Genomic DNA, 230,686 nt, shown 5'->3' on the forward strand with positions numbered 1-230,686 from the left:
CAATCTAACTAATATACCTCGAACCAACTGAGCTAATTTCATCTGCGTTTAATCTGAGCTAGTGCAAGTGATATAAACGTTTTTTTAATGCACAATTACACCCCTTGACATGGTGGGGGTCGGTGGTTCGAGTCCACTAGGACGCACCAAAAATTTTCTTAAAAACGCTACCTGTAAGGTGGCGTTTTTGCTTTCAGAACTCCACTATCAATAAGCTGTTAAAATTCCTTAAAAGCGCAGTGATGCACTGTAGAAACTTTCTTAGCGCTTCTGCCCTGTCATGGGGTGTCAGGGAGCAGTAGCATACCTTTTCCCATTATTATTGCTTGCCGCTGAACCCAGTGGCCGGATCAAAATAGCTATTAACCTTTAAATATCAAAACCATGTTTTTTAATGTTGCATTTTTGTTTATTTTGATTTTGAAATTCTCGTATGTGCTTACTACACTTAACACCCCAACAAACCACCAGAGCGTAAGCATGAGCAAAGCCTTAAAAGCTGTTCTTAAAGTGGAAGAAGCCTTAACAGCGTGGGAAGAACGTGCTGTAGCGCCCGCCGCAGCGTACACAGCAAGCCAACTTTTACTGCAAACCATACCGTCACTAATTGGAGGAACCAGCAAACCCCAAACAGAGGAAATTCTTATTTCGCTATCCACCGTTGTAGAACAAATGTACTTAGCGAATAGCCGGGCTGAAATGAAACGAAATGCCAAGATGGCACATCTAAAAACGCAGCAACTATCAGATTTACTATCAAACCAGCGTTCGGCAGGATAGCCAGCGTTAATTGCAAAAGTAACTCCGAGCATGTTGGAATTTGCATGACCGGAAAACCCTGAAAGACAAAACAGGCGTGTTACACAAAAAGGTGAGATATCATGAGCACAGGCATGGCTGTAATAACCTCTAAACACGAAGACATATTCACATTACGGTGCGTTAATACTGCAAAAGAGTACTCCCTGCAAACAACTGACGACACCATTGCACCGGGCGATCTAATCGCACGATTCCAACCTGATGTAGCCGACCAGCTGTTAGTTAACATATCTACCACCCGGCCACTTTCAGCAAAACTTCAAATTTGCACCTAACGCCTCACCCTATTTCATTTATTCTGGGCAGGTAAATTGCCTGCCCTACTTCATCTTTGTTTAGATTCATGGCGTTGCAGTAAGCTGTATGCGATTAATAACATCCTCATACTGACTCAGATCGAGAAAAGCGATAACCTCAGTTGCTCGCAGGTTCTCCATTTTGAATATCCACACAAAGCTATTGTTATAAGGTTTCCCGTCTTTGGCCACCCCGGCGCCATCCCAATAAACAACCACATCGTTACCGTCTGCCCATATGTTATTAACTGTTGGCTTAACAAATGAAGATAACCGGGCCGCAAATGGCGCTACAGCCTGTTCTATAAATGCATCACGCCCCCGGTAAATGCCCGCTGCAGGGCCTGTTCCCTTGATGGTCCAAATCACGTCAGTTGAGAGTACATCCTGAAAGAATGTGCCGCCACCATCAGCCCACTGCTGAAAAGCCTGTGCAATAAATTGCTTATTCTGCTGTGTAATTGCGTCGTCAGACTTTGCCAGTACAGGCTCTACATTCATCAGGCCCCATAAAAGTATAAAGGCTTTGAAAACATGCTTGGATGTTGTCATATCAACTTCTCCTCTTTACCAGTCTATAGTTGCTCACCCCTATAATTTGGTTCAGGAAGGACGGATAGCGGTAACATGATTGTCTTAAGTTATTGCATTATTGTCTGAGAAAGGTGTATGCAGCTCGAGGCGATACTAGTCTGATCGGATACCACACAGGCTTAGCTTTAGCTGCCTGCTGTACGTGCGGCTGACTTTTAACGATTTCTGGTTGGTTAACACAAGGTTGTACTCTGAATTCATTAAGGGTTCGAGTTTTACCACATACTGCAGGTTTACAATGGTTGATTTGTGGATCCGTAAAAAGCCGTCAGGCAGTACATCGTTGATCAGGCTTTTCATCCTGGCGCGCATCACAAAGGTCTCAGTGCTGGTGTGAACACACATATAATCGCCGGCAGCATCTATCCATACTATTTCCCGATAGGGGATCAGCTGCGCGGGGTGATGCCCGTCCTGTATCACCAGCTTTTCCTGTTCAATCCGATACGCTGGTGCAGTGTCAGCAAGCCCTGCTGCGTCACCTGTTTGTATGATGTCAGCCACTTCCAGCATATGTTGCTTGCTTGAACCTATATCAAGGTTGACTGCAACCCTGGCTATGGCTTCGGCGAGGCGCTCCTTTTTCACTGGTTTAAGCAAATAATCCAGCGCCCGTACCTCAAATGCCTGCACCGCATATTGATGAAAGGCAGTGACAAAAATAATGGCCGGGCAGGTTTCCGGTTGCAGCTGTTTTATCAGCTCAAAGCCGGATTGGCCTGGCATTTCAATATCAAGGAAAATTAAGTCCGGCTCGGTTTTACTGATAAGTGCCAAGGCTTCAGTAACATTGCGGGCATACCCTACTACCTCAATCTGCGAAAAAGCTTCCAGCCGGATGGCCAGCCCTTCAATAGCACTGTATTCATCATCTACCAGTAGTGTTTTTAACTGCTTCATCGCTTGTTCTCAGCCAGTTCCAGCGGGATAGATATACTCACTCTGGCACCACCATTTTCACTGTTACCGAGGGTTAACTGGCTGGCAGCGGGATAAATCAGCTGTAGCCTCTCATGACAATTTTTGATGCCAATACCCAGGGATGTCGGTGCCGACGGCTCAAAGCCGGCGCCGTTATCGCTGACACAAATATGCAGCTTGTCAGCAACCTGGGTAAAGTTGACGGCAATAATGATACTGTTTTTCTGCCCCATGCCATGTTTTAGCGCATTTTCCACCAGTGGCTGCAATAACAGCGATGGCATCAGCAGCGCATAACAAGAGGGTTCAGCCGTTATCAGTACCTTTAGCTCACTTTGAAACCGGCACTGCTCTATATCAACATAGGTTTGCAGTATGGCAATTTCATCCTGCACCGTAATTTTTGCCAGTGGATCGGTATATAAACTGTAGCGCAGGAAATCACACAGTTTCTCCAGCATCGCCACCGCATTGGCATTGTGTTGTTTCAGAATAAGCGTACAAATAGCATTGATACTGTTAAACATAAAATGCGGGTTTAACTGATAGCGCAGCATCTTAAGCTGCGACTCTTTCGCCAGATGTAATGCCTCTGCTGCCTGATGGCGCTGCTCTGCGTTATCAAGATAGATTTTTATGCCGTAGTAACCGGCGGTCCAGGTCGCCAGCATCGTCATAGAGGCGGATGTCCAAGTACCAAAATCAAACCAGGTCATCGGCTGCCACAAGGTGCCATAAAACCACTGTAAACTGTGCCATTTAAACTGCGTCCACAGCAATGAAGCCGCCAGCAAACTTATAATATGCATGCTGATACTGACACCGGCAGCTTTTCGCCTGAAACCGGTATATAGCTTTCTGAGCCACAAGGTAATAAAGAAGCCGCAACAGGTGTCGAGCACCAGATGCGGCAGATGGATAACCCAGGGCTCCTGCCCCGGCATTTTAATCATCAATTCGGTAAGTAACGCATACGCCAGCCAGCCACAATACTGGCACAACCAAAACAACTGCCTTTTGGAATCGATTTTTATCAACGGCTAACCTTCAACGTAAATGTCAGCCCGGCAGCTTTGGTTGCCGGGCCAGCCCGTTACTGCTACTGCGCGCACTCCAGTAAGATAGTGGATGATGCTACGGTGTTAACTAAGGCAATATCTGCTACAGCCAGGCTAAACGGCTGTGCTGCTGTAAACCGTACCGCCTCTTGCACTAAGTTTACCGGGCCTGCTTCGCCTTCACAATGCAGCGGTAACGCTATGTTATACCACTTGCCTGCAGCCATGTTTTGCAGCACAGGTTCCAGCGATACCGTACGTAAACAGCTTTGCTGCTGACACATTGCTGCTATTTTTAGCTCATTTTGCATGTTGCTGCTGTCAAGCCGGATACTCAGCTGCAAAGATTTGCTACGGATATCTTGCGGCACTGGCTGCGCACCGGCGTAGATCAAACTGGCCGATACGCTGTTATCAGCGCATTGCCAGACAAATTTTCTGCCATCTTCCTGATAGGCCAAATTGACAGACTGCATAGTGATACTGTGACCATCGGCACTGACAGCTGAGGGTGTATTAAAGCTCTTTAACGCCGCGCTGCTATCCGACAAAGCCCACAACATGCCTTCGGCTAAGTTTCTGACAAACAGTGGTGTTTGCTCTGCGTTATCTTCTACGCTTTGTGCCCGTGTTGCTTCAGATAAGGGCGCAAGTTCAGTCTTGTCAGCATAAGTCAGGCCATAGCCATACGCAAACAACGGCTCGTACTGCGCCTGGCCGACATTCAGCAGGTATTGATCATCAAATTTGGGCCAGGAAAAACTCAGTTTGCCATGAAAATCATGCCGAATGACACCGCCTTTGTCTGCCAGCAATACATCGGCAATGCCCTGGCCTTCAGATCCGGGTAACCAGGCCGCGACAAAGGCATCAGACGCATTAAGCTCTTTATTCACCCACAGCGGCCTGCCACTTAGAAAAACTGTCACCACAGGAATATTCTGCTGTTTTAAGCGTTTAAGCAGCGCTAAATCGCGTTTATTACCTTGCTGGTATTCCAGCTGCTGAATATCACCAAACCATTCGGCATAAGGTTCTTCGCCAATCACCACTATCGCGACATCGGGTTTGTTGCGGTATTGCCCGTCTGCACTTAGTTCAGCACTGCCGCCGGCAGCCTCAATTTGCTGACGTAAACCGGCATAAATAGATGTCGCATTGGGGAAATCGGCATTAGTGTTATCAGTACCCTGCCAGGACACACTCCAGCCACCGGCCTGCTTGGCAATATTATCTGCGCCATCACCGGCAATAAGCACTTTGCTTTTTGGCGACAGCGGCAAAAGATTATCGTTGTTTTTTAGCAACACCAGCGATTTTCTTACTGCTTCTCTGGCCAACTCACGGTGTTCAGGCGCATTAAACCAGTGCGGGTTTGCCGATTCGGGCCGGCTGGACGGTTTACCACGGCTAAACACGCCCCAGCGTATTTTGGCACGTAAAAACCGCCTTACAGCATCATCGAGCCGCGCAGCAGAAATAACGCCGTCTTTTACCTGCTGCAGGGTATTGTGGTAAAAGGCTTCAAAGTGTTCCGGCACCATCATCACATCTACGCCAGCGTTGAAGGCGGCGGCGCATTGCTCTAAATCGCAGCCATCAACAAACTTATGCGCATTCCAGTCACTGATAACAAAGCCGTCAAAGCCCATTTGTTGTTTAAGCACCTCGGTTAACAGATACCGATCGCCATGCACCCTTTTGCCATTCCAGCTGTTAAAGGACGCCATAACCGACTGCACGCCAGCTGCAATAGCGGTGTAATAGCCGGCGGCATGAATATCACGCAATTCTTGCTCTGTGGTCACCGTATCACCACGGTCGATGCCGTTTTGGGTACCACCGTCGCCGACAAAGTGCTTAGCGGTGGCGATACGGCGATAATCGGTTAAAAATGTATCACCAACTTCGCCCTGAACGCCGGTTACCATAGGGGCTGCGTAACTAGCCACAATATCCGGGTGTTCAGAAAAACTCTCGTAAGTGCGGCCCCAGCGATCGTCCCGCACCACCGCTACGGTGGGAGCAAACATCCATTCAATGCCGGTTGCCGCCACTTCTTTCGCCGTCGCCTGCCCTATGCGGTGGATTAAATCAGCGTCGCGCGCTGCGCCAAGGCCAATATTGTGTGGAAACAAGGTCGCGCCATATACATTGCTATGACCGTGCATCGCATCCGTACCCCAGATGGTAGGAATGCTACTGCCATCTTCGCTGCTATCAATGGCGGCGGCGTACATTTCATCGGCATACTTAAGCCAGGTTTTGGCATCGGCCTGCTTTTGGCCATAAGGGGCGGTGTTGCCGCCATTAAGGTAAGAGCCAAAACCATATTTGCGCATCTGTGCCACGCTTAAATAACCAATCTCAGGCTGGATCAGTTGCGCCACTTTTTGCTCAATCGTCATGCCGGCGAGCATGGCATCCAGCTGTTGTTCTATGGCCGGATCGGGCTTTAGCGTAGTGTTCACTTTAGGCCAGCTAAGGTTTGCTGCATTAGCGTTAATATGGCAAACCAACAGGGCTGAACAAACACCTAAGGTTTTAGTCAGCGTCGAATATGAAACAAATGACATAGTGAAATCCTATACGTCTGCAGTAAAGCAATGCCGCTAAGGCATTACTGCAGACACTTGTACTTAATGAGGAATGTATTCAATAAAATCGTAATAAGCCCAGGCCGTGTCGCCATAGTACTGGCCAGGAAAGTACACACCGCTTTGAGAATTGTCGCCATGCCAGTGGTTTAGCATGATTCTGGTATTGTCGACCGGCCAGGCATAAGCCGGGATTTCGTCATTTGCCAGATAGCCATCGCCATTATCTTTGTAAACCGTGCGCAGGGTTTGCTCATTGCCACTGGCATCATACAGATACCAGCGGATCTGGCTTGCACTCCAGTCAAAACCTATAGTCAGCAGATTTTGCTGAATGTTAAGGCCATATTGAGCAAGGTCGATGTCCTGCTCCCAGCTTTGATAAGTGCCGCCCTGAGGCTGATAAATCACATTGGTATGTACCACATTGCCAAGCGAGGGCAAAAACTCGATATCAATCTCCTGCCAGGCCCTGCCGGGCGCATCCCACCAAGAGGTGTAGGTGAAAATTGATGCCACAGTACCTGGCGTATTACCGGTTTTCAGCGCGCCCTGTACTTTGCCATAACCATAACTTGCCTGGCTTTGCAGCTCGGCACAGCTGCCCTGATTCAGCACCAGCGTAATACCGTGCGAGCTTGGTGACACCATACCCGGCGTAAAAGCGCAGCCAAAGGGTGAGCCATTAGTGCCCGTTCTGGCAGACCAGATGCCGCTGTTAAAGCCCCAGCTAAAGTCGTCTTTAAAATAGCCGGCGTGAACCGGCGATGTGCTAACAAAACAAAAAGCAGCACAGATGAGCTTGGTGGTGTTTTTCATCATGATGTCCTGTTTGTTGCGGGATAAAGCGCCCGGAGCACAAAGGTGCTGCCCGGACGCAGTATTGAAGAGCTGGCGTTAGAAATTAAAGCCAGCCCGGATACCGTAGTAACGTGGCATACCAAAGCTGCCTTTATTAATACCTTTGCCGGTGTTATTCCAGTACTGCACCACTTCGTCGGTAGCATTATTGATAAACACTTCGGCGTACCAGGCCTGGCTTTGCGGTTCATATTTTAATGACGCATTTACCATGGTGTAGGCATCGCGTTTATCGGTAATGTACAGCGCGGCTTCATCGCTGACGGTAAAGTCCATATCGTCAAGATGTTTATCCAGATTCCAGATAGTGGTGTAAGACTTATCTTTCCAGCTCAGGTTAAACCAGCCGTGTACAAAGCCAAACCGGCCTAAGTCGAAGCTGTGGGTATAGCTGACATTGGCAGTAAAGCGCGGCGTCATCGCCAGGTCATTGCCTTTCAGGTTAGTGGTCAGCAAGGTGTTTTCCGGGTCTATCGAGTCTTCATACGACAAGCCAAACAGGTATTCCGGGTCGTAATCCCACTTGGTGATCCAATCCTCGGTAACACGGGCATGGGTCCAGGTGGCATAGCCGCTAATACGGCCGTTCTGATAAGGTTTCCAGTCAAACTCGAACTCGAGGCCTTTAATGGTGGCGCCCGGCACGTTTTGCGTATAGTAGGCAATCACCGGCTGGTTCTGATAATCCAGGATTGGCATGCCATTGTCATCCAGGATCGGGGCGCCGTTTTCATCTTCAACCGGCGATAAGCGCTCAACATTGCCGATAGAACCAACAGAGGCATACTGCATATCGGTGTAATCGGTATAGAAAAACGCCGCTTGCAGGTTCAATGAGTTATCGAAAAAGCTCGATTTGGCGCCAAGCTCCAGCGTCAGCACTTTTTCCGGGTCAAACTGGGTTTCAAAGCGGCTGACTTCGCCGGTTCTGTCGTTTACCACCTCAAATACATCGCCGATACCGCCAGCTTTAAAGCCCGACGCCAGATAGCTGTACAGCATGGTATCAGCGCTCAGGTTGTAATCCAGGCCGATTCTGAAATCGTGGTTACGCCACTGGCCTTTATTGTCGTTTTCAAAGTACGAGGCATAAAGTGCCGGGTCATTAAAATAATCCACCGGTAACGCATTAAGTACACTGCGGTTTAACCAGCCCGGCGCGCAGCCATCGGCGTTCGAGCAGCGATAAGTACGGCCGCCTTTATCCTGTTTGGTTTCGTGGCTGAAACGGTAACCAAAGGTGGCGTGCAAATCATCAGAGATGTTGTACGTGGCCTGGCCAAATAATGCATAAGCTTCGGTTGAGCGATCCGGTTGATCCCAGAACGCTTTATCATCCATCGGGTTATCGTAATAACCCACAGTTTTGGTCTTTTCGTGGAAATAATTAATACCGGCAATCCATACCAAATCGCCAAACTCGTCAGACTGTAACTGTAGCTCGGTAGAGTAAGACGTCGCGCCGGTTCCTTTAAGGAAATAGATAGCGCCGTCCCACGGATCTAAGCCAGTTTCGCTGTCTTGTGCAGACGATCTGTCCATGTCCTCGTAGCCCAGCAGCCATACCAGGCTCATCTCATCGTTGAGTGTGTAGTTCAGCGTATTGCGCAGGTAGGTAATATCCAGGTTCAGTTCGCCCGGTACGTTAACAACGGCCTGATAGGTATTATCGCTGGGTAAAAACGACGAGCAATCGCCGCCAAATTCCGCCGGCCGGCCGCGCAGCTGATCACAATTGACTAAATCCAGCGTACCGGCACTGTCGTTGACGTATTGCTGAAAAACCGTGTGGTTGCTGAACTGGCCGCTCGCTGGCTGCCATAAGGTACTGATACGAAAAGAATGTTCATTGGCATTATTGTAAAAGTCGCTTTTGTCGGCCGGTGTCAGCGCCCGCACGCGCTGCGCCTCAGGATCAGTACCAGCACCATCTATCCACCAGTTCTCCCGCTGTGTTACGGTTGCCCCAACGCCTTGGTAAGAGTCTTCCGAAATAACCGGTGCGTTCAGAACCTCGTCACTCAGATGCCGGGTGTCATACTGGTTTGGGTCCCAGTAACCTTCCAGATAAGAGTCGCGCTTTAAGCCTTTAGCCGCAATACGCACAGCAAATTCATCATTTAGCGGAATGTTAATAAAACCGCCGAGGTTTTTGCTGTTAAACCGGCCTGCTTCAGCATTAATATTGCCAGAAACACCGGTAAAATCGGGCTTGGCTGAAATAACATTGATACTGCCCACCGTTGAATTACGACCAAATAGCGTCCCCTGTGGCCCGCGTAGCGCTTCAACCCGCTCTACGTCGTACATCAGTGCCAATGCACCCTGCATCCGCGGCGAATAGATACCATCTAAATGCACGCCAACCGCCGGATCGCCCAGCTCCGTAATGTTAGTAGAGCGCACGCCACGCATTGAAATAACTGGTGCAGCCTGATCAGTAGCAGTCGAGATATCCAGCCCAGGTACTAAGTCGGCGATATCTTTTACGTTATTAACCCCGCTTTGCCTAAGCTGCGCTTCACTGAGCGCTGATATTGCTACGGGTGTTTCCATTAATTTGGTTTTACGCTTGGTTGCGGTTACCGAAATCACTTCGATTGCGGTGTTATTTTTTGCTGCTGCCTGGTTCGCTGTATCATCCGCTGTCTGCTCAGTTTCCTGCGCGCCAAGCGGTAATGCACAAGCCATCACGATGGCCATAGTTATAGTACTAAGCTTTAACATGTCTTATCCTCCCCGGGGTGTACTTAGTTTTTTGCAGGTACAACTACCCTGCTGTTGTTATTTTTTTCAGCACTTTAGTTGGGGCATCTGGACGAAGGCTATATCATTTCGGTAAAGCGAATTGCTGACAATACAACCCGAAAGCTGCCAGCTGCTTCGAGTTATATTTAATATCGCGGGATGTTTTACAACACAGTGTAAGGCGTGTTTGTCTGAGTAGTGACCGGCCAGCTTTAGCACTGCCAGACTTTACACCACTTTGGAATAATGCCGCTGACTGGTATTTAAATACGCATCAAAGCATGCGCAGATACTGCGAACCCACAATCTGCCGGTATCGGTAACTTTTATGCGCTCAGCATATATTTCAACCAGGCCGTCTTCCATAAACGGCTGCAACCGCTCAAGCGCATCGCTAAAGTACTGCCAAAAATGTGGCAACTGCCAGTTGCGGCTAAACACAGTGATATCCAGATCGAAATGACAAATTAACTGACTTATCAGCGCGGCACGTAATTTATCATCGGCGCTTAAGCTAAAACCACGCCGCGCCGGTAATGCACTGGCCCCTACTGACGCATAGTAGTCGGTAAGCTCTTTGCTGTTTTGCCACAGTACGCCATTTACCTGGCTGATAGACGATACGCCAAGGCCAACCAGTGCATCCTGCCCTGACGTGGTGTAGCCCTGAAAATTACGCTGCAGCTTACCGGCTTGCTGAGCTTTAGCCAGTGCGTCATTCGGTTTAGCAAAGTGGTCCATCCCAATAAACTGATAACCCGCGCCAACAAAGCGGCTAACGGCTAACTGCATCAGCGCCAGTTTCGCCGGCGCATCCGGTAAGGTACTGTCCGCTATTTTTCGCTGCGCCGCGAAACGCTCGGGCAAGTGGGCATAGCTAAACAGGGAAATGCGGTCCGGGTTTAAACGGATAATTTCTTCTACCGTTTCGGCAAAGCTTTGTGGCTGCTGAAACGGCAGGCCGTATACCAAGTCCAGGTTAACCGAGCTAAATCCCAGCTCGCGGCTAAGCGCTACCTGATGGCGGATAAGCCCAGTATCCTGCACCCGGTTAATCGCTATCTGCACTTTTTCATCCAGATCCTGCACCCCAAAACTCACCCGGTTAAACCCCAAACTGCGTAAATGCGCCAGCTTGTCGTCACTGCAGCTGCGCGGGTCAATTTCAATGCTGATTTCAGCATCGGCGTTAAGCGTAAAGTACTTGTGCAGCATGGCCATCAAACGGCTTAACTGAACTTCGGTTAAAAACGTTGGCGTACCCCCACCCAAGTGCAGCTGTTTAATACGCTTGGTATCAAGCAGTGGTGCATAAAGCTGCATTTCCTGCACTAACGCATCCAGATAAATGTCAGCTTTATGCTGATGGCGGGTCACCACTTTGTTGCAGCCGCAGTAATAACAAAGCTGGTGGCAAAACGGGATATGCACATACAGACTCAGCTCATCCTGAACCTGGCTGATAGCACCGGGAATAACAGATAAATCAAAATTCTCTGATAAAGACAGCGCGGTCGGGTAAGAGGTATACCTTGGGCCGTTGATATTGTACTTATTGATTAACTCAGGGTCCCATTTAATAGTCTGCATTGTCGCCTCTGTTATAACGGCTGCCGGTAGCGGCAAAGCCATTATAAAGCGGCTAAGCGGCAGTAACTTTGATCTGCCGCAAGCGCTTATCGTAAGTCTGGTTGGCTAACTAATATAAGCGACAAAGTCGGTTACACCGGCATCGTGGCCTAACTGGTTTAGCAAGGTAGTGATCTGGCCGCGGTGATGCGTTTGATGATTAAACATATGCGCTACCGCAACCCAGGTGGGGTGTTCGCGCAGCATGCCCTGGGAGTTACGGTACTTCATGGTGCTGGCCAGCTGCTCAGCGGTCAGCTCCGCTGCCCAATTGATAATCAGCTCATCTGTAATCGCCCTTTGCGCCTTAAGCTTAACAAAGTCAGCATAGAGCTCGTCCCGTAATGAATCAAACTTGTGCACCAGCTCTGCCTGTTGCAGTGACCGCATAGCGGGAAATGCTGCGGCAAAACGGCCAAGCCAAATTCTATCTGCCAGCAGAATGTGATTTAGCGTAGCGTGTATCGAGCCAAAAAAAGCGCCCATATCTTTTTTGCGCTCAGCATCCGTTAGCCCGCCAATCAGCCCATACAAACGGCTGTTAAACTCGGCGTTGTACTTAGCAAACCCCTCCATCTGTGCCTGATGTACTGTCATGCTATCTCCTGTGATTACTCGGTTTTTGTTGCCAGTGCCGGGGTTGCGCATACACTGCACAACGGGTCTTTGTTCAGGCTTAACTGTCGCCACTGGCAGGTTAGCGCATCAAATAGTTGCAGCTTGCCGTATAACGGCGCGCCAACGCCGGCCAGAATTTTCACTGCTTCAAGCGCCTGCATAGCACCAACAATACCGACTACCGGGCTTAAAATTCCGGCCTCCATGCACGTTAATTGTTGCTCACCAAACAACTGGCTTAAACAGTGATAACAGGCATCATCACCCTGCATGCTGAAACTCGCTACCTGACCTTCAAAGCGTATAGCCGCGCCAGACACCAGCGGCACCCGTGCTTTAACACAGGCAGCATTAATTGCGTTACGGCTGGTTAAATTATCAGTGCAATCCAGTACCAGAGAAAACTCAGGCACCATTGCTGCTAAATCGCTGTCACTCAACCGCCGGGACAGAGCACTAACCGAAATCCCGCTATTTAGCTGACGCAAGCTCGCTGCCGCTTGTTCCACTTTGCTAAGGCCAACGTCACACTCCCGATACAGAATTTGCCGCTGCAAGTTGCTGCTGTCGATACTGTCATCATCTGCCAGCGTAATACTGCCCACGCCACTCGCCACCAGATAAGGCGCTGCGGCGCAACCTAAGCCGCCCATGCCAATTAACAATACTTTGCTACCAAGCAGCGCCTCCTGGCCGCGAAAATCAAGTTGCGGCAGCATCAGCTGGCGGCTATAACGCATGGCCTGCTCCGCGGTAACCGGTTTAATCATTGGTTGCTCTTCTCTTATCAATTCAGCTGTCAGCGCAGAATATCAAATGGCGAATATGCCTCTTAAGAATGAGGCTGTTAGCGTATTTTACCACTATGCTGATACTCAGCTAACATAGCTTTAGTCGTGTACTATATCCTGACAACAGCCAATCTGTGGAGACATGCCATGAAAAACTATCTTGCCGCGACAGTACTACTGCTTATCAGCTTTGCCGGCCACAGCGCCGTAACAGAGCAAACACTGAGTATGCCAGCTGGACTGGGACAGATGGTGATATACAGCAATAGCGACACCAAAAGTGCCGGACCCGGCGTTATTGTAGTGCACGAGTGGTGGGGCTTTAATGATTATGCCCGCAGCCGCGCCAGACAACTGGCTGAGCTGGGCTACAGCACTGTAGCGGTTGATATGTATGGCCATGGCAAAGTGGCTGAACATCCGGATAACGCCAAAGCCTTTATGCAGCAGGCACTGGAAGATTCAGACAAAATGCAGGCCCGCTTTGACGCTGCCAAAACCGCACTGGCAAAGTTGCCCTCTGTTGACCCTGCCAGGCTGTACGCTATTGGCTACTGCTTCGGCGGCGCTGTGGTGTTAAATCAAGCACGTAAAGGTGCAGATCTGGCCGGTGTTGCCAGTTTTCATGGCATGCTAAGCACGCAGATGCCAGCGAAGAAAGGCCAGGTTAAAGCACACATTCTGGTGGCCACCGGCGGTTCAGACCCTTTTGTACCAGCACAGCAAGTCAGTGACTTTACGCTGGAGATGGCTAATGCCGGCGCTCGCTTTGATGTGCTGAACTACCCCGACGCCAAACACAGTTTTACCGACAAACACGCGACTGAAAACGGCAAAAAATTTGGCATGCCGTTTGAGTACAACCGCCAGGCCGACGAGCATAGCTGGAACGCCTTTCTAGCCATGCTGCAGCAATAGCGGCGTTATTTCACATTCGGTTTTACCAGTGATAATTGATACACATCATGGCGGCGATCTTTCATAGTATTTACGCTGCCGTGACTGTGTAGCTCTTTTAATAAGTCCAGATCAACATCAACAATAAGCAGCATCTCTGAGTTAGGTGTCGCCTCCGCTTTAATGCCGGTGGTGGGAAACGCGAAGTCAGATGGGGTGAATAGTGCTGACTGCGCGTACTGAATATCCATGTTATTCACCCGGGCCAGGTTGCCCACCGCACCGGCAATAGCGACATAACATTCGTTTTCAATCGCGCGGGCCATCGCACAGTGACGCACCCGGGTATAACCATTTTGGGTGTCAGTTAAAAACGGCACAAACAGAATATTCATACCCTGCTCAGACAATAGCCGGGCGTACTCAGGAAACTCAACGTCGTAACAAATCATAATGCCGATTTTACCGCAGTCGGTATCAAACACTTCAACACGGTTACCACCACTCATGGCCCAATTGCGTCTTTCTGCCGGTGTAACATGCACTTTGTCGTACTGCTCCCAGGTGCCATCACGCCTGCATAAAAAGCCGCTGTTATACAACTTGCCTTTTACCAGATACGGCATGCTGCCGCTAATAATGTTAATGTTGTACGCAATAGCAAACTCGATAAATTTATCGCGAATGGTTTCCGTATACTTTGCCAGCTGGCGGATGCTTTCGGTTACGCTTAAGTGGTTGTAATGTTCCATCAGCGGCGCAGCAAACAGCTCCGGAAACAGAATAAAGTCGCTTTTGTAATCCGATACCGCATCAACAAAAAACTCCATCTGCTCAAACAGCTGTTCAATATTGGCCATATTGCGCATTTGCCACTGCACCAGCCCAAGGCGCACTTCCGCTTTGGGTGCATTGATCAATTTCACTGATTTGGTGTAATAAATGTTGGCCCATTCCAGCAAGGTCGCGTATTCCTGCGACTGCGTATCACCGCGCAAATAACCTTTAAGTAAGCGCCGCACATGAAACCCATTTGCCAGCTGAAAACTCAGCACCGGATCATGTATCTCCTTGCCTTTTACTTTTTCAATGTACTGTTTCGCACTGAGCTTATCGGCATACTGGTTGTAATTAGGCATCCGGCCACCGGCCATAATGGCGCGTAAATTCAGGTTTTCGCATAGCTCTTTGCGGGCATCATACAACCGCCTGGCCAGGCGCAAGCCCCGGTAATCCGGGTGAATAAACACCTCGATGCCGTACAGTACATCGCCGTTATGATCATGGTTTTCAAAACTAAAGCCGGTGACAATCTGCTCGTAAGTGTGTTCATCACTGAATTTACGGTAATCAATAATCAGCGAAAACGCACAGCCAACCACTTTACCATCGACGCAGACACACAGCTGGCCATCAGGAAATTTCGTCAACAAGGTATCAACGACAGGCTCTGTCCAGCTCAGTAAAGGTGCATCCTGATACACCTGTTCAGAGGCTTTACGTAGTTCGGTCATATCCTGACGGGTAAGATGGCGTACTTCTACATGATTGGCTTCCATAGGGTCTCCGGCAATAGTTACACTGCATTAAGCGTAACACAGGATACGGCTGCCGGCTGAATTGAGCATGACTAAGCTTAAAAAAAGCCCAAATTTATCATGCAATTAACTCGATACAATCTATCGGACATACTGCAATACAGGTCGGTTTGTCGTAAAAGCCGATGCATTCTGTACAGCGTGCCGGGTCCACTTCATAGTGTTTATCGCCACGGCTGATAGCATCATTCGGGCACTCCGGCACACACATATCGCAGTTAATACAACTGGCCTCAATCAGCGCCGGCATGGCTAACCTGCCGGCACAGCTAAAGGCTGCGACGCAGCCTTAACGTTATGTGGCAGCTGCTTTACCAGCATGGCAAAGCGTAAATCATGCTGTCCGGCCAATTTAACCTTTAGCTGATAACAAGCACCCGGCGCCAGCACTATGTCATTATCCTGTTTATCCCGCAGCGCCTGCAGTACAAAAGCATGGTTGCCCTGTGGGGTCATCAGTATAAGATCATCCCCAACGGCAAACTGGTTTTTCACTTCCAGCAGAGCAAAACCATCTGCGTCTTGTTCGGCAATAAACTCGCCTACCAGCAACTGCTCTCCCACGCTGTGGCTGGTGTCATAGTTTTGTAAGTCTTGCGGTTTATGCCGGCGTAAAAACCCTTCGGTAAAGCCACGGTTGGCCATGCCCTCCAGCTCGTCAAGCAGTTGTGAGTTAAACGCCTTGCCTGCTGCCGCATCATCTATCGCTTGCCGGTACACCTGGGCAGTGCGGGCAACATAGTATGGTGATTTAGTCCGGCCTTCTATTTTCAGCGAGTGCACGCCCATAGCTGTCAATGCCGGTACATGTTCAATGGCGCGCAAGTCTTTCGAATTCAGAATATAAGTACCGTGCACATCCTCGTCTATGGCCATCAGCTCGCCCGGGCGGCCCTGTTCCTCCAGCAATGCGGGCGTGCTGACAGGGTTAAACTGCCCGACCTCATCCTCGCGCGCCGCATGCACCTGATACGGCCAGCGACAGCTGTTGGTGCAGGCGCCCTGATTAGGATCACGTTTATTAATGTAGCCCGACAACAAACAGCGCCCGGAGTACGCCATACACAGCGCACCGTGCACAAACACTTCCAGTTCCATGTCCGGCACTTCCCGGCGAATGTCGCCTATTTCTTCCACCGACAACTCACGCGATAAGATGACCCGCTCTACGCCCTGCGACTGCCAGAACCTTACCGCTGCCCAGTTTACCGTATTGGCCTGAACCGATAAGTGCAGTGGCATCTTTGGAAAATGCTGCCGCAGCAGATATATTACGCCGGGGTCCGATACGATCAACGCGTCGGGCCCAAGCGCCACCACCGCTGCCATATCAGACACAAAGCTCGTCAGCTTGCTGTTATGTGGCGCAATGTTTACCACCACATAAAACTTTTTCTTCAACTGGTGTGCTTCGCTAATGCCCTCGGCCAGTGTGGCTAAATCGAACTCGTTATTACGTACGCGCAGGCTGTAACGCGGCTGCCCGGCATACACGGCATCAGCACCGTAGGCAAACGCCAGACGCATTGCTTTTAAGCTGCCCGCAGGCGACAGTAACTCAGGTTTTCTCATTGCTTTTGCCCAGACTGAAAAGGCGCTCATTCTAGCGTTTGCGCTGAGTGGGGTTTTGATCTGACGCAATATTGCCACTAACAACAGTGTCGGCTGTTGTCTTTGTGTTGTATTTTTTTTGCTATAGAATGGCCGTTAACAGATTGAAAAACGGACATTCGATGGACGCGTTAATTGTAGAACCCAGCCCGACCTACCAGCGTATCCTGTCACGGATGCTTGAAAGTTACGATTTTAAGCTAACCTTTGTTGACTCAGCGATTGCCGGGCTCAGGCAGCTGAAACTGCAGCGTTTTCAGATAATTTGTGTTGCGATGTATCTGCCCGATCTTACTGGTATCGAATTTTGCCGGCTGGTGCGCCAGCAAAATGCCAAGGTGCCGATTTTTATCGTTACTTCAGAAACCGAGCCAACACTGTTATCGTCAGCACTCACTGCCGGTGCTACGGATATTATCCGCAAAGATGATTTGCCCAGGCTGGAAGAGAGCCTGCATGCACTGATCCCGCTGGGCCCCTTTCGCTATAACATCAGCGGCAAAGCCTTATACCTTGAAGACAGCCTGACGGTAGCCAAGGCCACCGATGCCAAGTTAAAACGGCTTGGGCTGCAGATGGATCATGCATTTTCGATCGCCCAGGCCATGCAACTGCTTGGCGATAACAAGTACGAACTTATCATGACCGATATCGTGCTGCAGGATAATGAAACCGGTATCGATTTTATCCGTGATTTGCGCGCCGATAGCCGCTTTGCGCAAACGCCAATTCTGGCAGTCACCAGCCTGGAGAGTATTAACCGCCGTATCCAGGCGCTGCAATCGGGCGCCAATGATTACATCTCCAAGCCGGTGCTGGATGAAGAGTTGTTTGCCCGTATTAATAACCTGATTTCGTCCACCCGCTTAATTGAGCAGCTAACCCGCGAGCGTCAGCGCTTGTTAGAGCTAGCAACCAAAGATCATCTTACCGGTTTGTATAACCGTCACTTTTTAACCGAGCTGGCGAAAAGACGCTTTGCCGATGCCAACCGGCAGCAAACGGCACTGTCGGTATTGGTTATCGACATCGATCATTTTAAACAGATAAACGATCAACACGGTCATCAGGTTGGTGACAAGGTGTTAAAGCGAATTGCCGCCATGCTACAGACACTTTGCGGCGCAGAAGACCAGTATGTTGCACGTTTTGGTGGAGAGGAGTTTGTGGTACTGCTAACAGGATATGATCTGCAGCGTGCTTCTGAGTTGGCCGGGCAGCTGTGTCAAAGCCTGCACCAGCTGCAACCTGAAGGCATAGCTACCAGCGCCAGCATTGGTGTTGCCACTCTGGCAGCCGGGCAGGAAGAATACTTCGATGAAGTCTTCGCCCGCGCCGACAAAGCCTTGTATCTGGCGAAACAGCAAGGCCGTAACCGGGCAATAGCACTTTAATTTGGCGGTATTTTATCACTTAGCGGCAGTTTTGTGCTGCTGCAATAGCCATTGGTACAGGTCCGAACCGGCGTAGACCTGTTTCCAGGCATCATGTCCGGCTTGCTCCAGCATACTGAACCGCACGTTATCATGCCCAAGCTGACGCAGCCGTTCTATGCCCGGATAAAAATAGTTTTTGTTGATAGCGAGATCGCGCCCGGCGGCAAATACCCACAGAGGTGTTTTAGCATGGGCGATAGGCGCCATTAAATCCGGATGTCCCCAGCCTACAATGGGTGCAACCGCCGCAAAAAGCTCTGGCTGCTTACTGGCCAGATACCAGCTACCAAAACCACCATAACTGATGCCGGTTAAATAGCGCCGCTGTGCATCGACATTAAACTGCTGCTGCACAGTGTCTATGATTACCAACAGATCCTGTTCAGCCCGCTCCCAGCCATCAGGTAACAGCGGTGGTACAGCTGACATATCGCCGGCAATGGCCGCCGGCACTATCGGTTTGTCGGATGGAAACATTGCCGGCCTTGCCGGTACGCCATCCGTCAGCCGTGCAGGAATAGCATCGCGGCTGCGGTTAGCAATATAAGGTACTTTATCCATGCCAAACATATGCAGTTGTGGCACCACAATAATAAAAGGCAGGTCACGCTTTTGAACCCACGCCTCATATAGCGGGCCATGGATCAGCGTGTAATCGAGCTCGTCCAGGCCGTTACCGCGCTCACCATTGCCATGTAAAAACAGCAGCATTGGCCATTTCTTATTCGTATTTTGCTGATAGCCGGAGGGTAAATAGACAAAATACTGCCTGGCAGCGTTGTCGATACTGCTGACATAATCCAAGCGCAGTAACTGTGCGCTCTGCGCAGTTGCCTCAACTGTCGGCTTATGCGCCGTGCTGCAACCGCTGACCAGCACCAGACACAGCGCAAAATAACTAAACAGCCTCATTCTCCCTCCGAAAATATCCACCTTAATGGCAACCGCTATCAGCCACCAAACAGTTCTGCGGCGCGTTTTGCCATATCCTCTTCACTGACATCTTCAATATGGGTTGAGATCATCCAGCGATGGCCAAAAGGGTCAACCAGACAACCGCTGCGGTCACCATAAAACTGATCGGCAACCGGCATCACCAGCTTAGCGCCAGCTACCGTTGCACGTTCAACAAACGCATCTACGTCAGGCACATATAGCATCAGAGTGACCGGGCTGTCACCAAGCATATCCGGGCTTTTACTGCCCCAGTCATCATTCTGTTCACTGAGCATAAATACCGCCGCGCCGATGCGCATCTCGGCGTGCATCACGGCGCCAGACGGCATATCCATCCGCATTATCAATTCTGCGCCAAACGCATTCTGATAAAAATCCAGCGCCTTAGCGGCATTTTTAATCACCAGATAGGGTAACACTGCAGCATAACCTGCCGGAACAGCCTGAACCTTAGACATAACCATCTCCTTTTAACCCAACGTTGAAAACGGTTTTAGTATAGCTGGCGTTTTACAGCTTACCCTTTTTCTGTACATCGCTAAAATTAATTAAACGTGCCGTTAGCTCAGCAGCTGCAATTGCGCCAGCTGCTGATACAGCGGGCTGGTTTGCAGCAACTGCTGATGGGTACCACTGGCGATTAACCGGCCCTGCTCCAGCAGCAAAATGCGATCGGCATTAATCACCGTGGCTAAGCGGTGCGCAATAATCAGCGTCGTTTTGCCCTGCATCAGGTTATCCAGTGCCTGCTGCACCTGCTGCTCACTAATGGCATCGAGCGCGCTGGTCGCTTCATCCAATAGCAGCACCGGCCTGTCCGCCAGAATAGCCCGGGCAATGGCAATGCGCTGTTTCTGACCACCGGAAAGCCGTACGCCGCGCTCTCCCAGTTGCGTAGCATAGCCGTCGCTGAATTCACGGATAAAACTGTCTGCCCGCGCTGCGACACACGCGGCTATGACCTCGTGCTCTGTCGCATCGGGGCGGCCATAACGCACGTTCTCTAATACCGAGGTTGCAAAGATCACCGACTCCTGTGGCACCAACGCAAACTGGGCACGAAGCTCGGCCAAACCGACACTGCTGATATCAATACCGTCGAGCAGGATCTGGCCGCTGGTCGGCTGATAAAAACGCTGTAGCAGTTGGAATAGCGTGGTTTTGCCGGCGCCGCTTGGCCCGACTAAAGCAATACGCTCGCCCGGTTTCAGCTCAATATTAAGATCGTGTAACACGGTTTTATCCGCCGCAAGCGGATAAGCAAAACTGAGCTCGCGAACAGCTAGCCTGCCTTGTACCGGCGCATCAAAAGTTACAGGTATTTCCGGCGAGTATATATCTACCGGCGCTGTCGCAAGCTCAATCAAGCGCTCGGTTGCACCGGCCGCACGCTGAATATCGCCTATCACTTCACTTATCGTCGCCGCACTACCTGCCACCATCACAGCGTAAAACATAAAAGCTGTCAGCTCACCGGCACTGATTTTACCGGCCAGCACATCATGTGCGCCAACCCAGCTGATTAACACCATAGCGCTGATACTCAGCAACATCACTGCGGCAATCAGCAATGAGCGGTAAAAAATCCGCTGCTTTGCTGTCTGCATCACCTGTTCAATACGCCCGGCAAACAACTGTCTGTCGTAAGCTTCATGGCCATAGGCCTGCACGGTGTGAATTTCATGCAGGCTTTCATCGACATAGGCACCAACATCGGCTAAGCGGTCCTGACTGGCGCGCGATAACACCCTGACCTTACGGCCCAGCACGATAATCGGCAACAACACCAGCGGCACTGCCAGTAGCACCAGTGCTGTCATCTTAAAACTGGTCAGCGCCATCATCAAAAGGCCACCACACGCCGTCACGGTTGAACGCAGCGCCATCGACAAGCTGGAACCGACCACGCTTTGCAGTAACGTCGTATCGGCGGTAAAGCGTGAAATGACTTCACCGGTGCGCATCTGGCTGTAGAAAGACGGCGAAAGCGTTAACATGTGCTGATACACCTGATTGCGGATATCTGCACTTACCCGCTCGCCGAGCCAAGTCATCAGGTAAAAACGGCAAAATACCGCTGCGGCAGTAAAGGCACATAACAGCAAAATGCCAACTGTAATGCGGTTGAGCTCGCCGCTGTTGTTCGCCGCAAAGCCCTCATCGACCAGCAGGCGCACGCCTTGCCCCAGCGCCAGCCAGCTTAGCGAACCTAACAGTAAAAACAGTATCGCCAGCGCCACCTGTTTACGATAAGGCAGTAAAAAACCGGCGAGCCACGGCAGCACCTTGTTAACAGGTTGCATAGTCGCCCCCGGGGGTAAGTTGATAGCGTGTTAAAAACCTGGCAGGCCAATACGGTGTCATGCAATATCCTTGGTCAGGGAAAAGTTGAGCGAACATTATTGTTGCGCCGGTAAGGCTTTGATTGCTTCCGGCCGCCGCCACAGCCAGACCGCGACAGCAGATAAGAACAGCGGTAACAGCAGTTTTAGCCAAAAAGGCGCGGCGGAAAACTGTAGCGCTATAGCACTTGCCAGCATCATCGCCGATGCCAGCAGCTTAGCCCGGCGGGACACGATACCGTGACTGCGCCACTGCACCAATGCCGGGCCATATTTCGGATGTGTTAGCAAGCGTTGTTCCAGTGCCGGCCAGCCCTTGCCCGCCGCCCAGGCACTTAACAGTACAAAGGGCACGGTTGGCAGCCCTGGTAACGGGATGCCGATTAGCCCCAGTAGCAGGCTAACAACGGCCAGTGCACGCCACAACAGTATTCGTGTCAGATGCCACATCAGATTATTACTGCCTTGTGGTTAACCCTGGTCATTTCCGTCAACGGTTACCACCTCCAATACCGCTGACGTTGCATTCAAGCCGGCTTTGGTCGCACCACCCAACACATAGACTTTGTTGTTCAGTGTCACCGCACCCAGACCGTGCCTTGGCAGCGGCATGCTGCCCTGTTGTTGCCAGCTATCTGCTGCAGCGTCATATTGCCAGACTGGCGCATAAACGCCGCCGTCGTTGTCAAAATACTCGCCACCAAACACCAGTATATGCTGACCCAGCGCTGCAGCAGCTAAGCCGCCACTGGCCTGCGGCATAGGGGCCAGCTGTTGCCACTGCGACAATGCCGGATCAAAACGCTGTAATAACGCCAGATTGCCAGCACCGACTTTGCGCCCGCCCATCATATAAAGCTGCTGCTTTAGTTCAACGGCACTGGCGCTGTTTAACGGTGTCGCAACCGGTGCAGCGTTGCTGACCGTCAGGCTTAACGGGTCAAACACCCAGTGCCAGTTAACATCGGCCTGATCGCGCCACTGTGCATTCTCAGCACCTGATGGCGAGCGGCCACTGACAAAATGAACGTTACCGTTCAGTACCACCGCCACCGTTTCGGTCAGCGGCTTTGGCAGCTGCGCAACATTGCGCCACACTTCTTTGCTTTCATCCAGTAACAGAATGTCCGCACTGGCACTCCAGCGTCCGCCATTGGCCTGCACAAAACCACCAAATAAAAACAGTTTACCGGCAACAGAGACAAGATAAGCATGGTGGCGGGGCTGTGGTAATGCAGGCCCGGCCTGCCACTGATCTGATGCCGGGTCGTAAATTTGTACCTGCGCTGTCATCTGCTGCTGTTCTGCTGAGATCTTATCGCTTAACCCGCCGGCAACGTATATCTTGCCCTGATGCACTGCCGGGTAAATTTCCTGCACAGCTACAGGCATAGGCGCAAGCGTCTGCCACTGTAATGTATTCGCCGCGGCGGCAGGCAGTGTCGTCAGCAACAATAGTGATAACAGGGTGTTTCGCATTAGTCTTCCTCAGGCTTACTGTATGTTGATACTGGCCGGCTGTGGTGCCGGTGCATCATACCAATCGGTCCAGCTGCGCGTTAGTGTATAAACACCATAACTGGCAAACTCTGAAATCAGCTTACTGTACAGGTCGTAGTTCGCCAGATTAACCGTCAGCAAACATTGCAAATGGCAGTTTAATTGGCGGAACGTCCGGCTGGAGCTGGTCAGGATCTTACTGTCCAGATGGTGATCATTCAGCAATTGCTGAACCCGCCAGGCATGGAAGTCAGAGGTCAGCACATAATCTGGCTTTAGTGATGTGTTGCTGACCAGAGTATTAAACTCCTGATACGTATTGTCGCCACCATAGATGCAATCCACCGCCAGGTTATCAGCCCTGGCCAGCAGATAATCAATATAAGGCTGACAGTAACGGCTGGTGATCACCACACTACTGCCATCCGGTAACGAGTCGGCAACCTGCTCTAACCTCGCTCTGGCGCAGGCGGTTAAGTCGTCTTCAGTACCTCCGCAGCCCAACACCACCACCAGGCTACCCGGCTCAATAGCATACGACGTAAGCTGAGTACTGCTATACAAATGCCGGGCCTGATTGGCGACAAAGCTGTTACCGGTCAGATAATAAAATACCAGCAAAAACCATAAGCCTTTTTTACGGTAACGGATGCTGGCCAGCAGCAGCCCCAGCAACACAATATTCTGTGGGTAAAAAAACGGTTCAAAAAATTCCTTCATGCCCTCTCCGTTTCAGTATGGCCAGATGTTGCCTGATGCAACAACAATGCATTACATAATGCCCATGGCAACCACAGCATACCTGAGGTCAGAATATGCCCGGCAACAGACGACACCAGTAGCAACAGTAAATTCAGCAGCAACAGGCTGCGGCCATAGCCATCAGTACAACACTGTACGCTGTGGCGTAGAAATTCAGCAAACGTCAAAAGCCATAGCAATACACCCGCTATGCCATGCAGCACCAGCAAATCAAACCAGTCCAGCTCGGCAAAATACTTTTTCAGATACAAGGCGACACCGCCCTGGCCAACCCCAAGTAGCTGCTGCCAGGCACTGTATTGCTCTGTCATTACCTGCCAGATCCGGCCGGCATAGTAATCACGTGACGACAGCAGAATGCCGCTGATGCCACGCTGCTGATAGACAAACTGCAATTTGTCGTAAATGCCAAGCATACGCAGTAACGTCTCACCATTGACGATAACCAGCAGCAGTGCCAGCAGCATTAACACTACGGCACCCACCACCCATCGCCGGTACTGATACCAGAACGAGCCGTTCTGCATCAGTAAGGGCATCAGCACCACCAGCAGCAATACACCAAAAAGCCCGGTCTTGGTCAGCAGCAAAAGCGCTATCAGCAATGAACAACAGCTAAGCAGCAGATAGCGCATTTTGTGCGCCGGCCAGCTCAGTGCCAGCAAGGCACAGGTCAATACCAGCAGCACCGCAGATAACTCGTTGGTAGAATAAAAGTAGCCTTTGATGCCCAGAAACGATTGGGCCACGCCCTCCAGCGGCTGATAGGCATTAAAGCCAAAGCCGGCCAGCCCGGCTGCCGTATTCGCCAGCAGTACCGTCGCAGACAGCCATAACGTCAGGTGGCACAGCTTCCGGGCCTCTGCCGGTGCGCGCTGAAACAGCGAATGCAGGTAGTAAAATGCCAGTAACGGGCTGATAAGTTTAAGTGCCAGCTGCATATCGGCAATCGCCCAGCGCGGGGCCAGTGCAGGCCAGTTCAGCGCAGGGCCCGCCAACAGCAGTAACAGCGACATAGCAAAGAGCGCCGTCTTTTTAGCCTGGTCATGCAGTAACGACAACACCATCAGCAGCAACAATGTCAGCTTATAAACGGCTGATAGCGCAAAGCTGCTGCCGCTAAGCTGCAACAGCGCACCATTGACGCAATCGATCAGTAAAAAGGGCGGGATAAGCCAGTGCAGCGCTTTGTCACTACCACGCTGCAACCCGCTAGAAATGGCCTGAACGGTCATTATTTTCTGAACAACCCAAGTAAACCTTTGCTGAACATTTTGATGCGCCAGCGGCTTAATGATCCCAGTTTATGCTTCAGATAATAGCGCCATTTCAGCTTAACCAAACCATAGCGACAGCTACTGATTAATTGCGATAACGTAAGAGGTATGTGTTCCATGCACTGGCGGTAAAACATCTGATTGTGCAAGTTACGCTCGCTCATCAGCGCCCGGTGTTTTGCCACAAACTGTTTGTGCGCATCCAGCCGCTTTGGCGAATTGGTAATACGGCCAAGTTCATGGCCGACATTCACCTTGTAACTCGGTTCAGCAATACGCAGCGCAGGGCCAAACGCCAGCACCACACGTACCCACATATCGTAATCCTGAAACGCGGCCAGCGACACATCAAAGCCTTCCAATTGCAACATGCGTTCGCGCCGCACCAGTGCCTGGTTCGATAAGGTGTGTAAATCCAGCAGTTCAGGCAACGTCACCACCTGTTCTTTGGCAAATAAGCGCTTTTGCACCGTACCGTAATCCCAGATGTAACCCGAGCATACACAGCTGTATTTATCGTCGTAAGCGTTATACAGGCTGCTTAAGCGATGTGGTAAAAACTCGTCATCATCATCAATACCGGTGACAAATTCGCCTCTTGCCTCCGTTATCGCCCGGTTGCGGGCAGCACAGGCGCCCTGACCCTTGCTTTGGCGGAAAAACCGCAGCCGCTCATCATCAATATATCGGTTGGTCAGTACCTGCCAGGTGTCGTCAGTTGACGCATCGTCTACCACCAGCATCTCTATGTTCGGGTAGTCCTGCGCCAGGACAGACTCTATAGCGGTGATCGCCATATTGACCCGGTTATAGGTCGGCATATACACACTGATTAACGGAAATTCTTGCTTAGCCATATCATTACATCCCTGACATTAAATTTTGCCGGTGAAATACCACCAGACATAGCGCAGCAAACCCAGCTGGCGGCCAATACGGCTGGGCTGAGACAACAAACGATACGCCCATTCCAGATTCAGTTTGCACCATAGCTCCGGCGCCCGTTTGACATTACCGGTGAACACATCATAAGTGCCGCCTACGCCCATATAAAAGCAGTCCGGATGCTGCGCTCTGATACGCTGGATCAGCAGCTCCTGCTTCGGCGAACCCATGGCGACACTGACAAAGCGGGCACCGCTTTGCTTAATTTGCGCAATTAGGGCGGCTTCATCTTTAAAGTAACCATCCACCGCCCCAACCAAATTCACTTGCTGTGCCCTGAGCTTGTCTGCCGTTTGCTGATTCACTTCCGGTTTGGCACCGACTATAAATACCGGCACCTTGTAGGTAGCAGCGCGCAGCATTAATTGCTGCCACAGCTCACAACCGGGAATACGCTGCACATTTTTTTTCAGCCGCCGGCGCATCACCTTAACAACACCAATACCATCCGCATAACGGATATCAGCACCGCTGATCACGGCTTCAATTTCGCTGTTACGCATGGCGGTAAGCACTTTTTCCGGATTAATCGCAATGGCGGAACCTGCATAGGTGCTACCGTCTTCCCGGATAATAAAGGCGAGTAACTGCTGCATATCGGCAAAGGCCGAAACCTGAACCGGTCCTACTTTTACTTCAGCAATCGGCTGCTGTAACGCTGCAACGGCATGATTCATGACACAACTCTCTGATAGATGTCCTGTAAACGATTAACCACCTGCCCCAGCAGGTATTGTTCAGCACTGTGACGGCTGTTTAACTGCATTTTTTGGTATTGCTCAGCCGGTTGCGCAAAAAAAGCTGCCAGTGCCTGCTGATACTGCCTTATTACCTCGGCTTCCTCTGACTGCTGCGGTACCAGCGAGCCATTAACACCGTCAATAATTTGCTCTGCAGAGCCGTCGGTGCCGGTAGCAATTACCGGGGTATAACATGCCATGGCTTCCGCCATGACCAAACCAAAAGCTTCATGCCGGGACAAACTGATAAAACAGCGGGCCTGACTGTACAACTGTTTCAGCGCTGCGCTGTCTTTGGGCCCGACCACCAGCACATTCGGAAACTGCTGTGCGGCTTGCTGTAACTGCTGTAGCCAGGGGCCTGAACCGGCAATCACAACCTTTTTGTCCTTTAGCACCGGCAGCAGTGCCAGCAGACGATCCATGCCTTTATTCTGATCCAGACTGCCAACATACAGCACATCAATACTTTTATCCTGCCAGCTTACCGGCTCTGCCTGACGAAACAGCTCATTAATGCCAGCCGGTAACACTTCTGCTTGCTGTACCGGCAAAGCAAAGTGTCTGGCCAGCGCCTTACTGGCAAAAATCCACTGATCAACTTTAGCGGCACACCAGCGGTACAGTTTACCCGGTGGTTGATACTTATAGATATCACTGCCATGACAAGTCACTACAATTTTCACTCTGCGGTTACGCAGCGTTTTATATAGTATCGCCAGATAGATAGTCGGATAAAAAAAATGTACGTGTACAATATCAAACTTGCGACGGCTCAGAATATAGCGCCAGATAAAATCCAATATAAAAACCGGATATTTCAATATTTTGTTCAGCAAAGAGTCACTGTGCCAGCGCATATAATGATACGCAGGATGAAGAGCAGCCAGCGCCCATACCTGATTATGTACAAACTTGCCCTGAAACGGCGATGAAGGCTTTGGGCCCATATTACTGATAATCAGAATATTACTGTTAATCACTTGCACGCTGAATTTTCACCCCGACAGTCTGCCAGACTGTGTACAATACTTGTTGCATATTAAAAAAACACTTAGTTTATAGCGTATTGCGCTACAAACTCTGAACAATATAAATAACCGATTTCAGCTGACGCTTAGCTGAATAGATGCTAACACTGATTAACAACCGGATGTGTAATGTCTGAACATTTGCCACTTTATTTAGTTGCCTTTTTTACCGCCTGTGTTGCTATCGGTTTGTGGTATCCGCTGTCCGTTCGGATAGGCCTGGTAGATATTCCCCGTGGCCGTAAACAGCATCAGGGCGCGGTACCGTTAATTGGTGGCATTGCGACCTATTGCGGCCTGGCAACAGCATTATTGCTGCTTGCCGACAGCAGCATACAACCCTTTTACTACCTGGCCTGCAGCGGCGTCATTGTCGTGCTGGGCGTATTTGATGACTACCTGGATTTAAGTGTCAAACTGCGTCTGGCAGTACAAACACTGGTTGGCCTTGCCATGACTTACAGCCTGGATTTACATATTGCCAGCCTGGGTAATCTGTTTGGTTTTGGTGTAGTGGAACTCGGTGTACTTGGCCTGCCCATCACGCTGATAGCCGTCATCGCCGCCATTAATGCCTTTAACATGACCGACGGTATTGACGGCTTGGCCGGCATGCTCAGCCTGATCAGCTTTATCACGCTGGCTATTTTTATGACATTGTGGGGCCAGCAGCTGTATGCCAGCTTAGCGCTGGTGATCGCCATCGCATTGCTGCCGTATCTGGCATGCAACCTGAACCTGATCCCCGGCCGGCGTATTTTTATGGGCGATGCCGGCAGTATGTTAATTGGTCTTAGCGTTATCTGGTTGCTGATCATCGGCACCCAAAGTGAAACGGCCAGCTTCCGGCCTGTTACTGCGCTGTGGATCATCGCCATACCGCTGATGGATATGATAGCCATCATGGTGCGGCGCATCCGCAAAGGCCAGTCGCCGTTTCAGGCCGACCGCGAGCACCTGCACCACATTTCATTGCGGTTGGGGCTGAATTCGCGGGAATCACTTATGCTTATCACTGCGCTGGCCTGTATCTTTGCCTGCATTGGTATTATCGGCGAATACCTGCTGGTACCTGACGTCATAATGTTGCTGCTATTTTTACTGCTGTTCGCGGCTTACCTGTATCTGCTACAGCATATCTGGCGTATTATTTCGCACTTTCGCCATAAGCGGCAGCACAACCAAAGGCCCAGAGCCATTAAATAGCCCCTGTTCAACCGCATAGGTTTTTAAAGTTAACCAGTAGAGAGAACCCAGATGAGTAAAGCGCTTTTTGTTGAAATTAAAGGTGTGCAGTTTCGTAATAAGGGCGCCTACCTGATGCTGCTAGCAAGCCTTGAAGGTTTAAAACAATTACCCCAACCGACCGAACTGGTACTGTCGCCAGGCCCAAACCTGCCCTACCCCGAGCGAGCCCGCCTCGGTGCCTGGCAAAAACTGTCGTATCGCCGTGGCGGCTTAGATCTGACGCCGCTGATAGGCAAATTACCCTCTGCAGTGCAGCGCTTATTTAACCGCTACGGCATGGTGAGCGAGCGTCAGGTTGATTTAATACTGGAAGCCAGCGGTTTTGCCTATGGCGACCAATGGCCGCTGCGCTTTTTGCAAAATACCGCCAAAGAAGTGGTGCGTTTTGCCAAAGCCGGTAAACCTTTTGTTTTTATGCCGCAGGCGTTTGGCCCGTTTAAAACCGAAGACAGCAAAGCCGCGATGCGCGACATTATTCACAATGCCCGGCTGATTTTTGTCCGCGATCCGGTATCGCTACAGCATTTACAAAGCTGTGTGCCAAACCTGCCTGATTCTGTCGTGCTGACGCCAGACTTCACCGTCGGTTTAACCGCCCGGCCTAACGACGAAATACCCGCGATGCCCGGCCCTTACGCCGCACTTATCCCGAATAACAAAGTGGTGTCTAAGTTTAACCACGCCGACGCGGAGAAAATGCGCGCTGACTATATCGCCGCCTTCGCCGCTGCGGCCAATAAACTTGCCGAACAGGGCATGCAATGTGTACTGGTAAACCACGAAGGTAAAGAAGACGCGCAATTGTGTGAAGAAATTGCCGCTAAAGCGCCATGCACCATAGTGCAAATTGAAGACCCGCTGGCAGTCAAAGCTTTTATCGGCAAAGCTGAGCTGGCGATCAGCTCACGCTTTCACGGTGCAGTTAACGCCCTCAGCCAGGGCGTGCCCTGTATCGCAACCAGCTGGAGCCACAAGTACCATGCCATGATGAGCGATTTTGGTATGGGGGATTACTGTGTAGCCGAGCTGAGCGAGCAAAACCTGCTGCATGCCCTGCAACAACTGCTGGACAATAAAGACACTTTGGCAAGCGAAGTAAAACAAAAAGCCGCTGCGCTAAAACAGCAAAATGCGGCTATGTGGCAACGGCTGTATCAGAGTATCAACTGACACTGGCGACAAACAGCGGTACTTTTAAGGTATTGTCTACTTTCTCAGCGCAGCCACACATTTCATCATACGCGGACTGATGCACCAGATAAGCTTTACAAATGGTGCAGCGGTCCAGCAACTGCCTGACTTCCTCGACACTATGAAAACGTTGTGCTTTGCCGGTTTCATCCTGCAAAAATGCTTTACGGCCGTCATAATCAGCCTCTGCCAGATAGACGCCCATTTCATAGGAATGGATCACTAACTCGTTGATCCTTACGCCCTGGTGATTTAAATGGCTTACGCGATGAAAGTTCATACCTGTCTCCACTATACAATTGGCTTTAACAACTACGCTAAAATATAGCCGATAGATCGCAGCTTCACTGCTGCAGTTTTGAATTCAGACCGCATCAGGCACTTTACTCTGCAACCCGACATAACCTAGTATGCATAATCAGCCTGATTATTGTGTGGTAGGTATGGACGCCAGCTTTTATCGTTGTAAACAAATTCTGATCATCGACGACTGCGCCCCGGTCAGAACGTCTATAAAAGCCATGGCCCAGCAAATAGGTTTTGAGTCTATTCATCTGGCCCGCGACGCAAACGAAGCTATCGCCAAATGCCACGAGATCCCATTCGACTTTATTCTCAGCGACTTCAACCTGGGTGAAGGCAAAGACGGCTACCAACTGTTTGAAACCTTAAAAACCCGGCAACTTCTGGCACCACTAAACTGCTTTATTATGGTCAGCGCCGAAAACCAGCGCCAGATAGTGCACGGTATGATAGAGCTGCAACCCGATGATTACCTGCTAAAACCCTTTACCTACCAGCAGCTGGAAGAACGTATCAGTCGCGCAGTAAAAGGCCGTATTGCGCTGCGCAAAATCTATGTCAGCCTGTTCGCGCAGGACTACCAAAATGCCATTACAGAATGCGATAACGCAGTGGTGCAAAAGCCCGAATTCGCTGCCGCTGCACTGCGTATCAAAGGGGAACTGCTGCTAAAGCTGCGCAATTATGCTGAGGCTGAAGCCTTTTATCAGCAGGTATTGCAGCAATATAAAACCAGCGCCTGGGCCAGGCTGGGTCATGCGGTAGCCTGTTTTTATCAGCAGCGCTGGGATGACACCGAGCTACAGTTAGCCGATTTGACGCAGTTTGATGAAACAAAAGTAGAAGCTCTGGATTGGTTATCGCGCTTGTATGTGAAATACCGCCGTTTTGAAATAGCTCACGATACGTTATATGAAGCCGTATTGCTGTCGCCGAAAAATATCATCCGGCAAAAAACCTTAGCCAATCTGGCATCGATTATCGGCGATAAGCCCGCATCCGCAAGGATAAATAGCAAGATCGTAGCAGCTGCCCGCCATTCGGTTAACGATACCGCCGAAAACTATCTTAATCAGGCCCGCAGCCTGGTGGATGCCGCGTATTGCGGCAATGTGCTGGAGCGCGCCGTAACGATTAACAACGCCGCCAAAATTGTCGATCATTTGGCCAAGCGCTTTGACGGCAGTAAATTAACCGCCGAAATCACTATTTTGCGCAGCCGTTTTCTTGCCGCCAAGGGCGAGTTGGCTGACGCCAAACAGCTTATCAGCGAAATACCGCTGTCTTATCAACACACTATTACCATCGACAGCTGCATGGATGCCGCCAAAGCTTATTTTGAACTGGGTGATTTATACGCCAGCCAGGTTTATATCGATAAGCTGCAACATATACTGGAACGCGACGACTTTCTCACTGAAACCCAGCGCATCATGCTGGAAATGGAACAGCTACGGCATGAAGAGTTAAAAAACAAACTGAAAGTCATTAATACCGAAGCCGCACAGGCTTATCAGCGGGAAGACTTTAATACCGCCTTTGACCGCTTTGCTGAAACCTTTGATTACATGCCCACCAACCCGACTATCGCGATCAATCTGATGCAAACCCTGGTTAAAGGCGCCAGAGTTACCCCCATCAGTCAGCGCTACGTACGGGCAGCGGTAAAACTGCTGGCCAGAAGTGAGCTGGACGACGATCTGATGCTGCGCTTTAAACGTTATCTGGCACAAATTAAAGCGCTGCACCCGGATGTTATTCCAAGGCGCAGGCCCAAAGAGCGTGAAGTGCTGTGAAAAGATACCAGAGACAAATTGCAAACCATACAGCAAAACATGGCCGCAAAGCTGGCTTTTAACCTTGGCTTACACATACCTTTGCATCAGCTAAGTGGATACCTGCCGCCAAGTCACTTTAACGATAACACTGACGGCATAAAACTCAGCTGACATTATCTTGCATAGTAAGACTGGACGCTTGAGTTCCAGCTGGCGTCGGCCATATCCGGCCATTGGTCTTTATCGAAGCCGGGCGCATTTTTTAAGCGCTCAACATCGACATCAAGCACAAAACGCTTGTTCTCCCTATCCAGCGTCAGCGCTTGCCACGGCACAGCAAACAGACGGTCGCCGATACCCAGAAAGCCACCAGCCGATAGCACGACATAGCGTATTGTGCCCTCTGCCATATCCAGCATAATGTCCTGGATCTTACCCAGCTTTTCATCCTGCACATTACAGACATCATCGCCGGTAATAGTGTCGGCACTGAGTAAAACGCCTGTGCCATTAAGGCCGCCATTCGGTTGTGTCGTGATAGTACTCATGTGTTTTTCTTCCCGGCCGGGCCATTAATTTCACCTAACACGGCACCGTTTCTGCCATCATTTCTCTCAGCTTTGTCCTTCCTGTGTGCTTTTTTGTCGTCAGCCATTTTTTCGGTAACATCCCGGCCCTGTCTTTTATCGTCGTTAGAACTGCCTTTATTAGGTTGATTCTTGTTCATAAGTTGTGCTCCAGATATTTATTTCGCTAGGTATCTGCCCCTTATCATTAACGGATAAAGATGCAGGGTGACGCTGTTACGTTAGTGCAGGTGCAAGATATGTTCTGTACGCTATCTAACGTAAGCCAACTTTTAACGCCAATGCAGATAGCCGCTTTTTAAATGCCCTTCTGACACAGCATTTTCGCCTTTTGTTTCTGGCCAGAATCGCCCGACGCGCTGACATTGTCGGTGCGCTGTCGCACAGACAATGCCGGGCGGTCGCTGCAGAATCGTTGCAAGTACGCGGTTCGGGCAACATCCCGATCACCTAGCTTCCTACCTCAGCGCAGCAATATGTTGTTGCTGCAAGCGTTGACACCAAGGGTGACAACAATAAGGCGAAAAAAATGACAACAAAGCATAAATCCGTGAGACCTGGCGTGTTAAAAACCAATGACATCGTGACAAAGCAAGCCGAGGCCAGCAACGATTTGGCGGCGGCAATGCCGCATAACGCCAACAAAGCACTCGAACATGGCCATGCCAATGCTGTGGCACCGCCTGTCGGTGTAACGGCAGAGCCGGAGTCAGCAGCATTAACAGCCAGCAGCAACACCGAGCATGACGGTACGGCAAAAACCGGTGACGCTGCAACGCCCGGTTCAAACCCCACGGTAGCATCGCTTGAGCGGATGCGGGTGGATGCGCACGGGCAGCCATTAACTACTAATCAGGGCGTTGCTGTCGCTGATAACCAAAACAGCTTAAAAGCCGGCCTGCGCGGGCCGACATTATTGGAAGATTTTATTCTGCGGGAAAAAATCACCCATTTTGATCATGAGCGTATCCCTGAGCGCATTGTGCATGCCCGCGGCTCAGCCGCACACGGCTATTTCGAGGCTTATGCTGCCCAGACTCAATACACCCGTGCTGCGCCCTTTAGCGAAAAAGACAAGATCACACCGGTATTTGTGCGCTTTTCTACCGTGGCCGGCGAGCGCGGCTCGAAAGACACTGCACGTGATGCGCGCGGTTTTGCGGTGAAGTTTTACACCGACGAAGGCAACTGGGATCTGGTGGGTAATAACATCCCGGTATTTTTTATTCAGGATGCGATGAAGTTTCCTGATCTGGTGCACGCTGTTAAGCCAGAGCCGCACCACGGTATGCCGCAGGCAGCATCGGCGCATGACACCTTCTGGGATTTTGTCTCGTTGATGCCGGAATCAACACATATGCTGATGTGGGTAATGTCAGACCGCGGTATACCGCGCAGCTACCGCATGATGCAGGGTTTTGGCGTACATACTTTCCGGCTGGTGAACCACGAAGGTCAGGCAGTATTTTGTAAGTTCCACTGGAAACCGATGCTGGGCACCCATTCATTAGTGTGGGATGAAGCAGTAAAAATCTCCGGCGCCGACCCCGATTTTCACCGCCGGGATCTGTGGGAGGCTATCGAATCCGGCGAATTTCCGGTGTGGGAGCTTGGGCTGCAAATCTTCACTGAGGACCAGGCTGAAGGCTTCAGCTTCGACGTACTGGATGCCACTAAACTGATCCCGGAAGAGCTGGTACCGCTGGTGCCTGTCGGCCGCATGGTGTTAAACCGTAATCCGGACAACTTTTTTGCCGAAACCGAGCAAGTGGCATTTTGTACCGCGCACGTTATCCCCGGCATTGATTTCTCCAATGATCCGCTGCTGGCCGGGCGGATCCACTCTTATGTTGATACACAAATTACCCGGCTTGGCGGGCCAAATTTTCATGAAATCCCAATAAACTCGCCGCTGGCACCGGTACAAAACAACCAACGCGACGGTATGCACCGTCAGGCAATACACCGCGGCCGTGTCTCGTACGAGCCGAACTCCCTTGCCGGTGGTTGCCCGTTTCAGGCAGGTAGCAATGGCTTTGTCTCCTTTCCTGCCGCCACTGCTGAGAATAACGCCAGCGAAGATAAAGTGCGCGCTAAGCCAGAAAAATTCGCCGAACACTATGCCCAGGCTACGCTGTTCTTCGACAGCCAAACCCCGCTGGAGCAGCAGCATATCGCCGACGCCTTTCGCTTTGAGCTGAGCAAGGTCGGCGTGCCGGCGATACGCCAACGCATGTTGTCATCCTTGCTAAACGTGTCACAAAAACTGGCTACAGATGTGGCCGCCGGTTTGGGTATGCCGCTACCAGACGCTATGCCCAAAGCCGTTACTGCGCCGCAGCCGCCGGAAGTAACAGTGTCAGCGGCACTGTCGCTGACGGCTCTACCCGGCGAGTGTGGCATTCGCAGCCGGCAGATTGCGGTGTTGGTTGAAGATGGCGTGCACCAGGCATCTCTCGCCACCCTGTATGCGGCCCTGACTGACGCCGGAGCCGTGGTGCATTTTATCGGGCCACGGCTAGGCATGTTCACCGGCTTAGACGGCGGGAAAATAACCGCAAACAAGTCGCTGGAGAATTCACCGTCTGTGCTGTTTGATGCACTCGTTCTGCCCGACGGCAACGAGGCGGTGCAAGCACTGGCAAACAATATCGATAGCATGGCGTTTATAAAAGATGCCTTTCGCCACGGTAAGGCAATGCTGGCATTAGGCGCCGGACAAGAATTGCTGGATATGGCGGGTATAAACCCCGCCACCGGCGAAAAGGCCGGCATAATTCTGTCAGAAAGCTCCGACGCTGCTGCCGTAGCAGCAAGTTTTATTAAAGCAGTCTCTGCGCATCGGTATGGCGCGCGCAGCAGTGACATGCCAAACCAATGAGGCAGCGCGACAGTCTGTGCGCAGAACGAAGATTGAGAAGCGAAGTGACAAGCGTATCTCAAGCAAACCTTCAACCACGAGCATCAGCTGTTCATCGTGTTCAAACCATTGGAGTTGGCCCCGGACATGCTGACCGCCGGGCGCGAGTTGGAGGCCAAAAGCAAAATTTAGCGGCAAGATAAAAAACGGCAGGGGTTTTGCCCCCTGCCGTTTTTTTATAGCACCTAAAGCAACTCCTGTCGGAATTTAATCCCGTTTTGTAAATGTCGGTGCGGCTTTTAACTCGTCACGGGTAACATCTACCCGCAATTCCATGTCATCAGCCGTGCCGGAGCGTTTTATGTGGTCCCAGCCAATGGCAACATCTTTCTCGCCCATGCCAAGGAAACCACCAACACTGACGACAATTGCCATCACCTGACCATTACTGCCAATAATCAAATCGTTTACATCGCCTATATCTTCGTTATTAGCGGTTTGCACATCTGCGCCAATCAGATGGCTGGCATGCGCGCCATTTGCCGGCACAGAGCCTAAATAGTCGCTGTTCTGCATACGGGTTTTGCCCTGTATGTTTTTGCGATCTATTTCTTTTTGAGCGTCAGTCTGCATTACAGGTTGTTTATTAAGGTCACGTTGTGAAGTTTGTTCTACCGGCTGTTGAGCTAACACATTACCGGCCCCTAACACGACAACAGGCGCAACCAGTGCATAAAAAACTAACGAATTCAGCTTTTTCATATAAATCTCCGTCGAATTGAATGTGTTAACCGAACACTATGTCCGGTATAACCGCTTCATCACAGCTTTTCTTCGCCGGCAGCGTTATTGATTAAGTACTAAGGAAGTACCGGGTCAGTGCCGGAAAAGGGCTGAATCGCCACGAGATATGGAATTCAGGATGAACCTGTAAACTACGCTGTAAAAGCCGCGCAGTCGGTTCGATAGCGCACTTAGGAAATAACAGTAAGCTACTACAGAGCAAGTGCCTGAAATAGCTGGCCACCCTGCCCGGCTAACCAGCTAAGCGCGACCAGATTAACCAGCACGCTAAACCAGAAAACGGTAAGAAAGGCGCGTTTTTGTGACTTATGCCGCAAATAACTTTGCGCCAGTAAGGCGCCGGGCCACCCCCCCAGCAGCGCCATAAACTGCAAGGTAGACTCAGGCGTACGCCAGCGACCGGCCTGCGCTTTACGTTTATCCAGCCAGTAAGTAATAAAAGTAAGCAAACTAAGCCCGGCATAAAGCAGCGGCACGTACAGTGGTAGCTTGGCGGTAGCAACAGCGGCGGCCAGAACTGCAGCGAAAGCCAATACACAGTATAAAGGCCACTTTGTAGCGCTCTTTGCGGCTTTGATTTTGCGTTTCTCACCGGCAAAGGTTACCAGTTGCGCCTGCAGCCGGCCCTGCTCGTCTTTACCTATTGCGTAAGTGACTACCTCGCCAATTACCGGACGGCGCGAACGGTTTTGCAGCGCTTTTATATGCACAAAAACCCGCTCGCCTTTTAATAACGGCTGAATAAAACCGAAGCCTTTATCATCATCCCACCGGGTAATTTTCCCTTTTACCAGCATTGTTGCTCCTTGTTGTAATCCGTTAACTCTGTTTGTCTTTGTATTCGCACATCCCCGCCATTGCAGGGCTAAAGTAAGTTCAGTTGATAATACTAAAGCGCCTTGCCAACAGAAGCGCCGATAACCACACCAAAGCTCATAAGCAACACCGCTGCAATAAATAATGCCAATACAATAACCCCGGATTTCTGGGCTTTTGGTACAGAACGCCACCAGTTTTTAAGTGCATTCATGGTGTTATTTTTCCAAATTTAACCGCTAGCAATTAGCGAACAACATTAACTTTTTAACGCTGTTCACGCCTGTTTCGTTATGCGTTATCTTTGCTTTAAAGGGCGGCACCGTTGACTAAAATTTCCGACCATTGAGGCTTTTTTATCCGATATTTACTCTCAATTATTTCATTATGCTTATTTAATTTGATGGTGTAAGGAATAGCTCTCCTCTCGTTACCGAATTTTCTTTGCTGTAAAACCTGAGAACTGGCAATCCAGGTCTCGCCTGTGTAATTCACCTTATGCACCATATTTTTAACAGCCTCAACATCGTCGTCCAGTGCCACAGCTAAAAACCTTACGCTTAGCTGATGTGAGTTTCTGACCGATTCAATTTCAGAAAGTGAGTGGTAACAAGGCGCGCACCAGGACGCAAAAAAATATACAACGGTTTCATCGCCATAAAGCTGTGAAAATGCCTTGCTGTCGCCGTTTAAGTCTTTTAAGGCGATGGTTTCAATTTCAGTTCCGCGTATAGCGGCAAAAGATGGTGCAAAAAATCCCAAATGATTTGCTGCATAAATTAATGCGCCCAGCAAAAACAACGTCGCAGTTATCCAATACCTCATATTGAGCTAACACCTAAATCTACATGCCCCCTACCGGCTCGTTTTTCATGGCGTTTTTTAGGCATAATGGCTTGTTGCATCACTCCACTGTTCATCGGAAAACTTTAATGCGCATCAGTAAGGTAAATCACTGGGTAAACTCGGTCAGCTAACGCCGCCAGAACGCGGCAGCTTTGTAGTGAAGGCGAAGCCGCAACGAAAAAGACGTCGCCGTGACTGGCCTTGTTAAATTTTTATAGCGCCATATGCAGCAACGGATAGGCTTTACCCTGCCCATCGACGGGGGAGCGCCCTGTCACTTTAAAACCAATATGCTGATAAAAACCTAGCGCTTGCTCATTCTGTTCATTAACGTCGACCTTTGACGCTCCCTGCTCGTTAATAGCATTTGACGCTAACATGGCACCGATGCCTTTTCCGCGCTCATCAGGTGAGATGAACAACATTTCAATATTACCGTCATGTACGCCGCAAAATCCCTGTATTTCACCATTGCCGTTTTTAGCGCACCTTAAATCAACAGCGTCAAAGTACTGTTCCAGAATTAACGGCTTTAACTCCTGTAGATCATCTTCAGCTAAAAAGTCGTGGGTTGCTCTGACCGAGGCTTCCCAGATTGCTAAAAGCTGAAGGTGATCTGCTTTTTCTACGATATCAATATTCATCACTAAACCCGATTGAAAATTTAACATTTTATTATTGTGCATGCTTGCTTCCTAATTTCCGATAGAGGAAACAGTCACTCTTATGCCACTGTAAAATAACAACAATTCTCGGCACTTCCACTTTTACATTCTGAAAAAACGAGCATGCTCTATATTTCTGGTGCGGTGCGTTATATTTCTGCGCAGCGCAATAATAAGTACCTAATTTATAGCATGTAAATAAAACCAGCAATCAACTTGTGCGCAATGTTAACGGGATATTTGACCTGACATGGCTGATATTTGAAATAACACTGTATGTAAATACAAATCTTTTACTATGCGCTTAAATTATAAAAGATGGTGTAGCCTTCAGCCGCTATTAGCACTGAGCTGCCATGCACCCAGCGCGCGATGTTCGCTACCACACAGACACCTTAAGAATTTCAGCGCATGCTAACGAACGTTGACCGGTAATAGTCGACGCAACGGTTATCAGCAAATGTTCGTTTCCCCAAACTCAATAAAGGTGATCCTTATGTCAAACACTAACACTACAGCCATTAATGCCCATAAAGCAGCGGCCGATGAACACCGCGCATGTGCAGAACACCACAGTAAAGCGGCGGCTTGCCATGAGAAAGGTAAGCTGGAAGATGCCAAAGACTGCGCGAGCAACGCCATGAGTTGTTGTGACACGGCCAGTAAAAAATCGGCAAGTGCCTGCGCTTGTTGATGACGCTCCGACGTTGTCTATCCCTCGCAAGGGTAACGAATAAACTAACCAAGGTTAGAATGGTACGGAGGTATTGATGTTTGAACTTATTGCCGCCTTTATCGTTTTTGTGCTTGTAATTCTGGGCATGTCGATTCGCTTTCTTGTGAGCGGACGCCACTTAAAACGCAGTTGCGGCAGCATGACCAACATGAAAAAGTTAATAGGTTATACACCTTGCGCCCTATGCACTCAAAACACATCGGATTGCAAGCTTCGGTTGCCACCGTCAGCAGACTAACGTCACAATTTCAGTGATACGAAGCGTAACCATTGATCAAGCTGCAACGGGCACTCAGCTGCCGAAGTATTATCTGCAGTTGCACAACATAATGAGTTGCCCGAATAAGGCCCGTTAAGCTTCTGGCTTATCGGTTGCAACTTATTGTGCGCTTTCAAGCAACTGGATTATTTCCTGATAAAAAGCGGCTTTTTCCAGCTGATACTGCGCTTTGTCAGTCGGGTATTTTGCAGCAAGTTGCAGTTTAAGCTGGTTTAGCTTTGCCACCAGATCCGGCCTGGCCTGCATCAACCTTACAAACCCCAGCTGCCTGGCAATGTTGTGGTGTTCAACGGCATAGATATGTAAGTGCACTTTTCGCTGCGCTTTAGCAAAGTAGGCTCTACCCTCTATGCCGTAAGCCGCGCGGTATTCAAAGCCCAAAGCAGCAAGCGGGCGAATAAAGTGTTGCACCCGCTCAAGCTTGTCGACAACACCCAGTATATCGATGCAATCCTTCGCATACAGCCCCGCTACTGCGGTTGAACCGATATGATGCAATGTAACGGCGTCATCACATGCTGCCGCTATCTGCTGTGCTTGTACCTGGTACTCGCCGGGCCAGGCTGCGTTGTAGGGAAACAAGTACATATCTGCCATCAACGCAGTTTCAGGGTCATAAAATGGCTGTTCGGGTCTAGCTTATACTGGCCAAAAGGGCCGCAATCGCTAAAACCGAATTTACGATACAGCGCTCTGGCCGGGGTAAAATAGTCCTGAGTGCCGGTTTCCAGGCTTAGTGAGGTAAAGCCCTGTGCTTTGGCATGGTCGATTATAAAGTGTAATAACGCCTGCCCTACGCCCTTGCCCCGGAAGGCCGTGGCAGTGCGCATTGACTTTAGCTCAGCCTGCTTGCTGTCCAGCATTTTAATCGCGACACAGCCGGCCAGAACATCATCCTGCCAGGCGCTGAAAAAACGGATATGACTGACTTTTAAGGCATCGACATCCAGTGCGTGCACACTTTCAGCTGGCGAGGTGGCATACATATCAGCCAGGTGTTCTTGCAGCAAGGCAATCACTTCACCGCCGGTTAAATCATCTAAGCGGATCTGCATATCAGCTGACCTTTTTGGCATAGCTGGCACGGTCTATATCCACCACTTCTACCGTATGCGAGCAACTTATCAGCTCAAGTTTAAGCAGCTGGTTCAGCACAGATTGCGACAAATGCTGTTTTTGCTCCAGGTTGCGCCCGCTTAAAATTCTAAGCTGCACATGGATAAAATCGCGATGCTCTGCGCCACTGATATGCTGCTGGTACGCTTGTGCCCGCACTTTGATATCAGCGCCGCCCGGCTCAAACAGCTCTGACTGCAGTGCACCTTCAAACACTGCCGCCAGAATAGGTGCGGCATCTAGCCTATCTGAATATTCAACAACACAATGCGGCAAGATAAGCTCCTTATTTCGATTAAAGTGAACGCTAAAAACATACAAATTCATATGCTTATAATTAAATCTGCTAAATATCAATTTGCTTTAATTGTGCCGATTTACTCCTGGCAATTTTCGGGGGTGATTGCTCAGCGGCGATAAAAACGGCTTTGAAGATAACCATCAACAACTTGCACGTAAGCACCGTTAGACCGCGCTGTAAAGTCAACTGTACCTAAACGGACGCCGCAAAATTGATAATCTCGCGTTGTGCCTTATTTACTGCTTTATTTAAAATAATGTTTGTACTGAGGATAAGATTCTAAAAACTCATCCATTTTCGCCTTGCTCGCGGCAACAGCCACACTCTCAGTCCCTTTATCATTAATTACTTTTGCAGGAATACCGGCAACGGTTTTATTATCAGCAACATTTTTATTAACCACCGCATTAGCAGCAATCTGGACTTCATTGCCAATTTCGATCTCGCCAAAAATTTTTGCACCGGGCCCAATCCAGACATTGCTGCCTATTTTAGGCACCAAAATACTGCCCTCTGCAGAGTTGTTAGAGCCTATATTTACTCCCTGATGTATATCACACCACTTTCCCACTTTAGCAGAGCCATTAACCACAATATTGCCGAAATGATTTATTCTCAGCCCCGGGCCAAATACATTAGGCGGTATATCAAAACCTAATTTAATTCCCAGTCTATGCTTTCTAACCTGATACGCTCGCAACAGAATGATTGACAATAAACTTGGATTTTTATTTTTATAGTACTCAACCTTCCGTAACAAGATTTGAAACTTCCAAACGTCATCATTTATTTTCGGTTTACTGTATTTTTTATCTAATGCAAATTTATCTGCTTCAAGATAAAACTGAAGATCGTCTTTACTTTTTATCATCTCATTTCCAATTCAAAACACCTCTATTGAATAGGTTATAACAGATGTTAAATATATCAAATCTTTTAAAGCGTCTGGTCTTATTGAGCTTTAACCGTTGCCTGCCAGTTTACCGCTTGCCATTTACCCTCACGCTTTACAAAGGTACCACTGTTTAAATAACGTTTTGTGTCAGCGCCTGACCTGCCTACCAATACAAAGGCCACTACGGCTGTGTTGCCATATTGCATAATGCGTACGTCTTCACTGCTGTATACCGTTTCTATCTCGTCAGGCTTTAACATACCGCGGCTGGTAACACCTTGCATCAGCTCAGCTTTACCAAAACGGCTGCCGCTGGAGCTGGTATAAATAAGTTCATCCGCCCAGTATTTATCATGAATAGCGGCATCATTTCGGGTGGCGCCTTCTAAAAACTCGCCTAGCAATGTTGTAAGCTCGGCTTTGTCGTCAGCCACGGCCTGCATAGTGCAGAACAGTAATGGCAGAACAATCAGGATTTTTTTCATCAGAGATTCCAATATGTTGTTTTTGCGTGCTTCAGAGTAACAATTTTTTGTCATTTCGCAACGTAAACTCATTTGAGTTAAAAAACACTTTACCTCAAGTTTGGTTAAGGTTTTACAGTGCGCGCTTTGTCGGATAACACAGAGAGCGTTATAGGAGTATCAGATGCAACATACAGCACCTCGCTGGTTCGATATTGGCTTAACAGCATTAGCACCGCTGATTTGGGGCAGCACTTATCTGGTGACCACAGAGTTTCTACCACCCAACGTTCCCTTGTTGTCAGCAGCCCTGCGTACCTTACCCATCGGATTATTTATGCTGCTGTGTTTACGCCAGCTCCCTGCCAGAGGTTGGTGGGGCAAAATCTTTCTGCTTGGCATGCTGAATATCGGTGTATTTCAGGCGCTGCTGTTTGTAGCTGCTTATCGCTTACCCGGGGGTGTAGCGGCAACCATAGGCGCCATTCAACCCTTAGTGGTGGTGCTACTTGGCTGGGCCTGGTTTCAGGCTAAAACGGGTTTACTAAGCTGGATAGCCGCGCTTTGTGGTTTAGCGGGCGTCGCCATGCTCGTACTGGGGCCCGAGGCTGCGCTGGATCTCACCGGTGTAGCTGCCGCTGCAGCTGGTGCATTTTCTATGGCTTGCGGTACTTTGCTGACAAAAAAATGGCTGCCGCCCGCCAATGCTATGGTACTGACCAGCTGGCAGCTTACTGCAGGCGGGCTGTTTTTGCTGCCACTGGCGTTGATATTCGAGCCGATGCCAGCCCATTTTAGCTTGCTGAATATTGCAGGGTATTTGTGGCTAGGTGTAATAGGTACCGGATTAACCTACGTAATGTGGCTAGGTGGTGTGCTGAAAATGCCTGCTGCAGCCGTTACTACACTGAGTTTGCTTAGCCCGTTAAGCGCTACAGTGCTTGGAGCGCTGGTGCTGCAGCAACAGCTGACCTTGCTGCAAACGCTTGGTATGACAGCCGTGTTACTGGGCGTTTGGCTCGGCCAGCGTCCGGTTAGGAAAACAGCCACAAGCCCAGTTGAAAAAACAGAGTTAGCGATAAAAAAGGCGCCTTAGCGCCTTTTAAACACAACATAATTAAAAATTATTTCAGCATGATTTCACGTAGCTGATACTCGCCGGTTAGCTTTCTTACGTCCGGGTATTTCGCCGCGATTTCATTCGACATCTTTTCGTCGGCTTCAGTCCATTTTTTCATAAAGGCATCGTACTTTTTCTTATTAGGCTCTAAATCAGCGCTGTTATTAAAGGTCACCACCAGCAGCATGTTGAAATCTCCGCTGTTGGGTAAATCGCTACCATATATTTTCCAGTCTTTGATGTAGCCGAGTTCTTTCTGGATCTTTACCGCTTTAACCCAGCTGTTCTGTAAACCGGCCAGGTATACATCACCCATGTTGGGGTCAACCTTAACTGTAGTTACCGTCATAATTTCAGTGCCAAGATCGTAGTCTTTATAAACTTCCAGACGATCTTTTGCCTGCAGGGAACAACTAAACACTATGCTCAAAAGTGCTATCAGAATCTTTTTCATCTTAAATTTCCTTTTATCGAGAAATAATCTGCTCACATTAAATTCAGACACCGAGCACCGCAAAGTATAGTAAGAGCTGAGATAACTGCAGTGTTATTGATATAATTTAAAACAAACAAGGCTTTACAAGAGAAAAACCAAAATTAAAACAATATAAAAACAACAAAAACCATTAAATGCACATAAATAAAACAAATACGCAAAAGAAAAGAAGCGCGCTATAAATAAGATTCACATTGATTGAATAGCGAACAATAAAAAAGACGCCGAAGCGTCTTTTTTATTCAAATAATTATTTAATTACATGCTAATGCCGCCGTCGATTTCTACCACCCGGCCGGTGAAGAAATCGTTCTCGAAAATGTATTTAGCAGTATGAGCAATTTCGCTGGCCTCGCCTAAGCGCCCTACCGGCTTCATTTTCTCTAACCGATCACGCGCTTCTGGCTTCATCGCATCGGTCATTGCAGTGCGGATAACACCCGGTGCAATAGCGCCAACTCGGATACCATAGCGGCCCAACTCGCGCGCCCAGGTTACGGTCATTGCTACTACACCGGCTTTAGACGCGGCGTAGTTGGTTTGGCCCATGTTGCCAGCACGTGCCACACTCGACATATTGATAATCACGCCCTTAGTGCCGCGTTTTACCATAGCTGCGGCCGCTTCACGGCCACACAGGAACACGCCTGTCAGGTTAACGTCGATAACTGACTGGAATTGAGAGAGCGACATTTTGCTTTGCAGCTCGCCGTCTTTATATTTCAGCAGCAGACCATCGCGTAAGATACCGGCGTTGTTAATCAGGCCGTCGATACCGTTAAAATCGCTGTCGATTTGCGCAAAGGTCGCTTCAACCTGCTCTTCATTAGCGACGTTAGCAATGTAGGTATGTACTATGGTGCTGGCACCCAGCTCAGCTTTAGCAGCTGCCAGCTGATCAGCGTTCATATCGATTAATGCTAACTTAGCCCCTTCGGCAGCACACATGCGCGCCATTTCCAGGCCCAGGCCTTGTGCACCGCCAGTGATAACGATGGTTTTGTTTTGCAGATTCATCTGACTTTCTCCGTAACCGCCTGCGCTACGAACATTTTTGCTGCGACACGCCACAAGCCTTCCATGGGGCTCGATTCCGGCCATCCATGGCCTGCAACGGTCTTACGCAAAAAGTATCTTCGCGCAGGCTTATTATCTTTCTCAACGAAGCTCTCCGCTCCGCTCTACTTAAATGCTTCTTAAAAGTGCCATTAACGCTAAGGCTGACACGGATGTACTTTTTTGCCAGACCGTGTTTTTCATGGATGAAAAACAGGAGCCTACAGGGACGTATTTACGGCGTGTCTGACAAAAAATGTACGCAGTGGCAGTCGTTCTATCCAACTGCCACCGTTATCCCGGTCTAACCCGCTTTCTTTTCAAACAGCTTAAAAATGCTGGAAAAATCCAGTTTGCCATTACCAGCCCGCTGGTGCGTTACATACAGGCTGCGCGCCAGTGCGCCCATTGGTGTACTGCTTTGGCTTTGTAGTGCCGCTTCCATGGCCAAGCCTAAATCTTTTGCCATTAAATCAACCATAAATCCGCCCTGATAGCCATTCGACGATGGTACGTTCTCCATCACATCAGGGCATGGGTTGTATAACTCCAGCGTCCAGTTACGGCCTGAGCTTTTCAGCATAATATCTGATAGCACTTTCGGGTCCAGGCCATTATCCACACCCATTTGCAACGCTTCTGAGGTGCCTACCATTAAAATACTCAGCAGCATATTGTTGCAGATTTTCGCAACCTGGCCAGCACCGACAGCGCCGGCATGAAACAGGTTTTTACCCATATTACCCAGCACGGTTTTAGCGCGCTCAAAATGCGCAGCGTCACCACCGACAATAAAGGTTAGCGTGCCGGCTTTCGCGCCGCCCACGCCACCCGATACCGGCGCATCAATAAAGGCAATACCTTGCGCTGAAAGGCCCGCGCCCACTTTACGTGCGCTATCAGCATCGATGGTAGAGCAGTCGATTACCAGCGCATCTTTACTGATATGCGCCGCTACGCCCTGCTCGCCTAAATACAGCCCAAGCACATGCTTGCCGGCAGGTAGCATAGAGATAACAAACTCAGCGCCTTTAACTGCCTCTGCTGCACTGGCTGCAACTGTTGCGCCTTCAGCTTTAACCTGCGCTAATGCCGCTGCTGATAAGTCAAACGCGGCCACACCGTGGCCCGCTTTAACCAGATTGATGGCCATAGGGCCACCCATATTACCTAAACCGATAAATGCAACCTTTGCCATATTGGCTCCTTACTCGTCTGTGCCCAGATGCCGCAGCGGATGTTGCTCTGGCGGCCACGGTGAGCGAAATAGTTCAGCAATAACCGCTTGTGGTACATCAGCGACGGTTTTGTATTGCCACTTCGGTTGTAAATCTTTGTCCATCAACAGTGCACGCACGCCTTCGGTAAACTCACCCAATTTGCCACACTGCACGCTTAAGCCCAGCTCTAAACGGAAGCTGTCTGCCAGAATTTTGCTTTGGCCGAGCTTTAACAGTTCAAACACGATATGCGCGGTGATTGGGCTGCCATAGGCCAGTGAGTCTTTGGCTTTTAGCAGCCATTTATCCTCACCCTGCATCGCATTGATTGCAGCGATCACCGTTTCAAGCTCGGTTAAACCCTCAAGTGCTTCAATCTCGCTTTGATGCGGCCTAATTTGACTCAGTGGCATTTGCGTGCGGCACTGTTCTTCTTCACTACGTAGCGCATCAGACAGCTTCTGATGATTCAGCGCTATGGTATCGCCCCAGTTAATCGTTTTAAGCTTGTCGATAAGCGCCGCTTTGCGCTCGTGCAGTACAAAGTGATCTGCAAGACCAATAAACTTGGCATCAGCCGCGTTGATAGAAGCGCCGGTTAACCCTAAAAACAGCCCACAGCCCGGCGGCATACGGTTTAAAAACCAACTGGCACCAACATCCGGATACAGACCTATCGCCATTTCCGGCATCGCTATCCGGCTGGTTGCGGTAACCACTTTGTGCGACGCACCAGCCATCAGGCCTAAGCCGCCACCCATTACAATGCCATTGCCCCACACCAACACCGGCTTGCCAAAGGTGTGGATCAGATAATCCAGCGTGTACTCTTTAGTGAAGAACTCTTCGACGTAAGGTGCGTACTCGCCGGGTTTATCCAGCATGGCTTTGTATAAGTCACGAATGTCACCACCGGCGCAAAAGGCTTTATCGCCGCTGCCATCGAGAATAACCAGGCTGATTGAAGGATCTGCCTGCCAGCTTTGCAGCTTAGGCAGTAATGACTCCACCATCGGTAAGCTCAGCGCATTCAATGATTTTTCTGAATTAAGCGTGGCAACACCGATTTTTTTACCGTTCTGTGCTGTCAGCTCCTGATACAGCACGACTTCATTAACCGCGCTCATTAGCCGTTCACCCAGTTCGCTTTGCGTTTTTCTAAAAACGCTTGCACACCTTCGACCTGATCTTTGGTATCGAACAAACCAACAAACAGCTCGCGCTCCAGAGGCAACGCGCTTTGCATCGTGCCGCTGCGGCCTTTTTGGATCAGTGCTTTACACGCCGTAACGGCTGACGGGCTTTGCTCGGCGACTTTATCAGCCATTGCCAACGCACTTTCCAGTGCCATACCCGTTGCGACGACTTCTTCTACCAAGCCAATTTGCTGGGCTTTTTCGGCGCCGATACGCTCACCGCACAGGATCATGCGCTTTGCCCAGCCCTCGCCGACCAGCCAGGCCAGGTTTTGCGTACCGCCAGCGCACGGTAATAAACCGACTTTGGCTTCAGGCAGCGCCATCTGCGCTTGCTGCTCGGCAATACGGATATCACAGGCCAGTGCGACTTCTAAACCGCCGCCCATGGCATAACCGTTAATGGCGGCAATAGACACACCACGAAATGCACTTAAGGTTTCAAACGCTTCGCCAAAGATACGCGCCATATCACTGGCTACGGCTTTATCGCCGTCGGCAAACAGTTTTAAATCTGCACCGGCTGAGAAGAACTTCTCGCCTTCACCAGTAATGACTAAGGCATAAATATTTTTGTCGGCATCCAGGCTTCTAACCGCATCACGCAGTTGGGTTAAAGTATCTGCCGTCCAGGTATTTGCCGGCGGGTTAGACATGGTGATAAGCGCCGTGTGGCCGCGTTTTTCGAGTTTTAGTTGAGCCATTGTTGTCTCCTGATTTAGCCGATGTAGGTTCGGTAAACGCTGCAACGGCCTTATTCACACCGACACGCCGTAAACCCATCCCTGGGGGCTCGTTTCCGCCCGTCCAGGGCTTCAACGGTCGGTTTAGAACAAGCCCGTCTTCGCTACATCAGCCTGATGAAACTATTATTCTCAAATTCGATTACAGAATGTCGCCTGCCGCTTCATCCAGTAAACGCCGGCCAATAATCAGCCGCATAATTTCGTTGGTGCCTTCCAGGATCTGATGCACACGTACATCACGGAAATGACGCTCCAGCGGGTATTCTTTGATGTAGCCATAACCACCGTGTAACTGCAGCGCCTGATCACATACCTGGAAGCCAACGTCAGTAGCAAAGCGTTTCGCCATTGCACAGTACGCTGTCGCTTCACTGTCTTTTTGATCCAGCTTAAACGCCGCTAAGCGCACTAACTGACGCGCAGCTACCAGCTCGGTTGCCATATCGGCTAGTTTAAACTGCAGCGCCTGAAACGCGGCCAGTGGCTTACCAAACTGCTGGCGCTCCAGCATATAGTTACGCGCGGTGTTAAGTGCCTGCTGCGCTGTACCAATTGAACAGGTTGCGATATTGATACGGCCACCGTCTAAGCCTTTCATGGCAAAACTGAAGCCTTCACCTTCATTACCTAACAGGTAATGCGCAGGAATCCGTACATCTTCAAAAGTGATCAAGCGCGTTGGCTGCGCGTTCCAGCCCATTTTTTCTTCCGCTTTACCGTAAATAACGCCTTTAGCATCAGCTGGTACGATAAAGGCCGAAATGCCTTTTGGCCCGGCTTCACCGGTACGCGCCATCACTACCAGTACTTCGGTAGAGCCGGCACCAGAGATAAACATTTTCGAGCCGTTTAATACGTACTCGTTACCATCTTTTTTCGCAGAAGTGCGAAGCCCGGCTGCATCTGAACCTGAGCCAGGCTCAGTTAAGCAATAAGATGCCAGTTTCTGGCCGGTGACTAAATGCTCCATCCACTCTGTTTTCGCGTCACTGGTACCCCAGTTGGCGATCATCCAGGTCGCCATATTGTGAATGGTCAGCATCGCTGTCGTCGCGGTGCAGCCCATAGACAGCTGTTCGAAAATAATTGATGAATCCAGGCGTGATAAGCCCATACCGCCGTCATCTTCTGGCGTGTACAGCGAGCAGAAACCCAGCTCACCGGCTTTTTGAATTACGTCTTTTGGAAAGTGGTGATCGCGATCCCACTGGGCAGCGTGTGGCGCCAGTTCTTGTTCGGCAAACTGTTTGGCCACATCAACAAAGGCTTGTTGGTCTTCTGTTAAATTGAAATTCATAGTTGGTCCTGCTTATCCAATCGGCTCAATTGCTTTCGTACTTTGCCGTATTAATCTTTCTGAACCTGAGTTCATTTCGGACTGCAACGCGGAACCGGAACAACTAAGCAGACGATCAAAAGCGAGGATGGGAGATCCGAGCGGGTCTGCGTGTTGTTACAGTGGAAGCGGTTGCCTACACCGAACGGCGAGGACCACACTTTACACACTGACACGCCATAAACCGTCCCTGGGGCTCGATTCCGGCCATCCATGGCCTCCAACGGTCAGCTTAGTAAAGTCTGGCCCTCACCCGGATCCATTAACGCAAGTTAATCGACATATTCGGGCCAGACACCTGAATATCGTCATCAAACCAGCGAGCTGTAATGGTCTTCGTTTCTGTATAGAAACGCACCGCCTGCTTACCGTAAGCATGCTGGTCGCCGTAGAACGAGCCTTTCCAGCCAGTAAACGAGAAGAATGGCAGAGGTACCGGAATAGGAATATTAATACCCACCTGGCCCACTTCCACTTCGTGTTGATACTTACGCGCAGCCGCACCGCTGGCGGTGAAAATAGAGGTGCCGTTACCATATGGGCTGTCGTTTACCACTTTCAGCGCTTCATCCAGTGAAGCAACGTGCATGGTAGACAATACCGGGCCAAAGATTTCTTGCTTATAAATTTCCATCTCGGTAGTAACGTTGCTAAATACCGTCGGGCCAACCCAGTTACCGTTCGGGTAACCGTCAACCTTACAGTCAGAGCCATCCAGTACGCAGGTCGCGCCTTCTTTTTTACCTTGCTCAATCAGCGATAACACGCGAGCACGCGCCTGCGGGCTGATTTGCGGGCCGTAAGCGGCGTTCGGATCGGTATAAACACCCGGCCGTACCTTGCCGATAGCTGCAGCTACTTCCGGGATCCAGTCTGCTGCTGCGCCTACGAATACCGCGACAGAAATCGCCATACAGCGCTGACCGGCTGCGCCAACTGAGGCACCAACTAAGGCATTGATAACCTGCTGTTTATTAGCATCCGGCATAATAACCATATGGTTTTTCGCACCGGCAAAAGCCTGCACGCGTTTTAAGTTGTCAGTACCGGTTTTGTAAATGTACTGGCCAACATTAACTGAACCCACGAATGAAATCGCTTTAATGTCCGGGTGGTGCAAAATGGCATCAACCTGCTCTTTCGCACCATGTACAACCTGTAACACGCCTTTTGGTGCACCGGCTTGGACAAATAACTCGGCGATTTTATTTACCGTCATCGGATCTTGCTCAGACGGTTTTAAAATAAAGGTGTTACCACAGGCAATGGCCATCGGGAACATCCACAGCGGGATCATCGCCGGGAAGTTAAACGGCGTAATACCGGCACACACGCCCAGCGGCTGAATGTAGCTGTAGGTGTCAATGCTGCGTGCCACGTTTTCAACCGTTTCACCCATCATCAATGATGGAATATTAGCGGCTTGCTCTACTACCTCGATACCGCGCCATACGTCACCTTTGGCGTCTTCTACTGTTTTACCCAGCTCACGGCAGATAATGTCAGCGATATCGGCCTGGTGCTCTTTTAACAAATGCGCAAAACGCATCATTAAACGGGCGCGCTCAGATACCGGCACTTCTTTCCAGGTTTTAAACGCGGCTTTTGCCGATTCGATGGCGCGTTCCATCTCACTTGGCGTGGCGCAAGCCACCTGAGCAATCACATCCTGCGTTGCCGGGTTGGTAACGGGGATCAGTTTGTCGCCTGTTGGTGCGACAAACTCGCCGTCGATAAAATGCTTAACCTGTTGTGTCATATTGCTTCTCCCGATTGTTGGGGGAGACTGCCAGCGTGTTATCTATGTAATTATTTAATGCAGCTGACAGTCAAAGTGTTTGTTATAAAACTTCTACGGCCAGTGCTACGGCTTCACCACCACCGATACACAGTGAGGCAACGCCTTTGCTCAGGCCACGATTACGCAGCGCGTGGATCAGCGTAACCAGAATACGGGCACCAGAGGCACCGATAGGATGGCCCAGCGCACAAGCACCGCCGTTAACGTTTACTTTGCTCTCATCCAGGCCCAGTTCGTTAATCGCCAGCATGGTTACCATGGCGAAGGCTTCGTTAATTTCCCAAAGATCAACCTGCTCTTTATCCCAGCTGGCTTTTTGCAATACTTTTTGCATAGCGCCAACCGGAGCCACAGTAAACAGTGCAGGTTCCATTGAGTTAGTAGCATGAGCAACAACGCGGGCTAATGGCTTAGCACCTTGTGCTTTAGCCTCGCTTTCACGCATCAGAATAAGGGCAGCAGCACCGTCTGAAATGGAACTGGAGTTTGCAGCAGTAATAGTACCGTCTTTAGCAAAGGCCGGACGCAGTGTCGGGATTTTGTCTACTTTGGCATTGCCTGGCTGCTCATCAACGTTAAAGGTAACTTCACCTTTACGCGTCTGGAAGGTTACCGGGGTAATTTCACCTTCGAAAGCACCAGAGCTGATAGCTTGCTGCGCACGGGTTAACGATTGCACAGCAAAGGCATCCATCTGCTCACGGGTAATGCCTTTTTCATCAGCAGTGCCCTGAGCGAAACAGCCCATGGCTTTGCCATCATAGGCATTTTCCAGGCCGTCTAACATCATATGATCTTTAATCTGGCCGTGGCCCATACGGTAACCACTACGCGCTTTATCTAAAAGGTACGGTGCGTTACTCATCGACTCCATACCACCAGCCACCACCACATCGGCGCTGCCGGCTTTTAATAAGTCGCTGGCTAACATCACGGCTTTTAAACCCGAACCACAGACTTTATTGATTGTGGTTGCACCAGCTGTCAGTGGTAAACCAGCTTTTAACGTCGCCTGACGAGCAGGAGCCTGGCCTAAACCGGCTGGCAGCACGTTACCCATGATCACTTCGCTGACCTTATCGCCGCTTAAACCAGCCTGCTCCAGTGCCGCTTTAATCGCGGTAGCACCAAGTACAGTAGCGTCTACATCAGATAAACCGCCCATAAAGCCGCCCATAGCAGTGCGCTTAGCAGCAACGATGACAATATTGTCGGTAGCCATAAAGTTCTCCAAAAAAGCTGTCGGCTAAAAAGTTGCTCCAGAGCCTACACCAAATTTACGTTTACGCCAACGTCAACCACCTAACACTATGGTAGTGTGCAATGCGTTTGGTTCAGTAAACTGTACAGTCAGACCAGCCCGTATTGGCATTTTTGCTTTACAAACCTTGGAAAAATCTCATTTCAGCACAGAAAGCCGCCCGCCCTTAGCTTTACCTTTACGTAAACTTCACTTATATTGACTGCGTTTTCGGGGATGGCGTTTATGACAGAAAAAGAAGAAAAAACATACAGTATCAGCGAACTGGCCAAAGAGTTTGATATTACTACCCGTAGTATCCGCTTTTATGAAGATCAGGGGCTGATCACGCCACTGCGTAGCGGGCAAACCCGCATTTACAGCAAACGCGACCGCGTTCGCTTAAAACTGATTTTACGCGGTAAACGTCTGGGTTTTAGCCTGGCCGAAACCGGCCAGCTGTTCGAATTATATGATGCTGACAAAAGCAGCGTGACCCAATTAAATACCATGCTGAAGTTGATTGAGCAGAAAAAAGCCGAGCTACATCAGCAAATGGACGACATCAAAGTGGTGCTAATGGAGCTGGTAACAGTAGAAAAACGTTGCCGCGATACCTTAGCCGACGCCAAACATCATAAAACCGCTTAAGCGGTAAGACATAGCAAACGGGGATAGACCATGATTAGCAGTTACAAAGGCCTTAACTTCGATTTAGGCGATACAGTGGACATGATCCGCGAACAGGTAAATGCCTTCGCCCGCGACGAAATTGCCCCTCGCGCCGCTGAAATCGATGAGAAGAACGAATTTCCGAACGAGTTATGGCGCAAATTCGGCGATTTAGGTCTGCTGGGTATCACCGTAGATGAAAAATACGGTGGCTCAGGTTTAGGCTATGTAGAGCACGTTATTGCCATGGAAGAAATCAGCCGCGCCTCTGCTTCTGTTGCCCTGTCTTACGGTGCTCACTCTAACCTGTGTGTAAACCAAATCCACCGCAACGGTACTGAAGCGCAGAAAATGAAGTACCTGCCAAAGCTGTGCTCGGGCGAGCACATTGGTGCGCTGGCGATGAGCGAGCCAAATGCTGGTTCAGACGTGGTTAGCATGAAACTACGCGCTGAGAAAAAAGGCGACAAGTACATCTTAAACGGCAACAAAATGTGGATCACCAACGGTCCGGATGCACACACTTATGTGATCTACGCCAAAACTGACGTCAACGCTGGCAGCAAAGGTATTACCGCCTTTATCGTAGAGCGTGGTTTTAAAGGTTTCAGCCAGGCGCAGAAGCTGGACAAGCTGGGCATGCGCGGCTCAAACACTTGTGAGCTGGTATTTGAAGACTGTGAAGTACCGGAAGAAAACGTATTAGGCCAGGTTGGTCGTGGCGTACAGGTACTGATGAGCGGCCTGGACTACGAGCGCGTGGTACTGTCTGCCGGCCCGCTGGGCATTATGCAATCTTGTATGGACGTAGTGGTACCTTATATTCACGACCGTAAACAGTTTGGCCAGTCTATCGGTGAATTCCAGCTGGTGCAGGGTAAAGTGGCAGACATGTATACCCGCATGAACGCAGCACGCTCTTATGTTTATATGGTGGCTAAAGCCTGTGATCGTGGCGAAACCACGCGTAAAGACGCTGCTGGCGTGATCTTATATGCAGCTGAGCTGGCAACCCAAATGGCGCTGGATGCAATCCAGTTATTAGGCGGTAACGGCTACATTAACGAGTACCCTACCGGACGCTTACTGCGTGATGCCAAGCTGTACGAAATCGGTGCCGGCACCTCGGAAATCCGCCGTATGCTGATTGGCCGTGAGCTGTTTACTGAATCTAACTAAGCTTTTGCCAAAACGTGGGTGGAAGCGGCTGCTTCCACCCACGTTTTGTTTAACCCAATGAAAAGCAGATCCAGGCGAAGTGCGTAGCAGATTTTACTAAGCGAGCGATCAAAAGTGAGGCTGGGAGAGTCGAACGGGCGAGCGTGTAAAATGTGCGAGAGCAACGTAGCCGGAAATTCTGAGCCAAACCAGAAGGTAACCTACGTGACCAGAATTACCTCAAAAGTAAACCCTCGCTCTGAGGACTTCCAAAAAAACGCTGCAGCCATGCAGGCCGTAGTTGATGATCTGCAAAGCAAAGTACAGCAAATAAAACTCGGCGGCGGTGAAGCGCTGATTGCGCGCCATACCTCACGCGGTAAATTGTTCGTACGTGACCGTATTCAAAAACTGCTCGACCCGGGCTCGCCATTTTTAGAGATTGGCCAGTTTGCCGGTTGGGAATGTTACGAAGATTACGTCCCCAGTGCAGGCGTGGTCGCCGGTATCGGCCGTGTCAGTGGCGTTGAGTGTATGATCGTGGCCAACGACGCCACGGTTAAAGGTGGCACCTACTACCCGCTGACGGTGAAAAAACACTTACGCGCTCAGGAAATAGCCGAGCGCTGTCACCTACCCTGTATTTATCTGGTCGATTCAGGCGGCGCTAACCTGCCACGTCAGGATGAAGTATTCCCGGATAAGCTGCACTTTGGCCGCATTTTCTTTAACCAGGCCAATATGTCTGCCAAAGGCATTCCGCAAATTGCTGTGGTAATGGGCCTTTGCACCGCCGGTGGTGCCTATGTACCAGCGATGGCTGATGAAAGCATTATTGTTAAAGAGCAAGGTACGATCTTTTTGGCGGGTCCACCGCTGGTAAAGGCTGCGACGGGTGAAGAAGTCTCTGCCGAGGAGCTGGGCGGTGCTGATGTACACTGCAAAATCTCCGGTGTGGCTGATCACTACGCGTTAAATGACGAACACGCACTGCAACTGGCGCGCAATGCGGTATCACGCTTAAACCGCCCTGCCCCAGAGCAAATGGATATTAAACCGGCGCAAGAGCCGCTGTACGATGCCAAAGAGCTGTATGGCATTGTCGGTACCGATTTACGTAAGCCGTTTGATGTAAAAGAAGTGATTGCCCGTATTGTCGATGGCTCAGATTTTGATGAGTTTAAACAATACTATGGCGCAACCCTGGTGTGCGGTTTTGCACGCATTTTCGGCTATCCGGTAGGCATCGTCGCCAATAACGGGATCTTATTCTCGGAATCGGCACAAAAAGGTGCACATTTTATTGAGCTGTGTGCCCAGCGCAAAATACCCCTGTTGTTCCTGCAAAACATCACCGGCTTTATGGTCGGTAAAAAGTATGAAGCCGAAGGTATCGCCAAGCACGGCGCCAAAATGGTAATGGCCGTAAGCTGTGCCAAAGTGCCGAAGTTTACCGTGTTAATTGGTGGCAGCTATGGCGCTGGCAACTATGGTATGTGTGGCCGTGCTTACGACCCGACGATGATGTGGATGTGGCCAAACGCGCGTATTTCAGTAATGGGTGGCGAACAAGCGGCAGGCGTAATGGCGCAGGTGACCAAAGACGGTTTAGCCCGTAAAGGTGAAACACTATCAACGGATGCCGAAGCGGCACTGAAGAAGCCCATTATCGAGCAGTACGAAAAACAGGGCCATCCCTACTACGCCAGTGGCAGATTGTGGGATGATGGCATTATCGACCCGGCGCAAACAAGGATGACAGTTGGCCTGGCATTAGCTGCCGCGCTAAATGCACCGATTGAAGAGAGCCGTTTTGGCGTATTTCGGATGTAATGCCAGCATGATGCAGACAACCGCAATCGCTCCGTACAACTTTGTCAGAACACGCCGTAAATACATCCCTGTAGGCTCGTGTTTTTCGTCCATGAAAAACACGGTTCTGAGCAAAGTGCACTGTGCGCTTGCTGCAACCGCGATTTCGAAGAAATGCAGTCTCAAGTTGCATTAAAAGATTCGGAGAAAATATGACCCAGGTTTACACAGAAGTCAGTATCGACCCACATGGCGTAGCTACACTGACTCTAAATCGCCCCGAAGTGCATAACGCCTTCGACGACGCGATGATTGCTGAACTTATTGCCGTGTTGCGTGATTTAGCCAATAACGATGCAGTACGGGTGTTAGTGCTGACCAGTAATGGCAAAAACTTCTCTGCTGGCGCTGACTTAAACTGGATGCGCTCGATGGCGCAGAAAAACTATCAGCAAAACCTCAATGACGCCGCTGAACTTGCCACCTTAATGCACCGGTTAGATAAATTCCCCAAACCGACCATTGCACTGGTAAAAGGCGCGGCTTTTGGTGGCGCACTGGGCTTGGTCGCCTGCTGCGATATTGCCATCGCGGAAGAAAACGCCAGCTTCTGTTTAAGCGAAGTGCGTATTGGCCTTATTCCAGCGGTTATAAGCCCCTATGTTATGCGTGCTATTGGCGAGCGTGAAAGCCGGCGTTATTTCCTTACCGCAGAGCGCTTTATGGCGCCAAAAGCGAAAAAGCTCGGTTTACTACATGAAGTGGTCAGTGAAGGCGAAATGAGCGATGTGGCAGAAAGCCTGATTAACACCATGCTGCAAAACAGCCCTGCCGCTATGACAGCCGCGAAATCGCTTATTCATAATATTTATAACCGTAAGATCAGCAACAACGTTATCGCTCACACCGAGCAGGCAATTGCTGAAATTAGGGTATCGCCAGAGGGTCAGGAAGGCTTAACCGCCTTCTTAGAGAAACGCAAACCAGCCTGGCTTGGCAAGGAAGACGCATAATGTTTCGTAAAATACTTATCGCCAACCGCGGTGAAATTGCCTGCCGCGTTATCGACACCGCTCATAAACTGGGTATTCGCTGCGTAGCGGTTTACTCAGAAGCCGATGCCAATGCCCGCCATGTGCGCATGGCTGATGAAGCCTATTTGTTGGGCCCCGCACCAAGCAAAGACTCTTACCTGCGTAGCGACAAAATCATTGCTATCGCCAAGCAAAGCGGCGCAGAAGCCATCCACCCCGGCTATGGTTTTTTATCTGAAAACGAAGACTTTGCCAAAGCCTGTGAAGCTGCCGGCGTGGTATTTATTGGCCCTCCGGTTGGTGCTATTACCGCTATGGGCTCAAAAAGTGCCGCCAAAGAAATTATGGCCAAGGCCGGTGTACCATTGGTACCGGGCTATCACGGCGATGATCAGGCGGATAATTTGCTTAAAAGCGAATCAGCACGAATTGGCTACCCGCAGCTGTTAAAAGCCGCCTATGGTGGTGGTGGTAAAGGCATGCGCGTGGTATGGAAAGCCGAAGAGTTTGCCGATGCGCTGGCCAGTGCCCGCCGCGAAGCTAAAGCCGGTTTTGGTAACGACAAGATGCTGATTGAGCGCTATCTGACCAAACCGCGCCATGTTGAAATTCAGGTGTTTGCCGATAACCATGGCAATGCGGTGTACCTGGCCGAGCGCGACTGCTCAATACAGCGCCGCCACCAGAAAGTGATTGAAGAAGCGCCAGCGCCGAACTTTAGCAGCGAGCAGCGTAAAGCTATGGGTGAAGCAGCGGTAAAAGCGGCCAAAGCCATTGATTACCGTGGTGCCGGTACCGTCGAGTTTTTATTCGACGAAGACGGCTCTTTCTACTTTATGGAGATGAACACCCGCCTGCAGGTAGAGCACCCGGTTACCGAGATGATTACCGGTCAGGATTTGGTGAAATGGCAGCTGTTAGTCGCTGCCGGTGAAAAGCTTCCGCTGGCGCAGGAGGATATTCAGCTTGATGGCCACGCTATTGAAGTGCGGGTTTATGCTGAAGATCCGGACAACGACTTCCTGCCGCAAACCGGTAAACTCACCTATTTACGCCAGCCGGAAGCAAACCGTCATGTGCGCGTTGATACGGGCGTGGTTGAAAACGATGAAGTATCTCCCTTCTATGACCCGATGATTGCTAAGTTAATCGTCTGGGATGAAAGCCGTGATCGCGCTATCGCCCGTATGCTGCGGGCATTGGATGATTACCGTATTGCCGGCGTGACCACTAACCTGGGCTTTTTAACCAGCTTAACTGAGCACCCGGCCTTTAAAGCCGCCGAGCTTGATACCAACTTTATCAACAAGCACCAGCAAAGCTTATTTGCCCCGGCAAATAAAGAAGATAACCAGGCACTGGTACTGGCCACGCTGTACATTCTGACAAAACAAAAAGCACCGCAGCAAGCCTGCGCTATTACCAGCCCCTGGCAGTTTAGCCATGGCTGGCGTATCAACGAAACGCCAACCGTGGATATTTGTCTAAAGCACGGCGATTGCAGCACCAATTTAAAAGTACAGCAGCTACAACAACACTATGTGGTTGATGTGGCAGGTCAGCAGCTTTGCTGTCTGGCAGAGCTAAACGGTGATGAGCTAAGTGCAGTGCTGGGCGATCATCGTACCAAGGTGCGCGTAAGCCAATACCAGGACACCATCAGTGTGTTTATCAAGCACCAGCGCTACGACTTTATCTATCAGACTGAAGTGGCCACTGAGGTAGAAGGCAACGATCACGCCGGTAGCTTAACGGCGCCGATGAACGGCACTATTGTCGCCGTGATGGCAAAAGCTGGTAGCACGGTAAAAGCCGGCGAGACGCTGGTGATCATGGAAGCCATGAAAATGGAATACGCCATCAAAGCGCCAAAAGATGGCGTGGTGAATGAAGTGTTCTATAGCGCCGGCGATCTGGTTAAAGATGGCGCCGAGCTGGTTGATTTCTCGCCGGAGGAAGCATGAGTTTTCCCAAACAGGTGCGCATCGTAGAAGTGGGCCCGCGTGATGGCCTGCAAAACGAAAGCACGGTATCGGCCAGCGACAAAGTCACCCTGATCAATATGCTAAGCGCTGCCGGCCACAGCTACATCGAAAGTGGCGCTTTTGTCTCGCCAAAATGGGTGCCGCAAATGGCCGACTCGGCTGATGTTTTTAGCAGCATTACCCGCAAAGCCGGTGTAACTTACGCCGCGCTAACACCTAACCTGAAAGGCTATGAAGCAGCAAAAGCCGTTGCGGCAACCGAAGTCGCCATTTTCGGCGCCGCATCCGAAGCCTTCAGCCAGAAGAACATCAACTGCTCAATCAGTGAAAGCTTAGCGCGTTTCGCACCGGTGATGGATGCCGCCAAAGCCGACGGTATTAAAGTGCGCGGCTATGTTTCCTGTGTGGTCGGTTGCCCCTATCAGGGCGATGTGGCGCCGACAGATGTCGCGCGCGTAGCCAAAGCCCTGTTGGATATGGGCTGCTACGAAATTTCGCTTGGCGACACCATTGGTGTTGGTACGCCGGATAAAGTCAATGCCATGCTCGATGCCGTACTCGCTGTAGTGCCAGCCGACAAGCTGGCTGTGCATTTTCATGACACTTACGGTCAGGCGTTAACCAATATTTACGTCGCGCTAAGCCGCGGTATCGCTGTTATCGACAGCGCCGTAGCCGGTTTGGGTGGCTGCCCTTACGCTGCGGGCGCGTCAGGTAATGTTGCCAGCGAAGATGTGGTGTATTTACTGAACGGACTTGGCATTTCACACGGTATCGATTTAACTGCGCTGGCCCAGGCCGGCTGGTTTATTACCGACAAGCTCGGCAAGCAACCTAGTTCTAAAGTAGGATTGGCGCTCAAAGCCAAGTGCACGCAAACTAACAGTTAAAAAAGCGCGTAGAGGATTTCAAATGGCAGGGTTTAATAAAGTCGTACATTCGTACGAAGACGCCATGGCTGGCCTGCAAGACGGTATGACCGTTATCGCGGGTGGCTTTGGCTTATGCGGCATTCCGGAAGGCTTAATTGCTCAGATCAAGAAAATGAAAACCAAAGATCTCACCGTAGTATCGAATAACTGCGGCGTAGATGGTTTTGGCCTGGGTATTTTGCTCGAAGATAAGCAAATTAAGAAAATGATTGCCTCTTACGTGGGTGAAAACGCCCTGTTTGAAAAGCAGTTATTAAATGGTGAGCTGGAAGTAGAACTGACGCCACAAGGCACTTTGGCAGAAAAAATGCGCGCTGGCGGTGCCGGCATTCCGGCATTTTTCACGGCGACCGGTTACGGCACGCCCGTAGCTGAAGGTAAAGAGACCCGCGAAATTAAAGGCCGTAACTACGTGCTGGAAGAGTCGATCACCGGTGATTTTGCTATCGTACGCGCCTGGAAAGCCGACCGCTACGGTAACCTGATGTTCCGTCACACCTCAATGAACTTCAACCCGATGGCGGCGACCGCCGGTAAAATTACCGTGGCCGAAGTAGAAGAAATTGTTGAACCGGGCGAGCTGGAACCATCACAAATTCATACGCCGGGTATTTATGTGCAGCGCGTGATCAAAGGTAACTTTGAAAAACGCATTGAACGTCGTATGGTCCGTCAAGGTTAAGGAGGCAACAATGGCTTTATCTCGTGAACAAGTTGCCATGCGCGTGGCGCAGGAGCTACAAGACGGCTACTACGTAAACTTAGGTATCGGTATCCCTACGCTGGTAGCTAACTATGTGCCAAAAGGCATGGAAGTGATGCTGCAGTCCGAAAACGGTTTGCTGGGTATGGGTCCCTACCCGACTGAAGATGAAATCGATGCCGATATGATCAATGCCGGCAAAGAAACCGTCACCGCCATAAAAGGCGCAGCGATTTTCAACTCGGCCGAAAGCTTCGCCATGATCCGCGGCGGCCATGTCGATTTAACGGTATTGGGCGCTTTTGAAGTCGACCAAAACGGTAATATCGCCAGCTGGATGATCCCGGGCAAACTGGTTAAAGGTATGGGCGGCGCGATGGACTTAGTGGCGGGTGCGCAGAATATCGTCGTGACCATGACGCACGCCGATAAGTACGGCAATAGCAAGCTTTTAACCGACTGCACCCTGCCGCTGACTGGCGTAGGTTGTGTGAAGAAAATCGTTACCGATTTAGCCGTGCTGGAAGTCCGTAACGGCGCTTTCCACCTGCTGGAGCGGGCACCGGGTATCTCGGTTGAAGAAATTCAGCAAAAAACTGCAGGTAAACTGGTTATTGAAGGTAACGTGCCAGAGATGACTTTTAACTAAATTGCCACTTTAATCATTGAAGAGCGCTAAGATTGAGATGATCTTGGCGCTCTTTTTTTGACCACCTCGCAATCACATGATAACATCAAAAAATATCAACTGATATTGGATACACCATGACAGCCTTAGTCCGCGAGTTTACCCCTACACCAGATACTGCTCCCAATCTGTGGCAGCAGTTGGGTATTGCAGAGCGTGGGCCTAAATTGTATCAGGCACTACATGAAGGATTTAACTACAGCATATTTGATAAACTGTCTTTAGTATCAATGCTTGATAAAAAGCAGTTAGCACAGGTTTGCCAGTTAGCTCCCGCTACGCTGGCCAGGCGGGCAAAATTGGGTAAATTTACCCAGGAAGAAAGCGACAGGCTGCATCGTTTTGCTACTGTTCTGGTTGCCGCTAATACGTTATTCGATACAGACATGGCTGCAACTAAACGCTGGCTCACGGAGCCGGTGTATGGTCTTGGCGATAAAGCCCCATTGGACATGCTGGCGACCTCGGCCGAGACACAGGCGATATTAGATTTAATCGGCCGTTTAGAGCACGGTGTATTTGCCTGATGCATGTGTATCGCTTAGTGCATCACAAATGGGCTGCACAAGCATTTGACGGTGAAGGCGCAAAGCTGTTCGGCGGACGCTGGAACAGCAAAGGTCAATTGTGTGTTTACACTGCAGGGTCTGAAGCCCTCACGATACTGGAAGTGCTGGTACATCTAAATAATCGCACAGCACTTAAACAATACCGGCTATTTCAATTAACGCTTACCACAGACGACATATTGTCTCTTAGTCACACCAACCTGCCGGCTAACTGGCGACAGCAACCAGCCAGCATCGACACTGCCCGCATCGGTGATGACTGGCTGGCGCAGCAGGCCAGCCTGGCCTTAGCAGTGCCAAGTGTAATAGCACCGCGTGAACAAAATATCCTGCTAAATCCAGCTCATGCCGCCTACCAGGCTTGTATCAGCACAGCGACAGAACTGGATTTTCTACCCGATCCGCGCTTAACGCTTTAGCCGCGCCAGTAAGCTGGAGGTATCCCAGCGGCCACCGCCCATCTGCTGTACTTCACTGTAAAACTGATCAACCAGTGCTGTTAGCGGTAAATGGCTGCCATTTTGCCGCGCTTCATTCAGTGCTATGCCTAAATCTTTACGCATCCAGTCGACCGCAAAACCAAAATCGTATTTACCATCGAGCATCGTTAGCGAGCGGTTTTGCATCTGCCAGGATGACGCCGCGCCTTGCGAAATCACTTCTACCACGGCCGCGCCATCAAGCCCGGCGTTTTGGGCAAAGTTAAGCGCTTCTGCCAGGCCTTGCACCACGCCGGCGATACAAATCTGGTTCACCATCTTCGCTAATTGACCACTGCCTGCAGGCCCGAGCAATTTAGCGCAGCGGGCAAAGCTCATAATAGCGGTTTCAGCCTTGGCCATATCGACTTGCTCACCACCAATCATCACTGTTAATACGCCATTTTCAGCGCCAGCCTGGCCACCGGATACCGGCGCATCTAAAAAGCCTACGCCTTTTTCTGCTGCCGCGGCGGAAAGTTCGCGTGCTAACTCTGCTGACGCCGTCGTGTGATCAATCAGTACACTGCCTGCAGCCATAGCACCTAACACGCCATGCTCGCCGTATACTACAGAACGCACATCGTTATCATTACCGACACACATAAACACCAGTTCCGCTCCCTTTGCCGCTTCAAAGGGTGTTGCTGCCCAGCTGCCACCATACTGTGCGGCCCATTTTTCTGCTTTGGCTGTGGTACGGTTATAAACAGTAACCTGATAACCTTTTTGCTGCAGGTAACCTGCCATCGGGTAACCCATAACACCTAATCCGATAAATGCGACTTTGCTATTACTATTAATTGACATATTAATGACTTAAAACTGTGACATACTGTGGCGCAAAGCTTACAAAGATATCTGCCTGATTGAAAGCAATTAAAGAAGGGATCAGCATGGCCAATGTCCACCAGTACAAAGTAAAGAATGCACAGGGCAATGAATTAGATTTAAGCCAGTATCGCGGCAAAGTGTTGTTGATTGTCAACACCGCCAGTCAGTGTGGCTTTACACCGCAATACAAAGAACTGGAAGAACTGCACCAGAAATATCACGACAAAGGTTTGGTGATACTGGCCTTCCCCTGTAACCAGTTTGGTGGTCAGGAACCGGGATCTGACAGCGATATTCAGCAGTTTTGTGAGCTTAACTATGGCGTAAGCTTCCCGGTGATGGCCAAACTGATGGTTAATGGCCCGGATGCGTCACAGCTGTTTGAACATCTTAAAGACAGCGCCCGTGGTTTAATGAAAACCCGCGCTATCAAATGGAATTTTACCAAATTTCTGGTTAATAAAGATGGCGATGTCGTAAAACGTTATGCTCCGCGCACTAAGCCTTCCGCCATTGCCAGCTCGATAGAAGACTTACTCTAACTTTGATCCAGCGCTAAATATTACCCATATTTTTACACTAAGCTATACGGCAACAATATGGGAGACCTATCATGAAAGTTGCCGTATTCAGCGCAAAAAAATATGACTGTGACGGTTTTACACAGTGGGCCGACAGCAGCCTGCAATTTAGCTATCATGACTGCCGCCTGACCAAATCCAGCGTGAAGCTGGCTGCTGGCTGTCATGCCGTTTGTGTATTTGTCAATGACGAAGTTAATGCAGAAGTACTGCAGCAATTATCTGAGTTAGGCATTGAAATGGTGGCGCTCAGATGTGCTGGCTTTAATAATGTTGACTTAACCACGGCAAAAACACTGGGTATCCGCGTTGCACGGGTGCCGGCTTATTCACCTGAAGCTGTCGCAGAACATACCATTGGTATGATGTTGTGTTTAAACCGCAAACTGCATAAAGCCTATAACAGAGTGCGGGACGACAACTTCGCGCTTGATGGCCTGTTGGGGTTTAATGTATTTGGCAAAACGGTAGGCCTTGTTGGGACAGGAAGAATTGGGCTGGCCACCGCCCGTATTTTACACGGATTTGGTTGCCAGCTGTTGTGCCACGACCTGGTTCAGGCAGAGGAAATACAGCGCCTGGGCGGGCGCTATGTTTCATTAGCAGAGCTTTACGCCCAAAGTGATATTATCAGCCTGCATTGCCCGCTAACCCCCGATACTAAACATCTGATCAACCATTACAGCATCGGCAGCATGAAAGACGGTGTCATGCTGATAAACACCAGCCGCGGTGCACTGGTAGACAGTAAAGCCATTATTGACGGCTTAAAAAGCCGGAAAATTGGCTATCTGGGCCTTGATGTGTACGAACAGGAAGCTGACCTGTTTTTTGAAAACCTGTCCGAGCAAATGATTGATGATGAGGTATTCAAACGCCTGCTGACGTTCCCTAATGTATTGATAACAGGCCACCAGGCGTTTTTTACCAGAGAAGCGTTACAGGAAATTTGTCAGATCACCAGCGACAACTTACTGGCATTTGCCAGTAATACTGAAACCGGTAACGAGTTGGTTAATTAACATTGCACTGATAACGCTATTCAGCCAGAGCTACTTACGCGGCTCTGGCTGATGACAGACTGGTATTAAAAGGTATAAACCAGCGACGCCGATGTTTCAGTATCGGTTTTACGTAAGTCGCCTTCAGGCCTGGAGTTATAGCGCACAACAAAATTAAAGCGCATTGACAATTTATCGACTATTTTCGCAGTAATGCTGCTACGGCTGAGCAAAGTCGAGTTTTCCCCGCCAAGCGAGGTAGAACTCTCCAGCGTCTGGCGAAAACTGGTAGTGTCAAACAATGCATAATCCAGATTAGCCGCCACAAACCATATTGGGCCGCTGTTATTGTTACCGGAAGCACTTTGCTGATGCGAAAAACCCGGCCCCGTCTCTAAATCCAGATAGCTGGTCAGCTTTTCGTACAACCGGTTACCATAACCGACCGCCAATGCCGCTTGCTCACGAAAAGCACCAAACTTGTCGTGTGCATAGGTTGCGCGGCCAAAGATCGATTCACGGCCTTTCACGAGCTTATAGTTACTCTGTCCGGTAAAGCTGTAACGGCTTGCTGTTGTCACCTGATCTTTTTCACCGGTGTCGCTGTCAGTAACATTATTTTTTTGCAGCAGGCTTTGCAACTGGTAACGATTTCGGAAATATTCCAGATCGTGCACCAGTTCACTGTTCGCCCGGATAGCAAAGGAATCTGTATTACCTGAAGTAAACAGAAAACCCAGTTCTACGTCACCTGTGACCGTGCCAAAAAAGCCTATCGGCTGCAATGGCTCTTCGCTGGTGGGTAAACTATCTGTTTCTGCGGCCTGCACCCCATACAAGCCAAGCATCAGTGCCAAGCTGACGCTTTTTAAGAAAACATGCATTATGTCGCTATATCACTCCCTTAACTGACACTCACCCATGAGTAGTGGTTTATCCGCTTTTATTATTGCGTCTTCCGTAACAATTGTATTTTATCAGCCCCGGTTACACAGCCCAGTAAACCGGACTGAGTAATCGGGGCATTGGCCGAAACTATTTTGTTTTCCGGCCAGTTTTTATTCTGCAGAGCGCTGCTGTACAAAGCTGATAGCAGCAGCCAAGCGTTCAAGGCTTCTGCTTTTACCCACCAAGGCTAAAGTGAGATCCAGCGCAGGAGAGTTGCCACCGCCAGTTACGGCAACACGCAGCGGCATCCCTATTTTACCCATGCCGACACCTAACGCTTCAGCCGTGGCATTGATCACCTGATGAATACTTTCCTGTGTCCAGTCGTTCAGCTCTGCCAGTTTGGCTGAAACTGCCTGTAAAGGTTCCAGCGCAACCGGGCGTAAATGTTTTTTCGCCGCATCAGCATCAAACTCTGCAAAGTCTTCATAGAAGTAGCGACTTACGGCCACCATTTCTTTAAGTGTCTTAACCCGCTCTGCCTGCGCTTTTACCAGTTCTGTCAGCGCCGGGCCATTACTGGTATCTAACTGCTGATCGGCAAGATGCCAGGCTAACTGTGCAGCAACCTGTTCTGCTGGCAGCGTTTTCATATAATGCTGGTTCAACCAAATCAGCTTATCGGTATTAAACGCCGAAGGCGCACGGTTACACGCTGATAAGTCGAACAGTTGCACCAGCTCATCTTTAGTGAAAATTTCCTGGTCGCCATGTGACCAGCCCAGACGAACCAGATAATTCAGTAACGCCTCAGGCAGGAAGCCATTATCACGATACTGCATCACGCCAACCGCACCATGGCGTTTTGATAACCGTTTACCGTCATCACCTAAAATCATTGGCACATGAGCATATTTAGGAATATCAGCACCCAGCGCAGCCAGGATATTCATCTGCCGTGGTGTATTATTAACATGGTCATCACCGCGGATCACGTGGGTGATCCCCATCTTCCAATCGTCCACCACCACCGTCAGGTTGTAAGTCGGGGTGCCGTCGCTGCGCGCAATGATCAAATCATCAAGCTCACTGTTAGCAATTTCGATTTTGCCCTTGATCAAATCATCAATGACCACGGTACCGGTTTGTGGATTTTTAAAACGGATAACAAAAGGCTTATCTGTCGGGTGATCTGTGCGATCACGCCACATACCGTTATAACGCGGTTTTTCTCCGGCGGCCATTTGTGCCTCACGCATCGCGTCTACTTCTTCCACTGTGCAGAAGCACTTATAAGCTTTACCTTCAGCCAACAGCTGCGCAACAACCTCTTTATACAGGTCAAAACGCTTGGTTTGATAATACGGGCCTTCATCGTAATCCAGGCCTAACCAGTTCATACCCTCTAAAATGGCATCAACCGATTCCTGCGTTGAACGCTCTAAATCAGTGTCTTCAATCCGCAGAATGAACTTTCCACCATTTTTTCTGGCGTATAACCAACTAAACAACGCGGTACGGGCCCCGCCAACATGCAGGTAACCGGTAGGACTTGGAGCAAAACGGGTAACAAGAGACATAGTTCATCCATCACAGTGCAATAATGAGCGGTATTGTAACAATGCCCCGCACAGGATGCACTCGCTAAGGCTGGTTGTTCAGTACAGTTTTCTGTTTACGCAGCGCATAATGTTTACTTTTGCAGCAAGCAAACCGTATTTACCAAAATAATGTTGACAGCTAAATCGTGCTCCCTATAATGAGCGCCATCAACCGGCATGGATTGTTAGCTCAGCTGGGAGAGCACCGCCCTTACAAGGCGGGGGTCACTGGTTCGAACCCAGTACAATCCACCATGATGCGTCTTATCATGAAGAGCCCACCCGCTCTTTACGACGAGACGGTGGTAACTGATTAAACTCAGTACAATCCACCATCTGCTTGATGTAAAACAAAATCTGATACTCCCATGGATTGTTAGCTCAGCTGGGAGAGCACCGCCCTTACAAGGCGGGGGTCACTGGTTCGAACCCAGTACAATCCACCATCACCTCGTTTTAGACTTGTGTGAAGCAAAAATTTGATATTCCCATGGATTGTTAGCTCAGCTGGGAGAGCACCGCCCTTACAAGGCGGGGGTCACTGGTTCGAACCCAGTACAATCCACCATTTACTTCCGTTACACAGCAAGCCCTAACAAAACGCCGTCCACTCTCTAATAAGATACCGTTCACACTGACTAGAACACGTCACAGTCAGTTTGCGCTATATTTCGCTGTTATATAATGTTAAAAACTTGCTATAGTGAAGCCAGACTTAATGCTAGCGGATCTGATATTGCTTTATGGAGCCAGATGTAAAACGCGACGAGCGTATCCTTATTATTGACGATCAAAGTCTGAGCCAGAGCTATCTGCGCTACGCTCTGGAACAATTGCGATATCACAATATCAGTTATGCCGACCGGGCACAGACTGCGTTAAACCTGTGTAAACAAAATAACTACGAGCTCATCATCTGCGCTTATAATTTGCCCAAAGGCAAAGACGGCTACCAGCTTTTTGAGGAGCTAAAAGCAACAGGCTTGCATAAACTCAGTTGCGGGCTGATTTTTATCAGTGCTGAGACCGAGCCTGCTCTGGTACACAGCGTACTGGAGTTACAGCCTGATGAATTCCTCGCCAAGCCCTATGTCATCCGGGATCTGCAGCAACGCATTGAACGCGTGCTCAGACGCAAACAGCAGTTGCGGCCGGTATATGAACAGCTTGAACATCAACAGTACAATGCAGCACTAAACTTGCTAAACCAGCAGCTGACACAAGCCGAGCTGCACAAATTATTCCCGTTATTTCTCAAGCTAAAAGGCGACATTCTGTTATTACAGCAAAAATATACAGAAGCGCTGACGTTTTTTAACGCTATGCTACAAATTCAACCTTTTGGCTGGGCCAGAACAGGCAAAGTGCGCTGTTTATTGCATATTAATGAGGAACAGCAAGCTTTTGCCGAATTAGAGTTAATGTTGGCCCGCACCGAAACCCGGCTGTTTGCGCTTGATTGCTTAAGTGAACTGGAGTTTCGTCAGCAGCATTATCAACAGGCACAACAGCATATTCTGGCAGCAGCTGATATTGCGCCACGCAACTTATTACGCCAGCAAAAGCTACTGCAGTTATCGCGGCTAAACCATGACTATGAAATGCAATATCGCGCAGCGCGGGACATGGTTAAGTTTGCCCGCCACTCTATGCATGAACAACCTGATCTGTACTTTAATCTGGCTCGTGCCAGTATTGATTTTGCGCTTAGCAGCGAAGACAGTGAACAGCAAAACCGGCTAAACCGTCAGGCAACCTTATCACTGAACACAGTGCAGCGGCAGTTTGGCCAGCAAAACCTGAGCGACGCGCAGCAGGTTTTGCAAGCCAGGTTGTTATACCTACAGGATCACCGCGAAAAAGCCCGTCAGTTGCTGGCAGAGCTAAGTGAACAAAACGAGATTGAGTCGCTTGAAGATGCGTTGGATAAAGCTAAGGCGCTGCACGAAGTGGGGCTAAGCGAAGCATCCAGAAAGCTGTTTAACCGCATCAGTCAGTATTGCCGCCAGCAACAACCAGAGCCTGCTTTTGCAGCTTATTTGCTGCAGGAGCAACAGGAGCGCTCTGCAATGGCGCATGGCCCACGTGAGCTAAACAACAATGCGGTACGCTTATACCAGCACGGCAACTGGCAGGAAGCCTTCTCTGCATTTTCACTGGCCTGGCAGGTTATGCCAAAAAATGCCGGCATTGCGCTGAATTTATGGCAAACGTTGCTTACATCACCCCGCCCCTTATGCTCCGCCCTGCAGCGGCAACAACTGCTGCAACAATGTCAGCAGCTGATTGAAAGCAGTAAACTGAGAACCGAGCAGTTACAGCGCTACGAACAGTTAAAACAAAAGCACCTGAGTAAGCTGGCCTAAGTAGGATCTTGTGGTGTGTCGGCTTGCTCAGGCCATTCAGAGAATACCACTTTTAGTGTGCGGGAGCACAGCAACCAGATACAGCCTGCAACGAGTAACAAAGGTGTCAGAATGCGCCAGGGCGCATCCAGCATCACCTGTTGTGGCAAATGCATTATACTCAGCACTAAATCAATACAGGCAACGCTCAGCAAGATGCTGCGACCAAAGCGCCAGATATGCCGCCAGCCTTTACGGCCTTTGGGTTTACGCTGGCTTTGTGCAGCAACCAGCAATAATAGTGGCGCTGCCACCAGGCAAGCCACAATAAAATCATGTTGTTTGGGGTAAAACCAGCTCAGCATATCGCGCTGCGCCTGCGGTAACGTCAGCACCATTACCCAGCAAATGTAGGGTCGCAGCAGCAAAACAAGCAGCCAGTAGAACCGGAGCGGCACCTTATGCAAGCCATAGTCATCCAGCACCGGCCACAGTGGTGTTTTACTCATAATTGCCGCTTACGCTGTGCCAGCATACCCAGCACGATAAAAATCCCCAGGCTCAGCCACGGCAGCCAAAGGTTACTAAGCTTCGCCAGCTGCCCCGCCACCAGAGGCGTCAGAAAAATCGTTAGTGCGCCATAACCAAAAGCACACAGCAGAATGAAAATACCGGTGCGCCAGACAAAATGCAGCGCCGCCGTTTGCCTGCGCACCAGCCGGTTTAAATCATCGCCAAACACCACCAGGCAAGTTGCTACCATAGCCAGTGCGATATCGCGTACATATGGTCTGAATAACGCACCCCAATCCAGCAACAGCTGATACAAAAAATCCGGCATTTACATCACTCCGTACTGCGAAAACAGATCCAGCATTTGCTGCTCATTCCATACCGGCACGTTCAGCTCTGTTGCTTTGGCCAGTTTGGAGCCGGCATTATCACCAGCTATAACAGCATGGGTTTTATTGGAAACCGATCCTGACACCTTGGCGCCTAACCGCTGCAGCTTCATTTTGGCGTCATCCCGCCCCATACTGGTCAGTGTACCGGTCAGCACTATTGTCTGGCCCGCCAGCGGCTGTTCAGTGTCTGCTTGTTGCTCAATTGCCGGCCAGCTGATCCCGGCCGCCAGTAACGCAGTTATAACCTGCTGGTTATGTGGCTCGGCAAAAAAGCTGTGCAGATGTTCCGCCACTACTGTGCCAACATCCGCCACCTGCAGCAGTTGCTCGATTGACGCCTGCTGCAGTTTATCCAGGCTGGCAAAATGGTTGGCCAGATTAAGCGCGGTCGCCTCGCCCACTTCGCGGATCCCCAGAGCATAGATAAAGCGCGCCAAGGTTGTCATTTTTGACTGTTGTATCGCCGACAACAGCTTAAGCGCAGATTTTTCGGCCATCCGCTCAAGCCCAACCAGGGCCGCCATATCGAGTTGATAAATATCAGCTGGCGTTTTTACCAGCTGCTGGTTAACCAACTGTTCAACCAGCTTATCGCCCAGACCGTCGATATCGATGGCTTTGCGTGACACAAAGTGTTTTATCGACTCTTTTAATTGTGCCGGGCAAAATAGCCCGCCACTGCAGCGGGCAACGGCCTCGCCACTTACCCGCTCTACCGCCGAGCCACAAACCGGGCAGCTGTCAGGAAAAACAATATTGTGACTATCGTCAGGCCGTTGCTCCAGCACCACGGAAACAATCTGCGGAATCACATCGCCGGCACGGCGCACTATGACCTTGTCGCCAATCTGAATACCCAGCCGGTCAATCTCATCCTGATTATGTAGCGTTGCATTACTGACCGTCACACCGCCGACCACAACCGGCTCCAGCCGTGCCACCGGCGTGATGGCACCAGTACGGCCCACCTGAAACTCCACATCAAGCAAGGTGGTTAGCATTTCCTGCGCCGGAAACTTAAACGCAATGGCCCAGCGTGGTGCCCGTGCGACAAAGCCCAGTGCCTGCTGCTGGGCCAGGTCAGACACTTTTATCACCACACCGTCTATCTCATACGCTAAAGCTGCGCGGCGCGATAAAATATCCTGATAATAATTAAGCGCTGACTGTGCGCCTGTCACCAAGCGAATTTCCGGGCATACTGGCAATCCCCAGTCTTTTAATTGCATCAAGCGTTGATAGTGGCTTTGATTGTCCAGCACGCCTGCCGCATCTTCTATAGCACCAACAGCGTAGGCATAAAACATCAGAGGCCGCTGCGCACTGATTTTCGGATCCAGCTGACGCAGGCTGCCAGCGGCGGCATTACGGGGGTTAGCAAATACCTTTTCGCCTGCTGCCCGGGCTTTATCATTCATCGCCGCAAAGCCTGCCAGCGGCATAAATACCTCACCACGCACTTCAAGCACGGCTGGCACGTTGTCGCCCTGCAGCCTTAAAGGCACTGCCCGGATGGTTTTTACATTCGCAGTGATGTCTTCACCGGTGTAACCGTCACCACGTGTAGCCGCCTGCACCAACAGACCATTTTCATAACGGATGCTGACAGCCAGCCCATCGAGCTTTGGCTCACAGCAAAAACTGAATTCAGTGGTGCTATCCAGCCTGTCGGCCATACGCTTACAAAATGCCTGAAACTCGTCTGTATCAAAAGCATTGTCCAGCGATAACATCGGAATAGTATGAGTAACCTGGCCAAATTTACTTAATGGCGCTGCGCCTACCCGCTGCGTCGGCGAGTCCGGGGTAATAAGCGCGGGATCTTGTGCTTCAAGCTGCTGTAGCTGGCGGTAAAGGCTGTCATATTCGGCGTCTGGCACGGTCGGGTTGTCCAGCACATAGTATTGATAACTGTATTGCTCCAGCTGCTGTCTGAGCTTTTGCACCTGTTGTAATAAAGACTGACTCATATGGTAATGACCCGAAAAAATAATGCACAGAGTTTGCCATAACAAAAACGGCAGGACTACCGCCTGCCGTTTTGTCTGTTGACTATTTCACCGTTAACCGTGAATAAGCTGCTGGCGCTGAAACTCGCGGATTTTATCTACATAGTGGCGCACCGTTTGCACCGTTAACACACTACGCTGACCATCCAGCACCTGACCGCCAAATTCTTCTGCCAGCTTTTTAGCTGCGTTGTGCATCAGGTTAAAATTCTGCAGCGGTTCACCCGGGCCTGGTAACGTCATAAATAAACTCACACCACGTGTAGCCAGTTTATCGATGTTTTCCAAATCAAAAGTGCCGGGGTTAAACATATTTGCCAGGCTAAACAATACCGCGCCTGAGCCTGCGCTGTCGGTATGGCGGTGGAAAATATCCATGTCACCGTACTTAAAGCCCAGTGTCAGCAATGCAGACAGCAGATCAGGGCCTTTCATTTCTTTGCTTTCCGGCAACAACACATACAGGATCAACACTTCTGACGGCTCTTCAGCTGCAACATCGGCATCTGGCTCAGCGTCAGGCACTTCGCTATCAAATACTGTTTCGGGCACCTCATCATCAGCCAAAGCAGAAAAATTCAGTTCCGGCTCTTTTGGCTCATCAAACGGCAACTCAGTTTGCACCTCTGCTGACGATTGCTTTGTCATCGGCTCAGTGCGGCTAACCTTGCCAGTCGCAGACTCGCTGCGACGCACCGGCTCGGCTTTAGCCGGCGCTATTCTGGCAGAGCTGTCCTGATTGCCACGTTTGACTACCCTTACCGGACCTACCCCCAGCTCGTCAAAGCCTTCGGTTTTGTCCTGTTCATCCTTTGCCGGCTCGTCGTAATAGCGGTGCCGGGGTTGGCCAGCGTTTTTACGCACTGTCCACAAGCCATGCAGCAACAAGCCACCCAGAACCAGGGCACCGATAATAATAAAAATCAAACGTAATTCGTCAGCCATAAGGTTACCTTTAATTAAGAGGCTGCTGCCATTTTTACAGCATCATCCACATCAACAGCTACTACGCGCGACACGCCCGGTTCTTGCATCGTCACACCCATTAGCTGTGCTGCCATTTCCATGGCAATTTTATTGTGGCTAATATAAATAAATTGCACGGTTTCCGACATTTCCCGCACCAGATTACAAAAACGCCCTACGTTGGCATCATCCAGTGGCGCATCTACCTCATCCAACATACAAAATGGTGCCGGATTAAGCCGGAAAATAGAAAACACCAATGATAAAGCGGTTAGGGCTTTTTCACCACCCGATAATAAATGTATTGTACTGTTTTTTTTACCAGGCGGTTGCGCCATGATAGTGACCCCGGTTTCCAGTAAGTCATCTTCGGTTAAATCCAGATAGGCTCTGCCACCACCAAAGACTTTCGGAAACAAGGTTTTCAGACCATCGTTAACCTGCTCAAAGGTGTCTTTAAATTTCTGCCGGGTTTCTTTATCAATTTTGCGGATCGCTGTTTCCAACGTATCCATAGCCGCCATCAAATCGTCGTTCTGCGCATCCAGATACTGTTTGCGTTCAGACTGCTGCTCATATTCTTCAATTGCCGCCAGGTTTATCGGGCCTAAACGCGCTACTGCATCGGTGGTTTTATCCAGTTGTTGCTGCCACACGGCTTCATCAGCATCGGCTGGCAGCCCTGCCAGTACCTCTTTCATATTGGCTTGCTGTTCGCGCAGCAACTCCATCATGTTATTGGCCCGCACGCGATACCCTTCAGCATCCAGCTGGATATCGGCCAGCTCGGCGCGCTTTTTGTTCAGTAGCTGCATAATGCCCTGCTGTCCCTGTTCCAGCTGACGTATTTGTTGCTCAACCCCGGCCAGAGTATCCTGCTGGCTAATCATTTCCTGCTCGGCGTCGTCTCGTTCAAGCAGGCTCTGCTGCAATTGTTCCTGCAGTATCAGTTCGGCGTCATCATCCGGCTGCAATTTCTCATCCAACTGGCTCAGTTGCTCCTGCAGCTGTTGTTGCTGCGTTTTGGCACGCGTCAGACTTAGCTGCAATGCGCTCAGCTGTTGCTCTGATACTTTTTGCTGCATCAGCAGCTGTTGTTGCTGCTGACGTTTTTGTTCAAACTGCGCGCGTAGCTGCTGTAATTGCTGCTGTGCACTGCCACTGTTTTGCTGCAGCTGGTGCTGCTGAGCATCGTGTTCCAGCAATTGTTCAGCGCTTATTTCCTGCGCTATTTGCAACTGTTCGATACTCTCTTCCAGTTGCGCCTGCTTCAGCTGCAGTTGCTGCTGTTCAGCATCCAGTTTCTGCGCCAGCCTCTGCCCTTGTTGCAGCTCCTGTTGCGCCAGCAGTAAATTAGTTTGCTGCTGCTGATGTTGTTTTTCTGCCTGCAGCAGTTGCTCCGACGCCTGTTGCAACACAGCCTTACCCTGCTGCAATAGCGATGTCTGCTCAGATAAGCGTGTTTCAATCTGTTGCAAATGAGCAATAGCCTCAGCTATTTCACCACTGAGCTGTTGCAGCCGCTCGGCTCGTAATAAATAACTGTCGCTCTGGCTGGTACCTGCCAGCAATGCCCAGTTAGTGCCAAGCCAATAACCTTGCGGGCAAATCAGTGACTGCCCCTGCTGTAACTGTGCCTGGCGCCTGGCTGCGTCAGCAACACTGTCTGCCAGTAAAATATGATTAAAACTATCAGGGTACACCCCCGACACGATCACCGCAGCCAGAGTGCCGGGTGCAGCTACCTGCTGGTTTGTCATTACCACTGTTTTGGGCTCTTCAGGCAACCCTGCAGCGACAACAGCGTGCTGTAATTGCCCCAGCACCATAGCTACCGCCGTAGCCCAACCAGGTTTTACCTGCAACTGTTGCAATAACTGCTGCTGTTCAGTATCGCGCTGCGCTTGTTGTTGCTGCAGTGTGCTTTGTTCCCGCTGCAGCATTTGCACGTCATTGCCGGCAGTTAACTGCTGCGCTTGCAGTTGCCTGCAATGCTGTTCTTGCTGGTGCACATCAGTTTGCGCCTTAGCCTGTGCAGCAATATGTTGCTGCAACAGCTGCGCGCTGCGCGTCTGCTCTGCGTCTAATTCAGCAATGCGCTGTTGCAGTGGTGCCAGCGACAGCGCAGCAATATCATCTGCGATCTGCTGTTGTTGCTGCTGTAACTGGCTAAATTGCTGCTGCTGATTTTGCAGTTGTAACTGCTGCTGCTGTTGCTGTTGCTGCAAGCGAAAATGTTGCTGCTGCCAGTGCTGAAATGCCTGCTGCTGCGCCAGTTGTTCATCTTCAAGCAATTGCAGCTGCTCATTGAGTACATCAAGCTGCCCGGCCAATAATTCCTGCTGAGGCTCGTCCAGCAGCAGTTGCTGTTCAAGCTCGCTGTATTGCGCTTGCTCTGTGGCAATAAATTCTTCAACCTGCTGCAGGCTATGGCGGCTTTGCTGCATCTGTGCGTTTAATGTTTGCTGTTGCTGGCGCTGATGCAGAATTTGTTGTTCAAGCCGGCTGATGGTAGCACCTAACTGGTAAAACTGGCTTTGCGTTTTTTCCAGCTGCTGCCTGCCATCCTGCGCCTGTTGTTTTAACTCCAGCAATACCCGCTGATCGCCCAGCTCCTGCGACTGATACTTTTCCAGTTCGGTTTGTTGTTGCTGCAACTGCTGCTCTAACGCGTTAAAGCGGTTACTGTAATACAACCATTTAATGGTGGTCAGCTCTGCTTTAAGCTTACGCTCCTGCGCTTTTAGCTCTTTATAGCGCTGGGCGGCTGTGGCCTGGCGTTTTAGCTTATCGATATTTTTGCCAAGTTCGTCCCGCACATCAGACAACCGGTCCAGGTTCTCTCTGGTGTGTTTAATGCGGTTTTCTGTCTCGCGCCGGCGCTCTTTGTATTTTGAGATGCCTGCAGCTTCTTCGATAAACACTCTGAGTTCCTGTGGTTTGGATTCAATAAGCCGTGAAATCATGCCCTGCTCGATAATGGCATAACTGCGCGGCCCAAGCCCGGTACCAAGGAAAATGTCGGTAATATCGCGACGGCGGCATTTGCTGCCATTGAGGAAATAGTTGGACTGGGCATCGCGGGTGACAATCCGCTTGATCGAGATTTCACTACGATCGGCAAGCCCGCCTGCCAAACGTCCTTCGGTGTTCTCAAATACCAGCTCTACCGATGCCTGCGATACCGGCTTACGCTGCGCCGAGCCGTTAAAAATAACATCGGTCATTGCATCACCGCGCAGGTTTTTCGCCGAGCTTTCACCCAGCACCCAGCGCACCGCATCGATGACATTGGATTTGCCACAGCCATTAGGGCCGACCACCGCCGTCATCTGCTGCGGAAACGGCACACTGGTGCTGTCGACAAAAGACTTAAAGCCGGACAGTTTTATCTGTTTTAAGCGCATCGGGGCGGTAGCATATTATTGTTATCATTGCATGTTGCCGAATGTAGCAGCGTGCCTGATAGCTGTCACGCAAAAATCACTCACTTTTCTGCCCAATCAATACCTTACGCCGCCAACGCTGGGCCTTTTCGGCTACCGTGTTCTGCACGATTTTGCGGCTTTTGCGCGGAAATACCACCACCGGACGCGAGATCAACAGGTTATTCGGATACACCACCTGCTCGTTATCCTTGGTACGCAGTACAGTGCTGAACAAATTAATTTCAACAATGCGGCCTTCAAGGTAATTGCCACCGTCAATCACCCTTACTTCCATGCCTTCGGCAAAGGCTTTTTGCCCCAGCAAAATAAAGAAAGCGGTAATGTTACTGAGCAGGCTCCAGGCAGCAAACAGCGCCACGCCGACAACGGCAATCATTGACGAGGCCAGAACCAATAAGCCACGGATATCCACGCCCCAGACCACACTCAGCACCACAATAAGTGCCAGCACCAGCAGAATATGCAGTACCACTGCAGCGCGTTTATTCATTTCAGCTTTAAGCCGGCTGTGCGCAATCACCTGATACAGCAGCGGCATTACCCGCCGGCTGATAATAAAATACAGAATAATAACCGACACGCTGATGATCAGCTGCACCGTAACAGGGCTAAAGTGCCGGACAAACTGCTGACTGTATTCAAAAAAAGACAAAGTATTTACTCCGGTATTGCGGGGTTAATCCAGATCATTAAGCGGCCAGCGCACGATAAAATCTTCAAAATCGTCCATATTTACCTGCAATTCTGAAATTGTTTTGTTACGTACCGACATTTGTTTTTTATGCATCAGGCTTTTTTTACCGCCGTTTAACAGCGGGTGCCAGTGCGGTAAACCCCGGCCTTCATGCAAACGCCGGTACGCACAGCTGGTTGGCATAAAGAAAATATCTTTTAAATTTTCTTTGGTCAGTGCAATGCAATCCGGTACCAACACAGTGCGCTGGCTGTACTCGGTGCATTCGCACTTATGGCTGTTCAGGTAACGACAGGCGATATTGGTGTAATGCACCTGTTCGTCCTGGTGCAGCACGGCCGTTGGCCCTTCTTCTTCATCATCATCGATAAACTTATTCAGGCAGCATTTGGCGCAGCCATCACACAGCGCCTCCCACTCTTCTTTGTTCATCTGTTCAAGTGGTGTGGTTTCCCAGTAACGTTCTGCAAGTGCCATGCTTAGTTTACTCTGCTGTTAACAGTAAAAAGATCGGCCAGCTGCAGTTGCAGCGTATCACCGCTGTGCAGTGGCCCGACGCCCGCCGGCGTGCCGGTCAGCACTATGTCACCCGGCAGCAGCGTAAAGTGGCTGCTCATTTCGCTGATAAGCTGATGTATACCGCGGATCATGCTGGCGGTATTACCTTGCTGGCGCGTTTCGCCATTAACCTGCAGCGTAAACGCCAGTTGCTGCGCATTGCTAATCCGGCTTTTTTCAACAAAAGCTGCCACCGGGCAAGCGCCATCAAAGCCTTTAGCTATCTCCCAGGGCCTGCCTAGCTTTTTAAGCTCAGCCTGTACCTCGCGCAGCGTTAAATCAAGCGCCAGGCTGTAGCCCCAGATAGCATCAGCGACCTCTGCAATACTGGCGTTTTTCAGCGTTTTGCCAATTAATACCGCAAGCTCGGTTTCGTTATGCACCGCCCCTTTGCCAGACGGAATAGTAAAGCCAGGTGTAAGGCTACACAGTGCAGTCGCAGGTTTGATAAAAAACAATGCTTCAGGCGCTGTTTTACTCTGCATCTCGGCAATATGGTCCTGATAATTCTGACCGATACAAACCACTTTGCCGACCGGCAGCGCTATGCTGTTGCCATCTATATCAAGATGTTGATACGCCATATCAGGACTCCGCCGCAACGATAAGGTCGGCCAGATAACCTACGCTGGTAACAAAGTAGTAAGACTTGTTCCAGTGCATCAGCACTTTGTAGTTGTCGTACGCCAGAAATGCCCGGCCGCTGTCGCCATCGGGTAAAATCAGCGCTGCGCTTATATCAACCGCCGGCAAAGCAGTGCCGTTTAACCGTTGTAAGCCCAAAGCATTCCAGTCTGACAAGCTGCGCTCTGACTGCGCCCAACGTCCCAGCCATTCGCTACGCTGCAGGCTGCCACGGGCAATGGCCTGGCTGAAATCAAAATTCTTTGGCAGCAGCACTTCACGGCCCCAGGTTTTATTATTATCCCAGCCCTGCTGTTTCAGATAGTTTGCAATAGAGGCAAACACATCCAGCTGATTGGTCCAGATATCTTTTTTGCCATCGCCGTCACCATCCTGCGCGTAGGCCATAAAAGAGCTTGGCATAAACTGGCTTTGTCCCATGGCACCGGCCCAGGAGCCTTTCATATCATTCAGGCTGATATGGCCTTGCGCCAGAATATCCAGCGCCTGGTAAAACTCGGCTTTAAAAAAGGCTTCACGCCGGCCTTCATAGGCCAATGTCACTAAGGCTGATGGTACTGAGTAGGAGCCCATAATACGGCCAAAGCTACTCTCAAGCCCCCACAGTGCGACAATAAAACGTGGCTGCACACCGTATTTTTCGCCTATTTTGGTCAGTTCCGGCAAATACTGCTGATAGCGCTCGCGCGCCATTTTTATGCGGGTTTCGCTGACTCTTTTCGGCAAATAGGTACTTAAGGTCTCCACAAACTCGGGCTGTGACTTATCAGCGCTGACCACACGTTCATGAAACTGCAGTGATGAAAACACCTCATCAAGCAGCTGTGGCGCATAACCTTTAGCCAGCGCCTCCTGCTTTAAGGTAGCGGTGTAATCGGCAAAAGCGGGTTTGGTATCATCGGCAAAAACAGCAGTACTGAATATGGCCGCAGTGGTAATAGCAATCAGCGTTCTAAACATAAAAAGGCCTGTTGATGATGAAAATACTAATAAAATCAGCGCTGAAGCGCTTTGTGCTGTGCCAGCAAATCTTCTGGCGGTGGCGGCAGCTGTAAGTAAAAACCCTGCTGTTGCAACTGCTGCTTCACTCTATCGATATCAGCCAGCGCCAGATGTTCCCGTTTTTCTAAATTAATAACGGTTACCAGCTCGGGTTTACCAAAGGTATCGAGCAATGCCTGCGGCACTGCCGAGAAGTCATCCCGCTGCTTAACATACAAATAGGTACTGTCTTTTTTCCGGCTTTTATACACTGCACACAGCATCGAATAAAACCACGCCTCAACCTTGCTTAACGAAGGCCTAAACTATAACATGAAGCCTTGTTATTGCGTACCCGCCAGCAGGCGGCAACGCAAATAAAAGCGCGGTCTGGCAAGGCCTGAACCGCACCCGCGACAAATTATAATAAGTGCGCAAAGAATTAGTTATGTCAGATCAGACTTTGGAACTCAAAGGGAGCTTATTCCCTTTATCGGTACTCTCCTGCCCGGACCTCAGTGTCAGTGCCCTGCAAACTCAATTAAGCCAGAAACTCGCGCAGGCGCCGGCGTTTTTTTATCAGGCGCCTATTATTCTTAACCTTACAGACTGCCAGCAAACACCTGATTTTATTGCGATAAAGCAACTATTTACTGAGTTGAAACTGGTACTGGTTGGCGTTTGTGGCGCCAGCAGCACGTTAAAACAGCAAGCACAACAAGCCGGTTTAGCTGCGCTGCAACTGGGTAAAGACAGCAAAGCAGCTGCGGTAGCTGCCGCCCCGGCCAGCAAAGCGGCCCCTGCGGTGAATACAGTAAGTGTGGCGATGGACAGCAAAGTGGTTGAACAGGCGGTGCGCTCTGGCCAGCAGATTTATGCCAAAGGCACTGACCTTATTGTTAAAGGCACGGTCGGTGCAGGCGCCGAAGTGATTGCCGATGGCAATATCCATATCTACGGTACACTGCGTGGTAAGGCAATAGCCGGTGCCGCCGGTGACAGCAGCAAACGAATTTATTGTTATAACCTGCAGGCCGAGCTGGTATCTATTGCCGGCAACTACTGGCTAAGCGAAAGCCTGCAAGGTGAGTTTTGGAGCAAGTCAGCCTGCGTTAAGCTGCAGGACGACCAACTGGTATTAGCAGAATTAGTATAAGGAATTTTTGATGGCAAAGATTATTGTTGTCACGTCAGGTAAAGGCGGTGTAGGCAAAACCACCTCCAGCGCAGCTATCGGTACAGGTTTAGCATTAAAAGGCCACAAAACCGTTATTATCGACTTCGACATTGGCCTGCGTAATTTAGATTTGATCATGGGCTGCGAGCGCCGCGTGGTGTATGACTTCGTTAACGTAATTAACGGCGAAGCCAATTTAAAACAAACGCTGATCAAAGATAAACGTACCGACAACCTGTTTATTCTGCCGGCGTCACAAACCCGTGACAAAGATGCATTAACCAAAGACGGTGTAGAACGAGTTCTGAACGAGCTGGCTAAAGACTTCGATTTTATTCTGTGTGACTCACCAGCCGGTATTGAAGCCGGTGCCATGATGGCACTGTACTTTGCCGATGAAGCCGTAGTAGTCACTAACCCTGAAGTGTCATCAGTACGCGACTCTGACCGCATTCTGGGTATGTTATCCAGCAAATCACGCCGCGCTGAACAGGGCCTGGACGCGATTAAAGAGCACCTGCTGCTTACGCGTTATAACCCGGAGCGGGTAGAAAAAGGCGAGATGTTAAGTGTAGATGACGTAAAAGAGATCCTGTCTATTGATTTGCTCGGCGTCATTCCAGAGTCGCAAGCCGTGCTAAACGCCTCTAACTCCGGCCAGCCGGTTATTCTGGATGCCGAAAGCGACGCTGGTCAGGCATACCTTGATACAGTCGATCGCTTGTTGGGCGAAAAAGTACCCTTCCGCTTTTTAACTGTGGAGAAAAAGGGCCTGTTAAAACGGATATTTGGAGGATAACGGATGTCATTACTGGATTATTTTCGTTCAAACAAGAAAAACAGCGCCAACACCGCTAAAGAGCGGCTGCAAATTATTGTCGCGCATGAACGCAGAAAGCGTAACAGCCCGGATTACCTGCCGCAGCTGGAGCGCGATATTCTCGAAGTGATCCGTAAATACGTGGATATTTCACCCGAGCAAATTGCCGTATCGCTGGAAAAACGCGACGACGAACTGTCGGTGCTGGAGCTAAACGTTACCTTCCCGGAAGATAAGCGCTAAGCTGAGTCAACAAACCCGCAACTGCGGGTTTGTTATTTTTGCCCATCCCCGTACAAATACCTTAAATACAAACTATGCAGCAATTCATCTTTTCAACACTCTATAGTGTTGGCATCTTAGTCGTGGTGGTATTTGCCATGGCCGTGTCGACCAAACTGTCATCACTCACTCTGGCAACGCCTCTTTGGTACCTTATTGGCGCATTTCTATTAGTGATGTTCAGCTACTGGCAATACAGCAGTTGGGGCTTACGCCGCTTTCAACGCTTTAACATAGTGCGACTGCACCAGTGGGCACAGCGGTTATCTGGCCTAGCGGCAATTGTTTTTGGCTGCCTCGCCTTACTAACTGCCATACTGATGCAAAGGGCTGGTACTTACACTGATGAACAAACCTTTGCCGCGATATATCCGTTTTTATTATTTATGGCAATGTGCTCAGCCATCTTCAGTGTCGGCAGATTAAGGCATTGAATCTATGGGGGCAGTGAATCAATGACTCTGACCCTATTGATGCTAAAAAATTATCGCGCTTGCTAAGGCTATGAATGTCAAAGCCTTAGCACCTAAACTATCCGCGTGCAAAGATCTAAATTTTTCAATGAGCTCCGACACACTCACTCTCCTCAGTAATACCTTGAAAAATAACCTCTCAGTAGTTATACCAATAACTACACATATAACTTCGCCAAGTTCCTGACTGTTGATCCACGTTGGGATCAATTCTCTTCAAATTAATAGACGGTTTTGAAATCGACTCTTCCGGCCCATTCATTTGTCTCATAAGCTCTTGATCTAGGACATACCATTCCTCGCCATAACGCAGCAGCTGGCCAGAATATAATGATCTCGTTTCTCCAGCGCCTGGGATAGCAACTACAGACTGCCAGCCATATTGCTTTGCATGTAGCAACTTGCCGATAGTATCGAGTTGTTTAAACTGCTGATATCTTTGCCCATGGACATGACTTCTCTCTGCACCAGAACCATAAGGCAAAGTCTGACAGCTATAGCTGGGGAAACGCGCTTCCAGCAGCCAGGTCGCTTCGTTTCCCTCACCCCATTCATGCTGAACACCATATAGTTCGCGAGGATCTGTTTGATCTTTTTGCTCCATCGCCGTCCAAAGTTCTAGCACTGACAAAGACTGTAGATGCGCTCTTTCATCATGAAAACGCTCAAATTTTTGCCAGTGCTCTGACCCGAGCTTTGCTGATACAGGCGTAAAAGCTGTGCCGCTGAAGTTATGGCGAGTGCAAGCACTCAGCTGCTCACGCGGAGTAGTGTTTAGAATTTCCAGCATTGCATTACACATTGCAGGCTCTTTGTTAGAAACTAATTTGAATGTAGGCAAGGGTTCTGGCTGGCCATTTAATTCAGTGAGCCGGGCCGTGTAAGCTTTGGTTAAACATTCAACTGTGTCGCAGCGATTGCGAACCTTAGTAATCCAGCGCTGCTGCAATTCATCCAGATTGACTAAACAGTTTTTTAAACACAGTTCATCTTGATTGCTTCTTGCCTTTAAAGATCTCCATAAACTGTTGTTGTGGTAAGCCACAGCCAACTGCTTATCGAGTTGCATCAAAGCATCATCAGAGCAAATCATCGTCTCGGCCTTAGAAGCTGGCTCGCTGCAATTCAGCTCTGACATAAATTTTTTTAAATTGATCACATCAACCCGTCGTTGCCTTTGCTCACTACTCACCTGCCAATAAGCCACTGCAGCTACCGCAACCCCACTTATCAGCACGACTATGCCAACCGCTGCTTTCCAATTAAATTTCATTAAAACCCCTGCATTGTATAAGCTCTGAATACCTCGTCGCTCCCTTACCCCTTCATCCACCGCTTTAATCACCGGCGACAATAAAAACTCTATAATCCGCCGCTGGCTGGTTGTATATAAAAGGTAATTATTCTGCCTGTTGTTGTACTGATACCTGCTGCGTGGAAACTTTCAAATGTTGCTTTAAAAAACTATCCATCGCTTTAAAGGTGCCCAGCCGGTGGCTGTTGGTGCTGAGGTAATGGTCGCCATCTTCCAGCTCGACATATTGCACGTCTTTATCTTTGCGTTTTAGCGCCTTATACATAGCCTCACTTTGTTTTACCGGCACACTGCGATCTTTGGTGCCGTGTATTAGTAACACCGGTACCTGAATTTTATCGGCGTGCGTCAGCGGCGAGCGCTGCTCCAGCAGGTCAAAATCGTCACCAATTTGCTTTTTAACCACTTCATAGTTAATAAAACGCCGGTATGATTTCACCAGATCTTCAACGTCGGTAACACCGGCGAAACTGACCACACACTGATAAAGCTCAGGGGTTTTAACAGCGCCCATCAGCGCTGCGTAACCACCATAGCTGGCACCGACAATACAAATACGGCCTGGGTCAGCTATACCTTTTTCAATTAACCAGCGGGTGCCGTCTTCTACGTCATCCTGCATTTGCAAGCCCCAGCCCTGTAGCCCCATTTGCTTAAAATCAAAGCCGTAGCCGTGCGAGCCGCGAAAATTCATCTGCAACACCGCATAACCCCGGTTGGCAAAAAACTGTGTCCAGTAGTCAAAGCCTTCATCATCAAAGCTAATCGGGCCGCCATGCGGAAATATAATGGTAGGTAAAACACCGGTTTGGTAACCCAAAGGTGTTGTCAGGTAACCCTCTATTGCCAGTCCATCACGGGCTTTGTACTGAATTTTCTGTTTAGCAACCATCTGCTCCGGGTCAAGCTGGCTGAATTTATTCAGCAAAAAAGTCATCGATTTTTCTTTGCGATCGCCAAGCAAATAACTACCCGGCTGCGTAGCGCTACTGGATTCAATAATGTAGCGGTTCCTATCATGGCTCATGCTGACAATGCGGTTATCCGCATCGGGTAAGGCCGCATCTACTGCTTTTTGAAATGCCTGGTAAGTGCTGTCTACATATTCTTCGCCTATCGCGATGATTTTATTGTCCTGCCATGAGTAGCTGATATCAGCCGGCACATCGTAGTTTTCATCGGCTTTAACCAGTTCTAATGTGGGCTGCGCAGCCGATAGATCGGTTTTAAATATCGCCAGCTTACCTTCGTGGTAGGCTGACACATATAAAATGTTCGGATCAGCATCGAAGCCTATAGGCCAGACTTCCTGTTCTGTGAATATGTCAAACTGCCATAAGGTACGAAACTCTTTAGTGTCGAGCATTTTCTCCTGCACTTCATAGCGGGTATCGTCACGAAACAACGCAATGCGGGGCCGGTGTTGGCGGTCTGCCACCCAGTCGTACAGATCTTTGCGTGCATGCGCGACCATTTCATGCAGTTCGCCATTCAAACTTACCTTTACCACACTGGTGCCGGTACCGTAGCTAAAGCCGTCCAGCGCCAGCAAAAAATTGTGTTCATCATCGGGCATTAAATCGACAATATTGGACTGAAACTGCGGTGTACGTACCAGCTTGCGTTGCAACTGGCCATTGATAACACTGCGGTTCTTGCCGGTTTCAACATCGATCACCATTAACCGGGTTTCCGTTACCGGTGTGCCGTAACGATGTGATGCATAAGCTGCGCGCATTAGCAGCTGTTTATTGTTTGCCCATATTACGGAGTAAATGGTCAGGTCGCGGCTGTCTGCTTTAACCAAAAACTTCTGCTCGCCACTTTGTAAATCAAATAACTTTACCAGCACTAATTGCTCATTCTCGGTGTCCAGCGTTTGGATCATCGACAATTTGGTACCATCGGGAGACAGCTTAAGCTTGTCTATTGCTGGTGCACTGGTAAAAGCCTCAACCGGTAATTCCTTAGCTTGAAGAGGAATACAAAGTACTGCGCTAAGCAGCAGAGCGTATACTGCGGACAACTTCATTGTTAACGTTCCTGTTATCATTATTTTTGCCGCGAAAAAGTAGCAAGATTATGAATAACTGGCAAAGTATTTCACTATGGTTAACATAAATATTCGCAAAAACACAAAGCCCGCGTTTGCGGGCTTTAACTTAACAGGACCTTCTGTTATTCGAATACTTAAGGCTGGACAAAGTCGTCCATTAAAATGAGGCCAACATCTGCTGTTAACCCGACACCATCGCGGGCGATAGCGGTGTAAATGCTGTTTGCCTCAAGCATTAACGCTACCGGACCAATGGCTGCGGTTTTACTGCCGGCTGGCGTTACTGTGACCACGTAGTCCCCCGCGGCCAGCGAGACATAGCCGGTTTCAGCTTTAAAAGGCACATCAGCAAAGGCCGGTGTTGCCGCGCTGATATCTTCTGTTGCGGTAACATAAATATCAACGTTACCGGCTAAGGTTGAGCCATGCACGATACGCACCTGCGCTTCTGTCGCTATGCGACGCGGCATATCAGATAACACCAGCGGCTCTATACTGTTCTCGCCCAAAGCGCCGACTGCCAGTACGCTGTAATACGCACCGGCATCCAGCATCAGGTCTTCATCTATAACAACCACACTGTTATCGGCATCAGCAGCCACTTTCACATTGTAGGTATCAGGCGCCACAGCTACGTAAGGTGTAAAATCCGGGAAGGCTAACGCATCCACCAGCGTAATAGCATCATTGACGATAACATCCACTGCCGGTGCATCAGATACATTGTGCACCACTCTTACTGAGGATGTCGCATTGCCATCGAGAATAGCCATTTCAGTGCCATCCTGCGCTACAGCGAGTAAGGATACCGGTGACTCACCAGAGTATTGGCTGTCTATCGCTGCGACAACCAAATCAGTCCCAGCGGTACTTAAGTCTAAGGTTCCACTGTCAAACACCACGGTATTAGTGCCAGGCAAGGTAATACGCACCTGATACTGGGCAGGGTCAACTTCCACGTAATCGGTAAAGTCTTTAAACATTAATGTTGCAAGCGGCGAGCCCAGCTCTGCATCCGGTGCCGTTACATGCACGTCAACCTCTGGCGCACCGGCTGCGGCATGGACAACCTGCAAGCGAATTTTACCGCTGCTAACGTCGGCCGTGGTGCCCGGCACAACCAGCGCTTCGAGTGAGTCATCCATCACTTTGCCCACGGCAAATACGGTGTAACGTTTTGCCTCTTCCAGGCTTAAATCGATTGGGCCGATAACAGTTGCGGTGTCATCACCCGGCAGAAGTGCCTCTGCGGCGATACTGTAAGTGGCAGGCGGCAGCTCCAGCACGTCAGACGCCTGTGCAAAAGCAAGATCAGTGATAACCGCATCGCCGTTGGCCAGAATGTTCACGTCTGGCGCGTCGATAACGGCATGCACTACCTGAACGGTAGCATCTTCAACAGCGGGAGGTTCAGGAGTTGGGGCCGGATCATCATCATCGTCTAACCAGCATCCGGTTAAAGAAAGTGCCAATACTGCAGGTAAAGCAAAGTGTTTTATCTTAAGCATTGTTATAACCCTTCAGTTAAAAGTTGCTGAAGTGTTACGCCAGACTAAAACAGCAGGATCATTGCGTTTAAATGACAAAATTAGAACAAAAAGGCCAACAAAAAGCACTGATCCAAGCTCAGTGCATTAACGTAAGGCGGCGCTACCGGCTGATATGGGCTGGCTGCGGCAGGAATGGGACCAAATGACGCTGACGCCAGCCAGTCAGATACTCTGGCACCGGCAATTGCTGACGTTCCTCATCCGACACCCGCCAGCACCAGTTCAGGTATTCGTTGAGCTGGCGCTTAACAGACATAAATTCAGCCGGTATTGCTAACGCCTCAGCGGCAGTTTTCACTGCTTTTGTCAGCTCGTTTACGGTTTCTTTATAACCGGCGAAGCTGTCGTTGTGATAAAAGCGCTGCGGGCACTGTGACAACGGCAACTCTTTGGCCTGGGTGATAATATCAACCAATAGCTTAGCGTGGCGGCGCACATCACGTGGTGGCATGCCCGGAATGTTCATCAGGCTTTCTGCCGTGGATGGCCGGCGTTTGGCAAGTTCAATAAGGTGGATATCTTTTAAAATGAGCCCCAGTGCCAAATCACGCTGCTGCGCATAGCTGTAGCGCCAGGCCGCCAGCTCGCGCAGTACCGCCAGCTCACGTGGGCTGAGCTGCCAGCTGTTTTTGATTTCCAGATACTTAAACGCCAATGGCAGCTGTTGTTCACGCCGGCGCATGAGTTGCGCGCCTTCAAGTAACAATAGCTGCTGCTGCATGTCACTCATGTGAGACAGTAATTTGTCGTATAACGGATACAAAAAATGCACATCGTTTGCAGCATATTGTAATTGCGTTGCCGTTAGCGGCCGCGCCAGCCAGTCAGTACGGGATTCACTTTTATCCAGCACTTCACCACTTAGCTGCTCGACCAGACGGGCATACCCCATGCTGCTGCCCCAGCCAATCAGCTCGGCAGCCAACTGAGTGTCAAACAGCGGGTTAATATCGATAACCCCAATAGTTGCCAGCGCTTCTATGTCTTCACTGCATGAGTGCAGTAGCTTCACTATGCGGTTGTCTGACATCAACTGCACAAAAGGTGTCCAGTCGGTAATCTCAAGTGGGTCAACCAGCGCCAGAGCGGCGCCGTCAAACATCTGGATCAGGCCAAGCTTGGGCGCCAGCGTGCTTTGACGGATAAATTCTGTATCCAGTGCCAGCACTTTGCGCTGTGCGGCCCTCTGACAATAAGCTGCCAATGCCGCGTTGTCGGTTATCAACCCTGTCATCTGTTACCTGTATTACTCTGGTAATGAAAATATACTGCAAACAAAAGCCGGCATCAGAGCCGGCTTTTGTTCTATTGCGTGTTAACCGCGAAGTTCACGCCGCAAAATTTTACCAACATTGGTTTTTGGCAATTCTGTGCGGAATTCTACCAGTTTTGGTACTTTATAGCCCGTTAAATGTTGCCGGCAATGTTGGATGATCTCCTGCTCAGTGAGGCTGGCATCTTTTTTCACGATAAACAGTTTTACCGCTTCACCTGTGGCTTCATTTGGCACGCCAACAGCTGCAACCTCAAGCACTTTGTCATGCATGGCGACAACTTCTTCAATTTCATTCGGGTACACGTTAAAGCCAGACACCAGAATCATGTCTTTTTTACGGTCAACGATATAAAAGAAGCCCTCTTCGTCCATACGGGCGATATCGCCGGTATACAACCAGCCGTCTTTTAGCACTTTCGCGGTTTCTTCCGGACGGTTCAGATAACCCAGCATGACCTGTGGCCCTTTTACCAGCATCTCGCCCGGCTCACCCGGCGGCACTTCGTTACCGTCATCATCAACCAGTTTGATATCAGTGGAGGGTGCAGGTAAACCAATACTACCGTTGTAACCGTCAATATCGTATGGGCTTACCGTTACCAACGGGCAGCATTCTGTCAGGCCGTAGCCCTCAAGTAAGCGGGTACCGGTTACTTTCTGCCAGCGCTCTGCAACAGGGCGCTGTACCGCCATACCGCCACCAATAGAAGCTTTTAAGCCACTGAAGTCTAACTGAGCAAAACCAGGGGTATTCAGCAGGCCATTATACAGCGTGTTTACACCGGTAAAGATGGTGAAATGAAATTTGCTCAGCTCTTTGACGAAGCCTTTCATATCGCGCGGGTTTGTAATAAGCAGATTTGTTGCGCCATATTTGAAAAAGGTAAAGAAGTTCGCGGTTAACGCAAAGATATGATACAGCGGCAATGCAGTGACAACCTGTTCTGCCCCTTTTTGCAGTAACTTATCCAGACAGCCACTGACCTGCTCCAGGTTACCCACCATATTACGATGCGTTAGCATGGCACCTTTAGACACACCTGTGGTACCGCCGGTATATTGCAAAAAGGCGATGTCACTGCCCTGCAATTCTGGCTTACGGTAATTACAGGTAGCGCCTTTCTCCAGCGCGCTGTTAAAGCGAACAAACTTACTCAGGTTATACGCTGGAACCAGCTTTTTAATATGTTTGACAACCAGATTAACTATTGTGCCTTTAAGCGTGCCAAGACGGTCACCCATTTTGGTCAGAATAATATGATCCAGCTTTACTTTGCTTGCTATCGCAGCCAGCGTGTGGGCAAAATTATCCACTATCACTATGGCTTTCGCTTTCGAATCGTTTAACTGATGTTCCAGTTCTCGCGGGGTGTACAGCGGGTTGACGTTCACGACAACACAACCAGCGCGTAATATCCCCATTAAGGCGATAGGATATTGCAGCAAGTTTGGCATCATAATGGCAACAGCGTCACCTTTTTTCAGCCCCAACTCAGTCTGTAAATAAGCCGCAAAAGCGGTACTTTGTTTATCCAGCTCGCGGTAACTGATGCTTTTACCCATATTGATAAAAGCGGTTTTGTCCGGGTATTGGGCGATGCTTTGTTCAAAAATATCCAGTAATGACGGGTAATGATCAGCGTTAATTTCTGCGGGTACGCCTGACGGGTAACGTTTTATCCAAACTCTATCCACCGCCCTCTCCTCTTGTCTAAGGTTATTATTTTATAGATATAAAACCACCTGCACGCAATCTGTTGTTGCGCTTAATTGCTGTGGTGGCTTCATTGGAGTTTTTACTCTAACGGCTAATCATCCCATAATTGCCGGCGTTGCACAATTAGCGCTGTTTATTGCTCCGGTTTAATAAACTTTAATGTCATACGGTCACTTTCACCGATTTTCAGATATTCTGCTTTGTTATAGTTACCCATAGCCAGTGTCGGCGGCAACGCATAAACCCCTTTCGGGTAATTTTTGGTATCTGCCGGGTTAGCATTAAGCTCGCTGCTTTCCATTAATGTAAAACCTGCCAGCTCTGCGGCCTCTATCACATAAGACTCATCCAGATAACCTTCTACTGCAGAGCTTGAAATATCAGACAATCTGGCGGCACGATGCTCGACCATACCCAGGATGCCGCCTGGCTTCAATGCCGCGAAAATACTTTGTAAAGTGGCAAACAAGTTACCGTCTTCATTCCAGATATGCGCATTGCGAAATGTCAGCACCATGTCATATTGCTCATTTTGCTGCGGATAAAACAGTGGCGGGTCGAGCTCAATCATGTCAGGCGTGCCAAAGTATTCAGCATTGTCAGCTATACGCTGCGCCAACCGCTCACTAACCCGCGCCCAAAAAATACTGCGGTCGTCTTTCAGTGAACCGTCGTTATGGCGAAACTGCGCCAATGTCAGCTTTCCCTGTTCTTTTAAAAACGGCGCCAGTATTTCGGTGTACCAGCCATGCCCTGGCCAGATTTCCAGTACAGACATGTCTGGTTTAATACCAAAAAACTGCAACGTTTGTGCAGGATGACGGTACTCATTACGTTGGATATGTTCAGCGCTGCGCTGCGCTGACTCAGCCAGTTGCTGAAACTCTGTAGACTGGGCGGCAGTATCTGCCACCGAAGAGAACGCTATACAGCTAAACAATAAAGATAACACCACTGTCTTTCTTGTAGTAATAATTGACATACTTCAAACCTTTATAAGTGCTGGCAATACTAATAGGCAGCGAAACTGCCATATATATTAACTAATGCTTCGAGTATTCAGTTTTAATTCAGTTCCCTGCACAGTTAATTTAGCCGCCTTGCATGCATAATTCAAAACAGAACATTGAGCCTGTTATACTGCCGCTTCATCGACATCCGTTTGTCACAGCTACGCTATAAAGTACACTAGCAGCTAATAACATCAAGCCCTATTAAGGTAAACCTGTATGCGCCGACATTTGTTATCGTTATCTTTGTTGTTTACACCGGTTGTAGCTCTGGCCGCACCGAAGAACATTATTTATATGATTGGTGATGGTATGGGCCCGGCGTATCTGTCGGCGTATCGTTACTATAGTGACGATACCAGTACCAAAACGGTGGAAAACACGATTTTCGATGAGTTGTGGCAAGGGGTGGCCAGTACCTACCCTGATGACGATACCTACGTTACTGACTCTGCAGCAGGCGCTACAGCACTGGCAACAGGTGTGAAAAGCTACAATGGTGCCATATCGGTAAACCGCCAGCACATTCCTATCGGCACTATGATGCAGCTGGCGAAAAGGCTGGGCAAAGCCAATGGCATAGTGGCCAGTTCACAAATTAACCATGCCACACCGGCCTCTTTTTTGGCACATAACAAAAGCCGTCGTAACTATAATGAAATAGCCGACATGTTTCTGGACTACCGCATTAATGGCATGCCGGTTGCGGATCTGATGTTAGGTGGTGGTACGGATTACTTTATCCGTAACGGCCGTGATTTGGTTAGTGAATTCAAAGAGCTGGGTTTTCAATACACTGACAGCTGGCAACAGCTGGACACCCTGACTAAAACACCGGCACTGGCGTTACTGGCAGAAACAGCGTTACCTGCGGCACTTAACAGCAAGCAGGATAAGCAACTGGCCACGCTGACCGAGAAAGCATTACAGCTGCTGACACCCGCCGAGAAAGGCTTCGTACTGATGGTTGAAGGCAGCCAGATTGACTGGTGTGGCCATGATAATGATATCGCTTGCGCTATGGCTGAAATGAACGACTTCGCCAAAGCCATAGCAGTTGCCAAAGCCTATGTGGATAACCACCCGGATACCTTACTGGTCATTACAGCAGATCACGAGACTGGCGGTTTATCCCTTGGCGCCGCAGGTGAATATAAGTGGCTGCCTGACGTAGTGAAACAAGTTAAAGCGACCGGTCGCAGTATTGCGAAGCAGTTAAAACAAGCCGGCTCAGATCAGGATGCCCTAGCACTGTGGTCAGATTTGACCTCTATTAGTCTTAACGATGCCGAAAAAGCAGAGCTGTTAAGTACACGTAAGCAAGACGAAGACACTCTGCGTAAATTATCCAACAAACTGGTGGCCAAATATTCGTTCACTGGCTGGACAACCGGTGGTCACACAGCGATTGATGTGGCGGTGCTGGCCTATGGTAAAGACGCAAAAAACTTTGCCGGCTTTCAGGACAACACCCATATTGCGAAAAAGCTGATCCAATATATTCAGCAGACTAAATAAACTTAGCTAGCTGACGCTAAAACTACTGCGCCGCTATTAACTGGCGGCGCAGCTTTGGTGCACTGGTATCAGGATGCAGCCAGATATCAAAAAAAGCGCTGCCGAAGTTAGCATCTGTCAGCGTTCCGGTTTCTTCACCATTAAAGTAAAATATCACGCTCCCGTCAGCTTGCAGCAGCGCCGATAAGGTGTCGCCTTCTTTTACATCCTGCCACACACTTTGTAGCTGCCCGGCCCACTGCTGTTGCTGTTGTTCACTGCTCCGCCCGAGTTTACGCCATTCATCGATCGTCGCATCAATAAACTGCTGCTTACTGATGTCACGCTTGTATGTCAGTGCTAACAGTAAAGGTGAACTTTGCCGGTAGCTTTCAAAAGTACCGCTTTCGCTCGCCAGCCGGGCATCATACAGCTGCCAGAACAGATAGCGATATGTGCCCTCACCAACAGTTTTAAGCTCTGGCAGAGCGTAACTATTCACAGTAAACAGCAACACTATCGCCCCACTAAGCTGTTTCAACATATAGCCTCCGGCTTTGGCCTAATAAGATGGCAATGAGTGCCCAGACAACTATCAGGCAGACGGCAGACCACATGCCTGACGGAAACTGCAAGGCGCCACCACTGAGCGCCGCCCCACTGTAATAAGACAAGGGCCCGCCGCTTGCTCCCAGTATGGCGGCAAGCCAGGGCGGGGTAAGTACGCTGGCCATAAACTCAACTGACGCAAGCGCAAAGATGGCCCACAGGGCTATAAACCACAGCGGCAACCCCATGAGCTCAACGCCTTGTGCGCTGAGAAACTGCAATATATTGCACTGGATTAACAGAGCATCAATACACAGCCCGATAAGCAGAATAATGAGTACTGCCAGGCGCTGTCTTAATGTCAGGCACCAGAGGCCATAACACCAATACATTGCAACCGGCACTAACGCCAGGTTCTGCCAGAAAATCAGTGCAAACCAACCTAGCTGAAAACCTATCAGTGCCCGCCAGTTAAAACCTGTTGCAATGCTCACTGTTTCATCCTCTGCGCGACTTTATTGCGTAAGCCATAAGGCAACATAGACAGCAGCTTTAACATAAAACTTAAACGCAACGGAAAGCGCAGCCGTGTTTTCCCTTGCTGTAAGCCGTTATAAATACGCTTTGCTGCCTCTTGTACCGGCAGTAAAAATGGCATGGTAAAATCATTTTTTTGGGTCAGCGGCGTATCGACAAAGCCGGGTTCAATCAAATGCACACTGATGCCACTGCCTGCAAGATCGAGCCGCAAGGTGTCGGCAAAATAACTGGTCGCAGCCTTACTGGCCCCATATGCCTGAGATTTGGTGAAAGGGAAAAAATGTGCCATAGAGCTGACAATTGCCAGCTTCGGCGCTAAAGACGCTTTTAGCAGCGGCATAAAATATTTAGTGCTACTTACCACCGCCTGAAAGTTAATCGCGAAGGTTCTGTCAAAAGCAGTTAAATCCAGATCGTTAACATCGACGTATTCGCAGGTACCGGCATTTAGCAGCAGCAGATCCAGCACGACGCCCTCTGCGTGTAAACGCTCAGCACATGAACGAAGTGCATCCCGGTCAGTCAGATCAAGTACAACGGCATGAATAGCGCCCTGTTGGCGCCTCAGCTCATCCAGCTTATCTTTTGAACGCGCCACCGCGTATACTGTCCAGCCTTGCGCCGCGTAATAAAGCGCCAGCTCCCGGCCAATGCCGGAACTGGCTCCGGTAATTAAGCAGGTAGAATTCATAAAAGCCCCTCAACAATACGACGTTGTTAAGGTTACGGTTGTACTAGCAGATTGGATTTATTCAGGCGTAAAGATCGACACCCAGCAAGGATTGTACTTCACTGCGGCGCTGCTCGTTGGCCTGGCTTTGATAGGCATCTATTGCCTGTTGGCTGCGCCTGTCGGTAGCGGCGCGGAAATTAGCTTGCTGACGCCGTTCATCGTCCAGCCGGTCGATAACGGCAGAGCTGGCCCGGACACCGCGCCCTTGTGGCAATTCCGTAGTTTGCTCGTTACGCAGCTGGGCACGGCGAGGCTCAGTGCCGTTAAAAACGGTACTGATACTTTGCGTTGCATTAGCAGCAGAATTGATATTCAGTGTCATAGCACACTTTCCGGACGAACTTAGCGCTAATTATAACCAGCACAGCCAACAAACCAAGTATTTTTATTTGCCGGGCAGTTTCTGCCAGGTCACTTCATCTCTTACATATACCGGTTCAGCGTGCTCCGCTGCAATAAAAGCACCGCTGGCCAAAGCCGGTAATGCAAGCGTAAGCATGTCCTGCGCCGAGGGATACAAAATATCATTGGCAATGCTGACGTGCTGCAGCGCAGATAATTGCCGGGCGTAAGTTTGCCAGCCGGTGCCAACCCCCATTACCGGGCCACTTAAGCTAAAAGCACTAAGTGCATCAGGTTTTATCGCTACCTCTTCACTTTGTGCCTGCATCAGGGCATTGCTCAAGGTATCGTTCAGTGCAAACCGGGCGATATACACTTCTGCCATCCGGGCATCTATCGCCGCAATGACATGAGTGGCGCTGTGTAACCGTGCTGCAGCTTGCGCCATCGCCGCCAAAGTAGATACGCCATACACCGGTATATCAGCACCAAAAGCCAGCCCCTGAGTAACCCCGACACCGATACGCACGCCGGTAAAACTGCCCGGCCCGCGGCCAAATACAATACCATCGAGCTGAGCCAGGCCGACACCGGCTTCGCTCAGCAGTTGCTGTACCATCGGCAGAATACGTTTACTGTGCTGCTGCGGGCAAACCTCATCCAGCGTCAGTATCTCACTGCCCAGCTGCAAAGCTACAGAGCACGCTTCAGTAGAGGTATCTAGGGCAAGTAGTTTGCTATTTGCTTTGGTCAACGTCATTGTCCTGTTTTATCTGTTGTAAAAAGTTTACCGCCTCATCGAGCGAGCGGGTGCGGCGCATCGGCGGCAAACTGGTTAAAAATACCTCGCCGTAAGGTTTGGTAACCAGACGGTTATCACAAATGACCATAACGCCTCGGTCGGTCACATCGCGGATCAGCCGTCCGACCCCTTGCTTTAAAGTGATCACCGCTTGCGGTAGCTGTACTTTGGCAAAAGGGTCCTCACCACGTAAGGCGCAGTCTTCACTACGGGCTTGCAATAATGGCTCGTCAGGCGAGGCAAACGGCAGCTTGTCGATAATCACGCAGCTGAGAGCATCACCACGCACATCCACACCTTCCCAGAAACTACCAGTGCCCAGCAGCACAGCATTATCCAAAGTGACAAACTGTTCCAGCAACAGGCGCTTACCTGTGCTGCCCTGCACTAATACCGGTTGGCGCACTAAATCCGGTAATTGTTTCGCAACCAATTGCAGCATACGATGGCTGGTAAACAGGAAAAAGCAGCGCCCGTTATTCGCTTCTACCAAGCGCACTGCAATTTGCAGCAGCTGGCGCGCCATGCCCTGCTCATGCGGCTCGCTCATATACCTGGGTACGCACAGCATCGCCTGTTCACTGTAATTAAACGGGCTTTGCAACAACAACGTTTTTGCACGGGTTAAACCCATTTGCATAGTGTAATGTGTAAAGCCGTTATTCACAGACAAGGTGGCTGATGTAAAGATCCAGCTGCGCTCATTTTCAGCAACAATAGTGCTGAATTTATCTGCGATACTTAAAGGCGTCAGATGCAAATTAACGTGCAGGCGGGTTGTTTCATACCACAAACTAACGCCGCTTTGCTGCATATCCATTAATTTCAGTAACCTGGCCTTACACAGCGCTAAACGTTCAAAGGCGTTATCAATCAGATCGCTACGACCAAGGCTGCTTTTCATGACCAGATACAGCATATCGATTGCTTCACTGACACGGTTCAGCGCAGTTTGCATTGCCGCTTGCTGATAGGCCTCGCGCCAGTTACCACGCGCTGGATCTGTGGCAAACTGCAGCCGCCAGTCTTTAACCAGTTGCGCTACTTTATCTGCTGTTTTTGCCAGTTGCGGATGATCACGCAGTTCGCTTTTGCAGGCAATATCAATATCGCGGCACAGGTCGAGCAGTAAGCGGCTTGAAACATTCTCACCAAAATAGTCACTGGCGATATCTGGCAGCTGATGGGCTTCATCAAAAATAATGACATCCATCTGCGGTAGCAATTCGCCAAAGCCGGTGTCTTTTAATGCCAAATCGGCGAAGAACAAGTGATGGTTTACTACCACCAAATCAGCAGCCTGTGCCTTTTTACGCGCCTTTAGTAAATGACAATCTTCGTACACCGGACAGTCTTTACCCAGACAATTGTCGGTAGTACTGGTGACATAAGGCAACGCCTTAGAGTCTTCGGCAATGTAGGTCAGCTCACCGATATCACCGCTTTGGGTCTCGGCAGACCACTTTTTGATTAGGCTCAGATCCTGGATCAGCTGCTCATCCTGCAGCGGCACATGATTATAATGCTGCTCTAACCGGAACAAACATAAATAGTTGCTGCGCCCTTTTAACAGTGCCAATTGCAATGGGCTGGCCAGAGCCTTAACCACCTTAGGCAGATCGCGAAAATACAACTGTTCCTGCAGATTTTTGGTGCCGGTAGATAATACAACTTTTTTGCCGCTTAGCAGCGCCGGAACCAGATAAGCGTAGGTTTTACCGGTGCCGGTGCCGGCTTCGACCACCAAAGCCCCTGGGTGCTCAATCACATCAGCTACCGCCTGCGCCATTTGTAACTGGGCATCACGGGCATTAAAGCCGGCAATGTGTTTTGCTAAGGCGCCACCAGAGGCAAAAGCACTCGTTACCTGCTTAAGCATAACAGCTCAGGTATGATCGAATAAAAGCGGTGATAAATAACAAAGACAACAGATAGCAACCGGCAGAAAAAACAGGCCGCTATTATGCCTCAACAACGGCGGATTTCAGACAAAAATATCCAGATGACCATCTTTATCAACATGCTGCTCATCTTCGGGTGTGGTATAGGGGGCATCGGGGTATTCATCCTGACGACGGTCACGCTTACGCTGTGGCCGCTGCAAAATCAGGTATTTCTGCTCGTGCGGTTTAACCGGGCTCAGCCGTGCCTCTTTAAATACTGGCACAACCTGTTTCGGATCGGGTTCCACCGGCGAGCCGGGTACACGCTGAACAAAGGGCATAAAAGCATCCATCACACTCTCCTGCAGTTACTTCCTCTTATCGGCAACAGAGCGGTAAGCTTTAACGCCCTGTTAACGATAAGAGTACGTTGCCACTGACAAGTTCAGACGATATACCGCAAGGCTCAGCCAAATGGTTGTTCAATATCCACTGCAGGTTCAGTAAACCAGCGCGGTCCCTGCTCTGTCATATAAAAATGGTCTTCAAGCCGCACGCCAAACTCGCCCGGCAACACCAGCATAGGTTCATTGCTAAAGCACATGCCCGTCGCCAGTTCTGTGGTATTTCCTTCAACCAGATAAGGCCATTCGTGTATGTCGAGCCCGATACCGTGCCCGGTACGATGGGGTAGCCCCGGCAAGTTATAATCCGGACCGTAACCTTGCTGCTGCAAATAACCACGCGCTGCGCGGTCAACCTGCTGACAGGCTATACCGTTTCTGGCTGCAGCAAAAGCGGCTTGCTGGGCATGTTTTTCATGCTGCCACACCGTGCGCTGGCGCTCATTCGCCTTACCAAAAACATAGCTTCGGGTAATGTCAGATAAGTAACCATGCACACGGCAACCGGTGTCGATCAGTACCATATCGTTATCAGACAGTGTTTTGGGGTGCGCTACGCCATGTGGGTACGCGGTATCTTCGCCAAACAAGACGATACAAAAATACGACCCCGAGGCAGCCCCCACTTTTTTGTGTGCCAGATGAATAAACTCGGTTACCTCGATGGTGCTAATGCCGTCATATAAAATACTGGCAGCGGCTTTATGTACCGCCAGCGTCATATCCATTGCTGTTTGCATCAGAGCCAGTTCTGCTGCCGATTTGTGCATCCTGCACGACGCAGTAACAGGGCGTGCATTGGAAATCCGCAGGTTCGGTAAATGTTGCTGCAAACCATCGGCAATGAAAAACTGCGCACTTTCATCCAGCGCCAATTTTGCCTGTTCACCAAAGCGTTCTCTGATCCGCTGCGCGCATAACGCATAAGGGTCATCATGCTCTTGCCAGCTGAGTACCTCACCTTTAATAAGCATCAGCGGTGCGATACTGCCAATTTCAAAATGCGGAATAACATAAATCAGCGAACCATCAGCAAACAACAGCGCGGCCACTAAGCGCTCGCTCGCATACCAGTCTACACCCGTGAAGTAACGCAAATTAGTACCGGCGTTCAGCAACATGACATCTGATTGCTGCTTTGCCATTAAGCCAAGCGCTTTATCAATACGCCGCTGATATTCATCTACTGCTATCGGCCTGACATTTGCGGTCATATCATCTAACTGTGCTAACGCCTGCTCTGTGGTTAAGCCACCAATACCTTTCGCCATTATATCCCCAGGGTATTTTTATCTGTTGAATGGAAGTAGTTCAGTATACTCCCGACATCAGGCTGATGAAACCAGCCCAGCCAACCAAGATGACTATACAACTTGACCACAATTTAACCAAACAAGCCCAAAGTCCAGACCGCCAACAATAATTATTTTCCTGCCTGAGTAGTCGAGATAATATAAAATCATTAAATATCAGAGAATTAAATTCTATCTAGAATTTAAACAAGGTGAATTTCTACTTGATGTTTTTAATTAGCACAGGTAAGTTGTATAACATCTTAATCAGCAAGAATTGCAAAATGAACAACGTCACTGTACTGCATCATCATAGCGACTAGCCGTCCGGATAATTCGGAGGGCTAATTTCTGGCGCTCCGGTGGTACAGCAACACATCAACCCCGAGCCCAGGCCCGGGGTTTTTGTTTTTATGCTTTATACAATTTAATTATCGTCACGGAGACCAATATGAGTCCGGCAACTGAATCAAAACGTTTACGCATCGCCATGCAGAAATCCGGCCGTTTGTCGGTCGACTCGCAAGCCCTGCTGACCAGCTGTGGGTTAAAAATCAACCTGCGCGAACAACGGCTGATTGCGCATGTCGAAAATATGGACATCGATATTCTGCGGGTGCGTGATGACGATATTCCTGGCCTGGTGATGGACGGAGTTTGTGATCTGGGTATTGTTGGCGAAAACGTACTGGAAGAAGAGTCACTGCAGCGCAAACTGGATAACGACAGTTTTGATTACACTGTACTAAAACGGCTGGATTTTGGCGGTTGCCGCTTATCGATAGCCGTGCCACAGGAAGAAAACTACACCGGCGCTGCCTCATTAGACGGTAAAACCATCGCCACCACTTACCCACGTTTGCTGGGGCGCTACTTAAAGCAGCAAGGCGTTAATGCCCGTATCGTGAATTTAAAAGGCTCAGTCGAAGTGGCACCACGCGCCGGGCTGGCCGATGCTATCTGTGATCTTGTCTCTACCGGCGCCACACTGGAAGCCAATGGCTTAAAAGAAGTCGAAGTGATTTACCGCAGTAAAGCGGTGCTTATTCAGCGTAAGGGCTTAAGCGATGAGCGCCAGCTCAAGCTAATCAACAAACTAATGCCACGCATTAACGGCGTAATGCAAGCTAATGAAAGTAAATACATTATGCTGCATGCGCCACGCACTCGACTGGATGAGGTTATCGCGCTGCTGCCAGGTGCGGAAAACCCGACCATGCTTCCGCTGGCCGGCAACGATGAGATGGTAGCCATACATGTGGTCAGCAGTGAAACCCTGTTTTGGGAAACCATGGAGCAGTTAAAAGCGCTGGGCGCCAGCTCCATCTTAGTGCTGCCAATTGAAAAGATGATGGAGTAACCATGAGCCGCGTGATTGATTGGGCTTCGTTATCTGACGCCGGGCAACAGGCCGCTCTGGCACGGCCGGCACTTGCGGATTCGGCATCCTTAAGTACGCAGGTAGCAGAGATTATCCGCAATGTTCGTGCGAACGGCGATGCGGCGCTACGTGCCTGCAGCCAGCAGTTTGATGGCCTGGAGAGCAACCCGATAGCGCTAAGCACGACGGTAAAGCAAGCGCAGCTGGCAAAGCTATTGCCAGAGCGTAAAGCCGCTATTGAGCTGGCGTACGACAATATTCGCAAGTTTCACGCTGCCCAGTTGCCGCGTGATATCGAAGTAGAAACCAGTACCGGTGTTATGTGCCAGCTAAAAAGCCGCGCCATAGCTGCGGTCGGTTTGTATATCCCTGGTGGCAGTGCGCCACTGCCCTCCACGGTACTGATGCTGGGTGTGCCGGCACAGTTAGCCGGTTGCGAGCGCATAGTGCTGGTAACACCGCCTGGCAAGCCAGCTGCAGGCGATATCGCGCCGGAGATTCTGTATGCGGCAGAGCTTTGTGGCATCAGCGAGATTTACACCATCGGCGGCGCACAAGCGATAGCGGCACTAGCCTATGGTACTGAAACCATAACCAAAGTGGATAAAATCTTCGGCCCGGGTAATCGTTATGTTACTGAAGCCAAACAGCAGGTGAGCCAAGATGCCAAAGGCGCACAAATAGATATGCCGGCCGGCCCGTCGGAGGTGCTGGTACTGGCCGATAACAGCGCCAATGCAGCCTTTGTCGCTGCCGACTTGTTATCTCAAGCCGAACACGGCCCGGACTCACAAGTGATCTTAGTCAGTGACAGCAGCGGTTTAATTGCCGCTGTACAGGCAGAAGTGGCCAGCCAGCTCTCGCAACTGCCACGCAAAGATATTGCAGAGGCCGCACTTAGCCACAGCCGCTATATTTTAACCGCCGATTTAGCCCAGGCGGTGACGGTAACAAATGCCTACGCGCCGGAGCATTTAATTGTGCAAACAGCCTGCGATGATGAGCTGGTAGCGCAATTTAACAGCGCCGCCAGTATCTTTGTCGGCAAATGGACGCCAGAGTCTGCCGGTGACTACGCCAGCGGTACCAACCATGTGCTGCCCACCTATGGTTACAGCAAAACGGTATCCAGCTTATCGCTGGCCGATTTTTACCGCCGCTTTACGGTGCAAAAGCTAAGCGCACAGGGCATGCGTAATATCGGCCCGGCCATTGTCACGCTGGCACAAGCCGAAAGCCTGGACGCGCACGCCAATGCAGTGCGGCTACGTCTGGCAGAACTCACAACTATTGAAGGTTAAGCACAAGATGGCAAACTCAACCCCAACTGGCGTATATAACCTGGCCAGACAAATTGTAAAAGACCTCGTGCCTTACGCCTCGGCGCGCAGCAGCATGAGTGGCGGTGCTGTCTGGCTTAACGCCAATGAAAATGCCTTAGCACCAAGCTATCAGCTGGATGGCACTTTTAACCGCTATCCATCCTGTCAGCCAAAAGCGGTAATTAATGCTTATGCCGACTATGCCGGTGTATCACCCGAGCAGGTACTGGTAAGCCGCGGCGCCGATGAAGGCATTGAGCTTTTGATCAGAAGCTTCTGCGAACCGAAACAGGACAGCATTACCATTTGCCCGCCAACCTATGGTATGTATGCGATAAGCGCTGAGAGCAACCAAACGGCTGTGAATAAAGTGCTGCTGATTAACAACGAGCAGCTGGATTTAGCCGGTATTTTTGCCACCAGCCCTAAGCTGGTGTTTATCTGCAGCCCGAATAACCCGACCGGCGATTTGATCCCGCGTGAGCAAATTATTGCTGTACTTGAGCATTTCGCCGGCAAAGCCCTGGTGGTGGTGGATGAAGCCTATATTGAGTTTGCACCTGAAGCGACGCTGGCCAATGAACTGGCTAACTACCCGCATTTAGTTATTTTACGCACCTTATCTAAAGCCTTTGGTCTGGCCGGGCTGCGCTGCGGTTTCGCGCTAGCAGCACCGGAGGTGATAAACGCACTTAAAAAAATGATCGCCCCCTACCCGATCGCCGAGCCGGTGGCACAAATTGCCGCCCAGGCGTTATCGAAAGCCGGTATTACGCAAATGCAGCAAAGCGTGGCGACAATAAACGCGCTTCGGCAGCAGTTTATCGCCTTTGCCAAATCACAAACTGGCGTAAAAAAGGTCTGGCCGAGCAATGCTAACTATGTGCTTTTGCAGGTTGCAAACGCCGCAGATTGCGTAAGCAGCCTTATTAAAAGCGATATTTTAATCCGCAATCAGTCCAGTCAGTTGGGCTTATCTGAAGTGGTGCGGATTTCCATTGGCAACGCCGATGAAATGCAGCGCCTGACACAGGCGATGCAGCAGTATTTTTCTAATACCGATAGCAAAGAGAGAGTAAGCGCATGAGTGGCCTGCCTATTTTATTTATCGACCGCGACGGCACCATGGTTGAAGAGCCGCCAATTGACAAGCAGCTCGACAGCCTGGAAAAGCTGGCCTATGAGCCGGGCTTAGTGCCTGCGCTGCTAAAACTGCAGGCCGCTGGCTACCGTTTAGTGATGGTGACCAATCAGGATGGTCTGGGTACCGATAGCTTCCCGCGTGACACCTTTGATGCGCCGCACGATAAGATGATGCAACTGCTGACCTCGCAAGGCATTATTTTTGACGATGTGCTGATTTGCCCGCACTTTGAACGTGATAACTGCAGCTGCCGTAAGCCTAAACTGGGTTTGGTTAAAGAGTACCTGCAGCAGGGCAAAATCGACTTTACTAATTCCTACGTGATTGGCGATCGTATTACCGATGTGCAACTGGCCGAGAACATGGGCCTGCCGGCGTTTCAGTATAACCGCGACAGCTTAGGCTGGGCGCACATCACCAAACAACTGCTAAGTCGTGGCCGCAAAGCGACAGTTCGCCGCACCACGCGTGAGACCGATATTGAAATCAGTGTCGATCTGGATACCAGCGGCAATAACAGCTTTAACACCGGCGTCGGCTTTTTCGATCATATGCTGGAGCAAATTGCCACCCACGGCGGCTTTTCACTGCAGGTAAAGGTTGAAGGTGACTTACACATCGACGATCACCACAGTGTAGAAGATACGGCACTGGCACTGGGCCAGGCACTAAAACAAGCTTTGGGCAACAAACGCGGCATTAACCGTTTTGGCTTTGTACTGCCGATGGATGAATGCCGCGCTGAATGTGTACTGGATTTATCCGGCCGACCGCTGTTTGTGTTTAATGGCGAGCTGGGCGAAGGTGCTGTTGGCGGTTTGAACCTGGAGATGGTACCGCACTTTTTCCGCTCGTTAAGCGATGCCATGCTGATGACGCTGCACTTAAGCATTACGCCAGGTAACAAACACCATATGGTAGAGGGCTTATTTAAAGCCTTTGGCCGCGCGCTGCGTCAGGCCATTACCGTATCGGGTGAAGCATTACCCAGCTCAAAAGGGGTACTGTGATGCAACTGGTGATTGTTGATACCGGCTGTGCCAATATCAGCTCGGTGTATTTTGCCTTCAAACGTTTGGGCGTTGACGCCAGCATCAGCCGCGATGGCAAGGTAATAAAAGCGGCCGACAAGGTGCTACTGCCCGGTGTTGGCACAGCGCACAACGCTATGGCCAAGCTGCAACAGGCGGAACTGATTGACACGCTGCAACAGCTGCAACAACCGCTGCTGGGTATTTGCCTGGGTATGCAAATGCTTACTGCGCACAGCATGGAAGGTGATGTGCCATGCTTGAACCTTATCCCATCTGAAGTGCTACCGATGCAAAGCGCCGGCCTGCGCTTGCCGCATATGGGTTGGAACACACTGCATAGCATCAGCGAGCACCCGTTAATGCACGGCTTTTCTGTCATAGACTATGTGTATTTTGTGCACAGCTTTGCCGTTGCGCCCGACGCGTACAGTCTGGCGCAATGTCATTACGGTAATGATTTTGCCGCTGTAATTGGCAAAGACAATGTCGCTGGCGCACAGTTTCATCCCGAGCGCTCAGGTAAAACCGGCGCACGTTTATTACAGAATTTTCTGGAGTGGCAATTATGATTATCCCCGCCATCGATTTAATTGACGGCAATGTGGTGCGCTTGTACCAGGGTCGCTACGACAACACCACTCAATATGACTTTAGCCCTATAAGCTTGCGTAACCAATACGCCCAGGCCGGTGCAGACTGGCTGCACATTGTTGATTTATCCGGTGCTAAAGATGCCACTAAACGTCAGCTTAAACTGTTAACTGAGCTGATGACCGCTTCACCTTTACATATTCAGGTCGGCGGTGGCGTGCGCAGCGAGCAGGATGTGATTGATTTACTTGATGCCGGTGCCGGTCGTGTGGTGATTGGCAGTTTAGCTATACGCCAGAGCGAGCTGGTGCAAAGCTGGGTGCGCAAATACGGCGGCGAACACATCGTGCTGGCATTGGATGTCGCCATTAATGATAAAGGCGAGAAAACCCTGCCCTCGCATGGTTGGATTGAACAATCGAACATTACCCTGGAGCAGGTGCTGAACGGTTATATCGCAGCCGGTGCCAAACATGTGCTTTGTACCGATATAAGTAAAGATGGCACCCTAACCGGCTCTAATGTCACGCTGTACAAAGAGCTGGCCAGCAAATATCCGCAAATTCAGTGGCAAGCCTCTGGTGGCATTGGCAAGCTGGATGATATCCGCGCGTTAATTGGTAGCGGCGTAGCGGGCGTTATTTTGGGCCGATCATTACTGGAAGGTAAATTTACCCTTGAGGAGGCCATTGCATGCTGGCAAAACGGTTAATTCCCTGCCTCGATGTACGCGATGGCAAGGTCGTAAAAGGCGTACAGTTTCGTAACCATGAAATTATCGGTGATATCGTGCCGCTGGCACAGCGCTACGCTGAGGCCGGCGCCGACGAGCTGGTGTTTTATGATATTACCGCGTCGAGCGATGGCCGGGTGGTCGATAAAAGCTGGGTGCAGCGTATTGCCGAAGTCATCGATATTCCATTTTGTGTGGCCGGAGGTATTAAAACGGTTGCAGATGCCGGCAAGATCCTCGAGATGGGTGCTGATAAAATTTCGGTTAATAGCCCGGCGCTGAGCCGGCCTGATCTGATCAACGAGTTGAACTATCATTTTGGCCAACAGTGCGTGGTGGTTGGTATAGACAGCTTTTTCGATGTTGTGTCGGGTCAATATCAGGTGTACCAGTTTACCGGCGACGAGAGCCGCACTCAGAAAACCCGCTGGCTGACGCGCGATTGGGTCAGCGAAGTGCTGCAGCGCGGTGCCGGGGAAATAGTGCTTAATTGCATGAACCAGGATGGTGTGCGTCAGGGCTATGATATTGCCCAGCTTAAAAGCATCCGTGACCTTTGCACTGTGCCGTTGATCGCCAGCGGCGGCGCCGGCGCTATAGCACACTTCAGTGATGTGTTTACCCTTGCAGATGTCGATGGCGCGTTGGCCGCCAGCGTGTTTCACAAAGGCATTATCGAGATAGCACAACTTAAAGCACAACTGATTGCCGCTGGCATCAGTATCCGGCCGTAATGGGGACTATATGAATAACGAGCAAATCAACACATTAAACTGGCCTGACAATAAGCTGCTGCCAGCAATAGTGCAGCACGCTATATCGGGTAAGGTGCTGATGCAGGGGTATATGAACCCGGACGCGTTATCACACACCCTCAATAGCGGTGATGTCACGTTTTTCAGCCGCAGCAAACAACGGCTTTGGACCAAAGGCGAAAGTTCAGGCCATGTCTTAAAGCTGGTCAGTATCGACAGCGACTGCGATGCCGACAGCCTGTTGGTACAGGCACTGCCACAGGGCCCCACCTGCCATACGGGCACCGAAACCTGCTGGCATGACAACAGCGCCAACGGCCCGCAACTGGCGTTTTTGTATGACTTAGAACAGGTGATTAAAAGCCGGGAAGGCAGCGACCCGGCAAGCAGCTACACCGCCAGTTTATTTGCCAAAGGTGTAAAGCGTATCGCCCAAAAAGTCGGTGAAGAAGGCGTCGAATCGGCCTTAGCGGCAATGGCAGGCGATAAAGAAGAACTAGCCAATGAAGCGGCGGATCTCATTTTTCATTTGTTGGTGTTATTACGCAGTCAACAACTGGAACTGAATGACGTTGTGAAAGTGCTGCAGCAACGCCACAAATAGGCAGAACAGCGGCAGCTAAACTGTACAGTGACCGCACAGGTTTGCAGTGCAGAAGTGGCGAAAGCACGGCCGCATAACTACACTTAGCAGCGTCATGACCGCGAAACCACCGCATCTGCACCGCGAGGCTAATCTGATCCAGATGCTGGACCCAATGTCCACTGACTGGAATCAGGCGCTGCCTGCCCCCGATAGCACAGTAACCAATCAGTTGGTTGCTGCGCTTGATTTTTCCCGTTTAAACGCCCTTTTTGAAAACTTTCTACTGGTGATGAATATCCCCATTGCACTGATTGATTTGCAGGGCAAGGTACTGGCGTCGTCACGCTGGCAAAGGGCCTGTGTGCAGTTTCATCGTCAAAGTGAGGCAACATTAAAGCGCTGCCTGGAAAGCGACTGCGAGCTGTCTAAACAAACACTGCACGGCAAAAGCTACTCTCTTTATCGCTGCGGTAACGGCCTGACTGATTGTGCAACCCCGATTATGCTTGAAGGCCAGCACATTGCTAACCTGTTTATCGGCCAGTTTTTACTTAAAGAGCCCGACCCGGCTTTTTTCCGGGCGCAAGCAGCAGAGGCAGACTTTAACACCGACGACTATCTGGCTGCGATAGCAGAAATACCCATAGTTGACGAAGCAAAACTGCCTGCGATGTTAAATATGCTGGCTTCGCTGGCATTACAGTTTACTGAGCTTAGCCTGATTAATAACCGTTATCAGCGCAGCCTGCTACACACAGAACAGCAGGTGCAGCAGCGCACACAGGAATTAATGCTGCAAAATCAGATTTTAAGCCAGATAAGTGAAGGTGCAGAGCTAAAAACTATTCTGCATAACCTGGTTACGCAGGTCGAACAACTGCACCCGTTAACACACTGCTCTATTTTACTGCTGGATCAAGACGGTAAGACCTTGCGCCACGGTGCCGCGCCGACCCTGCCAGATGCATACAATCAGGCAATAGACGGCGTTACCATAGGTATTGGCGTTGGCTCCTGCGGCACTGCGGCATATACCGGCGAAACAGTGATTGTTTCGGATATAAGCACTCACCCTTACTGGCAGCCGTATCAGGCACTGGCACAACTGGCTGGCGTTAAAGCATGCTGGTCGCAACCGGTTAAAAATGCGCAAGGTAAAGTTCTGGGCACTTTTGCTATCTATCATGATGAGATAGCACAACCTTCTGCCGAGCTGCTGGAAAAAATTAAGGCTTACAGTAACCTGGCAGAACTAGCCATCGGCCGCTGGCTCAGCGCGGCACAAATCAGACGTCTGGCATTTTATGACAGCCTGACCGGGCTGGCTAACCGGCGCCTGCTGGAAGAGCATATGCTGCAGGCAATGGCTGCCAGTAGCCGCAGCCAGCACTATTGCGGTTTGATGTTTATTGATTTAGATAATTTTAAACCGGTAAACGATATCTATGGCCACAAAAAAGGTGACTGTCTGTTAGTCGAGATGGCAGCGAGGTTACGCAATACGGTCAGACAGGCCGATACGGTGGCACGTTTCGGCGGCGATGAGTTTATTGTGCTGCTCAGGGACATAGACCCGGACCACAACCGTAGCAAAGAGCATATGCAAATTATTGCAGCCAAAATCACCCAGGAGCTATCCCGCCCCTATCCGTTGACAGAGCAGTGTATGCATCAATGTGCCTGTAGCATAGGTTTGGTATTGTTTCAGGGTGACAATGATTGCGATGAATTGTTACGCCGGGCGGACAGTGCAATGTACCAGGCCAAGAACGGCAAATTAAATCAGCCTTGCTGGTTTAGCTAGCGCAACGGCCCGTTAAATCAACGCATTAAAATGTAACAGGCTTTGTCGGCGTCTTGACAAGCTTCGCCATGCCACAGACTATAGCCGGGTTCTGAGAGATCAGGTTCTACCGTTTTACCTTTCTGTTAACAAAAAAATTAGAAGAGTCGCTATGAAAAAATCCTTACTGATGCTGGCTGTCGCCAGTAGCTTTGTAATGGCAGATGAAGGCATGTGGATGCCACAACAACTGCCGCAAATTGCCACTGAATTAAAAGCTGCAGGTCTGGCGCTGAACCCAGCCGATCTGACCAAACTTACTGAGTTTCCTGCCGCTGCCATTGTCAGCCTGGGTGGCTGTTCAGCGTCTTTTGTATCGCCTGAAGGTTTGGTAGCAACAAATCATCACTGTGCCTATGGCAGCATTGCACATAATTCCACGCCCGAAAACGACTTATTAGCAAACGGTTTTCTGGCTAAAACAATGAAAGAAGAAGTGCCTGCCGCACCGGGCAGCCGTATTTTCGTGACCAAAGCCGTAGATAATGTCAGTGATAAAATCATTGATGCCAAAACAGCGAAGTTAAACGGCAAAAAGCGTATCGACGCGATTGAAGCAAACCAAAAAGCACTGGTTGCAGAATGTGAAAAAGATGAAGGCCATCGCTGCACGGTAGCCGCTTATTATGGCAGCCTGGAGTTCTATCTGATTAAACAGCTGGAAATTAAAGATGTGCGTTTAGTGCATGCACCAGCCGAAGGTGTAGGTAAATTTGGTGGTGATACTGACAACTGGATGTGGCCACGCCACACCGGCGACTACAGCTTTTACCGCGCTTATGTTAGCCCTGAAGGAAAATCAGCTGACTTCAGCACCGAAAATGTGCCTTACAAACCAGATTTCCATCTGACGCTGGCCAAAGACGGTGTAAAAGAAGGTGACTTTGTGATGGCACTGGGTTACCCGGGCCGCACCAACCGCCACCGCCTGCCAAGTGAAGTAAGTGACACCTTTGAATGGGCTTACCCTAATACCGTGGCGCATTATAAAAACACGCTGGACATTATTGCCCGCGAAACCGCTACAGACAAAGACGCTGAGCTTAAATATGCCAGCCGTGTCGCAGGTTTAAACAACTACATGAAAAACCGTCAGGGCATGCTGGACAGTTTTGCTCAAAGCGATTTTTTACAGCGTAAAACGGCTGAGCACGCTGAACTCACCACTTGGGTTAACAGCAGCCGTGACAATAAAAAAGCCTATGCCGCTGATCTGAAAAACATCGAAAAACTGTTGAAGCAGCGACAGGATCAGGACCACCGTGACTACCTGCTTGACAACGCTAAGCCGCGTTTACTGACTGTCGCCGCGGCGCTGTATCGCTTAGCGGAAGAAAGCACCAAGCCAGATGCCGAGCGTAAAGCTGGTTTCCAAAGCCGTGATTTACCGCGCTACAAAGCGTTTTTAACTGGCATGGAACGCAATTTCGCCGTTAGCGTAGAAAAGGCACTGGACCTTTATAACCTGAGCCGTTACGCCGCCCAGCCGAAGAAGCAACGTGATGCCGGGTTTGATAAAGTCATGGGTATCAAAGACGGTATGAGCGAAGCGCAGCTGAAAACGGTGATAGATAACTGGTATGCCAATACGGCATTAACCACGCTTGATAACCGTATGGCGCTGCTGGATATGACACCTGAACAGTTTGCCAAAACCGACGATGCTTTTGTTAAAGCTGCGGTAGCCCTGCACAAATGGAGCCTGAAACGCGAGGCTGCAGAAGAAGAACTGGCCGGTAAAATTCAGCAGGCTTACGCCAGCTACATGCGGGCAAAAATTGCGTTTATGCAATCTAAAGGACAAGCCGTTTACCCTGATGCCAACAGTACGCTGCGTGTTACCTACGGTAACGTGAAAGGCCGCGCACATGGTAACGAAGACGGTAACGCCTGGGCACCGTTTACAACGCTGCGTGGTATTACTGCCAAAGCCACCGGTGAAGGTGAATTTAATGCCCCGCAAAAGCAGCTGGATGCCATTGCCGCCAAGCAATACGGCCCTTACAAAGTAGATAGTTTAAACTCTGTACCGGTTAACTTTATGGCGACACTGGATATTACCGGCGGTAACTCAGGTTCGGCGGTACTTAACAGCAAAGCAGAACTGGTAGGTTTAGCCTTTGATGGTACGCTCGATTCCATCATTTCGGATTGGGATTACAACCCAGACAATACCCGTTCTATTCAGGTCGATCACCGTTTTATGCTGTGGCAAATGCAGCTGGACGGCGCCGATAATCTGCTAAAAGAGATGGGCGTAAAACAATAGAACTTTTTAAACGAACAGAGGTTTACTCTAAGCCAACCGTTGCAGGCCTGGATGGCCGAATCGAGCCCTCAGGGATGGGTTTACGGCGTGTTGGCGTGGGTAAACCGACGTGAGTATTACACCTTTAGCCGGCTTTCTTGCCGGCTTTTTATTGCTTTTCCAATAACTCTGCTGCCAGCCGGACAAAATCTGACGAGGTTAAAATCCCCTTCAGCTTATTATTTTTATCTACCACCGGCATACAGCCATGGCGGTTTTTTACAAAAAAGCCCGCCACCTCTTTTAAAGATTGCTCAGGTGTAACGGCCGCGAAATCGGTGGCCATCATATCCGCTACTAATTGCTGTTTTTCTTTACGTTCCAGCGCCGTAGCACCGTATTGCGCCATCAGACCCATGACTTTCGCAATCATAATTTTTTGCGTTAGCATGCCAACCAGTTCGCCACTGGCATCAATTACCGGGATATGGCGGATATTTTTCTCACGCATTAAATCATGCGCGTCTTTTAAGCTGGCATCACGGGTTACACATAAAGGGTCTGCCGTCATCAGTTCAGCAACAGTGGTAATAGTCATACAAGGCTCCTGTATTGCCGCAGTTTATTTGTATTAGATATAGCGAAAAAGCCGGCAAGGTGCAGTGAACTGGATCAAGTTTTTCATCGTACGGCGTAAAAACAGTCTGGTTTCACCAAAAGCGAAAAAGAAAAATCTGATCTTGCTGCCTGATGCTGGCGTTAGTAATGCTGACTCTTGTGTCTAACTTCAGGCTAACAAAAGGAAACACTATGAAACTGTCACACTTAATAAGCGCCACTGCGCTTGCTGTCTCGTTAATGTTTACCGCTCAGGCACACAATCACGAAGCAAAAGCCGATATTGTTGATACCGCTGTTGCTGCGGGTAATTTTTCTACATTGGTTACAGCCGTAAAAGCCGCCGGGCTGGTAGACACTCTGAAAAGCGACGGGCCTTTTACTGTATTTGCGCCCAATGATGCCGCGTTCGCCAAGATACCGGCAGCCGATTTAAATACGCTGATTGCCGATAAGGACGCGCTGACCAAGGTGCTGACTTACCATGTAGTAGCAGGCAAAGTGATGGCTGCCGATGTCGTTAAATTGAACTCGGCCAAGACAGTGCAAGGTCAGGAGCTGGCCATTACGGTAAAAGATGGCAAAGTGTACGTTGATGGCGCGCAGGTGATAGCGACTGATATCGTTACCAGCAATGGCGTCATTCACGTGCTGGAAAGTGTCATTATGCCCAAATAAGCCTTTACTCAGCTCGTCTCAGGTTGCTTAGCCTGAGACGAGGTCAATGAGCTTCCCAGCGACGCCACTATCACCAGGCCTATCGCCAGCCACTGCCATACAGTCAGTAATTCCGACAAAATTAAGAAACCGGCCAGTGCCGCTATAGCCGGCTCCATACTCATAAATACACTGAAGCTTTGTGAGGTCATATTGCGAAGCGCGACCATTTCCAGCGAGTACGGAATAGCACTGGACAAAATACCGACCAGAAAACCAAGCGGCAGCACTTGCCAGCTAAGTAGCGCCATCCCCTGACTTACCGCCCCTATCGGCACCAGAAACAGTGCAGCCACTGTCATGCCCAGGGCAACGGTAATACCACCGGAACTTTGGGCATTGGTTCTTTTGCCAAATAAAATATAGCCAGCCCAGCACGCACCGGCGGCCAGCGCCATAACCACCCCAACCGGGTCTAAAGCGTCGGCACCGCGCATATCAGGCAGCAGCAGTAAAATACCAGCAATAGCACAGCCTACCCAGAGCAAATCCCGCTTACGCCGCGATGAAAACAGTGCCACGGCCAGCGGCCCGGTAAATTCCAGCGCCACGCCAATACCCAGCGGAATACGCTCAATAGCCAGATAAAACAGAATGTTCATGCCGCCAAGGCTTATACCGTACGTCACAATGGCCAGCCAGTCACGCCGGCCGGATGGTAATGCTCGCCAAGGCCTGAAAACCAGCCACAGCACGAAAGCAGAAAACCCCAGCCTTAATGCAGTAGTGCCCTCTGGGCCGATGATCGGAAACAGCTGTTTAGCCACAGAAGCCCCGGATTGAATAGTTACCATCGCCAGCAACACACTGGCGACCGCTACCAGCAAGGCACGATTAACCGCTACAGACATAACATTGAAACCTGACAGGACAACTCACCGCAAATGAGCCGCTATTGTAGGCGCAACGGCAATAAAACGTAAGCAGCCATGCACCCTGATACATCATTTTTGCGTTATAACGGGGCATTCTCCGCATCTGCCAGCCATATACTGTGACGCTGACATCAGCCTGTCAGAAAAATAGCATTATTCAGCAATATGTTAAGCGCAATGTTGGCGTGAAAGCCAGCTGATAACGCGACTGGCATACAACCTGCTTTGTAAGCTGAAACGGCCTGTATGCTCACCCGTGTTTCGTTCAATATTTCAGGAGCATTGATATGACCGGACTCCATAACCGAAGCCATCCGCTGCGCGATATGCTGGATAAAGAGTTGCAGCAGCGCACCTTCCCAGCCCTGACTGCGCCGTGCCGTCTGTGCCAGTTTATGCTGACAGTATCACCGGCCTCGCGCAGTAGCGAGCTAAGCTTCATACAACAACTGGCCAGATCGCAGGGCAGTCACTTCAGTGATGCTGATAATGATATTAACCTGCCACTGTTTGGCGGTAGCCTGCGCTTTGAAAAACATGGCGAATTTTCCAGCTATGTGTTTATTCAGCACGGCAGTGCAAAACAGTTGTTTGATGACCCGCTGGATTTTTTGCCAACAAAAGACTGGCTGGACGATATCCCGGGCCAGATATTCCGCGTGGTGCAGCTTAGTGTTATTACACCGGCGCAGCTTAAGATGCATGGGAATATTGATACGCTGTTTAACCCGGATAATTGCATCAGCAGTCTTTTAGCCGCTCAGAAAGCCCGGATCTGGACCGACTTTCAAAAACATGCCGAAGGCGCCGGCCGTATGCTACTGGTAGACCATGGTCTCTCTCCTGCCGCACTTGGCCGCTTGGTGCAACAACTGTTTGATTTGGGTAATTATCGCAAGCTGTCGTTGCTCGGCTGGCCATTGTCACGTCAGGCACTGGCGAAACTGACACTGCTGGAGCAGCAGTTGTCTGACATTACGCAGCGTATAGAGCACAAACAAAGCGATGATGAGCGTTTACTAAACGAAATTACGACGATGGCAGCGCAAACTGAACATTTAATCGCCGATACCAGTTCACGCTTGCAAGCCACCGCGGCTTATTATCAACTTACGCTGGACAGAATTAAAAGCCTGAATGAAACCCCTATTGAGGGCCTGTTATCACTGCAGGATTTCAGCGAGCGACGCTTAACGCCAGCCTTTCGTACCAGCGAATCCGTTGTGTTTCGCCAGAACGCCCTCTCTGGCCGTTTAGGCCGTTCAACAGAGCTGTTACGCACCCGCATCAACCTGAAACTGGAGCAGCAAAACCAGCAACTACTGGCATCGATGGACAGACGGGCTAAATTGCAGCTGAATATGCAGCAAATGGTAGAAGGCTTATCGTTGGTTGCTATCAGTTATTATGCTGTGCAGTTGGCAGAAAAAGCCATTAAAGCACTGGGCTACTGGTTACCACAGCTCGATACCCAGCTGTGGCAGAGCGTCAGTGTGCCGGTGGTGATTGTTATAGTGGCGGCAGTACTGATGTGGGTGAACCGGCAATTACACAGAAATAGCTGAGTAAGGCTGTTCAATATTAAGCATGCTTGAGATTTCGCCGGCTAAGTGCTTTACTTGCAATCCTTTCATGCAACGGATACAACAACGTGTGGCGCTTATTGTGTATTTTGCTGGGTATCGCCGCTGTGCTGGATACCACTGAGGCTTACGCGCAGGAACAAGGCTTATCAGCAGATGGTAAAAGACTGCTGAAGCTATCACCGGGCGACCCTGGCCGCAGCACTGTTGATGTAAAAGCAAAAACGCCGCCAGCGCAAATTGCCGTATATAAGTCGGTTAAAGCCGATGGCACAGCCATGTTTTCTGACCGCCAGCCACTGAACCGGCCTTATCAGATTGTACGGTATGACTGCTTTGCCTGCGATCCGACATCCAAAGTAAACTGGCACACTGTGCCCTTGTATATCAGGCCCTATAACCAGCTAATCGCAAGGGCTGCCAGTGATTATCAACTTGACCCGGCGCTGATCCGTGCCGTTATTCACGCAGAGTCGTCGTTTCGCCCCGCCATTGTCTCACGCAAAGGCGCGGTGGGATTAATGCAGCTGATGCCTCAGACAGCGCAGCAACTTGGTGTGCTTGACGCCAGTGCGCCAGCACAGAATATCGCTGCAGGCAGCCGCTATCTGGCGGACTTAATCAAACAATACAATGGCGAAGTGTCACTGGCGTTGGCTGCATACAATGCAGGCGCCAGCAATGTAAGGCGCTACAACGGCATACCACCTTTTGCCGAAACCCAGGCCTATGTTGAGCGGGTAGCAATATTACATAAACGCTATCAGCAGGCAGGCTAAGACGATGCGACAGTGTGATTTAACGCGGCACGCATAATATCTTTCCACGACACTAAACCGAGCAGATGCTTGTGCTCATCTGTTACCGGCAGGCAACTGATATTATGTTTTAATAATAATGCTGCAGCCTGCTTTATTGTACTGTGCTCAGATACGGTGATGACCGGAGTGATCATAACCTGATGCACTTTGCGACTGCGGATAAATAAGCTAATGGCAGGATCGCTGGCGGCATCCATTACCGGGCTGAGCTCGCGAAAATAATCTTTTACTGAGACTATACCGACCAGACGATTGCTGGCATCTGTTACCGGTACATGCTGAAAACGCGCTTTGGCGAACACGTCGCGTAGTGAGGCCAGGCTGGCATCGGCCATAGTGGTAATCAAGCGATTACGGTGCGTCATAATTTGCGCAATGCTCATACCTGCCTCACTCACGTTTGTCGTTAATCGTCGCTCTTCTCAAAACCTTCTATCGTCACACCAGACAAGAAGCCTGCGCCCTTAGTGTCGCCGCTGCGCAGTTTAATCATCAGACGCAGATCGTTTGGTGAGTCTGCATGGTGGATAGCATCGGCGTAACTGATACGGCCCGCCTGATATAAATCGTACAGGGCCTGATCAAAGGTTTGCATGCCAAGCTCACGCGATTTGGTCATCACCGCTTTAATTTCGCCCATTTCACCACGGGCAATTAAATCGGCGATTAAAGGCGAATTAAGCAACACTTCAATAGCGGCAACCCGGCCCTGCCCATCGGCAGTGGGTACCAGCTGCTGCGCCACTATGCCGCGTAAGTTCAGTGACAAATCGAACAGCAGCTTCTGGTGCATCTCTTTGGGCACCAAATGCATAATGCGGTCTATTGCCTGGTTGGCATTGTTAGCGTGCAAAGTAGCAATACACAAATGACCGGTTTCAGCAAAAGACAAGGCATATTCCATCGTATCCTGGCTGCGAATTTCACCAATCAGGATCACATCCGGCGCCTGACGCAGTGAGCTTTTCAGTGCAGCCTCAAAGGATTCAGTGTCAATGCCGACTTCACGCTGGGTAATAAGGCTTTTATGATGCTCATGCACAAACTCGATCGGGTCTTCAATGGTCAGGATATGGCCTTTGGCATTTTTGTTGCGATAGCCAAGCAGCGCCGCCAGAGATGTCGACTTACCGGTGCCTGTACCACCAACAAACAGCACCAGCCCGCGCTTGGACATGATGACTTCTTTCATGATAGGCGGCAGGCCAAGGTCATCCACATTAGGGATTTTGGTGACAATACGGCGAATAACCATGCCAGCGCAGTCTCGCTGCCAGAAGGCCGACACCCGGAAGCGCCCTACTTCATTGGCAATCGCAAAGTTACATTCTTTGCTGGTCATAAATTCCTGTTGCTGCTTGTCATTCATCGCCGATAACACCAGCTTCAGTGAAGCCGCATCCGTCAGTGGCGTTTCATCTATCGGCAGCAGCTCACCGTTTATCTTGGCGGCTACCGGCATCCCGGCCGTGATGAATAGGTCAGACGCTTTTTCGCTGACCATTTTTTCAAGAAAATCATCTAGCTGCATAGCAATTTATATCCTGCCCATGGCACCGAAAGTGTTTTTATCCTGCGCTTTGGCAGCAGCGTCACGTTGTGATACCAAACCGCGGTTCACCAGATTTACTAAACACTGGTCCATCGTCTGCATGCCATGCGCGGCACCGGTTTGGATCACCGAGTACATCTGGGCAATTTTGTCTTCCCGGATAAGGTTACGGATAGCCGGCAAGCCAACCATAATTTCATGCGCAGCAATACGACCACCACCGACCTTTTTCAGCAGCGTCTGTGAAATAACAGCGCGTAATGATTCAGACAACATAGACCGCACCATGTCTTTTTCTTCACCGGGGAAGACGTCAATAATACGGTCAATGGTTTTAGGCGCTGATGTGGTGTGCAAAGTACCAAACACCAGGTGACCGGTTTCAGCTGCTGTCATAGCCAGCCGGATGGTTTCCAGGTCTCGTAATTCACCGACCAGAATAACGTCCGGGTCTTCCCGCAGCGCTGAACGCAAAGCGTTGCTGAAACTGTGGGTATCACGGTGCACTTCACGCTGGTTAATCAGGCTGGATTTGTTGTTGTGCACAAATTCGATAGGATCTTCTATCGTCAGAATGTGGTCATGCCGCATAGTATTGATGTAATCGATCATCGCGGCCAGCGTCGTTGATTTACCGGAGCCCGTAGGGCCGGTAACCAGCACCAGACCACGCGGGTTTTCGGCTATGGTTTTAAAAATATCCGGCGCACCTAAGTCATCCAGCGTTAATACTTCACTTGGGATAGTACGGAATACCGCGGCCGCACCACGGTTTTGCACAAAGGCGTTAACCCGGAAGCGTGCTAAGTTAGGTACTTCAAATGAAAAGTCTGATTCAAGATGTTCTTCGTATTCTTTACGCTGCTTGTCAGTCATAATCTCGTACACTAGTGCATGTACTTCTTTATGTGACAACGGCGGAATGTTCAGTTTGCGAACATCACCATCAACCCGGATCAGTGGCGGCACGCCAGCTGAAAGGTGTAAATCTGACGCTTTATGCTGCACACTGAAGGCTAATAATTCGGTAATATCCATGACAATTTTTACTCCACTTTGCCAATTAATATGAATAACATAGCAGAACAACTGAGCCTCGCCTATTACAACCTGAACGAAAAATGCAACGTTTTGGCTACGGACAACAAAGTCGTAGCATTAATTGCTGTCAGTAAAACCAAACCTGTTGCGGCAGTGCTGGAAGCATACCGTGCAGGCCAGCGTTTATTCGGCGAAAATTACCCGCAAGAATTAGCTGAAAAAGCACAGCAACTATCGGACTGTCAGGATATCTGCTGGCATTTTATTGGCCCTTTGCAATCGAATAAAACCAGGCTGGTAGCCGAACATTCCAGTTGGGTGCACAGTATCGACCGGCTCAAAATTGCACAGCGTCTGGCAGAGCAGCGCCCGGCACATTTAGGTAAACTTAAGGTACTGCTGCAAATTAATATCAGCAATGAGCCAACCAAAGCCGGTATTTTGCCGCAGCAACTACCTGAGCTGGCAGCAGCAGTGGCGCAGTTGCCACAACTTGAGCTAAAAGGCCTGATGGCGATCCCCGCCCCGGGGGATAGTGAAAGAGCCTTTGCCGCGATGCAGCAGTTATCTTTACAACTGCAACAGCACTACCCGCAGGCGACTGAATTATCAATGGGCATGTCGGATGACTGGCCACTGGCTCTGACTTACGGCGCAACTATGATACGATTAGGCACCGCAATTTTTGGTGCCCGGGATTACAAACAGGAATGAATAAACAGATGAATGACAATATGGTTGCTTTTATTGGTGCCGGTAACATGGCCCGCTGCGTTATTGCTGCAATGGTCAATGCCGGATATCCGGCAGAGAATATTATCGCCGCCAATCGCAGCCAGCCCAAACTAACCGCACTGGCAGCCGATTTTGGCATTCAGACCACGCTGGATAACATCGAAGCCGTGAAAAAAGCCGATGTGATAGTGTTGGCAGTAAAACCGCAGATGATGCAGGAAGTGTGTGCTGCGCTGATTGAAGCCGCCCCGGAAATTGCCGAGAAACTGTTTGTAACGCTGGCTGCCGGTATAACCGCAGCGCGTTATCAGCAGTGGCTTGGCGATATCCGTCTGGTCAGAGCCATGCCAAACACCCCTTCGCTGGTTCGTCTTGGCGTAACAGGCTTATTCCCAACAGCGTGTTCTAACTATGAAAAAGCTTTTGTCGACCATATATTCAGCGGTACCGGCATGACTGTCTGGCTGGACAGCGAAGCGCAAATTGATCACGTAATTGCCGTTACCGGCAGTTCACCGGCGTATTTCTTTTTCTTTATGCAGGCGATGCAGCAAGTAGCGGAGCAACTGGGCTTTGATGCAGCACAGGCAAAACAGATGGTGGCACAAACTGCATTGGGCGCAGCGACGATGGCACTAAACAGTGAACACAGCTTCGCTGAACTGCGTGCTCAGGTTACCTCCAAAGGGGGCACCACGCACGAAGCTGTAACCACTTTTGCTGAGCAAGGCCTTGAAAAAATGGTTTCTGATGCCATGTATGCAGCCATTAAGCGGGCGCAGGAAATGGCGCAGAGCTTGTAATAGCTAAGGTTTTAATAGTTAACATGCGGAGTACCCGATGCAAGCTGTGATGTTTCTGATTGATACCGCCTTTAGTCTGTACCTGATGGTGGTAATACTGCGTCTTTGGTTACAACTGGTGCGGGCAGATTTTTATAATCCGTTCAGCCAGTTTGTGGTAAAAGCTACAAACCCGCTGGTTTTGCCGCTACGCCGTATTATTCCAAGTTTAGGCCGGCTCGATACCGCTACGTTGCTGCTGGCTTATGCGGTCATGCTGACCAAACTGCTTCTGCTGCAGGTGATTTCTGCAGGCCAGATAATACTGGTACCGAGTTTAATTTTTGCCGCCATTTTTTTAGTCAAAGAAGTATTAACCTTGCTGTTTTGGATCCTGGTGATCCGCGCCCTGCTCAGCTGGTTTAGCCAGGGCCGTAGCCCGGTAGAGTACGTAATGTACCAGTTAACCGAGCCAGTACTGGCGCCAGTGCGTCGTATTCTGCCACCGCTTGGCGGGCTCGATTTGTCAGTACTGGTTGTACTGATTGGTTTGCAGTTTTTAAATATTCTGTTCAGTAACTGGTTTCCGGGTATTTAAATCTCAGGCGCTATACTTAGCGCTTCAGGCCTGACTTACGCAAGGTGAACTATGCGACACATTATACTGATGATCGTGCTGGGCTTAAGCCTCAGTATGACGGCTGTGGCTGAGCAAAAAAAGCAGCTGGGTAATTGGGATGTACACTATATTGCATTTCCGGCACCACTTTTAACACCTGAAATCGCCACGCAGTACAAGCTACAGCGCAGCAAATACAATGCGGTAATTAATATCTCGGTACTGGATAAAAACACGCAACAGGCACAAAAAGTTGCGATTTCAGGCATAGCGAAAGACCTACAGGGCCGGCAACAAGCACTGCAGTTTAGTGAAGTCACTGAAGGCGACGCAGTTTACTATCTGGCGCAATTGCCGTTTCGGCACGAGCAGCGTTTTAGTTTTACAATCAGCATTGTCAGCGGTAATCAAAGCCAGCAACTGACTTTCGATCAAACCTTTTACGTAGACTGATAACGCTATGACAGACAACATCGTGCTGGCTACCAGCAACAAAGGCAAACTGGCGGAACTGTCGCAGTTGCTTGCGCCTTTGCAGCTAAACATAGTGCCACAAAGTGAACTCGGTGTTACCGACGCTGATGAAACCGGCCTGAGTTTTATTGAAAATGCCATTCTTAAAGCCCGTCACGCTGCGCTGGTGACCGGTTTACCGGCTATTGCTGATGATTCAGGCCTTGCAGTTGATGCCTTAGGCGGTGCACCGGGTATCTACTCAGCCCGCTACGCCGGTGAAGCAGCCAGTGACAGCAGCAACATCGATAAACTGCTGCAAGCATTAAAAGACGTGCCCCCGGGCCAACGCAGTGCGCAGTTTCATTGTGTGCTGGTATATATGCGCCACGCAGAAGACCCTACCCCGTTGATATGTCACGGTATCTGGCATGGCGAAATCAGCTTAACCCGCAGTGGTGAGCACGGTTTTGGTTACGACCCGGTATTTTTTGTGCCATCGGAAGGCTGCACCAGTGCAGAGTTAACCCGTGAGCGCAAGCAGCAACTTAGTCATCGCGGTAAAGCACTCCGTCAGCTGTTAACCCTGCTGACAGCAGAGAAAGGATAAGCACTTTGGCACTGCAGTTACCGCCACTGGCGCTGTACATTCATATTCCGTGGTGTATCCAGAAATGCCCTTATTGCGATTTCAACTCACACGCTGTTAAGCAAGGTATTCCAGAGCAGGAGTACATTGCACATTTACTGGCAGATTTGCAGCAGGATCTGCCGCTGGTTAACGGCCGTGAAATCAGCAGCATCTTTATCGGTGGAGGCACGCCCAGTGTGTTTTCAGCCGCCGGTATCGGTCAAATTCTTGCGGGCGTTAAACGGCGTATTGCCTGTACAGCTGATATGGAAGTCACCATGGAAGCCAACCCCGGCACTGTTGAAGCCGAGCGCTTTGCCGGTTATGTGGCTGCCGGGGTCACCCGGTTTTCGATTGGTGTACAAAGTTTTCAAAGCGCGCAGCTAACAGCGCTTGGCCGCATCCATGACAGCGACGAAGCAATAGCAGCAGCTAAGCTTGCCAAAGCGTTACCACTGAACAGTTTTAATCTGGATTTAATGCATGGCCTGCCACAGCAGAATGTCGCGGGTGCGCTGGCCGATTTGCAGCAGGCTATCGATTTAGCCCCACCGCACTTGTCGTGGTATCAGTTGACCATCGAGCCCAATACCGCTTTTGCCTCACGCCCACCGGTGCTGCCGCCGGACGATACCTTGTGGGATATTCAGCAACAAGGTCTGGCACTGCTGCAGCAGCATGGTTACCAGCAGTATGAAATCTCGGCCTATGCGAAAGCTGGCCAGCAATGTCAGCATAACCTGAATTACTGGCGCTATGGCGACTACCTGGGTATAGGTTGCGGGGCGCACGGTAAAATTACGCTGCCGTCACGCAACAGTATTTTACGCACCGTAAAGATTAAACATCCCAAAGGCTATATGGATATCAGCCGTGGTTACATGGATAGCCGCCAGCAGGTAGAGCCGGAAGACAGGCCTTTTGAGTTTTTCATGAACCGTTTTCGCTTGCTGGAGCCTTGCCCGATAGACGATTTTACGGCCTTAACCGGCCTGCCGCTGAGCACTATCAGTGCCGCTATTGACGAGGCTGAGCAGAAACAACTTATTACGGTTACGGCGTCGCACTGGCAAATTACTGACAAAGGCGCCCGTTACCTGAATGATTTGCTGACTCTGTTTATCTAGCGGGCGCAGGCTAATTTAACAAAGCCCGCTGAGATAACAGAAGACTGTACTGCGATACTTTACCTTTTCATCTGAACCAGCTTGCGTAGAATAAAACCGACTATTCTAACGACAACAGCAGGAACCCAGATGAAACAGCATATTTTTACGCGCCGGGCCTTATTACCGGTAGCCATCAGCGTGGCTCTTCTGGCCGGTTGCGGACCACAGCAAACGTCTGCACCGGCATCAACTACAGCGCAAACGGCAGCAGTAGCCAGCAGCGAGTCTGAGAAAGCCAATAATCTGTTTGAACAGATTTTTATGGACAATGTACGCCGCAGCCCGTTATTGCAAACCCGTCTGGGTATTAAAGACGACTACGACAAATGGCAGGATTTATCTGACGAGCACTTTCAGGCAGGTTTAGCGCTGACACGGCAACATCTGACGATGTTAAAAGGTATTGACCAGAGCAAACTGGATCAAACAACCCGGGTAAGCTACCTGCTGATGCAGCAGGAACTGCAGCAAGAGCTGGATGATGCGAAATGGCGCCTGTACAGTTACCCGGTAAACCAGATGTTTGGCACCCACTCTCAGGTACCCAGCCTGCTGATTAACCAACACAGCATCAGCAGCGAAAGCGATGCCAAAGCCTATATTGCCCGCTTAAATGCCGTACCTGCGTTGTTCACTCAGTTACAACAGCAACTGCAAAAACGTGCCGATGCCGGCATTATCGCACCGAAATTCGTGTTTCCGATGGTCATTTCCGCCAGCGAAAATGTGATTAAAGGTGCCCCATTTGATTCCGGCGACGACAGTACCCTGCTGGCCGATTTTCGTAAAAAAGTCACTGCACTTGATATTTCTGACGCGGCCAAAAAATTGCTATTAGATGAGGCCTCCGTTGCCCTGTTGACCAGTGTTAAACCAGCCTACACCGGTTTGATTCAATATTTACAGCAATTAGAGCAACAAGCCGGCACCGAAGATGGGGTATGGCGTTTTAAAGACGGTGACGCCTTTTACAATAATGCCCTTAAACGCACCACCACCACCGATTTAACAGCTGAGCAAATCCATCAGATTGGTCTGGACGAGGTGGCACGTATTCACAATGAGATGCGCGCTATTATGGAAAAAACCGGCTTTGATGGCGATTTAAAAGCATTCTTCAACTTTATGCAGACCGATCCGCAGTTCTATTACCCGGAAACTGACGAAGGTAAAGCTGAATACCTGAAGGATGCTACCGCCATCATTGACAATATGCGCAGCCGCCTGGATGAGCTGTTTCTGGTCAAACCCAAAGCTGAAATGATCGTTAAAGCCGTAGAGCCGTTTCGGGAAAAAACGGCTGGCAAAGCGTTTTACCAACAGCCGTCGATGGATGGCAGCCGCCCTGGTATTTATTACGCCAACCTGTATCGTATGAGCGACATGCCCAAATATGAAATGGAAGCACTGGCCTACCATGAAGGTATTCCAGGCCACCATATGCAGCTGGCGATAGCGCAAGAGCTGGAAGATATGCCGAAATTCCGCCGTTTCGGTGGTTACACGGCCTACATTGAAGGCTGGGGTTTATACACCGAAATGCTGCCCAAAGAGATTGGCCTGTATCAGGACCCGTACTCAGACTTTGGCCGCCTCGCAATGGAATTATGGCGCGCTTGCCGTCTGGTGGTAGATACCGGTATTCACGCGAAGAAATGGAGCCGCGAACAAGCTATTCAGTATCTGCTGGATAACACGCCCAATACCCCCACAGCGGTAGAAAAAGCGATTGAGCGCTATATTGTGATGCCATCGCAGGCCACCGCTTATAAAATTGGCATGCTGAAAATTGTCGAACTGCGCGAGAAAGCCAAAACGGCACTTGGCGATAAATTTGATATCCGCCAGTTCCACGACACTGTACTGAAAAACGGTGCATTGCCACTGGATGTGTTGGAACAGATGGTTGATGAATATATCGCTAAAGCTAAAGCATAACAGCTGCGTTAGTTAAAAAACGCCGGTTTTACACCGGCTTTTTTTGTCTGTAAAGTTTTCCACGAACACTATAAAAACTGCGTAGTGACCAAAAAGATAAACGCGCTGTGCTCAGCTTCGTATCTCATTTTCCCTGTTTGCCTGCGGCTCAGTATTTGATTTACTCCATACTCAGCCTGCCCTGGGGCCTGCTGCAGCATGCGTTGTTTAACCATGACGCTTATCTTCAACAATACGGTACAGATAATGCTTCTATTAAACAGCGGTGTAAATCACTTACACCTTAACCGAGATACAGGAGCTTACTATGGCCGTTACTGCGACAGATCCGATTAAAATTATATTTGCGATAATTCTGCCACCCTTGGGTGTATTTCTTGAAGTGGGCTTAAAAGGGCACTTCTGGCTGAATATCCTATTGACGCTGTTCGGTTTTGTACCGGGGATCATTCATGCCCTGTATGTCATTTTAAAACACTGATGGCATTAACCGTGCCGTCACCGCTAAAAACTTGAGCCAGGCTGCTGTAGAAACGCGATTTCTTCAGCTGTCGACGGCCGGCCTAATATGTTGTTGCGATGCGGGTAGCGGCCAAAACGGTCGATGATCGCTTTATGTTTTAACTCGAACTGATAGTTATTCTGTGGTGCGTGCTGCTTAAATAGCGTCTCGGCGCTTTGATGGATAACAACTGATTCGCTGTGCATATAAGGCATCAGCAGAAAATTACGCTCGTCAGCGTTTAGCTGCTGTAAAGCTCCGGCGGCAACGGCTTCCTGTGCCAGTGCTAACGCCATAGCATCCTGCGAAAATGCCCGGGCTGTACCGCGGTAAACATTACGGGAGAACTGATCCAATACGATTATTTCAGCCAGACGTCCCTTTACAGCTTGCCGCCAGTGCGCTAATTCACCTGCCGCCGCCTGTTGTAATATGCTCGAGAAGCGCTGTTTGATGGTGTTATCAAATTCCTCATCTGCCTGCCACCATTGCTGTGGCGTTAATTCTTCAAACCAAAAAGTGAGTATATCTTCATACATATTCGTGTTTTCCGTTGCTTTGGTAAAGGCCAGCCCCCCACAATGTAGCTACCCCAGATCAGGTTTAATGACAAATCCCCGCTCAATACCCGACTGAAATCCGATCTTTTCATACAACTTATGGGCTGCTGTGCGAGTCTCCCCGGATAATAACATCACTTTGTAGCAGTTCTGTTCCCATGCGATATCTAATGCCCGCTCAATCACTTTCTCACTCAAGCCTCGCCGCCGGTAAGCCTCCGCAGTAATAACATGTTCGATAATACCAAAGGGCTTTGCAGTATTCGTTAATGTCGGGCAGATGCTCAGCTGACAGGTCGATGCCAACGCACCATCTATTTCCGCAACAATGATTTTTATGCCCGGGTTTGCCAGCAGTTTGTGCCATGCCTGCTGTGCGTCATGTTGCTTAAGCGTTGGATCATGCGGCCGTAGTTCGCGATATAAATCAAGCAAGCCTTGTAAATCTTCAGTGTCACAGCACCTGATAATCATCCGGAACCTTCAATATGTCTGGGTAATTTTTACCCATGTCGATGCGGTAAATTTAAGCGTATAAAATACGGCGTTTAACAAACTATTACTGAAATGGAAGCCAACGCCTTGGGGCCTTCCCCTTAACTGCCACATAAGAAAATGGCCAAAACAAAAACGCAAACAATAAAGTATTTGCGATGTGTAAAAAAACGGATTCAACCTTATGAGGTTCTGATATTAATACAAAGCACTGCTGCACAAAGGCAGCAAACAGTAGCAAAGACAGTGGCATAGCCAAAACCCTGATTACAACATGAGTTCTTGGCTGGGCATCTGACATACCTCTGACATTTCGTTCAGGCATTTTTTAAAATCTCCATATTGCTTTGCCAGTGTATTTCGTTGCATAAATGTAAATCAATAATTTTATACCGCAACAGCCTGATTGCCTTTACACTTTTAAACTTATGCTGTTGTGTTATCTTTTGTACCTTACCAATAGCCAGCAATATTGTTACAGACTACCGCCTGACAACAACTGTACCAACGAATACGAGGCAAAGCACTATGAGCCAAACCATAAATACATCTGAGTTTAACGCTACCATACTGCGCCCGGCGCAAATGGATAGCGCATCACCGTGGGGCTTTGTCATTCTTCCTAAAGAGGTCAGTGAAACATTGCCACGTCGCGGCAGGACGACTGTCGATGGCAATATTAACGGGCAACCGTTTCAGGCCACGCTGGAGCCAGACGGTCAGTTAAGTCATTGGTTAAAACTGCAGCAGACATTACTCGATGCCGCGGGTGTGCAGCCTGGAAGTAATGCCAGCTTTGATATTAAGCCGGTACAGCAGGAGCCTGAACCTGAGTTACCACATGACCTGCAGCAGGCGCTGGCGGCAGATCCTGCCGCTTTAGCCGCCTGGCATGATACAACGACCATAGCCAGGCTAGACTGGATCCACTGGATAACCTCAGCCAAACAGGCGAAAACCCGGCTGCAGCGCATCAGTAATGCCTGCGATATGCTGGCATCGGGCAAGAAACGGGTCTGCTGCTTCGACCCGTCCGGTTTTTACAGCAAAGCTTTCAGTGCGCCAAAAACAGCATAGCTCAGTGGTTTAGCTCTGTGGTATCGCAGCCGGGTCCATCCAGAACGGCTCCCAAATATGGCCATCTGGATCTGCAAAGCTGCAGCTATACATAAAACCTAGTTCCTGTTTCGGATTGACATCTGCCGTACCGCCAGAGCCCGCCGCTGCAGCATTCATTTTATTCACCGCATCAGTACTGTCTAGTGCCAGCGCCAGCATCACTTCGCTGGTACTGCCTGGCGCAATGGGCTTTTTGGTAAACTGACGCCATTTATCATGCGTTAACAGCATGACATAAATCTCGCTGCTCCAGACCATACAGGCGGCAGTCTCGTCGCTAAAATGAGCATTAATACTAAAGCCCAGCGCAGTATAAAACGCGATAGAGGCAGATAAATCCTGCACCGGCAGGTTAACAAATATCATACGGTTCATGGTTTCTCCGGTTGTTGAACAACATTCTTTTCAAATACAGCTCTCGGGCTGATACCAGCTTGTCGCTTAGCATTGCTGCAATTCGACAACCGACAGCAAAATATTTATCAACACAGTATTGCCGGAAAAAGGTAAAAGCGTCGGCAAAAATCTTAACGCCTGTTCGCTGGTTATCTTAAATCTGTCTGGTTAAAGTCCCTGATAAGCTCTGCAACCTACTGATGCCAGACGGGACTTTTCATGCAATACACGATTTTAATCCTGCTGATGAGCAGTATGCTACTGACTGGCTGTAGCCAGCATCAGAGCAACACCGTCAAGCTTGTCGCTCATAATGATGGACAAGTGAGACAACGCATCCTGCTCGACGATGGCTGGCGATTTTACAACTACGGCGCAGATATGACGCCGGATGCGCTGATTTATGATATCCGCCCAGTGTTTAACTCTGATGAAGATGATAAAGCTGCAGACGCCGAGCCAACAGCCGCGGCGCATATTGATACCAGCGATATTAAACACCGGGTGCTGAAACCCTGGATACTGCCGACAGCGAATGATTTTATTGCTGATACCGCCTTGCATCACCTTCGTCCTGAAGGCAACCCCGGTAGCAACTTTGCCTTTGTACAACCTGACTTCGACGACAGTAACTGGCAAAGCATTACAGTACCGCATGACTGGGCTATCACCGGGCCCTTTTATACCGGCGATAATGCGGTGGTTGGCGGCGGAATGGGACGCCTGCCAAGCCCTGGTGTAGCCTGGTACCGCCGCAGTTTCACACTGAATGCAGCGGATCGGGATAAAGCGGTTTATCTTGATATTGACGGGGCTATGTCCTACGCGATGGTTTGGATAAACGGTCATCTGGCTGGAGGGTGGCCTTATGGTTATGCGTCCTGGCGCTTGGATTTAACACCTTACCTGTTATCCGACCAACCAAACCAGTTGGCGGTTCGCCTTGATAACCCGCCGGCGTCTTCACGCTGGTATCCCGGAGGCGGGTTATACCGAAATGTCTGGCTGACCAAAACCAATAAGCAGCATATTGCGCATTGGGGTACAACCATAACAACCACTGACGTATCTGCACATCAGGCAACAGTGCATATCAGAACAGAGATAAATAACCGCAGTGCAGACAATGTTGCAATGACGGTAAAGACTGAGATTTATCCGCTTGACGAAGCCGGTGCTGTAACAGCACAACCTGTAGCACGCCTAAAAGATATCACTGTTGATGCGCGTGCCAGCGGTAAAACAGCCGTTATTGGCAAAATTATTATCAATAACCCAAAGCTTTGGGGGCCACCGCCGCAGCAGCAACCAAACCGCTACCTGGCATTAACTACGTTATGGCAAGGCGAAAATCTGGCAGATCAATACGAAACCCGTTTCGGGATCCGCGATATCAGGTTCGATGCAAAAGCCGGTGTGATAGTGAATGGCCAGCCAGTGCATTTGCAGGGCGTTAATCAACATCACGATTTAGGTGCGCTCGGAGCGGCTTTTAATCTGCGTGCGGCAAAGCGGCAGTTGTTACTATTACGAGAAATGGGCGTAAATGCGATCAGGATGGCGCATAACCCACCGGCACCTGAACTGCTGGACCTGACTGACGAAATGGGCTTTTTGGTGATCAACGAGATTTTTGATAGCTGGCGCCGGAAAAAAACACCTCTGGACTTCCACCTGATTTTTCCCGACTGGTCGGAAGCCGACTTACGAGCTTTTATCCGCCGTGACCGCAATCATCCGTCTGTTATTGCCTGGAGTATTGGCAATGAGGTTGGTGAGCAATACACCGCAGAAGAAGGCGCCGCCGAGGCAAGGCGGCTGCATAACATAACACAGCAGGAAGACCCTACCCGGCCCACTGCCGCGGCGATGAATTATGCCAAGGCGGGTATGCCTTTTGCCGGCGTTATGGACATTATCAGCCTGAATTATCAAGGCGAAGGGATTAGGGATGCGCCGGCGTATGCACATTTGCAAGGGATCAGGACAGCGCCAGCTTATGCCAGCTTTAAACAGCAATATCCCGACAAACTGATACTCAGTAGCGAAAATGCAGCCGCTGTCAGCTCAAGGGGCGAGTATTTCTTCCCGGTAAACCGGCAAAACAGCGCCCCCGTGGCCGATGGTGCCGGTGGGGACCCGACACAGTTACAGGTGAGTGGTTATGAACTGTATAGCGCAGAGTTTGGTTCTTCAGCTGACAAAGTGTTGGCTTCGATGGCACAGCACCCTTATGTTGCCGGCGGCTTTATCTGGAGTGGCTGGGATTATCTGGGTGAACCCACGCCTTACTATCAGGCGCGCAGCTCGTACTTTGGAGTTATCGACTTAGCGGGCTTTAAAAAGAATCGCTTTTACCTCTATCAATCACAGTGGCGGCCAGAGTTGCCGATGGCACATATATTACCGCACTGGAACTGGCCAGACAGGGTTGGGCTTACTACGCCGGTGCATGTGTTTACCTCGGGTGACGAAGCTGAGTTATTCTTAAATGGCGTGTCTCTGGGCCGGCAAAAAAAGCTCCCCGGGACAGTGCGGCTGCGCTGGGATGATGTCATTTATCAACCGGGAAAACTTAGCGTAAAAACCTATAAGGGTGGTATGCCATGGGCGATGTCAACTGTAGAAACAACCGGCCAGGCGGCAGCGTTGAGCCTCAGTGCAGATCGCAGCCGGTTGCAATCTGACGGCAGTGACCTGAGCTTCATTACGGTAGAAGTATTAGATAGCGCCGGCCGCACTGTTCCCAATGCGAATACGTTACTAAGCTTCTACATCAGCGGGCCCGGAAAAATAGTCGCCACCGACAATGGCGATGCCAGCTCTCTGGTATCTTTTAGCGCGACACAACGCCAGGCTTTTAATGGCTTGGCACTGGTCATTGTAAAAACATTAAAAGGCCAAAGCGGAACAATAACGCTGCAGGCCCACAGCTCTGAAACCAGCAGTGCCAGCATCACACTCAATAGCCACTAAGTTGCGGAAGCCGGCCTGGCCGGCATTTTGCATAATCATGATAATTAACCAGTTTTATGCCATTTAATGCAGCAAAACGGTTGGTTTTGCACCAGAATCTGGCATAGTAACCAATGACAAAGATGCTTTTGCACCAAATAAAAACAAGATATTACAACAAGAAAATTCAGGTTTTAGGGGTATTGCATGCGTTTATTTACTCAGGCGTCTATTAAGCAAAAATTGTTGCTTAGTATCGGCAGCGCCGTTGCCATATTATTGCTCGGCACCGCCATTTTAGTAGTCAGTGACATTAAGCAGCAAACCAGTTTGCAGGTGAATGCTGAAGTGAATCATACCGTGACTCAGGAGGCTGCCCGTATTGCCGGCTTTTTTGCTCAGTATGGCCAGGTCGCCCGCACTTATCTGGAAAACCCGCAATTCCAGCAATGGTTTAGTAATTATCCCGGCCGCGGTGCCGTGCTCAATAGCATCAATGGTTACCCGCAAATCAACCAGACATTTATCGGCATCAGCAGCCGGGATCCTAATATCCTTTCAGCATTTTTTGCGCTGGACAGTTCAGGTGAATACTTCCGCGAGAGCGCCCGCACCGGTGTAGCAACTGAAGGGCCGGATGCAGGCGATGTTAATAAAGGCTATTTCGCTAGTAAACGCCCCTGGTACCAGCTGACGCTGGAAAAAGACCGCTACTTTGTCAACTCGCCGTCGGCCGATATGACCACCGGTATTATCTCTACAGTCGTCCAGGGGCCGGTTCGTGACAAAAGTGGCAAACTGCTGGGTGTAGGCGGCCTCGACTTACACATCAACAAAGTTGGCGAGCATGTGGAGCAGCTAAGCTATCAGGGCCATGGTTTACCGGTATTGCTTGATGAACAGGGCAATATTGTCCACTTCGCGAAGGCAGCTGGCGTAAAATATACCCCGAACGACCCGATCACCAATTTCGATACCGACGCTAATACCGGTTTTGCAAACCTGGCTTCTGCAGCAAAACAAGGCAACAGTGTGAGACTGGCGGTGCACTTTAATGGCGTCGATTACTACGCCTACACTCAGCCGGTAACGCTGGATTTTCCGGCACTGAACTGGATGATTGCCTTACTGGTGCCGGTAGAGGTGGTCGAAGCACCGATAAACAGCGCAACGAATTGGGCAATGCTGCTGACACTGCTGATAGTCGCAGTGACCATGCTGGTGATCTGGTTGATGACCTCTGCCATCACTCGCCCATTACAGCAGCTGACACTGATGATGCAGGACATTGCCAGCGGCGATGGTGACTTAACCCGTAGCATTGATATCAGCAGTCAGGACGAAGTGGGCGCCCTGGCCAGCCACTTTAATCAGTTCACCGCGAAATTGCGCCAGTTACTGCGTCAGACAGCGCAGCAGGCGTCATCCGTCAACAGCAGCAGCCAGCATTTGACTCAGGTTGCCAGCCTGACCAATCAGGAGATCCAGACCTGTAAAGCCCAAATTGATAATGTCTCGGCAGCTGTACATGAAATGGCAGCGACAACCCAGAATATCAGCAACAACGCTCAGCAAACCAGTGATGCGGCAACTGATGCCGAACAGCACGCCCGACAGGGCCAGACGCTGTCTGCAACTGCAGTAGCAGATATGCAACAGCTGTCCGCTCAGATGTTACAGTCGGTGCAGATTGTCGCTGGGCTGGCAAAAGAATCAGAAAACATCGGCACTGTGGTCGATGTGATAAAAGGCATTGCTGAACAAACCAATTTACTGGCATTAAACGCCGCGATTGAAGCCGCCAGAGCAGGTGAACAAGGCCGGGGTTTTGCTGTTGTAGCTGATGAAGTGCGCTCGCTGGCAGGCAGAACGCAAGACAGTACACAGGACATCCGTCAGATGGTAGAGAAGCTGCAAGCGATATCAAAAGATGCTGAAAGCACCATGCAACAAGGCCGGCAGCAGACAGAAACCAGCGCAGAGCGTGCCCGCACGTTGGAAGCTGCGTTAACCGACATCAGCCATGCCATTATGCGGGTCAAACAGCAAAGCAGCCAGATTGCCGACAGCACCGGACAGCAAAGTGCTGCCGCCGATGAAATTAACCAAAGTCTGCATACCATTACCGCTCTGGTTGACAATACCGCAGGTCATGCAACAGAACTGTCGGCAGAGTCGGTACAGTTAAGTGCTGCAGCAGATAACCTGAATGGTGTTGTCAGCCAGTTCAGAATCAAAAATTAACCCTACCGCTTATTAATTCAGCAACAAGCGCAGCAACGGCTGCGCTTTTCCCAGATCGCATTTGCCCGCAGTACAAATTTATGAGTATGCTGTAACCATGACTCGTTGATGCGCAAACAATATGATTATTCTTAGTTATTTTGAACCTGAAACCGGCGCCTGGCAGCAGATATCATACGAGCAGTTGCCTGCTCAGTTACCTGCGGATGCAAAATTATGGATTAACCTTAATGACGCCACTGCAGAAGAGCAACTACAGGTATTGCGCCGTTTTGCGATAGTGCCCACGTTGGCCGAAGATTTCAGCCGCCAGCGGCACCCGCCCAAGCTAGAGTCACAAACAGACTTCACTTTGTTGATCATGCGCGGCTATGCCGATGCTGACTTTAGTGAATATACTGGCAGTGCGCAGGTTAACCTGTTGTATTCAAAGAAAGTATTGATAAGTCGGGTCCACTGCCATAACCCGCAGCTGCTGGCGCAGCTCACTCCACAGATCAATGGTAACAGCCAGATCACCGTTGCTGACTGGATCAAACAGCTTATCCTCAGCGTATCGGCAAGCTATCTGGAGAAACTTATTAGCTTTGAAGACGAGCAAAGTGAACTGGAAGATGCCATGTTACATCGCGGCAATGATGAGCAAATGGCGCTTATTATGCGCTACCGTTCTGTGCTGCGGAAAATAAACCGTAATCTGGCGTATCAGAAAGATATTTTCTCTGACGCAATGTACGAAGAACAAAGCCCGCTACTGCGCCATTTTAGCAGCACCGAACTGCGTGATTTTTATGAAAAATTTGAGCGGCTGCATAGCATGACTGATTTATACTACGATCAGCTTAGTGATTTGGTTGAAGGCTATCTGTCAACAACATCGCACCAGATAAACGAGCGAATGAAAGTACTGACCATCGTAAGTACCATTTTCATCCCGCTGACATTTATTGCGGGTATTTATGGCATGAATTTTATTTATATGCCTGAGCTGCAAATGCCAAATGGTTATTTTACCGTGTTAATTGCCATGGCTCTGGGCGGAGTGGCCGGGCTGATTTGGTTTAAAATACGCGGCTGGTGGTAACCCCACCCGGGCAACGGAGTAGTAAATGGCTGAAAACCAACCGCTGGATATCGAAGAGATAGTACGAGACAGCTTCGATGAGAACGAAGCTGAACAGCTGACCGGAAAGCTTAGCCAGCTGGAGCCGGAAGAAATTGCTATTGCATTAGAAGCAATGCCGGTAGAACAGCGGGTTAGCACCTGGCTTAGCCTGCATCCGGATGATCAGATTGCCGCGCTGACCTACATGCGGGTCGACGCCCGTGACAACATCTTTAAGCAACTGGATGAACAACAGCTGCGCTCTTTGGTTGAGGGCATGGAAGTTGACGATCTGATAGAGCTGCTCGATGAGCTGCCTCAGCGTATCTATGACTATGCTTGCTCTCGGCTAGATGAAAGCCAGCGCCGTTGGCTGGACACGGCGTTGGGCTATGATGAAGATCAGTGTGGCCGTTACGCCGACCACGACATGCTAATCATCAATAAAAACGCCAAAGTGCGTGATGGTATCCGCTTGTTCCGCCAGTTAGCAGAGGATGCTGAGTACCACGATGCGCTATTTGTCGTCGACCGCACCGGGCGTTATGTTGGCCTGGTGCACGCGACCCAGCTACTCGGGCTTGGCAGCCACTTACCGGTAGAAACCGTTATTGATAAAGACGCGCCTCTGGTTGAAGGCGAAATGGACCTGGATCAGGGCTCAGATATCGTATCGCGCTCAGGCTATACCGCTTTGGCTGTCGTTGATGCCGAAGGTAAATTGCTCGGCCGCTTATCTATAGGTGAAGCACTGGAGAACGTGCGCAGAAGCCTGGAAAGCCAGTTTATGCACACGGCGGGTCTGGATGAAGAAGAAGACTTGTTCGCTCCGGTATTTAATAGCGCGAAGCGCCGTGCCTTATGGCTGGGTATTAACCTGCTGACCGCCTTTTTGGCCGCCTGGACTATCGGCCTGTTTGAAGCCACGTTACAACAGGTTGTTGCTCTTGCGGTATTAATGCCTATTGTTGCCAGTATGGGCGGTATTGCCGGTAGCCAAACGTTAACACTGATGATCCGGGGCCTGGCGCTGGAGCAGATCACGCCTAAAACCTACATGACGCTATTGCGCAAAGAGCTAGGTGTTGGTGCCATCAACGGCTTGCTGTGGGCACTGGTCATTGCGGCTATTACCTATTTCTGGTTTGGTGACTGGATAATTGGCAGCGTAATTGGCATGGCGATCGTGATTAATATCGTCGCCGCAGCGATTTCCGGCGTATTAATTCCAATCTGGCTGGAAAAACTCAATATAGACCCAGCCCTGTCCGGTTCGGTGATCCTGACAACGGTCACGGATGTAATTGGCTTTTTCGCCTTTCTCGGTTTAGGCTCGTTATTCTTACTGGGTTGAAAAAGCAACTTAAATATTTATCATCGGCAGCAGTATTCTTGCTGCCGGGTGCGTAAGACAATCTTACAATAGCTGCGAACACTACCGCTTATCGGAGAGCGCATGAAAATTGCGATTTTATCGCGCAATGCAGAGTTGTATTCCACCAAACGTCTGGTCGAAGCTGCCACAGAGCGTGGCCACCAGATACAGGTGATAGACCCGCTTACCTGCTATATCAATGTTAACCGGATAAAGTCCTCTATTCACCATAAAGGTGAAGCATTAGAAGGCTTTGACGCCGTGATCCCGCGAATTGGTGCTTCTATTACATTTTACGGCACCGCCGTACTGCGTCAGTTTGAGATGATGGGCGTATACAGCCTGAATGAGTCTGTTGCGATAAGCCGGGCACGCGATAAACTGCGTAGCCTGCAATTGCTGGCCCGTCAGGGCATTGGCTTGCCGGTAACAGGCTTTGCTGACAAGCCCGGTGATATCCCGGATCTCATTGAAATGGTGGGTGGCGCACCTTTAGTGATCAAGCTGCTCGAAGGTACCCAGGGAATAGGTGTGGTGCTGGCGGAAACCCGCACTGCAGCAGAGAGTGTGATAGAAGCCTTTATGGGGTTAAATGCCAATATTCTGGTGCAGGAATATATTCGTGAGGCGAATGGCGCAGATATCCGCTGCTTTGTCATTGGCAACAAAGTCGTCGCAGCAATGAAACGCCAGGCTAAGGCCGGTGAGTTTCGCTCCAATCTGCATCGCGGTGGCACTGCCTCATCAGTGCGGCTGACCAAAGACGAGCGCAGCACAGCTATCCGGGCCGCCAAAACCATGGGGCTGAATGTCGCCGGTGTTGACTTACTGCGTTCAAACCATGGCCCGGTCGTAATGGAAGTAAACAGCTCGCCCGGGCTTGAAGGCATTGAAGCAGCAACAGACAAAGATATTGCCGATTTAACTATCGCTTTTCTTGAGCAAAAAGTAGCGCTGCACAAAAGCAAGCGCAAGTTAAATACCAAAGGAACCGGCTAATGCAGGCAGGCAACAGAGCACCTTTTACACTGGCAGACAGTAGCATTCCTCCCGGCAGCAGGGCGCTGGTGGATATCCCCTTTGGTAAGTTATATACCCATACCGAACTGAACATTGGTGCCCATGTCATTCACGGTCGTAAAGATGGCCCGGTGCTACTTATCACCGCAGCGCTGCACGGCGATGAAATTAACGGTGTTGAAATATGCCGCCGTTTGCTGAAACTGCCCCGTTTAAGCCAGCTTAAAGGCACATTGATAGTGGTGCCGATTGTTAATACTTACGGCTTTGTGCAGCAATCGCGCTATCTGCCGGATCGACGGGATTTAAACCGCAGCTTCCCCGGCAGCGAAAAAGGTTCACTCGGTAGCCGTATGGCCTATCAGTTTACCGAGCAGGTGCTGCGTAACTGCACCCATGCCATCGATTTACACACCGGTGCTATCCACCGTGCCAACCTGCCTCAGGTCAGAGCCAGCGCCAAGGATAAAACCGCCCTGCGCATGGCAGAAGTGTTTAACGCCCCTATTATAATCAAGGCCGCCAGCCGCGATGGCACCATGCGCGGTACAGCCAACACACTCGGCATCCCTATCCTGCTTTACGAAGCCGGTGAGGCGCTGCGTTTTGACGAGCAGGCCATTAATGTGGGTGTACGCGGTATTTTAAATGTGATGACAGACTTGGGTATGCTGCGTGCGATGCGTAAACGCCCTACAACCAAGTCGTTGTTCTCGAAAAAAAGCAGCTGGGTAAGGGCTGAGCACGATGGTATTGCCCGCTATTACGTCAGCCTTGGTCAGACAGTAAAACCCGGCGATATACTGGCACATATCTACTCACCCTATTCTGATTTTGAAGTGGCAGTGCACGCCAGCTTTGCCGGTATCGTGATAGGCCGCAATAACCTGCCGCTGGTAAATGAAGGTGAAGCGCTGTTTCACGTCGCAGAAGTCAGCTCGCTGGATGAAGCGGAGAAGACACTGGACGCGATAAATGATGAAGTGGATAACGCTATGCCACCGGTGTTGGGCGAGGAATATGGTGTAGTCTGAACCAGGCCTTGTGTCAGTCTTTTTGCATGACTACATCGTAGTCTTTTAAAGCGGGTAGTCTTTGTTGTAACTGCTGTTCAACCTCGTCAAGCTCTTGCATACGCTGACAAAACAGTGCAGATTTTTCTTCCAGCTCTACCGCTTTGGCATCCAACCCCAGGTTGATTTTATCAACCAGATGGCCGACGGATTGCCACTCCTGATTATCACTGCGTTCAAAATTACTGTCAGAGTGCCTAAGTGCGTCGCGCAGCGCCCCCCACACCGCGCCAACCGTATGCCTGGCAAGGCTATCGAGCTGCGGTTTTAACTCGCCATGTAAAAAGTAGTCCAGCTCATTGAGGCTTTGCGGCGCCAGGTAAAAGTGTTCATTAGTACGGACAAAGCGGGACATCCATTGAAAGGTGGTTTCGCGCACCAGCTCGCGCCATTCAGCCTGCTGCGATTTACTGCCAATACCGGTAAACATCGCCTCAATACTGGAAAGCCCCAGCTCAACGCCATCCACCGCAATACTGACAATTTCCGGCACAAACTTGCGCAGGTCGCGGCTATATTGCTGCAACAGCACGACATCCTCAGCCGTAAGGCTGATTAACTCACCACGGATGAACAATTGCTGATCGTTGTTAATCTGCACATGGGTGCGGTTATTCTGCAAAATACGGATATGATCCGGCGCAATCAGAATACCGTGTGCAAATGCCATCTCACACTCGGCCGCGGACAGCAGCGAGCCGTGGCATAACATTAGCAGTAGAAAATAATAGCGTTTCACTTCGCCAGCTCCGGCCTGAACACGTAAGAAGCTTAAGTCACCGATGGGCGAAAAGCAGCCCCTTGCGCCGCAGCACAGTGGTCGCCCATCGCGAACAGCATCAGATAAAGGGTTCTATTGCAGGGCTGCCATCTACCAGCATAATTTTCGAGGGCCCATACTCGCGTCGGCTGCGGACAATATCCTTACCAAAATGTACTTCAACAGCCGAAAACAATTGCTGGCGTACAATGATATGCGCCTGCTCCAACTTCTCCCGCCGCTGCACTTCAAGTTGCTTAACATCCTCTATCAGTGCCAGTGCAACATCCCGGTGCTCTTCAAATTCCTGATGCAACTCTTGTTTGCGCACTTCTATCTGATTATTGCCTTCTATTTTCTTCAGCTTCTCTAGCTGCTCTTTGATATCCTGCATGTCTTTTTTCGCCGCAGCGATACTGGTACGTAAAATCTCCTGCTTTTCTGCAATAGGATCTACCAACCGATTAAGCTCAATCAGAATATTGCTACTGGAAGGCGCGCCTAAATTACCGGTAAAAATACCGTAATCCAGGTAGAAATAACCGCCAATGATCTTACCGTTAGGGTTGTCCTCTGGCCCGCCATAAACCTTGGCTGCGGCAACAGCACAGTGCATCATTTGTTTATTAACATACAAATTGCCGTCACAACTTAATCTGGCGTACTGCGCGATATTGCACTGAATATCGCCTTTTGCTTTTAGCTCGGTACTGTATTCACTGTCTTTTTCAGCAGTTGCTATCTGATGACCGATAATAGAGCCACCCACGGTGATATCACCACCGGCTTCTATCAGGGTGCCTTCAACAAAGCCTTTTACAAACACATTGCCACCGGCAATGACTTTCATCCCCTCAGTAACGTCGCCACTGACCACAACTGAGCCCTTGAAAATAATATGGCCGGTGGCTAAATCTACATTTTTAACCGTGAAGACTTCATCTACGGTCGCGCCATTTTCGACAACCCTTGGCAAGCCATCACGTGCAGCCAGCAGCAGATCACCGTCGGTCGCGGATAACTCACTGCCCTCAGCCATTTGCCATTCAATAACCTGGCCTGGTGTCGCCGGAATTGGGCTGCCGTTAATTAACATGCCATCCACACCGGCAGTAGGCGGATGACGCCGCATCAGCGTTTCTCCAGCTCTGACAGCGGGTATCACACCAAAATCACGCAGGTCAGCTTTTTCATCAGATTGCAGTAACGGTTTATTGCGCCGGCTTTGCATTTCAGGGATCAGCGGTTCAAAGCGTGAGTTTTGCCCATGCACCACTGCACGACCGCGGGCGATGACCAGTTTGACTTTACTGCCCGGTTCAGCCTTACTGGCATGACTAACCAGCTTGATAATATGATCTTTGCTAAAGCCAAATACGACACCGGCGTCCTGTGCTGCCTTAACCAGCGCATTGGCCGAAATCGGCGCCCCGCCCCAGGCAGCGGTAATAATCGCGGCCGCTGACATCTGGTCTTCACTGATTTCAAACGAGAGTTCCGCATCACGTTTTTCGGCGATACGGTAAGTCAGCGGTACGCCGGGAGCTTGCAGTTTTTCCTTAATTTTCTGCTGAATTTGCTGATATTCCACCAGCAGATTGGTAATTTGATCCTGAATGATCAGACATCTGCCATAGCCGGCAGCTTGTAACTGTGAATTGACGTCGTGCGCACTGAGCGCATCCAGTGTTACAGGCACGGTTATTTTTATACTGTTGTTGTGCTCGGTAAATTGCATAGGTTTAACACTTCTGGTTACTACAAGAAGAAAGCTATGCTAATGAAGCAAATAACTGCAGCAAAGGCAAGCCCTGATTGTTATACAGGGCCTTTTTAAGCGAAATATTAAATATAATTTTCCTGGTGGATACGAATAAACAAATCCGTACCTTTCTTACTGTAATCTACTTTGTACTCTTTATTGTTAATCGCCTGAATAAACAGTAGCGTTTTGACTTCACCAAAAACATCCGAACTGGAGATATCAACCACCTCCATATAACGATCTTTTGCCTCAGCACGATTGGCCGGTACCGACTCAGTAAATATTTTTACACCGTGGCGGGTAACAATAACATTCGGATCGTCGTCGTCATTCACAACAACCAAATCAAGCTTTTTATTTTTATGGATCAATGTATTACGGCCACTGACCAAAAACGGTTTTTCGTAATTATTCATTCACTACCCTGCGTAACATGTGATGTTGCCAGTATTATGATACAGTCAGTCCGGAGTGTCTAGGTGACTGTATTCTGTATCAATTGTAGTCTGGCCTGATTAATTTGCAGACACAATTGCTGAGTCTCGCCGGGCGTAAGACTAACCGGAACAAAGACATCAAACCCAGTCTGAGCAGCTAACTGCTTCATTCGACTGGCAAACGCGGCTTTAATACCATTGTAACGCTGTGTCGCTGTCGCAAAACTACCACTTTCTGTTAATAGTTCGCTGGCACATTGGCCAGATACGCAACCCTGACGTACCGCTTCGATATGCAATGCCCTTTGCTCAGTCATAATACGAACAGCAAGCCGAAGCGGCAACTGCTGCAGAAAACTGTCGTAGTCAGTTACTTTAAAGCCAATATAGCCCAGTGGCTGACCATTGTATTGCGGCACACCGCTATATAAAAAACTGCCCCAGGTTAGCATCCAGCAGCCATGCCGGTGTTGGTAGCGCACCCCTTGCTCATCATATTGCAGAAAAAACTGCGGCTCTGCCAGTTTCGCCCAGCCGGAAAACATCCCCAACCCTGCACCGACTAATCCAAGTGCATGCCATAGTTGTAGCTGTTCCGCCCAACTTAGGCTGATGAGTAATATTATGGCGACCGCAGCGCTACACAGCAGCACTGCTGCTCCACCCCGGCTTGCAGCCCCTTGCACATTTACTGGCGACATAAGATTTATACTCATTAATCCACCTTAACCTATGATGGCAGCTTTTAATCACAGGTTCCCGGATTTTAGCAATAACTGTTCCCATTTTATCAGCCAGTACCTACAGTTGAATCGACCAACGCCGCCTCGATTGCGATAACAGGAAATCTAAACGGGTATTTCTTCCATACAATAAAGCGGACTTAAAACTTAAAATATATGCTGTTACTCAGGGGTTATTGTGGCAAAACTACATTCAAAATTAATTTGGGTGATACTTATCGCTCTGCTGGTATTCGTAGCCTACTTGTATTGGATGCCAAACCAGCATAACGGCGCAACTCGCGGCGCAGCTGCCGTAGCCGTAAAAACAGCGAAAGCTGAAACCAAAGCCATGATCCGCAGCATTAGCTCTTTGGGCACCGGTATTGCAAATAATTCCATTACGCTGGTCTCACCTACCAGCGATTTTATAACCGAGCTGAATGTAAGCGAAGGTAAAAAAGTTAAAAAAGATGAAGTCATCGCCCGCTTACATGATGTAGAAGAGCGCGCGCGCGTGACGGAGCTGGAAGGCGTGTTAACAGAGCAGAAACGTCAGTTAGAGCGGCTGAAAAACTTAGCAAATACTCAAGCCACAGCGCAATCACTGCTGGATGAGCAACAAACCAAGGTAAACACCACGCTGGCGCAATTAGATATCGCTAAAGCGCAGCTGGCAGAGATGACTATCAAGGCACCTTTTGAAGGCTATCTGGGCTTACGTCAGGTCAGTCAGGGCGCTTATATCAATAGCGGTACTGTTATCACCACCCTTGATGATCTGCATAAGCTGCGTGTCGCATTCAGTGTGGCCGAACACTACCTTGCAGAAATTAAAGTGGGTATGCCATTAACGGTGACAAACGCTGCTTATGGCGATATCAATTTTATCGGCACCGTCAGTGCAGTTGACACCCGCTTAGATCCGGTGACTCGCACCGTTACCGTGCACGGCATGCTGGAAAACAATGATCTGCGCTTACGCCCGGGTATGCTGCTGAATGTGAAACTGGAGCTGGATAACCGCATGGCGATGCAGATATCAGAAAAAGCCCTGGTACCGCAGCAACAAAAGCAGTTTGTTTACACTGTAGATGAAAACGACATTGTACATCAGACCGAAGTGACCATCGGCCAGCGTATTCCGGGATGGGTCGAAATACTCAGCGGCCTGAAAGAAGGCGATGAAGTGGTTGTCGAAGGTATTCAGAAACTGCGCTCTGGCATCACCATTAACCGTGTCGGAGGCTGACTATGTGGTTGTCTGATACCTCGGTAAAACGACCGGTTTTCGCCACGGTAATAAACCTGCTGCTGATAGTCTTCGGTATTGTGTGTTTTAGCATGCTACCACTGAGGGAATATCCTGATATCGATACACCTATCGTTAGCATCAGCACCAATTACCCTGGTGCATCTGCTGAAATTGTTGAGTCGAAAATCACCCAGTTGCTGGAAGATCGTATCAGTGGCGTTGAAGGCATTAAGAATATCAACTCAGTGTCACGCAATGGCCGCTCGAACATTTCAATAGAATTTAATGTAGAACGCGATATCGACTCTGCCGCCAATGACGTGCGGGACCGCGTATCACGCGCGCTGAATAACCTGCCCGATCAGGCCGACCCGCCGGAAGTCTCCAAAGCCAGCGATGATGAAGACACCATTGCATGGTTTGTGCTTAACAGTGAAACCATGACCTCACTGGAGCTGACAGATTACGCTGATCGCTATATCGTTGAACGTTTCTCAGTGGTAGACGGTGTCGCCCGCCTGCAATTGGGTGGCTCACGTGATTATGCGATGCGGATTTGGCTGGACCGCGATGCGATGGCATCACGTGGCGTGACGGTGCAGGATATCGAAAATGTGCTGCGGGCAGAAAACGTTGAACTGCCAGCCGGTAACATTAAATCGACTGAGCGTGATTTTACCGTGCGTGTCGTACGCACTTACAAAACGCAGCAGGATTTTCGCCGCCTGGTGATTAAACGCGGCGACAACAACTATCTGGTGCGTTTAGGCGAAGTTGCCGACGTATTATTGACCGCAGAAAACGAAGAAAGTGAGTTTCGCGGCGACGGTAAAAACCTGCTGGGTATTGGTATTATTAAGCAGTCTAAAGCCAATACGCTGGAAGTAGTACGCGCGGCCCGGGCAGAGATGGAGCGGATCAAAGAGACGTTACCACAAGGCACCACTATCGAGCCGGGTTACGATTCTTCGCTGTTTATCGCCGAGTCAATAAAGGAAGTGTACAACACGCTCGCCATCGCCATGGTGCTTGTGGTCGTTGTAATCTTCTTATTCCTTGGCAATATCAGAGCAACCTTTATCCCTGCGGTAACTGTGCCAGTGGCGCTGGTTTCCGCCGTCACCGTGTTGTTTGCGCTGGACTTCTCAGTCAACCTGCTGACATTGCTGGCGATGGTGCTGGCCATTGGCCTGGTAGTGGATGACTCCATCGTCGTGCTGGAGAACATATACCGCCGTATTGAGCTTGGCGAACATCCGTTGGTGGCGTCATACCGTGGCGCACGCGAGGTAGGTTTTGCCGTTATCGCCACCACACTGGTGCTTATTTCGGTGTTTGTGCCGCTGGTGTTTATGCAGGGGCAGCTGGGTAAGCTGTTTACTGAGTTTGCGCTGGCCATTGCAGCGGCTGTAGCCTTTTCCAGTGTGACTGCACTGACATTGTCACCAATGCTGTGCAGCAAACTACTGACGCATCAGAAACGTGAAAGCAAGCTGGGCCTGTGGCTGCATGCAGCCTTTCACAAGCTGGAAAACGCCTACCGCCGTCAACTGGAAGTCGTCTGTGCTACCCGTTGGCCGGTGATGATCGTGGTTGCCTTATGTTTTATTGCCAGCTACATGCTGGTGCGGCTGCTGCCAAGCGAGCTGGCTCCACCGGAAGACCGTGGTACCTTCTTTGTTATGATGAGCCCGGCCGAAGGCGCCAGCTACACCAGCAACAGCCGCAATATGCGCTTAATTGAAGATGTGCTGATGCCCTACTACCAAAAAGGCGAGTTTAACCGTCTGCTGGTAAGGGTCCCCGGCTGGGGTAATAGTGGCGGTGTAGCGATTGTCGGCACCGAAAACTGGCACAACGGTAAGCGCCGCACGCAGGAGCTGATGGGCGAAGTTGGCCAGAAGCTGAATGAAATACCTGATGTGCGCGCTTTCACTTTTATGCGTAGTGGCCTTGGCGGCGGCGGTGGCGGTGGCCGCCCTATTCAGTTCGTATTGCAGGGCAACACTTATGAAGAACTGGCGCGCTGGCGCGATATAGTGCTGGAAAAAGCAGCCGAAAACCCGAATATTCTGATGTTGGATCACGACTACAAAGAGACAGTACCGCAGGTATTAGTAGAAATTAATACCGAACGTGCCGGTGATTTGGGTATCTCTGTTGGCGCCATTGGCCGCTCGCTGGAAGCCATGTTGGGCGGACGCCGGGTAACAACCTTCCTTGATCGTGGTAAAGAGTATGACGTTATTATTGAAGGTAAAGATGATGATTTCACTGCGCCCGGCAGCATCACTAATGTGTATTTGCGCTCTGAAACCTCCGGTGAGCTGATCCCGCTGGATAACCTGGTAACGCTGCGCGAAGAAGCTACATCATCCAGCCTGAACCGCTATAACCGGATGCGCAGCATTACGCTAACGGCTAGTATGGCACCAGGCTACAGCCTGGGTGAAGCGCTGGAATATCTGGAAAACGTTGTTGAAACCGAGATCCATGATACCGTTGGCATCGATTACAAAGGCGAATCATTGCTGTATCAGGAAAGCGGCCGTTCAACACTAATGGTGTTTGTACTGGCACTGCTTATCACTTATCTGGTATTGGCGGCACAATTTGAAAGCTTTATTCACCCGCTGGTGATCCTGGTCACTGTGCCACTTGGGTTGGTCGGTGCGCTGTCAGGCCTTTACTTCAGTGGTATGACGCTGAATATATACAGTCAGATTGGCCTGGTCATGTTGATAGGTCTGGTTGCCAAAAACGGTATTCTGATTGTTGAGTTTGCTAACCAGCTGCGTGACGCCGGTGTAGAATTTACCACCGCAATACAGCAAGCTGCCACGCAGCGTCTGCGTCCTATTGTGATGACAGCCTTTACCACTGCGATGAGCAGCATACCGCTGATTGTTGCCAGCGGCCCGGGTTCTGAAAGCCGGATGGTAATTGGTATGGTTATTTTCTCAGGTGTCGCGTTGGCCACGCTGATGACCATTTATGTGGTACCGGTAACTTACATGGTGATAGCCCGCAACACCGGCTCACCGAAGCGACTGGAGCAGAAGCTGCATAAACTGGAAAATGAAGCGCCTGATGAACATGCCGCCGACGAGGTGCATCCCTCTTAGCCAATAACAAGGCGCCGGTCGGCGCCTTGTTTATTTCCGCAATCCAGAAACTGGATGCAACCGTAAAACTAGCGTAAAGTCAAAACTCAGGGAAGAAGGAGAAAAGCAATGGCGTTACAAACCGCAACCTTTGGAGCGGGCTGTTTCTGGTGCCTTGAAGCAGCTATGAACCAATTAAATGGTGTAATAAGCGCACTCAGTGGTTATATGGGCGGTAGTGCTGAAACTGCCAACTATCGCCGTGTTTGTGACGGCGACACCGGCCACGCAGAAGTGGTGCAGGTTGAATACGATGATACCGCTATCAGTTATGAGCAACTCTGCCTGATTTTCTTTAGTTTGCACGACCCGACTCAGCTTAACCGCCAGGGCAATGACATTGGCACCCAGTATCGCTCAGCGATTTTCTTTCACAATGACAAGCAGCAACATATCGCCAATAACATCATTGCTGAACTTAAAGCAGAAAATGTATTTAGCGGCAGTATTGTCACTGAAGTATCGCCTGTAACCGCATTTTATATCGCTGAAGAGTACCATCAGGGCTACTTTCTCAAGCATCCGGAACAGGGCTATTGTCAGGTCATAGTCGCACCGAAAATGATGAAGTTTCGCCAGCACTATCAGGCATTGTTAAAATCATGAACGGTGTCAGGGCGCTGTTGTGCCTGTTAAGCCTGACGATAACAGCAGCACAGGCAAATACTACAACCGGGCTAAACTTCTGCTACGAAGATAAACAGTTGCTGCCCTACTATGCCGGTGACGGTGAGCAGATAGCATCACCACCCGGTGTAACAATAGAGCATTTGCAAGCTGCAGCGAAGCTTACCCGGATACAACTGATGTTACAGCGTAAGCCCTGGCTACGCTGCCTGCAGTTACTGGAACAAAATAAGGTGGATGCACTGGTAGCAACCTACGCTGAATCACGCCGCAGCTTTGCTGTCTATCCGTTGACCAGCAACGACGAGCCTGACAACAGGCTAGCACTGAGCCAGCATTCAACGTGCCTTGTACAGCGTCACAATGACAATGTTATGCAACGCTCAGGCGCTGGCATCATTATCGCCAGGCCACTGGGCTATGCTACGCCTGATTATCCGGTTGGGGTCAGTATTGTACCGGTGCAGTCGCAGCAGCAGGCTTTTGATTTAGTAAAACAAGGCCGTGTTGACGCCACCACGACGCTGTGTGAAGTGAACCAGTTACCGGCGCCGACAGGCTTTACAGAGGGTTTAGAAGTAGTCTACCCGCCGCTTTATCAAACTACCGGTTATCTGGTGTTTAGTAAGGCTTTTTATCTGCAGCATCAGAAGCTGGCGACAAGTCTGTGGCAGGCTTTGCAGCAAACGCAAGAGCCACAGCGTTATTATCAGTACCTGCAGACTGAAGCTACACTGCAACAAACAGAAAAGCCACGCTGATCTCAGCATGGCGTTTAACAACACAATTAACGCGGGCTGTAACTCAGGCTGATACCAAAGTTAGTCCCTGCCGTAGCATAGCTATCGCTGGTGTAATAATCTTTATCAAACAGATTATCGACCTTGGCTCGAACTGTAAGTGCTGTGTTTACCATGTAACTTACGCCAAAACCCCAGACAGTATGGGCGGGTGCCAGCGGCAAATCTGCTCCTGTTGCCCAGTCCATGCCCTGATAGGTAGTGCTTTGGTAATCAGCAGTCACGAATGCAGACCACTTATCTGCATCATAGCTTCCGCGCCAGTTAATACTATTTTCCGGTCTGCGGGCAAGCATTTTACCAGTACTGGCATTCTCAGTATCCAGCCAGGTATAAGCAAAAGTGCTACTAAATTGCTGCCACTGTTGCTCCACACTGAACTCAATACCTTCGATTGTCGCGAGCAATACGTTTTCGGCCTGCTCTACCCCCTGAATAAGATTGGTCACATCGCGGTCAAACCAAGCCAATTGCACCACCAAACCCGCATTGCGATAGCTAACTGCAATCTCATCAGACTCTGACTCTTCTGGCTTTAAATCCGGATTGGCGTAGCCTGGATAATACAGGTCGTTAAATGTAGGGGCTTTAAATGCGGTGCCACGGCTGGCACGCACCAGCCAATGCTCTGCAAGCTGATAGGCTGCGGCTAACTGCCAGGTATTCTGACCACCATACTGGTTAATCAGGTCCCGACGTACCGCAGCTTCCAGTTGCAGTGCATTCAGTTGGTAATTAACGCCGGTAAAAACTGCCCGGTTGATTCTGCTGGTTTGCTCGTAAGCGGTTAAAGATTTATCTACTTGCTCGTGGTACCAATTCATACCAGCCAGAAAGCTGAGGCTATCAGTAAGATCGCTTGCTGCCTGATAACTGAACTCATCTCTACCGGTAACAAACGGGCTGCGTGAGCCTGGGCCAAATGTCGCTTCACTGTCGAGGGTACGACTGAGTAATGCCTGGTGTTGCCACTGCCCTAACTGATGCTGCCATCCCAACAAATAAGCCCGGTTCAGGGTATCAGCTTCGTCCTCTACACCATAACTGGTATCAAACTGGTAAAAGCCACTGTTGACGTCGGCCTGGGCGCTGAACTGGCCGACTGTCGTTTGATAATCAGCTGCAAGCTTAATGTACTTCTGATTGTAGCCATCTTTGTCCGCGTCTAAATCTTTGCGTACATTAAAACCATCTGCCCGGCTAACACCTGCACTGGCATGCAAAGTTAACTGTTCCGCACTGTGGCTGACATTAATGTCGGTTCCGGCCTGACCATAGCTTCCGACATTGGCATTGAGTTCCACTGCTTTGCTGCGCCGGGTTGTAATAGCAATAACACCCGCCAGAGCGTCAGAACCATATAATGCTGCGCGAGGACCACGAACTACCTCAATACGCTCAATCAGTTCCAGCGGTAACATTGACAGTGATTTATATCCCAAAGTAGCAGAGCCACTGCGCACACCATCAATCAGTACCAAACTGTGGCCGGTATTGCCTCCCCTGATGTAAATGCCTGCGGTTTGCCCACGGCCACCATCACGTGACAGGTTAATACCCGGCAACTGCGCGAGCAAAGCAGGCAAATCGCTGGCCTGACGTGCGACGATGTCATCCCGCTCCAGCACAGTGATACTGGCCAGCACTTCTTGTTGCGGCGTTGCGGTACGATTGGCATAAATACTGATATGTTCAACAGAATCATCTGCTGCAACCGAGCAGCAGGACGCGACCAGAACGGCCGCAAAAGCAGGTTTAAACATGTAAGCTCCGAAAACGTGCCCACCGCACATTTATTCAAGTTGTAGGAATTTTTCGGGCCGGTCTCCGGGCTGACAACCTGCTTTCGCCTGCACCCGCCTTCCCATCCTGTGACAGTGGCCTTGAGTACAGCTCAGTTGTTTACCGTTGCGGGGGCAGCTCTGGATTTGCACCAGATTCCCGTTTAACTGCAGTGATTCTGCAGCACCAGAAAAAGCGGCTCCATTTGGAGCCGCGTGCAGTTTACGCCATCAATGAAAAATGTCAATAGATGGCTGGATGGCTAAAACTTAATCGCGGAAATTTTTAAACTGAAACGGTTGCCCCAGCTCGCTGGTACGTACCAATTGCATAACAGCCTGTAAATCATCGCGCTTTTTACCGGTTACCCGCAGCTCTTCACCCTGTATCGCCACCTGCACTTTAATACCGCTATCCTTAACCAGTTTAACGATTTTTTTCGCCATCTCTTTATCGATACCCTGCTTTATACTGACATGACGGGTGATAAATTTACCGTGACGTTCTTCTTTTTCAATCTTGAAACTACTGACATCCAGCTGAAGCTTACTGGCTTTAGTCGCAAAAATATCAAACAGTTGCATCACTTGCTGGTCGGCTTCAGCAGTTAGCTCAATCTGCTCTTTGTTCAGCTCAATTTTGGCGTTAACGCCACGAAAATCAAAGCGGGTCTCAAGTTCCCGTTTAGCGTTATCTACGGCGTTCTTCGCCTGGTTTATATCAACTTCTGAAACAATATCGAAAGACGGCATTCTTTATCTCCTGACTATAAGAGCCTCTGTTTGCTGGTGATTATAACCAGAAAACTGTTACAATCCGAGCGCCATATATTACGGGGGTTTTTGTGTCGCAGACTGTCTACCGCGTTTTTTGCCTCTCCTTCTTTGTGCTGGCGACGGCAAGCTTTCTGGCTGAGCTAAACGGCCACCGTGTTATCGCCGGCTTTGCTCATGTGGACAAGCTGGTGCATTTTAGTATTTTTGCCTTACTGGCCGCATTATTGTGGAAAGGCTTTAAACTGGCACCGCTCACAGCCTTTATTGTGCTTGGCAGTTACGGCGGTGCTATTGAGCTGGTACAACACTACTTTACCCGCCGCCAGGGCGACTGGCTTGATTTTGCAGCTGATATTACCGGCGTCATCAGCTTTTATCTGGTGCGTAGCCTGTGGCACAAAATCCGGCCCCGCAGCCAGCGTTAAGCTGGAGCATTGTTGGTCAGGGAGCTATAGGCTTACTGGCTGCGTGCCGCATGCAGCAAGCGGGCTTTGACGTCAGCCTATGGCTGCGTACCCCCCGGTTGCTGACCATTAAATTTGCTCATCGTCAGTTACAGTTTCAGCCTGCTTCGGCGCCCATTTCTGCGGTGCTTATACCGGTAAAAAGCTATGCGGTAACAGAAGCCGTGCAAACCCTGTTACCGGCCATGGCTTCAGATGCACAACTGGTGCTAAGTCATAACGGCATGGGCACTATCGAGCAGGTAAAACCAATGCTAGCCCCCGGGCATGGCTTATGGTTTTTGACCACGACCCACGGGGCGTTAAAACAACCAGATACTGTGCAGCATACAGGCACTGGCAGCAGCACACTGGCAGCACTTAATAACGCCGCGAAAGTAAAGCAGCAACAAGTGCTACAGGCGATGGACATAGCGCTTGGCCCTGTGACGCTTACCGATAATATTCAACCGGCGCTGTGGCAGAAACTGGCCATCAATGCCGTGATAAACCCACTGACAGCACTGTACAATTGCCGCAATGGCGAACTTGCCGCACAGAAATACCACCAACACATCGAAGCACTGGTCACCGAAGTGTGCAAGGTTGCAGCAGCCTGCGGTTATCCAATGTCTGCACACAGCACCTTGCAAACCGTACTACGGGTTATCAGCAGTACTGCGCAGAACTTCTCATCAATGCAGCAGGATTTAGCGCACGGCCGACGTACCGAAATAGACGCAATAACAGGATATGTAGTACAACAGGCGGCGCACCATAATATCAGCGTGCCGCATAATCAGGCGCTGCTGGAGCAGATTTTACTGCGCCAGCAACAGAGATATTAAGTAAGACTAAGGCCGGTAAACCGATACGTTTTTAAAGCCCTGCTCTTGCAGTACCACCGCTTGCAGCCGGCTCATGACACCGCGCTCACAGTAGCAGTAATAGTGCTTGCTCTGATCCAGATTAGCAAACTGCGACGCCAGACGGAAAAACGGCAGCTCAACCACGTCATGCCCTTCGACAGTCAGCGGCTTGACGTCTGTTTCCTCCGGGCTACGGATATCCAGCACTACCGCATCGGCAGGTAACTGCGCCAGCACAGTGACCACATCAGCCTGTTGCTCAGCCTGGTAATCTATGGTGCGGATATCCAGCACCTTGGCGTCCTGCACTGCCTGGTCCAGCACAGCAAAATCGAAGTTCTGCTCATTGGCGATAACCTCGGCCAGCACAGCATTGACCGTAGGTTTACGCGAGATAACACCACAATACTCCGGCATACTCTTGGCAATATCTTCAGCGCCAATCTTGGCTGCCAGCGCGATGATCTCCTGCTTATCCTGGTAAATCAGCGGGCGCAGGATTAATGTTTCCGTTACCCGGTCAATCACGTTTAAATTGGCAATGGTCTGACTGGAAACCTGGCCAATACTTTCACCGGTGACGATAGCTTTAATACCCAGCTTCTCTGCTACAGTGCTGGCGGCGCGCATCATCATGCGCTTAAGAACAACGCCCATCAGCCCGTTATCGATAGTCTCTAAAATCTGATCAACCACAGGCGCAAAATTGACGCTGACAAATTTAACCTTGTGCGACAGGCTGTATTTTTGCCAAATCAGGTGTGCCATCTCACGTACACCGGCTTCATGCGCAGCGCCACCGAGATTAAAAAACAAATAATGCGTGCGCAGGCCTTTGCGGATCATCAGGTAGCTGGCGACGGCTGAATCGTAACCACCTGAAATCAATGACAGCACATCAGACTGCGATGGCAAAGGAAAGCCGCCCATGCCCTGATGCTGTTTGCGCACCATAATCAGCTGATCTTTTCGTACCTCAAGCGCAACAACGATATCTGGTTTAGTCAGTTTTACCTGCGCAGACGCCACCAGCTGGTTTAAACCGCCACCGATATAACGTTCTGCTTCAATTGACGAGAAATCATGCTTGCCAGCACGGCGCACCCGCACGCAAAAGGTTTTGTTCTGTATTTGCCCGGCATATACAGCGGCAACCTGCTCATAGATATCGTGCAAAGAGCTGAAGGTGCTCGACTGCATCTCAGAAAAATGCACGATGCCGGGAATACAGCTTAAGCGGTCAATCAACTGTTGCTGGATAGCTACATCTTCACTGGGGCAGCGGATCGTCAGGTGATCGTAATTATTGTTAACTTCGATATTGCTGTCGGTACGCAGCAAAATGGTCTTGATGTTGCGCTCAAGCAACAACGTCTGGCGTTTACGCACCGATTTGCTTTTAATGGCAATTTCCGGGTGCAGTTTGATAATAAATTCAATCATCGGACAGCAGCAAATATCAGCAGGGAAAAAAGTGGCGCAGATTATAGCGGATCTCTTAACAAAGACCTAATCTGCGCCCGTGCTTTATTGGCTGTTACCTGAGGCAGGTTCCAGGCTTATCGGGTCAGACTCTTTTGCCTTACCCTGCATAATCGAAATTTCTACCCGACGGTTGCGACGCCGGTTTAAATCAGTGTCGTTCGGCACCAGTGGCTTGGTATCGGCATGCCCCACCACCACTAAACGCGTACGATCAAAGCCATCGGCTTTAATCATTTCTGTTGCAACTGACACCGCGCGCTTGGCAGATAAATCCCAGTTATTACTGTGCAGCTCATCCGATACCTGAATATCGTCGGTATGGCCTGTAACCGTAATTTCGCCCGGCACTTCGTTTAACAAGCTACCAATCCTTTGAATAATTGGTTTAAAACGTGGCTGCAAAAACGATGAACCAGATGGAAAAGAGCCATTTTCGCGGATGCGGATAATAATTTGCTGGCCCAGTGACTCCAGCTCTATCGCGCCATCAACAATTTGTTTTTCCAATTGTTCAGCCAGCTTTTTCACCATTTCATTGGTTTGTTCCTGCTGCGCTTCTGCCTGTGCCTCAGCCGCTGCCGATTCGCCATCCATGATTTCTTCAGCATTGCTGACCGACTGGCCACCGCTTAAATCTTCCCGTTGCTCTTGTCGGCCACCGGCAGAATCTTCCTCACCAGCCTGAAATTCAATTACCTGCTGGGTAATTTCAATCGTCTGCTGTTGCAGTGTTTCTATCGGCGTCGGATCAGGTCGGCCGGGCCGGAATTCCATCGCGATAATACTGGTGCCTTTTGGAATGTCTTCTACTTCGATTTTATTCTGCACCCCAAAGGCAAACTTCATTGAACCGGCAATCTGCTTAAACTTCAGCACATCCATTTCAGAAAACGCCAATAGCAGTACGAAAAAGCACATCAGCAGCGCCATTAAATCAGCGAAGGTGCCCATATACGCCGGCAAACCGGGTGGTGGGCATTTACACTCTTCTGCTTCATCACTCATGACTTACTCCGCAGCCGCTGGTTCACGTTTACTTTGCGCCAGATAATTACGCAGGATCCCTTCAATCACTTTAGGGTTTTGTCCGTCCTGAATACCCAAAATAGCATCAAGAATTAGCTGGTTATTGGTTTTTTCCTGCGCGTTACGAATGGCCAGCTTGTCTGCCAGCGGTATCGCAATAATGTTGGCAATAAAAGCGCCGTATAAAGTCGTCAGCAAAGCAACCGCCATCGCCGGGCCGATTGCTTTAGGGTCATCCATGTTTGATAGCATTGCAACAAGACCAATCAGCGTACCTATCATACCCATTGCCGGCGCGACATCACCCAGGCTTTTAAAGATGGCAATAGCGGTTTCATGTCGCTTTTCTGTCAGGCTGATGTCCTTTAATAAGGTCGCTCGCACGACATCAGCGTCATGGCCATCCACCAACATGTTGACACCTTTTTGCATAAAGGCATTGGGTATCTCAGCTTCTTCCAGTGCCAGAAAGCCGCCTTTACGCGCTGAGTCTGCCAGTTGTACTGCTTTTTCAATCAGCTCTTCCGGCGCCTCAATTTTAAACATAAAGGCTTTTGCTGCAGCTTTACCCGAGGCAAAAAACTGACTGAGGGTAAATTTGGAGATAACAACAAAAATAGAACCAGCAAATACAATCAGTACAGATACAGTATCCATGAACATGCCGGGAGCGCCGTTACTGCCCAGGATCATTGCCATTACCACGAAGCCAATTGCGCCCAACATACCAACCAGGGTAGCTATATCCACTCTTATCTCCTTAGATCACGCACTGCTACATCGACCGTCTGTACAAGTTTATCTTAGACGATAGCTGTTTATCGACAACAGCAAGCAATGATTGAGTATAAATTACGTGAAATTATCTATTTAGCTTTTCACTTGTGCTTTCTGATTGACCATAATAGCCTGCTAAGGTACCTTTGCGCACACTTTTTCCGGGGGCAGTATGAGCAAGAAAAAAGCCGATTTGAGCCAATTCGAACAAACCTTGTCCGAGTTGGAACAGATAGTACAACAACTGGAACAGGGAGACCTTTCTCTGGATCAATCTTTAGCCCGGTTTGAACGTGGTATTACCCTTGCCCGGCAAAGTCAGCAATTACTGCAAGGTGCAGAACAAAAAGTGCAACTGCTGATGCAACAACAGCAACAGGAAAGCCTGCTGCCCTTTGAACCCGAGCAAGGAGATTAGGTGTGCTGCCTGCTAATTTGCCGCTGTATCAGCAACGGGTAGAACAACACCTGCAACAAGTCTTATCCCAACAGCCGGTAACCGACAGCCGTCTGATGCAAGCAATGTCTTACAGCTTGCTGCTAGGCGGAAAACGGGTACGGCCTTTTCTGGTATACAGCTGCGGCACTATGCTTGGTGCCAGCCTGCATGATTTGGATGGTCCGGCAGCTGCGATAGAGGCGCTGCACAGCTACTCATTAATTCATGATGATCTGCCGGCAATGGATAATGATGATTTACGCCGAGGCAAACCCACCTGCCATAAGGCGTTTGACGAGGCCACCGCCATTCTCTCTGGTGATGCCTTGCAAACACTGGCATTTGAGGTACTTAGCAGTCACCCTTACCAACGGGTGAAAGCAGACACCATACTGCAGATGATTCAGCGGCTAACGTCTGCGTCTGGCTATGCCGGTATGTGTGGTGGTCAGGCAATTGATTTGGCACAAACCAACCAAAGCACAACGCTTGAGCAACTGGAGCGGATGCACCGTTTAAAAACCGGCGCCTTGATAGAATGCGCTGTGCAACTGGCCTGGCTGTGCAGCCCGTCTGCCGATACCAGAGAATGCGACAATCTGCTGAGGTTCGCCCGCGCTTTAGGGCTGGCATTTCAGGTGCAGGATGATATTCTCGACATAGAAAGCGATACGGTGACCCTGGGTAAGCCTCAAGGCTCAGATACCAAAGCCAACAAATCGACCTATCCGGCACTACTGGGTTTAGAAAATGCCAAAACCAAAGCGCAGCAGCTTTATCAGGAAGCGCTGAACGCTTTGGCCGACTTACCGTATAACACTGATGAATTACGTGCCTTTGCGCAGTACATTATCGAACGCAGGTTTTAACACAGGCAAGGAATATGGCGTTAGATATTAACGATTACCCGTTATTAGCCAAGGCTAATTTACCCGAGCAGCTCAGAGCGCTGCCGCAAGAAAAACTGCCCGCACTCAGTGACGAGTTGCGCAGTTATTTGTTACGCAGCGTCAGTCAGAGCAGTGGCCATTTCGCCTCAGGCTTAGGCACCGTTGAGCTGACAGTGGCCCTGCATTATGTTTACAATACGCCGTTTGACCGGGTGATATGGGATGTTGGCCACCAGGCCTACCCGCATAAAATTCTGACCGGCCGCGCAGAGCGCATGCACAGCATCCGGCAAAAAGATGGCCTGCATCCGTTCCCATTTCGCGAAGAAAGCGAATACGACGTACTGTCTGTCGGTCATTCCAGTACGTCAATCAGTGCAGCGCTGGGTATGGCAATTGCCGCGCAGCAGGCCCGCAGCAACCGCAAGGTCGTGGCAGTGATTGGTGATGGCGCTATTACTGCTGGTATGGCATTTGAAGCACTGAATCACGCGGGTGAAGTGCGCCCGGATATGCTGGTTATTCTGAACGATAACGAAATGTCGATATCTGAGAACGTCGGCGCATTAAACCGCTATTTTGCCCGTATTCTGTCGGGTAATTTTTATACCAGCCTGCGCGAAGGCGGTAAGAAAATATTAAGCGGCGTACCGCCACTGCATGAGCTGGCCAGCCGTGCAGAAGAGCATTTCAAAGGCATGGTAACGCCGGGCACCTTCTTTGAGGAGCTGGGCTTTAACTATATAGGCCCGATCGATGGCCATGATGTGCAGGGACTGGTGAACACCATCCGCAATATGCGCAATATGAAGGGCCCACAGCTGCTGCATATCGTCACCAAAAAAGGCAAAGGCTATGCCCCCGCAGAGGCAGATCCAATTGGCTACCATGCGGTGTCGAAATTTAATCCGGACGACAAAAAGCAACCTGCCAAAAAAGCCGGTTTGCCAACGTTCTCGAATATTTTCGGCAGCTGGATTTGCGACATGGCCGAGCAGGATGAGCGCTTACAGGCAATTACACCGGCGATGCGCGAAGGCTCTGATCTGGTACGGTTTTCAAAAGCGTTTCCCAAGCGCTACTTTGATGTGGCTATTGCAGAGCAGCATGCTGTCACATTAGCGGCCGGTATGGCCATTGAAGGCTTAAAACCGGTAGTGGCTATTTACTCCAGCTTCCTGCAACGTGGATATGATCAGTTAATTCATGATGTTGCTTTGCAAAATCTGGATGTGTTATTTGCCATCGACCGCGCTGGCGTTGTTGGCGCAGACGGCCCGACGCATCAGGGCGCTTTTGATATCAGTTTTATGCGCTGTATTCCTAATATGGTCATTATGGTGCCGTCTGACGAAAATGAGTGTCGTCAGATGCTTTACACCGGTTATCAGTATCAGGGACCAGCAGCAGTGCGATATCCGCGCGGCAGCGGCACCGGTATAGCAGCAGAGCAGGCGATGCAGCTGCTGGCACTGGGTAAAGGCAAGGTTACACGTCAGGGTAAGCGTATCGCAATACTGGCATTTGGTCCTTTGCTCAGCGCCTGCCAGTATGCCGCAGAGCAGCTCAACACGACGCTGGTTGACATGCGGTTTGTCAAACCGCTGGACGATGCTCTGTTGACCGAGCTTGCTGACTCGCATGATTATTTTGTTACGGTCGAGGACAATGCTGTGATGGCAGGCGCCGGTTCTGCCGTGAACGAGTTTATCAGCCGGGCGAAGCTGAATGTGCGCAGTGTTAACCTGGGATTACCGGACCAGTTTATAAAACACGGCAGCCAGCAGGAGATCTATACAGAGCTCGGCCTGGATAGTGACGGTATCTACAACAGCATCAGTGCGCTGAAATAACACTGCGTTTTTGATAAAAAAGCCTGTTTTCTGCAGGCTTTTTTATCACTCACAGCTGGGTATTTTTCAGCTCAAAGCGGGCAAGTCCTGCGGCCAGTAAACGCTCTACCTGGGCTTCAACATGAGATGAATCTTCAAACTCAAAGGCATCGACCTGCTGATCGAAGTGAATAGTTGCGACACCATTTTTACCGGCATGCTTCACATGGTACAACGCCATTTCAGCCAGTTGCAGCGAAATTTCCCAGCTGATCAGTTGCCCGCCCAGTAAGTCGAGCGGGAAGATAGCATAACCGACAGAGCAGGTTAAACGGGTGCGGTGGCCATCCGGTAAACTGAATACCGTTTTGCCAATTAGCTCGTTTAACCTGTAGCTGAACTGTTCAACCAAATCAGTCTGGATATCACGTAGTACCAGCACAAACTCTTCACCGGCAAAGCGCACAACATAGTCTGAACCACGCGTTTCACGAATTAAAATGCCGGCAACCTGCTGAATACAGCTATCGCCTGCAGTATTACCATATTGGTCGTTAACCTGTTTAAAGTTATCCAGATCCAGGTGAATTAACGCCACGCATTTACCCTGTGACTGCATTGATTCACGGTTACGCTGAAAGTGCTCAATATCTTTGGGTAGTTGCTCGAACATAAAACGACGGTTGCGCAGCCCGGTCAGACTGTCTTTATGCGTCAGCAATGTCAGCTGTTCGTTCAGTTCATTGAGCTTCAGGTTACTGTTTTCCAATTCCTGCGTACGCTGTCTGACCAAACGCTCGAGCTGTAGTTGCTGATTAACAGTATTGCGCCGCAGCAACCACAGTAAGCCGTACAGGCAAAACAACGCTAAAAGCGCCCACAGCCCACGATATATAAAGGTTTCATCAAAACGTTTAGGTACTACTATGTCCAGCTCTGCAGACTGCTCGTCAAGCCAGGGGCCATTATCAAAACGTGTTTGTACCTGAAATACAAAACGCCCGGGCGTAAGGTTGGTATATACCGCTTCGCGCCGATCGCCAACGTCATGCCAGTGCTGGTCAAACCCCTGCAACCGGTAACGAAATTGGAGCGCAGTAGGTTTAATAAACTCCAGTGCCGAATATTGTACGCTCAGATTGCGGTCGTCCAGGTCAAGCACTAACCGCGATTGCAGACCATCAACATGATAATTACGCAGCCCCTGCACACTCTTGATAACAGGTCGCAAACTGCTGCGCTGTTGCTGATCAAGTTGCACCGGCACTGCAACCAGTCCTTTTAATGTCGGATACCAGTATTGATCTTGCCAACGCACTACTTTAGCTTGCCCTGCACCGTTACAGCAACGCCCGGGCACTGTGCCAAGCTGCCTGTCATAAGGGCCGAGAATTTCATCAGCCTGTACAGCGCCCTGCCCTAAAGCCGCGAGTTGGGCTTTATCCAGCCTGAAGATACCTTTGTTGCTACTGATCCATAATTTGTCGCTGTTTGCATCAAATGCCAGGCTCACTACCGGACTGTGCGGCAATCCATTACCGGCGTGCCATTGCAGCCACTGTGTCTGTTGTGGTAATTCAACAAAAATACCATCGTCCAGTGTCGCGGCGATAACAGTGTTGTCCGGCAGTATCTGCAGGGCAGTGATGTAGCTGTTATACAAAGCACTGCCTACCCCAAGCCGTGTCAGCCGACCTGACTCATACTGGTATAGCCCTCTGGTTGTACCAAAGATAAGGGTCTGTCGTTGTTGCTGCAAAACCGTAATATGACGTGACTCAAGTTCGCTGTTCAGTGAAAATGGTGTCAGTGTTTGGTTCTGGTAATGAAACAATCCCATCACGCCACCTATCCACACGCCGTCAGCATCATCAGGCTGCAACACTCTGACCGTATAGCCATTTAACGATGCGAACTGCGATTGCAGTTCAGGCTGTCCGCGCTGATAACGCAACACCCCCTGATCTGTTGCCAGCCACAGCTGCTGATTGTCTGGCCAGTAAACATCATGCACCGTGCTGGCGCCGAGCTGTGCTGTGCTAAGCAAAGAGCGATAACTGCCATCAACACCGAGCTCGCCAACATCAGATTGTCCGGCAATTAACAGCGTGTTGTCCGGCGTAACCCCCAGACTTCGTACGACCGGATCTGCCGTTGCCGGAACAATGCGACGAATATTGCCAACGGATGCCCGATAGATGCCATCACTGAAACTGGCCAACCAGATATTGTGGTCTTTGTCTTCGAAAATATCGCTGAACCAGGGGTAACTGCCGAGCTCATCGCCGGTAATATGCTGCCATTTCTGGCCATTATGGCGGTGAAACAATTTTCGATGTGCAGAAATCCAGCTATTGCCCCGGCTATCTTTCAGCAGTTTATACACCGCGGTACTGTTGTTATCCGGCAAGTCACACTTTTTGACATCACCGGATTTATCCAGATGATAAAAGCCTGCTTCACCGGCAATATGCAAACCATTGTCAGTCCAGTAAAGGTCGTAAATCGGCGTTTGCATTAACTCAGCTGGCAACGGAAAGCTTTCAGTATTACCCTCGATATCAATACGAAATAACTTATCTGTGCTGGTAACCCATACCTGGTTATTGACCAGCTCCAGTTGGCCAACCTGAGAGCGGATCTGCTCCACCCGACTGACTTTACCATCGCGAACACGGAACAGAGAGTCTGCAGCTACCCAGATTTCGCCCGGGCTGACTTCAACGATAGCAGTAACTTCTGACAGGATCTGATAACGCTCAAAAGTCAGGCTTACCGGGTCAAAACCCGATAAACCGGCTTTAGTCCCCACCCACATATAACCTCTGCTATCGCTGAATAAGCGGGTAATGGCATTGCTGGCTAAATGGCGGTGAGTTTCTTTATTGAAATGTTCGAACTGCATACCATCAAAACGGTTTAACCCGTATTGGGTTGCCAGCCAGATATAGCCTTGCGCATCCTGGCTGACCGAGCGCACCGAATTGTTTGATAGTCCTTCAGCACTGCCCCAGTGCTTAATATCAAAATCGTATACTGACTGCTGGTTATATGCCTGACAGGCAAAGCTACACAACAATAAAAGCAACGATAAGGTGTTTTTCATTGTGTGCTCTCTTCTTATTATTTGTTTTAACCCAGGGCCAGAAAAGGTAACAGCAATTGCAGTGTCAGGCAGGCCGCAACGCCTGCGGCAATATCATCCAGCATAATACCCAGCCCGCCGTGTACATGTCTGTCCAGCACACTGATTGGCCAGGGTTTTACAATATCAAACAGGCGGAACAATACAAAGCCCAGCAGTATCGTTTGCCAGTGCAGCGGAGCCCACAACATAGTAATGGCATAACCGACGACTTCGTCCCAGACAATAGCCCTGTGATCATGCTCACCAATATCGTGTGCCGTTTTGCCGCAAACATAAATACCCAGTAACGAACCCGACACTGCAAACAGCAACAGATAGTTGTTGCCCAGCAGTAGTAACAGGATAACCAAGGGTACCGCCGCCAGAGTACCAAAAGTACCGGGCGCTTTCGCTGCCAAGCCGCTCCCGAACCCCAGCGCCAGAAATTGGTGCCATTTTTTCAGGTTGAACTGTGCTTTAGTCATAAAAAAATGTCATACAAAATGCACAAAGCCTGTCGGCTGATAACTGAATGGCTGCTCGCCGTGTTTTAGCTCCAGCTTGCCGGCAACGCCGGTAATGCGGCCGATGCAGCTGACTGGCGTACCATAAGGCGACAGTAAGACGTCTAACGAGCCACGTTTAGCTTCTGGTACGGTAAACAACAACTCGTAATCTTCGCCGCCAGACAGGGCCAGTTGCATTGCAGTTGTCTGGTCGCAGCTGTCTTTAACTGCCTGGGACAGAGGTAGACGCGACACATCAATGCTGGCGCCAACGTCAGAACGTTTCATTATATGCTGGATATCGCTGTACAAACCATCGGATAAATCCATAGCGCTGCTGGCGATATTACGCAGTGCCTGCCCTAAGGCAACACGGGCGGAAGGGTAATGAAAGCGCTGTAAAATATGCGTTTGATGTTTCTTACTCACTTCGTGTAAGCCCTGGCACAATTTTAAGCCAAGAGCCGCGTCACCCAACGTACCGGTAACATAAACATAATCGCCGACTTTGGCGCCACTGCGGGTCAGCGCTTTACCACGGGGTACTATGCCTTTTGCGATCATCGTCAGGCTCATCGGGCCCCGGGTAGTGTCACCACCTACCAGCTGACAGTTGTAATATTCCGCCGTTTCATGCAAACCGGCAGAGAATGCAGCAAGCCAGTCTTCATCTACTGCAGGCAAAGTTAGCGCCAGTGACAGCCAGGCCGGTTCAGCGCCCATAGCTGCCAGATCACTGACGTTGACGGTAACCAGCTTATGGCCCAGAGCACGGGGATCATCATCAGGGAAAAAGTGTGTACCAGCCACCATAGTGTCGGTCGTGACCACCAGATCATAACCATCACGTATCTGCAGTACTGCACCATCATCACCAACGCCTATAGCGGCATCCTGGCGACGGGCACCACTGTTACTGAAGTAGCGGGAAATGAGTTCGAATTCACCCATAAAATTAAGAAGCCGACAAGTGTCGGCTCTCCTTTAACTAGGACGCAATACGCGTACGGCTTTATCCAGAATGCCGTTGACAAACTTATGGCTGTCATCTGCGGCAAAAGCTTTTGCCAGCTCGATGGCTTCGTTGATAATGACTTTATACGGCACATCCAGACGGTATTTCAGCTCATAGGCCGACACACGTAAAATAGCCTTCTCAACAAAATCAATTTCATCAAAAGGTCGGTCTAAGTACGGTTTTACCGCCTCATCCAACACCGCATGGTTTTTAACCACCCCACGTAACAAATCCTGAAAGTAGCCAACGTCAATGTGCTTAACATTGGTTTCCAGCAATAATTGCTGCTCTATCTCTGCAATCGGGTTCTGGCTGACATGCCAGCTGTATATTCCCTGCACTGCAAGTGACCGTGACTGACGACGGGCATTTGGTTTCATGTAAATGTCTCTTCCTGTTACAGCTTGGTCAGCAGGTTGACCATTTCAAGCGTAGACATGGCAGCCTCGCTACCTTTATTGCCGGCTTTGGTGCCTGCACGTTCAATGGCCTGCTCGATGCTGTCTACAGTAAGAACACCAAAAGCAACAGGGATGTCATGCTGCATCATCACTTGCGCTATACCTTTAGTGCACTCACCGGAAACGTACTCAAAATGAGGTGTGCCACCACGGATCACCGCACCTAATGCAATGATACCGTCATACTTCTTACTGGCAGCCACACGTTGTACAGCCAGCGGCAGCTCAAAAGCGCCAGGCACTCGGATCACGGTAATATCCTGTTCAGCTACATTGCCAATACGCTGCAACGTGTCTGTTGCACCATCTAATAAGCTTTCAACAATAAAGCTATTAAACCGTGCTACGACGATCGCAAACTTCTTACCGTTAGCAGAAAATCCCGCTTCAATTACCTGCATAAGCTGCCCTTAAAATCTGACCACTGAAAATTAGCCGTGCATAATAGCACAACACAAAGCAAACCGGCATAGTGTTTATGCTTCTGCTACAGGGTTAATTTTTTCTGTTTGGCGGTTATTCGCTGACGTAATCAACCACTTCCAGACCAAATCCAGACAACGCATGATATTTTTTAGGCTGGCTTAGTAAGCGCATTTTCTTCACACCTAAACTGGCGAGGATTTGCGAGCCAACACCAACAGTACGGGATGTCCCAGCCCATGGGGTTGAGCGTGGTTTCTCGCCTTTATCCTCGGCTTCAAAGCCCTGTACCGTGCGGATTAGTTGCTCAGTACTTTCATGCTTACCCAATAGCACTAATACGCCTCCATCTCTGGCGATACGCTCCATGGCAGTGTGCAGCGCAAAGCTGCGGTTGGCCGCCCGGTTGGCCATCAGTAAATCACTGAACGTATCATGTAAATGTACCCGTACTAATGTCGGTTGCTCAGGATCGATCTCACCTTTTACCAGCGCAAAATGGATTTGGTTATCAATAGTATCTTTAAATGTAACCAACTGAAAATCACCGACTTCTGTTGGCAACTGGCAACTAGCAACCTGTTCAATTGTCGTTTCATTCAGGTTACGGTACTCAATCAGATCGGCAATAGTGCCTATTTTAACGCCATGCTTTTTAGCAAATATTTCAAGGTCTGGTCGGCGAGCCATAGTGCCATCTTCATTCAGTATTTCAACAATGACCGCAGCAGGCTCAAGCCCCGCCAGGCGGGCCAAATCGCAACCGGCTTCGGTATGACCGGCACGTACCAGTACGCCACCATCCTGCGCCATCAGCGGAAAGATATGGCCAGGCTGCACTATATCTGACGGGCGGGCATCACGGGCAACCGCCGCCTTCACTGTACGGGCACGGTCTGCAGCTGAAATACCGGTGGTCACGCCCTCGGCTGCTTCAATTGACAGTGTAAAGTTGGTAGAAAACGGCGACTTGTTCGCATCAACCATTAGAGGTAAAGCAAGTTGCTGGCAACGCTTACGGCTTAGTGTTAAACAAATTAAGCCACGTGCATGTGTTGCCATAAAGTTGATGGCTTCAGGTGTAACGTACTCGGCCGCCATCAATATATCACCTTCGTTTTCACGATCTTCATCGTCCATCAGTATGACCATCTTGCCCTGACGGATATCTTCAATAATTTCAGCGGGAGTATTCAGTTGCATAACAAACCTTATTTATAAAAAGCCGCGCTGAGACAACAGCGCCATACTGACACCACCAGTTGCGCCGGCACTGTCTTTGCTAAGTAAACGTTCGAGATAACGAGCAATCAAATCAACTTCCAGATGCACTTTGCTACCCGCTTTTAATGCTGCGATAGTGGTATGCGCAGCGGTATGAGGCACTATCGTCAGCCGGAATGCGTCGTGATTAAGTTCATTTACTGTCAGGCTGATGCCATCGACAGTTACCGACCCTTTGGCAGCAACATAGCGTGCTAAATTTGCCGGCAGCGACAACCAGATATTGCTGGCTCTGCCGCTTTGTTCTATTTTAATAACCTGACTTACGCCATCAACATGGCCACTGACAATGTGACCGCCCATCCGGGTGGTGGGCAACATGGCTTTTTCCAGATTAATCCGCTGGCCGGTCTGATAATGGCCAAACAAAGTGTGTGCCAGGGTTTCTGACGATATATCGGCATTAAAACTGCGCGGTCCTAAATGCGTAACCGTCAGGCAAACACCATTGCAGGCTATACTATCGCCCAGTTTCACATCCGAAAAATCCAGCTCTGCACTATCGATAGTGACACTGATATCGTTACCACGCTTTACCACAGCAGCCAGTTTGCCTGTGGCTTCAATAATGCCTGTAAACATAGTGTCTCTCGTCGTTTGCGTTCATTTAACTTAATCGCGCACTGAGGCGGATATCTGCGCCTACCATGCGCACATCGGTCCAGCTTAACTGTGGTACCTGATTAAGCACAGAAAACTCCGGTAGAACAGCCAATGGCTGAGCGCTGCTGCCTAACAGTTTAGGCGCCAGATAAACAATCAGTTCATCAACCAGCTTAAGTTGTAACAGAGTGCCAGCTAAAGTGGCGCCGGCTTCTACCCATAAAGTATTAATGCTCTCTCGCACCGCCAAATGCTCCAATAATGCAGTCAAATCAAACTGCGCATTGCTGGTCAGCGGACAGTGAATTTGCCTGGCTATATTGGGTAATTCACGCTTATTTTCAATGTTGCTGACGCACAGCAATACTTCACCACCCTCGGCAAAGAGCGCAAGTTTATGATCCAGTAAACCATTACGGTCCAGTATCACACGCTTAGGTTGGCGTAGCTGGCCATTTTCCAGCGTTGGGACGCTCTGCAGCAGCTGCTCTGTTCTGATATTCAGCCTGGCGTTATCTGCCATAACGGTTGTAGCCGTTGATAATACGGCACAACTTTGCGCTCTGAAGCGTTGCACATCGGCACGCGCCGCATCTGAGGTCAGCCATTTGCTATCCCCATTGGCCAGCGCCGTTCGCCCATCAAGGCTGGCAGCCAGTTTAAGCTGGACATAAGGCCGCTTGCGCTCCATCCGGCTAAGAAACCCGGCGTTGATTGCTCTGGCTTGCTGTTCAAGTAGCCCCAATTCAACACGGATACCGGCACTTCGCAACATGGTAATGCCGCGCCCGGCTACCTGAGGATTCGGATCCTGCATCGCCACCACCACCCGCGACACGCCCGCAGCAATCAATGCGTCTGCACAAGGTGGTGTGCGGCCATGATGGCTGCAGGGTTCCAGTGTCACATAACAGGTCGCGCCTCGAGCATCACTGCCAGCTTCGCGCAGCGCAAACACCTCAGCATGCGGCCCACCGGCCTGCTTATGGTAACCACGCCCGATAACCTGCCCATCCTTGACCAACAGTGCGCCGACGTTCGGGTTAGGGCTGGTGGTGTAACGCCCCAGTTCGGCCAGGCGAAGCGCCTCTGCCATGTGGGCGGTATCACTGGCACTGAACATCAGGCTTTCTCTCCCAAACGGGCAATTTCCTCGCCAAACTCACGGATATCTTTAAAAGAGCGGTAAACGGATGCAAACCTTACATACGCAACTTTATCTACTTTTACCAGTTCATCCATAATTAAGTTGCCAAGCAGTTGGCTGCCAACCTCACGCTCACCTGTCGCCCGCAGCTGAGATTTAATTTTATTAATTAGTAACTCTATCTGCTCGGCGGACACCGGACGCTTCTCCAGCGAACGTAGTAAGCCGCTGCGTAATTTATCTTCGTTAAAAGGCTCGCGTGAACCATCGCGTTTGATAATTCGCGGCATAACCAGCTCTGCCGCCTCAAAAGTAGTAAAACGTTCATGACACGCCAGACATTCACGCCTACGGCGCACCTGGTGTCCATCGGCTACCAGCCGCGAATCAATGACTTTAGTATCATCAGCATTACAAAACGGGCAATACATAAAAGATCTCACTAAGCCGTTAAATAGCCAGATAAAGAAATGGCCGCAATAGCGGCCATCATAGCACTTAATCAGCCTTTACGCATAAACCGGCAAACGTTTGCACAGCTCAGTTACCTGAGCGCGCACTTTGTCGATCACTGCTGCATCGCCACGGCTGTCCAGTACGTCACAAATTAGGTTTGCTACCGCAGCCGCCTCAGCTTCTTTAAAGCCGCGACGGGTTATAGCAGGGGTACCAATGCGTAAGCCTGATGTCACAAAAGGTGAACGCGGATCGTTAGGAACCGAGTTCTTATTCACCGTGATATGCGCCTGACCTAACCAGGCATCAGCTTCTTTACCAGTAATATCTTTGTCAATCAGATCCATCAGGAACAAATGGTTCTGCGTACCGCCAGAGACTATTTTATAGCCACGGGCGATCATCGCATCACACATCGCTACAGCGTTTTTCAATACCTGTTGCTGATAAACTTTGAACTCAGGCTGCAATGCTTCTTTAAATGCTACAGCTTTAGCTGCAATAACATGCATCAGCGGGCCGCCCTGGCCACCCGGGAAAACAGCGGAGTTAAGCTTTTTCTCAATCTCTTCGTTTTTACGCGCCAGGATTAAACCACCACGTGGGCCTGCCAGGGTTTTGTGCGTGGTCGTGGTTACAACATCGGCAACCGGCACCGGGTTCGGGTATAAACCCGCCGCGACTAAACCGGCAACGTGTGCCATATCTACCATCAGATAAGCGCCAACCTTGTCTGCGATATCGCGAAAACGTTGCCAGTCAACAATGCCTGAGTAGGCAGAGAAACCGGCAATAATCAGCTTAGGTTTATGCTCAAGCGCCAACGCTTCAGCCTGGTCATAATCAATCACACCGGTTTCAGGGTGCAAACCATACTGCACAGCTTTATACAATTTACCGGAAGAGCTAACATGGGCACCATGCGTTAAATGGCCACCGTGCGCCAGGCTCATGCCCAGAATAGTGTCGCCAGCATTTAACAGCGCCAGAAATACCGCTGCATTGGCCTGAGAGCCGGCATGCGGCTGCACGTTAGCGTAGTCGGCACCAAACAGCTCTTTAGCACGGGCAATCGCCAGATCTTCGGCAATGTCAACGTACTCACAGCCACCATAATAACGTTTATGCGGGTAACCTTCGGCGTACTTATTGGTCAGCTGAGAACCTTGCGCTTGCAATACTCTTGGGCTGGCATAGTTTTCAGATGCGATAAGCTCGATATGCGCTTCCTGACGCTCAGTTTCATCTGTTATGGCTTGCCATAATTCGGGATCAAAATCGGCAATATTCATATCACGCTTTAACATGCTATCTCCTGGCGCGGCTTTCACGCTTAGTCTTAATTAAGATATCGGTAAATCAAAACTGGCTGGTAAAAATTGGCCGCTATTCTACCCGTAAATCCGCCGTTATGCACTTAGTTTTTGGCCATCCAGACACCCAAAATAATTTATCGCTCGCTCAGCCGCTGAATAACAGTATGCCGTGCTTTACATTCTCGCTTAGGCTGCCTAATATACTGTATATATAAACAGCCAACACTTTGCCATGCGTAAAATAATACATATCGACATGGATTGCTTTTTTGCAGCGGTAGAAATGCGTGATAACCCTACTCTGCGTCACATCCCACTGGCTATCGGTGGGTCAAGGCAAAGCCGTGGCGTCATATCAACCTGTAACTATCCGGCTCGGGCGTTTGGCGTACGCTCTGCCATGCCAACAGGGCAGGCACTGAAGCTGTGCCCACACCTGACCTTATTAAATGGCAACATGGAAAAGTATAAGACGGCCAGCAGACAGATCCGCAGTATTTTCCAGCGTTACACCGAACATATTGAGCCGTTATCGCTGGATGAAGCTTACCTGGATGTCAGTGATTGCTCATTGCATCACGGCAGTGCCACCAGAATAGCGGAAGATATCCGCAGAAGTATTTATACTGAGACAGGTTTGACAGCCTCAGCTGGCGTAGCGCCAAATAAATTTCTGGCGAAAATTGCCAGCGATGAAAATAAGCCAGACGGGCTTTTTGTGATAACCCCGGATCAGGTTGACGGCTTTGTTAAAACCTTGCCTTTAAAGCGGCTACCCGGTGTGGGTAGTAAAACGGCTGAGCGGTTAAGTCAGTTAGGTTTACATTACTGCGCCGACATCGCCAATGCGCCGTTACCACTTTTGGTTAAACACTTTGGCAGCCTGGCAGATAGCTTACTTAAACGCAGCCAAGGCATTGATGAAAGGCCAGTGTTTAAAAATGAACAACGCAAATCGCTGGGTGTGGAACGCACACTGGAACAAGACTTACTGCACTATACCGAATGTGTTGAAGCCATCAGCCAGCTTTTACCGCAATTACAACGCAGGCTTGAACACTACAGCACAACGGCCGCCGGACGGGCCGCTCCAATACACAAAGTTGGTGTTAAATTAAAGTTCAGTGATTTTCGGCAAACTACCGTTGAAAAACAGGGCCAACCACTACAACTGGATAAACTACTTCCACTACTGGATGAAGCCTGGCAACGCAGACAGCAACAAGGGGTAAGATTAATCGGTTTGCATATCGGGTTTAAGACAGAGCATTTGCAACAATTAACATTGCCGTTTTAAAAACCATAAAAGTGTGTCTGTCAGATAACAGAAAACCGGCTAAAGCCGGTTTTATGCAAGCCTGGCCGGAATTATCCGATAACAGTTACGTTTTCAGCTTGTGGGCCTTTTTGGCCTTCAGTTACTTCGAAAGTAACTTTCTGACCTTCAACTAAAGTTTTACGGCCGGTACCGTTGATCGCGCGGAAGTGAACGAAAACATCCTTACCACCTTCACGCTCCAGGAAACCGTAACCTTTTTCTTCGTTGAACCACTTAACTGAACCGGAAATTAACTGTGACATAACACTCTCTTACATTAACTAATTTTGCCAGCTCGCTGGCGACTTAAATATTACCGGCCAAAGCAGTTGACGAGTATATATTTTCGCCCTCATTATCAGTTAAGCCATATAAGGGGTCAATAACCTTGCCAGCCGCACAGAAAATATTTTCTTTCTGACCGCATCAGTAACCTGTACTACGTTACTGATTACCCTGTTGCTACTGTTTGCAGTAACAACTTTGTCAGTGTAGCGCATTAATGGCGAAAAAATAATCAACTTGAAATTTATTTTTGCTTGCGTTTTACCGGCAGTGAACCGTCATCCCCGCCCTGGAAAAACGCAGGTTTGGCCGAAGGTTTCTTTGTTGTTTTCTTTGACGCTTTCAAGCTGTCAGTTTTCTTCTTAGTTGCAGCCACCTTGGCCGGCATCTTACTGGTTTTAGCTTTACCATCAAATTTCGCCTGTAACCCCTCTACCACACTGTACTCTGTGGCTTGACGCAGAAAAGCTTCAATTCTTGTCAGCGCTGCGATGTCTTTGGGGCCGACAAGTGAAATAGCCTCACCTTTCATACCGGCACGGCCTGTACGACCAATACGGTGCACGTACTCTTCGGCATGTTTTGGCAGGTCAAAGTTGATAACGTGAGAGACCTGCAATAAGTCCAAGCCCCGTGACGCCAGATCAGTTGTCACCAACACCTGATACTTACATGAGGCAAAAGCCTGCATCACGCTGTTACGGCTGCTTTGTGACAACTTACCGCTTAAACCCACAGCTGTTTTTCCCTGCTGCACGCAAAGCTCTGCTAAACGCTCGGCATCTTCACGTGTTGCGGTGAAGATAATCAGCTGCTTCATCGCATCCTGTTTTAAGAAATGCTGTAGTAAGGCCTCTTTATGTGTCAGGTGATCTGCCAGATAAAAACGCTGGCTGATGTCCTGATGCTGTTGGTGAGCCGTTCCAACCGCGACCCGGTAAGGATTTTTCAATAAAGCCAGCGCCAGCTCATCAACGTCAGCATGCTCGAGGGTTGCCGAAAATAATAAGGTTTGCCGCAGTCTGTGATCGGCAGCTTTATTAATGGTGGTTAGCTGGGGCAAAAAGCCTAAATCCAGCATGCGGTCAGCTTCATCAAGGATCAGCATTTCCAGGCCATTAATAAACACTGATTTGTGCTCAAGGTGATCAACAAAACGGCCTGGAGTCGCGACGATAATCGCAGGCTCACGTTTGAGCAGTTTTTCCTGGTCATTAAAGTTTTCACCACCGACAATCAGCGCTGACGTTAAGGGAGTATTTGCCACAAAAAGCCGTAACTGCGCATAAACCTGCCTGGCTAATTCACGTGTAGGAGCAAGAATTAGTGCTCTGGCATCACGTTTTGACAATGGGCGACTTTTTAATAAGCGCTGCATCATAGGCAACAGGTACGCCAGGGTTTTACCTGAACCGGTTTGCGAGGAAACAATTAAATCCCGTCCAACCATAACCGCCGGGATAGCTTCCTGCTGGATCTCTGTAGGTTTGACAAAACCCAGATGCTGTACCGAGCGCATCAACCTGGGATCAAGCGACAAATCATTAAATGGCAAAATGAACCTCTTCAACCTTAAATTACCGCTATATGATAACCGAAGCTGACAAATTGAGTTAGTTTGATTTATTTACCTTCAGCGTTTGCGTTACTATAGATAACTATCGTATATCCCCCAACCGCTATTGTATGAGCAGAGTTAGTTATGAGTAATGCGCTGAAAGAGCAACTGTTAAAGGCCGGGTTAGCCGATGCAAAAAAACTCAAAGCCGTTAAAAAAGAAAAACATAAACAAAAAGTGCAGGCTAGTAAAAACCAGCCTGTTGTGAATGAAGCCAGTATGTTGGCAGAGCAAAAACGCCAGCAGCAGGTTGAACGTGACAAGCAACTTAATCAGCAGAAACAGGCTGCTCTGCAGCAAAAAGCCATTGCTGCTCAGGTAAAACAATTAATTGGGAATAACACAATTAAAGCTAACGGTGAAGTTGGTTATAACTTCACGGACGGTAAACTGGTTAAACGGCTGTATGTGAGCAGTCGGCAACATGATGAATTAAGCCGCGGTTTACTGGCCATAGCCAAACAAGACGAGCAGTACTATCTGGTACCTACGGCAGTTGCAGAGAAAATTACTCAACGTCAGGCAGAAAGCATCGTCGTGCTCAATGCGAAACAACAGCAGGAAGATGAAGATGATCCCTATGCTGACTTTAAAATTCCTGATGATCTGATGTGGTAGCCGCTTAGGCAATGACAACAATGGTATTGCAGTTGGCGCTGGCCAATATTGCTGAAATGCAGCTGTTGCAAAGCTGGTTTCATTCCGCCGATGAGCAGCAGAGTTGGGGCGGAGACAACTTTGACTACCCTTGCTCTGAGTTACGCTTTCTGGAGTTGCTTTGCCGCACAGGAACACAGAGTTACAGTTTGCTCAACACACTGACTGGTCAACTGGTTGGCTTCGGTCAGATCTGTGACCGCTTTGGCTGCCATCATCTGGCGCGGCTAGTCATTGCACCTGATGCCAGAGGCCAGGGCCTGGCTAAAGTTCTTATCGCAGAATTGATAATACAGGCCTTACAGCAGCAACTGCGAACAATTTCGTTGTATGTGCACCGCCATAACAGCATTGCGGTTCAATGCTATCAAAGTCTTGGTTTTATGCTCAGCCCTCCACCTGAACAGGAGAACATACGACTCTATTTTATGACACTACAAGCGGAACAAGCGCTACAGTGCGCTAACAACTACCTGCTGCAAAGTCATATATCGTCTGCGCGCTGACATGCACTCACCCCCTTTACCTGCTGCGCGAAAGTGGGTTTCAACTGCCATTTTGGCCGGATTGGCGTTAATGGTAATTCGCGCTTACGCGCAACGATAATGTAGCTTGAAGCAAAATAACTGAAATAGCGTTCTGTCCATTGCTGCAACACCCCCTCGTTATGCTCACGAGCCACCATCGCAGAACAGAAAAAGCGTTGCTCTGACAATATTTCAAAACCAACCAGATGTAGCCAGTCTTTTACCCGTGAAACACTGAAGAAACGGCCCTGCCAGGGGTAACGGCGTCTCAACGCGGGCCAGCATTTTAACAAGCCCACCATACTGTAAGGATTGATACCAGTAAGCAGCAGGTATCCGTCTGAGCGCAGTACCCTGTGAGCCTCGCGCACAACATGATGCGGGTCTGGCGTGAATTCCAGATTGTGACTCAATAGCACTGCATCTACACCGTTCTCGCAAAAAGGCAGTGCATCCGCTTCGGCCTGCAACATTAGCCCTGCGCTGGAGCGCCCAACAGCAATGTGGTGCTGAACTTTGCACCCTGAGGTATCGAGCTGGCAGCTCAGATCGCCAACTTTTAGCAGGTAATAGCCGAATATCTTCTGCCACCAAGGCTGCAACACATTGACGATAGCCTGGTTCAAGGCTTCGCCCTGGCTAAACTGCTGCCAATCTGATGGATAAGCCTGGTCTTTTTCGCTTAACGCCGGTTTCATGCTAAATTACAACCCGGATCCATTAACATTATGATCACTATGTTTCAGATTACACCTATACCTGCCTTTGAGGATAACTATATTTGGGCGTTATGTCAGCCGCAGAACAAACACTGCCTGATTGTTGATCCCGGCGAATCCGATAATGTACTGCAATATCTGGCGAAGCACCAACTACAACTGGATACCATCCTTATAACACATCACCATGCCGATCATACCGGCGGCATTATGGTGTTGAAACAACACTACCCAGACGTTAGGGTTATTGGCCCGGCCGCCGAACAACACCGAATACCGGGGCTAACACAAACGGTGAAAGATGGCGATAGAATAATATTGGCGGCCTTTGACCTGACTTTCGAGGTAATAGCAGTACCAGGACATACGCTGGGCCATGTTGCTTATTATTCAGCGCCGGTTTTGTTTTGCGGTGATACCTTATTCAGCGCCGGTTGTGGCCGATTATTTGAGGGCACACCGGAACAGATGTGGCACTCTCTGAACAAACTGAGTGCGCTTGCCGACGACACTCAGGTCTATTGCACACATGAATACACTATCGCAAATCTGAAGTTTGCCCTCAGTGCCGAACCAACTAACACGGCGTTAGTCGAATATGCGGGGCATTGTGCCCGTTTACGTAAAAAAAATGCTCCTACTCTGCCATCAATGCTGAAGACAGAAAAGCTGGTGAATCCCTTTTTACGTTGCGATAACAAAGTATTACAGCGAAGTTGGCAGCAAGATTCTGCACTTGGCCTGTTTACAGCGTTAAGAGCGGCTAAAGACCAGTTTAAAGGTTGACTTGCAATCAGGGGCTGAACAGGTAACATTCGTACTTTTAGACAGGAATGATGTAATGCTTTTAAGAATTTCTGCTGTGGCTGCAGCCGTTTTACTCGCAGGATGCGTCAGTAATAATTCCTCTGTTGAACCGGAGCAGGCTGAAAAAACGCCAGTGGTGAAAACCAACAGCAAACCAGCAGACTTTCATAAACAAGCCGCCAGTGCTGAACAAATAGCTTACCGTTTATGGAACCAAAACACCGGCAATGTCGAGGAACAGCTCCCTGACGCGACTGAGCTGGAAGATTTATGGCAGCGTATCCAGTTTCAATTAACTTTTAACGTGCCGCAAACCAGGCCTATCGTAGAGCAGCGTAACTTTTACAGCAGCCATCAGGCCTACCTGGATCGCGTAGCTGGCAGAGCTCAACCTTTTTTACATTACATCGTTCAGGAACTTGAAAAGCGTAACATGCCGCTGGAACTGGCATTACTCCCTATTGTCGAAAGCGCTTTTGACCCTTTTGCTTACTCACATGCCGCTGCTGCAGGCATGTGGCAGTTTATGCCCGCGACCGGTAAACGTTTTGGCTTAAAACAGAATTTTTGGTATGACGGCCGGCGTGACGTGATCGCGTCAACCAGAGCGGCACTTGATTACTTACAGTATTTGCATGACAAACTCGAAGGTGACTGGCTAAATGCCATCGCAGCATATAACTCAGGTGAAGGGCGGATTTTAAATGCGATTAAACGTAACAAAAAACGACGCCTACCAACTGATTTCTGGTCGCTCGACTTACCCGCCGAAACCACAGCTTATGTCCCTAAGTTACTGGCATTAGTCGATATTCTAAAACGTCCGGACGAGTTTGATATTGTCTGGAAGTTCATTGCTAACGAACCAAAAATAGATGTTGTTGAGATTAAAACCCAGATAGACCTGGCCATCGCTGCCGAAATGGCTGGTATGAATGTTTCCGAATTACAGGCATTGAATCCGGGCTTTAACCAGTGGGCGACCGACCCTGATGGCCCTCATTATCTGGTACTGCCAAGGCAACAGGTACCGGCATTTCAGCAAAAGTTGTCACAAGCAACCAGCCAACAGTTATTGCGCTGGAAACGATATATCGTGGCCAAAGGTGATACGCTTGGCAAAATTGCGCAGCAACACAACAGCAATATTGCAGCCTTACAGCGCATCAATAAGCTTTCGGGTAATACCATTCGTCTGGGCCAGGCGCTATTAATCCCTGTTGCAGCCGACAATGAAAGTAACTACGAATTAAGCGCTCCTAATCGTATAGCTAAAGCGCAACAGCAAAACAGTGGTAACAGGGTAGACTATACTGTGCAGCAGGGCGATACGTTATGGGATATCAGTCGCGAACATAAAGTTACCGTAGAACAGTTGACGAAATGGAACAACATTGCGAAACGTTCAGCACTAAAACCGGGGCAAAAATTGGCGATCTGGCAGCAGGACAGCACGGCATCAGTTGCTGGTGTGTCCCGCACTGTGAACTATAAAGTGCGTAAGGGCGACTCACTGGCACGAATAGCACAGCGGTTTAGTGTAACAGTATCCGATATTGTAAAGTGGAATAAAATTGATACGAATAACTATCTGCAACCGGGACAGCAGCTCAAATTGTTGTTAAATATTACTCAGGTATAAAGGTGCGCCGATGTTTAACCACCCGCTAGTCCGATATCTGATTCTGTTTACCGGCTTGTTGCTGTTTAGCGCAACAAGTGATGCTCAGTTTGATATCTCCGGGGAAGGAAAGGTGTATCTGGCCACAGGGAAGAGCCAGGAATTTGATTTTGGCTTCAGTTACTTCCGCCAGGAAGGCAGCTACCGTTTTATCGTCGGGCGCCATACGCTGACTGTCCAGTCTGTACCGCAGAAATATTCCCTGGCGCTAATCTTACAAAATGATGAGCAGGTCTGGGTGCCGGACTTTATTAACGAACCCATTAATGGCTTTGAAGTGACCATAGACGACTATGTGATAAAGCTGTATCAGGATAGTGAAGCCACTAACGCCAAAGGCAAGTTTGTTTTACAGCTTAACGATGAACAGTTTCACTTTAGCCGCGGCCCCGGTCAGATAAATTTTTTGTTTACCGAGGACGGCATAAAGGATGTTCGTGTTGAAGGGATGTTTAAACCACGCCGCTAAAGCTAATCGGGTTCTTTTTGCAGCTGCAGTGCAGATAGTGTACCTGATGCAATACACAGTAATGGCGCAACCAATGTCAAAAGCCAGCCTGCCTGCAGGCTGACGCCATGCCACCACGCATAACATGCCGCAGTCAGTTGAAACACTATTCCAAATAACCCGGCATAAACCAGGGCGCGATTAAGCGCCCTTTTAGGTAATGTAAACATTTTCATAAAACAACCTCTACTGCTCTGCAGTCATCCACTTTTGCACAGCCGATGCTAGCTCATCCGGATGGAACTTCGCAATAAACTGATCAGCTCCCACTTTCTTCACCATGGCTTCATTGAAAACACCGCTTAACGAAGAATGCAGTACGACATGCATATTTCTCAATACTGGGTCTGCCTTTATCTCGGCCGTCAGCGTATATCCATCCATTTCCGGCATTTCGATATCCGAAATAAGCAACGGAACCTTAGTTGATATATCGCCCCCCAACTCTGCCGCTTTCGCATTTAGCCAGTCCAATGCTAAGCGACCATCGTTGACCAGCTCTACCTGAACGCCGATAGAGCTAAGTGCTCTTTTCACCTGATTACGGGCAACAGCAGAATCATCAGCAACCAGCACGATAAGATCTTTGAAATCCCGCGCTGTGGCTTTAGATTTTACATCTTCGCTTACGTCTTCATCTACCGGAGTAATTTCAGAGAACACCTTTTCAACATCAATAATCTGCACCAGTTTACCGTCGATCTCAGTTACAGCAGTCAGATAATGTCCGGCACCAGCACCTTTTGGCGGCGGCAGGATCTGATCCCAGTTCGTGTTGACAATACGGTCAACACCATTGACTAAAAACCCCTGCGTGTGGCGGTTATATTCTGTCACCAATACATAAGCACTGGATAAATCCTCTATACGCTTACCACCCGTTGCCTGACTAAGATCAATAACCATAACCGGCACGCCACGCAAATGTGCAATACCCCGTACATGAGGACTGGAACCTGGCATTTCTGTCAATTCCGGGCACTGCAACACTTCCCGTACTTTGAATACGTTAATGCCAAACGGCTGAGTACCGTATAACCGGAATAACAACAGTTCTAACCGATTGTTTCCCACCAGATTTGTACGCTGGTTTACCGCAGCCATTAATTTACTCATAAGCTGTTCCTTCTGGGCCATTCTCAGCCAATCACTATTTATGCCGACACTAAAGCATGTTGTTAACCACAACGCAATGTCAGCGCTAGCTAGAAAAACAAAAATCTTGTTTAAGCATAGGCGACATTAGCTAATCGTCTAGCACTAGCTCAGAGTCGTTGGTGCAGGCCCGAGCCGGCATATGTTTTTACTGCGCGTCAGGCTGTTGTTCAGGGGCTGCCAGAGCAAAAGCTGCCAATTGCTGGCAATGATGATGGACTGAACTAATAGTGGGATAGGCAGACATATCCAATGCGAACCGCTGGGCATTATAAACCTGAGGAACCAGACAAAGATCTGCCAGCGTGATCTCGTCACCGACGCTAAACTGCCCGGCAGTGTCTTGCAAACGCCGCTCCAGCCCAGCAAAACCGGTACTAAGCCAATGAGTTATCCATTGTAGTTTTTGTGCTTCGTTAATTGCCAGAGGCCCTGTCAGGTACTGCAGCACGCGCAAGTTGTTGAGCGGATGAATATCACAGGCGATATCGAGCGCCAGTGCACGGACTAAAGCCCGTGCTGCTGGTTCCTGCGGTAATAAGCTTGGCTCAGGATAAACTTCATCCAGATATTCAATGATCGCCAGAGACTGATTAAGGGTAAGACCATCATCAATCAGCGTTGGCACCAACTCGGCAGGGTTGAGAAGCTTATAGCGGTCACTGTGCTGCTCACCGCCATTCTTAATCAGGTGAACAGGCAGATTATCATAGCTTAATTGCTTCAGATTCAGCGCGATACGTACCCGATATGCTGCTGATGAACGCCAGTAACCGTAAAGCTGCATACTTACCCCTTATATTGCACGACCTGCTGGTCAATAGCGCCGAAGATGCTGTTGCCCTGTTCATCCAGCATTTCCATACGAATGGTGTCGCCAAAACGCATAAAAGCAGTCGCTGGCTTGCCATCGCGAATCGTTTCAATCATGCGGATTTCGGCAATACAGCTGTACCCTACACCACCTTCTTCTACCGAAGTACCGTGATCAGTGCCCTGCTTATTCGACACCGTACCCGAGCCAATAATAGCGCCAGCGCCCAGGTTACGGGTTTTCGCCGCATGCGCCACCAGCTGGCCAAAATCGAACGTCATATCGACACCGGCATTAGGCTTACCAAACAACTTACCGTTGTACGTCGATAACAGTGGCAGGTGCACCCGGCCGCCCTTCCATTTATCACCCAGTTCATCCGGCGTTACCGCTACCGGGCTAAAAGCCGATGCCGGTTTTGACTGGAAGAAACCAAAGCCTTTGGCCAGTTCATTCGGAATAAGACCACGCAGTGATACATCGTTTACCAGCATCAGTAATCGGATTTTGCTGCGTGCTTCATCGGCGCTGCTGGCCATTGCCACGTCATCGGTAATGACTGCCACTTCACCTTCAAAATCGATGCCGTAGTCTTCGCTTACTACATCAATATTGTCACGTGGGCCGATAAAATCGTCTGAGCCGCCCTGATACATCAGCGGATCAGTCCAGAAGCTCGGTGGCATTTCAGCATTACGCGCTTTACGCACCAGCTCTACATGGTTGACATAAGCACTGCCATCAGCCCACTGATAAGCACGCGGCAACGGTGATTCGCACTGTGCCTGTTCAAACGCCATTTCACCGTCCACTTTGCCACTGTTCAGCGCCAGATAGACTTCTTCCAGCTTTACGCTAAGCTGCGCCCAGTTGTCCAGTAACTGCTGCATAGTGGCAGCCACTGCCGGCACCGCGACGCAGCGGCTTAAATCACGACTTACAACAACCAACAAGCCATCGCGGCTGCCATTTTTTAAACTTGCTAACTTCATTTTAATTCCTTAACCGAACACGCTCAGGGTTTTACCTTCCAGCTATTCACATACTCAGGATTTTCTGTCGCCAGTGCTGCTGCACCCATTTCCAGCGCATCCCGGGTATCAAGCATCACTGCCACTTCGTCAGTAAACTTTTTCCGGTATTCCAACCCAGCCTGAAAAGCCTTTGGGTGCGGTCCGTGAGTAAAGCCTGCCGGATGGAAGGTGACCATACCCTTTTCGATGTTGTCGCGGCTGAAAAAGTCTCCGGCGTGGTAAAACAGCACTTCGTCATAATCGTCATTGTTGTGATAGAACGGTACTTTTAATGCGCCCGGATCGCTTTCAATTGGCCGGGGGACAAAAGTACAAACAACAAAGCGCTGTGCGACAAAAGTCGTGTGTGCCGACGGCGGTAAATGGTAGCGATGACTCATCAAAGGCCGGATATCACGCCAGTTAATGCGCATTACGGCTAAATCACCATGCCAACCGATAGCATCAAGCGGGTTATAAGGGTAAGTGATAACTGAAACCTGGCCATGGCGCTTAACTTCAACCTGCCAGCTATCTTCACTGTATTGCGCTTTGAATGCATCGTTGATTTTTGGCGTATCCAGCATTGCCGGATCAAAAATCGCATGGTTGCCTACCAAACCTTTTTCCGGTAGCTGATAACTGTCGTTGGTTGCCTCAATCAGCAGAACAAACATTGGCTCTTTTGGTTCAAGCCGCCACATGGTAGAACGCGGGATCACAATATAATCACCATCCCGCACTGTCATATGGCCATAATCGCAATACAGCTCTGCACTGCCTTCATGGATAAACAGCAGTTCATCGCCGTCTGCATTACGTACCAGCTTGCTCATGCTGTCGCTCAGTCGCCAGGTACGCATTTTAACGTGCGCATTAAACAACAAATCCGGCACCGCCCAAGGCGAATTGGACTTATCAGCACCTATCTCATTGAAGTTGAATAAATGCGGCCGTAACGGCCCCTGCCAGTCACTCCAGCCTGTTGGCGCATGCCGGTGGTGAAAGTGCGTAGCCGGGCCAAAAAAACCGCTACGCCCTGTTTCACGCTCATAAATCGCCTGCTCAGGAAAGTCAGCATGAGCCTGGCGTGATACATCTCCTTCCTTTAACGGAAACGATGCCCATTTACGCATTGCTCAGCACTCCGCGCTGGATTTGATCCTCTTCAATAGATTCAAACAGGGCTTTAAAGTTACCTTCGCCAAAACCTTCGTTGCCTTTGCGCTGAATAATTTCAAAGAAAACCGGGCCAATAACAGTTTTGGTAAAAATCTGTAGCAAAATACCATCTTTCATCGGCGCACCGTCAATCAGAATTCTAAGCTCACGCAGTTGCTCAAGATCTTCATCATGACCAACCACACGCTCGTTTACTTTGTTGTAGTAAGTGTCCGGTGTTGGCATAAAATCCATGCCACGGCTACGTAGAGTGCGTACCGTCTCATAAATATTTTCGGTCGTCAGCGCGATATGCTGGATGCCTTCACCTTTGTATTCGCGGATAAACTCTTCAATTTGTGATTTGTCGTCAGATGATTCATTAATTGGAATACGGATCTTGCCACAAGGCGCTGTCATAGCTTTAGACACCAGGCCGGTTAACTTACCTTCAATGTCAAAATAACGGATTTCGCGGAAGTTGCCGATATTCTCATAGAAACCCGCCCAGACGTTCATATTGCCGCGCATCACGTTGTGCGTTAAATGATCCAGCACTTCAAGACCTACACCGTGCTTGGACATCTCAAGCTGCCAGTTGTCGTAATATTTGAAATCTATATCGTATACAGAGCTGGCACCATAACGGTCAACAAAGTACAACAAGCTGCTACCAATACCGTACACGGCCGGGATGTTCAGCTCCATCGGGCCAACCTGATTTTTATATTCTTTGGCGCCGTTTTCCACTGCATGCTTTAGCGCTTGCGCCGCATCTTTCACCCTAAATGCCATAGCGCATACACTCGGGCCATGCTGACGGGCGAACTCTTCTGCCTGTGAATTAGGCTCGCCATTGACAATAAAATTGATATCTCCCTGCTTATACAACCACGCCTGTTTAGAGCGATGCTTTGCAACTTCAGTGAAACCTAATGAATAAAATAAATCTTTTAGTTTCTGAATGCCGTCTGCATCAGCAGCAGTGTATTCAACAAACTCAAAACCATCGGTACCCAGTGGGTTTATTTTATCTAACATGTCAATTAATCCCTGCTACGTCTTTGATGGCGCTAATAATGCGCTTGCGGCAAAAAAAAGAAAGAGGGCAGCACGTCATGACTGGAACGGAGTCAACAGTGTGTTTTGTAAAGTTGGCAATACGAAAAAAGGGTTTGCCGCTTTAGTAATCAAAAAAGGCCGCTAATGGGCATTAGCGGCCAACACAAAGTACAATTTAATGCACAAATCGTATTTAAATTTTTACACTCTTACGATTAATACCATAATCCCGCAATTTATTCGCAACGGCGGTGTGACTTAACCCAAGCTTCTTCGCCAATTGCCTTGAGCTGGGATACGCAGGAAATAACTTACGTAACAAATTGGCTTCGAAGCGCTTAACGGCTTCATCCAGGGTGCCATCGAAGTCCTGCTCCAGATAACCAAAGTCATTGGTGTAGCTGGGTAACTGCAAATGCTCTTTATCCAGCTCATTACCATCAAGCAATGTAATGGCTCTGTATAGTGCATTTTCCAGCTGCCGCACATTACCCGGCCAAGGATAGCTTTGTAAGAAGTTAGCACAGCTATCAGTTAACTTTGGTGCTTTTCGGCCCAGTCTGGCAGCGAAGCGGGCAATAAAGAATTCTGCCAACGGGATCACGTCCTGTTTTCGTTCACGCAGCGCTGGCAACGCCAATGTCAACACATTCAGCCGGTAGTATAAATCTTCGCGGAACTTCCCTTCCTGCACCATCGCAGGTAAATCTTTCTGTGTGGTACAAATAACCCTGACATCTACTTTCACTTCATTCTCATCAGCCACCCGGCGGAAACTACCATCCTGTAAAAAGCGGATAAGTTTAGTTTGCAGCTGATGCGACATTTCACCGACTTCATCCAAAAAGACGGTGCCGCCATTGGCCTGTTCGAAAATGCCCTTTTTCCCTTCAGTTGTACCTGGGAAGGCGTTCGCTCCATAACCAAATAACTCTGACTCAGCGACATTATCTGGCAGCGAGGCGCAGTTCAGAGCCAAAAAGGGCTTGCCGGAGCGGCTACTGGCAGCATGACAAGCGCGGGCCAGTAATTCTTTACCCGTACCTGTCTCTCCCATAATCAGAATTGGCGCATCCAGCTGTGACATTTTTTTGGCTTCACGTACCACTTTACGCATCAGGTTGCTGTGCGCCTGCAATGTATTAAAGCTTTCCTGATCGCCTTTTTTAAACGCGACAATATGCTGACCCAGACGGCTTTCAGATTTCAGATTTATCACCGCGCCAGCCAGAATTTCGTGGCCGGTTTCATCCGGTACCATAACCGGCAGTACATCCGCGACAAAGCGTTTACCGTGTATTTCAAGCCTGCGGGTTTGTGCCAGTACGTCATCACTTTCCAGCCAGCGTAGAAAGTTAAAACCCTTTACCATCCCTTGCAGTGACTGCCCAACAACAGCATCATGCGAAACAGCCAGAGCGTCTAGCGCAGCATCATTTATAACGGTAATGTTGGCTTTAATATCTATAGCGATAAGCCCATCTGGCAATGTGCGTAACAAGGTAGACAATTCATTGTGCTCGCGCTCTGATGGCATAAATGCTGTGGTTTTAACATCTTCAACGCCACTGATGCGGCGCATTTTCGCCATCAGCTCCTGAAACTTCTCAAAATTTACTGTTGGAAATGACACATACATCCGGCTCAGCCCGGGGTCGACTTCGATGCCTCTTAAATCGAGTTGATAACTTACCAAAACATTTAATACTTCCTGCGCCAGGCCAAGCCGGTTCTGGCATTGAATTTCTAACCGCATATCGCAACGCGCCTTAAGACTAGGTGATAAATAGCATAATAAGGCATTCAGCAGACAAGAAACCAGTAGTTTTGTAAAGAAATGTGAACAGAGAGATATTTTACATGGGTTTTGCGCTAAGCTGCGCTGCTGAGCAGCTTAGCGCAAAACAGATTAATCAGCCAGCAAACTGTCTGTTTTGGCAGCACAAATAAAATCATTCTTGTGCAAGCCTTTAATAGAGTGCGACCACCAGGTCACTGTCAACTTGCCCCACTCGAGCAGTATCGCCGGATGATGGCCTTCTTCTTCTGCCAGCCCGGCGACCTTATTGCTAAACGCCCAGGCCTGTTTGAAGTTTTTAAATTTAAACTCACGTTCCAGCTGTAAAATACCATCGCGCACGACGGGCGCCCAATCGGGGATTTGGCGCATCAACTCAGGCAGCTCTGCGTCGCTGACTTTAGGTGCGTCAGCGCGACAGGCTTCACATTGCATTGCTTTTAATTCAGACATATTTTTTCCTAACTTGCTTGTTTTTCTTTCGGTGGAAATTTAGGCGCATGCAACCCCAGTGCTTTCGCCTGCTCGACCAGCGTCATCATATCCAGATGCGCAATATCAAACAGTTGATCAATACGCTCTATCAAAAAGTAGATGGGCTGCATGATATCGATGCGGTAAGGCGTGCGCAGTACATCCAGCGCATCAAACGGTTTGCGTTCGGGAATATCAGAACCCAGTGCGTAAGTTGTTTCACCTGGCGATGACAAGATCCCACCACCGTAAATGCGCAGGCCCTTCTCAGTTTTAAGCAAACCAAACTCGATGGTAAACCAATACAACCGAGCCAGATACACCCTGTCTTGTTTGTTGGCGGCCAGTCCAAGCTTGCCGTAAATATGGGTAAACTCGGCAAATGCCGGGTTAGTTAACATGGCGCAATGACCAAATATCTCGTGAAAAATATCCGGCTCCTGCAGGTAATCAAACTCCTCCCGGCTACGGATAAAAGTCGCCACCGGAAAGCGCTTATTGGCTAGCAGTTCAAAAAACTTATCAAAGCTAATCAGAGCTGGGACTTCTGCACACTCCCAGCCTGTCGTTGCACGCAAAACCTTACTAACTTCCTCCAGCTGCGGAATACGATCCGTCGGCAACTGCAGCTTCTGTAAGCCAGCCATATACTCATCGCAGGCTTTACCTTCTATCACACTCAGTTGCCGGCTGATCAGCTCATGCCAGATCTGATTTTCTTCATCGGACCAGGCGATAAAGCCCGTTTCGTCCGACTGACGGGAAACATACTTACTCGACTTACTCATATACAACCTGTTGACTATTCTGTTATACGGGATGTCCCGCTGAACTGCCGCTGAGTTGATTGTAATTATGGCTGGCAGCTCATTAGTTACTGCGGATACTAAGCGATAGTGCGGCAAGAGTTAAACTGCTTGCCCGCTAATACCACCTGCATTTTTGTAAAGAATGTCTTACAACAGAATAAGTGCTAGCGCTGACGCAGCTGCATTTTGTCCAGCGCCTGCGCCAGATCAGCAATAATATCATCGACATGTTCAAGCCCAACAGAAACGCGGATTAAGCCATCGCTGATCCCTGCCATCTGCCGCTCCTCTGCAGTGTAAGGGCTGTGCGTCATCGAAGCCGGATGCTGAATAAGCGACTCTGCATCTCCCAGACTAACAGCCAGGCTGAGTAAGCGGCATTGATTAATAAAGTAACGGCTTTCATCCAGACTAGCATTAAGCTCGAATGCTAGTACACCACCAGCCGCTTTCATTTGCGTACCAATAAACTTAAACCCCGGGTGAGATGGCAACCCAGGGTAATACACTTCGCGCACAGCCGGGTGGGCTTCTAGGAACTCGGCAACTTTTTGTGCATTAGTGCAGTGGCGCTCTATACGCACCGCCAGAGTTTTTAAACCACGGATAATCAGCCAGGCATCGTGCGGGCTTATCGTCGCTCCCATATCCTTTAATGTCGTCAGCTTTATCGTGTTAATAGTGTCACTATCAGACACTATAAGCCCGGCTACAACATCGCCATGTCCGTTAAGATATTTGGTCGCACTGTGGACAACAATATCAATGCCAAATTCTGCCGGCTTCTGCAGCAGTGGCGTCATAAACGTATTATCAATAACGGAAATAAGTTGATGCCGTCGGCAAACATCACCCAGAAAGGCCAGATCCAGCACCACCATATTCGGGTTAATGGGTGTTTCTGCAAACAACATCTTGGTATTGGGCTTAACCGCCTGCTCCACTGCAGCATGATCTGTCATATCGACAAAGCTGACTTCTATACCGTAGCGGGCAAACATATGATTGAACAAAGCAAAACTGCAACCATAAATCGCTTTACTGGCAAGCAGATGATCGCCATGACTTAAAAAAGCCATGGTAGCCGCGGCCACAGCGCCCATCCCTGTAGCGGTTGCTGCCGCATCAGCCATACCTTCCAGCGCAGCAATTTTCAGCTCCAGCTCGCGCGTCGTCGGGTTACCTAAACGCGTGTAGATATACCCCTCTGCTTCACCGGCAAACCGCGCTGCGCCCTGTTCGGCATTATCGAATACAAAGGTTGAGCTTTGATACAAAGGTGTGGCAAGAGTACCGTGCTGGTTTTTTTCTTTACCGGCGTGAATACACAATGTTTCTGCGTTTTTGTTTTTATCGTGTTTAGAGTTATGCATGATTTTACTGCTACTGAAAGTTAAAGTCGCAGTAACAAATAGCAGAATTTAATCTTAATGGAAGCACGCCAGACATCTTGCAGTCTGGCGGTATCAGGAGAAACTAGCCCACGCTGTCAGCTTTAGTTGGCGCAGCTTTTTTAAAGCGGGTGAACAGAGATTGCGCCAGCGATTTCAGGCTTACTTTTGCAGAAAGGGCTACCGGCAATGGCCGTAATTGCTGCTGCGCCAGATTGCCCAGCCGTGCAACTAACAAACCCGCGATCACACCCTGTCCTGCTCTGGCTGACAACTTAGCCGTGAGCTCACTGCCTATAACATCTGACGCCATATCAAGTGCCAGTTCGGATCCGCCCGCCCACAAAAGGGCTGTGAACAAACGCTTCAAAAGCACAAGGCTGCGCAGCTGGCCAATAGCCCCACCATATAACTGTGCCAGCTCCCGCAGCAGGCGGCTACTGCGCCATAGCACCAATAGCATGTCGGCCAGAGCAAAAGGCACGACAGCAACGGCCATACTGGTATCCGTCGCTGCCCGATAAATTAGCTGTTGGGCACGGGCATCTAAGTGCGCCAAAACAAAGCGATCAAAAAGTTGCAGCTGCTCTTCATCACTGTGCTCGTCTTTAAGCGCAGCTTGCCATTGTTTTACAGCCGCAGTAATCGCGGGCTCTGACGGCAAGCTTGCCGCAACAGCAAGGCAAAGTTTCCCGGCTTCACCATACTGCACGCTATTACGGATGCGTTCTGCACTGTGCTGCCATTGCCTGTTTCGTGCCAGGCGCCGCCATAGCTTGAGCTCGCGCCATACTAAGGCTACAAGCAGTAATAACAATGCCAACGATACGGCTGTGACCAAGCCACCATATAACACGCTGTGCTGCCAGCTTTGCTTTACCGTAACGCCCCATTGCCAACCGGCCAGAACAACCACCAGCAAAAAGGTAATAGTAAGCAATCGCCACCACCAGGAGCTTTTCTTCACTGCAGGTTTAATGTCATCAGGCGCTGCCGGTACAAACTCATCGCCATCATAATGGCTGGCACCTTGTAAAGTCAGCGGTGTTGGTTCTGCAGGCGCTGTATCAAAATACTTTGCGTGCTTTAATTCAGTCATCGCAATTTGTCTCCGAGAATAAACTGCAGCACATGATCCATGCGTATATGCGGCAACGCTGAAGTGCCGTGCCAGGGCAAAGGCTGTAGCGGTAAGAAGGTAAACTTATGGCGTTCAAATACTGCCTGCGGCGGCACTGTTGCCGGTACTTCACCGGGAAAATAGTTTAGTTTTTTCTGATCCGCCGCCGTACCACTAAGGCATGGTTGGGCCAGCCCATCCACCTGCACAAAGCCACTGGCACTGGCACGGATAGCCGCAATCGCCATTGCCTCAGTCGTAGCGGCCTGGTATTGGCTGTTTTTAAGTGGCTGCTGCAGCAATTGCTGTAATAACAGGGTCAGTGATTTATGCTGCTCGGGTGTAACATGGTCTGCTTTACTGGCAGCAAACAACACCCTACTTATCCGGGGTTTAAATAAGCGCCGTAACAGGCTGGACGGACCATAATGAAAGCTTTGCAAAATAAGTTGCAAAGCCTGCTGTAATTCAGTTACCGCTGCATGGCCAGCATTTAGTGCCGATAAACAGTCAACCAGGATCACCTGACGATCAAGAGTAGAAAAATAACGCTGATAAAATGGTTTAATGACATGCTTGCAGTAACTGTTGTAATGCTGCGTCAACTTAGCTGCCAGCGCGGTATTCTGGCTTGCCTGCTCTGGTAACAAAGGGAATAACTGCAACATAGGTGCACCAGCCAGCTCGCCAGGAATGAGCAAGCGGCCCGGCTGATTAAGATAAGCACCTGCTGTCTGATGAAATTGCGCCAGTAGCTGTTTGTAGCTATCGGTGAGCTGCTGAACATAGAGCTCACTACCATCATTTATATCCGCACCCTGTAGCAACTGTTTGAATGGTTGTGCCGTTTCTGCTCTGTGAGCCTTACTGAACAACTGCCAGCTGAATTCACACCACTGGGTATAATTCATGGTCAGCATCGGCAAATCCAGTAACCATTCCCCAGGATAATCAACGATCTCCAGCGCTAACTCACTATGTGACTGCAAATGGGCGCGAACACCAGAACCAGCCTTATAACGTAATTGTAGATTAAGCTGACTCCAGCCAGTAGTTGAGGGAGGCCAGACAGGTGGCTCTTGCTGCAGATACTGCAGGTTTTGCTCAAGCGGAAAACGGGGCACAGCCAAAACCTGGCCTGCTAGCTGCCCACCCAAATAGCGCTGCTGCTGCACGACATCAAAAAATGGTAAATTACCGCTATTGTCACCCTGAGTAAGCTGATGCACCAAAGAGGTGATAAATGCCGTTTTACCAGAGCCACTGAGCCCTGTAACCCCTAGGCGAAGATGACGCTCCAGGGCGCGGCTGGTTAGCTCACGCCCCTGGTGCTTGACCCTACCAAATAAACTCATAGGCAACAACGTAATGAATTAAAGACTGTTAAATTCACGGTTTAGCTGAAACTTTGCGGACGTTACGTGGCGTTCTATATCACGCAAGCGTAACTCCAAACCGTTAAACTGATTAGACAAATGCTGCAAAGCTTGTTTAGGTGCTTCGCCGCGCTGCCAAACGCGGGTTTTCACTTCAACCGGACGCTCTGTGGCAGGTTTGTAGTCAGCGGTGGTTTCCAGCCTGGCAGCAGCTTTGGACTTTTTTTCCAGCACCACCCAGGCTGCGACATACAGGACGAACACGAAACCGCCAGCACCGAGAAAAAATGCTGATACGGTAATGATCCTTACCAGCCAAAGCTCCCAGCCGAAGTAATCTGCGATACCGGCACATACGCCGGCAATCTTACCATTGGCATCATCCCGCAGCAGTTCGCGTTTCTGCTTAGTCATGCTGAGCCCTCCATTTCGGACTTTCGGCGTCCAATATGGCTTCCAGCGTTTTAATGCGGTCAGCCATTTTTTCCGCCCGTTGCGCCAGTTCATTTAACTGTGACAGTTCCTGATCTGACAACCCCTGCCCAATCTTGTTCTTACTGCGGTAATGCATTATGACCCAGATTGGCGCCACAAAAATCATAAACAGGATCAGTGGCACAAAAATTATTTCATGAATATCCATCTGCAACTCCCGGACGCCTGATTATCAGGCGTCTTTATCTTTTTGATTTACTTTAGCTTTTAACGCTGCCAGCTCATTGTCAATTTTTTCCTGTGCAGCCAGCTCAGCAAATTCATCTTTTAAGGTTTTCTTACCCAGATCATAAGCTTCAACCTGAGCTTCCAGCGTATCAATTTTCTGCTCATAACGCTCAAATTTATACATCGCATCATTGATACGGTTGCTATCCAGTGTCTTTTTCACTTCCAGGCGCGACGCTACAGTTTTCTGACGCATCAGCATCGACTTCTGCCGCGCTTTGGCATCTGCCAGTTTTTCCTGCAGCTGCGCTACTTCGTCTTGTAACTTGCCGATATGCTCATCCAGATTGGCGATATCTGCCGTAACAGAATCTGCTTGCTCTGCAGCCTTCTGCCGCTCAATCAGTGCCGCTCTGGCCAGGTCTTCGCGTTCTTTGCTCAGCGCCAGCTCAGCTTTGCTTTGCCAGTCACTAACTTCTTCCTGTAAACGGTTGACCACACGTTGCAATTCTTTTTTCTCTGCGATGGTTTTAGCAGAAGAAGAACGCACTTCTACTAAAGTGTCTTCCATTTCCTGAATAATCAAGCGCACCATTTTTTCCGGATCTTCGGCTTTATCTAATAATGCGTTGATATTTGAATTCACTATGTCTGAGAAGCGTGAAAAAATACCCATAATATTTACCTCATAAATGACTGGTTAAGTACAACCTAAGCTATTCAGGTTTCTTGCCAACTTTTTAAATTAATTTAATTTATTGAATACTATGATTTTTTATTTATTTTAATGAAAAGCTTCTGCTGTCAGTCATTATGAAATACACTACTAATTAGCCAATTTAACTAACTAATAGCACGCCATGAGCAGAAAATTCCAACAAGATAATCTGGTGGGGCAGTCTAACAGCTTTCTTAATGTGCTGGATCAGGTCTCGCAAATTGCACCGCTGGACAAACCGGTACTCATTATCGGTGAACGGGGTACAGGTAAAGAACTTATCGCCGCCCGTTTGCACTTTTTGTCCCAACGCTGGGATCAGCAATACCTGACACTTAACTGTGCATCGCTAAATGAGAACTTACTGGAAAGCGAATTGTTTGGCCACGAAGCCGGCGCTTTTACCGGTGCCAGTAAACGTCATGAAGGCCGCTTCGAACGCGCTCACGGCGGTACCTTGTTTCTTGATGAGCTGGCAAACACGCCAGGCCTGGTTCAGGAAAAACTGCTGCGTGTAATTGAATATGGGGAATTCGAACGGGTTGGCGGCAGCAGGCCTATCAAAACAGATGTACGGTTAATCTGCGCAACCAACGAAGATTTGCCGGTGCTGGCCGAGCACGGTGAATTTCGTGCTGACTTACTCGATCGGCTGGCTTTTGATGTTATCACCCTGCCACCGATGCGGGAAAGACGCGAAGATATTCTGCTGCTGGCAGAACATTTTGCCATTAACATGGCCCGCGAGCTCGGCTTTGAATTATTTAGTGGCTTTAGTGAAAAGGCTAAGCGTACTTTGCTGGATTACCACTGGCCCGGTAACGTACGTGAACTGAAAAATGTGGTGGAGCGCAGTGTTTACCGCACAAATAATGCTTATGTGCCGGTACATGATATTTTGCTGGATCCGTTCGAATCACCGTACCGGCCGAAACAACGTATCAAAGCGCCAAAGCCGCAAATTGCCGCAGTTACAGCTGAAGCCACGATAGCACCACAGACTGCAGTACAAGCACCAACAGCAAGCGGTTCCAGCCTGTTCGATTTTACTCAGACGCAGGACTTTAAAACCTTGTCACAGGATTTTGAGGTCAGCCTGATTAAGCAGGCGTTGGCTGCAAGCCAGTTCAACCAGAAAAAAACCGCAGAATTGCTCAATCTGACGTATCATCAGTTGCGTGGCTACATGAAAAAGTATCAGTTACTGGACAGCCAACAAGTATGAAGCCAAACCACGGCCACATGTCATTATATGGTTTCAATCGCTGCACGATGTCTTTACTTGTGTGTAGTATCAGCTTACTAAGTGGATGCAAGCCTCCCTTGCCGGACACGGTACGAAGTGGCCTAGTGTACTGCTCAGAGGGCTCTCCCGAAACATTTAATCCTCAACTGGTAACGTCTGGTACCACTATTGACGCTATCAGCCAGCAACTTTATGACCGGCTGCTGGAGATAGACGCAGATACAGGCGAACTGGTGCCGGCGCTCGCCAAAAGCTGGCAGGTTAGCGCAGATGGTAAAACCTATCTTTTTACCCTGCGTGACGATGTGCAATTTCATCAGACAGAATACTTCAGCCCATCCAGACCGCTACAGGCTGAAGATGTGGTTTTTACTTTCAACCGTATTATGCAACGCAATCATCCGTTCCACCGCCAGGGTGGTGGAAACTATCCTTTTTTCCAGAGTGTAGATTGGGCAGATCTGGTCGACAGTGTTACCGCGGACACGCCACATCAGGTGCGTTTTAAGTTAAGCCGGCCTGACAGCTCATTTTTATCTAATATCGCAACCGATTTTGCGGCTATTTTGTCGGCTGAATATGGTGCTCTACTCGTTAAATCGGGCCAGTTATCCAGAATGGACAGCCATCCGATAGGTACCGGCCCTTTCAGGTTTAAGGAATACCAAAAAGATGTGCTTATCCGCTATTATCGCCACCGCAATTACTGGCGTGAACCGGCCAAGCCAGAACAACTGGTGTTCGACATAGTTCCTAACAACGCGCGGCGCATGGCGAAATTGTTCACACATGAATGCGATGTGGTGGCTTTTCCCCGCGTAGCTGAACTTGGCTTAATTAGTAAAAGGCCCGATGTTGATGTGCAGGAAAGCACCAGCATGAATATTGGCTTTTGGGCATTTAATACCGTTAAGCCTCCGTTTGATCAGGTAAAAGTGCGTCAGGCACTGGCACATGCCATTAACCGCGATGCGATTTTGCAGGCCGTATATTTTGGCCACGCCACCGCCGCCGATTCCGTACTACCACCAACGTCATGGGCATATAACCCTAACCTGGCAGTACAGCAATATGACCCGGTTAAAGCAAAAGCCTTATTAACTGAAGCTGGTTATCCCGATGGCTTTAGTATGGATATCTGGGCGATGCCGGTGCAACGACTGTATAACCCTAATGCTCTGAAAATGGCTGAGTTGATGCAGGCCGACTTAGCACAAATTGGCGTGCGCGCCAGCATTGTGTCGTACGAGTGGAACAGCTTTCGTCGTAAGCTTGGCTCTTATGAGCATGATTCAGTGTTAATAGGCTGGTCGGCAGACAATGCCGACCCGGATAATTTCTTCCGGCCATTGCTAAGCTGTAGTGCAGCACTGACCGGCTCAAACCGGGCTAACTGGTGTGACGAAACCTTTGACAATCTGATAAGCCAGGCCTTGCTTACCGCTGATCAGAAACAGCGGCGCAGCTATTATATGGCAGCGCAGCAATATCTGGCTGAACAAATGCCGTTGCTCAGTATCGCACATTCCCAGCGTTTTCAGGCAATTAGCAGCGATATCAAAGGCGTGCGAATAAACCCGTATGGCGGAATTGCGCTGGCTAATGCTGTGAAGGATGTAAAATGATCTTATATCTGCTGCGCCGGATGTTTCTGCTGGCCTTCGTCTTTATTGCCCTGAGCATTTTTGCTTTTAGTCTTGGATATTTGTTTCCGGGTGAACCGCTGCAGAACTTTACCGGTTTAAGGCATATTTCTGCAGAACAGTTGCCCCTGTTACAACAGGAATACCGGATGGAACAGGGTTACATTGCACAATATCTGGCTTATCTGGGACGCATTTTCTCTGGAAACTGGGCATTATCATTCTCCAGTCAGCAACCCCTGCTACAGGAAATGCAGATGCTGATGCCAGCAACACTGGAGCTGGCATCTTACGCACTACTGATTTCGTTTTTTATTGGTATACCCATCGGTATTATTGCTGCCATCAAACCCGAAGGTACACTGAGTAAATTGATCTCTGCGGTTGCGGTTGCCGGGTACTCTATTCCGGTGTTTTGGTGGGCCCTACTGCTTATCATGTTGTTCTCCCTCGCGCTGGGCTGGCTACCGACTGCTGGGCGGATTGGCGTTTTATACGAAATCAACCATGTTACCGGCTTTATGCTGCCGGATATCCTGCTGTCAGGTACCGCACATCGCCAGGAAGCTATGCTAAACGCACTACGGCATTTGCTGCTGCCTACCATTGTGCTGGCAACCTTCCCGACGACTGTAATGATAAGATTTACCCGCGATGCAATGCTGGATGTGTGGGAGCAAAGCTATATAAAGACAGCCAGGGCAAAAGGGTTGAACCGCGGGCAGGTACTGTACCGGCATGCACTTCGTAACGCACTGTTGCCTGTAATACGGCAAATTGGTTTGCAATTCAGTACGCTGATCACGCTGGCAATGATTACTGAAGTTATCTTTTCCTGGCCCGGCATAGGCCGCTGGCTGATTGACAGCATTTATCAGCGTAATTATCCGGCTATTCAAGCCGGTTTGCTGGTAATATCAACCCTCGTCATAACAGTAAATATGCTGACCGAAATACTTCACACCGTTTTTAACCCGTTGGCAAGGAAACGCTGATATGGCTAAATTCCGCCTGCTTCCGGATGAACAACTTGCCCGCTCTCCTGTCAGACAATTATGGCGTGAGTTCTCAAGGCACCACAGCGCAGTAGCCGGGCTGCTGCTGTTTATTATTTTTTTTCTGCTGGCACTGATGTCGCCACTGATAAGCCCGCATGATCCTTACTTACAAAATGATACTCTGTTGTTATTGCCTCCATCCTGGTCAGAACAAGGATTGGTGCAATACCCGTTTGGTACTGACGATCTCGGCCGCGACCTATTCTCCAGGCTGTTAGTAGGTGCGCGATACACTTTTGGTATAGCTATCATCACCGTGCTCGGTGCTCTCATTATGGGGCTGCTGCTTGGCACCCTTGCGGGTATGAGCAAAGGCGTAAAATCCAGCATTTTTAATCATGTACTGGATTTGGCATTAACAATACCGTCTTTGCTACTGGCGATCATAATTGTCGCGATACTGGGCCCTGGCCTGCAAAATACTACCTGGGCTATCATGCTGGCACTGCTGCCTCAATTTGTACACGGTATCCGCAACGCTATAGCTGAGCAGCTAAATCAGGACTATGTCGTTGCCTATCGCCTGGATGGCGCAAATAACTGGCAGGTATTCAGCCGGATTATCATGCCAAACATTTGGGAACGGCTTACGCTGATGGCCACAATGGCTCTGTCAACCGCAACGCTGGATATCGCCGCACTAGGTTTCCTGGGGCTGGGCGCTCAGGCACCCAGTGCAGAATGGGGAGCCATCATAGGCGACTCACTTGATCTGATTTATATTGCACCTGTCAGTGTGGCTGTGCCTGGCCTGTTAATCTTTATGGCTGTGTTGTCGGTTAATCTGGTAGGCGATGGCTTGCGTAACGCAGCCAAAAAACGGCGGGAAAACTAATGCTGTTGCTGGACATCAAAAATCTGACAATTGAGCTTAAAACATCCGACGCCCTGATCCGGGCAGTAGACAGAGTGAATCTAAGCCTGCGCGAAGGCGAGATCCGCGGTCTGGTAGGGGAATCTGGCTCTGGTAAAAGCCTGATCGCCAAAGCCATCGTTGGGGTGCTGAATAAACGCTGGCAAATCACCGCAGACAGGTTTAACTGGCGGGGACAGGATTTACTTAACCTACCGTACGAGCAACAGCGAAAAATCATAGGCCGCGACATTGCCATGATTTATCAGGAGCCAAGCCGTAGCCTGGATCCTACAGCCGCCATTCTGGAACAGCTCGAAGAAGCTATTCCGGATAATTTGCTCGACGGTCCCTGGTGGAAACGCAGCTATCTGCGCCGGCGTAAAGCTATAGCGCTGTTACATAAAGTCGGGGTTCGTGACCATCAGTCCGTACTGCAAAGCTATCCTTATCAGCTGTCAGAGGGCGTATGCCAGAAAATCATGATCGCGATGGCTATTGCGAAGAACCCCAAGTTATTGATAGCTGACGAGCCAACAACAACGCTGGAAAGTACTACCCAAGCTCAGCTTTTTCGCTTGCTGGCCAGCTTCAATCAGTTAAAAGGCATGTCAGTGCTGCTGATCAGCCATGAGCTGGAGAGTATAGCGCGTTATACTCAGAGCCTGAGCGTACTCTACTGTGGTCAGTTGGTTGAGGCAGGTGAAACCGCTGCCATTATTAAACAACCGTACCACCCGTACACGCATGCACTGATTAAAAGTGTGCCCGAATTTCAACCCGATTTACAACCGAAAACGCCGCTGTATGCTTTACCTGGCAGTATTCCGGTGCTACAGCATTTGCCCATTGGCTGCAGGCTTGGGCCGCGTTGTCCCAATGCACGCAAAGAATGCGTAAAAACGCCGGCTTTGGACCGTTTACAGAACCATTATTACAGCTGCCACTTTCCGTTGATAGGAAATAAAGACACATGAGTACTCTGCTCGAGGTAAAGCAGTTACATAAAACCTACCGCAAACAAGCCGGACTATTTCGCCAGCGCAGTGTCGTTGCACTGGACGATATCAGCTTCAGTCTTGATAGCGGCAAAACGCTGGCAATTGTTGGTGAAACCGGTTCTGGCAAAAGCACGCTGGCGAAAATGCTGGTAGGCATTGAGAAACCTGACCACGGAGAAATTCTACTGGAAGGCACTAAAGTACAGATAAGCCATTTTCGCCAGTATAACCACGTTATCCGCTTTATTTTTCAGGATGCAGCCAAATCTTTAAATCCACATCAAAAAATAGGCCAGATGCTGGACGACGTGCTGCGTTACAGCACAAAGCAAGACACCGAACAGCGTCGCTATAAAATTCGAACCGTGCTAAAACAGGTCGGTCTGCTTGACGAGCATAGCGAATACTACCCGCATATGTTCTCTGGAGGTCAACTGCAGCGCGTAGCGCTGGCCAGAGCACTTATTCTGGATCCCAAGTTACTTATCCTTGATGAAGCCCTGACAGCCCTGGATCCTTCCCTGCGAGCCCAAATTGTAAACTTACTGCTTGAGTTGCAGAAAACATCCGGCCTAGCTTATCTGCTTATCACCAATCATCTGCGTCTGGTTAAACACATTGCCGATGATCTGCTGGTACTGCATCACGGAAAAATGCTGGACTATGGTACAACTGCACATGTATTTGCCAATGCCAGCCATGACTACAGCCGAAAGCTGATTAACAGCGCGCAGGCATAAAAAAAGCCGTGGCATGCCACGGCTTTTTTATCAGCTATCTCGGCGCTTACAGCGCTTCTTCAGCTTGTGCGGCACGCAAATTACGGCTGATATCGGCTTTAGCTTTAAGCGCCGCTATCACTGCTTTGAACGCTAATTCGGCCTGTTGCTCAGCCAGACGTTCTAACTGTGCCGCTGCAGGGGCGACGGTTACATCCGCATCCTTGACTGCCAGTACAGTTACCAATGCAGCATCACCATTGGCCAATGTCACCATCTTAACCGCCGGCTTGTCCTGTGGCCGTGGCATCGCAAAGGCTTTAGCGCGGATCTCTGCATCTAAAGTACCGCCAAAGCGTGGCGTGTCCGGTGATTGCTCAAGCTTTGCATTTAGCTGCTCGGCTTGCTGTGCCAGACCAGTATCAGTGGCATCGGCTAATACTTTTTCTGCTTGTTGCTTAGCAAGTAAAGCACTTTGCTCAGCCCGCACCGAGGCTTCAACCTGCGCCTTAACCTCATCCAGACTTTGAGTACGTGCTGGCTCGTGTTCAGTTACCCGAACCACTATTGCCTGCTCTTTGCCCAATTCGATTAGCTCACTGTTCAGACCATCCTGAATAAAGGTTGCATCAAACAGTTTGTTCATTACAGCGGGTGCAGATAAAGGTTCTGTCGCTTCGTTACGGCTGAACAGTGGCGTAGATATCACCTTCTGTCCTGTTGCTTCAGCGGCGTCTTCCAGTGAGTCAGGGACTTCAAAACTCACCTCTGCCAATCGCTGCTGCAACTCATAGTACGCGGCACTGGCCCTGTCCTGCTTAATGCGTTCTGCTATGTCCGCCGATACCTCAGCTAAAGGCTGAATTTGTTCCGGCTCTAACGCGACCAACTTGATAATGTGGTAGCCATAAGCGCTTTTAACAACGCCGCTTACGTCCCCTACCTGCTTTAATGCAAAAGCAGCCTGTTCAAAGTTCTCGTCCATATCACCAGGAGCCAGCCAATCCAGAACACCACCATTCTCTGCAGAGAAAGTATCGGCAGACTTAGCCTTTGCCAACTCGGCAAAATCGGCGCCACCTTCAACTTCTGCCAGAATAGCTTGTGCTTGCTGCTGCACATCTGCGCTGTCTTCTTCTGATTCCAGCATTATGTGCGCAACCTGCCGACGCTCCTCTCGTACATAGCGCGACTTATTTGCCTGATAATATGCTTCAATCTCTTCTGCCGTAGCCTGCTCATCTGAAGCCAGTGCCGAGGCAGAAATTTCTATATATTCAACCGCAACCTTTTGCTCAGTTTCAAACTGAGACAAATTCATCGTGTAGTAATCCTGCAGCATCTGATCATTAATGCTAACTGAATCGGCATAATCAGCCGCTTTAAAACGAATATAGCTGATATCGCGCTGCTGCTGTTGCAGTTTCATCAGCGCTTGCATTTCTTTAGCAGTCGCGAACTCGCTACCGACCAGCCCTATCATTAATTGGTTACGGGACAACTGTTCACGGATCAATTCGCGGAATTGTTCCGGTTGATAACCCGCCTGACGCAGTAATGCAATGTAACGGTCATTGTTAAACTGACCATCGACCTGAAACTCAGTCATGTTTCGAATCGCGTCGCGGATCTGCTCATCACTAACACGCAGGCCCAAGCTGACGGCCAATTGCTTTTGCAACGCTTGGTCAATCAGGCTTTCCAGAACTTCACTTCTGAAGTTATTCATATAGTTGCTGTCAGCTGCCAATGCCGCATACATCTCACCAAACTGTTGCTGCATCCGTGCACGTCCGTTCTGAAATGCCTGCTCAAAGTCTTCCCGGCTAATTTTTTCACCGTTAACTTCAGCAACATGGGTGTCAGCTGGCGTGTTTAAATAGCTACCTACACCTGCCAGTGCAAATGTCAGGATCACTAAGCCTAAAATTGACTTGGCAATAATTCCCTGTGAGCCTTCTCTGATTTTTTCTAACATCTTAGCGCGATCTCTTTATTCACTATATGTTGCCGGGAGACAACAAAACAGCATTACTGTTGCCGTAAAAAAAAACGCATCTTAACAGATGCGCTTTTTTTAGAGAAGCCTTGGGAGGCTACGGCTACCATATTCTGCTGCCTGTTTTAACTGCTTAGTCTGTAGTAGCTAAGCAGTTAATTGCACACCCAACTGAGTTTTGTTATTGAGACAAAACTACAGCTTAGTTGCAGGCGTCTTTTAACGCTTTACCTGGCTTGAAAGAAGGAATTTTCGCAGAAGCGATTTGGATAGTTGCACCAGTTTGCGGGTTACGGCCAGTACGGGCTGCACGCTCACGTACGCTGTAAGTACCAAAACCAACTAATGCTACAGAGTCGCCTTCCTTAAGAGCTTCAGTAACAGCATCAATGAACGAATCTAAAGCACGACCAGCTGCCGCTTTAGAAATGTCTGCACCAGCAGCAATTTTGTCGATAAGTTGAGACTTGTTCACAATATCATCCCCTTCAATTGTTATTATTTTCAACAACTACACTTTATTAGTTCTTTAAGTGAGCCCAATCGTTATAACAAGCATCTTTGGCGCTTGCAAGCAAAAGAAGCATCAAAACTAATAATTCCGGCTTTGACTGCAGCCCTTGTATAACAAGGGCTTGGTCGAAACTTTCCATAACTTAGCACAGCCAACGGGAATGAAAAGCCCCTATGCAGGATTTTTTTCCGTTTTTTTGCTTTTTGCTGAATTTTTTGTCGTTTCCAGCACCGAAACACGCTCTAAAGGTTCCTGTAACGCCAGCTCCAACACGTCATCTATCCATTTTACCGGGCAAATTTCGATATCCCCTTTCACATTATCCGGGATATCTTTTAAATCCCGCACATTGTCGTGAGGGATCAACACGCGTTTAATACCGCCACGGTGTGCTGCCAGAAGCTTTTCTTTCAGACCGCCTATAGGCAGTACTTCGCCGCGAAGCGTGATCTCACCGGTCATCGCGACATCAGCCCGTACCGGGTTCCCTGTCAGGCTTGAAACCAGCGCTGTTACCATACCGATACCTGCGCTTGGGCCATCCTTTGGTGTAGCCCCTTCAGGCACATGCACGTGAATATCACGCTTCTCATAGAAATCTTCATTTATCCTAAGGCCAGCAGCTCTGCTGCGAACAACCGTCATAGCCGCCTGGATTGACTCTTTCATCACATCACCCAGCGAGCCGGTAAAGGTCAACTTGCCTTTACCCATGACTGAAGCTGCCTCGATTGTCAGCAAATCGCCACCGACTTCTGTCCACGCCAGGCCCGTTACCTGACCAATGCGGTTGCTGTCTTCCGCTTTACCGTAGTCGTAACGCTGTACCCCCAGGAAGTCCTCAAGGTTTTGCTGATTAACCACAACTTGTTTCAGATCTTTCGTTAGCAGAATTTGTTTTACTGCTTTTCGGCATAACTTTGATACTTCCCGCTCTAGACTGCGCACGCCAGCTTCGCGGGTGTAATAACGGATGATGCCGATAATTGCTGAATCTTCTATAGCAATTTCATTGGTTTTCAGACCATTACGACCAATCTGCTTGGGAATAAGATGCTGTTTGGCAATGTTAAGTTTCTCGTCTTCGGTGTACCCGGCAAGACGTATCACTTCCATCCGGTCAAGCAGCGCCGCAGGAATATTTAAACTGTTAGACGTTGCAAAAAACATCACATCCGACAGGTCATAATCCACTTCCAGGTAATGATCACTGAAGCTGGTATTCTGCTCGGGGTCTAATACCTCCAGCAGTGCCGCAGCAGGGTCTCCACGGAAATCGGATGCCATCTTATCAATTTCATCCAGCAGGAAGAGCGGATTACGAACCCCCACCTTGGCCATTTTCTGAATGATTTTGCCGGGCATAGACCCAATGTAAGTCCGTCTGTGACCGCGGATCTCTGCTTCATCACGCACACCGCCCAATGCCATACGTACATATTTGCGGCCGGTGGCTTTTGCGACAGACTGGCCAAGCGACGTTTTACCCACACCCGGAGGCCCTACCAGGCACAGAATCGGACCTTTTAACTTATTAACACGCTGCTGCACCGCCAGATACTCGACGATACGCTCTTTAACTTTCTCCAGACCGTAATGGTCTGCATTAAGAATTTCCTCGGCTACTGCCAGATTTTTCTTAACCTTACTGCGTTTTTTCCACGGCACATTTGCCAGCCAATCAATGTAGCTACGTACCACTGTGGCTTCAGCAGACATCGGCGACATCATCTTCAGCTTCTGCAGTTCAGCTTTGGCTTTATCCGACACCTCAGCCGGCATCTGCGCCTGCTCAATTTTCTTGCTCAGCGCTTCAAATTCATCCGGCGTGTCTTCAAGTTCACCCAGTTCACGCTGTATTGCCTTCATCTGTTCATTCAGATAATACTCACGCTGGCTTTTTTCCATCTGCTTTTTCACGCGACTGCGAATACGCCGTTCAACCTGGAGAATATCAATTTCACTCTCCATCATTGCCATCAGATATTCAAGCCGCTCGGTGACGTCAAAAATCTCCAGCACCTTCTGTTTATCTTCCACTTTCAGCGGCATATGTGCCGCCATCGTGTCAGCCAAACGGGCAGGATCATCGATACCTGTTAATGCAGTGAGAACTTCCGGTGGTATCTTCTTGTTCAGCTTGATATAGCCTTCAAACTGATTAATGGCGGAGCGCAGAAAAACTTCCTGCTCACGGCTTTCTACTTCGGACGTTTCAATAATATCAACGTAGGCAGCAAAGGCTTCGTCTGTTTCAGTAAACTCTGCCAGACGGGCACGGCGACTGCCTTCGACCAGCACTTTGACGGTACCGTCAGGCAGCTTAAGCAATTGTAAAATCGTGGCGACCGTACCAACCTGATATAAATCACTGGCGGCGGGATCATCTAACGTCGCATCTTTTTGGGCCACTAAGAAGATCTGTTTATCTTTCTCCATTGCAGCATCCAGACACTTAATGGATTTTGCCCGCCCGACAAACAGTGGAATAACCATATGGGGATAAACGACAACGTCGCGTAGTGCCAGTACCGGCATATGCAAACGTTCTGCATGTTCTGATGTCATTGATTCTCTCTCGAAATTAATTACTGCAGGCGCAAATATGTTTCAGTATATGGGGCTCATTTTCAAAACTTCAATCACCAGAAAGAAAAAGGAGCCTTTCATGCTCCTTTTTCGCCATAGCCAAATTTTACCCGCTATATCTTAGTGTGATTCAGCAGCTACAGGCTCGCTGCTCTGATAAATCAGAATAGGGTCGCTTTCTCCGCGGATCACCGTTTCATCAATCACCACTTTTGCAACATCCTGCATCGAGGGCAGTTCGTACATGGTATCCAGCAGAACACCTTCAACTATGGAACGCAAGCCACGGGCCCCGGTTTTACGCTCCATCGCTTTTTGTGCGATAGCCTTTAACGCATCTTCACGGAACTCCAGCTCAACCTCTTCCATCGCAAAAAGCGCAGCAAACTGTTTTACCAGAGCGTTTTTAGGTTCACTCAGGATCTGTACCAGCGCGGCTAAATCAAGCTCACTGAGTGTCGCCACGACAGGAAGACGACCGATAAACTCTGGGATCAAACCGTATTTGACTAAATCTTCCGGCTCAACATCACGAAACGACTCACTCAAACTGCGGCTACTTTCTTTGCTACGCACCTCTGCGCCAAAGCCGATACCAGAGCCTTTGGCACAGCGCTGCTCAATCACCTTATCCAATCCAGCGAAAGCACCGCCACAGATGAACAGTATTTTTGAAGTATCGACCTGCAGAAACTCCTGCTGCGGATGTTTACGACCACCTTGAGGCGGTACAGACGCAATAGTGCCTTCAATCAGCTTTAACAGTGCCTGTTGTACACCTTCACCTGACACATCCCGGGTAATTGACGGGTTATCAGACTTGCGTGAGATCTTATCTATCTCATCAATGTAAACGATACCACGTTGGGCCTTCTCTACGTCGTAGTCACACTTTTGCAATAGCTTCTGAATGATGTTCTCAACGTCTTCGCCGACATAGCCCGCTTCTGTCAGTGTGGTCGCATCTGCCATGGTGAAAGGCACATCCAGCAATCTTGCAAGCGTTTCGGCCAGTAAGGTTTTACCACTGCCGGTCGGGCCTATCAGCAAAATATTACTTTTGCCCAGCTCTACATCCTGTTTATGCTGAGCACTACGTAAGCGTTTGTAATGATTGTACACAGCAACTGCCAGTACTTTCTTGGCGTGATCCTGACCAATTACGTAATCATCGAGGTGGTTGCGGATCTCCCGCGGTACCGGCAATTTATCGGCATCACGCTTCGGCGAAATATCCTTAATTTCCTCACGAATAATGTCATTGCATAAATCAACGCATTCATCACAAATGTAAACCTGTGGGCCTGCAATCAACTTACGCACTTCATGCTGTGATTTGCCACAAAAAGAACAGTACAACAGTTTACCGTTCTTATCGCCGTCAGTGCGGTGATCAGACATGTAACTACCTCTTTCACTACGATGCAGCCCAATTGAGTGGGCTACCTTATATGATTATTTCGCGTCTCTGCTACTTAATATGGCATCTACCAGGCCATAATCCAAGGCTTGTTGTGCACTTAAAAAGTTATCGCGCTCAGTGTCTTTACAAACCTGTTCGTAACTCTTACCAGTATGCTCTGCCATCAGACGGTTCAATTTTTCTTTGATACTTAAAATTTCCCGGGCATGGATTTCAAAATCCGTTGCCTGCCCCTGAAACCCGCCTAAAGGTTGGTGAATCATTACCCTTGCATTTGGTAAGCAATAACGTTTACCTTTGGTGCCACCAGATAGCAGAAACGCGCCCATGCTGGCTGCCTGCCCCACACATACTGTCGCAATATCCGGCTTAATATAACGCATCGTATCGTAAATCGATAAACCGGCCGTGACAGAACCTCCAGGGGAGTTGATGTAAATATAGATGTCTTTTTCAGGATTTTCTGATTCTAAGAACAATAATTGCGCCACAATCAGGTTGGCCATGTGGTCTTCGACCTGACCAGTTAAGAATATTACCCGCTCTTTGAGCAAACGAGAGTATATATCAAATGAGCGTTCGCCTTTGGCAGTTTGTTCAATAACGATTGGTACCAGAGCGTTTACTATGTCATTCATATGTTGCGGCATAGACATATTATAGGGTTCCCTCTAAATGGCTGATTTTATTGTTGCAGAAAATAAAATGGCCCGAACAGTTGTCCGAGCCATTAAAGCCGTCAAGCCGACATAAGTCAACGTTAGTTGGCTGCTTGCGGGTTCATTATCTCGTCAAAAGCTGCTTTTTGTTCAGTCACTTTCGCGCCGGCCAGAATAACTTCGATAGCCTGCTCTTCTAAAGCAACGTTACGCATACTCTGCAATAATTCTTTGTTGCTGTTGTAGTACTGCACAACTTCTTGCGGATCTTCGTAGGCAGAAGCAACAGTTTCAATTAACGCCTGAACCTTTTTGTCATCAACTTTCAGTTCATTAGTTTTGATCACTTCACCCAGTAACAAGCCTACTTTAACGCGGTCTTTCGCCTGCTCTTCAAACAGCGACGCTGGTAATTCTGGCAGTTGCTTAGGATCTAAGTTATTGCCAAAACGCTGCAGAGCCTGTTTACGCAATACATCTACTTCACCGGCGATCAGTGCTTTAGGCACGTCAACTTCGTTGTTTGCCAGTAAACCTTTGATAACCTGCTCTTTTACTTTTGCTTTAATATTCTGGTTCAGTTCACGCTCCATGTTCTTACGCACTTCAACTTTCAGCGCGTCAACTGTAGCAGTTTCCAGACCAAATAAAGCAGCGAACTCATCGTTCAGCTCTGGCAACACTTGCTGCTCAACTTTATTAACGGTAACCACAAAGCTTGCGGCCTTACCTTTTAAATTCTCGGCGTGGTACTCTTCCGGGAACGTTACATCAACAGTAACCTGCTCACCGGCTTTTTTACCAACGATACCATCTTCAAAACCCGGGATCATGCGGCCTTGGCCTAATTCTAAGCTGAAGTTGCTGGCTTTACCGCCTTCAAACTCTTCGCCATCAATTGAACCAACAAAATCGATAACTACGCGATCAGAAGCAGCTGCTTTGCCTTTTTTCTCTTCCCATTTCGCATGTTGCTTACGCAGGGTATCCAGCATCTTGTCCAGATCAGCGTCAGCAATTTCTACTACTGGTTTATTTACTTCTATTTTGTCCAGGTTCTTAACTTCAACTTCCGGATACACTTCGAAAGTCGCTTTAAATTCCAGATCTTTACCCTGTGCCAATTGACCAGGAGCAAAAGTAGGAGAACCAGCCGGAGTCAGTTTGTTCTCGATAATGGCATCATAGAAATGACGCTGCATTTGCTCACCTGCAACTTCCTGCAGTACTGCCATGCCGTAGCGTTTTTGGATCAGTGATACCGGGGCTTTACCCGGACGGAAACCGTCGATACGCTGACGCTTGGCCAGATCACGTAAACGGCTTTTTACTTCTGCATCAATTTTGTCGGCCGGAACTGTGATTGTTAACTGGCGCTCTAAACCCTGAGTGGTTTCCACAGAAACTTGCATCTTGTTACCTCAAATTCAAAATACAGGCGCATAACAAACGCCTTACTAATATGATCTGGTATCAAAAATGCAGCACTGAACCAGACCTGTAATAAAATAGGACGCGGCATTATAGCGGGGTAAATGTCTGGCGTCGAGCCCTTAACTGAAGCCCATTTATGCAGCTGTGTTTGGTATAAAAAAACGCAACCTGATCAGCAAATTAATCAGGTTGCGTCAGTTTAATTTTATGTCAAAGACAGTAAATATTTTTAGCCACGGGTTTGGCCGTTACCCGTGACAACATATTTCTCAGTTGTCAGGGCTTCAAGCCCCATAGGCCCATATGCATGCAATTTGCTGGTTGAAATACCTATTTCTGCCCCCAGCCCCAACTCGCCGCCATCGGAGAATCTAGACGATGCATTATGCATGACAACAGCAGAGTCGACCTGCCGAATAAAGCGTTCGGCATTAGCTTGATCTGCAGTGCAGATGACTTCTGTATGCTGGCTGCCAAACTGGTCAATATGAGCCATAGCAGCATCTAAATCGTCAACCACCCTTATAGCAATTTCCGGTGCCAGATACTCCTGACCAAAATCACTGTCAGCAATAGCCTGGGCATTGGCAAAATAGCCAATACTTTGCTTACAGGCATGCACTATCACGTCATGCTTGGCCAATGCCGTCGCAACCATCGGCAAAAAGTCGGCGGCAATATATTTATTTACCAATAAACCTTCCAGCGCATTACATACGCCGGGGCGTTGCACCTTGCCATTAAGCAATAATTCTAATGCCATTTGCAGATCAGCTGATTGGTCAACATACAAATGACAGACGCCTTTAAAATGCTGGATCACGGGAATCCGGCTATGTTCGGTAACAAAGCGAATAAGGCCTTCTCCACCACGTGGTATAACAAGATCGATATAGTTGTCTTGCTTTAACAGTGACAACATTAAGTCCCGATCAGGATCCGGCACTATGCTTATCACCTCGTCCGGCAACTCATGTTCACGCAACGCCTGTTGCATCGCTTTTGCTATCGCTAAACTGGTTTGAATAGCTTCACGTCCGCAGCGTAGAATAACGGCATTGCCTGATTTAAAACATAAAGCGCCGGCATCAGCAGTGACGTTTGGCCGGGCTTCGTAAATCATACAAATCACCCCCAGCGCAATACGGCGTTTCTCAATATTAATGCCATTCGGCCGCCGCTCGATCTGGCGGGTCGCCCCTACCGGGTCAGGCAAACTAATAATTTGTTCAATTGCCTGAGCCATTGCGTTGATACGTTCAGTCGTTAATGTTAAACGGTCGAGCATAGCGGCACTTGTGCCGTTGGCACTGGCGGTTGCCACTTCATCGGCATTTGCCGCAAGAATCGTCTCGCTGGCTGAACGGATATGGTTCGCCATGCTCTGCAGAACAAAATCTTTCTGCTCTGTTGTTAAGTTCGCTACAGCTTTAGCTGCGTGCGACGCTTTAGCAGCAATATCTACTGCAATATCGGTACTCATATTCTCTCCAGTAACATCATTTCACTGCGATGAATAACGGCATCACTACCTGTCGGACAATAGCCCAGACATGCAGCGATATCCCGGCTTTGCTGACCCTTTATAGAAAACAGTTCGCTGGCACTAAACCGGCTGACACCTTTTGCTATTTTGCGTTTACCGTCAGCACAGCGCACCAAAACGGCGTCGCCAGAATCGAACTCACCACTGATATTCACTATACCACTACACAACAGTGATGCTCCATGTCGGCAAAGTGCTTCTATACAACCTTCATCGACCCAGATCTCGCCTTTAGCACGAAGCGTATGGCGTACCCAATGTTTTTTAGCCGGCAGCGGTTTGGCATGGCCATGAAAAATGGTGCCAGGATTATTGCCCGCTAAAATACACTGAAAACTGTATTCCTGATGACCATCAATAATAACAGTATCAATACCATGTGCTGCTGCTTTTTCTGCCGCTTCGATTTTGGTTCTCATACCACCGGTACCCACTTTGGAAGCGGCACCGCCGGCCAGGGCATAAATTTCAGGGCTGATCCGCTGTACGGCGGGGATCAAGGTGGCATTTGGGTCTTTGTTAGGATCAGCCGTGTACAAGCCCGCCACATCAGAGCAGATGATCAAGGCATCTGCATTGGCAACTGTTGCGACCATAGCAGCAAGGTTATCATTGTCGCCAACCTTTATTTCATCAGTGGCAATAGTGTCATTCTCGTTCACGATAGGCAGCACGTTATGGTCAAGCAGCCGGCGTAACGTGTTCTGAATGTTAACGTGGCGCACTCTGTCACTTAGATCGCCGTGCGTTAGCAGGACCTGCGCACACGGAAAATCAAAGCAATTGCTCCAAAAATTCATTAATTCGCTTTGTCCAACTGCTGCCATCGCTCTTTTAAGTGCGATAGGAACCCGTTGATGCTGAAAATTAAAATGATGACGGCCAGCTGCCACGCTGCCTGATGAAACCAGGATCACTTCAAGACCCTGTAGTCGGCACTGCCGGATAAATTCGGCGATGGGACGCAAATACTGTTCGCTACACCCCTGGTTGTCCGGCGCGATCAGGGCACTGCCGACTTTAAGCACGACCCGGCGCCAGGATGGGTTAATCATAACTCCTCCAATGGTTGTTCCGGCGGCTATAATAGCAAAAACTGTAACCCGGCACCACTCGGGTTACAGTTTTAAAGCTGACCCCAGGCAAAATTAAGCCGGTAACATACTGATAAATAATCACTATAACGAATACAAATAACCACCATACACCTCAGAATTGGTGGTGCAAATGCCAAATTATGTAATTAAATTACAGTTTATTAGTCAGGAGTAAAGTTGAATATATTCTTCAGACGGTTGCATTTTCACCATTTTTTCAAACCGCAGCCCTAAACGGCTCAGCAATTTGATAGACGAGGTGTTTCCTGCACTTGTCAGGCCAACGATGCGTTTTAATTTAAGCGAACCGTACCCATAATGCATGACAGCGGATGCAGCTTCAAAGGCATAGCCCTGGCCACAGAATTGTGGCAGCAATGCAAAACCGATATCCGTTTCCTGCAAAAATTCACGAAACAACAAACCACAAAAACCTATTGGCTCAGCAGTACTACACTGTTCGACGATAAACAAGCCGTAGCCATGTTGCTGATAACTCTTTATCGGGCCGTCAGCCAGATAATGCAATGCATCCAGCTCAGAGCGCACACCCCGATCTGCGATATTTTCAATAAACGAGGGCTCGTTCAGCAGTTTACAGGTAAAGGCTGCATCAGCAGCGGTAAGATGACGTATACGCAGGCGCGATGTTTCAGCAATAATCACAGATATCATCCTTAATATAACAGCTGTGTTCAGCATACATTAAGGTTTAAAGAAAAGGGAACAACTTTGTTTTTCGCATACAGCAGCTGAGTGCTTCAAAGCAGAAGAGAGTATTTGTAGTAATGAGATGGTCGGTGATGCAGGATTTGAACCTGCGACCCCTTGGACCCAAACCAAGTGCGCTACCAAGCTGCGCCAATCACCGACTAGATATAAATAAGATGGGGTGGATGATGGGGCTCGAACCCACGACAACCGGAATCACAATCCGGGGCTCTACCAACTGAGCTACAACCACCACTGAAACTGTCTTGCGCTTGTTATGGCGCGCCCGATAGGATTCGAACCTATGACCCACGGCTTAGAAGGCCGTTGCTCTATCCAACTGAGCTACGGGCGCACAATCGAAAGCCCTACCAAGCTGTAAACTAATGGTCGGTGATGCAGGATTTGAACCTGCGACCCCTTGGACCCAAACCAAGTGCGCTACCAAGCTGCGCCAATCACCGACTTCGCTGCACTGCTGCAACGGGGCGGAATATTACAGCCGGGGCGCTATAGCGTCAAACCTTTTTTTGCAGTTATCAACTGATTGCCTATTATTTGAACCTATTGCCTCAGAACTGGCGCAGGATGGTGTTCAGACTATAGCTGTGCGAAAATAGCCGGCAGTAAAAATATGGCAGAGATGTAAGCAGATGACCGCACAGATTATAGATGGCAAAGCTGTTGCTCAAGCAACAAAAGATAAAGTCGCCGCTCAGGTTCGCGCCCGTATTGCAGCAGGCAGACGCGCCCCCGGCCTGGCGGTGGTATTGGTAGGGTTAGACCCCGCTTCTCAGGTCTACGTAAGCAGTAAGCGTAAAGCCTGTGAGGAAGTCGGCTTTCATTCGGTTTCATACGATCTACCGTCCGATACCACTGAACAGCAGCTGATTGAACTGATTGATAAACTAAACAATGACGATACTGTCGACGGTATTCTGGTGCAGCTGCCATTACCGGCTGGGTTGGACTCGTCTGCTATTTTAGAACGCATCACGCCGCATAAAGATGTCGATGGTTTTCATCCTTACAATATTGGCCGCCTGGCTCAGCGTATGCCAGCACTGCGTTCCTGCACACCTAAAGGCATAATGACGCTGCTGCAAAGCACGGGCGTTAACGTCAAGGGCATGGATGCTGTTGTAGTAGGTGCTTCTAACATTGTTGGCCGCCCCATGGCATTGGAGTTACTGCTGGCAGGTTGCACCACTACGGTATGCCACAAGTTTACTAAAAACCTGGAAGCGCAGGTGCGCCGCGCAGATTTGCTGGTTGTTGCCGTCGGCCGGCCGGAGTTTATTCCCGGTGACTGGGTAAAACCAGGCGCACTGGTTATCGATGTCGGCATTAACCGGCTGGATAGCGGCAAGCTGGTCGGCGATGTCGAATACGCGGCCGCCATAAAACATGCGCGCTATATTACACCGGTACCGGGCGGCGTAGGCCCGATGACAGTGGCCAGTTTAATAGAAAATACGCTGGAAGCTTGTGAGCTGTATCACGATAAATACTGATTTGGCTAAGTGCCATAAAAAAAACCGCCAATAGGCGGTTTTTTTTATCACGGTTGTTTACTCAGCCTTTGCGCCAGCTGGTTACACCATTTTTATCTTCTACGATAATACCTTTGGCCGTTAACGCATCGCGGGCGGCGTCTGCTGCTGCCCAGTCTTTGTTGGCACGGGCGGTGTTGCGCTTAGCGATCAGCGCTTCTATTTCAGCTACGTCGTCATCTGACGCACCGGATTGCAAGAACTGCTCAGCATCGCCCTGCAGCATCCCCAGCACACCGGCGAGTAATTTCAGTATGCCTGCAAGTTCTGCTGCTTTGGCAGACTCAGTTTCTTTAAAGCGGTTTACTTCGCGGGCCAGTTCAAACAGTACCGGTAAGGCTTCCGGTGTGTTGAAGTCATCATCCATCGCCGCTTTAAAACGGGCAATATAATCGCTTTGCATGTCGATGTCAGTCGACGGTGTAACGTTACGCAGCGCGGTATAAAGCCGGCCTAAGGCGGCATGCGCCTGCTCCAGGTTTTCTGCCGAATAGTTCAGCTGACTACGGTAATGGCTTGAAAGCAGAAAGTAACGCACCGCTTCAGCGTTGTACTGTGCCAGCACGTCTTTGACCGTAAAGAAGTTGCCTAAAGACTTAGACATTTTCTCTTTATCAACCTGCACCATACCGGTATGGATCCAGGTATTGACATATTTATGGCCATGCGCGCAGGTTGACTGCGCAATTTCGTTTTCATGATGCGGAAACTGTAAATCTGAACCGCCACCGTGAATATCAAAATGCTCGCCTAAGTGTTTTGCGCTCATTGCTGAACATTCAATGTGCCAGCCAGGGCGGCCATTGCCCCATGGCGACTGCCAGAACGGCTCGCCCGGCTTAGTGCTTTTCCACAGCACGAAATCCAGCGGGTCATCTTTGTTGTCGGCCACTTCTACCCGGGCACCGGATTTAAGCATCTCCAGGTTTTGCTGGCTAAGCTCACCGTAGGCATCATATTTACTGACATCAAACAGTACATCGCCATCGGCAGCGACATAGGCATAACCTTTTGCTATCAGCGCTTCTATCAGCTGAATGATCTCGGCCATATGTGTAGTAACCCGCGGCTCAATATCAGCAGGCATCAGGCCGAGGGCATCAAAATCGGCATGCATCGCTTTGGTAAAGCGTTCAGTCAGTGCATCGCAGCTTTCATTATTTTCTGCCGCTCTTTTGATAATTTTGTCATCAACGTCGGTAATGTTACGCACGTAGGTTACGTCGTACCCCGAAAAGCGCAAATAACGGTTAATGACATCAAAGGCAACATAAGTCCGGGCATGGCCAACGTGACAGTAGTCATAAATTGTAATACCGCAGACATAAAGCCCGGCTTTACCCGGCACTATTGGTGTGAACTGTTCTTTTTTTCTGCTTAAGGTATTAAATATCTGTAACATGGCGTCCCCGAAAATGGCCGCTGTGGCCGTCTATTCCTGATGTTGCGAAAGCGCGTTAGTGTATCACCGGTATTTTTACACCGCTATCCTTGCTTTATGATTTGGCGCTGCTGCGCTAGAATAGCGCCACTTTAAATGAAGAGTTAAGAGTAAGGATTACAGATAATGATTAGCTTACATACCAACTATGGCGTAATTAAACTTAACTTGTTTGCCGATAAAGCCCCGGTAACCGTTGAGAACTTCGTCAGCTATGTAAAAGATGGCTTTTTTGATAACACTATTTTTCACCGTGTTATCGATGGTTTTATGATCCAGGGCGGTGGTTTTACACCTGATATGGAACAAAAAGAGACCAAAACGCCAATTAAAAACGAAGCGAACAATAAAGTACCTAATAAAAAAGGTACTATTGCCATGGCCCGCACCAACGACCCGCACTCAGCGACCTGCCAGTTTTTTATCAACGTAGCAGATAACGACTTTTTAAACTTCAGCTCTGAAACCGGCTCTGGCTGGGGTTACTGCGTATTTGGTGAAGTAACAGAAGGCATGGACGTAATTGATACTATTAAAAAAGTCGCCACTGGCCGCGCACAGGGCCATAGCGATGTGCCTGTTAAGCCAGTAATTATTGAAAAAGCCGAGCTGCACGCTTAAGCCTGCCTGTTAATGTCAAAACCGCATACGCTGTTTATTGCCGATCTGCACCTGGCTGCAGATCGGCCCGATATTACTCAGGCTTTTTTACGCTTTCTCAGTGAAAAGGCCATATCTGCACAAGCGCTGTATATTCTCGGAGATTTATTCGAGGTCTGGATAGGCGATGATAACCCCGAGCCTTTACTGGCTGAAGTTGCTGATGCTTTAAAAGTGCTGAGTAACCAAGGCGTTGCGCTGTACTTTATTCATGGCAACCGTGATTTCTTCCTGCGTAAAGCATACGCTGACCGCTGCGGTATGACGTTGCTGCCCCCTTCTAAGGTTATCGATCTTTACGGCACGCCGACGCTGATTATGCACGGCGACAGCCTGTGTACGCTGGACATCGCGTACCAGAAATTCCGTAAATGGTGGGACCAACCCTGGTGGCAGTGGCTGATGCTGAAGATGCCGTTATGGTATCGCCAGCGCCTGGCCCGCAGAGCCAGAGCCCGCAGTGCTAAGCATAAACAGCAGTATAAGCAGCAAGCACAGCCCCAGATCATGGATGTTACGCCAGACGAAGTGCCCCGTGTAATGGCTGCTGCTGGCGTGCTTAAGCTGATCCACGGCCATACTCACAGGCCAGCGGTGCATCAGGTTAATGTCAATGGCGCTGCTGGCGAGCGTTATGTGCTGGGTGACTGGTATACGCAAAGTAGCTACCTGACTGTCAGTGCAGAAAACTGGCAGCTACATTTTGCCAACCTGGCGGACTAAAACCGCCAGGAATAGGCAATATTAAGAAAATCCATGCCAGGGTTACGGCTGGACAAACCGGCATTTGAATAGTGCATGTAACGCACGGCAAGCATTTTGCTGTTTTTCTGATCAAGGCCAAACAACAAGCCTAAGCGGTCTTCAAACTGAAAGTGAGAGCCTAGATCTTTACCGGCGAATTCGCGTTTGGTCAGCATGCTAACCCCTATACCGAACTCCCAAAACACCGGTTTGCCGTACCAATTGGCAAACTGCTTTTTTAATACCGGCGACACTGCCAGTGCCACGTTAGTCTGGTACTGCGACGGCTGGCCATACTGCCAAAAGTTGGTACTGGCTTCGATGTACATATTGGCATCACCGATGACCGGTAAAGTGGTGAAATGAAATTCTAACGGTCTGTAGCCAAGCCTTAAGCCATTTACACGGCCCTCGCCTTTTAAATACTCAATAGAAAGCTGTGAGATCTGCTCCATCCGGCTGTCAGCCATCACTTGAGGCATGCTAAACAATCCGGATATGAACACTAAGGATATAAGCCATTTTTTCATCATCGTTACCTATCACTTTACCCCTGCAAAGGGCATTACCACTGAATGACAAGTAATATACCGATCGGTACAAATTAGATAAATACCAAAATCCAGACAACATTATTCACAGTGGTGAATAATGTTTTGGCATAACATATGACGTTTTTATGAAGATAGGATTTAGTAAGGACGATGTGGCTGAAAAACGTCCATAACCCAGTTAGCAAATGCGCGTAAACGACCACTCAGGTGGCGTTCTTGCGGATAAATCAGGTATAGCGGAAACGCTGCACGTTGCCAGTCAGTCATGATCAGTTGTAGCTGACCATTGTCGATATAAGGTTGCGCCATAAAAAGTGGCAGCTGGCTCACCCCCAAACCGCTCAGCGTAGCGGTGAGCTGCGCCGTACTGTCGTTGACCGATAGCTGGCTGCCCTGCTGCTGAATTTCCATCGATTGTTGTTTATTGCTAAAACGCAGCGGCATCACACGGTTTGTTTTACGCGAGCGGTAATAAATAATGCGATGTTTGGCGCCAAGCTCATCCGGTGTTTGCGGAGTACTATGTTGCTGCAGGTAATGCGGTGCTGCACAGGTAACAAACTTCAACTCAGCGATACGTTTGGCAATCAGCGAGGTATCGCTGAGTTCACCGCCGCGAATAACACAATCTACGTTGTCGGTCAGTAAATCGATATTAGTATCACTTACCCCCAGCTCCAGCTGGATCTCGGGATACTGCTGTATAAAAGCAGGCAAAGCCGGCAGCAAAATAAAGTTGGCTATGGCAGACGCCATATCGACTTTCAGCCTGCCCCGCGGCGTACGTTGCTCATTACTGATGTTACTTTCAATATCTTCAAGCTCATGTAGCAGCTTATTTGTCTTTTCATAATAAGCAGCACCTTCCATTGTTACGGTGACCCGCCGCGTTGTGCGGTGCAGTAACTTCAGCTGCAGATGCGCTTCCAGCTCCTGCACCAGCTTAGTGACTGTCGATTTGGGAATATCCAGTAAATCAGCAGCACGGCTAAAGGTCCCAGCTTCAACAACGCGACAAAACACTTTAATGGCTAACAAATGGTCCATGCAGACAAGTCCGGACTGGCGGTGTTGCTACTATAAGCACCGCAGATAAGCTGTGCAATGTTTGATATAGCGCATAGCTAAAACCAGCACATCGTTTTGCTATTGCCGGCCCCTTTGCTGGCGGCATAACCCGCGGCTTAGCAACCCCGCCTGCTGATAAATCTGGTCAAGCAACTGCATATTATTAATAGCATCCTTACCGCCGGTTAGAGGCATGGCATTACCCAGCAGGCAGTCCCGCAGGTGCAATAGCTGATAATAGTAGGTGCTGTGTCCGGGTACGCTGTACTGGCGCTCAGTATCGGCTGTTGTCAGTTTGATATTATTTGCCAGATGCGGCGTGATTAAGCCACTAACCTCTATCTGTCCATTTTGCCCTTCCAGCACCAGGCTGGTGTCGGGCATGCGGCTTAAATGCTCCGCCATGCTGCAACCGATATCGGCGACTACAGCATTATCAAATTTCAGCCGGGCCTGCATCGTTACGTCTATCTGCGCACCACCCTCTGCGGTTACGCTGCGGATACACCCAGCACTTTGCACGACAGGCTCGCTGCCCATTACGGTGCGAACCCAATGCAGCGGATAACACCCAAGATCCATCATGGCACCGCCGCCCAGTGCGGCCTCATGCCGTAACGAACCGGCAAAGTATGGGATCCGCACGGAGAAGTTGCCGCGCAAATGTAAAAGCGGGCCAATGACACCGGATTGCACCAGTGTCAGCACTTCAACAAACAATGGATGAAAACGGTAATGAAACGCTTCCAGTAGCAATTTACCCGAGACCTCAGCGGCTTGCACCATATTACCAGCCTCAGTTGCATCCATTGCAAAAGGCTTTTCGCACAATACATGCTTACCATGTTGCAGCGCCTGAATGGTCCAGTGAGCATGTTCAGATGGCGGCAAAGCGTTATAAATCACATCGATATCATCACGCGCTACCAACGCCTGATAATTCTCTGCGACATGATTTATGGGGTAAATATCAGCATAAGCTTGCGCTTTCGCTTTATTCGACGCCGCAACCGCCTGCACGGTAAAACCGTTAAGCAGTGGCAGCACCTGAAAGATAGCTTTATCGGCAATACGAGATGCCCCAAGTAAGCCTATGCGTATCATTGATATCCTCCCTATGCTGGCAGCAGTACGTTAACCTGGTAACGTTGCCCGGGCATAATATTGCTAAACACCATATCAGCCTGTGTTTCACCGTTAACGATAAGCTGAGCGGCTGTCAGGTCTGCCTGACGCCTGATGTTGATAGAAAAGTGCGCGCCACGAAACGCCCGCTCCAGCTTAACGCCAGGCCAGTGTGACGGCAGTTGCGGGTTAAATTGCAGCCCCTGCGGACAGCCTTTAACACCAAATAAGCCTTCGATCAGACAGCGGTAAACCCAGTGTACTGTGCCGGTGTTGAATAGCTGGCTGGAGCGGCCCGCCGTGCGCGGCAGTTGCTGCCAGGCGCCACGGTAGTAATTCGGAATGTACACCGGTAGCTGGCCACGCTGCAGATAATCTGTGGCATCATCACCCGGCAGCATCTGACGCAGCACCTGATAGGCGCGGTCGGGTTGCGCGACCTGATAAAGCGCAAACAGGTAAAACGCGGCAGCATGGTTGTACACCGAGCCGTTCTCGGCCGAACCCGGATGTTTTTGCGTCACGCGTCCGACATCGTCGCGCATGGCGGTATAAGCCGGCGCCAGCATCTGCACACCAAAAGGCGTCATCAGCTGAGCGTCAATTTCACTCAGCATTACGCTAAGCTGCTCCGGACTGGCTGCACCGCTTAACATCGCCCAGCTTTGCGGGTTCAGGTATATACGGCCTTCAACATCTTTGCTGATACCAAACACCACATTGTCATCGGTAATACCACGACCATACCAGCTACCGTCCCACAGATGGCGGTTAACTGCCTGGTTAAAATTATTTGCTTCAGCGCGATATTGTGCCGCATGTTCGTACTGACCTAACTGCTGGCAAATATCCGCCCAACAGTTAAGCGCGTAGGCAGCAGCCAGTGACAGCCAGCCCGACACGCCTTTACCTTTGTAACCAACCATATTCATCGGGTCGCACCAGTCGCCCTGTTCGATATAACTCAGGCCACGCTCATCACGCTTATGCAGTAACCAGCCCATCGCCAGACAAAGATGTTCAAATACAGTCAACGGCTCGTCACTGTCTGAAAATGCGACCTTTTGCTGTAGCACAGCATAGTCATTGGTCTCGGCCAGATAAGCACTGAGGCATACCGGCAACCAGACACACTGATCAGTATGCGGCACCTGATTAATATATTTCAGCTCAGCATCCGGGTGTAACAGAATACCATCAGGCATTTCGCCGCTGCGGTGCTGCTGTGCCAGCGCAGTCAGCAAGGCAGTACGAAAGGCTTGTGGCCGCACATAGCTCATGCCCATATTATCCTGCAGATAATTCCGGGTTTGCGGATCTGTGGTCAAACGGTTGACGTCACCATGGTAATACACCTGCCGTGGCAGCCAGTGATTAACAAAGTTATCCAGTGCTTTATCCGGCGTGGTAATTTGCAGGCAGCCTTGGCCCTGTGCAACATAATCAGCGTATTGTTGCTGCGCCTGATTAAAACCATCTGCTACTGAAAAGTACCGCTGCCGGGCCGCAGCGATTTCTGCTTCAACCAATGCAGGGCCGAACACAAAGCGATAACGCTGCTCAGCCCCAGGAGCCAACTGCAAACGGTATTGCATCACACAGGCCGGCGTTTCATATAAGGCATCATCTTTACTCAGCTCAGGCTGTTGCAATGCATCGGGCGCATGCAGGCCACCCTCGCCTTCAAACGGCTGCTGTGCACACTGCCAGCTATCAGGCTGCCGTTCTGCCAGCAAAAAGGTTTTATCCTTCAACAGCTTGTTTTTAAAGTAATCTGGATACTTCTGATAAGGCGTAACAGATGAGCAAACAATGGCGTTCAGCTGTGGCTCAAAGCGCGCAGACTGATTCATCCACGACATATAGCCCACCGGGAAATAGGGATAGATACTAAGCTGACGCGGCGTGGAACTCAGGTTAGTTACAACAAGCTGCCACAGCTCGTGCGGCTCGTCCGGGCTTAAACACAGTTGCCACGTTACTTTTAACCCCTGTTGCTGTAAATGCCAGCTGATATCACTTTTACCGGCAGAAAACACAAAGCTATCAGCCTTGTTACGCACCGGTTCATACGGCACAGAGAAAATGTCATTGCTCTGCTCATCTTTAATGTATACAAAGCGGCCGGGATGATGTGCGTAATAAGGCTGCTCCGGCTGCATAAAGGTTTTTGCTTCCAGATTCGGCGCATGAGCGTACTTGGCCGGCTCAGGCTGCATAAACTGCGCAGTAGCATAACCGCGGCAATTCATCTGGATCATCATGTATTTGTTCCATAAAAACGCTGCAGCCTGCGGCATTTTCACCGGGCTGAGCAGTTCGTAACGGTCACCGTTTGGCTGCATAACTGCAGCATGTGTTTCAAAAGACATAGTGCGCAGACTCCTTAAATGTCACTGCGTGCTTGTTGTGCTGTATTACAATTTAGCTGCCGCCGCTTTGCGTTCGGCAAGCTCGTACTGAATTTTGGCCAGCTGCTGGTTATTCAGGCTGTAAAACCGCATAACAAAAGCAGATAACAGCGCGATAACGCCCGGGATAACCGAGATCAGCAACACTATGCCATCCTGAGAAGCCGCACTTTGTTGCTCGTTTGCAACATACCCCAGCAGCGCCAGCAACCAACCAATCGCGGCCGAGGCAATGGCACCACCAAGCTTTTGTGAGAATGTGGCCGCTGAGAATGTCATTGCCGTTGCCCGCCGGCCGGTGCGCCATTCGTTATAATCAGCCGTGTCGGCATACATCGAAAACGCCAGTGGTGATTTGGGCCCAAGCACAAAGCCAATCGCCAGATTAATCGCGAAGATAAGGCCTACCTGCTGCGCCGGTACAAAATACAAGCTGATTGACAGCACGCCGGTCAGGCTCATCAACAAAATCATCAGGCGTTTTTTATCAATAAAGCGGGTCATTAGCGGTGTGCAGGCGGCACCGAGTGCTAAGGCAAACATATAAGAGGACAAAAATTCGCCAACCAGCTCCGGTCGCTGTACAAAGTACTTAAAATAATACACACCGCTGCCTGCACGCATGGTGATACAAATCATAATGATCAGTGCCAACGCAAATAGCACCAGCCAGGGCTTGTTGTCTTTTAAATCAGCAATGTCACGCCAGGCAGACTCTGGGATTTGATTAATTGGTTTGATACGTTCTCGGGTAAACCAGAATGTCGCCAGAAACATCAGCGCCGCTGCTATGCCAAAAATCGCCATAGTTAATTGCCAGCCCAGCACGTCGTCGCCCTGCCCTAACCATGGCACAAGTTTGGGTGTCAGGTACGTCACCAGAATACCGCCGGTAAAGCCACCGATAAAACGAAAGCTGATAAGCGTAGTGCGCTGCTGGCTGTCAGCCGTCATCACGCCCGACAGCGCTGAATAAGGAATATTAATGGCCGTGTATATCAGCATCATCAGCGTATAAGTGGCATAAGCCCAAATAAGCTTACCGCCCTCGCTGATATCAGGTGTGCTGTAAGTCAGTACCCCCGCTGCCGCCATCGGTAATGCCAGCCATAAAATATAAGGCCTGAACTTACCAAAGCGGCTTTTTGTTCTGTCGGCGATGGCGCCCATCATGGGGTCGGTAAAAGCGTCGACAATTTTTGTCACCAGCATCATAGTGCCGGCAGCCGCCGCTGAGATGCCAAATACATCGGTATAGAAAATCAGTAAAAATGCCGAGATATTTGCCCAGTAAAAGTTAAAGCCGATATCACCGACACCGTAAGCGACCTTTTCACGAAAACTGATACTGCCCGTTGCAGCTGTGTTGTGTTTATTCACCCTGTCTGTCTCTTTTATCGTTATTAGATTAATGGCGATAGCCAGTCTGCAATGCTAAGAATGATATCGCTACCACATTAACATCAGCCTAGCTGCTGGCAAATAATTGCCAGAATTTGCTCAGTGGTTTGCGCGATATCGATATAGTGCACATCTGTTTCGTGCTGCGGGCTTTGCATGGTATCAAGCTGGCTGCGCAGCATAGTGGCAGGCATAAAATGATTCTGCCTGGCGCTTAGCCGTTGTAAAAGCAAGCTTTCTTCACCGTGTAAATAGAAAAACTGCGCCGGGCTGCCGGCTGTGCGTATGCGCTGGCGCTGGCGGGCTATCAAACCGGAATAACTGAGCACACAACTTTTCTTTTGCCCGGCGCACAATGCTAACTGCTGGCATAGTCTGTCTATCCAGCTTTCACGCAGCGCGTCAGTCAAAGGAATACCCGCAGCCATCATGGCTTTGGCTTCTGGACTGTGAAAATCATCGCCTTCCAGATAAACATAGCCAAGCGTGTCAGACAGTAAACTGGCGATGGTAGATTTACCACTGCCGGCCACTCCCATAATGATAATAGTCCGGCATTGCTGCGCTAAAGGCGTGACAGGCATCGTGCTATGTTGCTCCAGTTATATTTACAAAGACTGTTAGCTTAATTGACGAAAAATGATTGCGCAACCATTTTGACTGAAATGGCACAATACAGTATTGTTTGTGGAAAAAATAAGATCACGCTATGAGCAGAAAACCTAATTTAAAAGATGTTGCCAAAGTTGCCGGCGTAAGCGCCATTACGGTGTCAAGAGTGCTGACAGACCCAACAAAAGTGTCTGATAAGTTGCGTAATAAGGTAGAGCAGGCAGTACGGGAGACCGGCTATATTCGTAATCATGCGGCCAGTGCACTGGCATCCTCACGTTCGGGTGTTATTGCCGTGATCATTCCGTCGCTGTCTAACATTGTGTTTAATGAAGTGCTGCAGGGCATTTACCAGACGGCCAGGCCAAACAACTTGCAGGTTGTTTTGGGCGACTGCCACTATTCACCACTGGAAGAAGAAAAGCTGATCGCAACGCTGCTGGGACAATCACCGGAGGGCATTATTCTGACCGGTGCTGCCCAGACCGACTACGCTCGTAAATTACTTGAGCGGGCCGATATTCCGGTGGTACAACTGATGGAGCTGACAGATCAGCCAATAGATATGAATATCGGCTTTTCCCATTTTCATGCCGGCTATGATATGACGAAACACCTGCTGCAACGTGGTTACCGCACGCCAGGGTTTATTGGTGCCAGAATGGATCCCCGCACCCAGCAGCGTCTGGCCGGCTTCAGGCAGGCGCTGGCTGACTGGCCACAACCTTGTCAGAGTTTTGTGCAAACCACCACCCAACCCTCGTCCGCACGGTTGGGGGGCCAGTTACTGCAAGCATTGATTGCAGAGTCTGCCGGTAAGTGCGATGCCGTATTTTGCTGCAATGATGACTTAGCACTCGGTGCCTTATTTGAAGCGCAGAAGATGAACCTGGCTGTACCCGGCGATATCGCTATCTGCGGTTTTAACGATCTGGAATCTTCTTCTTTGGTAAACCCGTCAATTACCTCTGTCGCGTCGGCCCGCTTTGATATGGGTAAACAGGCAGTAGAAATGTTGCTGGCGGCAGCAGGTAAGCCACGAAAATCAATCGCGCCAATTGATGTTGGTTATCAAATTATTGCCAGACGCTCGACCTGAAACCTGTATTTAGCCGATAGGAAAAAGCCCTGCAGTGCAGGGCTTTTTTTAGTAAGTGTTAGTCAAACCGCACTTTTAACCGCATACCTAACGTACGTGGAGCCTGCCACATATAGTTCGGTACCGGGTTGCTGTTCCAGCGGCCCTGATCACTCTTAATTTCTTCATCAGTAATATTGTTAACAAAAGCTTCCAGACTCCAGTTACCTTCTGACGGCTCATATGTCAGGCTGGCGTCCCACTTCGCATATGCATCCTGTCTGTCGATATCAGCTGCATAAGGTAAACCACGGAACCCTTCTGGCCGATCGCCACGGTTTGCCGGATCAAACCAGATCTCTGATGAGTAGCTCATCCGAACCTTTGGTTTTAACGTTGCACCGTTACTCAGCTCGAAGAAGTGCGCGTAATTAAGTGACAAACTAAACTCAGGCGCCTGCACCAGATGGTTACCGCTAAAATCGAGTAGGTTTGGCAATGCCGGATTGCCAGCCGACGGGTTAAAGGCAATACCATCAGCACCGTAGCTTGAGTCTGTGGTGAAAAACTCATCATACTTCGCATCAAGGTAAGACATAGACCCGCTTAGTTCGCCGTTTTGACCAACCAACCATTTAGCTTCTAGTTCCAGACCGTTAATTGTGGCTTTACCAGCATTCGTTTTACGCAGTAAATCAGCGCCGGTTTCGGTCAGTACATTACTGGTTACCTGTAAGTCGGTATACTCGGTGGTGAAAAGTGCCGCGAACAGTTGCAGTGTATTGTCAAGGAAGCTACCTTTTAAGCCCAGTTCAATACTGGTGTTTTCTTCCGGCGCTACATAGGCATTGGTACCAGCCGTTTCATTATTGTTGGCAGCAATAATGGCATCCAGATCAGCCTGGGTGAACGGGCCTTCACCTGTGTAGCGGTTTCCATCCTGAATAGTACCTGATTTAAAGCCAGTCGCATAAGAGGCATACAACATCACATCAGGGGTAAAATCCCACTCCAGGCGCGCCATACCTGTCGTCTTATCCCAGCTTGGGCTGGTATCGTTGTAGGTATCTACCCAGCACTGCCCTGGCTGTACCAAAAACTTGTTTGGTGCCAGGCCGTTTAATAAACCATCCGGATCCAGCAAACCAACATAGTCACTGTTAAGCGGCAGATTTTCAGTGCGTTTTACATCAGGGCACATAATATTGCGTCCGCCTCTATCCCAGCGCTCATCTTCGGTATAACGCAGCCCTACGCTCAAACGAAACTCATCCGTTACCTTATAAGTACTTTGTGCATAGATACTGTTTGATTTTAAACCGCGATCCGGCTGACGGTAGGTTGACCACAGATTAGGGTTAGGCGTGTTGCCACCTTCGTAGTCTACGTCCGGGTGTACTATGTCAAAGTGCGTGCTGTTGTTCTCTTTGAAGTAAAAATACCCCACCATCCACTGCAGCCGCGCACTGTCTTCGTTCTTAATTTGCAGTTCATGCTGGGTCGCTTCATGGGTACATTCCACACAGCCGCCCCACTCGTACTTATCCGGGCTCCAGCTTCTGTCCCACACTGACTCACGGGAAGAATCAGTGTAACCACCGATGTAAGACAGTGTTATACCGCTATCGAAATTGTAATTCATACGGGTGCGGAAACTATCAATAACAAAATCGTTGAAACCCGGCTCCTGAATATAAGCAGACCGCGATGAACCACCTGTTATTGTCGGAATTTGACCTGTACCCTGATCATTAAAATTCTCATAAGATAAAAACCAGTCAAAGTTGTCGGCTGGCTGCCAGAACGCACTGATACGTGTGGCTGACAAATCTGTTGCGCCATATTTATCACCCATGGCAGAACCCGGCGCCATATCAACATAACCTTCAGACTTATCCATCGCCGCCGCAACACGAATAGCAAACGTCTCACTCAGTGGCAGGTTTACCATGGCGCGGGTAGCGCGGCGGTCGTAATTACCAATGGTGATTTCAGCATTGGCTTCGAAGTAATCCAGTTTAGGTTTGGCGGTGTGTAAATTAACAACACCGCCGGTGGCATTGCGGCCAAACAAGGTGCCCTGCGGTCCGCGCAGAATTTCAGCGCCTTCAAGGTCAAACATCAGCGCAGAGGCACCCTGAGACCGGGCGGAGTAAATACCATCAACATGAAACGCAACCGCCGGGTCACCACTTTCAGTTTGATCAGATGAACCAATACCGCGTACATACACCATAGGCGTATTCTGCGTACCGTTCTGAGCTATATGCAGGCTGGGCACGATGCCCTGTAAGTCGTCCAGTTGCAAAACATGGTTATCATCAAGCGCATTCTGATCGAACGCCGTTACCGCCAATGGCGTTTCCCTGATAGTGGTTACACGCTTGGTCGCACTGACCTGGATAACCTCGATAGCCCGAGTATTTTCGCTACCTGCTTCGCTGGTCTGAGCATTAACACCACCGGCGGCCAGAATAGCCATGCTGGTATAAAGAAAGCTTTTTTTAAATTTGAATATAGGCACTGTTGTCTGTCCTTCCCGTTGTCTGAAATGTGCTGGCATTATGCTGCCATCTCTTAATGACTTATTATGTTTGCGCAACCAGAAAGCCTGATCACTAAAAGCGGCATGCGAAGCATAAAGACAGCAAGCAATGCACTACTTTATTGCGGCGCATTGTCACACAAAGCAAAATGATTGCGCAACCATTTATTGTTCAAAAATTTATCAACCTATAGGACAACACGTGGTTAAAAAGAGTTATATGGTGATCATCAGGGAGTATCAGCATTAGCGCTGCGGAATAAAATACCGGTGATAAACTGGATCGCCTGTTCAGACTGATAGGAATTATGCGCAGACTGCACAACCAGCTCCTCTTTTGCCAGCGCCAGATGAGCACTGGAATAAGGCACAACCGTATCATTTTGCAGCTCGCAATTTTTAAGCACCGTACATTGGGCTAATTTTGCATTGCCGATAACCGAATACACCGGCACACTGAACGCAAGCTCATTCAACGCCTGGGTAAGAGGATGCCGTGGCGACAGTACATCTACACTGTTAGGGCCGCTACCGCGCATATAGCTTCGCATAGCTGGTTTAATATCTTCTCTGGTTAATGCCAGCCACATATGACCAAACACTTTTTTAATGGCTGTTGGCAATGTAATCAGCGCTGACGCCAACCGGCCGACCCAACTATCAGCGGTATCAGCCCCCCGATGCGGCGTATCAATAAATATCGCTGTTTTTACATAAGGTTTGGCATTAAAAATAAAAATATCCTGCAAAGTCTGGCGTGTTGCATCGTCTACCGGTAACTCTGATGGCGTTTTATAAAAAGTCCGATCCCAAAGCTCGCTGCCGCTGCTTTGTACATAGGTTTTACTGATAATACCGCCCATACTGTGTCCTACCAGCACCATATTATTTGCTGCCAGCGCCCGCATATCAGGTGAAATATGTTTTAACAACTCATCAGTGCGCTGCCTTAACCGCATGGCATTAAAAAATGGCGGCGGGCCTGACGGATAAAAGGCGTGCCACACCTGATAACGGGCAGCCAGTTTTGGATTGGACAAAATAGCCCAGCTTAACCGCCGCCAGATCAGCGGGCTTGAGTTCAGGCCGTGGATCATCAATATAGGTATCTTATCCCGCTGCAATGGCTCAATAGCATAAATACCAAGTTTATCTTCGACTTTGTCTGCGTTAAATAGCCCAGACTGTTCCAACGTGTCGACAACTGCCACTTCAACAAGACATAAATACGCAGCGGCCGGGTCGTAATTCAAAGCGTAGTGATTGCTGCCAAATGTCCAGCCAGTGCGTGAACCGTCGTTTACTTCTGGCAGCACTGCACGCAGTGTCAGAACCGGTAATACCGGATCAGAGAAGTCGAGCGCCACCGGAAGTAACGTTAGTGGCCGGAAAATGCCCTCTGGTGGATAGTAACGATCCAGCTCGGTTTTGCTGTTCGCGCGCTGTCCAACAACACTGATACCGACACCATTACCTTGCTGGCGCTGAATGAATGGGTCATAAGCATTAAGATCTGCGCTGATAAACAGCTGCTCAAAAGCTAAGCCATGTTCATCAGCGTCCAGCTGCAGTTTTAACACCAGGTTCAACGCACGGGTATCTGTTTTAGCTACTGCCGCCCGAGCTAAGGGCATCAATGCCCGGTTATAGTAGGCAATAGCCTGTTGCTGCTGCTCGGACGTCAGCTCTTGTGCCAACCAGCGCTCAGCGCAGCTTATCTGCAACAAAAATAGCTGATAGCCGGAAGTCTGCTGTGAGGTCAGTTGCAGGCAGTAATCTGCAATAGCACTGTCAGCTACCCGCTCCAACGCAATATACTGATATGCGAGAAACCCATTGATAGCTTCCGTTTGTGCAGGTGCTGCCTGCCGCCAGTATATGTATTTCCCCTGGCTGCACGCCTGACACACCAACGCTATCACTAATATCGCTAACCAGCGCCAACTGCTTTGTTGCTGTAGCATTGAAACTCCTGCAATTTTTTCCAAAAAACCCAGCAGAACTCCACTATGCTTAGCACTATAGCACTGTTATCTGTCAGATTTTGTTGTATGAAAAACTCATTTAAATACTATGCAGAAAAATTAGCCGCATTTGCTGATGTTAGTCGTGATGGCTATGCCATTCTCACCGCTGATGACAGACTATTGTGTGCTAACCGAGCATTTATGGACGTTTTTTTCGTAGAAGAGTCTAAACTAATCGGCCAATACTTCAGCGACATTATGCGTAACGCTTTTCATACCAGTAAGGGCCCGCGGATTGATGCAGATAACATAGACGCCTGGCTAAACCGTGTGCAACAGCTGCGTCGGTCACGTGATTTCAGATTATTTGAAGTGGATTTAGTTGATGGCCGCTGGTTTTTATTCTCTGAGCAAACGATGCCTGACGGTGAAATGCTGTTACAAACCAAAGACATCACCAAACAAAAAATAATGGAGCAGCACTTAAATGAACATGCCCGCCGCCTGACAGATTTAGCACTGACAGATGAACTGACTCAAATCGCTAATCGCCGCAGCTTTGTCGCGTCAGTGCAATCCGAAATAACCCGTTGTAGCCGGCAACTGTGTGCGATGGCGTTTTTTCTGCTGGATATCGACCACTTTAAAACGATCAATGATACCTATGGTCATCAGGCCGGCGATGCTGTGTTGCGTCAGCTTGCTGCGCTGGTGAAACGTACGCTGCGCGAATATGACATTTTCGGCCGTATTGGCGGAGAAGAATTTGGCGTCTTTCTATCTCAAACTAACAGGGAAACAGCAGAAGAAGTAGCTGAACGGTTAAGGCAATTAATTGCACACGAAGCATTCTTTATCGATGGAAGGGAGCTAAATATCACGCTATCAATTGGCATAGCGCTGGCCAGAGACAAGACCAGTTTCGAACAACTTTATGCTGACGCAGATGCGGCTCTGTACCAGGCTAAACATAGCGGCCGTAATAAAGTAATTGTCGCCGAATACTGTATTATCCTGTAGTACTCAGTAATGCAAAAGTATCATTACTAACAGGGGCACCGCTATGAAACTTGAAATCGGTATCCGCTGTGAGAATAAGCTCCGCCTCTACGGTACCAAAGAAGCGAATACGTTCACTGATATCATCACCTGCAATCTGTTGTGCCAGAGCCAGATAGTCCTGATAATGCCGGGCTTCAGAGCGTAGCAACGAAATATAAAAATCGGCAATGGTCGCGGGCAGCAGTGGCGCCAGACAAGCAAAACGTTCACAGGAGCGCGCCTCAATATAAGCACCACAGATCAGCTTATCTATCATCGCAGCCGGTTCGAAAGTACGGACATGCCGAAACATACCTTTAGCATAACGACTGGAGGTGATCTTCTGATACTCAATGCCATGTTGTTGCATAATTTCCAGTACCTGATAAAAGTGATGCAACTCTTCTTTAATCAGTAGCACCATTTTATCAATCAAATCCTGCGCATACTGAGAGCTGGCTTTAGGCAACATCGACTTTTTTAAGCTCAGGGCAGCCAGCTCGCGCCAGTCACCTTGCTGACGATAAGTGAAGTCTTCGTAGGGTTTCAGCCACTGCAGTAACGCTTCGCTACTTTGCTCATCTACTGCGTAGCGGCGAATAAGATACATAGCAGACTGCGCTGCTTTGAGCTCACAAATCAGATGATCATGCAAAAGCACTGACAAGTTCTCAGGTTTTACTGCCTGTTCCAGCCAACTGTCTGGGGTGACGCAGTGCAAAAACTGCTGCACCGGCTCAATTAGCCGTTGGATCTCTGTACTTAACATCTGCTAGTCCGCAAAAAAAGATGCCGCGCATTATAGCGGATAGGGTCGCCGCCACCAAGTAACAACCAACGCACCTTGTCATGGTCAAATTTTCAACAACAGCTTGACGAAGCTCATTCTATTGGTCATAACTGATACAACGGTGACATAAAGTAGCCGGGTAGTTCAGACGTAGTGACAAGGATAATAATTATGATATTGAATCACTTATGGGGACTGTATGCACATCCGAAAGAAGAATGGCATACGATAGATGCAAGACATGAAAGTTTTCGTTATAGCTTAATTCATATACTACTGGTAGCACTGATACCGTCAGTCTGCGCTTACTATTCTGCGGTCTATCTGGGCTGGAGTATAGGTGCCGGTGAGCGCATTTTATTAACACACGACAGTGCTGTAATGATGTCTGCCGCTATGTATGTTGCGTTAATTGGTGGCGTGTTCGCACTGGCATTACTGGCCCACTGGATGGCACATACATTCGGTGCAGAACCTACCTACACACAAACACTGGAGCTGGCGGCTTATACCTCTACACCTCTGTTTATGGTGGGTTTTGCTGGTTTGTATCCAGAGTTGTGGGTGGTTATGACGGTTGGGCTAGTAGGCCTGGCGTACTCTGTGTATTTACTCTATGTCGGCGTACCCATTCTGATGCATATACCGGAAGAACGTGGCTTTATTTATGCTAGCTCTGTTGTCACTTGTGGCTTGGTGCTGCTGGTGTGCATTCTGACTGCAACCGCGATTTTATGGAGCTCAGGTTTCGGCCCAATGTTCACTCATTAAAAACTGTGATAGTAAAAAGGGAGCCTTAGCTCCCTTCTCGCATTTATTAACCTTCGTTATAAGTTTCCAGGTTGGTAGCCATCGCGGCACCAAGCTTGGCTTTGGCATCATCGCTACGCATCTGATCAAGCAGGTTCAGGTAATCCTGGTCGATATCGTTGGTCACGTAGTTACCATCAAACACGGATGTTTCAAAGCGTTTTATCTCTGGATTCGCCAGCCGAACCGCTTCAATCAGATCCGGTAATGACTGAAAAATTAAGCCATCGGCGCCGATAATGTCACAAATACTTTCAACATCATGGCCGTGCGCAATTAGCTCGTTAGCAGATGGCATATCGATTCCGTAAACATTGGGGAACCGTATCTCAGGCGCTGCTGAGGCAAAGTATACTTTTTTCGCCCCGGCTTCACGCGCCATGTCGATGATCTGCTTAGACGTTGTACCGCGCACAATAGAGTCATCGACCAGTAGTACATTCTTATCTTTAAACTCTTGCTTAATGGCGTTGAGTTTACGCTTTACAGATTTTTTGCGCGCTTCCTGCCCCGGCATAATGAAGGTACGGCCAATGTAACGGTTCTTCACATAGCCTTGCCGATAAGGCAGACCAAGCTCAGTTGCGATTTGCAGTGCCGCATCATTGCTGGTTTCAGGAATAGGGATCACCACATCGATATCCAGATGCGCCCATTCGCGTTTAATCTTTTGACCAAGCATAGTGCCCATCGCTACGCGCGAAGCGTAGACCGAAATATTATCAATAGTAGAATCCGGGCGGGCAAAATACACATATTCAAAAATACAGGGCGTATAGCTTGGATTTTCCGCACACTGAAAGCTGTGTAACTCACCCTGCTCGGTAATGTATACCGCCTCTCCCGGCGACACATCACGCAGTACGGTAAAGCCGTCCGTATCCAGCGCTACGCTTTCCGACGCCACCATATACTCGGTGCCAAGCTCTGTCTCACGCTTGCCCATCACCAACGGACGGATACCATTAGGGTCACGAAATGCCAGTAAACCATGGCCTATTATCAGGGCTACAACCGCATAGCCACCTTTTACTTTACGATGAACATTCGCAACGGCACGGAAAATATGTTCCGCCTGCAGCTCCATAACACCGCTGTTATGCAGCTCATGCGCCAGCACGTTTAGCAATACTTCTGAATCAGATGTCGTGTTCACATGACGCCTGGCCACGCGAAAAATATCTTCCTTTAACACATGCGAGTTTGTCAGGTTGCCATTGTGTGCCAGTGCAATACCAAAAGGGCTGTTAACATAAAAAGGTTGAGCTTCAGCCGTGCTGGACGATCCCGCCGTAGGATAACGCACGTGACCAATACCAATATTACCTGCCAGACGCTGCATATGACGCGCTTCAAATACGTCTTTTACCAGTCCGTTAGCTTTACGTAGACGCAGGGTGTTGTTATCAACGGTAACAATACCGGCAGCATCCTGACCGCGATGCTGTAGCACTGTTAAACCATCATAAAGTGCTTGATTAACCGGATATTTCCCAACAATACCAACAATACCACACATGGATTTTTCCTCGCCAGCGTTAAGGCTTTTGCATAAAACTGGAATGGTTCTGCAAGTACTCGAAGAACCATTCAATGATAAAACCAAATTCAGGGACCAACACAGAGCTTTGCCACCAGTCTGCTGATGCAGCCGGCGTAAAAGCATCCATAAAGAACAGAATAGCGCTAACAACCAGCACACCGCGCAACGCGCCGAACACCAGCCCTAACAAGCGGTCAGTACCAGACAAGCCGGTAGATTGCACCAGCTTACCAACAACAAAATTAATCAGAGCGCCCAGAACCAGGCTACAGATAAACAAAATCGCGATAGCGGATGCGTTGCGCAGGGTTTCATCCTGCATAGAAGTAAATAAACCTGCCAGATGCGGGTAATATTGGCTGGCGATAAAAAATGCCAGGATCCAGACCGCCAGCGATATCGCCTCTTTAACAAAACCACGCACCAGGCTGATAACAGCTGATAACGCTATGATTGCCAGAATGGCAAAATCAACCCAGACCATTTGCTACCAAAGGTTGCTTGATGACGGCGCGCATTCTATCAAACTGAGCGCCCGATTGGCTATCTATTTTCTGTTGGCTGGTAACTCATCACTGAGAGACGCTCGATACCGGTTAACTGCTGCAGCTTAGGCAGTTGCTGTTCCAGCTT

General features: G+C 49.5%; 219 protein-coding genes, 8 tRNA genes, 1 pseudogene and 1 riboswitch (1 of these 229 cut by a window edge). Of the genes and pseudogenes, 87 read left to right on the plus strand and 141 right to left on the minus strand.

Features of this window, described 5'->3' with window-relative positions; all coding sequences use genetic code 11:
* Positions 1–44 precede the first annotated feature (44 nt).
* Positions 45–149 (plus strand) — tRNA-OTHER (locus LHL18_RS09035).
* Between the two features lie 331 nt (positions 150–480).
* A complete protein-coding gene (locus LHL18_RS09040) occupies positions 481–780 on the plus strand; it encodes a hypothetical protein (protein WP_226766754.1) in 300 nt (99 codons plus the stop codon).
* Between the two features lie 383 nt (positions 781–1,163).
* Here the strand turns inward: LHL18_RS09040 and LHL18_RS09045 are convergent, their stop codons facing one another.
* From LHL18_RS09045 to moeB, 9 genes are all read right to left on the minus strand, one after another.
* On the minus strand, positions 1,164–1,670 hold the full coding sequence (locus LHL18_RS09045) for a nuclear transport factor 2 family protein (protein WP_226766756.1): 507 nt from the start codon (positions 1,668–1,670) through the stop codon (positions 1,164–1,166).
* Positions 1,671–1,805: 135 nt separating this feature from the next.
* Positions 1,806–2,612, minus strand: a complete 807-nt coding sequence (locus LHL18_RS09050) for a LytR/AlgR family response regulator transcription factor (RefSeq protein WP_226766757.1) — start codon at positions 2,610–2,612, stop codon at positions 1,806–1,808.
* Positions 2,609–3,670, minus strand: coding sequence for a sensor histidine kinase (locus tag LHL18_RS09055; protein ID WP_226766758.1), 1,062 nt, complete (start codon positions 3,668–3,670; stop codon positions 2,609–2,611). Before LHL18_RS09055 ends, LHL18_RS09050 begins: the two co-directional genes overlap by 4 nt.
* Positions 3,671–3,732: 62 nt before the next feature.
* Entirely contained in the window at positions 3,733–6,267 is a 2,535-nt protein-coding gene (locus LHL18_RS09060; protein WP_226766760.1) for a glycoside hydrolase family 3 protein, read from the minus strand.
* Positions 6,268–6,330: 63 nt separating this feature from the next.
* Positions 6,331–7,110, minus strand: a complete 780-nt coding sequence (locus LHL18_RS09065) for a family 16 glycosylhydrolase (RefSeq protein WP_226766762.1) — start codon at positions 7,108–7,110, stop codon at positions 6,331–6,333.
* 75 nt (positions 7,111–7,185) lie between these two features.
* Positions 7,186–9,876: a TonB-dependent receptor gene (locus tag LHL18_RS09070; RefSeq protein ID WP_226766764.1), complete on the minus strand. Its 2,691-nt coding sequence runs from the start codon at positions 9,874–9,876 to the stop codon at positions 7,186–7,188.
* 249 nt (positions 9,877–10,125) lie between these two features.
* Positions 10,126–11,487, minus strand: a complete 1,362-nt coding sequence (gene hemN, locus LHL18_RS09075; protein ID WP_226766766.1) for an oxygen-independent coproporphyrinogen III oxidase — start codon at positions 11,485–11,487, stop codon at positions 10,126–10,128.
* Between the two features lie 105 nt (positions 11,488–11,592).
* Positions 11,593–12,123, minus strand: a complete 531-nt coding sequence (locus tag LHL18_RS09080; protein ID WP_226766768.1) for a DinB family protein — start codon at positions 12,121–12,123, stop codon at positions 11,593–11,595.
* A gap of 14 nt (positions 12,124–12,137) precedes the next feature.
* On the minus strand, positions 12,138–12,914 hold the full coding sequence (gene moeB, locus LHL18_RS09085) for a molybdopterin-synthase adenylyltransferase MoeB (protein ID WP_226766769.1): 777 nt from the start codon (positions 12,912–12,914) through the stop codon (positions 12,138–12,140).
* A 168-nt stretch (positions 12,915–13,082) separates the two neighbouring features.
* Between moeB and LHL18_RS09090 the strand changes: the two genes are divergently transcribed.
* A complete protein-coding gene (locus LHL18_RS09090) occupies positions 13,083–13,853 on the plus strand; it encodes a dienelactone hydrolase family protein (protein ID WP_226766770.1) in 771 nt (256 codons plus the stop codon).
* Positions 13,854–13,858: 5 nt separating this feature from the next.
* Here the strand turns inward: LHL18_RS09090 and LHL18_RS09095 are convergent, their stop codons facing one another.
* From LHL18_RS09095 to trhP, 3 genes and pseudogenes are all read right to left on the minus strand, one after another.
* Positions 13,859–15,391 (minus strand): carbon-nitrogen hydrolase family protein, encoded by a 1,533-nt coding sequence (locus tag LHL18_RS09095; RefSeq protein ID WP_226766771.1) that lies wholly within the window; start codon positions 15,389–15,391, stop codon positions 13,859–13,861.
* 106 nt (positions 15,392–15,497) lie between these two features.
* A pseudogene (locus tag LHL18_RS09100) lies at positions 15,498–15,680 on the minus strand (YfhL family 4Fe-4S dicluster ferredoxin); the annotation flags it as partial.
* Between the two features lie 2 nt (positions 15,681–15,682).
* Positions 15,683–17,002: a prephenate-dependent tRNA uridine(34) hydroxylase TrhP gene (trhP, locus tag LHL18_RS09105; protein WP_226766774.1), complete on the minus strand. Its 1,320-nt coding sequence runs from the start codon at positions 17,000–17,002 to the stop codon at positions 15,683–15,685.
* Positions 17,003–17,163: 161 nt separating this feature from the next.
* Here trhP and LHL18_RS09110 point away from each other — a divergent pair, with 161 nt between their 5' ends.
* Positions 17,164–18,435, plus strand: coding sequence for a GGDEF domain-containing response regulator (locus tag LHL18_RS09110; RefSeq protein ID WP_226766775.1), 1,272 nt, complete (start codon positions 17,164–17,166; stop codon positions 18,433–18,435).
* A gap of 15 nt (positions 18,436–18,450) precedes the next feature.
* On the opposite strand, the gene LHL18_RS09115 is transcribed toward LHL18_RS09110, so the two are convergent.
* The 10 genes from LHL18_RS09115 to LHL18_RS09160 form a co-directional block, all read right to left on the minus strand.
* A complete protein-coding gene (locus tag LHL18_RS09115; RefSeq protein ID WP_226766777.1) occupies positions 18,451–19,389 on the minus strand; it encodes a carboxylesterase family protein in 939 nt (312 codons plus the stop codon).
* 38 nt (positions 19,390–19,427) lie between these two features.
* On the minus strand, positions 19,428–19,892 hold the full coding sequence (locus LHL18_RS09120; RefSeq protein ID WP_226766779.1) for a VOC family protein: 465 nt from the start codon (positions 19,890–19,892) through the stop codon (positions 19,428–19,430).
* A 102-nt stretch (positions 19,893–19,994) separates the two neighbouring features.
* On the minus strand, positions 19,995–21,737 hold the full coding sequence (locus tag LHL18_RS09125) for an ABC transporter transmembrane domain-containing protein (protein ID WP_226766781.1): 1,743 nt from the start codon (positions 21,735–21,737) through the stop codon (positions 19,995–19,997).
* A gap of 96 nt (positions 21,738–21,833) precedes the next feature.
* The gene (locus tag LHL18_RS09130; RefSeq protein WP_226766783.1) at positions 21,834–22,226 is read right to left on the minus strand and encodes a YbaN family protein; all 393 of its coding nucleotides are present in this window, start codon (positions 22,224–22,226) and stop codon (positions 21,834–21,836) included.
* A 21-nt stretch (positions 22,227–22,247) separates the two neighbouring features.
* Complete coding sequence (locus tag LHL18_RS09135; protein ID WP_226766785.1) at positions 22,248–23,255, minus strand: Kelch repeat-containing protein; 1,008 nt, start codon at positions 23,253–23,255, stop codon at positions 22,248–22,250.
* A gap of 15 nt (positions 23,256–23,270) precedes the next feature.
* The gene (locus LHL18_RS09140; protein ID WP_134055882.1) at positions 23,271–23,996 is read right to left on the minus strand and encodes a hypothetical protein; all 726 of its coding nucleotides are present in this window, start codon (positions 23,994–23,996) and stop codon (positions 23,271–23,273) included.
* A complete protein-coding gene (locus LHL18_RS09145) occupies positions 23,993–25,273 on the minus strand; it encodes an O-antigen ligase family protein (protein ID WP_226766786.1) in 1,281 nt (426 codons plus the stop codon). The genes LHL18_RS09140 and LHL18_RS09145 overlap by 4 nt, the downstream gene beginning before the upstream one ends.
* Entirely contained in the window at positions 25,273–26,172 is a 900-nt protein-coding gene (locus LHL18_RS09150) for a glycosyltransferase (RefSeq protein WP_226766787.1), read from the minus strand. Before LHL18_RS09150 ends, LHL18_RS09145 begins: the two co-directional genes overlap by 1 nt.
* Before the next feature lie 18 nt (positions 26,173–26,190).
* Positions 26,191–26,937 (minus strand): WecB/TagA/CpsF family glycosyltransferase, encoded by a 747-nt coding sequence (locus LHL18_RS09155; protein ID WP_226766789.1) that lies wholly within the window; start codon positions 26,935–26,937, stop codon positions 26,191–26,193.
* Positions 26,934–27,989, minus strand: a complete 1,056-nt coding sequence (locus LHL18_RS09160) for a glycosyltransferase family 4 protein (protein WP_226766791.1) — start codon at positions 27,987–27,989, stop codon at positions 26,934–26,936. Before LHL18_RS09160 ends, LHL18_RS09155 begins: the two co-directional genes overlap by 4 nt.
* A 171-nt stretch (positions 27,990–28,160) precedes the next feature.
* Between LHL18_RS09160 and wecA the strand changes: the two genes are divergently transcribed.
* Positions 28,161–29,237 carry a UDP-N-acetylglucosamine--undecaprenyl-phosphate N-acetylglucosaminephosphotransferase gene (gene wecA / locus LHL18_RS09165; RefSeq protein WP_226766793.1) on the plus strand — a complete coding sequence of 359 codons (1,077 nt, stop codon included), beginning with the start codon at positions 28,161–28,163 and terminating at the stop codon, positions 29,235–29,237.
* Positions 29,238–29,288: 51 nt separating this feature from the next.
* The gene (locus tag LHL18_RS09170) at positions 29,289–30,449 is read left to right on the plus strand and encodes a polysaccharide pyruvyl transferase family protein (RefSeq protein ID WP_226766794.1); all 1,161 of its coding nucleotides are present in this window, start codon (positions 29,289–29,291) and stop codon (positions 30,447–30,449) included.
* On the opposite strand, the gene LHL18_RS09175 is transcribed toward LHL18_RS09170, so the two are convergent.
* Positions 30,442–30,750 (minus strand): DUF6482 family protein, encoded by a 309-nt coding sequence (locus LHL18_RS09175; protein ID WP_134055894.1) that lies wholly within the window; start codon positions 30,748–30,750, stop codon positions 30,442–30,444. The two genes, LHL18_RS09170 and LHL18_RS09175, sit on opposite strands and share 8 nt — an antisense overlap.
* 130 nt (positions 30,751–30,880) lie before the next feature.
* Here LHL18_RS09175 and LHL18_RS09180 point away from each other — a divergent pair, with 130 nt between their 5' ends.
* Positions 30,881–32,569: a tetratricopeptide repeat-containing response regulator gene (locus tag LHL18_RS09180; protein ID WP_226766796.1), complete on the plus strand. Its 1,689-nt coding sequence runs from the start codon at positions 30,881–30,883 to the stop codon at positions 32,567–32,569.
* Between the two features lie 155 nt (positions 32,570–32,724).
* Here LHL18_RS09180 and LHL18_RS09185 read toward each other — a convergent pair whose 3' ends face one another.
* Positions 32,725–33,099 carry a PRC-barrel domain-containing protein gene (locus tag LHL18_RS09185; protein WP_226766797.1) on the minus strand — a complete coding sequence of 125 codons (375 nt, stop codon included), beginning with the start codon at positions 33,097–33,099 and terminating at the stop codon, positions 32,725–32,727.
* The gene (locus tag LHL18_RS09190) at positions 33,096–33,278 is read right to left on the minus strand and encodes a hypothetical protein (RefSeq protein WP_226766799.1); all 183 of its coding nucleotides are present in this window, start codon (positions 33,276–33,278) and stop codon (positions 33,096–33,098) included. Before LHL18_RS09190 ends, LHL18_RS09185 begins: the two co-directional genes overlap by 4 nt.
* A 389-nt stretch (positions 33,279–33,667) precedes the next feature.
* Here LHL18_RS09190 and LHL18_RS09195 point away from each other — a divergent pair, with 389 nt between their 5' ends.
* On the plus strand, positions 33,668–36,019 hold the full coding sequence (locus tag LHL18_RS09195) for a catalase (RefSeq protein WP_226766801.1): 2,352 nt from the start codon (positions 33,668–33,670) through the stop codon (positions 36,017–36,019).
* Positions 36,020–36,265: 246 nt separating this feature from the next.
* Here the strand turns inward: LHL18_RS09195 and LHL18_RS09200 are convergent, their stop codons facing one another.
* The 5 genes from LHL18_RS09200 to LHL18_RS09220 form a co-directional block, all read right to left on the minus strand.
* Positions 36,266–36,760: a PRC-barrel domain-containing protein gene (locus LHL18_RS09200; protein WP_226766803.1), complete on the minus strand. Its 495-nt coding sequence runs from the start codon at positions 36,758–36,760 to the stop codon at positions 36,266–36,268.
* A 233-nt stretch (positions 36,761–36,993) separates the two neighbouring features.
* On the minus strand, positions 36,994–37,599 hold the full coding sequence (locus LHL18_RS09205) for a DUF1294 domain-containing protein (RefSeq protein WP_226766804.1): 606 nt from the start codon (positions 37,597–37,599) through the stop codon (positions 36,994–36,996).
* A gap of 92 nt (positions 37,600–37,691) precedes the next feature.
* Complete coding sequence (locus tag LHL18_RS09210) at positions 37,692–37,832, minus strand: hypothetical protein (protein ID WP_226766805.1); 141 nt, start codon at positions 37,830–37,832, stop codon at positions 37,692–37,694.
* Positions 37,833–37,927: 95 nt separating this feature from the next.
* Positions 37,928–38,443, minus strand: a complete 516-nt coding sequence (locus LHL18_RS09215) for a TlpA family protein disulfide reductase (protein WP_226766807.1) — start codon at positions 38,441–38,443, stop codon at positions 37,928–37,930.
* A 233-nt stretch (positions 38,444–38,676) separates the two neighbouring features.
* Entirely contained in the window at positions 38,677–39,150 is a 474-nt protein-coding gene (locus LHL18_RS09220) for an acetyltransferase (RefSeq protein WP_226766809.1), read from the minus strand.
* A 475-nt stretch (positions 39,151–39,625) separates the two neighbouring features.
* Between LHL18_RS09220 and LHL18_RS09225 the strand changes: the two genes are divergently transcribed.
* Positions 39,626–39,823, plus strand: coding sequence for a hypothetical protein (locus tag LHL18_RS09225; protein ID WP_226766811.1), 198 nt, complete (start codon positions 39,626–39,628; stop codon positions 39,821–39,823).
* Positions 39,824–39,899: 76 nt separating this feature from the next.
* Entirely contained in the window at positions 39,900–40,103 is a 204-nt protein-coding gene (locus LHL18_RS09230) for a hypothetical protein (protein ID WP_134055908.1), read from the plus strand.
* Between the two features lie 141 nt (positions 40,104–40,244).
* Here the strand turns inward: LHL18_RS09230 and LHL18_RS09235 are convergent, their stop codons facing one another.
* The 5 genes from LHL18_RS09235 to LHL18_RS09255 form a co-directional block, all read right to left on the minus strand.
* Positions 40,245–40,742 carry a GrpB family protein gene (locus LHL18_RS09235; RefSeq protein ID WP_226766812.1) on the minus strand — a complete coding sequence of 166 codons (498 nt, stop codon included), beginning with the start codon at positions 40,740–40,742 and terminating at the stop codon, positions 40,245–40,247.
* Positions 40,742–41,200, minus strand: a complete 459-nt coding sequence (locus tag LHL18_RS09240) for a GNAT family N-acetyltransferase (protein ID WP_226766813.1) — start codon at positions 41,198–41,200, stop codon at positions 40,742–40,744. The genes LHL18_RS09235 and LHL18_RS09240 overlap by 1 nt, the downstream gene beginning before the upstream one ends.
* Before the next feature lies 1 nt (position 41,201).
* A complete protein-coding gene (locus tag LHL18_RS09245) occupies positions 41,202–41,537 on the minus strand; it encodes a 5-carboxymethyl-2-hydroxymuconate Delta-isomerase (protein ID WP_226766815.1) in 336 nt (111 codons plus the stop codon).
* 269 nt (positions 41,538–41,806) lie between these two features.
* On the minus strand, positions 41,807–42,433 hold the full coding sequence (locus LHL18_RS09250; RefSeq protein WP_134055922.1) for a serine O-acetyltransferase: 627 nt from the start codon (positions 42,431–42,433) through the stop codon (positions 41,807–41,809).
* Positions 42,434–42,513: 80 nt separating this feature from the next.
* The gene (locus LHL18_RS09255; RefSeq protein WP_226766817.1) at positions 42,514–42,942 is read right to left on the minus strand and encodes a nuclear transport factor 2 family protein; all 429 of its coding nucleotides are present in this window, start codon (positions 42,940–42,942) and stop codon (positions 42,514–42,516) included.
* A gap of 163 nt (positions 42,943–43,105) precedes the next feature.
* Between LHL18_RS09255 and LHL18_RS09260 the strand changes: the two genes are divergently transcribed.
* Entirely contained in the window at positions 43,106–44,017 is a 912-nt protein-coding gene (locus LHL18_RS09260) for an EamA family transporter (protein WP_226766819.1), read from the plus strand.
* Positions 44,018–44,045: 28 nt separating this feature from the next.
* On the opposite strand, the gene LHL18_RS09265 is transcribed toward LHL18_RS09260, so the two are convergent.
* The 8 genes from LHL18_RS09265 to LHL18_RS09300 all read right to left on the minus strand — a co-directional run bounded on the left by LHL18_RS09265 (position 44,046) and on the right by LHL18_RS09300 (position 53,114).
* Positions 44,046–44,495 carry a hypothetical protein gene (locus LHL18_RS09265; protein ID WP_134055926.1) on the minus strand — a complete coding sequence of 150 codons (450 nt, stop codon included), beginning with the start codon at positions 44,493–44,495 and terminating at the stop codon, positions 44,046–44,048.
* Between the two features lie 300 nt (positions 44,496–44,795).
* Positions 44,796–45,554 carry an SDR family oxidoreductase gene (locus LHL18_RS09270; protein WP_226766820.1) on the minus strand — a complete coding sequence of 253 codons (759 nt, stop codon included), beginning with the start codon at positions 45,552–45,554 and terminating at the stop codon, positions 44,796–44,798.
* 343 nt (positions 45,555–45,897) lie between these two features.
* On the minus strand, positions 45,898–46,791 hold the full coding sequence (gene mmsB / locus LHL18_RS09275) for a 3-hydroxyisobutyrate dehydrogenase (RefSeq protein ID WP_226766822.1): 894 nt from the start codon (positions 46,789–46,791) through the stop codon (positions 45,898–45,900).
* Between the two features lie 9 nt (positions 46,792–46,800).
* Positions 46,801–47,940 carry an enoyl-CoA hydratase/isomerase family protein gene (locus tag LHL18_RS09280; RefSeq protein ID WP_226766823.1) on the minus strand — a complete coding sequence of 380 codons (1,140 nt, stop codon included), beginning with the start codon at positions 47,938–47,940 and terminating at the stop codon, positions 46,801–46,803.
* The gene (locus LHL18_RS09285; RefSeq protein WP_226766825.1) at positions 47,940–48,713 is read right to left on the minus strand and encodes an enoyl-CoA hydratase; all 774 of its coding nucleotides are present in this window, start codon (positions 48,711–48,713) and stop codon (positions 47,940–47,942) included. Before LHL18_RS09285 ends, LHL18_RS09280 begins: the two co-directional genes overlap by 1 nt.
* Positions 48,714–48,894: 181 nt before the next feature.
* Positions 48,895–50,052, minus strand: coding sequence for an acyl-CoA dehydrogenase family protein (locus LHL18_RS09290; RefSeq protein WP_226766826.1), 1,158 nt, complete (start codon positions 50,050–50,052; stop codon positions 48,895–48,897).
* Positions 50,053–50,353: 301 nt separating this feature from the next.
* Positions 50,354–51,850, minus strand: coding sequence for a CoA-acylating methylmalonate-semialdehyde dehydrogenase (locus LHL18_RS09295; RefSeq protein ID WP_226766828.1), 1,497 nt, complete (start codon positions 51,848–51,850; stop codon positions 50,354–50,356).
* Between the two features lie 82 nt (positions 51,851–51,932).
* The gene (locus LHL18_RS09300) at positions 51,933–53,114 is read right to left on the minus strand and encodes a thiolase family protein (protein WP_226766829.1); all 1,182 of its coding nucleotides are present in this window, start codon (positions 53,112–53,114) and stop codon (positions 51,933–51,935) included.
* A 264-nt stretch (positions 53,115–53,378) separates the two neighbouring features.
* Between LHL18_RS09300 and LHL18_RS09305 the strand changes: the two genes are divergently transcribed.
* From LHL18_RS09305 to LHL18_RS09350, 10 genes are all read left to right on the plus strand, one after another.
* Entirely contained in the window at positions 53,379–53,783 is a 405-nt protein-coding gene (locus tag LHL18_RS09305) for a MerR family transcriptional regulator (RefSeq protein WP_134055942.1), read from the plus strand.
* 30 nt (positions 53,784–53,813) lie between these two features.
* Positions 53,814–54,983: an isovaleryl-CoA dehydrogenase gene (locus LHL18_RS09310; protein ID WP_226766831.1), complete on the plus strand. Its 1,170-nt coding sequence runs from the start codon at positions 53,814–53,816 to the stop codon at positions 54,981–54,983.
* Between the two features lie 204 nt (positions 54,984–55,187).
* The gene (locus LHL18_RS09315) at positions 55,188–56,795 is read left to right on the plus strand and encodes a carboxyl transferase domain-containing protein (RefSeq protein WP_226766833.1); all 1,608 of its coding nucleotides are present in this window, start codon (positions 55,188–55,190) and stop codon (positions 56,793–56,795) included.
* 191 nt (positions 56,796–56,986) lie between these two features.
* Positions 56,987–57,787: an enoyl-CoA hydratase/isomerase family protein gene (locus LHL18_RS09320; RefSeq protein WP_226766835.1), complete on the plus strand. Its 801-nt coding sequence runs from the start codon at positions 56,987–56,989 to the stop codon at positions 57,785–57,787.
* A complete protein-coding gene (locus LHL18_RS09325) occupies positions 57,787–59,772 on the plus strand; it encodes an acetyl/propionyl/methylcrotonyl-CoA carboxylase subunit alpha (protein WP_226766837.1) in 1,986 nt (661 codons plus the stop codon). Before LHL18_RS09320 ends, LHL18_RS09325 begins: the two co-directional genes overlap by 1 nt.
* Complete coding sequence (locus LHL18_RS09330) at positions 59,769–60,683, plus strand: hydroxymethylglutaryl-CoA lyase (RefSeq protein ID WP_226766839.1); 915 nt, start codon at positions 59,769–59,771, stop codon at positions 60,681–60,683. The genes LHL18_RS09325 and LHL18_RS09330 overlap by 4 nt, the downstream gene beginning before the upstream one ends.
* Positions 60,684–60,705: 22 nt before the next feature.
* Complete coding sequence (locus LHL18_RS09335; protein WP_226766841.1) at positions 60,706–61,407, plus strand: CoA transferase subunit A; 702 nt, start codon at positions 60,706–60,708, stop codon at positions 61,405–61,407.
* A 10-nt stretch (positions 61,408–61,417) separates the two neighbouring features.
* Positions 61,418–62,077 carry a CoA transferase subunit B gene (locus LHL18_RS09340; protein ID WP_226766842.1) on the plus strand — a complete coding sequence of 220 codons (660 nt, stop codon included), beginning with the start codon at positions 61,418–61,420 and terminating at the stop codon, positions 62,075–62,077.
* Positions 62,078–62,193: 116 nt separating this feature from the next.
* Positions 62,194–62,643, plus strand: a complete 450-nt coding sequence (parS, locus tag LHL18_RS09345) for a type II RES/Xre toxin-antitoxin system antitoxin (protein WP_226766844.1) — start codon at positions 62,194–62,196, stop codon at positions 62,641–62,643.
* Positions 62,643–63,104, plus strand: a complete 462-nt coding sequence (locus tag LHL18_RS09350) for an RES family NAD+ phosphorylase (protein ID WP_226766845.1) — start codon at positions 62,643–62,645, stop codon at positions 63,102–63,104. Before parS ends, LHL18_RS09350 begins: the two co-directional genes overlap by 1 nt.
* On the opposite strand, the gene LHL18_RS09355 is transcribed toward LHL18_RS09350, so the two are convergent.
* The gene (locus tag LHL18_RS09355) at positions 63,093–63,974 is read right to left on the minus strand and encodes an NAD(P)-dependent oxidoreductase (RefSeq protein WP_226766847.1); all 882 of its coding nucleotides are present in this window, start codon (positions 63,972–63,974) and stop codon (positions 63,093–63,095) included. The two genes, LHL18_RS09350 and LHL18_RS09355, sit on opposite strands and share 12 nt — an antisense overlap.
* An 86-nt stretch (positions 63,975–64,060) precedes the next feature.
* Between LHL18_RS09355 and LHL18_RS09360 the strand changes: the two genes are divergently transcribed.
* Both LHL18_RS09360 and LHL18_RS09365 read left to right on the plus strand, forming a co-directional pair.
* The gene (locus tag LHL18_RS09360) at positions 64,061–64,540 is read left to right on the plus strand and encodes a glutathione peroxidase (RefSeq protein WP_226766849.1); all 480 of its coding nucleotides are present in this window, start codon (positions 64,061–64,063) and stop codon (positions 64,538–64,540) included.
* Between the two features lie 71 nt (positions 64,541–64,611).
* Positions 64,612–65,601, plus strand: a complete 990-nt coding sequence (locus LHL18_RS09365) for a 2-hydroxyacid dehydrogenase (RefSeq protein ID WP_226766851.1) — start codon at positions 64,612–64,614, stop codon at positions 65,599–65,601.
* A gap of 65 nt (positions 65,602–65,666) precedes the next feature.
* Here the strand turns inward: LHL18_RS09365 and LHL18_RS09370 are convergent, their stop codons facing one another.
* Complete coding sequence (locus LHL18_RS09370) at positions 65,667–66,464, minus strand: DUF481 domain-containing protein (protein WP_134055968.1); 798 nt, start codon at positions 66,462–66,464, stop codon at positions 65,667–65,669.
* Positions 66,465–66,638: 174 nt separating this feature from the next.
* Complete coding sequence (gene gltX / locus LHL18_RS09375) at positions 66,639–68,048, minus strand: glutamate--tRNA ligase (protein ID WP_134055970.1); 1,410 nt, start codon at positions 68,046–68,048, stop codon at positions 66,639–66,641.
* A 200-nt stretch (positions 68,049–68,248) separates the two neighbouring features.
* On the opposite strand from gltX, the gene LHL18_RS09380 reads away from it, so the two are divergent.
* The 4 genes from LHL18_RS09380 (at position 68,249) to LHL18_RS09395 (ending at position 70,435) form a co-directional block, all read left to right on the plus strand.
* Positions 68,249–68,324 (plus strand) — tRNA-Val (locus LHL18_RS09380).
* Positions 68,325–68,439: 115 nt separating this feature from the next.
* A tRNA-Val gene (locus tag LHL18_RS09385) sits at positions 68,440–68,515 on the plus strand.
* Positions 68,516–68,561: 46 nt separating this feature from the next.
* Positions 68,562–68,637 (plus strand) — tRNA-Val (locus LHL18_RS09390).
* A gap of 175 nt (positions 68,638–68,812) precedes the next feature.
* Positions 68,813–70,435, plus strand: coding sequence for a response regulator (locus LHL18_RS09395; protein WP_226766853.1), 1,623 nt, complete (start codon positions 68,813–68,815; stop codon positions 70,433–70,435).
* Here LHL18_RS09395 and LHL18_RS09400 read toward each other — a convergent pair.
* From LHL18_RS09400 to LHL18_RS09445, 10 genes are all read right to left on the minus strand, one after another.
* Positions 70,432–70,923 (minus strand): DUF2919 family protein, encoded by a 492-nt coding sequence (locus LHL18_RS09400; RefSeq protein WP_226766855.1) that lies wholly within the window; start codon positions 70,921–70,923, stop codon positions 70,432–70,434. The two genes, LHL18_RS09395 and LHL18_RS09400, sit on opposite strands and share 4 nt — an antisense overlap.
* Positions 70,920–71,255, minus strand: coding sequence for a DUF3392 domain-containing protein (locus tag LHL18_RS09405; RefSeq protein WP_134055976.1), 336 nt, complete (start codon positions 71,253–71,255; stop codon positions 70,920–70,922). The genes LHL18_RS09400 and LHL18_RS09405 overlap by 4 nt, the downstream gene beginning before the upstream one ends.
* The gene (gene ligA / locus LHL18_RS09410) at positions 71,256–73,289 is read right to left on the minus strand and encodes an NAD-dependent DNA ligase LigA (RefSeq protein WP_226766856.1); all 2,034 of its coding nucleotides are present in this window, start codon (positions 73,287–73,289) and stop codon (positions 71,256–71,258) included.
* A 93-nt stretch (positions 73,290–73,382) separates the two neighbouring features.
* Complete coding sequence (zipA, locus tag LHL18_RS09415) at positions 73,383–74,273, minus strand: cell division protein ZipA (protein ID WP_226766857.1); 891 nt, start codon at positions 74,271–74,273, stop codon at positions 73,383–73,385.
* 14 nt (positions 74,274–74,287) lie between these two features.
* Positions 74,288–77,701, minus strand: a complete 3,414-nt coding sequence (locus LHL18_RS09420) for an AAA family ATPase (RefSeq protein ID WP_226766858.1) — start codon at positions 77,699–77,701, stop codon at positions 74,288–74,290.
* A 76-nt stretch (positions 77,702–77,777) separates the two neighbouring features.
* Positions 77,778–78,395, minus strand: a complete 618-nt coding sequence (locus LHL18_RS09425) for a mechanosensitive ion channel domain-containing protein (protein ID WP_226766860.1) — start codon at positions 78,393–78,395, stop codon at positions 77,778–77,780.
* A gap of 24 nt (positions 78,396–78,419) precedes the next feature.
* The gene (locus LHL18_RS09430) at positions 78,420–78,914 is read right to left on the minus strand and encodes a YcgN family cysteine cluster protein (RefSeq protein WP_226766862.1); all 495 of its coding nucleotides are present in this window, start codon (positions 78,912–78,914) and stop codon (positions 78,420–78,422) included.
* A gap of 2 nt (positions 78,915–78,916) precedes the next feature.
* On the minus strand, positions 78,917–79,579 hold the full coding sequence (locus LHL18_RS09435) for a fumarylacetoacetate hydrolase family protein (RefSeq protein ID WP_226766864.1): 663 nt from the start codon (positions 79,577–79,579) through the stop codon (positions 78,917–78,919).
* A 1-nt stretch (position 79,580) separates the two neighbouring features.
* Positions 79,581–80,600: a lytic murein transglycosylase gene (locus tag LHL18_RS09440; RefSeq protein WP_134055990.1), complete on the minus strand. Its 1,020-nt coding sequence runs from the start codon at positions 80,598–80,600 to the stop codon at positions 79,581–79,583.
* Between the two features lie 35 nt (positions 80,601–80,635).
* Complete coding sequence (locus tag LHL18_RS09445) at positions 80,636–80,893, minus strand: YcgL domain-containing protein (RefSeq protein ID WP_319004170.1); 258 nt, start codon at positions 80,891–80,893, stop codon at positions 80,636–80,638.
* Between the two features lie 176 nt (positions 80,894–81,069).
* Here LHL18_RS09445 and minC point away from each other — a divergent pair, with 176 nt between their 5' ends.
* The 4 genes from minC (at position 81,070) to LHL18_RS09465 (ending at position 83,334) form a co-directional block, all read left to right on the plus strand.
* Positions 81,070–81,777: a septum site-determining protein MinC gene (minC, locus tag LHL18_RS09450; protein WP_226766866.1), complete on the plus strand. Its 708-nt coding sequence runs from the start codon at positions 81,070–81,072 to the stop codon at positions 81,775–81,777.
* 10 nt (positions 81,778–81,787) lie between these two features.
* Positions 81,788–82,597 (plus strand): septum site-determining protein MinD, encoded by an 810-nt coding sequence (gene minD, locus LHL18_RS09455; RefSeq protein WP_134055996.1) that lies wholly within the window; start codon positions 81,788–81,790, stop codon positions 82,595–82,597.
* A gap of 3 nt (positions 82,598–82,600) precedes the next feature.
* Entirely contained in the window at positions 82,601–82,861 is a 261-nt protein-coding gene (minE, locus tag LHL18_RS09460; RefSeq protein WP_134055998.1) for a cell division topological specificity factor MinE, read from the plus strand.
* 74 nt (positions 82,862–82,935) lie between these two features.
* A complete protein-coding gene (locus LHL18_RS09465) occupies positions 82,936–83,334 on the plus strand; it encodes a hypothetical protein (RefSeq protein ID WP_226766867.1) in 399 nt (132 codons plus the stop codon).
* A 178-nt stretch (positions 83,335–83,512) separates the two neighbouring features.
* Here LHL18_RS09465 and LHL18_RS09470 read toward each other — a convergent pair whose 3' ends face one another.
* From LHL18_RS09470 to LHL18_RS09495, 6 genes are all read right to left on the minus strand, one after another.
* Positions 83,513–84,646, minus strand: coding sequence for a lysozyme inhibitor LprI family protein (locus LHL18_RS09470; protein WP_226766868.1), 1,134 nt, complete (start codon positions 84,644–84,646; stop codon positions 83,513–83,515).
* A 127-nt stretch (positions 84,647–84,773) separates the two neighbouring features.
* On the minus strand, positions 84,774–86,720 hold the full coding sequence (locus LHL18_RS09475; RefSeq protein ID WP_226766870.1) for an alpha/beta hydrolase family protein: 1,947 nt from the start codon (positions 86,718–86,720) through the stop codon (positions 84,774–84,776).
* A gap of 158 nt (positions 86,721–86,878) precedes the next feature.
* Positions 86,879–88,252 (minus strand): DUF4397 domain-containing protein, encoded by a 1,374-nt coding sequence (locus tag LHL18_RS09480; protein ID WP_226766871.1) that lies wholly within the window; start codon positions 88,250–88,252, stop codon positions 86,879–86,881.
* 142 nt (positions 88,253–88,394) lie between these two features.
* Positions 88,395–89,528 carry a ribonuclease D gene (gene rnd / locus LHL18_RS09485; protein ID WP_226766872.1) on the minus strand — a complete coding sequence of 378 codons (1,134 nt, stop codon included), beginning with the start codon at positions 89,526–89,528 and terminating at the stop codon, positions 88,395–88,397.
* 81 nt (positions 89,529–89,609) lie between these two features.
* Positions 89,610–91,265: a long-chain-fatty-acid--CoA ligase FadD gene (fadD, locus tag LHL18_RS09490; protein ID WP_226766874.1), complete on the minus strand. Its 1,656-nt coding sequence runs from the start codon at positions 91,263–91,265 to the stop codon at positions 89,610–89,612.
* 155 nt (positions 91,266–91,420) lie between these two features.
* Positions 91,421–92,269: a class I SAM-dependent methyltransferase gene (locus LHL18_RS09495; protein ID WP_226766876.1), complete on the minus strand. Its 849-nt coding sequence runs from the start codon at positions 92,267–92,269 to the stop codon at positions 91,421–91,423.
* Positions 92,270–92,516: 247 nt separating this feature from the next.
* Between LHL18_RS09495 and LHL18_RS09500 the strand changes: the two genes are divergently transcribed.
* On the plus strand, positions 92,517–93,815 hold the full coding sequence (locus LHL18_RS09500) for an alkaline phosphatase (RefSeq protein ID WP_226766878.1): 1,299 nt from the start codon (positions 92,517–92,519) through the stop codon (positions 93,813–93,815).
* Positions 93,816–93,837: 22 nt separating this feature from the next.
* Here the strand turns inward: LHL18_RS09500 and LHL18_RS09505 are convergent, their stop codons facing one another.
* The 8 genes from LHL18_RS09505 to LHL18_RS09540 form a co-directional block, all read right to left on the minus strand.
* Positions 93,838–94,338, minus strand: coding sequence for a chalcone isomerase family protein (locus LHL18_RS09505; protein ID WP_226766880.1), 501 nt, complete (start codon positions 94,336–94,338; stop codon positions 93,838–93,840).
* On the minus strand, positions 94,322–94,837 hold the full coding sequence (locus LHL18_RS09510; protein ID WP_226766882.1) for a DUF2878 family protein: 516 nt from the start codon (positions 94,835–94,837) through the stop codon (positions 94,322–94,324). Before LHL18_RS09510 ends, LHL18_RS09505 begins: the two co-directional genes overlap by 17 nt.
* Complete coding sequence (locus tag LHL18_RS09515; RefSeq protein ID WP_226766883.1) at positions 94,834–95,574, minus strand: SDR family NAD(P)-dependent oxidoreductase; 741 nt, start codon at positions 95,572–95,574, stop codon at positions 94,834–94,836. The genes LHL18_RS09510 and LHL18_RS09515 overlap by 4 nt, the downstream gene beginning before the upstream one ends.
* A gap of 61 nt (positions 95,575–95,635) precedes the next feature.
* A complete protein-coding gene (locus LHL18_RS09520) occupies positions 95,636–95,938 on the minus strand; it encodes a hypothetical protein (RefSeq protein WP_226766885.1) in 303 nt (100 codons plus the stop codon).
* A 63-nt stretch (positions 95,939–96,001) separates the two neighbouring features.
* Positions 96,002–96,712: a tRNA (adenosine(37)-N6)-threonylcarbamoyltransferase complex dimerization subunit type 1 TsaB gene (tsaB, locus tag LHL18_RS09525; protein ID WP_343834826.1), complete on the minus strand. Its 711-nt coding sequence runs from the start codon at positions 96,710–96,712 to the stop codon at positions 96,002–96,004.
* Positions 96,696–98,639 (minus strand): ATP-dependent DNA helicase, encoded by a 1,944-nt coding sequence (locus tag LHL18_RS09530; protein ID WP_226766889.1) that lies wholly within the window; start codon positions 98,637–98,639, stop codon positions 96,696–96,698. Before LHL18_RS09530 ends, tsaB begins: the two co-directional genes overlap by 17 nt.
* 105 nt (positions 98,640–98,744) lie before the next feature.
* Complete coding sequence (locus tag LHL18_RS09535) at positions 98,745–98,996, minus strand: hypothetical protein (protein ID WP_134056020.1); 252 nt, start codon at positions 98,994–98,996, stop codon at positions 98,745–98,747.
* 113 nt (positions 98,997–99,109) lie between these two features.
* Positions 99,110–100,318: a M24 family metallopeptidase gene (locus tag LHL18_RS09540; RefSeq protein ID WP_226766891.1), complete on the minus strand. Its 1,209-nt coding sequence runs from the start codon at positions 100,316–100,318 to the stop codon at positions 99,110–99,112.
* 472 nt (positions 100,319–100,790) lie between these two features.
* Between LHL18_RS09540 and hisG the strand changes: the two genes are divergently transcribed.
* The 10 genes from hisG (at position 100,791) to LHL18_RS09590 (ending at position 111,997) form a co-directional block, all read left to right on the plus strand.
* Complete coding sequence (hisG, locus tag LHL18_RS09545) at positions 100,791–101,699, plus strand: ATP phosphoribosyltransferase (protein WP_134056025.1); 909 nt, start codon at positions 100,791–100,793, stop codon at positions 101,697–101,699.
* 2 nt (positions 101,700–101,701) lie between these two features.
* Positions 101,702–103,021 carry a histidinol dehydrogenase gene (hisD, locus tag LHL18_RS09550; protein WP_226766893.1) on the plus strand — a complete coding sequence of 440 codons (1,320 nt, stop codon included), beginning with the start codon at positions 101,702–101,704 and terminating at the stop codon, positions 103,019–103,021.
* A 7-nt stretch (positions 103,022–103,028) separates the two neighbouring features.
* Positions 103,029–104,129 carry a histidinol-phosphate transaminase gene (gene hisC, locus LHL18_RS09555; protein ID WP_226766894.1) on the plus strand — a complete coding sequence of 367 codons (1,101 nt, stop codon included), beginning with the start codon at positions 103,029–103,031 and terminating at the stop codon, positions 104,127–104,129.
* Positions 104,126–105,196: a bifunctional histidinol-phosphatase/imidazoleglycerol-phosphate dehydratase HisB gene (gene hisB, locus LHL18_RS09560; protein ID WP_226766896.1), complete on the plus strand. Its 1,071-nt coding sequence runs from the start codon at positions 104,126–104,128 to the stop codon at positions 105,194–105,196. The genes hisC and hisB overlap by 4 nt, the downstream gene beginning before the upstream one ends.
* Positions 105,196–105,789, plus strand: a complete 594-nt coding sequence (hisH, locus tag LHL18_RS09565; protein WP_226766898.1) for an imidazole glycerol phosphate synthase subunit HisH — start codon at positions 105,196–105,198, stop codon at positions 105,787–105,789. The genes hisB and hisH overlap by 1 nt, the downstream gene beginning before the upstream one ends.
* The gene (gene hisA, locus LHL18_RS09570) at positions 105,786–106,523 is read left to right on the plus strand and encodes a 1-(5-phosphoribosyl)-5-[(5-phosphoribosylamino)methylideneamino]imidazole-4-carboxamide isomerase (protein ID WP_226766900.1); all 738 of its coding nucleotides are present in this window, start codon (positions 105,786–105,788) and stop codon (positions 106,521–106,523) included. Before hisH ends, hisA begins: the two co-directional genes overlap by 4 nt.
* A complete protein-coding gene (gene hisF / locus LHL18_RS09575; RefSeq protein ID WP_134056038.1) occupies positions 106,505–107,278 on the plus strand; it encodes an imidazole glycerol phosphate synthase subunit HisF in 774 nt (257 codons plus the stop codon). Before hisA ends, hisF begins: the two co-directional genes overlap by 19 nt.
* A gap of 10 nt (positions 107,279–107,288) precedes the next feature.
* Positions 107,289–107,903 (plus strand): bifunctional phosphoribosyl-AMP cyclohydrolase/phosphoribosyl-ATP diphosphatase HisIE, encoded by a 615-nt coding sequence (gene hisIE / locus LHL18_RS09580; protein ID WP_226766902.1) that lies wholly within the window; start codon positions 107,289–107,291, stop codon positions 107,901–107,903.
* Between the two features lie 94 nt (positions 107,904–107,997).
* Positions 107,998–109,689 carry a PocR ligand-binding domain-containing protein gene (locus LHL18_RS09585; RefSeq protein ID WP_226766904.1) on the plus strand — a complete coding sequence of 564 codons (1,692 nt, stop codon included), beginning with the start codon at positions 107,998–108,000 and terminating at the stop codon, positions 109,687–109,689.
* A gap of 151 nt (positions 109,690–109,840) precedes the next feature.
* Positions 109,841–111,997 (plus strand): S46 family peptidase, encoded by a 2,157-nt coding sequence (locus LHL18_RS09590; RefSeq protein ID WP_226766906.1) that lies wholly within the window; start codon positions 109,841–109,843, stop codon positions 111,995–111,997.
* Between the two features lie 148 nt (positions 111,998–112,145).
* Here LHL18_RS09590 and LHL18_RS09595 read toward each other — a convergent pair whose 3' ends face one another.
* Positions 112,146–112,574 (minus strand): CBS domain-containing protein, encoded by a 429-nt coding sequence (locus LHL18_RS09595; protein WP_226766908.1) that lies wholly within the window; start codon positions 112,572–112,574, stop codon positions 112,146–112,148.
* Between the two features lie 212 nt (positions 112,575–112,786).
* Here LHL18_RS09595 and LHL18_RS09600 point away from each other — a divergent pair, with 212 nt between their 5' ends.
* Positions 112,787–113,272 (plus strand): fasciclin domain-containing protein, encoded by a 486-nt coding sequence (locus LHL18_RS09600; protein WP_226766910.1) that lies wholly within the window; start codon positions 112,787–112,789, stop codon positions 113,270–113,272.
* A gap of 8 nt (positions 113,273–113,280) precedes the next feature.
* Here the strand turns inward: LHL18_RS09600 and LHL18_RS09605 are convergent, their stop codons facing one another.
* Positions 113,281–114,162: an EamA family transporter gene (locus tag LHL18_RS09605; RefSeq protein ID WP_226766911.1), complete on the minus strand. Its 882-nt coding sequence runs from the start codon at positions 114,160–114,162 to the stop codon at positions 113,281–113,283.
* A gap of 311 nt (positions 114,163–114,473) precedes the next feature.
* Between LHL18_RS09605 and LHL18_RS09610 the strand changes: the two genes are divergently transcribed.
* Both LHL18_RS09610 and LHL18_RS09615 read left to right on the plus strand, forming a co-directional pair.
* Complete coding sequence (locus tag LHL18_RS09610) at positions 114,474–115,751, plus strand: DUF3422 family protein (RefSeq protein WP_226766913.1); 1,278 nt, start codon at positions 114,474–114,476, stop codon at positions 115,749–115,751.
* An 86-nt stretch (positions 115,752–115,837) separates the two neighbouring features.
* A complete protein-coding gene (locus LHL18_RS09615) occupies positions 115,838–116,548 on the plus strand; it encodes a lytic transglycosylase domain-containing protein (RefSeq protein WP_226766915.1) in 711 nt (236 codons plus the stop codon).
* Here the strand turns inward: LHL18_RS09615 and LHL18_RS09620 are convergent.
* From LHL18_RS09620 to LHL18_RS09630, 3 genes are read right to left on the minus strand one after another with little or no spacing between them, the layout of a single operon-like run.
* Positions 116,545–116,973 (minus strand): CBS domain-containing protein, encoded by a 429-nt coding sequence (locus tag LHL18_RS09620; protein ID WP_134056059.1) that lies wholly within the window; start codon positions 116,971–116,973, stop codon positions 116,545–116,547. The genes LHL18_RS09615 and LHL18_RS09620 overlap by 4 nt on opposite strands.
* A 23-nt stretch (positions 116,974–116,996) precedes the next feature.
* Positions 116,997–118,121: a PilT/PilU family type 4a pilus ATPase gene (locus LHL18_RS09625; protein ID WP_134056062.1), complete on the minus strand. Its 1,125-nt coding sequence runs from the start codon at positions 118,119–118,121 to the stop codon at positions 116,997–116,999.
* A 6-nt stretch (positions 118,122–118,127) separates the two neighbouring features.
* Positions 118,128–119,180: a type IV pilus twitching motility protein PilT gene (locus LHL18_RS09630; RefSeq protein ID WP_134056066.1), complete on the minus strand. Its 1,053-nt coding sequence runs from the start codon at positions 119,178–119,180 to the stop codon at positions 118,128–118,130.
* Positions 119,181–119,210: 30 nt separating this feature from the next.
* Here LHL18_RS09630 and LHL18_RS09635 point away from each other — a divergent pair, with 30 nt between their 5' ends.
* From LHL18_RS09635 to LHL18_RS09670, 8 genes are all read left to right on the plus strand, one after another.
* Entirely contained in the window at positions 119,211–119,897 is a 687-nt protein-coding gene (locus tag LHL18_RS09635; RefSeq protein ID WP_226766916.1) for a YggS family pyridoxal phosphate-dependent enzyme, read from the plus strand.
* Positions 119,894–120,721, plus strand: a complete 828-nt coding sequence (gene proC, locus LHL18_RS09640) for a pyrroline-5-carboxylate reductase (protein WP_226766918.1) — start codon at positions 119,894–119,896, stop codon at positions 120,719–120,721. The genes LHL18_RS09635 and proC overlap by 4 nt, the downstream gene beginning before the upstream one ends.
* A 37-nt stretch (positions 120,722–120,758) precedes the next feature.
* Positions 120,759–121,298 carry a YggT family protein gene (locus LHL18_RS09645; protein WP_134056074.1) on the plus strand — a complete coding sequence of 180 codons (540 nt, stop codon included), beginning with the start codon at positions 120,759–120,761 and terminating at the stop codon, positions 121,296–121,298.
* A 51-nt stretch (positions 121,299–121,349) separates the two neighbouring features.
* Positions 121,350–121,772, plus strand: a complete 423-nt coding sequence (locus LHL18_RS09650; protein ID WP_226766920.1) for a DUF4426 domain-containing protein — start codon at positions 121,350–121,352, stop codon at positions 121,770–121,772.
* A 7-nt stretch (positions 121,773–121,779) separates the two neighbouring features.
* Positions 121,780–122,382, plus strand: coding sequence for an RdgB/HAM1 family non-canonical purine NTP pyrophosphatase (gene rdgB / locus LHL18_RS09655; protein WP_226766922.1), 603 nt, complete (start codon positions 121,780–121,782; stop codon positions 122,380–122,382).
* 5 nt (positions 122,383–122,387) lie between these two features.
* A complete protein-coding gene (gene hemW, locus LHL18_RS09660; protein WP_226766924.1) occupies positions 122,388–123,530 on the plus strand; it encodes a radical SAM family heme chaperone HemW in 1,143 nt (380 codons plus the stop codon).
* A 129-nt stretch (positions 123,531–123,659) separates the two neighbouring features.
* The gene (locus LHL18_RS09665) at positions 123,660–125,510 is read left to right on the plus strand and encodes a DUF885 domain-containing protein (RefSeq protein ID WP_226766926.1); all 1,851 of its coding nucleotides are present in this window, start codon (positions 123,660–123,662) and stop codon (positions 125,508–125,510) included.
* Positions 125,511–125,817: 307 nt separating this feature from the next.
* The gene (locus LHL18_RS09670) at positions 125,818–125,991 is read left to right on the plus strand and encodes a YqaE/Pmp3 family membrane protein (RefSeq protein WP_134056088.1); all 174 of its coding nucleotides are present in this window, start codon (positions 125,818–125,820) and stop codon (positions 125,989–125,991) included.
* Between the two features lie 23 nt (positions 125,992–126,014).
* On the opposite strand, the gene LHL18_RS09675 is transcribed toward LHL18_RS09670, so the two are convergent.
* Complete coding sequence (locus LHL18_RS09675; protein ID WP_226766928.1) at positions 126,015–126,551, minus strand: DUF924 family protein; 537 nt, start codon at positions 126,549–126,551, stop codon at positions 126,015–126,017.
* Positions 126,552–126,599: 48 nt separating this feature from the next.
* On the minus strand, positions 126,600–127,046 hold the full coding sequence (locus tag LHL18_RS09680) for a GNAT family N-acetyltransferase (RefSeq protein WP_226766930.1): 447 nt from the start codon (positions 127,044–127,046) through the stop codon (positions 126,600–126,602).
* A 549-nt stretch (positions 127,047–127,595) separates the two neighbouring features.
* Here LHL18_RS09680 and LHL18_RS09685 point away from each other — a divergent pair.
* The gene (locus tag LHL18_RS09685) at positions 127,596–128,144 is read left to right on the plus strand and encodes a YdeI/OmpD-associated family protein (RefSeq protein WP_226766932.1); all 549 of its coding nucleotides are present in this window, start codon (positions 127,596–127,598) and stop codon (positions 128,142–128,144) included.
* 9 nt (positions 128,145–128,153) lie between these two features.
* On the opposite strand, the gene LHL18_RS09690 is transcribed toward LHL18_RS09685, so the two are convergent.
* Complete coding sequence (locus LHL18_RS09690; protein WP_226766934.1) at positions 128,154–128,561, minus strand: VOC family protein; 408 nt, start codon at positions 128,559–128,561, stop codon at positions 128,154–128,156.
* Positions 128,562–128,801: 240 nt separating this feature from the next.
* Between LHL18_RS09690 and galB the strand changes: the two genes are divergently transcribed.
* The 6 genes from galB to LHL18_RS09720 all read left to right on the plus strand — a co-directional run bounded on the left by galB (position 128,802) and on the right by LHL18_RS09720 (position 138,315).
* Positions 128,802–131,558, plus strand: a complete 2,757-nt coding sequence (gene galB, locus LHL18_RS09695; protein ID WP_226766936.1) for a beta-galactosidase GalB — start codon at positions 128,802–128,804, stop codon at positions 131,556–131,558.
* Between the two features lie 186 nt (positions 131,559–131,744).
* Positions 131,745–133,781 carry a methyl-accepting chemotaxis protein gene (locus LHL18_RS09700; protein ID WP_226766938.1) on the plus strand — a complete coding sequence of 679 codons (2,037 nt, stop codon included), beginning with the start codon at positions 131,745–131,747 and terminating at the stop codon, positions 133,779–133,781.
* Between the two features lie 121 nt (positions 133,782–133,902).
* Complete coding sequence (locus LHL18_RS09705; RefSeq protein ID WP_226766940.1) at positions 133,903–134,865, plus strand: magnesium transporter CorA family protein; 963 nt, start codon at positions 133,903–133,905, stop codon at positions 134,863–134,865.
* 25 nt (positions 134,866–134,890) lie between these two features.
* Positions 134,891–136,240 carry a magnesium transporter gene (mgtE, locus tag LHL18_RS09710; RefSeq protein WP_134056105.1) on the plus strand — a complete coding sequence of 450 codons (1,350 nt, stop codon included), beginning with the start codon at positions 134,891–134,893 and terminating at the stop codon, positions 136,238–136,240.
* Between the two features lie 102 nt (positions 136,241–136,342).
* Entirely contained in the window at positions 136,343–137,260 is a 918-nt protein-coding gene (gene rimK, locus LHL18_RS09715; RefSeq protein WP_134056108.1) for a 30S ribosomal protein S6--L-glutamate ligase, read from the plus strand.
* Positions 137,260–138,315, plus strand: coding sequence for a succinylglutamate desuccinylase/aspartoacylase family protein (locus LHL18_RS09720; RefSeq protein ID WP_226766942.1), 1,056 nt, complete (start codon positions 137,260–137,262; stop codon positions 138,313–138,315). Before rimK ends, LHL18_RS09720 begins: the two co-directional genes overlap by 1 nt.
* A 13-nt stretch (positions 138,316–138,328) precedes the next feature.
* Here the strand turns inward: LHL18_RS09720 and LHL18_RS09725 are convergent, their stop codons facing one another.
* The 4 genes from LHL18_RS09725 to LHL18_RS09740 all read right to left on the minus strand — a co-directional run bounded on the left by LHL18_RS09725 (position 138,329) and on the right by LHL18_RS09740 (position 142,032).
* Positions 138,329–139,093, minus strand: a complete 765-nt coding sequence (locus LHL18_RS09725) for a DUF2884 family protein (protein ID WP_226766944.1) — start codon at positions 139,091–139,093, stop codon at positions 138,329–138,331.
* A 100-nt stretch (positions 139,094–139,193) separates the two neighbouring features.
* A complete protein-coding gene (locus LHL18_RS09730; RefSeq protein ID WP_134056113.1) occupies positions 139,194–140,852 on the minus strand; it encodes a FapA family protein in 1,659 nt (552 codons plus the stop codon).
* A gap of 107 nt (positions 140,853–140,959) precedes the next feature.
* Positions 140,960–141,295 (minus strand): hypothetical protein, encoded by a 336-nt coding sequence (locus tag LHL18_RS09735; protein ID WP_134056116.1) that lies wholly within the window; start codon positions 141,293–141,295, stop codon positions 140,960–140,962.
* 59 nt (positions 141,296–141,354) lie between these two features.
* Positions 141,355–142,032 carry a DUF2982 domain-containing protein gene (locus LHL18_RS09740; RefSeq protein ID WP_226766946.1) on the minus strand — a complete coding sequence of 226 codons (678 nt, stop codon included), beginning with the start codon at positions 142,030–142,032 and terminating at the stop codon, positions 141,355–141,357.
* 205 nt (positions 142,033–142,237) lie between these two features.
* Between LHL18_RS09740 and LHL18_RS09745 the strand changes: the two genes are divergently transcribed.
* The 4 genes from LHL18_RS09745 (at position 142,238) to LHL18_RS09760 (ending at position 147,845) form a co-directional block, all read left to right on the plus strand.
* Positions 142,238–143,290 (plus strand): efflux RND transporter periplasmic adaptor subunit, encoded by a 1,053-nt coding sequence (locus LHL18_RS09745; RefSeq protein WP_134056120.1) that lies wholly within the window; start codon positions 142,238–142,240, stop codon positions 143,288–143,290.
* 2 nt (positions 143,291–143,292) lie between these two features.
* Complete coding sequence (locus LHL18_RS09750; protein ID WP_226766948.1) at positions 143,293–146,418, plus strand: efflux RND transporter permease subunit; 3,126 nt, start codon at positions 143,293–143,295, stop codon at positions 146,416–146,418.
* A 108-nt stretch (positions 146,419–146,526) separates the two neighbouring features.
* Complete coding sequence (msrA, locus tag LHL18_RS09755) at positions 146,527–147,063, plus strand: peptide-methionine (S)-S-oxide reductase MsrA (protein WP_226766950.1); 537 nt, start codon at positions 146,527–146,529, stop codon at positions 147,061–147,063.
* Positions 146,994–147,845: a substrate-binding periplasmic protein gene (locus LHL18_RS09760; RefSeq protein WP_226766952.1), complete on the plus strand. Its 852-nt coding sequence runs from the start codon at positions 146,994–146,996 to the stop codon at positions 147,843–147,845. The genes msrA and LHL18_RS09760 overlap by 70 nt, the downstream gene beginning before the upstream one ends.
* A 26-nt stretch (positions 147,846–147,871) precedes the next feature.
* On the opposite strand, the gene LHL18_RS09765 is transcribed toward LHL18_RS09760, so the two are convergent.
* Together LHL18_RS09765 and LHL18_RS09770 are read right to left on the minus strand one after the other, a co-directional pair.
* Entirely contained in the window at positions 147,872–149,647 is a 1,776-nt protein-coding gene (locus LHL18_RS09765) for a TonB-dependent receptor domain-containing protein (RefSeq protein ID WP_226766953.1), read from the minus strand.
* Between the two features lie 38 nt (positions 149,648–149,685).
* Positions 149,686–149,872: riboswitch (cobalamin riboswitch) on the minus strand.
* Positions 149,873–149,935: 63 nt separating this feature from the next.
* Entirely contained in the window at positions 149,936–150,418 is a 483-nt protein-coding gene (locus LHL18_RS09770; RefSeq protein WP_134056134.1) for a YajQ family cyclic di-GMP-binding protein, read from the minus strand.
* 92 nt (positions 150,419–150,510) lie between these two features.
* On the opposite strand from LHL18_RS09770, the gene LHL18_RS09775 reads away from it, so the two are divergent.
* Together LHL18_RS09775 and LHL18_RS09780 are read left to right on the plus strand one after the other, a co-directional pair.
* The gene (locus LHL18_RS09775) at positions 150,511–150,867 is read left to right on the plus strand and encodes a VanZ family protein (protein ID WP_134056137.1); all 357 of its coding nucleotides are present in this window, start codon (positions 150,511–150,513) and stop codon (positions 150,865–150,867) included.
* Positions 150,834–151,733, plus strand: a complete 900-nt coding sequence (locus tag LHL18_RS09780; RefSeq protein ID WP_226766955.1) for a ketopantoate reductase family protein — start codon at positions 150,834–150,836, stop codon at positions 151,731–151,733. Before LHL18_RS09775 ends, LHL18_RS09780 begins: the two co-directional genes overlap by 34 nt.
* A gap of 6 nt (positions 151,734–151,739) precedes the next feature.
* On the opposite strand, the gene thiI is transcribed toward LHL18_RS09780, so the two are convergent.
* From thiI to pomA, 3 genes are all read right to left on the minus strand, one after another.
* The gene (gene thiI, locus LHL18_RS09785; protein WP_134056143.1) at positions 151,740–153,197 is read right to left on the minus strand and encodes a tRNA uracil 4-sulfurtransferase ThiI; all 1,458 of its coding nucleotides are present in this window, start codon (positions 153,195–153,197) and stop codon (positions 151,740–151,742) included.
* A gap of 84 nt (positions 153,198–153,281) precedes the next feature.
* Positions 153,282–154,244, minus strand: coding sequence for a flagellar motor protein MotB (locus LHL18_RS09790; protein WP_134056145.1), 963 nt, complete (start codon positions 154,242–154,244; stop codon positions 153,282–153,284).
* 3 nt (positions 154,245–154,247) lie between these two features.
* The gene (pomA, locus tag LHL18_RS09795) at positions 154,248–155,015 is read right to left on the minus strand and encodes a flagellar motor protein PomA (protein ID WP_134056147.1); all 768 of its coding nucleotides are present in this window, start codon (positions 155,013–155,015) and stop codon (positions 154,248–154,250) included.
* A 199-nt stretch (positions 155,016–155,214) separates the two neighbouring features.
* Between pomA and xseB the strand changes: the two genes are divergently transcribed.
* The 3 genes from xseB to dxs are packed head-to-tail and all read left to right on the plus strand — an operon-like array spanning position 155,215 to position 158,224.
* Entirely contained in the window at positions 155,215–155,460 is a 246-nt protein-coding gene (gene xseB, locus LHL18_RS09800; protein WP_134056150.1) for an exodeoxyribonuclease VII small subunit, read from the plus strand.
* 2 nt (positions 155,461–155,462) lie between these two features.
* Complete coding sequence (gene ispA / locus LHL18_RS09805; protein WP_226766957.1) at positions 155,463–156,350, plus strand: (2E,6E)-farnesyl diphosphate synthase; 888 nt, start codon at positions 155,463–155,465, stop codon at positions 156,348–156,350.
* 14 nt (positions 156,351–156,364) lie between these two features.
* Positions 156,365–158,224, plus strand: a complete 1,860-nt coding sequence (dxs, locus tag LHL18_RS09810; protein WP_226766959.1) for a 1-deoxy-D-xylulose-5-phosphate synthase — start codon at positions 156,365–156,367, stop codon at positions 158,222–158,224.
* Between the two features lie 49 nt (positions 158,225–158,273).
* Here dxs and LHL18_RS09815 read toward each other — a convergent pair whose 3' ends face one another.
* The 10 genes from LHL18_RS09815 to glyA form a co-directional block, all read right to left on the minus strand.
* A complete protein-coding gene (locus LHL18_RS09815) occupies positions 158,274–161,309 on the minus strand; it encodes a ligand-binding sensor domain-containing protein (protein WP_226766961.1) in 3,036 nt (1,011 codons plus the stop codon).
* 26 nt (positions 161,310–161,335) lie between these two features.
* Positions 161,336–161,815: a phosphatidylglycerophosphatase A family protein gene (locus tag LHL18_RS09820; RefSeq protein ID WP_134056159.1), complete on the minus strand. Its 480-nt coding sequence runs from the start codon at positions 161,813–161,815 to the stop codon at positions 161,336–161,338.
* Between the two features lie 9 nt (positions 161,816–161,824).
* Entirely contained in the window at positions 161,825–162,787 is a 963-nt protein-coding gene (thiL, locus tag LHL18_RS09825) for a thiamine-phosphate kinase (RefSeq protein WP_134056161.1), read from the minus strand.
* A gap of 33 nt (positions 162,788–162,820) precedes the next feature.
* Positions 162,821–163,234: a transcription antitermination factor NusB gene (nusB, locus tag LHL18_RS09830; RefSeq protein WP_226766962.1), complete on the minus strand. Its 414-nt coding sequence runs from the start codon at positions 163,232–163,234 to the stop codon at positions 162,821–162,823.
* Positions 163,235–163,251: 17 nt separating this feature from the next.
* Entirely contained in the window at positions 163,252–163,716 is a 465-nt protein-coding gene (ribH, locus tag LHL18_RS09835) for a 6,7-dimethyl-8-ribityllumazine synthase (protein ID WP_226766964.1), read from the minus strand.
* 115 nt (positions 163,717–163,831) lie between these two features.
* A complete protein-coding gene (gene ribBA, locus LHL18_RS09840; protein ID WP_226766965.1) occupies positions 163,832–164,941 on the minus strand; it encodes a bifunctional 3,4-dihydroxy-2-butanone-4-phosphate synthase/GTP cyclohydrolase II in 1,110 nt (369 codons plus the stop codon).
* A 12-nt stretch (positions 164,942–164,953) separates the two neighbouring features.
* Positions 164,954–165,604 carry a riboflavin synthase gene (locus LHL18_RS09845; RefSeq protein ID WP_226766967.1) on the minus strand — a complete coding sequence of 217 codons (651 nt, stop codon included), beginning with the start codon at positions 165,602–165,604 and terminating at the stop codon, positions 164,954–164,956.
* A gap of 25 nt (positions 165,605–165,629) precedes the next feature.
* Positions 165,630–166,748 carry a bifunctional diaminohydroxyphosphoribosylaminopyrimidine deaminase/5-amino-6-(5-phosphoribosylamino)uracil reductase RibD gene (ribD, locus tag LHL18_RS09850; protein ID WP_226766969.1) on the minus strand — a complete coding sequence of 373 codons (1,119 nt, stop codon included), beginning with the start codon at positions 166,746–166,748 and terminating at the stop codon, positions 165,630–165,632.
* The gene (gene nrdR / locus LHL18_RS09855) at positions 166,748–167,203 is read right to left on the minus strand and encodes a transcriptional regulator NrdR (RefSeq protein ID WP_134056175.1); all 456 of its coding nucleotides are present in this window, start codon (positions 167,201–167,203) and stop codon (positions 166,748–166,750) included. Before nrdR ends, ribD begins: the two co-directional genes overlap by 1 nt.
* Before the next feature lie 78 nt (positions 167,204–167,281).
* Positions 167,282–168,535 carry a serine hydroxymethyltransferase gene (gene glyA, locus LHL18_RS09860; protein ID WP_134056177.1) on the minus strand — a complete coding sequence of 418 codons (1,254 nt, stop codon included), beginning with the start codon at positions 168,533–168,535 and terminating at the stop codon, positions 167,282–167,284.
* Between the two features lie 241 nt (positions 168,536–168,776).
* On the opposite strand from glyA, the gene dinB reads away from it, so the two are divergent.
* A complete protein-coding gene (gene dinB / locus LHL18_RS09865) occupies positions 168,777–169,841 on the plus strand; it encodes a DNA polymerase IV (protein WP_226766970.1) in 1,065 nt (354 codons plus the stop codon).
* A 71-nt stretch (positions 169,842–169,912) separates the two neighbouring features.
* On the opposite strand, the gene LHL18_RS09870 is transcribed toward dinB, so the two are convergent.
* Together LHL18_RS09870 and LHL18_RS09875 are read right to left on the minus strand one after the other, a co-directional pair.
* Complete coding sequence (locus tag LHL18_RS09870) at positions 169,913–170,125, minus strand: cold-shock protein (protein ID WP_027669659.1); 213 nt, start codon at positions 170,123–170,125, stop codon at positions 169,913–169,915.
* Between the two features lie 266 nt (positions 170,126–170,391).
* Positions 170,392–171,702, minus strand: a complete 1,311-nt coding sequence (locus LHL18_RS09875; RefSeq protein ID WP_226766971.1) for a DEAD/DEAH box helicase — start codon at positions 171,700–171,702, stop codon at positions 170,392–170,394.
* A gap of 147 nt (positions 171,703–171,849) precedes the next feature.
* On the opposite strand from LHL18_RS09875, the gene LHL18_RS09880 reads away from it, so the two are divergent.
* Together LHL18_RS09880 and LHL18_RS09885 are read left to right on the plus strand one after the other, a co-directional pair.
* A complete protein-coding gene (locus LHL18_RS09880; protein ID WP_226766972.1) occupies positions 171,850–172,383 on the plus strand; it encodes a DUF2058 domain-containing protein in 534 nt (177 codons plus the stop codon).
* Between the two features lie 11 nt (positions 172,384–172,394).
* Positions 172,395–172,928: a GNAT family N-acetyltransferase gene (locus LHL18_RS09885; protein ID WP_226766973.1), complete on the plus strand. Its 534-nt coding sequence runs from the start codon at positions 172,395–172,397 to the stop codon at positions 172,926–172,928.
* Here LHL18_RS09885 and LHL18_RS09890 read toward each other — a convergent pair.
* Positions 172,907–173,647 (minus strand): class I SAM-dependent methyltransferase, encoded by a 741-nt coding sequence (locus tag LHL18_RS09890; protein ID WP_134056183.1) that lies wholly within the window; start codon positions 173,645–173,647, stop codon positions 172,907–172,909. The genes LHL18_RS09885 and LHL18_RS09890 overlap by 22 nt on opposite strands.
* Positions 173,648–173,677: 30 nt before the next feature.
* Here LHL18_RS09890 and gloB point away from each other — a divergent pair, with 30 nt between their 5' ends.
* The 3 genes from gloB to LHL18_RS09905 are packed head-to-tail and all read left to right on the plus strand — an operon-like array spanning position 173,678 to position 176,625.
* Positions 173,678–174,454, plus strand: a complete 777-nt coding sequence (gene gloB / locus LHL18_RS09895; protein WP_226766974.1) for a hydroxyacylglutathione hydrolase — start codon at positions 173,678–173,680, stop codon at positions 174,452–174,454.
* Between the two features lie 55 nt (positions 174,455–174,509).
* Positions 174,510–176,117, plus strand: coding sequence for a LysM peptidoglycan-binding domain-containing protein (locus LHL18_RS09900; RefSeq protein ID WP_226766975.1), 1,608 nt, complete (start codon positions 174,510–174,512; stop codon positions 176,115–176,117).
* 10 nt (positions 176,118–176,127) lie between these two features.
* Positions 176,128–176,625 (plus strand): hypothetical protein, encoded by a 498-nt coding sequence (locus LHL18_RS09905; RefSeq protein WP_226766976.1) that lies wholly within the window; start codon positions 176,128–176,130, stop codon positions 176,623–176,625.
* A 2-nt stretch (positions 176,626–176,627) separates the two neighbouring features.
* Here the strand turns inward: LHL18_RS09905 and LHL18_RS09910 are convergent, their stop codons facing one another.
* The 15 genes from LHL18_RS09910 to pspA form a co-directional block, all read right to left on the minus strand.
* Positions 176,628–176,840: a hypothetical protein gene (locus LHL18_RS09910; protein ID WP_134056185.1), complete on the minus strand. Its 213-nt coding sequence runs from the start codon at positions 176,838–176,840 to the stop codon at positions 176,628–176,630.
* 10 nt (positions 176,841–176,850) lie between these two features.
* A complete protein-coding gene (locus LHL18_RS09915; protein WP_226766977.1) occupies positions 176,851–177,780 on the minus strand; it encodes a chemotaxis protein in 930 nt (309 codons plus the stop codon).
* Positions 177,781–177,967: 187 nt separating this feature from the next.
* Positions 177,968–178,606 (minus strand): maleylacetoacetate isomerase, encoded by a 639-nt coding sequence (maiA, locus tag LHL18_RS09920; RefSeq protein WP_226766978.1) that lies wholly within the window; start codon positions 178,604–178,606, stop codon positions 177,968–177,970.
* 2 nt (positions 178,607–178,608) lie between these two features.
* Positions 178,609–179,625, minus strand: a complete 1,017-nt coding sequence (locus LHL18_RS09925) for a fumarylacetoacetate hydrolase family protein (RefSeq protein WP_226766979.1) — start codon at positions 179,623–179,625, stop codon at positions 178,609–178,611.
* A gap of 23 nt (positions 179,626–179,648) precedes the next feature.
* Positions 179,649–180,782, minus strand: coding sequence for a homogentisate 1,2-dioxygenase (locus tag LHL18_RS09930; RefSeq protein ID WP_226766980.1), 1,134 nt, complete (start codon positions 180,780–180,782; stop codon positions 179,649–179,651).
* A complete protein-coding gene (hppD, locus tag LHL18_RS09935) occupies positions 180,775–181,848 on the minus strand; it encodes a 4-hydroxyphenylpyruvate dioxygenase (RefSeq protein ID WP_134056190.1) in 1,074 nt (357 codons plus the stop codon). Before hppD ends, LHL18_RS09930 begins: the two co-directional genes overlap by 8 nt.
* A gap of 214 nt (positions 181,849–182,062) precedes the next feature.
* Positions 182,063–183,625: a transcriptional regulator TyrR gene (gene tyrR, locus LHL18_RS09940; RefSeq protein WP_226766981.1), complete on the minus strand. Its 1,563-nt coding sequence runs from the start codon at positions 183,623–183,625 to the stop codon at positions 182,063–182,065.
* A gap of 153 nt (positions 183,626–183,778) precedes the next feature.
* A complete protein-coding gene (locus LHL18_RS09945) occupies positions 183,779–184,120 on the minus strand; it encodes a 4a-hydroxytetrahydrobiopterin dehydratase (protein ID WP_134056194.1) in 342 nt (113 codons plus the stop codon).
* An 8-nt stretch (positions 184,121–184,128) separates the two neighbouring features.
* Positions 184,129–184,929: a phenylalanine 4-monooxygenase gene (phhA, locus tag LHL18_RS09950; RefSeq protein ID WP_134056196.1), complete on the minus strand. Its 801-nt coding sequence runs from the start codon at positions 184,927–184,929 to the stop codon at positions 184,129–184,131.
* A gap of 185 nt (positions 184,930–185,114) precedes the next feature.
* Positions 185,115–186,323: a trans-sulfuration enzyme family protein gene (locus LHL18_RS09955; RefSeq protein WP_226766982.1), complete on the minus strand. Its 1,209-nt coding sequence runs from the start codon at positions 186,321–186,323 to the stop codon at positions 185,115–185,117.
* A 103-nt stretch (positions 186,324–186,426) separates the two neighbouring features.
* On the minus strand, positions 186,427–187,440 hold the full coding sequence (locus LHL18_RS09960; RefSeq protein ID WP_226766983.1) for a TIGR01620 family protein: 1,014 nt from the start codon (positions 187,438–187,440) through the stop codon (positions 186,427–186,429).
* Positions 187,437–188,816: a YcjX family GTP-binding protein gene (locus tag LHL18_RS09965; protein WP_226766984.1), complete on the minus strand. Its 1,380-nt coding sequence runs from the start codon at positions 188,814–188,816 to the stop codon at positions 187,437–187,439. The genes LHL18_RS09960 and LHL18_RS09965 overlap by 4 nt, the downstream gene beginning before the upstream one ends.
* A gap of 18 nt (positions 188,817–188,834) precedes the next feature.
* The gene (gene pspC / locus LHL18_RS09970; RefSeq protein WP_134056204.1) at positions 188,835–189,251 is read right to left on the minus strand and encodes an envelope stress response membrane protein PspC; all 417 of its coding nucleotides are present in this window, start codon (positions 189,249–189,251) and stop codon (positions 188,835–188,837) included.
* Positions 189,244–189,480, minus strand: a complete 237-nt coding sequence (pspB, locus tag LHL18_RS09975) for an envelope stress response membrane protein PspB (RefSeq protein WP_134056206.1) — start codon at positions 189,478–189,480, stop codon at positions 189,244–189,246. Before pspB ends, pspC begins: the two co-directional genes overlap by 8 nt.
* 24 nt (positions 189,481–189,504) lie before the next feature.
* Positions 189,505–190,176, minus strand: a complete 672-nt coding sequence (gene pspA, locus LHL18_RS09980; RefSeq protein WP_134056208.1) for a phage shock protein PspA — start codon at positions 190,174–190,176, stop codon at positions 189,505–189,507.
* A 184-nt stretch (positions 190,177–190,360) separates the two neighbouring features.
* On the opposite strand from pspA, the gene pspF reads away from it, so the two are divergent.
* From pspF to LHL18_RS10010, 6 genes are all read left to right on the plus strand, one after another.
* A complete protein-coding gene (gene pspF / locus LHL18_RS09985) occupies positions 190,361–191,443 on the plus strand; it encodes a phage shock protein operon transcriptional activator (protein WP_226766985.1) in 1,083 nt (360 codons plus the stop codon).
* 125 nt (positions 191,444–191,568) lie between these two features.
* A complete protein-coding gene (locus LHL18_RS09990; RefSeq protein WP_226766986.1) occupies positions 191,569–193,089 on the plus strand; it encodes an ABC transporter substrate-binding protein in 1,521 nt (506 codons plus the stop codon).
* On the plus strand, positions 193,086–194,102 hold the full coding sequence (locus tag LHL18_RS09995; protein WP_226766987.1) for an ABC transporter permease subunit: 1,017 nt from the start codon (positions 193,086–193,088) through the stop codon (positions 194,100–194,102). Before LHL18_RS09990 ends, LHL18_RS09995 begins: the two co-directional genes overlap by 4 nt.
* 1 nt (position 194,103) lies before the next feature.
* Positions 194,104–195,000 carry an ABC transporter permease subunit gene (locus LHL18_RS10000; RefSeq protein ID WP_134056216.1) on the plus strand — a complete coding sequence of 299 codons (897 nt, stop codon included), beginning with the start codon at positions 194,104–194,106 and terminating at the stop codon, positions 194,998–195,000.
* Entirely contained in the window at positions 195,000–195,995 is a 996-nt protein-coding gene (locus LHL18_RS10005) for a peptide ABC transporter ATP-binding protein (RefSeq protein ID WP_134056218.1), read from the plus strand. The genes LHL18_RS10000 and LHL18_RS10005 overlap by 1 nt, the downstream gene beginning before the upstream one ends.
* On the plus strand, positions 195,992–196,759 hold the full coding sequence (locus LHL18_RS10010; RefSeq protein ID WP_134056220.1) for an ATP-binding cassette domain-containing protein: 768 nt from the start codon (positions 195,992–195,994) through the stop codon (positions 196,757–196,759). Before LHL18_RS10005 ends, LHL18_RS10010 begins: the two co-directional genes overlap by 4 nt.
* A 46-nt stretch (positions 196,760–196,805) precedes the next feature.
* On the opposite strand, the gene LHL18_RS10015 is transcribed toward LHL18_RS10010, so the two are convergent.
* From LHL18_RS10015 to LHL18_RS10075, 13 genes are all read right to left on the minus strand, one after another.
* Positions 196,806–198,716, minus strand: coding sequence for a SurA N-terminal domain-containing protein (locus LHL18_RS10015; RefSeq protein WP_226766988.1), 1,911 nt, complete (start codon positions 198,714–198,716; stop codon positions 196,806–196,808).
* Between the two features lie 223 nt (positions 198,717–198,939).
* Entirely contained in the window at positions 198,940–199,212 is a 273-nt protein-coding gene (hupB, locus tag LHL18_RS10020) for a nucleoid-associated protein HU-beta (RefSeq protein WP_008220336.1), read from the minus strand.
* A 210-nt stretch (positions 199,213–199,422) separates the two neighbouring features.
* Positions 199,423–201,819 (minus strand): endopeptidase La, encoded by a 2,397-nt coding sequence (lon, locus tag LHL18_RS10025; RefSeq protein WP_134056224.1) that lies wholly within the window; start codon positions 201,817–201,819, stop codon positions 199,423–199,425.
* 141 nt (positions 201,820–201,960) lie between these two features.
* Positions 201,961–203,241, minus strand: a complete 1,281-nt coding sequence (gene clpX / locus LHL18_RS10030; protein ID WP_134056226.1) for an ATP-dependent protease ATP-binding subunit ClpX — start codon at positions 203,239–203,241, stop codon at positions 201,961–201,963.
* Between the two features lie 54 nt (positions 203,242–203,295).
* On the minus strand, positions 203,296–203,901 hold the full coding sequence (gene clpP, locus LHL18_RS10035; RefSeq protein WP_134056752.1) for an ATP-dependent Clp endopeptidase proteolytic subunit ClpP: 606 nt from the start codon (positions 203,899–203,901) through the stop codon (positions 203,296–203,298).
* Positions 203,902–204,023: 122 nt separating this feature from the next.
* Positions 204,024–205,334: a trigger factor gene (gene tig / locus LHL18_RS10040; RefSeq protein ID WP_226766989.1), complete on the minus strand. Its 1,311-nt coding sequence runs from the start codon at positions 205,332–205,334 to the stop codon at positions 204,024–204,026.
* Between the two features lie 251 nt (positions 205,335–205,585).
* Positions 205,586–206,839, minus strand: a complete 1,254-nt coding sequence (locus LHL18_RS10045) for a glutamate-5-semialdehyde dehydrogenase (RefSeq protein WP_226766990.1) — start codon at positions 206,837–206,839, stop codon at positions 205,586–205,588.
* Positions 206,836–207,957: a glutamate 5-kinase gene (proB, locus tag LHL18_RS10050; RefSeq protein WP_134056232.1), complete on the minus strand. Its 1,122-nt coding sequence runs from the start codon at positions 207,955–207,957 to the stop codon at positions 206,836–206,838. Before proB ends, LHL18_RS10045 begins: the two co-directional genes overlap by 4 nt.
* 207 nt (positions 207,958–208,164) lie before the next feature.
* On the minus strand, positions 208,165–208,665 hold the full coding sequence (locus tag LHL18_RS10055) for a GNAT family N-acetyltransferase (RefSeq protein ID WP_134056234.1): 501 nt from the start codon (positions 208,663–208,665) through the stop codon (positions 208,165–208,167).
* 128 nt (positions 208,666–208,793) lie between these two features.
* A tRNA-Pro gene (locus tag LHL18_RS10060) sits at positions 208,794–208,870 on the minus strand.
* Between the two features lie 17 nt (positions 208,871–208,887).
* Positions 208,888–208,963: transfer RNA gene (locus LHL18_RS10065), tRNA-His, on the minus strand.
* 25 nt (positions 208,964–208,988) lie between these two features.
* Positions 208,989–209,065 (minus strand) — tRNA-Arg (locus LHL18_RS10070).
* Positions 209,066–209,097: 32 nt separating this feature from the next.
* Positions 209,098–209,174 (minus strand) — tRNA-Pro (locus tag LHL18_RS10075).
* A gap of 189 nt (positions 209,175–209,363) precedes the next feature.
* On the opposite strand from LHL18_RS10075, the gene folD reads away from it, so the two are divergent.
* Complete coding sequence (gene folD / locus LHL18_RS10080) at positions 209,364–210,224, plus strand: bifunctional methylenetetrahydrofolate dehydrogenase/methenyltetrahydrofolate cyclohydrolase FolD (protein ID WP_226766991.1); 861 nt, start codon at positions 209,364–209,366, stop codon at positions 210,222–210,224.
* A 61-nt stretch (positions 210,225–210,285) separates the two neighbouring features.
* Here the strand turns inward: folD and cysS are convergent, their stop codons facing one another.
* A complete protein-coding gene (gene cysS / locus LHL18_RS10085; protein ID WP_226766992.1) occupies positions 210,286–211,665 on the minus strand; it encodes a cysteine--tRNA ligase in 1,380 nt (459 codons plus the stop codon).
* Positions 211,666–211,830: 165 nt separating this feature from the next.
* Here cysS and LHL18_RS10090 point away from each other — a divergent pair, with 165 nt between their 5' ends.
* Together LHL18_RS10090 and LHL18_RS10095 are read left to right on the plus strand one after the other, a co-directional pair.
* On the plus strand, positions 211,831–212,325 hold the full coding sequence (locus LHL18_RS10090; RefSeq protein ID WP_226766993.1) for a peptidylprolyl isomerase: 495 nt from the start codon (positions 211,831–211,833) through the stop codon (positions 212,323–212,325).
* Positions 212,326–212,337: 12 nt separating this feature from the next.
* The gene (locus tag LHL18_RS10095) at positions 212,338–213,087 is read left to right on the plus strand and encodes a UDP-2,3-diacylglucosamine diphosphatase (protein WP_226766994.1); all 750 of its coding nucleotides are present in this window, start codon (positions 212,338–212,340) and stop codon (positions 213,085–213,087) included.
* On the opposite strand, the gene LHL18_RS10100 is transcribed toward LHL18_RS10095, so the two are convergent.
* The 6 genes from LHL18_RS10100 to LHL18_RS10125 all read right to left on the minus strand — a co-directional run bounded on the left by LHL18_RS10100 (position 213,084) and on the right by LHL18_RS10125 (position 220,251).
* Positions 213,084–213,590, minus strand: a complete 507-nt coding sequence (locus LHL18_RS10100) for an acyloxyacyl hydrolase (RefSeq protein ID WP_226766995.1) — start codon at positions 213,588–213,590, stop codon at positions 213,084–213,086. The genes LHL18_RS10095 and LHL18_RS10100 overlap by 4 nt on opposite strands.
* A 210-nt stretch (positions 213,591–213,800) precedes the next feature.
* Positions 213,801–214,709, minus strand: coding sequence for a LysR family transcriptional regulator (locus LHL18_RS10105; RefSeq protein ID WP_226766996.1), 909 nt, complete (start codon positions 214,707–214,709; stop codon positions 213,801–213,803).
* A gap of 99 nt (positions 214,710–214,808) precedes the next feature.
* Positions 214,809–215,834 carry a Gfo/Idh/MocA family protein gene (locus tag LHL18_RS10110; protein WP_226766997.1) on the minus strand — a complete coding sequence of 342 codons (1,026 nt, stop codon included), beginning with the start codon at positions 215,832–215,834 and terminating at the stop codon, positions 214,809–214,811.
* 11 nt (positions 215,835–215,845) lie between these two features.
* Positions 215,846–218,227: a GH36-type glycosyl hydrolase domain-containing protein gene (locus LHL18_RS10115; protein ID WP_226766998.1), complete on the minus strand. Its 2,382-nt coding sequence runs from the start codon at positions 218,225–218,227 to the stop codon at positions 215,846–215,848.
* A gap of 45 nt (positions 218,228–218,272) precedes the next feature.
* On the minus strand, positions 218,273–219,646 hold the full coding sequence (locus tag LHL18_RS10120; protein ID WP_226766999.1) for an MFS transporter: 1,374 nt from the start codon (positions 219,644–219,646) through the stop codon (positions 218,273–218,275).
* Positions 219,647–219,729: 83 nt separating this feature from the next.
* Positions 219,730–220,251, minus strand: coding sequence for a gluconokinase (locus LHL18_RS10125; protein ID WP_134056253.1), 522 nt, complete (start codon positions 220,249–220,251; stop codon positions 219,730–219,732).
* Between the two features lie 125 nt (positions 220,252–220,376).
* Between LHL18_RS10125 and LHL18_RS10130 the strand changes: the two genes are divergently transcribed.
* Positions 220,377–221,378 (plus strand): LacI family DNA-binding transcriptional regulator, encoded by a 1,002-nt coding sequence (locus tag LHL18_RS10130; protein ID WP_134056255.1) that lies wholly within the window; start codon positions 220,377–220,379, stop codon positions 221,376–221,378.
* Between the two features lie 58 nt (positions 221,379–221,436).
* On the opposite strand, the gene LHL18_RS10135 is transcribed toward LHL18_RS10130, so the two are convergent.
* Together LHL18_RS10135 and LHL18_RS10140 are read right to left on the minus strand one after the other, a co-directional pair.
* Positions 221,437–223,881 carry a TonB-dependent receptor gene (locus tag LHL18_RS10135; protein WP_226767000.1) on the minus strand — a complete coding sequence of 815 codons (2,445 nt, stop codon included), beginning with the start codon at positions 223,879–223,881 and terminating at the stop codon, positions 221,437–221,439.
* 251 nt (positions 223,882–224,132) lie between these two features.
* Positions 224,133–225,866: an esterase/lipase family protein gene (locus LHL18_RS10140; RefSeq protein WP_226767001.1), complete on the minus strand. Its 1,734-nt coding sequence runs from the start codon at positions 225,864–225,866 to the stop codon at positions 224,133–224,135.
* A gap of 87 nt (positions 225,867–225,953) precedes the next feature.
* On the opposite strand from LHL18_RS10140, the gene LHL18_RS10145 reads away from it, so the two are divergent.
* The gene (locus tag LHL18_RS10145; RefSeq protein WP_134056261.1) at positions 225,954–226,889 is read left to right on the plus strand and encodes a GGDEF domain-containing protein; all 936 of its coding nucleotides are present in this window, start codon (positions 225,954–225,956) and stop codon (positions 226,887–226,889) included.
* Here the strand turns inward: LHL18_RS10145 and miaE are convergent.
* Positions 226,879–227,679 carry a tRNA isopentenyl-2-thiomethyl-A-37 hydroxylase MiaE gene (gene miaE, locus LHL18_RS10150; protein ID WP_226767002.1) on the minus strand — a complete coding sequence of 267 codons (801 nt, stop codon included), beginning with the start codon at positions 227,677–227,679 and terminating at the stop codon, positions 226,879–226,881. The two genes, LHL18_RS10145 and miaE, sit on opposite strands and share 11 nt — an antisense overlap.
* Before the next feature lie 192 nt (positions 227,680–227,871).
* Here miaE and LHL18_RS10155 point away from each other — a divergent pair, with 192 nt between their 5' ends.
* Positions 227,872–228,471 carry a Yip1 family protein gene (locus tag LHL18_RS10155; protein ID WP_134056263.1) on the plus strand — a complete coding sequence of 200 codons (600 nt, stop codon included), beginning with the start codon at positions 227,872–227,874 and terminating at the stop codon, positions 228,469–228,471.
* 46 nt (positions 228,472–228,517) lie between these two features.
* On the opposite strand, the gene purF is transcribed toward LHL18_RS10155, so the two are convergent.
* The 3 genes in view from purF to LHL18_RS10170 are tightly spaced (at most 59 nt apart) and all read right to left on the minus strand, a layout consistent with a single transcriptional unit that may run on beyond the window.
* The gene (gene purF, locus LHL18_RS10160; RefSeq protein WP_134056265.1) at positions 228,518–230,029 is read right to left on the minus strand and encodes an amidophosphoribosyltransferase; all 1,512 of its coding nucleotides are present in this window, start codon (positions 230,027–230,029) and stop codon (positions 228,518–228,520) included.
* 19 nt (positions 230,030–230,048) lie between these two features.
* A complete protein-coding gene (locus tag LHL18_RS10165) occupies positions 230,049–230,537 on the minus strand; it encodes a CvpA family protein (protein WP_134056267.1) in 489 nt (162 codons plus the stop codon).
* A 59-nt stretch (positions 230,538–230,596) separates the two neighbouring features.
* A protein-coding gene (locus LHL18_RS10170; RefSeq protein WP_134056270.1) for an SPOR domain-containing protein crosses the window boundary here: on the minus strand, positions 230,597–230,686 show its 3' end. It continues 513 nt past the right edge of the window; the window shows 90 of its 603 coding nt (coding positions 514–603); its start codon lies beyond the right edge, outside the window; it ends in the stop codon at positions 230,597–230,599.

Origin of the sequence: Rheinheimera aquimaris (assembly GCF_020531985.1) — a bacterium.
Taxonomy (GTDB): Bacteria; Pseudomonadota; Gammaproteobacteria; order Enterobacterales; family Alteromonadaceae; genus Alishewanella; species Alishewanella aquimaris.

Excerpts from the sequence above, each read along its gene's own strand:
- LHL18_RS09040 (WP_226766754.1), top strand. The coding sequence starts at position 481 with ATGAGCAAAGCCTTAAAAGCTGTTCTTAAAGTGGAAGAAGCCTTAACA.
- LHL18_RS09045 (WP_226766756.1), bottom strand. The coding sequence starts at position 1,670 with ATGACAACATCCAAGCATGTTTTCAAAGCCTTTATACTTTTATGGGGC.
- LHL18_RS09050 (WP_226766757.1), bottom strand. The coding sequence starts at position 2,612 with ATGAAGCAGTTAAAAACACTACTGGTAGATGATGAATACAGTGCTATT.
- LHL18_RS09060 (WP_226766760.1), bottom strand. The coding sequence starts at position 6,267 with ATGTCATTTGTTTCATATTCGACGCTGACTAAAACCTTAGGTGTTTGT.
- LHL18_RS09065 (WP_226766762.1), bottom strand. The coding sequence starts at position 7,110 with ATGATGAAAAACACCACCAAGCTCATCTGTGCTGCTTTTTGTTTTGTT.
- LHL18_RS09070 (WP_226766764.1), bottom strand. The coding sequence starts at position 9,876 with ATGTTAAAGCTTAGTACTATAACTATGGCCATCGTGATGGCTTGTGCA.
- hemN (WP_226766766.1), bottom strand. The coding sequence starts at position 11,487 with ATGCAGACTATTAAATGGGACCCTGAGTTAATCAATAAGTACAATATC.
- LHL18_RS09080 (WP_226766768.1), bottom strand. The coding sequence starts at position 12,123 with ATGACAGTACATCAGGCACAGATGGAGGGGTTTGCTAAGTACAACGCC.
- moeB (WP_226766769.1), bottom strand. The coding sequence starts at position 12,914 with ATGATTAAACCGGTTACCGCGGAGCAGGCCATGCGTTATAGCCGCCAG.
- LHL18_RS09090 (WP_226766770.1), top strand. The coding sequence starts at position 13,083 with ATGAAAAACTATCTTGCCGCGACAGTACTACTGCTTATCAGCTTTGCC.
- LHL18_RS09095 (WP_226766771.1), bottom strand. The coding sequence starts at position 15,391 with ATGGAAGCCAATCATGTAGAAGTACGCCATCTTACCCGTCAGGATATG.
- trhP (WP_226766774.1), bottom strand. The coding sequence starts at position 17,002 with ATGAGAAAACCTGAGTTACTGTCGCCTGCGGGCAGCTTAAAAGCAATG.
- LHL18_RS09110 (WP_226766775.1), top strand. The coding sequence starts at position 17,164 with ATGGACGCGTTAATTGTAGAACCCAGCCCGACCTACCAGCGTATCCTG.
- LHL18_RS09115 (WP_226766777.1), bottom strand. The coding sequence starts at position 19,389 with ATGAGGCTGTTTAGTTATTTTGCGCTGTGTCTGGTGCTGGTCAGCGGT.
- LHL18_RS09120 (WP_226766779.1), bottom strand. The coding sequence starts at position 19,892 with ATGTCTAAGGTTCAGGCTGTTCCGGCAGGTTATGCTGCAGTGTTACCC.
- LHL18_RS09125 (WP_226766781.1), bottom strand. The coding sequence starts at position 21,737 with ATGCAACCTGTTAACAAGGTGCTGCCGTGGCTCGCCGGTTTTTTACTG.
- LHL18_RS09130 (WP_226766783.1), bottom strand. The coding sequence starts at position 22,226 with ATGTGGCATCTGACACGAATACTGTTGTGGCGTGCACTGGCCGTTGTT.
- LHL18_RS09135 (WP_226766785.1), bottom strand. The coding sequence starts at position 23,255 with ATGCGAAACACCCTGTTATCACTATTGTTGCTGACGACACTGCCTGCC.
- LHL18_RS09140 (WP_134055882.1), bottom strand. The coding sequence starts at position 23,996 with ATGAAGGAATTTTTTGAACCGTTTTTTTACCCACAGAATATTGTGTTG.
- LHL18_RS09145 (WP_226766786.1), bottom strand. The coding sequence starts at position 25,273 with ATGACCGTTCAGGCCATTTCTAGCGGGTTGCAGCGTGGTAGTGACAAA.
- LHL18_RS09150 (WP_226766787.1), bottom strand. The coding sequence starts at position 26,172 with ATGGCTAAGCAAGAATTTCCGTTAATCAGTGTGTATATGCCGACCTAT.
- LHL18_RS09155 (WP_226766789.1), bottom strand. The coding sequence starts at position 26,937 with ATGAATCATGCCGTTGCAGCGTTACAGCAGCCGATTGCTGAAGTAAAA.
- wecA (WP_226766793.1), top strand. The coding sequence starts at position 28,161 with ATGTCTGAACATTTGCCACTTTATTTAGTTGCCTTTTTTACCGCCTGT.
- LHL18_RS09170 (WP_226766794.1), top strand. The coding sequence starts at position 29,289 with ATGAGTAAAGCGCTTTTTGTTGAAATTAAAGGTGTGCAGTTTCGTAAT.
- LHL18_RS09175 (WP_134055894.1), bottom strand. The coding sequence starts at position 30,750 with ATGAACTTTCATCGCGTAAGCCATTTAAATCACCAGGGCGTAAGGATC.
- LHL18_RS09180 (WP_226766796.1), top strand. The coding sequence starts at position 30,881 with ATGCATAATCAGCCTGATTATTGTGTGGTAGGTATGGACGCCAGCTTT.
- LHL18_RS09185 (WP_226766797.1), bottom strand. The coding sequence starts at position 33,099 with ATGAGTACTATCACGACACAACCGAATGGCGGCCTTAATGGCACAGGC.
- LHL18_RS09190 (WP_226766799.1), bottom strand. The coding sequence starts at position 33,278 with ATGAACAAGAATCAACCTAATAAAGGCAGTTCTAACGACGATAAAAGA.
- LHL18_RS09195 (WP_226766801.1), top strand. The coding sequence starts at position 33,668 with ATGACAACAAAGCATAAATCCGTGAGACCTGGCGTGTTAAAAACCAAT.
- LHL18_RS09200 (WP_226766803.1), bottom strand. The coding sequence starts at position 36,760 with ATGAAAAAGCTGAATTCGTTAGTTTTTTATGCACTGGTTGCGCCTGTT.
- LHL18_RS09205 (WP_226766804.1), bottom strand. The coding sequence starts at position 37,599 with ATGCTGGTAAAAGGGAAAATTACCCGGTGGGATGATGATAAAGGCTTC.
- LHL18_RS09210 (WP_226766805.1), bottom strand. The coding sequence starts at position 37,832 with ATGAATGCACTTAAAAACTGGTGGCGTTCTGTACCAAAAGCCCAGAAA.
- LHL18_RS09215 (WP_226766807.1), bottom strand. The coding sequence starts at position 38,443 with ATGAGGTATTGGATAACTGCGACGTTGTTTTTGCTGGGCGCATTAATT.
- LHL18_RS09220 (WP_226766809.1), bottom strand. The coding sequence starts at position 39,150 with ATGCACAATAATAAAATGTTAAATTTTCAATCGGGTTTAGTGATGAAT.
- LHL18_RS09225 (WP_226766811.1), top strand. The coding sequence starts at position 39,626 with ATGTCAAACACTAACACTACAGCCATTAATGCCCATAAAGCAGCGGCC.
- LHL18_RS09230 (WP_134055908.1), top strand. The coding sequence starts at position 39,900 with ATGTTTGAACTTATTGCCGCCTTTATCGTTTTTGTGCTTGTAATTCTG.
- LHL18_RS09235 (WP_226766812.1), bottom strand. The coding sequence starts at position 40,742 with ATGGCAGATATGTACTTGTTTCCCTACAACGCAGCCTGGCCCGGCGAG.
- LHL18_RS09240 (WP_226766813.1), bottom strand. The coding sequence starts at position 41,200 with ATGCAGATCCGCTTAGATGATTTAACCGGCGGTGAAGTGATTGCCTTG.
- LHL18_RS09250 (WP_134055922.1), bottom strand. The coding sequence starts at position 42,433 with ATGATAAAAAGTAAAGACGATCTTCAGTTTTATCTTGAAGCAGATAAA.
- LHL18_RS09255 (WP_226766817.1), bottom strand. The coding sequence starts at position 42,942 with ATGAAAAAAATCCTGATTGTTCTGCCATTACTGTTCTGCACTATGCAG.
- LHL18_RS09260 (WP_226766819.1), top strand. The coding sequence starts at position 43,106 with ATGCAACATACAGCACCTCGCTGGTTCGATATTGGCTTAACAGCATTA.
- LHL18_RS09265 (WP_134055926.1), bottom strand. The coding sequence starts at position 44,495 with ATGAAAAAGATTCTGATAGCACTTTTGAGCATAGTGTTTAGTTGTTCC.
- LHL18_RS09270 (WP_226766820.1), bottom strand. The coding sequence starts at position 45,554 with ATGAATCTGCAAAACAAAACCATCGTTATCACTGGCGGTGCACAAGGC.
- mmsB (WP_226766822.1), bottom strand. The coding sequence starts at position 46,791 with ATGGCAAAGGTTGCATTTATCGGTTTAGGTAATATGGGTGGCCCTATG.
- LHL18_RS09280 (WP_226766823.1), bottom strand. The coding sequence starts at position 47,940 with ATGAGCGCGGTTAATGAAGTCGTGCTGTATCAGGAGCTGACAGCACAG.
- LHL18_RS09285 (WP_226766825.1), bottom strand. The coding sequence starts at position 48,713 with ATGGCTCAACTAAAACTCGAAAAACGCGGCCACACGGCGCTTATCACC.
- LHL18_RS09290 (WP_226766826.1), bottom strand. The coding sequence starts at position 50,052 with ATGAATTTCAATTTAACAGAAGACCAACAAGCCTTTGTTGATGTGGCC.
- LHL18_RS09295 (WP_226766828.1), bottom strand. The coding sequence starts at position 51,850 with ATGACACAACAGGTTAAGCATTTTATCGACGGCGAGTTTGTCGCACCA.
- LHL18_RS09300 (WP_226766829.1), bottom strand. The coding sequence starts at position 53,114 with ATGGCTACCGACAATATTGTCATCGTTGCTGCTAAGCGCACTGCTATG.
- LHL18_RS09305 (WP_134055942.1), top strand. The coding sequence starts at position 53,379 with ATGACAGAAAAAGAAGAAAAAACATACAGTATCAGCGAACTGGCCAAA.
- LHL18_RS09310 (WP_226766831.1), top strand. The coding sequence starts at position 53,814 with ATGATTAGCAGTTACAAAGGCCTTAACTTCGATTTAGGCGATACAGTG.
- LHL18_RS09320 (WP_226766835.1), top strand. The coding sequence starts at position 56,987 with ATGACCCAGGTTTACACAGAAGTCAGTATCGACCCACATGGCGTAGCT.
- LHL18_RS09325 (WP_226766837.1), top strand. The coding sequence starts at position 57,787 with ATGTTTCGTAAAATACTTATCGCCAACCGCGGTGAAATTGCCTGCCGC.
- LHL18_RS09330 (WP_226766839.1), top strand. The coding sequence starts at position 59,769 with ATGAGTTTTCCCAAACAGGTGCGCATCGTAGAAGTGGGCCCGCGTGAT.
- LHL18_RS09335 (WP_226766841.1), top strand. The coding sequence starts at position 60,706 with ATGGCAGGGTTTAATAAAGTCGTACATTCGTACGAAGACGCCATGGCT.
- LHL18_RS09340 (WP_226766842.1), top strand. The coding sequence starts at position 61,418 with ATGGCTTTATCTCGTGAACAAGTTGCCATGCGCGTGGCGCAGGAGCTA.
- parS (WP_226766844.1), top strand. The coding sequence starts at position 62,194 with ATGACAGCCTTAGTCCGCGAGTTTACCCCTACACCAGATACTGCTCCC.
- LHL18_RS09350 (WP_226766845.1), top strand. The coding sequence starts at position 62,643 with ATGCATGTGTATCGCTTAGTGCATCACAAATGGGCTGCACAAGCATTT.
- LHL18_RS09355 (WP_226766847.1), bottom strand. The coding sequence starts at position 63,974 with ATGTCAATTAATAGTAATAGCAAAGTCGCATTTATCGGATTAGGTGTT.
- LHL18_RS09360 (WP_226766849.1), top strand. The coding sequence starts at position 64,061 with ATGGCCAATGTCCACCAGTACAAAGTAAAGAATGCACAGGGCAATGAA.
- LHL18_RS09365 (WP_226766851.1), top strand. The coding sequence starts at position 64,612 with ATGAAAGTTGCCGTATTCAGCGCAAAAAAATATGACTGTGACGGTTTT.
- LHL18_RS09370 (WP_134055968.1), bottom strand. The coding sequence starts at position 66,464 with ATGCATGTTTTCTTAAAAAGCGTCAGCTTGGCACTGATGCTTGGCTTG.
- gltX (WP_134055970.1), bottom strand. The coding sequence starts at position 68,048 with ATGTCTCTTGTTACCCGTTTTGCTCCAAGTCCTACCGGTTACCTGCAT.
- LHL18_RS09395 (WP_226766853.1), top strand. The coding sequence starts at position 68,813 with ATGGAGCCAGATGTAAAACGCGACGAGCGTATCCTTATTATTGACGAT.
- LHL18_RS09400 (WP_226766855.1), bottom strand. The coding sequence starts at position 70,923 with ATGAGTAAAACACCACTGTGGCCGGTGCTGGATGACTATGGCTTGCAT.
- LHL18_RS09405 (WP_134055976.1), bottom strand. The coding sequence starts at position 71,255 with ATGCCGGATTTTTTGTATCAGCTGTTGCTGGATTGGGGTGCGTTATTC.
- ligA (WP_226766856.1), bottom strand. The coding sequence starts at position 73,289 with ATGAGTCAGTCTTTATTACAACAGGTGCAAAAGCTCAGACAGCAGCTG.
- zipA (WP_226766857.1), bottom strand. The coding sequence starts at position 74,273 with ATGGCTGACGAATTACGTTTGATTTTTATTATTATCGGTGCCCTGGTT.
- LHL18_RS09420 (WP_226766858.1), bottom strand. The coding sequence starts at position 77,701 with ATGCGCTTAAAACAGATAAAACTGTCCGGCTTTAAGTCTTTTGTCGAC.
- LHL18_RS09430 (WP_226766862.1), bottom strand. The coding sequence starts at position 78,914 with ATGGCACTTGCAGAACGTTACTGGGAAACCACACCACTTGAACAGATG.
- LHL18_RS09435 (WP_226766864.1), bottom strand. The coding sequence starts at position 79,579 with ATGGCGTATCAACATCTTGATATAGATGGCAACAGCATAGCGCTGCCG.
- LHL18_RS09440 (WP_134055990.1), bottom strand. The coding sequence starts at position 80,600 with ATGTTTAGAACGCTGATTGCTATTACCACTGCGGCCATATTCAGTACT.
- minC (WP_226766866.1), top strand. The coding sequence starts at position 81,070 with ATGTCAGATCAGACTTTGGAACTCAAAGGGAGCTTATTCCCTTTATCG.
- minD (WP_134055996.1), top strand. The coding sequence starts at position 81,788 with ATGGCAAAGATTATTGTTGTCACGTCAGGTAAAGGCGGTGTAGGCAAA.
- minE (WP_134055998.1), top strand. The coding sequence starts at position 82,601 with ATGTCATTACTGGATTATTTTCGTTCAAACAAGAAAAACAGCGCCAAC.
- LHL18_RS09465 (WP_226766867.1), top strand. The coding sequence starts at position 82,936 with ATGCAGCAATTCATCTTTTCAACACTCTATAGTGTTGGCATCTTAGTC.
- LHL18_RS09470 (WP_226766868.1), bottom strand. The coding sequence starts at position 84,646 with ATGAAATTTAATTGGAAAGCAGCGGTTGGCATAGTCGTGCTGATAAGT.
- LHL18_RS09475 (WP_226766870.1), bottom strand. The coding sequence starts at position 86,720 with ATGAAGTTGTCCGCAGTATACGCTCTGCTGCTTAGCGCAGTACTTTGT.
- LHL18_RS09480 (WP_226766871.1), bottom strand. The coding sequence starts at position 88,252 with ATGCTTAAGATAAAACACTTTGCTTTACCTGCAGTATTGGCACTTTCT.
- rnd (WP_226766872.1), bottom strand. The coding sequence starts at position 89,528 with ATGACAGGGTTGATAACCGACAACGCGGCATTGGCAGCTTATTGTCAG.
- LHL18_RS09495 (WP_226766876.1), bottom strand. The coding sequence starts at position 92,269 with ATGTCAATTATTACTACAAGAAAGACAGTGGTGTTATCTTTATTGTTT.
- LHL18_RS09500 (WP_226766878.1), top strand. The coding sequence starts at position 92,517 with ATGCGCCGACATTTGTTATCGTTATCTTTGTTGTTTACACCGGTTGTA.
- LHL18_RS09505 (WP_226766880.1), bottom strand. The coding sequence starts at position 94,338 with ATGTTGAAACAGCTTAGTGGGGCGATAGTGTTGCTGTTTACTGTGAAT.
- LHL18_RS09515 (WP_226766883.1), bottom strand. The coding sequence starts at position 95,574 with ATGAATTCTACCTGCTTAATTACCGGAGCCAGTTCCGGCATTGGCCGG.
- LHL18_RS09520 (WP_226766885.1), bottom strand. The coding sequence starts at position 95,938 with ATGACACTGAATATCAATTCTGCTGCTAATGCAACGCAAAGTATCAGT.
- LHL18_RS09530 (WP_226766889.1), bottom strand. The coding sequence starts at position 98,639 with ATGCTTAAGCAGGTAACGAGTGCTTTTGCCTCTGGTGGCGCCTTAGCA.
- LHL18_RS09535 (WP_134056020.1), bottom strand. The coding sequence starts at position 98,996 with ATGGATGCTTTTATGCCCTTTGTTCAGCGTGTACCCGGCTCGCCGGTG.
- LHL18_RS09540 (WP_226766891.1), bottom strand. The coding sequence starts at position 100,318 with ATGGCGAAAGGTATTGGTGGCTTAACCACAGAGCAGGCGTTAGCACAG.
- hisG (WP_134056025.1), top strand. The coding sequence starts at position 100,791 with ATGAGTCCGGCAACTGAATCAAAACGTTTACGCATCGCCATGCAGAAA.
- hisD (WP_226766893.1), top strand. The coding sequence starts at position 101,702 with ATGAGCCGCGTGATTGATTGGGCTTCGTTATCTGACGCCGGGCAACAG.
- hisC (WP_226766894.1), top strand. The coding sequence starts at position 103,029 with ATGGCAAACTCAACCCCAACTGGCGTATATAACCTGGCCAGACAAATT.
- hisB (WP_226766896.1), top strand. The coding sequence starts at position 104,126 with ATGAGTGGCCTGCCTATTTTATTTATCGACCGCGACGGCACCATGGTT.
- hisH (WP_226766898.1), top strand. The coding sequence starts at position 105,196 with ATGCAACTGGTGATTGTTGATACCGGCTGTGCCAATATCAGCTCGGTG.
- hisA (WP_226766900.1), top strand. The coding sequence starts at position 105,786 with ATGATTATCCCCGCCATCGATTTAATTGACGGCAATGTGGTGCGCTTG.
- hisF (WP_134056038.1), top strand. The coding sequence starts at position 106,505 with ATGCTGGCAAAACGGTTAATTCCCTGCCTCGATGTACGCGATGGCAAG.
- hisIE (WP_226766902.1), top strand. The coding sequence starts at position 107,289 with ATGAATAACGAGCAAATCAACACATTAAACTGGCCTGACAATAAGCTG.
- LHL18_RS09585 (WP_226766904.1), top strand. The coding sequence starts at position 107,998 with ATGACCGCGAAACCACCGCATCTGCACCGCGAGGCTAATCTGATCCAG.
- LHL18_RS09590 (WP_226766906.1), top strand. The coding sequence starts at position 109,841 with ATGAAAAAATCCTTACTGATGCTGGCTGTCGCCAGTAGCTTTGTAATG.
- LHL18_RS09595 (WP_226766908.1), bottom strand. The coding sequence starts at position 112,574 with ATGACTATTACCACTGTTGCTGAACTGATGACGGCAGACCCTTTATGT.
- LHL18_RS09600 (WP_226766910.1), top strand. The coding sequence starts at position 112,787 with ATGAAACTGTCACACTTAATAAGCGCCACTGCGCTTGCTGTCTCGTTA.
- LHL18_RS09605 (WP_226766911.1), bottom strand. The coding sequence starts at position 114,162 with ATGTCTGTAGCGGTTAATCGTGCCTTGCTGGTAGCGGTCGCCAGTGTG.
- LHL18_RS09610 (WP_226766913.1), top strand. The coding sequence starts at position 114,474 with ATGACCGGACTCCATAACCGAAGCCATCCGCTGCGCGATATGCTGGAT.
- LHL18_RS09620 (WP_134056059.1), bottom strand. The coding sequence starts at position 116,973 with ATGAGCATTGCGCAAATTATGACGCACCGTAATCGCTTGATTACCACT.
- LHL18_RS09625 (WP_134056062.1), bottom strand. The coding sequence starts at position 118,121 with ATGCAGCTAGATGATTTTCTTGAAAAAATGGTCAGCGAAAAAGCGTCT.
- LHL18_RS09630 (WP_134056066.1), bottom strand. The coding sequence starts at position 119,180 with ATGGATATTACCGAATTATTAGCCTTCAGTGTGCAGCATAAAGCGTCA.
- LHL18_RS09635 (WP_226766916.1), top strand. The coding sequence starts at position 119,211 with ATGAATAACATAGCAGAACAACTGAGCCTCGCCTATTACAACCTGAAC.
- proC (WP_226766918.1), top strand. The coding sequence starts at position 119,894 with ATGAATAAACAGATGAATGACAATATGGTTGCTTTTATTGGTGCCGGT.
- LHL18_RS09645 (WP_134056074.1), top strand. The coding sequence starts at position 120,759 with ATGCAAGCTGTGATGTTTCTGATTGATACCGCCTTTAGTCTGTACCTG.
- LHL18_RS09650 (WP_226766920.1), top strand. The coding sequence starts at position 121,350 with ATGCGACACATTATACTGATGATCGTGCTGGGCTTAAGCCTCAGTATG.
- rdgB (WP_226766922.1), top strand. The coding sequence starts at position 121,780 with ATGACAGACAACATCGTGCTGGCTACCAGCAACAAAGGCAAACTGGCG.
- LHL18_RS09665 (WP_226766926.1), top strand. The coding sequence starts at position 123,660 with ATGAAACAGCATATTTTTACGCGCCGGGCCTTATTACCGGTAGCCATC.
- LHL18_RS09670 (WP_134056088.1), top strand. The coding sequence starts at position 125,818 with ATGGCCGTTACTGCGACAGATCCGATTAAAATTATATTTGCGATAATT.
- LHL18_RS09675 (WP_226766928.1), bottom strand. The coding sequence starts at position 126,551 with ATGTATGAAGATATACTCACTTTTTGGTTTGAAGAATTAACGCCACAG.
- LHL18_RS09680 (WP_226766930.1), bottom strand. The coding sequence starts at position 127,046 with ATGATTATCAGGTGCTGTGACACTGAAGATTTACAAGGCTTGCTTGAT.
- LHL18_RS09685 (WP_226766932.1), top strand. The coding sequence starts at position 127,596 with ATGAGCCAAACCATAAATACATCTGAGTTTAACGCTACCATACTGCGC.
- LHL18_RS09690 (WP_226766934.1), bottom strand. The coding sequence starts at position 128,561 with ATGAACCGTATGATATTTGTTAACCTGCCGGTGCAGGATTTATCTGCC.
- galB (WP_226766936.1), top strand. The coding sequence starts at position 128,802 with ATGCAATACACGATTTTAATCCTGCTGATGAGCAGTATGCTACTGACT.
- LHL18_RS09700 (WP_226766938.1), top strand. The coding sequence starts at position 131,745 with ATGCGTTTATTTACTCAGGCGTCTATTAAGCAAAAATTGTTGCTTAGT.
- LHL18_RS09705 (WP_226766940.1), top strand. The coding sequence starts at position 133,903 with ATGATTATTCTTAGTTATTTTGAACCTGAAACCGGCGCCTGGCAGCAG.
- mgtE (WP_134056105.1), top strand. The coding sequence starts at position 134,891 with ATGGCTGAAAACCAACCGCTGGATATCGAAGAGATAGTACGAGACAGC.
- rimK (WP_134056108.1), top strand. The coding sequence starts at position 136,343 with ATGAAAATTGCGATTTTATCGCGCAATGCAGAGTTGTATTCCACCAAA.
- LHL18_RS09720 (WP_226766942.1), top strand. The coding sequence starts at position 137,260 with ATGCAGGCAGGCAACAGAGCACCTTTTACACTGGCAGACAGTAGCATT.
- LHL18_RS09730 (WP_134056113.1), bottom strand. The coding sequence starts at position 140,852 with ATGCAATTTACCGAGCACAACAACAGTATAAAAATAACCGTGCCTGTA.
- LHL18_RS09735 (WP_134056116.1), bottom strand. The coding sequence starts at position 141,295 with ATGAATAATTACGAAAAACCGTTTTTGGTCAGTGGCCGTAATACATTG.
- LHL18_RS09740 (WP_226766946.1), bottom strand. The coding sequence starts at position 142,032 with ATGAGTATAAATCTTATGTCGCCAGTAAATGTGCAAGGGGCTGCAAGC.
- LHL18_RS09750 (WP_226766948.1), top strand. The coding sequence starts at position 143,293 with ATGTGGTTGTCTGATACCTCGGTAAAACGACCGGTTTTCGCCACGGTA.
- msrA (WP_226766950.1), top strand. The coding sequence starts at position 146,527 with ATGGCGTTACAAACCGCAACCTTTGGAGCGGGCTGTTTCTGGTGCCTT.
- LHL18_RS09765 (WP_226766953.1), bottom strand. The coding sequence starts at position 149,647 with ATGTTTAAACCTGCTTTTGCGGCCGTTCTGGTCGCGTCCTGCTGCTCG.
- LHL18_RS09770 (WP_134056134.1), bottom strand. The coding sequence starts at position 150,418 with ATGCCGTCTTTCGATATTGTTTCAGAAGTTGATATAAACCAGGCGAAG.
- thiI (WP_134056143.1), bottom strand. The coding sequence starts at position 153,197 with ATGATTGAATTTATTATCAAACTGCACCCGGAAATTGCCATTAAAAGC.
- LHL18_RS09790 (WP_134056145.1), bottom strand. The coding sequence starts at position 154,244 with ATGAGTGATGAAGCAGAAGAGTGTAAATGCCCACCACCCGGTTTGCCG.
- xseB (WP_134056150.1), top strand. The coding sequence starts at position 155,215 with ATGAGCAAGAAAAAAGCCGATTTGAGCCAATTCGAACAAACCTTGTCC.
- dxs (WP_226766959.1), top strand. The coding sequence starts at position 156,365 with ATGGCGTTAGATATTAACGATTACCCGTTATTAGCCAAGGCTAATTTA.
- LHL18_RS09815 (WP_226766961.1), bottom strand. The coding sequence starts at position 161,309 with ATGAAAAACACCTTATCGTTGCTTTTATTGTTGTGTAGCTTTGCCTGT.
- LHL18_RS09820 (WP_134056159.1), bottom strand. The coding sequence starts at position 161,815 with ATGACTAAAGCACAGTTCAACCTGAAAAAATGGCACCAATTTCTGGCG.
- thiL (WP_134056161.1), bottom strand. The coding sequence starts at position 162,787 with ATGGGTGAATTCGAACTCATTTCCCGCTACTTCAGTAACAGTGGTGCC.
- nusB (WP_226766962.1), bottom strand. The coding sequence starts at position 163,234 with ATGAAACCAAATGCCCGTCGTCAGTCACGGTCACTTGCAGTGCAGGGA.
- ribH (WP_226766964.1), bottom strand. The coding sequence starts at position 163,716 with ATGCAGGTAATTGAAGCGGGATTTTCTGCTAACGGTAAGAAGTTTGCG.
- ribBA (WP_226766965.1), bottom strand. The coding sequence starts at position 164,941 with ATGCAACTGAATACTCCCGCTGAAATTATTGAAGATATCCGTCAGGGC.
- LHL18_RS09845 (WP_226766967.1), bottom strand. The coding sequence starts at position 165,604 with ATGTTTACAGGCATTATTGAAGCCACAGGCAAACTGGCTGCTGTGGTA.
- ribD (WP_226766969.1), bottom strand. The coding sequence starts at position 166,748 with ATGTTCAGTGCCAGTGATACCGCCCACATGGCAGAGGCGCTTCGCCTG.
- nrdR (WP_134056175.1), bottom strand. The coding sequence starts at position 167,203 with ATGTATTGCCCGTTTTGTAATGCTGATGATACTAAAGTCATTGATTCG.
- glyA (WP_134056177.1), bottom strand. The coding sequence starts at position 168,535 with ATGTTAAAGCGTGATATGAATATTGCCGATTTTGATCCCGAATTATGG.
- dinB (WP_226766970.1), top strand. The coding sequence starts at position 168,777 with ATGCGTAAAATAATACATATCGACATGGATTGCTTTTTTGCAGCGGTA.
- LHL18_RS09870 (WP_027669659.1), bottom strand. The coding sequence starts at position 170,125 with ATGTCACAGTTAATTTCCGGTTCAGTTAAGTGGTTCAACGAAGAAAAA.
- LHL18_RS09880 (WP_226766972.1), top strand. The coding sequence starts at position 171,850 with ATGAGTAATGCGCTGAAAGAGCAACTGTTAAAGGCCGGGTTAGCCGAT.
- LHL18_RS09885 (WP_226766973.1), top strand. The coding sequence starts at position 172,395 with ATGACAACAATGGTATTGCAGTTGGCGCTGGCCAATATTGCTGAAATG.
- LHL18_RS09890 (WP_134056183.1), bottom strand. The coding sequence starts at position 173,647 with ATGAAACCGGCGTTAAGCGAAAAAGACCAGGCTTATCCATCAGATTGG.
- gloB (WP_226766974.1), top strand. The coding sequence starts at position 173,678 with ATGATCACTATGTTTCAGATTACACCTATACCTGCCTTTGAGGATAAC.
- LHL18_RS09900 (WP_226766975.1), top strand. The coding sequence starts at position 174,510 with ATGCTTTTAAGAATTTCTGCTGTGGCTGCAGCCGTTTTACTCGCAGGA.
- LHL18_RS09905 (WP_226766976.1), top strand. The coding sequence starts at position 176,128 with ATGTTTAACCACCCGCTAGTCCGATATCTGATTCTGTTTACCGGCTTG.
- LHL18_RS09910 (WP_134056185.1), bottom strand. The coding sequence starts at position 176,840 with ATGAAAATGTTTACATTACCTAAAAGGGCGCTTAATCGCGCCCTGGTT.
- LHL18_RS09915 (WP_226766977.1), bottom strand. The coding sequence starts at position 177,780 with ATGAGTAAATTAATGGCTGCGGTAAACCAGCGTACAAATCTGGTGGGA.
- maiA (WP_226766978.1), bottom strand. The coding sequence starts at position 178,606 with ATGCAGCTTTACGGTTACTGGCGTTCATCAGCAGCATATCGGGTACGT.
- LHL18_RS09925 (WP_226766979.1), bottom strand. The coding sequence starts at position 179,625 with ATGAAGTTAGCAAGTTTAAAAAATGGCAGCCGCGATGGCTTGTTGGTT.
- LHL18_RS09930 (WP_226766980.1), bottom strand. The coding sequence starts at position 180,782 with ATGCGTAAATGGGCATCGTTTCCGTTAAAGGAAGGAGATGTATCACGC.
- hppD (WP_134056190.1), bottom strand. The coding sequence starts at position 181,848 with ATGTTAGATAAAATAAACCCACTGGGTACCGATGGTTTTGAGTTTGTT.
- tyrR (WP_226766981.1), bottom strand. The coding sequence starts at position 183,625 with ATGCGGTTAGAAATTCAATGCCAGAACCGGCTTGGCCTGGCGCAGGAA.
- LHL18_RS09945 (WP_134056194.1), bottom strand. The coding sequence starts at position 184,120 with ATGTCTGAATTAAAAGCAATGCAATGTGAAGCCTGTCGCGCTGACGCA.
- phhA (WP_134056196.1), bottom strand. The coding sequence starts at position 184,929 with ATGAGTAAGTCGAGTAAGTATGTTTCCCGTCAGTCGGACGAAACGGGC.
- LHL18_RS09955 (WP_226766982.1), bottom strand. The coding sequence starts at position 186,323 with ATGCATAACTCTAAACACGATAAAAACAAAAACGCAGAAACATTGTGT.
- LHL18_RS09960 (WP_226766983.1), bottom strand. The coding sequence starts at position 187,440 with ATGACTGAATTAAAGCACGCAAAGTATTTTGATACAGCGCCTGCAGAA.
- LHL18_RS09965 (WP_226766984.1), bottom strand. The coding sequence starts at position 188,816 with ATGAGTTTATTTGGTAGGGTCAAGCACCAGGGGCGTGAGCTAACCAGC.
- pspC (WP_134056204.1), bottom strand. The coding sequence starts at position 189,251 with ATGACTAAGCAGAAACGCGAACTGCTGCGGGATGATGCCAATGGTAAG.
- pspB (WP_134056206.1), bottom strand. The coding sequence starts at position 189,480 with ATGGATATTCATGAAATAATTTTTGTGCCACTGATCCTGTTTATGATT.
- pspA (WP_134056208.1), bottom strand. The coding sequence starts at position 190,176 with ATGGGTATTTTTTCACGCTTCTCAGACATAGTGAATTCAAATATCAAC.
- pspF (WP_226766985.1), top strand. The coding sequence starts at position 190,361 with ATGAGCAGAAAATTCCAACAAGATAATCTGGTGGGGCAGTCTAACAGC.
- LHL18_RS09995 (WP_226766987.1), top strand. The coding sequence starts at position 193,086 with ATGATCTTATATCTGCTGCGCCGGATGTTTCTGCTGGCCTTCGTCTTT.
- LHL18_RS10000 (WP_134056216.1), top strand. The coding sequence starts at position 194,104 with ATGGCTAAATTCCGCCTGCTTCCGGATGAACAACTTGCCCGCTCTCCT.
- LHL18_RS10005 (WP_134056218.1), top strand. The coding sequence starts at position 195,000 with ATGCTGTTGCTGGACATCAAAAATCTGACAATTGAGCTTAAAACATCC.
- LHL18_RS10010 (WP_134056220.1), top strand. The coding sequence starts at position 195,992 with ATGAGTACTCTGCTCGAGGTAAAGCAGTTACATAAAACCTACCGCAAA.
- LHL18_RS10015 (WP_226766988.1), bottom strand. The coding sequence starts at position 198,716 with ATGTTAGAAAAAATCAGAGAAGGCTCACAGGGAATTATTGCCAAGTCA.
- lon (WP_134056224.1), bottom strand. The coding sequence starts at position 201,819 with ATGACATCAGAACATGCAGAACGTTTGCATATGCCGGTACTGGCACTA.
- clpX (WP_134056226.1), bottom strand. The coding sequence starts at position 203,241 with ATGTCTGATCACCGCACTGACGGCGATAAGAACGGTAAACTGTTGTAC.
- clpP (WP_134056752.1), bottom strand. The coding sequence starts at position 203,901 with ATGAATGACATAGTAAACGCTCTGGTACCAATCGTTATTGAACAAACT.
- tig (WP_226766989.1), bottom strand. The coding sequence starts at position 205,334 with ATGCAAGTTTCTGTGGAAACCACTCAGGGTTTAGAGCGCCAGTTAACA.
- LHL18_RS10045 (WP_226766990.1), bottom strand. The coding sequence starts at position 206,839 with ATGAGTACCGATATTGCAGTAGATATTGCTGCTAAAGCGTCGCACGCA.
- proB (WP_134056232.1), bottom strand. The coding sequence starts at position 207,957 with ATGATTAACCCATCCTGGCGCCGGGTCGTGCTTAAAGTCGGCAGTGCC.
- folD (WP_226766991.1), top strand. The coding sequence starts at position 209,364 with ATGACCGCACAGATTATAGATGGCAAAGCTGTTGCTCAAGCAACAAAA.
- cysS (WP_226766992.1), bottom strand. The coding sequence starts at position 211,665 with ATGTTACAGATATTTAATACCTTAAGCAGAAAAAAAGAACAGTTCACA.
- LHL18_RS10090 (WP_226766993.1), top strand. The coding sequence starts at position 211,831 with ATGATTAGCTTACATACCAACTATGGCGTAATTAAACTTAACTTGTTT.
- LHL18_RS10095 (WP_226766994.1), top strand. The coding sequence starts at position 212,338 with ATGTCAAAACCGCATACGCTGTTTATTGCCGATCTGCACCTGGCTGCA.
- LHL18_RS10100 (WP_226766995.1), bottom strand. The coding sequence starts at position 213,590 with ATGCCTCAAGTGATGGCTGACAGCCGGATGGAGCAGATCTCACAGCTT.
- LHL18_RS10105 (WP_226766996.1), bottom strand. The coding sequence starts at position 214,709 with ATGGACCATTTGTTAGCCATTAAAGTGTTTTGTCGCGTTGTTGAAGCT.
- LHL18_RS10110 (WP_226766997.1), bottom strand. The coding sequence starts at position 215,834 with ATGATACGCATAGGCTTACTTGGGGCATCTCGTATTGCCGATAAAGCT.
- LHL18_RS10115 (WP_226766998.1), bottom strand. The coding sequence starts at position 218,227 with ATGTCTTTTGAAACACATGCTGCAGTTATGCAGCCAAACGGTGACCGT.
- LHL18_RS10125 (WP_134056253.1), bottom strand. The coding sequence starts at position 220,251 with ATGCCTGTCACGCCTTTAGCGCAGCAATGCCGGACTATTATCATTATG.
- LHL18_RS10130 (WP_134056255.1), top strand. The coding sequence starts at position 220,377 with ATGAGCAGAAAACCTAATTTAAAAGATGTTGCCAAAGTTGCCGGCGTA.
- LHL18_RS10140 (WP_226767001.1), bottom strand. The coding sequence starts at position 225,866 with ATGCTACAGCAACAAAGCAGTTGGCGCTGGTTAGCGATATTAGTGATA.
- LHL18_RS10145 (WP_134056261.1), top strand. The coding sequence starts at position 225,954 with ATGAAAAACTCATTTAAATACTATGCAGAAAAATTAGCCGCATTTGCT.
- miaE (WP_226767002.1), bottom strand. The coding sequence starts at position 227,679 with ATGTTAAGTACAGAGATCCAACGGCTAATTGAGCCGGTGCAGCAGTTT.
- LHL18_RS10155 (WP_134056263.1), top strand. The coding sequence starts at position 227,872 with ATGATATTGAATCACTTATGGGGACTGTATGCACATCCGAAAGAAGAA.
- purF (WP_134056265.1), bottom strand. The coding sequence starts at position 230,029 with ATGTGTGGTATTGTTGGTATTGTTGGGAAATATCCGGTTAATCAAGCA.
- LHL18_RS10165 (WP_134056267.1), bottom strand. The coding sequence starts at position 230,537 with ATGGTCTGGGTTGATTTTGCCATTCTGGCAATCATAGCGTTATCAGCT.